Origin of the sequence: Streptomyces sp. NPDC001914 (assembly GCF_042891215.1) — a bacterium.
GTDB lineage: Bacteria > Actinomycetota > Actinomycetes > Streptomycetales > Streptomycetaceae > Streptomyces.
In genome coordinates this window covers 1-203,320 of record NZ_JBIASW010000015.1, presented here as the reverse complement: position 1 = coordinate 203,320, position 203,320 = coordinate 1, and the positions used below count along the sequence as shown (strand labels likewise).

The following is a 203,320-nucleotide window of genomic DNA, read 5'->3' as shown; positions in this document are numbered from 1 at the left end:
ATCGCCGACGCCGCCGATCCCGAGGCGATGCGCGTGCGCATGGTCAAGGAGTACAAGGCCGAGCTGATGCACCCGTACTACGCCGCCGAGCGCGGACTGGTCGACGACGTCATCGACCCCGCGGAGACCCGCGAGGTCCTGATCAAGTCGCTCGCGATGCTGCACACCAAGCACGCGGACCTGCCCTCCCGCAAGCACGGCAACCCCCCGCAGTAACCCTGCGGATCCTCCGCGGTACCCCCGCGGAAACCTCTCTCACGGAGACTGACACCTATGAGCACTCCTGACATCCGCGTCGAGAAGGGCCACGCCGAGCCCGAGGAGGTCGCCGCCATCACGGCGATCCTGCTGGCCCGTGCCGCCTCCGCTCCCACTGATGCCGCTCCCTCCCACCGCCCCCACCGCAAGGCGGGCTGGCGCCGACTTGAGCGGGAGCCCGGTTTCCGGGCGCCGCACAGCTGGCGCTGAGGGTCTGACGCCGACAGCCCCGTCCTCCGATGGAGGGCGGGGCTGTCGTGTGTCCGCGGCCCGTGGACGTCCTCCACGGCCAACACAGGCCCCTGCGGGGGCCGTTCGGGCACTCCCGGCCACCCGCCCGCCCAACGGGGCCGTACGGGGCGGCGGGTGACGCACGACGGCCCCGTTTCTCCGGGCGGAGAAACGGGGCCGTCGTCGTGCGAGCGGGGGACGCTAGCGAAGACGCGCCATGAGGGCGTGCTCGACCAGCGTGATCAGCGCCGACTTGGCGTCCGCGCGGTGACGGGCGTCGGTCGTGATGATCGGGGCGTCCGGGCCGATCTGGAGGGCCTCGCGGACCTCCTCCGGGTTGTACGGCTGGCTGCCGTCGAAGCCGTTGAGGGCGATGACGAACGGCAGGCCGCTGTTCTCGAAGTAGTCGACCGCCGGGAAGCAGTCGGCGAGACGGCGGGTGTCGACCAGGACGATCGCGCCGATCGCGCCGCGCACGAGGTCGTCCCACATGAACCAGAAGCGGTCCTGACCGGGCGTACCGAAGAGGTACAGGATCAGGTCCTGGTCCAGGGTGATACGGCCGAAGTCCATGGCGACCGTCGTGGTCTTCTTGTCCCCGGTGTGGGTGAGGTCGTCGATGCCCGCCGAAGCAGACGTCATGACGGCCTCGGTACGCAGCGGGTTGATCTCCGAGACGGCGCCGACGAACGTGGTCTTGCCCACGCCGAAGCCGCCCGCCACCACGATCTTCGCGGACGTGGTGGAGCGGGAAGGCCCTCCGCTAGAGCTTGCGAAGTCCACTGAGCACCCTTTCGAGCAATGTCACGGCTGGCTGGCCGCCGGCGCTCTCGTCGCCGCCCGGCTGATGAATGGCGACCAGGCCCGCTTCCGCCAAGTCGGCGACGAGGATCCTGGCCACACCGAGAGGGATGGTCAGCAGGGCCGAGATCTCGGCCACCGACTTGATCTCACGGCAGAGGTTGCAGATGCGCTGATGCTCGGGCAACTGGCCCTGCATCTGGTGCGGCTGCGCGGTGGTGTGCACCAGCGCCTCGATGGCGAGCTGGTAGCGGGGCCTGGTACGGCCACCCGTCATGGCGTACGGACGCACCAGGGGGTTGTTGGACGCACCGGCGGGCGACGCCTCGGGAGAGCGTCGCTGCGGCTGCACGGGCTGGATGCGCGGTGCCGACGGCTGGTCGTACGGAGACGGCCCGGGACCCTGGGGACCCTGGGGCGCGTACGGCTGCCGCCGCTGGCTGGGCGCGGAGGGAGGAAAGCTGTACCGGTTCGGGTCGCCTGAACCGTCGCCCTGCCCCTGGCCGGGGCCGTACGACCAATTGCCCGAAGACGAACCGCCTGGGGGTGTTACCACTTTCTCTCCTCCTCCGACCGTGCCGGGCACCCAACGCTGGGACCGCGTCCCGAAACCTTACGGCCCCGGGACGACAATTCGCACCGTCTGTCTATTAGTTGAGAAGGCTGCCTTGGAGCTCCGCACGAAGATCCGGAGTCAGGACCGTGCCCGCACGGTCCACCAGGAGCGCCATCTCGTACCCAATGAGACCGATGTCCGCCTCAGGGTGTGCAAGTACTGCGAGTGAAGAACCGTCCGAAATGGACATGAGGAAGAGGAATCCTCGCTCCATCTCCACAACGGTCTGGTTCACGTGGCCGCCCTCGAAGATACGGGACGCGCCCGCGGTCAAAGAGGTGAGGCCGGACGCGACGGCTGCCAACTGGTCGGCGCGGTCACGGGGAAAGCCTTCGGACATAGCCAGAAGGAGTCCATCGGCGGAGACCACCACTGTGTGTGACACACCGGGGGTGTTGTCCACGAAGTTGGTGATCAACCAGTTCAGGTTCTGTGCCGCCTGGCTCATCGGGCTCACACTAACGCTCCTGGTTGTAGGTGCTGTCAGAACCGAAGCCCTGACCGTTCGTCTCACTACCTGCACTGCGTCCCCGCTCGACACCGCGACGCAGGTTGCTCAGCCTGCCCCGGACGTCTTCGGGAGCACGGGAGACCTGGGGGCCTCCCTGGGGGGTCGATTCCGCGGTTCCCTCGACCAGGTTGGCCTTGGGCACCCGCCGCGGCAGACCGGACGAGGTGACCCCGCCAGCCTTGGGCTTCTTCAGCTGCTCGGCGCGCTGCCACCGATCGTCGTTCGACGACCGCCAGTCGTCGCCCGTGTTCCCGGAGGACATGGGCGGCGCCTGCTCCCTCGTCGGTTCCGCCGGGCGCCGGGCGTTGCCGGCGGGGGCGGGACCGCGACGGGGGAGGCCCGCGTCGGTCATCGTGTGGGGGGCCGAAGCGGCCGGACCCGGACGACCAAAGCCTACGCTGTCCCGCTCGTTCGCGTCAGCGACCTGCGGAGATTCCGCTTCCGGAGCGTAGTCGGACCGGTACCCGCCCTGATACGCGTCCTGCTGCGGCCAGTCGTCCTGGTAGGACTGCTCGCCGTAGCCCGACAGCGTCTCCGGGGCGGAGCCGCCCATCCCGGCGTGCTCCTGCTGGACCGGCTCCGTGTAGGAGGGCTCAGGGTAGCCGCCGTTGGACGGGAAGTACGCCTCGTCGTACGCAGCCTGCTGCGGCTCCTCGTACGGCGTCTGCCGGTCGTACGTGGCCTGCTGGTCCTCGTGGACACCCTGGCCGCCGTCGTACGCCGGGGCGCCGTCGAAGGACGGCTGTCCGTTGTCGTACCCGGCCGGGGCGTCGAAGGCGTCGGCGTAGGACTGGGGGGCCTCGATGGCCTCCGGACCCTGTGCCTGGGCCTCCAGGGCCGCACGGCGCTCCTCACGCATCAGCGAGCGGCCCACGGGGTCCAGATCGCGGATGTCGTCCGGGACCTCGTAGCGGCTGTCGTCGAAACCGAGGTCCGCGGCGGTCAGCACGGGCTGCTGCTGGGCACCGAAGTTCTCGCCCGGGAACTGCTGCTGGTGCTGCTGCTCGGGAATGATCTGCGACACGGTGAACTCGTCGGTCATCGGCTGCTGCTCGCCACCGCCACCGTGGGTGATGGCGTCGGGGAGCATGACCAGCGACGTGGTGCCGGCCTGCTCGCCCGAGGGGCGGAGCTGGACGCGGATGCCGTGGCGGTCGGACAGACGGCCGACCACGAAGAGGCCCATGCGCTGCGAGATCGCGGCGTCCACGGTCGGCGGGTTGGCCAGCTTGTGGTTGATGTCCGCGAAGTCCTCGGCGGTGAGGCCGATGCCCTTGTCGTGGATCTCGACCATGACGCGGCCGTCGGGGAGACGGGTCGCGGTGACACGGACCTTGGTCTGCGGGGAGGAGAACGTGGTCGCGTTCTCCAGGAGCTCGGCGAGCAGGTGCACGAGGTCGGTCACGGCGCGGCCGTGGATCTCGGCCTCCGGGACACCGGAGAGCTCGATGCGCTCGTACTGCTCCACCTCGGAGGAGGCGGCGCGCAGGACGTCGACCAGCGGGACCGGCTGGTCCCAGCGGCGTCCGGGCTCCTCGCCGGCGAGGACCAGGAGGTTCTCGCCGTTGCGGCGCATACGGGTCGCGAGGTGGTCCAGCCGGAAGAGGTTCTCGAGCTGGTCCGGGTCGGCCTCGTTGTTCTCCAGGTCGGTGATCAGGGTCAGCTGGCCCTCGATCAGCGACTGGTTGCGGCGCGAGAGGTTCGTGAAGATCGCGTTGATGTTGCCTCGCAGGAGGGCCTGCTCGGCGGCCAGTCGTACGGCCTCGCGGTGGACCTGGTCGAAGGCCCGGGCGACCTCGCCGATCTCGTCGGTGGTGTTGATCGGGATCGGCTGCACACGGGTGTCGACCCGGCCGGGGTCGGTGCGCGAGAGCTGGTCGACCAGCATCGGCAGACGCTGCTCGGCGACATTGAAGGCGGCGCTGCGGAGCTGGCGCATCGAGCGGCTCATCTGGCGGGCCACCATGCCGGCCAGGATGAACGCGGCGAGCAGGGCGACGACGACGATGGCACCGGTGATGAAGGCGTCGGTACGGGCGGTGTCGGAGATGTCACCGGCCTCGGCCACGGCCTTGTCGGCGAGGTCCGACTCGATCTGGCGGTACGCGTTGTACTTGGCGGTGTTGACCGCCATCCAGTTCTGCGCGGTGACGCCCTTCGCGGCGAGCAGCGCGCGGTCGCTCTCCAGCGTGGACCTGAGCCCCGAGAGCTCCTTGACCATCTCGCTGTCGCCCGTGGGCGGCGGCACGTAGTTCGGGTCGGCCGCCGCGGCTTCCTTCGCCTTCGCGGTCAGCTCCGTCTTGATCTTGGCGGACGCCTCGTCGAGCTTGGCCGAGTCGGCCTCGGTGCCACCACCCTTGTACTCCTCGATGGCGATGCCCTCGAGGTAGGCGTACGAGGAGAGGGCGACGCGCTGGCTGGCGAGGCCGCTGTTGCCGGGGCCCGGCTTGACCAGCAGGTGCAGACCGATGGACCGCTCCAGCGACAGCGCGGCCTTGGACAGCGAGATCGCGTAGACCGTACGGCCGTAGCTGGTGATGTTTCCGGTGCCCAGACCGAGCTCGTTGGCGAACTCCATCAGCGGGTGCTGGATCTGGAGGTAGCCCTCTTCGGTCTTCACTCCGGGAAGCGCCGTGGTGTACGCGGCGCCCCGCAGCTTCTCGAGACCGGGCTCGACGCTGCGGAACACCGCGAGACGCCGCTCCAGACCCGGGGTCTTCGGCATGTTCTGCGCGGCCTCGTCGAAGGCGTCGGCCGCCAGGTCGGTCTCCCGGCGGACCTTCACGACGGTGGCGTCCTTCACGCCCTTGCCGGACAGCAGGGGCGCGGCGCTGAGGTCACGCTCTTCGAACAGCTTGTCGCCGTAGTTCAGCGCCGCCTGCACGAGGCGGGCCGTCTTCTCGGCGTCCTGCGCTTCCTGCCAGGTGTCGATCGAGCCCTTCACCTGGAAGCCGCCCATGACGAGGCCGACCACCACGGGTATGAGCAGGATCGCGTTCAGCCTGGTGGGCACGCGCCAGTTGCGCGGGGAGAATCGGCTCCCGCTCGGCGCGGGCGCCGGCGTGGGCTCGGGGCCGGCGACTTGTGCGGGCGCCGCTCCGCGCGCCGGCGGGGTGAAGTTGCCCCGTGCCGACGGCTCGGGACCGTTCATGCTTCGCCTCACTCGACCAACAACCTCTCGGCGTCGGCACCTACTGTGTGCCGCCGTATCTACCAGCGCCCTTGACTACTGGGCAGTTCAGCGCATTCCAGCATGCCAAGCAGCGCCATTCCAAACACTCGGAACGGTTGATTCCGAGTGGCGCTGGCCACAGATAAAACGGTCATAAAGAGCGAGCCCCGCCAAAAGGCGGGGCTTTCATGAACGCAGGGGCATCGGGCGACCGCTATGCGTGTCGGGGCCAGCGAAATTCTCTGTCGAAACGTTATGAACACCGAGGCCGGCCGTGTCAAATGACACAGCCGGCTCCGATGCTTCTACGACAAGTCCCATAGGGGGCCGTCTACTTGGCTGCTACCGCAGCCGTGCCATGAGGGCGTGCTCGACCAGCGTGATCAGAGCGCTCTTCGCATCTGCACGGTGTCGCGCGTCCGTGGTGATGATCGGGGCGTCCGGGCCGATCTGCAGAGCCTCGCGCACTTCCTCCGGGTTGTACGGCTGGTGACCGTCGAAGCCGTTGAGGGCGATGACGAACGGCAGGCCGCTGTTCTCGAAGTAGTCGACCGCCGGGAAGCAGTCGGCGAGACGCCGGGTGTCCACCAGGACCACGGCACCGATGGCGCCGCGGACCAGGTCGTCCCACATGAACCAGAAACGGTCCTGGCCCGGCGTACCGAAGAGGTACAGGATCAGGTCCTGGTCGAGGGTGATACGGCCGAAGTCCATGGCCACCGTGGTGGTGGTCTTGTCCCCGGTGTGGGTGAGGTCGTCGATGCCCGCCGAGGCGGAGGTCATGACGGCCTCGGTACGCAGGGGGTTGATCTCGGAGACGGCACCCACGAACGTGGTCTTGCCGACGCCGAAGCCACCCGCTACGACGATCTTCGCGGAGGTGGTCGCCCGGCCTCCGTCAGAGCTTGCGAAGTCCACTGAGCACCCTTTCGAGCAGTGTCACGTCCGGCGCGCCGCCGTTGTTCTCATCGCCGCCAGGCTGGTGAATGGCGACAAGTCCGGCCTCGGCGAGGTCCGCGACAAGGATCCTGGCCACGCCGAGCGGCATGGACAGGAGGGCCGACACCTCGGCCACCGACTTCACTTCCCGGCACAGATGGCAGATGCGCTGGTGTTCGGGGAGCAGTCCCATCAGCTGGGCCGGATCGGCCGTGGTGCTGATCAGAGCTTCTATGGCCAGTTGGTACCGCGGCCGGGTCCGGCCACCGGTCATCGCGTACGGACGTACCAGTGGCTGGTCGCCTTCATCCCCGTACGACTCGGCGTACGGATCATGAGAGGCGGGGGGCGGGGTCATGAATCCTCCGGGCGGGACAGCAAGTCGGTCAGTCGTGCCGTCTGTTGAGGCCGGTGGGGGGATTGTGGCGGCCGGACGGTGATTTCGTGCGGTGTCTGGATCCGGCGGCGGTCAGTGAAGCAGACTGCCTTGTAGTTCGGCACGCAGGTCCGGCGTGAGGACGGCGCCCGCACGGTCGACGAGCAGTGCCATCTCGTAGCCGACGAGACCGATGTCGCACTCCGGGTGGGAGAGGACCGCGAGGGACGATCCGTCCGAAACCGACATCAGGAAGAGGAAGCCGCGCTCCATCTCCACGACCGTCTGGGCCACGGCTCCGCCTTCGAAGATCCGGGAAGCCCCGGCGGTCAGCGAAGTGAGTCCGGAGGCGACGGCCGCCAGTTGGTCCGCGCGGTCGCGGGGGAAGCCTTCGGACATTGCCAGAAGGAGTCCGTCGGCGGACACGACGACGGTGTGGGACACCCCGGGGGTGTTGTCCACGAAGTTGGTGATCAACCAGTTGAGGTTCTGTGCCGCCTGGCTCATCGGGCTCAACTAACGCTCCTGCTGGTGAGTGGGGCTGGGGAAGCTGCCGGTCTGGCCGTTGCCGGCCTGTCGACCCTGCTGAATGCCCCGACGGAGATTGGTCAGCCGGCCGCGTACGTCATCGGGCGCACGCGAGACCTGCGGACCGCTTTGGTGCTGTTGCTGCTGTGCCGTGCCCGCGACGAGGTTGGCTCGCGGGACTCGGCGCGGCAGGCCTGAGGTGGTGACCCCTCCTGCCGACGGCTTACGGGAACGCTCCGCCTGCTTGACGAGGTCGTCGTTCGGAGAGCTGCGCCACGAGGTGGCGGCCGGTGCGGCGGCCGGCCGCGGCGGGGCCGCGGGAGTCTGCGGCTGCTGGGGGGCGGCCTGTGCGTATCCCTGGGACCCGTTGTTCTGGGAACCGTTGCTCTGGGCGGTGCCGTTGGCCGGCGCCCCGTCCGAGCCGTTCGCCTGACCGTGGAACCAGTTGGTCTCCAGCGTGTCGTACAGCGGGGTACGGCCGTCACCGGGGTTCGAGGCCGGGGGAAGCGCCTCGGGGGCCTGCGGACGGGCGGGAGCCTGTGGGGAGGCCGGCCGCTCGTACTGTCCGGTGGACGAACCCTGCCCGTTGCCGTAGCCGGGGGCCGCGAACTGCCCGGTGGACGCGGGGTCCTGGGAAGGCGCGTAACCCGGCTGGGCGTACTGCCCGGTGGACGACGGAGCCTGGGAGGCGCCGTAGCCCTGGGCCGCGAACTGTCCCGTGGCGGCCGGGTTCTGGCCGGCGGGGGACTGGTTGCCGTAGCCGTACTGGCCGTTGTTCTGGCCGTTGTTCTGCGGCGCGCTCGCGCCGGGGCGCGGGGCGTCGAAGTCGGGACGGGCGAACTCCGCGGTGGAGGCGGGGCCCTGCCGGTCGTCGATGCGCGGCATGCGCGACGTGGCGTCGGGGTCCTCGTGACCGCGCGGGGTGTCGTGCGACGTCCGCGGAACCGGCGGCTGTGCGTTGTCGTCGCTCCAGCTCGGCGTGCGCGAACCGGCGTTGCCGCCGGGCAGCTCGGCGCGTGCGCCACCGCGGCCCGGGAGCTGCGGCCGGCGACGGCCGCTCTTGCCGCCGGTCGGCGCCTTCGCGGGCGCCGCGGGAGCGGCCTGGTTGGCGTCGCCGAAGGCGTTCTGGCCGGCACCGGATCCGTTGCCGAACGAATTCTTGCGGCCGCCGGACGTGTCGCCGAAGGCGTTCTGGGAACCCGTTCCGTCGCCGAAGCCCTGCTGCGGGCTCTGCCCGAAGGCGTTCGCACCGGCGGGAGCCTGCCGGCCCTGCTGACCCTGGCCCTGCTGGCCACGCGCGCCGCCGGGGGCACCCGGGCGACCGCCCTGGCCCGTGCCGGGCAGCGCGGCCCGCGGAGCCTGGCCCGCGCCGACCTGCCCGCGCTGCGGCGGGGCCCCGAGGGGACCGCCGGGAGCGGAGGGGGAACCGGCACCGAGCGAGGGACCCGAGCGACGGGCCGAGGCCGCACCGGCCGAGGCCTGCGCCGCGGTGGGGCCGCCGGCGGGGGCACCCTGGCCCGGCTTGTTCGGCATGGGCTTCTTGCCGCCCTGGGCGACGTCCACGGGGAGCATGACCAGCGCGGTCGTACCACCGGAGTCGGACGGGCGGAGCTGGATGCGGATGCCGTGACGCTGCGACAGACGACCGACCACGAACAGACCCATGCGCCGGGAGACGGAGACGTCCACGGTGGGCGGAGCGGCGAGCCGCTCGTTGATCGCGGCCAGGTCCTCGGGGGACAGACCGATACCGGTGTCGTGGATCTCGATCAGCACCCGGCCGTCGGGCAGGGCGTGACCGGTGACCTTGACCTTCGTCTGCGGGGAGGAGAACGAGGTGGCGTTCTCCAGCAGCTCTGCGAGCAGGTGGACGAGGTCGTTGACGACCCGGCCGGCGACCTCGGTGCCGGGCACCGAGGCGAGTTCGATGCGCTCGTACTGCTCCACCTCGGACGCGGCGGCGCGGAGGACGTCGACCAGCGGGACCGGGCGGGTCCAGCGGCGACCGGGCTCTTCACCGGCGAGAACGAGAAGGTTTTCGCCGTTACGGCGCATGCGGGTCGCGAGGTGGTCGAGCTTGAACAGCGAGGAGAGCTGGTCGGGGTCGGCCTCGCGGGACTCGAGCTCGGATATGAGCGAGAGCTGGCGCTGGATGAGGCCCTGGGAACGGCGCGAGAGGTTGGTGAACATCGCGTTGACGTTGCCTCGCAGAAGGGCCTGCTCGGCGGCGAGGCGGACGGCCTCGCGGTGCACGTCGTCGAAGGCCGCGGCCACCTGGCCGATCTCGTCCCGGGAGTGCACACCGACCGACTCCACCGAGGTGTCGACGTCCTGCGGGTCCGACTCCGAGAGCTGCTTGACGAGCTCGGGCAGACGGTCCTGGGCGACCCGGGTGGCGGTGTCCTGCAGGCGGCGCAGCGAGCGGATCATGGACCGCGCCACGACGAAGGCGCCGACGAGCGAGACACCGAGGACGAGCAGGATCAGGACACCGGAGATGATCGCTTCACTCTGCGACTCGTTGCGCAGCTCACGGGCCTTCTGCTCCATCTCGCTGAGCAGCGTGGTCTCGATCTTCGACATCTGGTCGATCTTGGACGAGTCGTCGTCGAGCCAGTCCCTGTAGGACCGCTTGTTCTGCGTCCGCAGACCCTCGGGGTTGCTCAGCACGCGCTTGGCGTACTGGTCGGCCGACTTGATCGTGGGGTTGTCGCCCTCGATCGGCAGGAGGAGTTCCGTGCTGCCGGAGCCGTAGATGTTCTTGAAGGCCTGGTTCTCGGACTCCTGGCTCTCCTGCGCGGACAGCGCGTACTGCTGGTCGTTCTTGGAGAGGGTTCCGAAGGTCTTCGGCTGCGTGGGGAGCGCGGCGGCGATGATCGCCCGCTGGACGGAGGCGTACTCCTTGGCGGCGGAGAACGAGGCCAGCGCGCGGGTGCGCTGGATCATCTCCGGGTTGCTGGTCGCCTCGGCCATGTCCTGCGAGAGCGCGAGGAGTTCGGTGACGAGGCGGTGGTACGCGTCCACCGTCTGGGTCGCGTTCTGCGGGTCGTTGTAGGCGTCGCTGCGGATCTGGTTGAGCTTGTAGAGCTCGCTGACGACGCCGACGAGGCTGTCGTGCACGCCGGAGAGCTGGCCCGCGGCCGTGGCGTCGTCGACCTGCTGGGTGCCCTCGAGGAAGTGCTTCTTCGCCACGTCCGTGGCGTCGCGCACGGACTTGACCTCGTAGTTGTTGGACAGGGCGCCGTGTGCCAGCGGACCGGCCGACTCGTCGCGCTCCTTCTGGAGGGCGGCGGCGAGCTCGGTGGCCTGCTTGGTCATCTCGGTCAGCAGCCGCATGTTGTCGAGCTGCTGGATGTTGTCCATCGACTCGTTGATGCGCAGCGCACCCAGCGAGGTCGCGGCGACCACGGGGAGCGCGAGCAGCGAGACGAGTCGCGTCGAGATGCGCCAGTTCCGCAGGGCTACGCGCGAGCCGTGGCTCGGTGTGTCCGTCTGCGCGGCGTCGGTCGTGGTGGCGGGAGCCTTCGGCTTCGCGCCGGCGCGAGCGGAGTGTTCACCGCTGCCGCCGACCTCTGCCGGTCCCGGGTTCTGGGCGTGCTGGGGCGAGGAACCGCGGTCGGTCCCGCCGCGCGGCTCCGGCTCCGCCGAAGCGCTGCCATCCCTCTTGAAACGTCCCTGCACTAGCGTCGCAACCTCTGGACCAGGCGCCCCTCCGCTGGAACGGCGGGACGGTGTCGGCGTTGTACACGGACGCAGATGCGCCCTGTGTATGTGGTCTGAGTGACCGGCGCAGGTTCCCCCTTCCCGCCGCCACTCGGCGCTGAGTAGCGCCCCTGCGCGCCGGATCGTGAATCCGCGGCGGTCCGAGGAATTCCAGCACAGCCCAGGATCTCCAACAAGGCCCGTGTACCAGGCTGTGACCTTCGTGACAGGATGTGATGGACAGGTCACGAGACGTGTAAGGGGTTCTCGTACATACCGGGCATACGCCTACGAGCCGAGGGTGCGCATACCCTGTCCCAGTCGCGATGATCAGGAGCGGAATGATTGGTTCAGTGGCGTAATGTCCGTTAGGTCGCGTCGAGTTGGGGGCCTCGATTGACCGGTTTGCCCCTTGGTGAGTGAGGAAACTCACATGCCGATCATGGCGTCTTCACGCCATCGCCAGGGAATTGAATGTTTAGCCTGACGCTTTACAGGGATGGCGAATCCGACAACCCGCGTCCATGTGGGGCTCTTTGACCCCGACCGGCGCCCAGGACGACAAGGTCGAGCAAAACGGTGAAGACGACGATGATGTTCCGCAACATTGCCAACCCGCGGCGCACGACGCTGGCGCACCTCGAGGACGCCGACGCCCTGCGTACGCCGGAGCTGCCGGAGCACGCGGTCGTCCTCCCCCTCCAGACGGCCAACCCCCGCCGCACCGTCCTGATGGACGCCCCGGTCGCGGTCGCCGCCGCCGAGTGAACACGGTGACCGGCCGAGGGCCGCGCCCCGCGCGCGGCCCCGCCGGTCACGGACGGCCCCGCCCCGCGCCCGGCCCCACCGGTCACGGACGCTCCTCCACGGGGGTGCCGTCAGCCGGCGTCCTCCACCGGGGCGCCGCCACCCGGTCCACGGACCGGCGCCCCGCCGCTCACCGACCCGGCGGATATACGCGAAGCCCGCAGCCCCTGCCGCGTTAGCCTGGAGCGTCAGACTCCAGCCAGCTCAGTGAGGGGCGCAAGGATCCCGTGCGCATCGCCAGATTCTCCATCGACGGCAACGTCGCTTTCGGCGCGGTCGAGGGCGACAGGCCGGACGAGCTCGTCCTCGACATCATCAAGGGCATCCCGTTCGCGGACTTCGAGCTCTCCGGTACGAAGGTCCCGCTGAACAAGGTCCGGCTGCTGCCGCCGGTGCTCCCGAACAAGGTCGTGGCCTTCGGCCGCAACTACGCGGAGCACGCCAAGGAACTCGGCAACGAGGTGCCCGACGCCCCGTTCGCCTTCTTCAAGCCGTCGACCTCGGTCATCGGCCCCGGCGACCCGATCCAGTACCCCTCCTTCTCCAGCGAGCTCCACCACGAGGCGGAGCTCGCCGTCGTCATCGGCCGCATGTGCCGCGAGGTCCCGCGCGAGCGCGTCAAGGACGTCATCCTCGGCTACACCTGCGCCAACGACGTCACCGCCCGCGATGTGCAGAAGCGCGAGAAGCAGTGGGCGCGTGCCAAGGGCTTCGACAACTCCTGCCCGCTCGGTCCCTGGGTGGAGACGGACCTCGACCCCGCCGACCTGACCATCCAGTGCACGGTCAACGGGCAGCAGCGGCAGCTCGGGCGCACCAGCGAGATGATCCACTCCATCGAGGACCTGATCGTCAACATCACCGAGGCCATGACGCTGCTCCCCGGCGACGTGATCCTCACCGGCACCCCGGCTGGGGTCGGCCCCCTGAACGTCGGCGACGAGGTCGCCGTCACCATCGAAGGCATCGGCACTCTCACCAACAAGGTGATCAAGCGTGGCTAACGTCCGTGTACGTTTCTGTCCCTCCCCGACCGGCAACCCCCACGTCGGGCTGGTCCGCACCGCCCTGTTCAACTGGGCGTTCGCCCGGCACAACGAGGGAACCCTGGTCTTCCGCATCGAGGACACCGACGCGGCCCGCGACTCCGAGGAGTCGTACGAGCAGCTCCTCGACTCGATGCGCTGGCTGGGCTTCGACTGGGACGAGGGCCCCGAGATCGGCGGCCCGCACGCGCCGTACCGCCAGTCGCAGCGCATGGACCTCTACGCGGACGTCGCCGCCAAGCTCCTGGACGCGGGCCACGCGTACCGCTGCTACTGCTCGACCGAGGAGCTGGACGCCCGCCGCGACGCGGCCCGCGCCGCCGGCAAGCCCTCCGGCTACGACGGCCACTGCCGCGACCTGTCCGACGAGCAGAAGGCCGCCTACGAGGCCGAGGGCCGCAAGCCCATCGTCCGCTTCCGGATGCCCGACGAGGCGATCACCTTCGACGACCTGGTCCGCGGCGAGATCACGTACCTCCCGGAGAACGTCCCGGACTACGGCATCGTCCGGGCCAACGGCGCTCCGCTGTACACGCTCGTCAACCCCGTCGACGACGCCCTGATGGAGATCACCCACGTCCTGCGCGGCGAGGACCTGCTCTCCTCCACCCCCCGGCAGATCGCCCTCTACAAGGCGCTGACCGAGCTGGGCGTCGCCAAGGAGACCCCGGCCTTCGGCCACCTCCCGTACGTGATGGGCGAGGGCAACAAGAAGCTCTCCAAGCGCGACCCGGAGTCCTCGCTCAACCTCTACCGCGAGCGCGGCTTCCTCCCCGAGGGCCTGCTGAACTACCTCTCGCTGCTCGGCTGGTCGCTCGCCGCCGACCGCGACATCTTCTCGATCGACGAGATGGTCGCCGCGTTCGACGTCACGGACGTGAACCCGAACCCGGCCCGCTTCGACCTGAAGAAGTGCGAGGCGATCAACGCCGACCACATCCGCATGCTCGACGTGAAGGACTTCACCGAGCGCTGCGCCCCGTGGCTGCGCGCCCCCTTCGCGCCCTGGGCGCCGGAGGACTTCGACGAGGCGAAGTGGCAGGCGATCGCCCCGCACGCCCAGTCGCGGATGAAGGTCCTCTCCGAGATCACGGACAACGTCGACTTCCTGTTCCTGCCGGAGCCGGCCGTCGACGAGGCGTCCTGGACGAAGGCCATGAAGGAGGGCAGCGACGCCCTGCTCCGCACGGCCCGCGAGAAGCTGGAGGCGGCCGACTGGACCTCTCCGGAGTCCCTGAAGGAGGCCGTCCTCGCCGCCGGTGAGGAGCACGGCCTCAAGCTCGGCAAGGCCCAGGCCCCGGTCCGCGTCGCCGTGACCGGTCGCACGGTCGGCCTGCCGCTCTTCGAGTCCCTGGAGATCCTGGGCAAGGAGAAGACGCTGGCCCGCGTCGACGCGGCGCTGGCGCGACTCGCCGCCTAGCCCTGGCGGGCAGCAAGCAGCCGAGGGGCGGTGTCCGGACCGGACACCGCCCCTCACGCATGCGCGGACACCTCACCCGCCCCGGGCGCCCTCCCGCCGGAGACGTCACGCATCTCACGTACCGGCCCTGGCCGACGGTCGTCACAGGGACCGGGCCGGGCGATGGCCGCCACACGGACCGGCGCCCGAAGTGGCGACCGCCACGCGGACCGTGCCGGGCGGTGGCCGTCACGCGGGCCGGGCCGGGCGGTGGCTGTCGCGTGGGCTGGCGCGAAGTGGGGGTCGTCACGTGGATCGGCGCGAAGTGGTGGTCAGCACGTGGATCGGCGCGAAGGTGGTGGTTGTCACCTGGGTCGGTGGCGGGCGGTCGCGGGGCCGGCGGCGGGGGTGCCGGTGACGGTGACGGGCCCGGTGTCACGTGGCGGTGGTCACGGCGGGTGTCCCGCCCTCTCCGTTCACGCGTGACCGCCGTCGCCAGAGGGACAGCCGCCCGCCCCCGGCGATACGGTCGGCGCATGAGCATCGACGCCGTGGTGTGGGACATCGACGACACGCTCTTCGACTACACGAGCGCCGACCGGGCGGGCATGCGGGACCATCTCGCGGCCGAGGGCCTGCTCGACGGCGGTGCGACCGTCGAGCAGGCCCTCGCGCGCTGGCGGGAGATCACCGACGCCCAGTGGGCGAGGTACGCGGCCGGTGAGACGGACTGGCAGGGCCAGCGGCGGGACCGTGTCCGGGTGTTCCTGGGGGAGTCGCTGAGCGACACCGAGGCCGACGCGTGGTTCGACCGGTACGTCAGGCACTACGAGGGCGCCTGGGCGCTGTTCCCGGACGTCCTGCCCGCCCTCGACGCGCTCGTCGCCAGTCACCGGCACGCGGTGCTGTCCAACTCCAGCCTCCTCGTACAGGACCGCAAGCTGCGCGTTCTCGGTGTGCACGACCGCTTCGAGGCCATCCTGTGCGCCGCCGAGCTCGGCGTCTCCAAACCCGCCGCCGCGGCCTTCCACGCGGCCTGCGAGGCCCTCGGACTGCCGCCCCACCGCGTCGCCTACGTCGGGGACCATCCGGAGATCGACGGACGGGGCGCCGCCGAGGCCGGTCTGCTCTCGGTGTGGATCGACCGCGACGGCGCCCACGCCGCCGGCGCCGCCGGGCGGAGGGGTCCGCATCGCATCGGATCACTCGCCGAGTTGCCCGCGATCCTCGGCGCCGATACCCGTTTTGGAGCGCCGTCCACCTTCGGGTAATGTTCTTTCTGCGCCGCCGGGAGCGGGCCGAAAGGCCGGAGCTCGGAGGCGCTAGCTAAAACAAGATCCCCACGTGGGATGGCGTTTCAGTGGCCTATGGTGTAATTGGCAGCACGACGGTTTCTGGTTCCGTTAGTCTTGGTTCGAGTCCAGGTAGGCCAGCTCGCAGAGCTCATCTGCACCGCGGAGCACCAGATCCGCAAAGCCCCCGTTGTGTAGCGGCCTAGCACGCTGCCCTCTCACGGCAGTAGCGCCGGTTCGAATCCGGTCGGGGGTACAGATCCTTCCCAGGGAGGCAGTTCGGGTCGCACCCGCTGCCCCTCATGCAGGATCGCTAGGGCCCCCGTTGTGTAGCGGCCTAGCACGCCGCCCTCTCAAGGCGGTAGCGCCGGTTCGAATCCGGTCGGGGGTACTGACCAACTGGTCTAAACCACCATGGGCTATGGTGTAATTGGCAACACTACGGTTTCTGGTACCGTCATTCTAGGTTCGAGTCCTGGTAGCCCAGCTCCGAATCTGCGGAAACGCAGGATTCAGGCCCCCGTTGTGTAGCGGCCTAGCACGCCGCCCTCTCAAGGCGGTAGCGCCGGTTCGAATCCGGTCGGGGGTACACGGTCCGCAAGGGTCTCCACTTCGGTGGAGGCCCTTGCGGCGTTCGGGGCCAACGGTCCGGAGGCCGGGAGGCCATGCTGCGGAGGCCCGCTCCTCGGAGATCAACTCGTGGTGTCCCGCCATGAGTTGGATCACCCCGGAAACGAGGCGCGGGGTGCACGGGCCCGGAGGGCCGGTACACCCCGCGTACGGGACGGTGTGCTTCGGGGAGAGCCTGCCGCGGCGTTGAGGCCGGCCCTCCCGTCACGCGGGAGCGAAGGTCAGCCCGTGCGGCGCAGAGCCTCGGAGAGACGCCCGGCGGCGTCGATGACGGCCTGGGCGTGCATGCGGCCCGGGTGCCGGGTCAGGCGCTCGATCGGCCCGGAGACCGAGACGGCGGCCACGACACGGTTCGAGGGGCCGCGGACCGGCGCGGAGACGGACGCCACGCCCGGCTCGCGCTCGCCGATCGACTGGGCCCAGCCCCGGCGCCGTACTCCCGACAGCGCGGTCGCGGTGAAGCGGGCGCCCTGGAGGCCGCGGTGCAGCCGCTCCGGCTCCTCCCAGGCCATCAGGATCTGGGCGGAGGAACCGGCCTTCATGGTGAGGGTCGAGCCCACCGGGACCGTGTCCCGCAGACCGGACAGCCGCTCGGCCGCGGCGACGCAGATGCGCATGTCGCCCTGGCGGCGGTAGAGCTGCGCGCTCTCGCCCGTGATGTCCCTGAGGTGAGTGAGAACCGGGCCCGCCGTCGCGAGGAGGCGGTCCTCGCCCGCGGCCGCGGCCAGTTCGGCGAGGCGGGGCCCGAGGATGAAACGGCCCTGCATGTCGCGCGCCACCATGCGGTGGTGTTCAAGTGCCACGGCGAGGCGATGTGCCGTGGGCCGTGCCAGTCCGGTCGCCGCGACCAAGCCCGCGAGGGTGGCCGGACCGGACTCCAGGGCGCTCAGGACAAGGGCTGCCTTGTCCAGAACGCCGACGCCGCTACTGTTGTCCATGAAACGATACTCGCGTCTCACTCTGTGAAACGCAAGTTCAATTTCCGGTGAAACGCGCCACCCTGGTAGGCACAGCGGCCCGCGGACCAACGGGCCCGGCGGACGACGTCCGGCACTAGGGGTGCGGACGTCCACCGCCCCGGAAATCTCTAGTTGGGCCGGCGCCACACGAGCCGGCCGGAGGGAAAGCGATGGGTAGGACACTCGCGGAGAAGGTCTGGGACGACCACGTCGTCCGGCGCGCCGAGGGCGAGCCCGACCTCCTCTTCATCGATCTGCACCTGCTGCACGAGGTGACCAGCCCGCAGGCCTTCGACGGCCTGCGTCAGGCGGGGCGTCCGGTGCGGCGCCTCGACCTCACCATCGCGACCGAGGATCACAACACCCCGACCCTCGACATCGACAAGCCCATCGCGGACCCGGTCTCCCGTGTCCAGCTGGAGACGCTGCGCAAGAACGCCGCCGAGTTCGGCGTGCGACTGCACTCGCTGGGCGACGTCGAGCAGGGCGTGGTGCACGTGGTGGGACCGCAGCTCGGTCTGACCCAGCCGGGCACCACGGTGGTCTGCGGCGACTCGCACACCTCCACGCACGGTGCCTTCGGCGCCCTGGCGTTCGGCATCGGCACCTCGCAGGTGGAGCACGTGCTGGCCACCCAGACGCTGCCGCTGGCCCGCCCCAAGACCATGGCCATCACCGTCGAGGGCGAGCTGCCCGAGGGTGTCACCGCGAAGGACCTGATCCTGGCGATCATCGCCAAGATCGGTACGGGCGGCGGCCAGGGCTACATCCTGGAATACCGCGGCTCCGCCATCGAGAAGCTCTCGATGGAGGCGCGGATGACCATCTGCAACATGTCGATCGAGGCCGGCGCCCGCGCGGGCATGATCGCCCCCGACGAGACGACCTTCGCGTACCTCAAGGGCCGCGCGCACGCCCCCGAGGGCGAGGACTGGGACGCGGCCGTCGCGTACTGGAAGACGCTGAAGTCCGACGACGACGCCGTGTTCGACACGGAGGTCGTCATCGACGCCGCCGCCCTGTCGCCGTTCGTCACCTGGGGCACCAACCCCGGCCAGGGCGCGCCGCTTTCGGCGAACGTCCCCGACCCGGCTTCGTACGAAGACGCTTCGGAGCGCCTGGCAGCCGAAAAGGCCCTGGAATACATGGGGTTGACCGCCGGACAGCCGCTGCGCGACATCAAGGTCGACACCGTCTTCGTAGGTTCGTGCACCAACGGCCGTATCGAGGACCTGCGCGCCGCCGCCGCGATCGTCGAGGGCCGCAAAGTCGCCGACGGTGTACGGATGCTGGTCGTCCCCGGCTCCGCGCGGGTCGGGCTCCAGGCCGTCTCCGAGGGCCTGGACGTGGTCTTCAAGGAGGCCGGCGCCGAATGGCGGCACGCGGGCTGCTCGATGTGTCTGGGCATGAACCCCGACCAGCTGGCCCCCGGTGAGCGCTCCGCGTCCACCTCCAACCGCAACTTCGAGGGCAGGCAGGGCAAGGGCGGCCGTACGCACCTGGTCTCGCCGCAGGTCGCCGCCGCCTCGGCGGTCCTCGGCCACCTGGCCTCCCCGGCCGACCTGTCCGACGCCCCCGTGCCCGCTGGAGTCTGAGAGTCATGGAAGCATTCACCAAGCACACCGGCCGGGCCGTCCCGCTGCGCCGCAGCAACGTCGACACGGACCAGATCATCCCCGCCCACTGGCTCAAGAAGGTGACCAGGGACGGCTTCGAGGACGGTCTCTTCGAGGCCTGGCGCAAGGACGCCTCCTTCGTCCTCAACCAGCCCGAGCGCCAGCGCGCCACGGTGCTGGTCGCGGGCCCCGACTTCGGTACGGGCTCCTCCCGCGAGCACGCCGTCTGGGCGCTGCAGAACTACGGCTTCAAGGCCGTCATCTCGTCCCGGTTCGCCGACATCTTCCGCGGCAACTCGCTCAAGAACGGCCTGCTCACGGTGGTTCTGGACCAGAAGATCGTGGACGCGCTCCAGGAGCTGTCGGAGCGGGACCCGCAGGCGGAGATCACGGTCGACCTGGAGGCCCGTGAGGTGCGCGCCGAAGGCGTCACCGCCGCCTTCGAGCTCGACGAGAACGCCCGCTGGCGCCTGCTGAACGGGCTGGACGACATCTCCATCACCCTCCAGAACGAGGCCGACATCGCGGCCTACGAGGCCAAGCGGCCCTCGCACAAGCCGAGGACGCTCCAGGTCTGACCTCCGGGCCGGGCGGGCGCCCGGTCCGGCGGATTTCAGCCACGCAACACCCCTCTGTACCCCCAATCGTGGACGGTTGGGGGTACAGCTGTTTCCGCTTCCAAAAGGCCCCGGAGCGCCCTCGCGAGGCCCATCAACTCCCTTAGTTACAAGGCGGGTTGCCTGGGTAGTCGGCTACGTGGGCGACTTCCGGCCACGGGGGTCAGGAGGCCTCCGGGGGGCGGCAGTTGCCCCCTGCGCAGGCGACAACTCGCCCCAGATGGCACAATCTGTGCATGGAACGTGACGGCCAACTCGAGCTCTACGCGGCAGTCGCGGACCAACTCAAGGAAGCGCACACAAGAGTGCGCGCACTGCAAGTCCCGGAGGGCGTACGGATGGCGCTGACCCGGAAGCTGCTGGTCATTACGGCCGCGGCCAAGCATGATCTCGCCGACGCGACAAGGCGGCTGGAGCGGTTCACCACAGACCTCGACGAGGGCCGATTCCTCGAAGGGGATCACTGACGAACTGCGCTGCGGCCCGAGTTCGTTGCGGCACAAGGGTGATTAGCCCGTTTCGTGTTTGATTTGCGGTATATATCTGCCTAACGTGCGAAAAAGCTTGAACGCATTCGTTCGGGCAATGTCTCCGAAGGGGAAGACGTGAACAAGGCGCAGCTCGTAGAAGCGATTGCCGACAAGGTCGGCGGGCGTCAGCAGGCCGCCGACGCGGTCGACGCGGTACTGGACGCCATCGTCCGTGCGGTTGTCGGCGGAGACCGGGTCTCGGTCACGGGCTTCGGTTCCTTCGAGAAGGTCGACCGTCCCGCCCGTTACGCCCGCAACCCTCAGACGGGTGAGCGTGTTCGGGTCAAGAAGACCTCCGTGCCGCGCTTCCGTGCCGGCCAGGGCTTCAAGGACCTGGTGAGCGGCTCGAAGAAGCTCCCGAAGAACGACGTCGCGGTCAAGAAGGCCCCGAAGGGCAGCCTCTCCGGCGGCGCTTCCGCGACGGTGAAGAAGGCCGCGGCCAAGAAGGCCACCACCGCCAAGAAGGCGGCGGCGAAGACCGCCGTGGCGAAGAAGACGGCCGCGAAGAAGACCACGGCCGCCGCGAAGAAGACCACCGCGAAGAAGACGACGGCGAAGACGACCGCCGCGAAGAAGACGACGGCGAAGACGACGGCCGCCAAGAAGACCGCCGCCAAGAAGGCTCCGGCGAAGAAGGCCACGGCCAAGAAGGCCCCCGCCAAGAAGTCGACGGCCCGCAAGACCACCGCCAAGAAGGCCACCAGCCGCTAGAACCGGGCACAGGCACCTCACGCGCCGGGCCGGGCTCCCCGAGGGAGCCCGGCCCGCGGCGTGTCCGCAGCGTCGGGGGTGCTCCGGTTCAGAACGTCTGCAGCGTGATCAGGGTGATCCGGAGCTCCGCGCCCGCGCCCTCGGTCTCGATCCGCACGCGCTGCCCCGGCCGCAGCAGCCGCAGCCCGCCGGCGTCGAACGCCGGACCGTCGAAGGGCACGGGCGTGCCGTCGTCGAGCAGCACCTGTCCGCTGCGGGTCTCGGGGTCGTACGTGTACGAGGTCGCCTGCATGGGGGCAGCCTACGGCCAGCCCGCCGCCGCCCGCCTATTGCCCGGGAATCAGCAGCCGCGCCGCGGCGGCCGCCGTGCGCGGTCCCACGCCGAGCGTCAGCGCCGCCCGCAGATCCTCCCGGGTGTCCACGTCCTGGCGTACGGAGTCCACCGCGTCGAGACGGAGTTCCGCGGCCCCCGAGGCGCGGTGGCGGGCCCGCGAATCGCCACCGAAAGCGGGGAGCAATTCACGGCCCGGGGAAGCGGCCAGGAGTGTGGTGCCGATTGCAGCCGCATCGGCCAGAAAAGCACGGGGGAATTCACCCGCCGCAGCCAGTACCCGGCCCAATTCGGAAGGCCGCAGAGCGGGCAGATCGGCGTTCAGGGCCGCGACGGCGCTTTCGGGATCCCGGGCCCGTACGACGCCCGCGCCGTGCGCCAGCGCCGCGTTGAGACCCCCGCCCGGCTCGTCCGCGACGATGTGCGCGCCGAGCGCGGCCAGCTCCCTGCCGGCCACGGCGTCACCCGTGACGACCGCCACACCCCGTACGGCTGGGCAGGCCAGCGCCGCCGCCACGGTGTCCTGCGCGAACGCGAGCGCGAGGCCGGGGCGCAGTACGTCGGAAGCGGTGTCCGCAAGCCTGCTCTTGGCCCGCGCCAGGGGTTTGAGGGGTATGACCAAGGTCCACCGCACGAGCGCTCCACCCTCTCCAGTCACGCCTTATTGTGACCTGGTCACCCTGGCGGTCCGGGTGTCGGGGCGTACGGTGTTCTCGACAGACAGGCGGCCTGGAGCGACACTTGTGCGGCCCCCCAGGCTCTAGAGGAAGGTGTCCGCGTGCCCCGCCGCAGAATCGGCTTCTGGTACCGCTTTGCAGCGGTTCTCGTCAAACCGCCGCTGGTGGTTCTGATCAAGCGGGACTGGCGAGGGATGGAGAACATTCCGGCCGAGGGCGGATTTATCACCGCGGTCAACCACAATTCCCACGTGGACCCGTTCGCGTATGCGCACTACCAGTACAACACCGGACGTGTTCCGCGCTTCCTGGCGAAGGCCGGACTTTTCAAGAAGGGATTCGTCGGCGCCGCGATGCGCGGCACCGGGCAGATTCCCGTCTACCGCGAGAGCACCGACGCCCTGAGCGCCTTCCGGGCCGCGATCGACGCCGTGGAACGCGGCGAGTGCGTGGCGTTCTACCCCGAGGGCACGCTCACCCGTGACCCCGACGGCTGGCCGATGACCGGCAAGACCGGCGCGGCGCGCGTCGCGCTGCAGACGCGGTGCCCGGTGATCCCGGTCGCCCAGTGGGGCGCCAACGAACTGCTGCCCCCGTACGCCAAGAAGCCCGACGTCCTCCCGCGCAAGACCCACCACGTGCTCGCGGGCCCGCCGGTGGACCTCTCGCGCTACTACGACCGGGAGATGAACCCGGACCTCCTCAAGGAGGTCACCGAGGTCATCATGGCGGCCATCACCGCGCAGCTGGAGCTGATCCGCGGCGAGAAGGCGCCCGAGAACGTGTACGACCCGCGCGAGGTGCGCATCGCGCAGCGCCGCAAGGCCGCGGCCAAGTCGAAGGCACAGCAGGAAGAGGGGCAGGGCACGTGAGCAAGCCGGTCAGGGCGGCCGTCTTCGGAACCGGATCGTGGGGTACGGCCTTCGGCATGGTGCTCGCCGACGCGGGGTGCGACGTCACCCTGTGGGCCCGCCGTCCCGAACTCGCCGACGCGGTCAACTCCACGCGGATGAACCCGGACTACCTCCCGGGGATCGAACTCCCTCAGAACCTGCGGGCCACCGCCGACCCGGCCGAGGCCGCCCGCGGCGCCGACTTCACCGTCCTCGCCGTGCCCTCCCAGACGCTGCGCGGCAACCTCGCGGAATGGGTGCCCCTGCTGGCTCCCGACACCGTGCTCGTCTCGCTCATGAAGGGCGTCGAACTCGGCACCGTGAAGCGGATGAGCGAGGTCATCGAGGAGGTCGCCAAGGTCTCCGCGGACCGGGTCGCCGTCGTCACGGGGCCCAACCTCGCCAAGGAGGTCGCCCAGCGGATGCCCGCGGCCGGCGTCGTCGCCTGCCGCGACGAGGCGGTGGCCCGGCGCATCCAGGCCGCCTGCCACACGCCGTACTTCCGCCCGTACACGAACACCGACGTGGTCGGCTGTGAACTCGGCGGAGCCGTCAAGAACGTGATCGGTCTCGCCGTCGGCATCGCCGACGGCATGGGCCTGGGCGACAACGCCAAGGGCTCGCTCATCACCCGCGGCCTGGCGGAGACCACCCGGCTCGGACTCGTCATGGGCGCCGACCCGATGACGTTCTCCGGCCTCGCGGGCCTCGGCGACCTCGCCGCGACCTGCTCCTCGCCGCTGTCCCGCAACCACACCTTCGGCATCAACCTCGGCCGGGGCATGACCCTCCAGGAGACCATCGCGGTCACCCGGCAGACCGCCGAGGGAGTCAAGTCCTGCGAGTCCGTGCTGGATCTGGCGCGCCGGCACGGCGTCGACATGCCGATCACGGAGACGGTCGTCAGCATCGTCCACGAGGGCAAGGCGCCGGTGGTCGCCCTCAAGGAGCTGATGGGGCGCAGCGCGAAGTCCGAGCGCCGCTGAGCCGTCGCCGCCGAACGGCCAGGTGGGCGACGCTCCGCAACGACGGGTACGACGCTGAGCAACAGCCGCCGTGGGGCGCTGACTCACCGCCGTACCACCGGGTACTCTCAACGCGATATGAGCACCGAGAACCTCCCCCAGAGCCCTGAGCAGGCGCCTCGCAAGCCGCGCGTGGCCGTCGTCTTCGGCGGCCGCAGCTCCGAACACGGGATCTCCGTGGTCACCGCCGGCGCCGTCCTGAGCGCCATCGACCGTACGAAGTACGACGTACTGCCGATCGGCATCACCCAGGACGGCCGTTGGGCGCTCACCGCGGACGAGCCGGAACGCATGGCGATCGTCGACCGCAAGCAGCCCAGCGTCGAGCAGCTCGCCGAGTCCGGCGAGGGCGGCGTGGTGCTCCCCGTCGACCCCGCCAACCGTGAAGTCGTCTACAACGAGCCCGGGTCGGTCCCCAAGGCGCTCGGCGAGGTCGACGTCGTCTTCCCGATGCTGCACGGCCCGTACGGCGAGGACGGCACCCTCCAGGGCCTCCTGGAGCTGTCCGGGGTCCCCTACGTCGGCTCCGGCGTCCTCGCCTCGGCCGTCGGCCAGGACAAGGACTACATGAAGCGGGTGTTCACCTCGTTCGGCCTGAAGGTGGGCCCGTACGTGGTGATCCGGCCCCGCGAGTGGCAGCAGGACCAGTCCGCCGCCCGCAAGAAGATCGTCGACTTCGCGGGCGAGCACGGCTGGCCCCTCTTCGTGAAGCCCGCGCGTGCGGGTTCCTCGTTCGGCATCACGAAGGTCGACGACCTCGCGGGCCTCGACGAGGCCATCGAGGAGGCCCAGCGCCACGACCCGAAGATCATCGTCGAGGCGCTGCTGCGCGGCCGCGAGATCGAGTGCGGGGTCCTGGAGTTCGAGGACGGGCCGCGCGCCTCGGTGCCCGCGGAGATCCCGCCGGTCCAGTCGCACGCGTTCTACGACTTCGAGGCCAAGTACATCGACGCCGCCGACGGGATCGTGCCGGCGCCGCTCACCGAGGAGCAGACCGCCGAGGTCCGCCGGCTGGCCGTCGAGGCCTTCGACGCGGCCTCCTGCGAGGGTCTGGTCCGCGCGGACTTCTTCCTCACCGAGGACGGCGAGTTCGTGATCAACGAGATCAACACGATGCCGGGCTTCACGCCGATCTCCATGTACCCGCGGATGTGGCGCGAGACGGGCGTCGGCTACGCCGAGCTCGTCGACCGCCTGATCCAGGCGGCGCTGCGCCGGTCCACCGGCCTGCGCTGAGCACTTCGCGGGACCAGCACGTCAGTCGGCGATCCCCTCGGGGATCGCCTTCTTGACGGAGGCGGCCAGATCGACGAGCGCGCCGGTGGCATCGGTGCCCTCGGGCACGGTGACCTGGACGTACGCCAGACGCGAGGCGGTGGTCAGGCGGGTCGTCCCGTCGCCTTGCCGCTCCATCAGCCAGTCGACGCCGTTCACACCGCCGGCGACCGCCTTCGGGTCGTCGCCGTTCGCCACCTTCGGGTCGGACATCTTCACCGGCCGCTGGACACCGCAGCGCAGTATGATCGCCGGGCTTCCCCAGCCCGCGGTCAGTGCGGACCGGGGTTCCGGGTCCTCACGGCGGCGGCCGTCCACGCTCCGCGGCAGCACCTTGTCCAGGTTCTGGCACAGCTTGGTGACCTTCGCGTCCGGGACCGGAACCGCGACGGACGCACTGTCGTCTGCTGAGGAGCAGCCCGCGATCGCGATCAGCGCCGCGAGAACGGGCAGCCCGGGGGAAGCGGTGTGCCGGTGACGGAAGAAGTTCACCGGCCAAGGGTAGACGGGGGCTACAGGTGCACGACCGGACAGGTCAGGGTGCGGGTGATGCCGTCCACCTGCTGGACCTTGGCCACGACCATGCGGCCGAGTTCGTCCACGGTGTCGGCCTGGGCGCGCACGATCACGTCGTACGGTCCGGTCACGTCCTCGGCCTGGATCACCCCCGGGATCTTGCTGATCGTCTCGGCGACGGTCGACGCCTTGCCGACCTCCGTCTGGATCAGGATGTACGCCTGTACCACGGAACCTCCAGGGCGGCCACGAGGATCATGTGGGGAAAAGGAACGCCACGGTATCGCGTTGCCGCTCGCCGCGGGGAGACCCGCGGTGACTGGGGCTCGCGCGCCGGGGTGGAGGGACTGCGCAAGTTGACGGTCAACTCGACCGTACCGAGTACTCAGACGGCTCGCGACCGGGCACGAGCAGCGAATAAGGGAGCACGACGATCATGAAGGGCACCGTGGGCGAGTTGGGGGAGTTCGGGCTCATCCGAGAGCTCACCTCGCGCCTCACCACCACCCCGGCGGTCCGGGTCGGCCCCGGCGACGACGCCGCGGTGGTCGCCGCGCCGGACCGCAGGGTCGTGGCGAGCACCGACATCCTCCTGGAGGGGCGTCACTTCCGCCGCGACTGGTCCACGGCGTACGACGTCGGCCGCAAGGCGGCCGCGCAGAACCTCGCGGACATCGCCGCGATGGGCGCCGTGCCGACCGCGCTGCTGCTCGGTCTGGTCGTGCCCGCCGAACTCCCGGCCACCTGGCCCTCGGAGCTGATGGACGGGCTGCGCGACGAGTGTCAGGTCGCGGGTGCGGCCGTCGTGGGCGGGGATGTCGTACGGGGCGAGACGATCACCGTCTCGATCACCGCGCTCGGCGATCTGCGCAACCACGAGCCGGTCACCCGGGCCGGGGCCCAGCCCGGTGACGTCGTCGCCGTGACGGGCTGGCTGGGCTGGTCCGCGGCCGGGTTCGCGGTGCTCTCCCGGGGCTTCCGGTCGCCGCGCGCCTTCGTCGAGGCCCACCGCCGGCCCGAACCGCCGTACCACGCGGGTCCGGCCGCCGCCGGGCTCGGCGCGACCTCGATGACGGACGTCAGCGACGGCCTGATCGCCGACCTCGGGCACATCGCCGAGGCGAGCAAGGTCCGTATCGACGTCCGCTCCGGGGACATCGACATCCCCTCGCAGATGAACGACATCGGGCAGGCCGTCGGGGTCGACCCCATCCAGTGGGTGCTCACCGGAGGCGAGGACCACGCGATCGTCGCCACGTTCCCGCCGGACGTGAAGCTGCCCGCCCGCTGGAAGGTGATCGGCGAGGTCCTCAACCCGTCGGCCCTGCCGCGGGTGACCGTGGACGGCGCTCCCTGGACGAGCAAGGGCGGCTGGGACCACTTCGGGGACATCGAGTCCTGAGACTCCCGGCGTCCGGGGTACCTGCCTCGGACGCCGGAGCCGGCCCGGCACGAGGGCAGCAAAAAACCCGCCCACCGTGAGGTGGACGGGTTCAGTGCAAGCGAACCAGCAGTGGCCGCGCGCTAGCGGTTGTCAGCGCGTGACCTTGCCGGCCTTGATGCACGAGGTGCAAGCGTTCACGCGCTTCGGCGTCCCGCCCACCACGGTACGAACGCGCTGGATGTTCGGGTTCCAGCGGCGCGGTGTACGGCGGTGCGAGTGCGAGATGTTGTTGCCGAAGCCCGGCCCCTTGCCGCAGACATCGCAGTTGGCAGCCACGGGTCACTCCAAAGACTTCAGATGCATTAACGGTTGATCCCGGCATGCCGAGGATCAAGATCTAGGATCTGAGGGGCGGTGCCAGGGGGATGGCCCGATCGGATCGGGCAACTGGAGCAGCATACAACGACTGCGTCCGGAGAACGAAACTACCATGACCTGCCGGTTGTCACCCCGCCCCCTGGGACCGGGGCCCTCTACCGGCAGTAACCCCTTCTGGGTCTACGCTGCCTCCCACGTCCAGCAGCTCAAGGAGGCGCAGGTGCCGCAGGTGCCGCAGACATTCGATGCTCTCGCGGTGCGCACCTGGTGCGGGCTCGCGCTGGAGGCCCTGGGCCGCGCGCGCGAGGAGATCGACGCGATCAATGTCTACCCGGTCGCCGACGGGGACACCGGGACGAACCTGTACCTGACGGTGGAGTCGGCCGCGGCGGCGGTCGAGGCGGTGTTCGCCGGCCACGAGGCGGTGACCGTACCGGCGCCGGGGAGGGCCGAGGGGGCCAGGCCGGCCGAAGACAACGGGACGGCTGCGGGGTCCGGGGCCGACGAGGACACCGGGGCGGCCGCTGGGTCCGGGGGCGCCGAGGAATCCGGGGGTGCCGGGGGGAGCGAGGTCTCCCTCGCCGACGCCATCAGGGCCATGGCGCACGGGGCCCTGATCGGGGCCCGGGGCAACTCCGGGACCATCCTCGCGCAGCTCCTGCGCGGCATGGCCCAGGTGCTCACGGCCGACGGTGAGACCGCTCACACCGACGGCCGGGGCCTGTGCCTCGCCCTGCGCAACGCCGCCGACTCCGCCCGAGGAGCCGTCGCGCACCCCGTCGAGGGCACGGTCCTCACCGTCGCCTCGGCCGCCGCCGACGCCGCCTCCGGCGTCGAGGGGGACTGCGGCGCCGTCGCGCTCGCCGCCTACGCGGGCGCCGGCACCGCGCTCTCCGCGACCACCGGACAGCTCGCCGTCCTGGAGCACGCCGGGGTGGTCGACGCGGGCGGCCGGGGGCTGGTGACGGTCCTCGCCGCGCTGGTGCAGACGTTCACGGGCGAGGCACCGCGGCCGTTCGCGGCCTCCGCCGCCCCGCACGAGCCGGGGGAGGGGGCCGCCGCCGGCACCAAGGGCGCGCCCGGTTCCGCCGGAGCCGGTGGGGCGGACGCTCCCGGAACCGCGGGGACGCACGGGCCGGACGGTCATGGTGCCGAGGCGACGGCCGCCTGCGGGGCCGGAGACGCGGACGGAAGCGCGGACGGCGGCCACCCCGCCTTCGAGGTGATCTACCTCCTGGAAGCGGAGGACGCCGCGGTGGACCGCCTGCGGGAGAGGCTCGACGGCCTCGGCGACTCCCTCGTCGTGGTCGGCGGCGACGGCCTGTGGAACGTCCATGTGCACGTGGACGACGCGGGCGCGGCCGTCGAGGCGGGAGTCGAGGCGGGGCGTCCGCACCGCATCCGGATCACCCACTTCGGGGCCGGTGACGCCCACACCGGAGCCGGGACGGGACGTCCGCCGCGGGAGCGGACGCAGCGGGCCGTCGTGGCCGTCGTGCCCGGCGAGGGCCTGGCTGGGCTCTACACGGAGGCCGGGGCGACCACCGTGCTCGCGCGGCCGGGGGAGGCGCCCGCCAGCGGGGAGCTCGTGGAGGCCGTACGACGGGCCCACGCGCGTGAGGTGGTGCTGCTGCCCAACGACGCCGACCTGCGGCACACCGCGGCCGCGGCCGCCGAACAGGCCCGCGCCGAGGGCGTCCGGGTCGCCCTCATCCCCACCCGCTCCGCGGTGCAGGGCATCGCCGCGCTGGCCGTGCACGAACCGGAGCGCCGCTTCGACGAGGACGTCGTCGCCATGACGTCGGCCGCTGGCGCCACCCGCTACGCCGAAGTCGCCGTCGCCGAGCGGCAGTCCTGGACCATGGCCGGCATCTGCCAGGCCGGGGACGTCCTCGGCCTCATCGACGGCGACGTCGCCGTCATCGGCGCCGACGTCACCGCGACGGCGGAGACCGTCCTCGACCGGATGCTCGCGGCGGGCGGCGAGATGGTCACCCTCGTCCTCGGCGACGAGGCCCCCGACACCATCGCCGCGCACCTGGAGTCACGGGTGCGGGAGTCCTACCTCGCGGTGGACACCGTCGTGTACCGAGGCGGACGCCAGGGCGCGCTGCTGCTCATCGGGGTCGAGTAGCGGCCCCGGCGCCGGCCTTCAGGCTCCCGCGGGCACCTCGGCCCGCCGGGGGACCTCCGGGACCCCGGCCGTGCGGTGGGCGCGTTCGACGGCCTGCCCCCAGTAGGTCCCGGCGACCATGAGCGCGGCACCGAGGGCGGTGAGGACCGTGAGGTGTTCGCCGCCGAGACCGATGCCGACCGCGACGGCCCAGACCGGCTCGGTGCCCAGCAGCAGACTGACCCGGCTGGCGGAACTGCGCTGCACCGCCCAGGTCTGGGCGAGGAAGGCGAACAGACCGCAGAACAGGGCGAGATAGAAGAGCCGCGCCCAGCCGCCCGCGTCGACCCCGCCGAGCGTCGTCAGCGTGCCCGCGACGGGAACCGCGAACAGGACGGCGCCGACGACCGTCTGGACGGCCGTGACGTGCAGCGGCCGCACCGGGTGACGGGCGGTGAGCCGCCCCACCAGGGCCACATGGGCCGCGCGGACCAGCGCCGCGGCGAGGATCAGCAGGTCACCGGAGCGAGGCGCGTGGAAGCCGCTGCCGGACACCAGGAGACCGACGGCCAGCAGACACAGGCCGGTGGCGGCGAAGTAGCGCGCCGGCAGCCCCGCCGAACCGGACGCGCGGTCCAGCAGCGGGGTGAGCACGATGGTGAGGCTGATCAGCAGGCCCGCGTTGGCGGCGCTGGTGTGGGCGACCCCGTACGTCTCCAGGACCAGGACGGCTGCCTGGGTGAGGCCCAGCACCGACCCGACGCGCAGCTCGGCGCGCGTGCAGCGCCTCGTCCGGCGCCGGGCCGCGACGAGCGCGACACAGGCGACGGCCGAGATGCCGTACCGCGCGAACAGGACGAGCAGGACGGGGAGCGCCGACGTGGCGGACTTGGCGGCCAGATAACTGGAACCCCAGACGACGGCGACAAGGAGAAGCACCGCGTCGGTGCTGCGGACTCGGGACACGCCCACACGTTCCCCCACCTGGACTCTGAAGCCCATAGCGAAGTTCTTCACGGTCTTTTAAGCATCACTACAATGACCGGGTGAACGAGCGGCAGCTGCGGATCCTGCGTGAACTGGGCGAGCTGGGAAGCGTCACCGCCGTGGCGGAGGCGCTGCTGATGACCCCCTCGGCGATCTCGCAGCACCTGCGCCTGCTGCAACGCTCGATTCCCGTCCCGCTCACCGAACGCGACGGACGGCGGCTGGTGCTGACGGACGCCGGGCGGGTGCTGGCCGGTGCGGCGATCGAGGTGGAGAGCGCCCTGGCGCGGGCACGGCACTGCGTCGACGGGTTCGTGGACGAGCCGGCCGGGGACGTGTCCGTGGCCGCCTTCCACAGCGCGGCCGCCACCTTCTTCCCGGTCCTGCTGCGCGGCCGGGCCGAGACCGCGCCGCGCCTCTCGCTCGCCGACGAGGACGTGGCGCAGGACCACTTCCCCCGGCTCACCCGGGACTACGACCTCGTCCTCGCCCACCATCTCGCGCACACGCCGCCCTGGCCGCGCACCGTCACCGCGACCACGCTGCTGAGCGAGCCGCTCGACGTCGCCATGCCGGCCGATCACCCGCTGGCCCGCGAGGCGAGCCTGACACCGGACGACGTCGCGGGTCTGCCCTGGATCACCGTGCACGACGGTTTCCCGCTGATGGCCACCGTCGACGCCATCGCGACCGCCGCGAACCGGCGGCTCGACATCGTCCACCGCATCAACGAGTTCGCGGTGGTCGCGGAGACCGTCGCCGCGGGCGGCGGGCTCGCTCTGATGCCCCGCTGGACCACCCGCCCGCATCCCGCCCTGGTCCTCAGACCGCTGACCGGGGTCCACGCCGTACGCCGCATCGACGTGCTGCACCGTCCCGAGCGCGCGGCCCGCAAGGCCGTACGGACGGTCCTCGGCGAACTGCGCCGCGCGGCCGAGACGATCCGCGCCGGCGACGACCGGGACCCCGGCGGTCCTAGCCGGCTCTCTCCGTCGGCGTGACCATCTCCTCCGCCTCGGCCCGCCGGGCGTCGGCGATCTCCCCGTCCAGCCGGCCGCACACGGCGAGGACCGTGCGCGCACGGGCCGAGGCGGCCTCGTGGCGTCCCAGTTCGGCCTCCAGGCGGCCGGCCGCCAGTTCGGCGCCGGTGCGGGCACCGAGCAGGGGGTCGCCGAGGGAGGCGAACACGGTGACCGCCCGGACCACGTGCCCGAGAGCCTCCTCGAACACCTCCCGTACGACGGCCTCCTCCGCTTCCTCCGCCACGGAGCGCGCCAGCAGATCCCCGAACTGACGGTGGGTGTGACCGAGTTCGGCGACGGCACGAGGCCCCGCGTCCGCCCCCTCGTCCGTGAGGGCGGCCCCGGCATCTGCCCCGGCACCGGCACCGCCTTCCGCCTCCGCGGCCGACTCGCACTCCCGGACCGCCTGCGCCATCAGCTCCCGCGCCTCGCCGAGCCCGCCGTCCCGCCGGGCCGCGCCCCACGCGCGGGCCCGGAGCGAGCGGACGAGACCGCCGACGTCGCCCAGCTCGCGCCACAGGTCGCCCGCGCGGACGTACGCCTGATCGGCCTGCGCGGCCATCCCGGCGTGCGTGAGCGCCTCGGCCGCGAGGTTCGCCAGCATCGCGTGGTCGCGCTGCTCGGGCCAGTGCCGGGCGGTGTCGGCGGCGCGCAGCCAGTGTTCGGCGGCCCCGCGGTGCTCGCCGAGCTCGGTGAGGCAGTCGCCGAGCCACCAGCGCGTCTGCACGATCGCGCCCTCGCCGTGCATCTCGGCGGTCAGGTCGGGCAGCGACGACTCCAGGATCTCGGCGGCCTCCGCCCACCGCCCCAGGCGGAGCAGGAAACCCCCGAGGTGGTGGCGTGCCCAGGCCCCGAACGTGGCGGCCTCGCCCGCCTCGTCGGCCCAGTGCGCGGCCTCCAGGGCATGCTCCGCGGCGGGGCCGAACCGCCCGGTTGCGGCGAGTGTCTCGGCGAGCCGCAGATGGAGCTGGGCGTGGCCGGCCGGCTCCAGATGGGACTTCCCGTGTTCCAGCGCGGCCCGCGTCGCGTGTTCCGCCGCCTCCAGGTCGCCGAGATGCGTCGCGATCCCGGCGAGCCGGGAGTCGTACTCGACGGCGAACCACGGCAGCCCCGCCGCGACGAACCCGTCGACGGCCCGCCGGAGGAATCCGGCGGCCCGCTCGGCGTCGTCGGCGCGGGCGGCGAGTTCCCCGAGCATCGCGTACGCCTCGGCCGCCCGCGACGCGAGTCCCACGTCGTCCCCGGCGCGCGGCTCCGCGAGGGCCAGCAACTCCCGCGCGGCCTCCTCGGCGGCGACCATGACATCGCCCTCGGAGCCGGAGCCGGAGGTGTCGGTGTCTGAGCCGGTGTCTGTGTCTGTGTCTGTGTCGGAGAGCGGCACGCCGTTCACCGCGGCCGTTTCCAGCTCGTCCACCCGGTGCATCAGCGTCCGGGCACGGCTCACCAGCACGGATGCCGTCTGCGAGACCTGCGTCCCGTCCTGCGCGAACAGGGCGAGCACCTGGGCGCGCAGCTCCGCCACGACCTCCAGGGCCGCTCCGGACCCGCCCGACAGCGCCCGGACGTACGCGGCGCGGGAACGGGCCGCCAGCGCCTCACCGGCGTCGCCCGCCTCGGCGTACAGGGCGGCGGCCTGAAGGAAGAGCGCGGCGCCCCGCGGCCCGAGGCCCATCGCCGCGTGGTCGGCGATCTCCGCGCGGTCGCGGACCTCCAGCTCCCGACCCTTGGCGGCACGCGAGACCGCGGCCCACGCCTCGACCGCGTCCGGGTTCCGCAGCGCGGAGAGCCGCCGGGCCTCGGCGAGCAGCGCGTCCAGATCCGGTTCGGCGAGCGGCGCGTCCGGACCCGGTTCGGCGACCGCCCCGGGCACGGCCCGCCCCGGGGGCGTGGCCACCGGCTCCGACGGCCGGGCCGCCACGCGTGCCGGGGCCGCGGAGCGGACGCCCAGCGGCAGCCGGCCGACGAGCACCGGCTGGTCCATGCGGGCACGGGCCCGCTCGCCGACGTACGGCGTGCCGTTGCGGGCGTCGAACCGCGCGGCCAGCGCCAGCGCCTCCCCGCGCGCGTGCACGGCGAGTTCCGCCGCCGTCCACGCCCGGCCCGCGGGCCCGGGAACCGGCTGCCCGCCGAGCCCGAGCGCGGTCAGCCGGTCCATCGCGAGCGCCACGACCGCCATGAAGTCCAGCTTGCTGCGCGGATCCCCGGAGTCCGTGAAGTAGGCGGGGCGCTCCGCCAGCAGTTCCAGGGCGCGCGCCTCGTTGCCGGTCAGGGCACAGAACTCCACGTGGTCCGCGTACGCGCCGCGCATGCTCTCCATGGACCGCACCAGCCGGAATCCCCGCAGATGGTGCGCTCGCGCCTCCTCGACACGGCCCAGGCGCAGCAGCGGCAGCAGCGAGGAGGCGAGGGCGGTGTGCGGCTCGTGGGCGCAGGTGTACTCGCCCCGGAGCACCGGCGCCCACAGCTCCAGCGCCTCCCCGTCGGCGCCGCGCACCGCCCGCCACCACCCCTGCCCGTGCAGCTCGCACGCGTGGCAGTCGGCCATCGCGTCACGGTCCGCCGCCAGCCAGGCGCCGTACGCCCGCTCGGCACGGTCCAGATCGCCCAGATGGGCGGCGACGCTGAACTCGGCGCTGCGCACGGCCCGTTCGGAGTGGCCGGCGAGACGGTAGCGCCGCTCCATCTCGCCGAGCCACTTCTCTATGGAGGCGAGCGGGACGTGCGGCTGGTCGAGCATGCCCGCCGTCATCCACTTGAAGACCCAGTGCAGGGAGTGGATCTCGAACTCGTCGAAGTCCTCGGGGTGTTCGTCCCACATGCGCAGCAGGCGCGCGAAGGGGACGAACATCTTGTCCTTCTCGGAGCTGTAGTTGTAGACCTTGAGCTGGTGTCCGAGCGCCTCGATCACGGCGAGCGGGATGTCCAGCCCCTCGGCCTCCACGAGCAGTTGCTCCGCGCGCGCGTTGCGGCCGGGACCCTCGGGCTGCTCGTAGTTGTCCGCCATCGCCCGGCGCAGCGTGTCGAAGTCCATGGCCGGGGTCATCGGCGGTCGTCCTTCCCGGGGTCGGTGTGGGTGGCCCATTCCAGGAGGCCGATGAAGGAGCGGTTCAGGAGCGCCGAGTCCGCGGGCCGCAGCGGGCGCTGGGCCATCAGCAGGGCCTGTCCGTACAGGGACTCCGTGGCCGTGCCGACGAGGTCGGGATCGCCGAGCGAACTGATCCTGCGGATCAGCGGGTTGAGGTGGTTGAGGACCAGACGGGCACGCGGGGCGCTGCCGCGCAGCGAGCCCAGGATGCCCGCCCACAGGTCGTCGGCCTGCTCCTCGGCCTCCGCGCGGGCCTGCTCGTGACGGGCCGCCCGGTCGTCCAGATGGAGGGCGGGCACCGACAGCGGGTGGAAGGCGCGCAGCACCACGTCGCAGTTCAGCGGGTCGAGCCGGGCCCGCGCGGCGGCGAGGAAGCCGGCCAGCGCCAGCTCCTCGGCCGGGTCGACCGTGTCCAGGTGGGCCGTCACGGTGTCCGCGTCCAGCTCCGAGACGGCCGTGCCCGGACGGACGCCGGGCAGGGCCTCGATCAGCTCGCTGTCGTACGTGTAGCCGCCGTTGACGACGCCGACACCCTGCGCCGAGGCGATCGGCGAGACCTGCCGGTACTCCTCCACGGTCCGCGTGAAGTGCACCACCGGGTGCCGCTGCGCGAACTCCTCCAGGGACAGCCGTCCGTCGGTCGTCTCGAAGGGCAGCCACGGCAGCATCGTGCGCAGCATGTCCGCGTCGTGCCGCGCCAGCGACTTCACCCCCAGGTGGTGCACGGACAGGAAGGCGGCCAGCCGCTCCGGATCACCCGCCGCGAGCCCGGTCAGCCAGGACCGGATGCGCTCGCCCAGCGCCTCCCGTACGGCGGCCAGGGTCTCGTCCTCGTACAGCGACTCGCGGGACGCGGTGGGCCGCAGGCTGTCCGTGTCGAGGACGCAGCGCACGAAGAACGCCCAGTCCGGCAGGAGCTGCTCGGCCCGCTCGGTGAGCAGCATGCCCTTCAGGTGCACCCGGTGGCTCGCGCGCTGGGCGGGACTGACCGCGGTCGGCAGCACGTAGGCCACCCCGCGGATCCCGGCGAGCGGCACGTCCAGGCCGATCGAGTCGAGCGGGGTGAACCCGAACAGCTCCCGGCAGTGCCCGGCCAGGGCGACCCGCCGGGCCGTGGGGCTCGGGTGGGGCCGGTCCCAGGGCGCGGGCAGGTCCGCGATCGCCTCGTCGCCGACGCGTACGTCGTACGGCAGCAGGGCGCCGAAGTCGCGCGCCAGCGAGCGGACCCGTTCCCGGCTCAGCCACTCGCCGGCCCCGGCCCGCGCCACCAGGTGGACGGTGGTGCCCGGCTCGGGGCGCGCCTCGTGCGGCAGGGTGCGCACCGTGTACGAGCCGTCGTCGGCCGCGGTCCACTCGACCGGCGCCGCCCCGGGCGTCCGGGCGCTGCGGCTGACCACCCGGATCCGCTCGGCGACGACGAAGCACGCCAGCAGCCCGATGCCGAACTGCCCGAGGAAGTCCGAACGCGCCGACTCCAGGGCGTCGTTCCGCTTGGAGCTGCGGCCGATGGTCGCCAGCAGGCTGTGCACGTCGGACTCGGTGAGCCCGACACCGGAGTCCTCCACCCGCAGGGTCCCGTCCTCGGCGTACAGCCGCACCGTGGCCGGGGCGTCCGGCTCCTCGGCGCGCCGCGCGGTGATCGCGTCGACGGCGTTCTGCAGCAGCTCGCGCAGATAGACCTTGGGGCTGGAGTAGAGGTGATGGGAGAGGAGGTCGACCAGACCGCGCAGGTCGACCTGGAACGTATGAGGTGACGGGGAGGCCTGGGACGGCTGTGAGGTCTGGGAGTCCATCGTCGCTGCGCCGGTCGGTGGGGGGACGGGCGACGGCGCGGGGTCGGGCGGTCCCGGGGGAGGTGACCGCGAAGAGGGCCGGAGCGCGTCATCCTAGGCCCGGAACGAGCCGTCTGACCAGCGGATTTCCCGGACGTATACGGCAATGTCAGTGACGTGGTGTGCAATGGATCTCGTGCCCGTGCTCGAAGAACCACTGAAGAAGGCGCTCGGTCCCGCCACCGCGAAGGTGATGGCCGAGCACCTCGGCCTGCACACCGTCGGCGACCTGCTGCACCACTACCCCCGCAGATACGAGGAGCGCGGGCAGCTCACCCACCTCGCCGACCTGCCGATGGACGAGCACGTGACGGTGGTGGCCCAGGTCGCCGACGCCCGGCTGCACACCTTCGCCTCCTCCAAGGCGCCGCGCGGCAAGGGCCAGCGTCTCGAAGTGACCATCACGGACGGCAGCGGCCGGGTCCAGCTCGTCTTCTTCGGCAACGGCGTGCACAAGCCCCACAAGGACCTGCTGCCCGGCACCCGCGCGATGTTCTCCGGCAAGGTCTCCGTCTTCAACCGCCGCCTTCAGCTCGCCCACCCGGCCTACGAACTGCTGCGCGGCGAGGGCGACGAGGCCGCGGAGAGCGTCGACAGCTGGGCGGGCGCCCTCATCCCGATCTACCCGGCCACCGCCAAGCTGGAGTCCTGGAAGATCGCCAAGTCCGTGCAGACGGTGCTGCCGAGCGCCCAGCAGGCCGTCGACCCGCTCCCGGGCCCGCTGCGGGACGGCCGCGGTCTGGTCACGCTCCCCGAGGCCCTCCTCAAGATCCACCGCCCGCACACCAAGGCGGACATCCACGACGCCCGCGCCCGCCTCAAGTGGGACGAGGCCTTCGTCCTCCAGGTCGCCCTGGCCCGCCGCCGTCACGCCGACGCCCTGCTCCCCGCCGTCGCCCGCAAGCCCGCGCCCGACGGCCTGCTGACCGCCTTCGACGCCACCCTGCCGTTCACCCTCACCGAGGGCCAGCGGAAGGTCTCCAAGGAGATCTTCGACGGCCTGGCCACCGAACACCCGATGCACCGACTGCTCCAGGGCGAGGTGGGTTCCGGGAAGGCTCAGCCCCTTGACGCGACCGTGTTGACACCCACAGGTTTCCGGCGGATGGGAGACCTGCGGGAAGGCGACGAAGTGGTCGTGCCCGACGGCGAGATCGCCGTGATCGACGGGATCTTTCCGCAGGGAGAGCGCGACGTCTGGCGCTTGGTCCTCTCCGACGGAAGTTCGGTGGAGTGCGACGACGAACACCTGTGGATCGTCGGGACGAGCTGTGGGTGGCATCGCGGCCAGGAGCCCAAGACGATGACCACGAGGGAGATCCGGCTCGACACGTTCAAGGCGAACGGTTCTTCGAAGTGGTACATCCCTCCCGCTGTGCCCGTCGACATCGGACCGGACTTCGAGCTGCCCCTGGATCCCTACCTTTTCGGGCTGCTGCTGGGTGACGGTTCATTCCGGCACAACCTGCGTCTTTCGACGATCGACGACGAGATCCGCGACGCGGCGGCGAGCGCCATCGCCCCGGACTGCCTGCTGGTTCCTGTGAAGGGATCCCGGTGTGACTACACGATCCAGTTGAAGGAGCGCTCCGGAGGCGTACGAAATCCAGTCATCCAGGCTCTGCGGAACCTGGGTCTCTGGGGAAAGACCTCCCACGGCAAATTCATCCCTGATCAGTTCAAGAACACGTCCATCAAGAACCGTCTCGCCCTCCTCCAAGGACTCCTGGACACGGACGGAACGGTGCACAAGGACGGCCTGAGCATTTCCCTCTGCTCCGCGTCGCTCAGGCTCGCCGACGACGTCGCGTGGTTGGTGCGCTCCCTGGGCGGACGGGCTCGCGTGCTGCCGAAAAAGGCGGCTTTCAACGTCTCGGTGGCACTCCCCGCCGCATACGCGCCTTTCAGGCTGTCCCGTAAGGCCGATCGTGTCGGCCCCCGCCCGAAATACACCACGTTCCGACGAGGCATCCGGGCCGTGGAGTACGTCGGCCGTAAACCGGTCCAGTGCATCAGCGTCGCTCACCCGAGCCATGCCTACATCACGGACAACTTCACCGTCACCCACAACACGATGGTGGCCCTGCGCGCCATGCTCGCCGTCGTCGACGCGGGCGGGCAGGCCGCGATGCTCGCGCCCACCGAGGTACTCGCGCAGCAGCACCACCGGTCGGTCACCGAGATGATGGGCGAGCTGGCCCAGGGCGGCATGCTCGGCGGGGCCGAGCACGCGACGAAGGTCGTGCTGCTCACCGGCTCCATGGGCGCGGCCGGCCGGCGCCAGGCGCTGCTCGACCTGGTCACCGGCGAGGCCGGGATCGTGATCGGCACGCACGCGCTGATCGAGGACAAGGTCCAGTTCCACGATCTGGGGCTGGTCGTGGTCGACGAACAGCACCGCTTCGGCGTGGAACAGCGCGACGCCCTGCGCGGCAAGGGCAAGCAGCCCCCGCACCTGCTCGTCATGACCGCCACACCCATCCCGCGCACGGTCGCGATGACGGTCTTCGGCGACCTGGAGACCTCCGTGCTCGACCAGCTCCCCGCCGGGCGGTCCCCGATCGCCAGCCATGTCGTCCCGGCCGCGGACAAGCCGCACTTCCTCGCACGCGCGTGGGAACGCGTCCGCGAGGAGGTGGAGAACGGCCATCAGGCGTACGTGGTCTGCCCCCGCATCGGTGACGAGGAGGACGACCCGAAGAAGGGCGCCCGGAAGAAGTCCCCGGAGGACGAGGCGGAGAAGCGCCCGCCGCTGGCCGTCCTGGACGTCGCCGACCAGCTCGCCAAGGGCCCCCTGAAGGGCCTGAGGGTCGAGGTCCTGCACGGCAGGATGCACCCGGACGACAAGGACGCCGTCATGCGCCGCTTCGCCGCGGGCGAGACGCACGTCCTGGTCGCCACGACCGTGATCGAGGTCGGGGTCAACGTCCCGAACGCCACCGCCATGGTGATCATGGACGCCGACCGTTTCGGCGTCTCCCAGCTCCACCAGCTCCGCGGCCGGGTCGGCCGCGGCTCGGCGGCCGGGCTCTGCCTGCTGGTCTCCGAGATGCCCGAGGCGAGCCCCGCCCGCCAGCGGCTGAACGCGGTGGCCTCGACCCTGGACGGCTTCGAGCTCTCCCGCATCGACCTCGAACAGCGCCGCGAGGGCGACGTGCTCGGTCAGGCGCAGTCCGGCGTCCGCTCCTCGCTGCGCATGCTCGCCGTCATCGAGGACGAGGAGATCATCGCGGAGGCCCGCGAGGAGGCCACGGCGGTCGTCGCCGCCGACCCGGAGCTCACGGGTCTGCCCGGCCTGCGTGTCGCCCTGGACGCCCTGCTGGACGAGGAACGGGAGCAGTACCTGGACAAGGGCTGAGCGGCGGTGGACGGCCCGCAGCTGAGAGACTGGGAGCGACCGACCACCCCCAGCGCAAAGGACCCTCATGACCCGCGTGATCGCCGGCCGGGCCGGCGGACGCCGTCTGGCCGTCCCGCCGGGCACCGGCACCCGCCCCACCTCCGACCGGGCGCGCGAGGGCCTCTTCTCCACCTGGCAGTCCCTGCTCGGCGGCCCGCTGGAGGGCGAGCGCGTGCTCGACCTGTACGCGGGCTCCGGCGCCGTCGGCCTGGAGGCGCTGAGCCGCGGCGCCGGCCACACCCTGCTCGTGGAGGCGGACGCCCGCGCGGCCCAGGTCATCCGCGACAACGTGAAGACACTGGGCCTGCCCGGCGCCGAGGTCAGAGCGGGCAAAGCGGAGCAGATCGTCAAGGCGGCGGCGCCCCAGGAGCCGTACGACCTGGTCTTCCTCGATCCTCCGTACGTCGTCCCGGACGACGATCTTCGGGAGATTCTGCTCACACTCCGCACCGGGGGCTGGCTCGCGGACGATGTGCTCGTCACCGTGGAGCGCAGCACCAGAGGCGGTGAATTCGGCTGGCCCGAGGGATTCGAGGCCCTCAGGGCCCGTCGCTACGGCGAGGGCACCTTTTGGTACGGTCGCGCCGCCTCAACGTGCGAAGACGCACGATGACCGGACCGGAGAGCGAGGGACCACTGTTGCGCCGCGCCGTCTGTCCGGGGTCATTCGACCCCATCACCAACGGACATCTCGACATCATCGCCCGCGCCTCCGCGCTGTACGACGTCGTGCACGTCGTCGTGATGATCAATCAGTCGAAGAAGGGCCTGTTCACGGTCGACGAGCGGATCGAGCTGATCCGCGAGGTCACGGCCGAGTTCGGCAATGTCCAGGTCGAGGCCTACCACGGCCTCCTCGTCGACTACTGCAAGCAGCGGGACATCCCGGCCATCGTCAAGGGCCTGCGCGCGGTCAGCGACTTCGACTACGAACTCCAGATGGCCCAGATGAACAACGGCCTCTCGGGCGTCGAGACCCTGTTCATCCCGACCAGCCCCACCTACAGCTTCCTGTCCTCGTCGCTGGTGAAGGAAGTCGCGAACTGGGGCGGCGACATCTCCCACCTGGTGCCGCCGGTGGTCCTGGAGGCGCTCACGGAGCGTCTCGGCAAGGACTGAGCGACTGACTGTCCGTCACCCGGTGTCGGACGGTGCGGGAGTGGTCGTACAGTCGTCCCGTCCGTCTCCATCACGGCAGTAGAGAGTGGCGAGCACACGGTGGACGTGCAGAAGAAGCTCGATGAGATCGTCGCGGCGGTCGGCAGCGCCCGTTCCATGCCCATGTCGGCGTCCTGCGTGGTCAACCGCGCCGAACTGCTGTCGATGCTGGAAGAGGTGCGCCAGGCGCTGCCCGGCTCCCTCGCCCAGGCGCAGGAGCTGATCGGCGGCCGCGAGGAGATGGTCGAGCGGGCCCGCCAGGAGGCCGAGCGGATCATCGAGACCGCGCACGCCGAACGCGGGTCGCTCATCTCCGACACCGAGGTCGCCCGCCGCTCGCAGAACGAGGCGGACCGGATCCTCGGCGAGTCCCGCAAGGAGGCCGAGGAGATCCGCGCGGAGGCCGACGACTACGTCGACTCCCAGCTCGCCAACTTCGAGGTCGTCCTCACCAAGACCCTCGGCTCGGTCGGCCGCGGCCGCGAGAAGCTCCTCGGCACCGGCCCCGGCCTCGACGAGGACGGCTACGAGGACGAGGACGCCCCCGAGCGCAGCTACGACCCGGAGACCCTGCGCCGCAACGCCGACGACTACGTCGACGCCAAGCTCGGCGCCTTCGAGGCCGTCCTCGCCAAGACCCTGGAGGCCGTCGGCCGCGGCCGCGAGAAGCTCCAGGGCCGGATCGCCAGCGACGACCTCGGCGAGCTCGGCACCTTCGCGGACGACGGGACGCCGGGCGCGCACACCAGCGACGCCGACTACCTGGCCGGCCTCGCGGAGCTCGCCGACGACCCCGAGCAGGGCCAGAGGACCCCGGAGCCGGCCGCACAGCCGTCCTATGGACAGCAGGACGCGTACGCCTACCAGCAGCAGGCCGACCCGTACGGCTACCAGCAGCAGTACGCGCAGCAGCAGGACGCCTACGGCTACCAGCAGGCCGACCCGTACGCCGCCTATCAGCAGCAGGGCTACGACCAGCAGGGCTACGACCAGGGCGGACAGGTCTACGGCCAGCAGGCCCACGCCATGGACCAGCAGAACCACGCCCTCGAAGAGGCCAGCCTCTTCGACACCAGCATGATCAGCGCGGAGCAGCTCAGGGCGTACGAGCAGGGGCGCGGCGGCCACTGACCGGGCGGTCAGGAGGTCCTCGGCCCCCGGCAGGGGGCGCCCTCGGGGACCGGATTGGGCCGAGAGCGAAAGGTCCAGTATCCTGGCTCTTCGGTCGCGTGTACGTCCGCGATCAGCGCTGCCCGAGGGAGACCTGGGGCGGCGTCCCTTGAGTTCGTAGATCGAAAGCAGGAATGGCTCTGAACGCCCGCCTCGACCACCGCAATCCTCTCGTGTTCGACACGCACGAGCTGGGGCGGCGTCCTGGCGCGATGCAGCGCCTGACCCGCACGATCGACGCTCCCGTGGATCTCGGGATCCAGGGTGTCATCGGAGTGCCGGAAGGCGCGCCGGTGGAGCTCGACCTCCGTCTGGAGTCGGTCATGGAAGGGGTGCTTGTCACAGGCACCGCCCGTGCATCGGCGAAGGGGGAGTGCGTAAGGTGTCTGGAGCCGCTTGAGCAGGTGCTCGAAGCGGATTTCCAGGAGATGTTCTCGTACCCTGACGCCGATGACCGGGGCCGCCCCAAGGCGGAGCCGGTCGACGACGCCGAGGACGACGAGGACACTCTCTTCCTCGAGGACGGCCTGTTCGACCTCGAACCCGTGCTGCGGGATGCGGTGGTGCTCGCACTGCCGATGCAGCCGGTGTGCCAGGACGACTGCCTGGGCCTGTGCTCCGAATGCGGAGCCCGGCTCGCGGACGACCCGGACCACCACCACGACGCCGTCGACATCCGTTGGGCGGCACTGCAGGGACTCGCCGGTTCACTCGAAGATGGCGAGAAGGACGAGTTGAGCGGCGCCGAGCCTGGCGTCGACGAGAAGCAGGAGAAGTAGCCGTGGCTGTTCCGAAGCGGAAGATGTCGCGCAGCAACACGCGCCACCGCCGGTCGCAGTGGAAGGCTGCGGTCCCCACCCTGGTTGCGTGCGAGCGCTGCCACGAGCCCAAGCTGCAGCACATCGCGTGCCCGGCTTGCGGCACCTACAACAAGCGCCAGGTCCTCGAGGTCTGAGCGGCTGGTGAGAGGTCTGATGTCTGACGCCAAGGCGGATTCAAACGCCAAGAAAAAGGCGGACAACACAGCCTCGTCCCACACGCTTCTGGAAGGGCGGCTCGGCTACAAGCTCGAGTCCGCCCTTCTGGTGCGTGCGCTGACCCACCGTTCCTACGCGTACGAGAACGGCGGTCTGCCGACCAACGAGCGCCTGGAGTTCCTCGGGGACTCCGTGCTGGGGCTCGTGGTCACGGACACGCTGTACCGCACCCACCCCGACCTGCCCGAGGGCCAGTTGGCCAAGCTGCGGGCCGCGGTGGTCAATTCTCGTGCGCTGGCGGAGGTGGGGCGCGGCCTCGAACTCGGCTCCTTCATCCGGCTCGGCCGGGGCGAGGAAGGCACGGGAGGCCGGGACAAGGCGTCCATCCTCGCCGACACCCTCGAAGCGGTGATCGGCGCTGTCTATCTCGACCAGGGTCTCGAGGCGGCGGGCGAACTCGTCCACCGGCTCTTCGACCCGCTGATCGAGAAGTCCTCGAATCTCGGTGCCGGCCTGGACTGGAAGACCAGCCTCCAGGAACTCACCGCGACCGAGGGGCTCGGGGTTCCCGAGTACCTGGTCACGGAGACCGGCCCGGACCACGAGAAGGTCTTCACTGCTGCCGCCCGCGTCGGAGGCGTCTCGTACGGCACCGGCACCGGCCGCAGCAAGAAGGAGGCGGAGCAGCAGGCCGCGGAATCCGCGTGGCGTGCCATCCACTCCGCCGCGGACGAACGCGCGAAGTCGGCGCAGGCCGCCGAGCAGGCGGCCAGTGCCGCCCAGCAGGCGGCGCAGGACATCGAGGAGACCGCCGACGCCTCCTCGACGCCCGGCACCGACACGGCCACGGCCTGAATCCTTCACCCGGCGCAGGCACCGCGGTAACCCGCGGCCCTGCCCGGCCCCCGCACCACAGGACCCCGCCCCGCCGCAACGCGCCGAGGCGGGGTCCTGGCGTTACCGCCGTACCGCTGCCGCGGAGGGGAGCGGGGGCAGGGGCGGCACCGGGTCTTCGGGGCAGCGGCAGCGGCTTCGGGCCCGGGTGGGTCGGGCTGCGGGCCCGAGTGGGTCCGGGCTTGCGCCGAGCCTTCGGTGGCCGGGGGCGGCCCCGGGGCCTGGGCGAGCGGGGCGACCGGGGCCCTTGACGGCCGAGAGTCGGCAGCCGGATCCGGGGCGGGCCGGAAGCTGGCTCCGGATCCCCGGGTGGGCTAGGAGCTGGCTCCGGATCCCCCGGTGGGCCGAGAGTTGGTTCCGGATTCCCGGGCGGGCCGACAGTTGGCTCTGGATCCCCGAATGGCCGGGAGTCGGCTTTGGATCCCGGGTGGGTCTGTCGTGGGTTCTCGGTGGCCGGGAGCCGGACTCGGGGCTGGGGTGGCGGTGCGCCTGGTCTGCAGGCAACCGCTGGTCGACGGTCAGCGTGCGGTGCGATGTACCCTTCCGGCATCACCGGCCCAGCCCGCCCCTCAGGAGGAGTCCCGTGCCCGAGCTGCCCGAAGTCGAAGTCGTGCGGCGGGGGTTGGAGCGCTGGGTCACCGGGCGGGTGGTGCGATCGGTGGACGTCCGCCACCCGCGCGCCGTGCGCCGGCACCTGGCGGGGCCCGACGGTTTCGCGAAGGCGCTCACCGGGCACCGGGTGGGCGAGGCGATGCGCCGCGGCAAGTACCTCTGGCTGCCGCTGGACGACTCGCCGTACTCCGTGCTCGCGCACCTCGGCATGAGCGGCCAGCTCCTCGTGCAGCCGGAGGACGCAGCCGAGGAGAAGCACCTGCGCATCCGCGTCCGCTTCGCGGACGAGCAGGGCACCGAGCTGCGCTTCGTCGACCAGCGCACCTTCGGCGGGCTGTCGCTGCACGAGAACACCCCGGACGGCCTCCCCGACGTCATCGCGCACATCGCCCGCGACCCGCTCGACCCCCTCTTCGACGACACCGCGTTCCACACCGCGCTGCGCGCCCGCCGTACGACCCTCAAGCGCGCCCTGCTCGACCAGTCACTGATCAGCGGTGTCGGGAACATCTACGCGGACGAGGCGCTGTGGCGCTCCAAGCTGCACTACGAACGCCCGACGGGAACCATGACCCGGCCGCGCACCGCCGAACTCCTCGGCCACGTCCGGGAGGTCATGAACGACGCCCTCGCCGCCGGAGGCACGAGCTTCGACAGTCTGTACGTCAACGTCAACGGCGAGTCCGGCTACTTCGACCGCTCGCTCGACGCGTACGGGCGCGAGGGCGAGCCCTGCCGCCGCTGCGGGACCCCGATGCGCCGCCGCGCCTGGATGAACCGCTCCAGCTACTTCTGCCCCCGCTGCCAGCGAGCCCCGCGCCCGGCCGCCTGACACCACGGGCCCCGGGCGCTACACCCTCTGAGTCTCCTGAGCCCCCTGCGGGGCGGCGCGGGTCTCGTCGTAGCGCTCGCGGGCCTCCAGGACGTCGTCCATGCGTCCCTCGACGAAGGCGATGAGGGCCAGCAGCCGCTCGGCGACCTCGCGGCCCAGCGGTGTGAGGGTGTAGTCGACGCGCGGCGGATTCGTGAGCCGCGCGTCCCGGTGCACCAGACCGTCGCGCTCCAGCGCGTGCAGGGTCTGCGAGAGCATCTTCTCGCTGACGCCGTCGACCCGGCGGCGCAGTTCGTTGAACCGGAACGTGCCGTCGTACAGCGCCCTGAGCGTGAGCGAGCCCCACCGGCCGGTGACGTGCTCCAGCGTGCCCCGGGAGGGGCAGCCGCGGGCGAACACGTCGTACGCGAGGTCCTTGCCCGCGCACACGGTTCCCTCGTCGCTCCCGGCACGCTCCGTGATCCGCGCGGACGATTCCATACCGCAAGCATACTCAGCCACAGCGCCACCTGACAGACAGCACTAACTCCTGGTTAGTCCCGTGGGTCGGGCGCCCGTCGCGCTTCCGGCGCGATGTGAGTAGGCGTACTCATGCGCGGCGCCCACGCGCCCGGCAGGCTGGGCCGCGCACGATCGGTGGGACCGGCGGCGGGGGACGGATCGGAGTGGACATGGAGCCGGGGGAGCGGCGGACCGGACCGCCGACGGGTCTGCAGGCGGTGATCGGCGCGCTGCTGCTCGTCCTCGACCTGCTGCTCATCGCCTGGCTGGTGTACGGCTACGGCATCACGGGCTGGGCCGACGCCTACGACGACGTCAACGCACCCGAGGCGCCGGAGGTCGCGCGCCAGGGAGCGTGGATCCTGGCCGGCGCGGCGGTCGTCACGGCCGGCGCGCTGCTCGCCCTGCGCCTGCGCGCCACCGCCGTCCTGCAACTCGTCGTCCTGGGAGCCGGCGCCCTCCTGCCCCACGCCCTCGCCACCCGCCCCTGACCGCAGGACGGGACTCCCGCCCCACGGGACCGCCGGACGCCACGACAACCCCGCCCCGCCCCCGAAAACACCACATGGCCGACCCCCCGAGCGGGTCGGCCATGCGCTGCGCGGCCAACTCGGTGGCCGAACACGTTCAGCTGCCGACGGTTGTCGGCGCTGGTCGTCATGGAGCACCCTGGGGCGGCCCAGGGACGGCCCGGCGGGTGCTCAACACGATGACCGATGAAGCCGTCCGACACCAGAGGCCCGCTGAGAGAGATGGATCGCTCTTGTGGCCCTTCGTCACAGTCGGAGCTTGAACAATCGCTCGGGTGCCGGAGCGGCCGACCCGTCGGGCGAGCGGTGCGGCCAAGGCCGAGTCGAACCTGCTTGAGGTGTCCGTACAACCATTCCCCCAGGTGGAGGGTCTTGTGCACGCCCGGACTCCAAGCGCGGAGCTCCGGCCCACCCGTCGCCTCTGGAGAACCATGCACATCCGTACGGCCGCGGCCGCCACCGCCGGCAGCCTGGCGCTGCTCACCCTCCTTGCGCCCACCGCGCAGGCGGACACCCACAAGGGCGACATCGCCTTCACGTCGGTGACCTTCAGCAGGACCACCGTCAACGTCGGCATCAGCGAGGTCCAGAAGCTGACCGCCTCCGCCACCGTGAAGGACAACTCCGGCGTCAGGACCCTCATGGGGCTCAAGCTGGTGAGCCCCGACGGGCACATCCAGTTCGCGAAGTCGTCCACGTGCACGCGCCCGACGTCGACGACCATGAAGTGCACCTGGTCCTACAGCCTGGACCCCGACAGCACCGACGACTACTTCGACCTTCGCAACAGCTCGGCCGGCACCTGGCGCCTCGACGCGGAGGCCGCCGCCTACGACGGTGACTTCTACACGCTCGACAGCAGCGTCACGATGAAGATCAAGCGCTATGCCAAGCTGACGACCACCCAGGCGACGCCCGAACCGGTGGTCAAGGGCAAGACGCTGACGGTGACCGGCGCCCTGACCCGGGCCGACTGGAACACCAACACCTACGTCGGCTTCGCCGCCCAGAAGGTCGCCCTCCAGTTCAAGAGGTCCGGCGCCTCGACGTACACCACCGTCAAAACGGTGACCACCGACAGCACGGGCAAGCTGAGGACGACGACCCCGGCGAACGCCTCCGGCACCTGGCGCTGGCACTTCGCGGGAACGACCACGACCAGCTCCGCAACCGCCACGGGCGACGGCGTCGCGTTGAAGTAGCCCTGTCCCCGGCCCGGCCGGAACGAGCATGGCGGTCAATGGCTGCGCTGCGAAGAACCCCTGGGTGATCGACCCAGGGGTTCTTCGCATACAGCAGGTGGCCCCGTCGGTTCCCGGCACAATCTGGCGCGGTTCTGGAAGAGACACAGAACCAGTGGCCTCGCAGGGCGTCCCGACCGATGATGGGGCCCATGGATGCTGTCGTTCAGCGAGTGAGCACGTCGTGGACGAAGAAGTCGCGCGGCGGTTCTGAAGCTGCTCGCAGAAACGCCGCCCCGACCGCCTTCTTGCTGCCTCCCGGCCTGCGTTCGGGCCTCCACGAGGTCGCCATGCTGGAGTCCGAGTCCTTCGAGCCTCGTACCCAGGTGCGAGACCTTTCGGAACCCGGGACGATCCTCCGTGAGGTCGACGGGCTCCTACGCGTGGATCCCCCAGAGGTGAGCATGTTTTCCATGCCACGGCGTGACCGGCGCCCGCCTGCCGTTCGTCTGGCTCTCGGTCAATGGCTGCAATGGCATGTCAACCACCGCTTCGTCGGCCGTTGTGAAGGGGCCTGGTCCTACCGACTGGAGACGTTCAACATCCTTTATGGCGCTGCGATGCCCGACGTCTTCCTCGGTGTGCCGTCACGGCGTGTCGACGAGCGACGTCACCTGCGCTGAGCCTTGAGGCAGGGAGCGGGCTCGTACGAGTGTGAGGGCGCCCCTCGTCGGGCCCCTTCCGGCGTCGAGCCGGAAACGGGCCCGGGCCGTCGTGGGCGGTGTCTTCACGGATGAAGACTCCACTCACGACGGCCCGGAAACGGCCCAGGAGGGCGCTTGGCCCTCTGACCTGCGGTCAGCTCAGTAGCCGAAGTCCTGCGTCCACCAAGGGCCGCCCTCGGCGAAGTGGACTCCGACTCCGAGGGTCTTGAAGTCGCAGTTCAGGATGTTGGCCTTGTGGCCGGGGCTGTTCATCCAGGCTTCCATGACGGCCGCCGCGTCGGCCTGGCCGCGGGCTATGTTCTCGCCGCCGAGGCTGGTGATCCCGGCCTTCGCCGCACGGTCCCAGGGGCTGAGGCCGCTCGGGTCGGTGTGGTCGAAGAAGGCGCGGGCCGCCATGTCCTCGCTGAAGGCGCTGGCCAGGTCCGTCAGGGAGCTGTTCGCGGCGACCGGGCTGCAACCGACCTTGGCGCGCTCGTCGTTGACGAGCTTGAGCACCTCGGCCTCGGCGGCGGTCTCCGCGGACACGTTGACCGGGGTCTTGGCGACCGGGGCCTTGGTCTCCTTCTTGGAGGGCTCGGAGGTCTTGGGAGCCTTGGGCTCCTTCGTCTTCTCCTCCTTGGAGGCCCCGTTGCCCTGCTTCTTCGACGGCTCGGTCGTGGTCGGAGCGGCCGACGGCGACGTGGAGGTCGAGGGGGCGGTGGTCGAGGGGGCGGTGGTCGAGGGGGTCGACGCGCGGCCGGAGCCACGGCTCGTCGACGTGCCCTCGCGGGAGTCCGCGCTGCCCGAGGTGCCGCCCTGCTGGGTCTCGACGCTGGAGGGCGAGCTCGCGGCCTGGACGTTGTCGGAGTTGGTGCTGCCACCGCCGAGCGCGTAGTTCTCGGCGCCGGGGACGACACCGGCCGCGACGGCGACGGTGCCGAGGGCCACGGCCGCCGAGACGCCGAGCAGCCCCGTCTTGACCGGGCTCGGACCCTTCCGCTTGCGGTGCGAGCGGGCGGAGGAGGCGGACGGGAGATCGGCGACGGCCGCGTAGCCGTACAGGTTCTCCGGGCCGTAGCTTTCCGTGTGGGTCCCGCTCGTATCTGTGACTCCGGTGGCGCGCCCTGTGGCGGCGCGGCCGGCGTCGGAGCGTCGGTGGCGTCCCATCTCTTGGGCCTTCCTCGATCTTGAGTCAGCGATCCTCATCCAAAACATCACCCAGAAGAGTGAGTTTCTAATGAGACTCATTGGGTCGGGACGGTACCCCATGGCGCGTGGGGAGGATGTGCTCCACGAGACATTGTCCGGTTAGCGTGCAGCCATGAACGAGGTTTCACGGCTGGTCGTCTGGGTCCGCGGAAGGGTCCAAGGTGTGGGTTTCCGCTGGTTTACGCGGGCCAGGGCGCTGGAGATCGGCGGGCTGAGTGGTTTTGCTCTCAATCTCGACGACGGACGCGTCCAAGTGGTCGCGGAGGGCCCCCGGGCCGGCTGCCAGAGCCTGCTCGACTGGCTCCAGGGAGACGACACGCCCGGCCGGGTGGACGGAGTCACTGAGATCTGGGACACGCCCCGGGGGATCTACGACGGCTTCGCCATCCGCTGACGGGGACGCCCGCGGAGGCCTCCCGAAAGTGGCGTGGAGTATGCCACCGGCACCCGTCCGTAGTGGAAATGGCCTGGTGGTTGCCAAGAACGGCGCGAAGTGGCAGGCTCCCGAGATAACGATGATCCCGACGCCCTGAGGGTCCCACCGGAGTCGCAGCGCCGCCGCTTCAGAAGCCGCGCGACAGTGGGTTGCCCGCCGATACAGGGCGTGATCGTGTTGACCGTCAAACTTTTTGGTGAGACGCTGAAAGCCCCGCGCACCTTAGCTGTTTGGCATGTGGAACGGCAGCAGGACATCAGCAGTGTCAAGCATCGCGGGTGCGATTCCCTCACGACCCACACCGCTTCGGTCGGTCACTCAGTGTGGAGGACCATCCATCATGGCAAAGGCGCTTCTCGGTTACGTCGGCGGTTCCGACCCGCGACTCATTGCCGAGATGCGACGGCTCCAGCAGCGCGTCCAGGACCTCGAATCCGAGCTTGTACGGATCCAGGCCGAGAACGACGCGCTCGCGGCTGCCGCTTCTCACGACTCGATCCTCGAGAGCATCGACGTACCCCAGGCGGAGCCTGCGCTCACCTGATCACTGCACCGCACCATGGCACCGCACCATGACAGCAGTGGTTGGGCGGCCCGAATCAACCGCTAAGTTGTCAGATTTGCAAGGGACGCCGTCCGGCGTCCCTTCTTTCTTTCCCCCGAGCGACCTTCCCCCCTCTTCAACGTCTGGTGTGCCCTCCGTGTTCATGGGCGAAACCGTGCGTTCATGGAGTGAGACCGGCCCGAAAGGTAGAGTCCGGCGGCGTGCACCTCAAGGCCCTGACCCTGCGCGGGTTCAAGTCGTTCGCCTCGGCGACCACGCTGCGGTTCGAGCCGGGCATCACCTGTGTCGTGGGCCCCAACGGCTCGGGCAAGTCCAACGTCGTGGACGCCCTGAGCTGGGTCATGGGCGAGCAGGGCGCCAAGTCGCTGCGCGGCGGCAAGATGGAGGACGTCATCTTCGCCGGCACCACCGGGCGCCCGCCGCTCGGCCGTGCCGAGGTCTCCCTGACCATCGACAACTCCGACGGGGCACTGCCCATCGAGTACGCCGAGGTCACCATCACGCGGATCATGTTCCGCAACGGCGGCAGCGAGTACCAGATCAACGGCGACACCTGCCGCCTGCTCGACATCCAGGAACTGCTGTCCGACTCCGGCATCGGCCGCGAGATGCACGTCATCGTCGGACAGGGCCAGCTCGACTCCGTCCTGCACGCCGACCCGATGGGCCGCCGCGCCTTCATCGAGGAGGCGGCGGGCGTCCTCAAGCACCGCAAGCGCAAGGAGAAGGCGCTGCGGAAGCTGGACGCGATGCAGGCCAACCTCGCCCGCGTGCAGGACCTCACCGACGAACTGCGGCGCCAGCTCAAGCCGCTGGGCCGGCAGGCCGCCGTCGCCCGCCGGGCCGCCGTCATCCAGGCCGACCTGCGCGACGCCCGGCTGCGCCTCCTCGCCGACGACCTCGTACGGCTGCGGGGCGCCCTCCAGTCCGAGATCGCCGACGAGGCCGAGCTCAAGCGGCGCAAGGAGTCCGCCGAGGCCGAACTCAAGAAGGCGCTCCAGCGGGAGGCCCAGCTGGAGGACGAGGTCCGCCGCCTCACCCCGCGACTCCAGCGCGCCCAGCAGACCTGGTACGAACTCTCCCAGCTCGCCGAGCGGGTGCGCGGAACGGTCTCGCTGGCCGACGCGCGCGTCAAGAGCGCCACCTCCGTGCCCGCCGAGGAACGGCGCGGCCGCGACCCCGAGGACATGGAGCGCGAGGCCGTCCGCGTCCGCGAACAGGAGGCCGAGCTCGAAGCGGCCCTGGAGGCGGCCGAGCGGGCCCTGGAGGACACGGTCGCCCACCGCGCCGAACTGGAGCGTGAACTGACCGTCGAGGAGCGCCGCCTCAAGGACGTTGCCCGCGCCATCGCCGACCGCCGCGAGGGACTCGCCCGCCTGGGCGGCCAGGTCAACGCGGCCCGCTCGCGCGCCGCCTCCGCGCAGGCCGAGATCGACCGCCTCGCCGCCGCCCGCGACGAGGCCCAGGAGCGCGCGGTCACCGCCCAGGAGGAGTACGAGGAGCTGAAGGCCGAGGTCGACGGGCTCGACGCCGGCGACGCCGACCTCGCCGAGCAGCACGAGGCGGCCAGAGGCGCCCTGTCCGACGCGGAGGCCGCGCTGAGCGCGGCCCGCGAGGCCGCCACCGCCGCCGAACGGAGGCGGGCCGCCACCCAGGCCCGCCGCGACGCCCTCGCCCTCGGCCTGCGGCGCAAGGACGGCACGGGAGCGCTGCTCGGCGCCACGGACCGGCTCACCGGAGTGCTCGGCCCCGCCGCCGGGCTGCTGTCGGTCACCCCCGGCTTCGAGGTCGCGCTCGCCGCCGCGTTCGGCGCGGCCGCCGACGCCGTCGCGGTCGCCACCCCCGCCTCGGCCGCCGAGGCCATCCGCCTGCTGCGCAAGCAGGACGCGGGCCGCGCGGCCCTGCTGCTCGCCGGCGCACCCGAGGAGCCCGGCGCCGGGGAACACACCGCCGCCGGTCCGGCCGACGGCGCCTCCACGCCCGTACACCTCGACGACGACAACGCGCCGCCCTACGCCGCCGATCTCGTCCGGGGTCCGGCCGAACTGATGCCCGCCGTACGGCGCCTGCTGCGCGGGATCGTCGTCGTCGGAACCCTGGAGGAGGCCGAGGACCTGGTCTACGCGCGGCCCGGACTCACCGCGGTGACCGCCGAGGGCGACCTGCTCGGGGCGCACTTCGCGCACGGCGGGTCAGCGGGCGCGCCCAGTCTGCTCGAAGTGCAGGCCTCCGTGGACGAGGCGGCGGCCGAGCTGGAGGAACTGGCCGTACGGTGCGAGGAGTTGACCGAGGCGCAGCGGCTGGCGACCGGACGGCGAGCCGAACGGGCGGCGCTCGTAGAGGAGTTGGGGGAGCGGCGGCGGGCCGCCGAGCGGCAGAAGTCGTCCGTCGCCCAGCAGCTCGGGCGGCTGGCCGGGCAGGCGCGGGGCGCGGCGGGCGAGGCGGAGCGGAGCACCGCGGCGGCCGCCCGCGCGCAGGAAGCCCTGGACCGGGCCGTCACCGAGGCGGAGGAACTGGCCGAACGGCTCGCCGTGGCCGAGGAGATGCCGGTCGAGGAGGAGCCCGACACCTCGGTACGGGACCGGCTCGCCGCGGACGGCGCCAACGCGCGGCAGACGGAGATGGAGGCCCGCCTCCAGGTGCGGACGCACGAGGAGCGGGTCAAGGGACTCGCCGGACGGGCCGACTCCCTGGACCGCGCCGCCCGCGCCGAACGCGAGGCACGCGCGCGTGCCGAACAGCGGCGCGCCCGGCTGCGCCACGAGGCGGCCGTCGCCACGGCCGTCGCCTCCGGCGCACGCCAGCTCCTCGCGCACGTCGAGATCTCGCTCGCCCGCGCCGACGAGGAGCGCACCGCCGCCGACAGCGCGAAGGCCCGCCGTGAGCAGGAGCTCGTGGCCGCGCGGGGCCAGGGCCGCGACCTCAAGGCGGAACTCGACAAGCTCACCGACTCGGTGCACCGGGGCGAGGTGCTGGGCGCCGAGAAGCGGATGCGCATAGAGCAGCTGGAGGCGAAGGCGCTGGACGAGCTCGGCGTCGAGCCGGCGGGACTCGTCGCGGACTACGGCCCCGACCAGCTCGTACCGCCGTCGCTGCCCGCCGAGGGCGAGGAACTGCCCGAGGACCCCGAGCACCCGCGCAACCAGCCCCGGCGGTTCCACCGTGCCGAGCAGGAGAAGCGGCTGAAGTCGGCCGAACGGGCGTACCAGCAGCTCGGCAAGATCAATCCGCTGGCGCTGGAGGAGTTCGCCGCGCTGGAGGAGCGCCACAAGTTCCTCAGCGAGCAGCTGGAGGACCTCAAGAAGACGCGCGCCGACCTCCTCCAGGTGGTGAAGGAGGTCGACGAGCGTGTCGAGCAGGTCTTCACCGAGGCGTACCGGGACACCGCCCGGGAGTTCGAGGGCGTCTTCAGCCGGCTGTTCCCGGGCGGGGACGGACGGCTCATCCTGACCGACCCGGACAACATGCTCACCACGGGTGTCGACGTGGAGGCCAGGCCGCCGGGCAAGAAGGTCAAGCGGCTCAGCCTGCTGTCCGGCGGCGAACGGTCGCTGACCGCCGTCGCGCTCCTCGTGTCGATCTTCAAGGCCCGCCCCAGCCCGTTCTACGTGATGGACGAGGTCGAGGCGGCACTGGACGACACCAACCTCCAGCGGCTGATCAGGATCATGCAGGAGCTCCAGGAGGCCTCCCAGCTCATCGTGATCACGCACCAGAAGCGCACGATGGAGGTCGCCGACGCGCTGTACGGCGTCTCCATGCAGGGCGACGGCGTCTCGAAGGTCATCAGCCAGCGCCTGCGCTGATCCCGCCGGCCGGCTCGCCATCGGCCCTCGCCCCACGGCACCTGGTCCGTCTCCGGTCCGGGCCGCCGCCTACGGGCAGGTCGCCCGGTTCAGGCCGAACCGCCGCCTACGGCTGGTCGTCCGGTTCCGGCAGGTCCTCGCCCACGCCCTCGTCCGCGAGTTCGGCGAGCACCTCGGCGTGGCAGCGCTCGGGGACGCACCAGCAGCCGAGGCGCCGGCCGCGCAGCGCGGGGAGCCGGGCCAGCAGCTCCGGGCGCGCCAGCAGGTAGGCGCGGTACATCTCGACGACCTCGTCGCGCGTGCCGTCGTGGCCGGGGCGGAACGGGCTCGCCAGCGGGGAACCGGTCAGGTGCCAGCCGCCCCGGTGCATGGGGCGGCCGACGTACACCACATCGGCGTACGCGGGATCGTCGCGGTGACCCTTGAGGTTGACGACCGTGGTCTGCGGCATGACCGGATCCTCCACGCTCGGGCGGCCGGGGGCAACGCGAGCACGGCCGAGAAGTGACCCTCGTTCGACCATTCGGGCACTTGATGTTCAAAGCTTGAACACAACAGCGTCACATTGGCCTAGAAGGTTCCCGGACACCCCCAGGTTTGACTTCGAAAGTTGAAGGCATAGTCTCTCCGACGTTGCTTTTACCTTCAGGTGGTGGCCCGCGTGAACCTGTGCGCCACTGGTAACCACCAACGAAGGCTTTCGCCCCCCCACCCCCGGCAGCGAGGCCGGTGGCCCGAGGAGTCTTACGTGACCAGCGCATCGCAGGCACCTGTGCCAGGAGTCAAGCCGGCTCCCCCCGAGCATCTCGGGCATGTCATCTTCATCGCGGCGGCGGCCGCGATGGGCGGCTTCCTGTTCGGCTACGACAGCGCTGTGATCAATGGCGCGGTCGAGGCCATCCGCGACCGGTACGACATCGGCTCCGCGGCGCTGGCCCAGGTCATCGCCATCGCCCTGATCGGCTGTGCCATCGGCGCGGCGGCCGCCGGCCGCATGGCCGACCGCATCGGCCGCATCCGCTGCATGCAGATCTCCGCGGCCCTCTTCACCATCAGCGCGATCGGCTCGGCGCTGCCCTTCGCCCTGTGGGACCTCGCCTTCTGGCGCATCATCGGCGGCTTCGCCATCGGCATGGCCTCCGTCATCGGCCCCGCCTACATCGCCGAGGTCTCCCCGCCCGCGTACCGCGGACGGCTCGGCTCGTTCCAGCAGGCCGCGATCGTCGTCGGCATCGCCATCTCGCAGCTCGTCAACTACGCCATCCTGAACGCCGCCGACGGCGACCAGCGTGGTCAGCTCCTCGGTGTCGAGGCCTGGCAGGTCATGCTCGGCGTCATGGTCATCCCGGCCGTCCTCTACGGTCTGCTCTCCTTCGCCATCCCCGAGTCGCCGCGCTTCCTGCTCGAGGTGGGCCGCAGGGACCGCGCCCGTGAGGTGCTCAAGGAGGTCGAGGGCGACAAGATCGACCTGGACGCCCGCATGAACGAGATCGAGACGGCCATGAAGGGCGAGCACAAGTCGACCTTCAAGGACCTGCTCGGCGGCAGCTTCCTCTTCCTGCCGATCGTCTGGATCGGTATCGGCCTCTCGGTGTTCCAGCAGTTCGTCGGCATCAACGTCGCGTTCTACTACTCCTCGACGCTGTGGCAGTCGGTCGGCGTCGACCCGACGGACTCGTTCTTCTACTCGTTCACCACGTCGATCATCAACATCATCGGCACCGTGATCGCCATGATCTTCGTGGACCGCGTCGGCCGTAAGCCGCTCGCCCTCATCGGCTCGGTGGGTATGGCCATCGGTCTCGGCCTGGAGGCCTGGGCCTTCTCCTACGACCTGGTCGACGGCAAGCTGCCGGCCACCCAGGGCTGGGTCGCCCTGATCGCCGCGCACGTCTTCGTCCTCTTCTTCGCCCTCTCCTGGGGTGTCGTGGTCTGGGTGTTCCTCGGCGAGATGTTCCCGAACCGGATCCGGGCCGCCGCGCTCGGTGTCGCCGCCTCCGCGCAGTGGATCGCCAACTGGGCCATCACCGCGAGCTTCCCGTCGCTGGCCGACTGGAACCTCTCGGCCACCTACGTGATCTACACCTGCTTCGCCGTCCTCTCCATCCCCTTCGTCCTGAAGTTCGTCAAGGAGACCAAGGGCAAGGCCCTGGAGGAGATGGGCTGACGGCCCGTACCACCGGCGGCCCCCCACGGCCGCCCGCTCGATGGCGGCTCCCCACGGCCGCCCGATCACCGGCGGCCCCCCACGGCCGCCGGTGACTCCCCTGAACTCGGGGGGAAGGGCCAAGTCCCCGCTGCCCCTCTCCCCGTACTCGTGAAGAGGGCGCGCCGCCCCGGCTCGGACCGTCAGGTCATACGAGCCGGGGCAGCACGCTTTCGCAGAACAGATGCAGACTGCGCCAGCCCTCGTCCACCGGCATCCCGCCGGACAGCGGATGCAGGACGAGGTTGTCCAGGCCCAGCTCCACGCACTGGTCCGGCGTGAGCACGCGGTAGACGCCCTCGGCGCGCAGCTCCTCGACCGTCGTGGCCGCCGACTTCACCGCCGAACGGATCTCGCCGGACTGCCACGAGGCGTACGTCCGGGCCTCGTGCAGGAAGTGGCGCCCGTACTCGGCCCAGGCCCGGTCCGGGTCCTCGGCGATGTGCAGCAGCGGCGTCTCGGCGCCGGGCATCATGGTCCAGCCCTCGGTGCCGTACTCGATCAGCCGCTCCTTGTAATAGGCCTCCAGCTCGGGCAGGTGCGCGCTCGGGAAGAACGGCAGGCCGAGCCGGGCGGCACGCCGGGCCGCCGCCTGGGAGGAGCCGCCCACCAGCAGCAGGGGGTGCGGGTCCGAGAACGGACGCGGGGTGACCCGTACCGTCCGGCCCCGGTAGCTGAACTCCTCGCCGGTCCAGGCCTTCAGCACCGTCTCCAGGAGCTCGTCCTGGAGCCTGCCGCGCCGCTTCCAGTCGACGTCGAACTGCGCGTACTCCTCGGGTCGGTAGCCGATGCCGGCCACGGTCACCAGGCGCCCGCCGCTGAGCAGGTCCAGCACGGCGATGTCCTCGGCCAGCCGCAGCGGGTCGTGCAGCGGGCCGATGACCGCCGAGACGGTGACCGCGATCTGCCGGGTCGCCCCGAAGACCGCGCCCGCGAACGCGAAGGGCGAGGGCAGCCAGTTGTTGACGGCGCCGTGGTGCTCCTCCGTCTGCACCGTGGTGATCCCGCGGTCGTCGGCGTACGTGGCCATCTCGACGGCGGCACGGTAGCGGTCGCTGAGCGAGGCGGGGGTGGCGTCGGGTTCGACGAGGTTGAAGCGCACGACCGTCACGGGCATGGGGAGCCCCCCTTCGTGTGTGGAGGGGGACGGTAGCTGACGAGGCGTCAGATTGCCATGGTGCGGGGACGGCGGGCTCTGCCCAGGGGACGTGACGCCGTGAAGCGGCAAGGGTGTGTCACGGCCCACCGTATGGGGCGTGACACACCCTGGGTACGCTGCGCGCACTCGTTCGTACCCAGTGAAACCGGAGCAGTCGGCCCGCCGCCTGCTGCCGATACTGAGGACGTTGTGACTCCGCCCTGAAGGCTTCCCGTCGACGCGAGGCCGAGCGGCGGACCAGCCCGGCCCGCAGGGGCACGCGGCCCCCGCACGGACAACGGCTGGCCGACGGATAGGTCACGCATACTGGGCTTGTTATGGAAACCATCATCCTTGCTGTAGTCATCGCCGTGGTGGTGATCGGCGCGCTCGGTGGGCTCGTCGTCGGCAGTCGCAAGCGGAAGCAGCTGCCCCCGCCGCCCCCCGCCGCCCCCGACATCACCGCCCCACCGGCCGAACCGCACGTCGGCGACGAGGCCGAGGCGCCGCACGACGAGCCGCGCCGCACCTTGGAGGAGGTGGATCTCCCCGACGGTTCGGCCGCCCCGTCGGTCGTCGTCGAGGAACCTCCGGTCGAGGCTCCCCAGATCGAGATCCCGGAACCGACCGCCGGGCGTCTGGTACGCCTGCGCACCCGGCTCTCCCGCTCGCAGAACGCGCTCGGCAAGGGGCTGCTCACGCTGCTCTCGCGCGAGCACCTCGACGACGAGACCTGGGAGGAGATCGAGGACACGCTGCTCGTCGCCGACGTCGGTGTGCAGCCCACCCAGGAACTGGTCGAGCGGCTGCGCGAGCGCGTCAAGGTGCTCGGCACCCGGACGCCGGACGAACTGCGCGGCCTGCTGCGCGAGGAACTGGTCCAGCTCCTCGTCCCGGAGTTCGACCGCGCGGTCAAGACCGACTCGAACCTCGACACCCCGGGCATCGTGATGGTCGTCGGAGTCAACGGCACCGGCAAGACCACCACCACCGGCAAGCTCGCGCGCGTGCTCGTCGCCGACGGCAAAAACGTTGTTCTCGGCGCCGCGGACACCTTCCGCGCCGCGGCCGCCGACCAGCTCCAGACCTGGGGCGAGCGCGTGGGCGCCCGTACCATCCGCGGCCCCGAGGGGGGCGACCCCGCCTCGATCGCGTTCGACGCGGTCAAGGAGGGCATCGAGGAGGGCGCGGACGTCGTCCTCATCGACACCGCGGGCCGGCTCCACACCAAGACCGGCCTCATGGACGAGCTCGGCAAGGTCAAGCGCGTCGTGGAGAAGCACGCGCCGCTCGACGAGGTGCTGCTCGTCCTCGACGCGACCACCGGACAGAACGGTCTCGTGCAGGCGCGCGTGTTCGCCGAGGTCGTCGAGATCACCGGCATCGTGCTGACCAAGCTCGACGGCACGGCGAAGGGCGGCATCGTCGTCGCGGTGCAGCGCGAGCTCGGCGTCCCGGTGAAGCTCGTCGGGCTCGGAGAGGGCGCGGACGACCTGGCGCCGTTCGAGCCGGAGGCGTTCGTCGACGCCCTCATCGGAGAGTGACCACCCGCGCGACCACGTAGGTGCCCGACGAGAAGCGCCCGACCCCGCAGCACTGCGGGGGACGGGCGCTTCGTGCTGTCCGGCTCGCTCCGGCGGGTCAGGCCCGCGAACGGTGTGCCACGTGGGCGAGCGTGCCCAGCAGCAGCCGCGCCGGGGGCGGCTTGGGGGCGGAGTCGAGAGCGGGGGAGCGCAGCCAGCGGACCGGGCCGAGCCCCGCGCGGTCGGAGGGCGGGGCGGTGATGAACGCGCCCGGTCCGAGGCCGTGCAGGTCGAGCGAGGCGTCGTCCCAGCCCATGCGGTAGAGCAGCTGGGGAAGTTCGGCGGCGGAACCGGGGGAGACGAAGAAGTGGGCGCGGCCGTCCGGGCCGGCCGTCACGGGGCCGAGCGGCAGCCCCATGCGCTCCAGCCGGACGAGCGCGCGGTGTCCGGCCGCCTCGGCGACCTCGATCACGTCGAAGGCCCGGCCGACCGGCAGCATCACCGCGGCACCCGGGAAGCCGGCCCAGATGCCGGTCGCCTCGTTCAGTGTGGTGCCCGCCGGGATCGTCGGGGCGAAGGCCAGGGGGTGCGCACCCGGCGCCGGGCAGTCGGCCCGGCCGCACGAGCACGCCCCCGCGGCGGCTCGGGCGCCCGGGACGACGTCCCATCCCCACAGTCCGGTGAACGCGGCGACGGCGCCGCCCTCCGACGAGCGGCCGCGGCGACGAGCACCGGTCCGGATGTCGCGCATCGCCCGACTACTGCCGATCGTGAAGCCCATGCCCCCTCCAACGGGTCCGGTGCGCCCGTGGTTACGTGGCGGAACCGGATTGTCACCCTCTGTTCCTGCCTGCCCGGTTTCACGCGATCCAGACAGCGCCTTGTCGCGCATGGGGTGGTGTGCTCGGTTCCGTGCGCCCTGGAGTGCGCCTCTCCGCCCACCCTTGGTCGTTCCGTGTCAAGTGAATCGCGAGCAGGGCGACTGGAGTTCATTCGAAGGGGTGGCGAATGGTGGCGTTTCACGGATCGCCATGGCTGGACGCGTGATCGTAGGATTACTTTGAGTGCACGAGTCCTGGGGTTTTGTTTACTCGTGAGTATGCCAAGGGCAAGCAGGGTTCCCGTTCGAAGGGTGTGAACTACCGGACGCGCGGCCGCGTTTACGGGCATTCTGATAGGGCTTGGCGCAGAGCGGCGACAAGTGGTCTCGGGGAGTGGGGGCGTTCCAGTGGGCGGCAACGGCGGAGGCGGGACGAACGCTGACAGGCGCCCCAACGAGCTGCTCGGCTCGTGGTTCGTGCGCAGCGGCTGGTCGAAGGGTGAGCTGGCGCGCCAGGTGAACCGCAGGGCCCGCCAGTTGGGGGCCAACCACATCTCGACGGACACCTCGCGGGTGCGCCGCTGGCTGGACGGGGAGAACCCGCGCGAGCCGATCCCGCGGATCCTGTCGGAGCTGTTCTCCGAGCGGTTCGGCTGCGTCGTCGCCGTGGAGGATCTCGGTCTGCGCGTGGCCCACCAGGCACCCTCCGTGTCCGGCATCGACCTTCCCTGGACCGGCCCCCAGACCGTCGCGCTCATCAGTGAGTACTCGCGCAGCGACCTGATGCTGGCGCGGCGCGGCTTCCTCGGCAGCTCGCTGGGGCTCTCCGCGGGCCCGGCCCTGATCGAGCCCATGCAGCGCTGGCTCGTCCCCACCCCGCCGGGGCCCTACGAGGCGCCCGAACCGCCGGCCTCGACGCGCCGCGGCGGCAGGCTCTCCCAGCCTGAACTGGACCTCCTCGAGTCCACGACCGTGATGTTCCGTCAGTGGGACGCGCAGTGCGGCGGCGGACTGCGCCGCAAGGCCGTCGTCGGCCAGCTGCACGAGGTGACCGACCTCCTCCAGGAGCCGCAGCCCGCCGCCACCGAGAAGCGCCTGTTCAAGGTCGCCGCCGAACTGGCCGAGCTGGCGGGCTGGATGAGCTACGACGTGGGCCTCCAGCCCACCGCGCAGAAGTACTTCGTGCTCGCGCTGCACGCCTCGAAGGAGGCGGGGGACAAGCCGCTCGGCTCGTACATCCTCTCCAGCATGAGCCGTCAGATGATCCACCTCGGGCGGCCCGACGACGCGCTGGAGCTGATCCACCTCGCCCAGTACGGCAGTCGTGACTGCGCGAGCCCGCGCACCCAGTCGATGCTGTATGCGATGGAGGCCCGCGCCTACGCCAACATGGGGCAGCCCGGAAAGTGCAAGCGGGCCGTCCGCATGGCCGAGGACACCTTCTCCGACGTGCACGACTGGGACGAGCCGGACCCGGACTGGATCCGCTTCTTCTCCCGGGCCGAGCTGTACGGCGAGAACTCGCACTCCTACCGGGACCTCGCCTACGTCGCCGGGCGCAGCCCCACGTACGCCTCCATGGCCGAACCCCTGATGCAGAAGGCGGTCGACCTCTTCCACCAGGATTCCGAGCACCAGAGGTCGTACGCGCTCAACCTCATCGGCATGGCCACCGTGCACCTGCTGCAGCGTGAGCCCGAGCAGAGTGCCGTCCTGGCCAAGGAAGCCCTGAGGGTCGGCAAGAAGGTCCGCTCCGAGCGCGTCAACACTCGTATCCGAAAGACGGTCGACACCGCCGTCCGGGACTTCGGCGATCTCGCCGAGGTCATCGACCTCACCGACCAGCTCGCCGTCGACCTGCCCGAGACCGCCGAGGCGGTCTGACAGCCGGCCGCCGCGGCGGCCCCGCCCCGTACCCCGGCCGCGGCCGGTCGTCCTGAACTGCCCGACTCGGCTCCCCCATGCCAGGTCATCGGACGACCGGACGTGGCCGGTTCCGCTGTATGCGGCCCCGGGCGGCGTCGCCCGCCCGGACGCGGCCGGCCCCCGCGGGAATGCCCCGCACGGTGGTCAGGTCCCCGCGCGCCGAGGGCGCCGCGAGCTTCCTGCCGGAGATTGCGTCACGATAACGATCGCTTCGACCACAATCAGGCAGTTCATGAACGTGTAACACACAGAGCGCCTTCGTCACTGGTGCGAAACATCGAGGGGCGTCCACGGAAACGGCGCTGCGTCAATCTCATGGCGCATAACCGGCCCACCCCTCACGACCACTCAGGCTTCGCCCGCACGGGGCCGTACCAACGACGAGGAGACGCCGATGGCACCAGCCATCACCCTTGCCGCAGAGGCACCCAAGCTGTCTGCCGCCAACACAGGGTTCATGCTCATCTGTTCCGCCCTCGTGCTCATCATGACGCCGGGCCTCGCCTTCTTCTACGGAGGCATGGTCCGCGTCAAGAGCACGCTCAACATGCTGATGATGAGCTTCATCAGCATGGGGATCATCACCATCCTGTGGGTGCTGTACGGCTTCTCCCTCGCCTTCGGCACGGACAAGGGATCGTTCATCGGCTGGACCTCGGACTGGGTCGGCCTCAGCAACATCGGCCTGACGGAGCTGTGGGACGGGTACACCATCCCGGTCTTCGTCTTCATGGTCTTCCAGCTCATGTTCGCGATCATCACGCCCGCGCTGATAAGCGGTGCCCTCGCGGACCGCGTGAAGTTCACGGCGTGGTCGCTGTTCATCACGCTGTGGGCCACGCTCGTCTACTTCCCCGTCGCCCACTGGGTCTGGGGCGCCGGGGGCTGGGCCTTCGAGCTCGGTGTGATCGACTTCGCCGGTGGTACGGCGGTCCACATCAACGCGGGTGCCGCGGCGCTCGGCGTGATCCTGGTCATCGGCAAGCGCGTCGGATTCAAGAAGGACCCGATGCGCCCGCACAGCCTCCCGCTGGTGATGCTCGGCTCCGGTCTGCTGTGGTTCGGCTGGTTCGGATTCAACGCCGGCTCGTGGCTCGGCAACGACGACGGCGTCGGCGCGCTGATGTTCGTCAACACGCAGATCGCCACCGCGGCCGCCATGCTGGCCTGGCTCCTCTACGAGAAGATCCGGCACGGCGCGTTCACCACGCTCGGCGCCGCCTCCGGCGCGGTCGCCGGCCTGGTCGCCATCACCCCGTCCGGCGGCGCGGTCTCCCCGCTCGGCGCCATCGCGGTCGGCGCCATCGCCGGTGTCCTGTGCGCCATGGCCGTCGGCCTGAAGTACAAGTTCAACTACGACGACTCCCTGGACGTCGTCGGTGTCCACCTCGTCGGCGGTGTCATCGGCTCCCTGCTGATCGGCCTCTTCGCCAGCGGCAAGGGCCAGTCCACGGTCGAGGGCCTCTTCTACGGCGGCGGCCTGACCCAGTTCTGGAAGCAGTGCGCCGGCGTCTTCGCCGTCCTCGGCTACTCCCTGGTCGTCTCCGCGATCCTCGCCTTCGTCATCGACAAGACCCTCGGCATGCGGGTCACCGAGGACGAGGAGATCGCCGGCATCGACCAGGCCGAGCACGCCGAGACCGCATACGACTTCAGCGGCGCCGGTGGCGGCGCCGCCCGGACCGCCGTGCCCGCCCCGGCCGACACGGACGCCAAGAAGGTGGACGCATGAAGCTCATCACCGCCGTCGTGAAGCCCCACCGGCTCGACGAGATCAAAGAGGCGCTGCAGGCATTCGGGGTCCACGGACTGACGGTCACCGAGGCGAGCGGCTACGGTCGGCAGCGGGGACACACCGAGGTGTACCGCGGCGCCGAGTACACGGTCGACCTCGTCCCGAAGATCCGCATCGAGGTGCTGGTCGAGGACGACGACGCCGAACAGCTCGTCGACGTCGTCGTCAAGGCGGCCCGTACCGGCAAGATCGGTGACGGCAAGGTGTGGTCCGTCCCGGTCGACACGGCCGTCCGGGTCCGCACCGGCGAGCGCGGCCCCGACGCACTCTGACGGACCGGCCCGCACGAAGAGGAAAGACAGGAGTCGCTGGGTGACGAGTACGGACACGCGAGTGGAAGCAGAAGACTCGGGACCCAGCGGCTACGCGGCGGCCCGGCTGCGCCTCCTCCAGGAGGGGGCGCGGTCCGGGCCGCCGCGCCGTACCGCCCTCGCGGAACTGACGGACGACTGGCTGACCGGCCTGTTCACCGCCGGATCACAGGGCCTGCGCGGGGTCTCCCTGATCGCCGTCGGCGGCTACGGCCGCGGCGAACTCTCCCCGCGCAGCGACCTCGACCTGCTCCTCCTGCACGACGGCACCGACCCCGGCGCCGTCGCCGCCCTCGCCGACCGCGTCTGGTACCCCGTGTGGGACCTCGGCCTCGACCTCGACCACTCGGTCCGCACCCCCGCCGAGGCCCGCAAGACCGCCGCCGACGACCTCAAGGTCCAGCTCGGCCTCCTCGACGCCCGCCACATCGCGGGCGACCTCGGCCTCACCGCCGGACTGCGCACGGCCGTCCTCGCCGACTGGCGCAACCAGGCACCGAAACGGCTGCCCCAGCTCCAGGAACTGTGCGCGGAGCGCGCCGAACGCCAGGGCGAACTCCAGTACCTCCTCGAACCCGACCTGAAGGAAGCCCGCGGCGGACTGCGCGACGCCACCGCACTGCGCGCCGTCGCCGCCTCCTGGCTTGCGGACGCACCCCGCGAAGGCCTCGCCGACGCCCGCCGCCGGCTCCTGGACGTCCGCGACGCCCTGCACCTCGCCACCGGCCGCGCCACCGACCGCCTCGCCCTCCAGGAACAGGACCAGGTCGCCGCCGAACTCGGACTGCTGGACGCCGACACCCTCCTGCGCCAGGTCTACGAGGCCGCCCGCGTCGTGTCGTACGCCAGCGACGTCACCTGGCGCGAAGTCGGACGCGTCCTGCGCTCGCGCTCCGTACGCCCGCGGCTGCGCGCCATGCTGGGCGGCGGCAAGCCCGTCGCGGAGCGGTCCCCGCTCGCCGAAGGCGTGGTCGAACAGGACGGCGAAGTGGTGCTCGCCCGCGCCGCCCGGCCCGAGCGCGACCCCGTGCTCCCGCTGCGCGCCGCGGCCGCCGCCGCCCAGGCGGACCTCCCGCTCTCCCTGCACGCCGTACGGCGGATGGCCGCCGCCGCCCGTCCCCTCCCCACTCCCTGGCCCGCCGAGGCCCGCGAACAGCTCGTCACCCTCCTCGGCTCGGGCCGCCCGACCGTCGAGGTCTGGGAGGCGCTGGAGGCCGAAGGGCTCATCACCCGGCTGCTGCCCGACTGGGAGCGGGTGCGCTGCCGGCCCCAGCGCAACGCCGTCCACATCTGGACCGTCGACCGCCACCTCATCGAGACGGCCGTCCGCGCCTCCGAACTGACCCGCCGCGTCGGCCGCCCCGACCTCCTCCTCGTCGCCGCACTGCTCCACGACATCGGCAAGGGCTGGCCCGGCGACCACTCCGTCGCAGGCGAGATCATCGCCCGTGACGTGGCCGCCCGCATCGGCTTCGACCGCGTCGACGTGACGGTGCTCGCCACCCTAGTACGCCACCATCTGCTGCTCGTCGACACCGCGACCCGGCGCGACCTGGAGGACCCGGCCACCGTCCGCTCGGTCGCCGAGGCCGTCGGCTCCCAGGGCACCCTGGAGCTGCTGCACGCGCTCACCGAGGCGGACGCCCTGGCCACCGGGCCCGCCGCCTGGTCCTCCTGGCGCGGCTCCCTCGTCGCCGACCTGGTCAAACGGGTCTCGGCCGTGCTCTCCGGGGACGCGCCCGAGGAGCCCGAGGCCGTCGCGCCGACCGCCGAGATGGAACGCCTCGCGATCGAGGCCTGCCGCACCGGCGGGCCCGTCCTGGCCCTGCGCGCGCAGACGGAACCCCTCGACACCGAGGGCGAGGCCGCCGCGGCCCCCGAGGACCCGGAACCGCTCGGCGTGGAACTCCTCATCGCCGTCCCCGACCAGCCCGGCGTGCTGCCCTCGGTGGCGGGCGTCCTCGCGATGCACCGGCTGACCGTCCGCACGGCCGAGCTGCGCGCCCTGGACCTGCCCGACGGCGTCGACGGCTCGGTGCTGCTGCTCAACTGGCGCGTCGCCGCCGAGTACGGCTCCCTGCCCCAGGCCGCCCGGCTGCGCGCCGACCTCGTACGCGCCCTCGACGGCTCCCTCGACATCAGCGCCCGTCTCGCCGAGCGCGACGCCGCCTACCCGCGCCGCCGGGGCGTCGTCGCGCCCCCGGCGCGCGTGACCGTCGCGCCCGCGGCGTCCCGCCTGGCCACGGTCATCGAGGTCCGCGCCCACGACGCCCCGGGTCTGCTGCACCGCATCGGGCGGGCCCTGGAGAACGCGCGGGTGCGGGTACGGAGCATGCACGTCTCCACGCTCGGCGCGAACGCCGTCGACGCCTTCTACGTGACGGGCACGAAGGGAGAGCCGCTGCCCGGCGAGGAGGCGGCCTCGGTGGCCCGGGCGGTGGAGGAGGCACTGCGAGCCTGACCTCGGGCCGGGCGGCCCCGCACGGGTTCCCTGTGCACCGGGGTCCCCTCACGACCCGCACGGCACTCGGGCCCGCGTTCCGCCTCGTGCGGCCCTTGCCCCGTGTCCGGTCTCGTCTCGATGCCGGGCCCACGTCCGTGTTCGCCCGTGCGGGAATGTGATCTCCGTGACGCGTGGCGCCGCTCCCGCGCTCCACGACGGTCCTGAGGGACTCGCCAGCCGCGTCCCCACCCGTCGAATGCGGTGTGCGGGGACGAATCGCTTGCGGGGCCGGATACCCTGGAGGGCAGCCCGAAACCGACCCCGACTCCGAGGACCGAAGCCACCGTGTTCGATACCCTCTCCGACCGCCTCAGCGCGACGTTCAAAAACCTCCGCGGCAAGGGGCGCCTCAGTGAGGCGGACATCGACGCCACGGCCCGCGAGATCCGCATCGCGCTCCTCGAAGCCGACGTCGCCCTGCCTGTCGTCCGCACGTTCATCAAGAACGTCAAGGAGAGGGCGCTCGGCAGCGAGGTCTCCAGGGCCCTCAACCCGGCCCAGCAGGTCCTGAAGATCGTGAACGACGAGCTCGTCACGATCCTCGGCGGTGAGACCCGTCGCCTCCGGTTCGCCAAGAACCCGCCCACCGTGATCATGCTCGCGGGCCTCCAGGGCGCGGGCAAGACCACGCTCGCCGGAAAGCTCGGCAAGTGGCTCAAGGACCAGGGCCACTCCCCGATCCTCGTCGCCGCCGACCTCCAGCGCCCGAACGCGGTGAACCAGCTCAGCGTCGTCGCCGAGCGCGCGGGCATCGCCGTCTACGCCCCCGAGCCGGGCAACGGCGTCGGCGACCCGGTCAAGGTCGCCAAGGACTCCATCGAGTTCGCGAAGGCCAAGGTCCACGACATCGTGATCGTGGACACCGCCGGCCGCCTCGGTATCGACCAGGAGCTGATGCAGCAGGCCGCGGACATCCGCGACGCCGTCAGCCCGGACGAGATCCTCTTCGTCGTCGACGCGATGATCGGCCAGGACGCGGTCAACACCGCCGAGGCCTTCCGCGACGGCGTCGGCTTCGACGGCGTGGTGCTCTCCAAGCTCGACGGTGACGCCCGCGGTGGTGCCGCCCTGTCGATCCGGCAGATCACCGGCAAGCCGATCATGTTCGCCTCGAACGGCGAGAAGCTCGACGACTTCGACGCCTTCCACCCTGACCGGATGGCTTCCCGCATCCTCGACATGGGTGACCTCCTCACCCTGATCGAGCAGGCGGAGAAGACGTTCAGCCAGGAAGAGGCCGAGAAGATGGCCTCCAAGCTGGCGTCCAAGAAGGGCCAGGACTTCACCCTGGACGACTTCCTGGCCCAGATGGAGCAGGTCCGGAAGATGGGCAGCATCAGCAAGCTGCTCGGCATGCTCCCGGGCATGGGCCAGATCAAGGACCAGATCAACAACCTGGACGAGCGGGACGTCGACCGCGTCGGCGCGATCATCAAGTCGATGACCCCGGGTGAGCGCCAGGACCCGACGATCATCAACGGCTCCCGCCGCGCCCGTATCGCCAAGGGCTCCGGCGTCGAGGTCAGCGCGGTCAAGGGCCTGGTCGAGCGCTTCTTCGAGGCCCGCAAGATGATGTCCCGCATGGCCCAGGGCGGCGGGATGCCGGGCATGCCGGGGATGCCGGGCATGGGCGGCGGCCCCGGCCGCACCAAGAAGAAGCCGAAGCAGGCCAAGGGCAAGCAGCGCTCCGGCAACCCGATGAAGCGCAGGCAGCAGGAGGAAGAGGAGGCCGCCCGCCGCGAGGCCGGCGCGCAGGGCGGCAACGCCTTCGGCCTCCCGCAACAGGGTGCTCAGGAGGACTTCGAGCTGCCGGACGAGTTCAAGAAGTTCATGGGCTGACGCTCATGGAATGACCTCCCGTCCCGCGCGGGAGCACGGTCGTGACGCCCACTGGGGGCGCCTCTCACCACGAGAGGCGCCCCCAGTGGCATGACCGCGGGTGCCGGTGTCCGCCATATGTCGTAACGTCCCCTTATGAGCAACCCTGTGCCACCGCGCAAGGCACCGGACCAGCCATGGCGTACCGAGGGCACGCCACCCGAGCCGACACCGCCGCCGGGAGGCCGGCGGAAGCTGCCGGGCGGCTGGTGGAGCCTTGCCCTGGCCGCGCTCATCGTCTTCCTGATCGCCAACCTGGTGCTGTCCTTCTACAACAAGGGCAACGAACCGACGATCTCGTACACGGAGTTCAGCCGGCAGGTCGACGACGGCAACGTCACCAAGATCTACGCCAAGGGCGACGCGATCCAGGGACAGCTCAAGACCTCGCAGGAGAAGCCCGACGGCGACGGGAAGTACACCAAGTTCAAGACACAGCGGCCGGTCTTCGCGGGCGACAAGCTGTGGGACAACCTCCAGAAGCACGACGTCACCGTGACCGCCTCGCCGGTGGTCCAGGAACGCAGCTTCCTGTTCAACCTGCTGATCTCGCTCGCCCCGATGATCCTGCTCGTCGTCCTGTGGATCTTCATCGCCCGGCGGATGGGCTCCGGCATGGGCGGCGCGGGCGGCATGCTCGGCCGCAAGACGCCCCCCAAGCCGGTGGAACTCGTGCCCGGCGGCAAGCGCACCACGTTCTCGGACGTGGCCGGCATCGACGAGGTGGCCGGCGAGGTCGACGACGTCGTGGACTTCCTCAAGAACCCCGACGCCTACCGCAGGATGGGCGCCAAGATGCCGCGCGGAGTGCTGCTGGCCGGGCCGCCCGGCACGGGCAAGACCCTGCTCGCGCGGGCCGTCGCGGGCGAGGCGGGCGTCCCGTTCTTCTCCGCCTCCGCCTCCGAGTTCATCGAGATGATCGTGGGCGTCGGCGCCTCACGCGTGCGCGAACTGTTCGCCGAGGCCCGCAAGGTGGCCCCGTCGATCATCTTCATCGACGAGATCGACACCATCGGACGGTCCCGGTCGGGCGGCTCCGCCATGGGCGGCCACGACGAGCGCGAGCAGACGCTCAACCAGATCCTCACCGAGATGGACGGCTTCTCCGGCTCGGAGGGCGTCATCGTCATCGCCGCCACCAACCGCGCGGACATCCTGGACCCGGCGCTCACCCGGCCCGGGCGGTTCGACCGTGTCGTCAACGTCTCGCCGCCCGACCGCGGCGGCCGGAAGGCGATCCTGGAGATCCACACCCGCGAGATCCCGCTCGCCGAGGACGTGGACCTGACCCAGGTGGCCCGGACCACCCCGGGCATGACCGGCGCGGACCTCGCCAACCTCGCCAACGAGGCGGCCCTGCTCGCCGTCAAGCGCAAGCAGGACGCGGTGACCCAGAGCGACCTCTCCGAAGCGCTCGAAAAGGTCCAGCTCGGCGCCGAACGCTCGCTGGTCATGCCGTACGAGGAGCGCCGCCGCACCGCGTACCACGAGAGCGGCCACGCCCTGCTCGGGATGCTGCGCCCCGGTGCCGACCCCGTCCGCAAGATCACCATCGTTCCGCGCGGCCGCGCGCTGGGCGTCACCCTCTCGACGCCGGACGCGGACCGGTACGCGTACACCGAGGCGTATCTGCGCGGCCGGATCATCGGCGCCCTCGGTGGCATGGCCGCCGAGCACGTCGTGTACGACGTGATCACCACGGGCTCGGAGAACGACCTGGAACAGGTCACCAACCTCGCCCGCGGCATGGTGGCCCGCTGGGGCATGAGCGAACGCGTCGGCCGGCTGTCCGCGCTGCCGAACGACGCCCAGCAGGCCTACGGCCTGGCGGCCGCCCCCGCCACCCTCGACTCGATCGACCACGAGATGCGCCGCATCGTCGACGAGTGCTACGAGGAGGCCTGCCAGAAGCTCCGCGACCACCGGGGACAGCTCGACGCCCTCGCGGAGGCGCTCCTCGCGAACGAGACCCTGGAGGAGGCCGAGGCATACCGGATCGCCGGCGTCCCGCGGACAACGAAGGAGGTGTGAACCCGGCCCCCGCAACCGCCCCGGGACCGCACCCAAGCCACCGCACTCCCGCAGCCGGAACCCGGCGGAAGGCGACGGCCTGATGCGGGCACGGCCCCGACCCGCCCACCGGTCTCAGGGCGTACGGGCGACCAGATACCGGAACACGTTCGGCATCCAGACGGTCCCGTCCCGCCGCAGATGAGGATGCAGCGCCTCGGCCACTTCCTTGTCGACCTGGGCCTGGTCGGTGGCTTCCACTGCGGCGTCGAAGAGCCCCGTCGAGAGCAGCCCGCGCACGGCACTGTCCACATCGGCGTAACCGAACGGGCAGGCCACCCGCCCCGAGCCGTCCGGCCGCAGTCCGGCCCGCTGGGCCACGTCCTCCAGGTCGTCCCGGCGGGCCGCACGCCAGCTCGCCGCACCGCGCAGGGGCTCGGCCAGTTTCGTGGCCACCCGCAGCACGGCCGAGGTGGTGCACCGCTCCGGCGGCCCCCACCCGACGAGCACCACGGGCGTTCCCCGCCCCGCGAGCGGTGCCGCCTCCGCGAGCTGCGCGCCGAGCCCCTCGGAGTCCCCGGCCACGCACCCGATCGGCTCGAACGCGGTCACCAGGTTGTACGCGGGAGCCCCCTCCACCACCGTGTCCCGAGGGGACCCGGACACGATCCGGACATCGGCGCGCGGACCCGGCTCCCGTTCCGCCGGCAGCAGGCGTTCCCGTGCGAGGGCCAGCCGTTCGGGCGACGAGGAGTCGACACCCGTGACCGCGGCGCCGCGCGAGCCGGCCATCAGCAGGGCGAGCCCCGAACCGCAGCCGAGCCCGAGCAGCCGTGTCCCGCCGCCCACTTCGAGCCGCTCGTAGACGGCCTCGAAGAGCGGCACCAGCATCCGCTCCTGGATCTCGGCCCAGTCACGCGCGCGTGCACCCCGGTCCGAGCGGGGCGGTGGGCCCGCATGAGGAAGGTGCTGCCGCACGAGCGTAGGTGTCATCGAAAGTGCCCCAATCCGCCGAGAGTTGCCGCCGGGCCCCCCTTCCTCCGCCCCCGCGTGCGAGGCCCGCTCTCCCCCCGTATGTCAGGTAACTCCGCCCTCGACGTGCCGTCCAGGGGTCTCGGGGGCCCGTTTACGGCCCAGCCGCGAAAGGCGCAAGAATTCACATACCGGCAACGTGGGCCCGTAGCATCACCCGCATGGCAAAGGCACCCGTTCTCACGCCCCAGGCGGACGATTTCCCGCGCTGGTACCAGGACTTGATCAACAAGGCCGAGCTCGCCGACAACGGACCGGTGCGCGGCACCATGGTCATCCGGCCCTACGGGTACGGGCTGTGGGAGCGGATGCAGCAGGAGATGGACGCCCGCATCAAGCGGGCGGGTGCCCAGAACGCCTACTTCCCGCTGTTCATCCCGCAGTCGTACCTGACCCGGGAGGCGGAGCACGTCGAGGGATTCGCGCCCGAACTCGCGGTCGTCACGCACGGCGGCGGCAAGGAGCTGGAGGAGCCGGTCGTCGTCCGCCCGACCTCCGAGACGATCATCAACGAGTACTTCTCCAAGTGGGTGCAGAGCTACCGCGACCTGCCGCTGCTGATCAACCAGTGGGCGAACGTGGTCCGTTGGGAGATGCGCCCGAGGGTGTTCCTGCGAACGACCGAATTCCTCTGGCAGGAGGGCCACACCGCGCACGCCACGTACGAGGACGCCCGGGACTACGCCGCGCACATCCACGAGGAGGTGTACGCCGACTTCATGGTGAACGTCCTCGGCATCGATGTCGTCCTTGGCCGGAAGACGGCGAGCGAGCGGTTCGCCGGAGCCGTCAACACCCTCACCCTCGAAGGGATGATGGGCGACGGCAAGGCGCTCCAGCTGGGCACCAGCCACGAGCTGGGGCAGAACTTCGCGCGGGCGTTCAACACCCGGTACCTGTCGAAGGACGGGCAGCAGGAGCTCGTCTGGCAGACCTCCTGGGGGGCCTCGACCCGCATGGTGGGTGGCCTGATCATGTCGCACGGTGATGACAGTGGGTTGCGGGTGCCGCCCCGGCTCGCCCCGGTACAGGTCGTCGTCCTCGCGATCAAGGGGGACGAGGCGGTTCTGGCCAAGGTCCGCGAGATCGGCGAGCGGCTGGCGGCGGCGGGCGTGCGGGTCCAGGTCGACGACCGCACGGACACCCCGTTCGGGCGCCGCGCCGTCGACTGGGAGCTCAAGGGTGTCCCCGTACGGGTCGAGGTCGGCCCCCGTGACCTGGAGAACGGCACGGCGATGCTCGTCCGCCGCATCCCCGGGGGCAAGGAGCCCGTGGCCCTCGACGCGCTGGCCGCCCTGCTCCCCGGCCTCCTGGAGGAGGACCAGGCGCTCCTCCTGAGGCAGTCCCGCGAGCGCCGCGAGTCCCGTACGGCGGACGTGTCGTCCATCGAAGCGGCCGTGGAGAGTGCCGTGGCCGGCGGCTGGGCGCGCATCCCCTGGGCCGACCTCGGCGAAGAGGGCGAGGCCAGGCTCGCGGAGCACGCGGTGACCGTACGGTGTCTGGTCGCCGAGGACGGGTCGGTGCCCGACACCGACGACGCACCCGGTAACGTCGCCGTCGTCGCCCGCGCGTACTGAGCGGAACAACAGGGCGGCCGAAACACCTCTTGCGCATCTGCCGACCACAGGTGCCCCGGCGTGCGGAGAGCGTCTACGCGCCGGGGCGTACGTGTTACTACGTACCGCCTTGGTACGAGCTGTGACGCTTCTCCGCAGATCGGCGCACCCGACCTCGTCGGTTCACATCAGTGCCAACTGACGGGTACGTGCAAATTATTTGGGATGCCCCGTAATAGGAACACGGAGGCACTTCCGCTCGTTCTCATTACGTGAGCACGACACCACCTGTTCTCGCCGCAGAGCTGGCAGGCGCGTGGGCCGACATTCAGCGGCACCACCCCGAACTGCCCGATCTTGCCGCGCCAGAGTCCCTGATCGGAGAATCGTCGTCCGCCTGCGGGCACGAACTCTCCTTCGAGCGACTGCTTCACGAAGCAGTCCACGGCATCGCCGCCGCCCGCGGAGTCCGCGACACCTCGCGCGCCGGCCGGTATCACAACCGCAGATTCCTCGCGATCGCCGAGGAGCTGGGCCTCGACCACCCCGAGGAGCCGCATCCCAGCAGTGGCTTCTCGCTGGTCACGCTCAACCCCGAGGCGAAGCGCCGCTACCGCCCGACCATCGAGCGGCTCCAGCGCGCGCTGAAGGCCCATACGGCCGCCACGTCCGCCGACACCGCCCGCTCGTTCCGCGGCCCGGCCGCCCGTCACGGCTCCTCCGGGGGAGGTGTCCGCGTCAAGGCCGTCTGCGACTGCGGACGGAACGTGCGCGTGGTCCCGTCCGTCCTCGCGCAGGCGCCGATCGTGTGCGGAGGGTGCGGCAAGCCCTTCCGGATTCCGGAGGTGGTCGGGGCGGCCGCCGGCTGAGGTGTGGGCTCCACCGGCGTCTCGTGGGTGCCGGACGAGTTCGCGCGGCCCGTGAGCAGTCGTGCCTCCCCCACTGCGCTCGAGCACGTGGGGGAATTCAGGAGGCACGAGTGCGCGCGGGCGGCGTCTGTCCGACGTCCCCGGAAGCCGGTGCACGCCGCCCATGCCTGTGGGGCACCCGGAACGCCGGGTGCCCCACAGGCATGGGCCCGTACAGGTGCGGGCTTGGGCGTGGGCTTCCGCATGCGCCTCATGTGCTCCATGTGCCTTGTGCGCCTCATGTGCCGACTCGCTCCGGAGGGGGCCGGTCCGGGCGTCGCCGTCCGGGCGCGGTTCCCACCGCGTGTGGTCCCGGGCACCCTCGGTCCGGGCGGAGCGCGGGATGTGGCAGAATGGCTAGCTGTACTCGACAGCCGCATAGGACCCCTCTCTCCTCCGGCTGACGCGTCCATCGGGCACTCGGGTACCGCAACCCCACGCGGCCATCTCTGCGTGCCCAACCCCGTCAAGACCAGGAGACACCACTTCCGTGGCAGTCAAGATCAAGCTGAAGCGTCTGGGCAAGATCCGTTCGCCTCACTACCGCATCGTCGTCGCCGACTCCCGTACCCGCCGTGACGGCCGGGCCATCGAGGAGATCGGTCTGTACCACCCGGTGCAGAACCCTTCGCGCATCGAGGTCGACTCGGACCGTGCGCAGTACTGGCTGGGTGTCGGCGCGCAGCCGACCGAGCCCGTGCTCGCCATCCTGAAGCTGACCGGTGACTGGCAGAAGTTCAAGGGCCTGCCGGCCCCGGCTCCGCTGCTCGTCGCCGAGCCGAAGGCCGCGCGCCCGCTGTTCGACGCCCTCGGTGGCGAGGACACGGGCAAGGGTGAGGCCATCACCCAGAAGAAGAAGGCTGAGAAGAAGGACGAGGCCGCGGCCGAGTCCGAGTCGACCGAGGCCTGAGCATGCTCGAGGAGGCTCTCGAGCACCTCGTGAAGGGCATCGTCGACAACCCCGACGACGTGCAGGTCGCCTCGCGCAACCTGCGCCGCGGGCGCGTTCTCGAGGTCCGGGTCCACCCGGACGACCTCGGCAAGGTGATCGGCCGCAACGGCCGCACCGCGCGCGCTCTGCGTACCGTCGTGGGCGCCATCGGCGGCCGCGGTGTCCGCGTCGACCTCGTCGACGTGGACCACGTCCGCTGACGTAACAGGCAACACCGGCTCGGGCCGGGGAGGGCTTACGAGCCGTCCCCGGCCCGAAGTCGTCTGCGAACCCGTCCACGCGGCCAGAACCGCATGGACGCCCGTCCGCTCCCGGACGCCCGCGCCCCCGCGGCCGTCCGTCCCAAGACATCGCCGTCGGCACACGACAGGAGATCAAGCACAGTGCAGCTGGTAGTCGCTCGCGTCGGCCGTGCCCACGGCATCAAGGGCGAGGTCACCGTGGAGGTCCGCACCGACGAGCCGGAGCTCCGGCTCGGCCCCGGTGCCGTCCTGCTCACCGATCCGGCCTCCACCGGACCACTGACCATCGAGACGGGCCGCGTCCACAGCGGTCGTCTCCTGCTGCGCTTCGCGGGCGTGCGGGACCGCAACGCCGCCGAGGCCCTGCGCAACACCCTGCTGATCGCCGAGGTCGACCCCGACGAGACGCCCGAGGACCCGGACGAGTACTACGACCACCAGCTCATGGACCTGGACGTGGTCACCGCGGACGGCGCCGAGGTCGGACGCATCACGGAGATCTCGCACCTGCCCTCGCAGGACCTGTTCGTCGTGGAGCGCCCGGACGGCACCGAGGTGCTGATCCCGTTCGTGGAGGAGATCGTCGTCGAGATCGACCTGGAGGAGCAGCGGGCCGTCATCGACCCGCCCCCCGGCCTGATCGACGACCGCGCGGAGGTCGTCTCCACCAGGGACGCGGAGAACGGCTCCGGGGGAGACACGGAGAACGCCTCCGCCGGGGACGCGGAGAACACCTCCGCAGGGTCCGGCGAGGACGCCACGGAGGCCGGCGCCTGATGCGGCTCGACGTGGTCACGATCTTCCCCGAGTACCTGGAACCGCTCAACGTCTCGCTGGTCGGCAAGGCCCGCGCCCGCGGTCAGCTGAACGTGCACGTGCACGATCTGAGGGACTGGACGTACGACCGGCACAACACGGTCGACGACACCCCCTACGGCGGCGGCCCCGGCATGGTCATGAAGACCGAGCCCTGGGGAGACGCCCTGGACTCCGCGCTGGCGGACGGATACGAGACGGGCGCCCACGGCCCCGCCCTCGTGGTCCCCACCCCCAGCGGGCGCCCGTTCACCCAGCAGCTCGCCGTCGAGCTCTCCGAACGCCCCTGGCTGGTCTTCACGCCCGCGCGCTACGAGGGCATCGACCGCCGTGTCATCGACGAGTACGCGACGAGGATGCCCGTCTACGAGGTGTCCATCGGCGACTACGTCCTCGCCGGCGGCGAGGCGGCCGTCCTCGTCGTCACCGAGGCCGTGGCCCGGCTGCTGCCGGGGGTCCTCGGCAACGCCGAGTCGCACCGCGACGACTCCTTCGCCCCCGGCGCCATGGCCAACCTCCTGGAGGGCCCGGTGTACACCAAGCCCCCCCGGTGGCGTGGCCGGGAGATCCCCGACGTGCTGGTCAGCGGCCACCACGGGAAGATCGCCCGCTGGCGCCGCGACGAGGCCCTGCGCCGTACGGCGGCGAACCGGCCCGACCTCATCGAGCGCTGCGACGCCTCCGCCTTCGACAAGAAGGACCGCGAGATGCTCTCGATCCTGGGCTGGAGCCCGGCCCCCGGCGGCCGATTTTGGCGCAGGCCCGAGCCCGTGGAAGAATAGGCCGCTGCTCTACGTCGTCCGGCGTGCGCCCCTGCCACAGGGGGACACGACGCCCGTCCCGACGAGGCAGCATCATCTTCGAACCTCTCTCCCGTTGATGACCTGTGGCATCAGCGAAGAAAGCAGACAAAATGTCTCACCTGCTCGACTCCGTCGACGGCGCCTCGCTGCGCACCGACATCCCGGCCTTCCGCCCGGGTGACACCGTCAACGTCCACGTCCGCGTCATCGAGGGCAACCGCTCCCGCGTACAGCAGTTCAAGGGCGTAGTCATCCGCCGTCAGGGCTCCGGTGTCCGCGAGACCTTCACGGTCCGCAAGGTCTCGTTCTCCGTCGGCGTCGAGCGCACGTTCCCGGTGCACACCCCGATCGTCGAGAAGATCGAGCTCGTCACCCGCGGTGACGTCCGTCGCGCCAAGCTGTACTACCTCCGTGAGCTCCGCGGCAAGGCCGCGAAGATCAAGGAGAAGCGCGACAACTGAGCCCGTTCGCCGCGGTGACCCGTCGGCGACCGAGCCGGTAAGAAGGCGTCTCAGAGAGGCCGGATAGCATCTGGCCCCGATGGACACCCAAGCACAGCCCGTGGAGCGCGACCGCTCCTCCGGCCCTTCCGCTCCCGAGGAGATCTCGGACACAGCGGGGCCCGAGGAGAGGTCGCGTTCTGCGTTCGCCCACAAAGTCGCCGAGTGGGTCCCCGGTGGCCGGATCACCCTGACCGCCCTGACCTGTCTGGCGTTTCTGCTGCTGGTCAGCCGCTTCGTGATGCAGCCGTTCGAAATTCCCAGCGGCTCCATGGAGTCCGGATTGAGGATCGGGGACCGCGTTCTCGTAAACAAGTTGGCGTACCGTTTCGGTTCCGAGCCGCAGCGGGGCGATGTCGTCGTCTTCGACGGCACCGGTTATTTCGGGAACGCGGACTACGTCAAACGCGTCGTCGGGGTTGAGGGGGACCACGTGGTCTGCTGCGACAAGGAGGGGAGACTCGAGGTGAACGGCCGATCGGTCGACGAGTCGACATTTCTCTATCAGGGCGACAGCCCGTCCGAGGCGCCCTTCGACGTCGTCGTGCCCGAGCGGTCCCTCTTCCTCCTGGGTGACCACCGCAGCCGCTCCAGCGACTCCCGTGACCACCTGGGCTCGCCCGGCGGCGGCATGGTCCCCGTCGGCGACGTCATCGGCAGGGCCGACTGGATCGCCTGGCCCGCGGGCCACTGGACGCGTCTGACGCGTCCCGACGCCTACGCGCGCGTGCCCGCCGCCGGCGGTGGCCGTGGGTAACCGTGGACGCGCGCGCGGAGTCTCCGCCAGCGCAGCCGACAACCTGCTCCCCACGGGGTCCCGGCGCGCCGCCGGAGGCGCCGCCCGGCCCAGCCGGGTCGAGCGCCGCAAGCTCGCACGCAAGATCAAGCGGCGCAGGCGCCGCTCGGCGGTCAAGGAGATCCCTCTCCTCGTCGGCGTCGCCGTGCTGATAGCCCTGGTCCTCAAGACGTTCCTCGTGCAGGCCTTCGTGATCCCGTCGGGTTCCATGGAGAACACGATCCAGATCGGCGACCGCGTCCTGGTGGACAAGTTCACCCCCTGGTTCGGCTCCCAGCCCGAGCGCGGTGACGTCGTCGTCTTCAAGGACCCCGGAGGCTGGCTCACCGCCGAGGAGTCCCAGAAGAAGAACGACCCCGTCGTCGTCAAGCAGTTCAAGGAGGGGCTGACCTTCATCGGTCTGCTGCCCTCCGACAACGAGAAGGACCTGATCAAGCGGGTCGTCGGACTCGGCGGGGACACCGTCAAGTGCTGTGACACGCAGGGCCGGGTGACCGTGAACGGCACCCCGCTGACCGAGCCGTACATCTTCGCCGGGGACAAACCCTCGGACTTCGCCTTCGAGGTGAAGGTGCCCGAGGGCCGGCTGTTCGTCCTCGGCGACCACCGGGGCAACTCCGCGGACTCCCGGTACCACCGCAGCGACAAGTTCAGCGGCACCGTCTCCGAGGACTCGGTCGTGGGCCGGGCGATGGTCATCGGCTGGCCCATCGGTCACTGGACCCGGCTGACGGAGCCGAACACCTTCTCGACGGTGGCCGACGCGCCCGGAGGGTCGGCTTCCGCTCCAGCTCTGTCGCATAGGGTGGCCTCTGCGGATCCCGATGGATTGATCCCGCTCCCGAGCCCTGCGGAACTCCCGCTCGTTATGGGAGTGGTGGGCCTGCGCCGAATACGGCGCCGGCGGCGGCACGGAGTGAGGAGTGGATGTGGGGGATGTGGCGGTCGGCGCGCGGTCTGGGCACGAAGGTCCCGAGGGACAGCCGGAGCGGCCCGAGGATGCGGCTGCCCCGGCCGTAGAGCCCGGTTCGGGTTCCGGGAGCGGCCCCGAGGACGGTGACGCCTCGACCGGGCGTTCCGGACGGGATCCGAAGTCCACGAAGCAGCGCTCCTTCTGGAAGGAACTGCCGATCCTGATCGGCATCGCTCTGGTGCTCGCGCTGATCATCAAGACGTTCCTGGTCCAGGCGTTCTCGATCCCGTCGGACTCGATGCAGAACACCCTCCAGCAGGGTGACCGCGTCCTGGTCGACAAGCTGACTCCGTGGTTCGGCTCCGAGCCCGAGCGCGGCGAGGTCGTCGTCTTCCACGACCCGGACAACTGGCTGGCGGGCGAGCCCACGGCCAACCCGAACGCCCTGCAGACGGTGCTGAGCTGGATCGGCCTGATGCCGTCCGCGGAGGAGAAGGACCTCATCAAGCGGGTCATCGGCGTCGGCGGTGACACGGTCGAGTGCAAGGGCACCGGTCCGCTCAAGGTCAACGGCAAGGCACTGAACGAGTCGTCGTACGTGTACGCCGGGAACACCCCGTGCAGCCAGGACGAGGACGGCGGTCAATTCAAGGTCAAGGTTCCCAAGGGCATGATCTGGGTGATGGGCGACCACCGCCAGAACTCGCGGGACTCGCGTTACAACCAGGCGGACAAGCACCACGGCATGGTGCCCGTGGACGACGTCGTCGGCCGCGCCATCGTCAAGGCCTGGCCCATCAACCGCTGGGGCACCCTTCCGGTCCCGGACACCTTCGACCAGCCCGGTCTCAGCGACCAGGCGGTCGCGGCGGTCACGTCGCCGGGTTCCGTGGCCCTGCTGGGCGCGGTGCCGCTCGTGCTGGTGCGACGCAGGCGCAAGACGTCCAAGGACGACTGAGCCTCCTTACGGCCTTCGGGGCCGGCCTTCGCGGACCCGTCCGCCGAGGCCGGCCCCGCTCGTCTTCCCGCGAGGGGATCCGGCCCACTTCGGCGATCGTGATCCGGCGGGGGCTGACCCCGGACCGTACCCCTGGGTAAGGTGCGGGCTTATGGGTGGCGAGAGCGCAACACGTACGGCCCCGCGCAGCGGTGGCACGGGCAAGGCCCCGGTGGGCAGCAAGACCGGACAGCGGTTGTCCGGGCTGGCCGTCGCGCTGGGCATGCTGCTGTTCCTCGGCGGATTCGCCTGGGCGGCGGTTGACTACCGGCCGTACACCGTCCCCACGAGTTCGATGGCGCCGACGATCAAGATGGGCGACCGGGTGCTGGCGCAGCGCGTCGACGGGAGCGACGTCCGCCGCGGTGACGTCGTCGTCTTCGAGGACAAGACCTGGGTCACCGGCTCGTCCGTGGTCAAGCGCGTGGTCGCCGTCGGCGGCGACACGGTCGCCTGCTGCACCGACGGCAAGCTGACCGTCAATGGCAAGAAGATCGACGAGGCGTACCTGCCCGACGGGAGCTCCGCCGAGCTCACGGGCTTCCCGACCGTGAAGGTCCCCCAGGGCCGGCTGTTCCTGCTCGGCGACGAGCGGAGCGGATCCCTGGACTCCACCGCCCATCTGACGGACGCGGCCAGCGGCACGGTGGCGCGCGGCGCCGTGCGGGCACGGGTCGACGCCGTCGCCTGGCCGATGAACGGCATGCTCGCGCGCCCCGACGGCTTCAAGGTGCTCGGCGCCCTGTCCCAGCCGGGCCCGCTCCCCACGATGATCGCGCTCGTGATCGCCGGAGCCGTTCTCGTCCTGGGCGGAGCGGCCTACGGCCCGGTCGCCAAGCTGGCCGGGCGTTCCCGGGCGCGCACGGAGTCCGCCGGTGCCCGCTGACGCGGACCAGAACCCCGGCAGAGAAGGGCTGCGCAAGGTCGCCCGGGTCGTCCTGCTCGACCCGCAGGACCGCATCCTGCTGCTGCACGGCCACGAGCCGGACGATCCCTCCGACGACTGGTGGTTCACGCCCGGCGGCGGAGTGGAGGGCGACGAGACCCGTGAGCAGGCGGCTCTGCGGGAACTCGTCGAGGAGACCGGGATCACCGAGGTCGAACTGGGCCCCGTGCTGTGGCGGCGGATCTGCTCGTTCCCGTTCGCGGGGAGGCGCTGGGACCAGGACGAGTGGTACTTCCTGGCCCGTACGACCCAGACCGCCACGGCGGCCACGGGGCTGACGGAGCTGGAGCGGCGCAGCGTCGCCGGAGCGCGCTGGTGGACGTGCCGGGAACTGACCGAGGCACATGAGACGGTGTATCCGACCAAGCTCGCCGGGCTGCTCCGCAGGGTGCTCGACGAGGGTCCCCCGGCCACGCCCGAGGTCCTCGACACGGAAATCGTCTAGGGGCTCTCGGGGCTGGCGCACAATAGGGGGACGCACGGCTGAAGGGGAACATGCCATGAGCGCCGAGGACCTCGAGAAGTACGAGACCGAGATGGAGCTGAAGCTCTATCGCGAGTACCGCGATGTCGTCGGTCTGTTCAAATACGTGATCGAGACCGAACGGCGCTTCTATCTCACCAACGACTACGAGATGCAGGTGCACTCGGTCCAGGGTGAGGTTTTCTTCGAGGTGTCCATGGCGGATGCCTGGGTGTGGGACATGTATCGCCCCGCCCGCTTCGTGAAGCAGGTACGCGTCCTGACGTTCAAGGACGTGAACATCGAGGAGCTGAACAAGAGCGATCTCGAAATGCCGGGAGGCTGACGCCCGGGACACGGTGGTGACTCGTACGGGTGACGGGGTTGTCCCCAGTCGCCCGTACGTCCACCAAGATCCAAAAGGTGCGTGACCCGGCCTCAGAGTCGGTGCCGGAGGTGGTGCCGACATGAAGACATCCGAGGCACGCAAAGCACTGGGCGCCTACGGCGAGGAACTGGCCGCACGGCGGCTGACCGGGGCCGGAATGACGGTCCTGGCACGCAATTGGCGCTCGGGCCGTACGGGCGAGATCGACATCGTGGCCCGGGACGGCGACGCGCTGGTCGTCTGCGAGGTCAAGACCCGCAGGGCGGGAGCGTTCCAGCATCCGATGGAGGCCGTCGCGCCGGCCAAGGCCCGCCGGCTGCGCGGCCTCGCCGAACGCTGGCTCCAGGAACACGGCGGAGCCCCGCCGGGCGGCGTCCGCATCGACCTGGTCGGCGTCCTGATCCCCGAACGCGGCGCGCCCGTGGTCGAGCACGCGCGGGGGGTGGCCTGATGGGATTCGCGCGTACGTGTTCGGTGGCGCTCGTGGGCGTGGAGGGCGTCGTCGTCGAGGTCCAGGCCGACCTGGAGCCGGGCATCGCCGCCTTCACGCTGGTCGGGCTGCCCGACAAGAGCCTGACCGAGAGCCGGGACCGGGTCAGGGCGGCGGTGGTCAATTCCGGGGCGGCCTGGCCGCAGAAGAAGCTCACGGTGGGACTGAGCCCGGCCTCGGTGCCCAAGGGCGGTTCCGGTTTCGACCTCGCCGTGGCCTCGGCGGTGCTCGGGGCCGCCGAGCGGATCGACCCACGGGTGCTCGCCGACATCGTGATGATCGGGGAGCTGGGCCTCGACGGCAGGGTGCGGCCGGTCCGCGGCATCCTCCCGGCCGTCCTCGCCGCGGCGCAGGCCGGTTACGAACAGGTGGTCGTGCCGGAGAGCGCGGCGGCCGAGGCCTCCCTCGTGCCGGGAGTCTCCGTGCTCGGGGTCCGCAGCCTGCGCCAGCTCATCGCGGTCCTCGCCGACGAACCGGTGCCCGAGGAGGAGCCGGACGAGCGGGGCCGCCCCGACCCGCTGTCGGCCGGACTGCGCCTGCCCGGCACGGGCGAGGCCACCGGCCTGTGCGGCATCGCGGTGCCGGAACACGACGCGGGCCACGACCTCGGCGACGTCGTCGGCCAGCTCTCGGCACGCACCGCGATGGAGGTGGCGGCGGCCGGCGGACATCACGTCTTCCTCCAGGGGGCACCCGGCGCGGGCAAGACGATGCTGGCCGAGCGGATGCCGCTGATCATGCCGCGCCTGACCCGGCAGGAATCCCTGGAGGTCACGGCGATCCACTCCGTCGCGGGCCTGCTGCCGCCCGGCAAACCACTGGTGGACGTCGCGCCCTACTGCGCGCCCCACCACTCCGCGACCATGCAGGCGCTCGTCGGCGGCGGCAAGGGACTCGCCCGGCCCGGCGCGGTGTCCCTGTCGCATCGCGGCGTGCTGTTTCTCGACGAGGCTCCGGAGTTCAGCGGCTTCGCGCTGGACGCCCTGCGGCAGCCGCTGGAGGCGGGACACGTGGTGATCGCGCGCAGCGCCGGTGTCGTGCGGTTCCCCGCGAAGTTCCTGATGGTGCTGGCCGCCAACCCCTGCCCCTGCGGGCGCTTCAGCACGACGAACGACTTCTGCGAGTGTCCGCCCTCGGTCATCCGCCGCTATCAGGCGAGGCTCTCCGGACCCCTGCTCGACCGGGTCGACCTGCGGGTGGACGTCGAGCCGGTCACCCGGGCCGAACTCACCGCGCGCGGTGCCCGGGGCGAGTCGACGAAGACGGTCGCGGACCGGGTCCTCGCCGGGCGCGAGCGGGCCGCCGAGCGCTTGAAGGGGACTCCCTGGCATTCCAACAGCGAGGTGCCCGGACGCGAGCTGCGCGGACGCTGGCAGGCGGTGGCCGGCGCCATGGACGAGGCCGAGCGGAGCCTGGAGCGCGGGGTGCTGACCGCCCGTGGGCTGGACCGGGTGCTCCGGGTCGCGTGGACGGTCGCGGACCTGTCGGGACACGACCGGCCCGACGCCGGGGACGTCGCCCTGGCCCTCCAACTGCGCACCGGCGTTCCGCGCGGGGTACCGATGGCGATCGGCTCGCCGGTATGACAGCCGTCGAGCGACAGGCCCGCGTCACGCTGTCCCGGGTCGTCGAACCGGGCGACGAGGTCTGCGGGCGCTGGATCAGGGAGGTCGGCGCCCCGGAAGCGGTCCGGTGGCTGTACGGGGACCTGGGGCAGCCGCGGGGGATGACCGACCGGAGGTGGGCCGGGCTGCGGGCCAGGGCCGCGCGGGCGGCCCCGGAGCACGACCTCGCCCTCGCCCGGGACGCCGGGGTGCGGTTCGTCTGCCCCGGCGACTCCGAATGGCCCGCGCAGCTCGACGACCTCGGGGACGCCCGGCCCGTCGGACTGTGGGTGCGGGGGAGGGCAGGACTGCGGCTGTGGGCGCTGAGATCCGTCGCCGTCGTCGGCGCCCGTGCCTGCACGGAGTACGGCGCGCACATGGCCGCCACCCTCGGCGCCGGCCTCGCCGAGCGGGGCTGGGTGGCGGTGTCCGGCGGCGCCTACGGCATCGACGGCGCCGCGCACCGGGGCGCCCTCGGGGCGGGCGGTGCCACCGTCGCGGTGCTCGCCTGCGGCGTCGACCGGCCCTATCCCCGCGGACACACCCGGCTGATCGGCAGGATCGCGGAACAGGGTCTCGTGGTGGGGGAGTTGCCGCCGGGCGAGCACCCGACGCCGAGCCGGTTCATCCTCCGCAACCGGGTCATCGCCGCTCTCACCCGGGGCACCGTCGTCGTCGAGGCGGCGTACCGCAGCGGAGCGCTCGTCACCGCCCGTGCCGCACAGCGGCTGGGCCGGTTCACGATGGGAGTGCCGGGACCCGCCACCAGCGCGCTGTCGGCCGGGGTGCACGAACTGCTGCGCGGGGAGGCCGTCCTGGTGTCCGACGCCGCGGAAGTGGCCGAACTGGTGGGCGACATGGGCGAACTGGCGCCGGACCGGCGTGGGCCCGTGCTGCCACGCGATCTGCTGAGCCCGGACGCGGTCCGTGTCCTGGCCGCTCTTCCGGCACGGGATCCGGCCGGGACCGGGGAGATCGCGCGTCGAGCGGCGACCAGCACGGACGACGCGGTCGGGAGACTGTACGAACTCCGAGCACTTGGATTCGTCGAACGACACGGCGACGGCTGGAAGTTGACACGCCAGGCGACGACCCCCGCCGGAGGTGATCGGGACGGATGCTGACCGAGCGTGTTCGGCCGTCCGGGGGAACGCCGACACGCCTGGGAATCCTCGCAGTTGGCGCCCCCTGACGGTCACGCAGGGCGACCGTCGTGACTCCGGGAGACGTCCCGGGGAAAGGTTTCGCGTGCGGGTGACAGCCCGCTCTTCGCGCACTGCGACAGCCCAGTCACGCTACGCTCACAAGAATCCGAAGCAGGCACGAGCTCTCGGCACCATGCCGACAGGACACCCAGGTAATCCCAGTTCACGGCAGAACGGCACAAGGCGACGAATGCCCCAGCACACCTCCGGGTCCGACCGGACGGCGATCCCGCCAGCCGCCCGCGACGGCGGCAGCGTGCGCCCGCCCGCGCCCTCGACACTCGACGAGCTGTGGCGGTCGTACAAGTCGACCGGTGACGAGCGGCTGCGGGAACAGCTGATCCTGCACTACTCACCGCTGGTGAAGTACGTCGCGGGCCGGGTCAGCGTGGGTCTGCCGGCCAATGTCGAGCAGGCCGACTTCGTCTCGTCGGGCGTGTTCGGGCTGATCGACGCGATCGAGAAGTTCGACATCGAACGGGAGATCAAGTTCGAGACGTACGCGATCACCCGTATCCGCGGGGCGATGATCGACGAACTGCGGGCGCTGGACTGGATCCCGCGGTCGGTGCGGCAGAAGGCACGCAACGTCGAGCGTGCCTACGCGACGCTGGAGGCCCGGCTGCGGCGCACCCCCTCCGAGGGGGAGGTCGCCGCCGAGATGGGCATCGGTGTGGAGGAACTCCACGCGGTGTTCAGCCAGTTGTCGCTGGCCAACGTGGTGGCCCTGGAGGAGTTGCTGCATGCCGGCGGCGAGGGCGGCGACCGGCTGAGCCTGATGGACACCCTGGAGGACACCGCCGCCGACAACCCGGTCGAGGTGGCCGAGGACCGGGAGCTGCGCAGACTGCTGGCCCGGGCGATCAACACGCTGCCCGACCGGGAGAAGACCGTCGTCACCCTCTACTACTACGAAGGGCTCACGCTCGCGGAGATCGGCAACGTGCTCGGGGTGACCGAGAGCCGGGTCAGCCAGATCCACACCAAGTCGGTGCTGCAGCTCCGCGCCAAGCTGGCCAGTTTCGGGCGCTGAGCGCGGGGCGCGCCGTGGCGCGGGCGGTCCCGCCGCGCCGTCCGGGCGGCGGGCCCGGTGCGGCGGACGCCACCTCGCCGGGCTCGCCGGAGTGGTTCCCGTCCGCGGCGCCGCGTCCGTACAGTGGTTGACGTGCCAAGGATTCGAGCGGCCTCCGTGGCCGAGCACCGGTCGATGCAGCGAGCCGCCCTGCTGGACGCGGCGCGGTCCCTGTTGTCCGAGGGCGGGACGGAGGCGCTGACCTTCCCCGCGCTCGCCGAGCGCACGGGGCTCGCGCGGTCCTCCGTGTACGAGTACTTCCGGTCCCGCGCGGCCGTCGTCGAGGAACTGTGCGAGGTCGACTTCCCCGTCTGGGCGGCCGAGGTCTCGGCCGCGATGGCCGCGGCGGACGGCCCCGAGGCCACGGTCGAGGCCTATGTGCGCAGTCAGCTCGCCCTGGTCGGGGACCGCAGACACCGGGCCGTGGTCGCCATCTCCGCCAGCGAACTCGACGCGGGTGCCCGGGAGAAGATCCGCGCCGCGCACGGCGGGCTGGTCACGATGATCGGCGAGGCGCTCGCGGAGATGGGGCACGCCGAGCCGCGGCTGGCCGCGATGCTCCTCCAGGGTGTGGTGGACGCCGCGGTGCGCCGCATCGAGCTGGGCGCCGCCGAGGACCCCTCCGCGATCACGGAGGCGGCCGTGACGATGGCGCTCAGAGGCGTCCGGGGCTGACCTCCAGTACCGACGCACCTCGACCCCACCCGCCGACGCCGCGTAGCGCGCCCGCTGGGACAGAGATCCGCCCGGTCGGCACGGGATGCCGCACCGGCTGGCCCCCTCTCGCCCCTGCCCGCGTCCGCCGGCCCTCCTGCCGCTGCCCGCGCCTGCTGGGCCCGCCTGCCGCTGCCCGCGCCCGCTGGGCCGCTGGGCCCGCCCGCCGACACCGCGTCCCGCGCCGCCCATGGGGGTGGGGGCCGTCTTCCCGTCCCGTCGGTATCCGTATGCGCTGGTCAGGGGCGGGTGTCCGAGGTGTTGAGCGGGAGCAGGCGGGAGGGGCCCGTGTTCAGGAGCCAGGGGGGAAGCAGGAACAGCGGGTTCAGATAGGCCGTGTCCCTGCGCAGGCCCCAGTGCAGACAGGGTGTCGGTCCGCAGTGCGGGTCCGGTGCTTCCAGGGTGCCGAGGACCTGGCCCGCTTCGACCTCGTCGCCCTTGCGCACCGAGGCCCGCACCGGACCGTAGGTCGTCCGCAGCGGGGGCGCCCCCGTGCCCGACAGCTCCACCGAGACGACCCCGCGGCCCCCGACCCGGCCCGCGAAGGACACCCGGCCGGGAGCGACGGCCCGCACCGGGTCGCCGGGCGCGGCCGCGAGGTCGACCCCGCGATGCCCTCGGGAGTAGGCCGTCGCCGGCGGTTCCCAGCCCCGTACGACGAACGGCCTGACACCCACGGGCCAGACGCGCGCGAGCGCCGGCACCGAGGGATCGGCCGCCGGCGGCCCGCCGGCCGGGGATGACGGAGCCCCGGGGCCGGGACTGACGGTCGGTGAGGCCGGGGCACTCGGGCCGGGGCCTGTCCCGGGGGCCGGTTCCGGTGGGGCCGAGGCGCCCAGGACCGTCACGGCCAGGCCCAGGAGAAGCCACGTACGCGCACATCGGTTCACTCGCATGCGGGAACCGTGCCGCACCGAACGGATCATGGCCGGGATCTGTGGAGTACCGGCCGGTTGTGGACAGCGGCGTCACCTGCCCCCTCTCGGGTCCCGTACACTTCTGATGGCGACCCGGGTCATCGGGTCGACTTCGCACGCCCCGACATCTGGTCACCACCGGTGTCAGCGCCTCTCGGTCCTCTGTGGCAAGGCGCGTCGCGGGCGTCAGGCGCGAGTGCCGTCCGGCACACGCGGCACAACCGAGAAAACCGAGGAGAACGGCCATGGCCGTCGTCACGATGCGGGAGCTGCTGGAAAGCGGCGTCCACTTCGGTCACCAGACCCGTCGCTGGAACCCGAAGATGAAGCGCTTCATCTTCACCGAGCGCAACGGCATCTACATCATCGACCTGCTCCAGTCGCTGTCGTACATCGACCGCGCCTACGAGTTCGTCAAGGAGACCGTCGCCCACGGCGGCACGGTCATGTTCGTCGGCACGAAGAAGCAGGCGCAGGAGGCCATCGCCGAGCAGGCCACCCGCGTCGGCATGCCCTACGTCAACCAGCGCTGGCTGGGCGGCATGCTCACCAACTTCTCCACCGTCTACAAGCGTCTGCAGCGCCTCAAGGAGCTCGAGCAGATCGACTTCGAGGACGTCGCGGCCTCGGGTCTCACCAAGAAGGAGCTTCTCGTGCTCTCGCGCGAGAAGGCCAAGCTGGAGAAGACCCTCGGTGGTATCCGCGAGATGCAGAAGGTGCCCAGCGCCGTCTGGATCGTGGACACCAAGAAGGAGCACATCGCGGTCGGCGAGGCCCGGAAGCTCAACATCCCGGTCGTCGCCATCCTCGACACCAACTGTGACCCGGACGAGGTCGACTACAAGATCCCGGGCAACGACGACGCGATCCGCTCCGTCACCCTGCTCACCCGCGTGATCGCCGACGCCGTCGCCGAGGGCCTCATCGCCCGCTCCGGCGCCGGCAAGGCCGCCGGTGACAAGGCCGCGGGCGAGCCGCTCGCCGCGTGGGAGCGCGACCTGCTCGAGGGCGAGAAGAAGGCCGACGACGCCGAGGTCCAGACCTCCGCCGAGACGGAGAAGGTCGCCGACGCCGAGCAGGCCGAGGCCCCGGCCGCCGAGGCCGCTGCCGAGGCGCCCGCCGCCGAGGCTCCCGCCGCGGACGCCGAGCAGGCCTGACCCCTCACCCCTTCGGGTTTGTGAACGGCGGGGGCCCACAAAGCCCCCGCCGTTCGTCCCGTAGATCTTCAGACTTCGAGAGAGATTCCAGGAATCATGGCGAACTACACCGCCGCCGACGTCAAGAAGCTCCGTGAGCTCACCGGCGCCGGCATGATGGACTGCAAGAAGGCGCTGGACGAGGCCGACGGCAACGTCGACAAGGCCGTCGAGGCGCTGCGCATCAAGGGCCAGAAGGGCGTCGCCAAGCGCGAGGGCCGCTCCGCCGAGAACGGCGCCGTGGTCTCCATCATCGCTGACGACAACACCTCCGGTGTCCTGGTCGAGCTGAAGTGCGAGACGGACTTCGTCGCCAAGGGCGCGAAGTTCCAGGCCGTCGCCAACGAGATCGCCCAGCACGTCGTCAAGACGTCGCCGGCCGACATCGAGACGCTGCTCGGCTCCGAGATCGAGCCCGGCAAGACGGTTCAGGCGTTCGTCGACGAGGCCAACGCCAACCTGGGCGAGAAGATCGTCCTGGACCGCTTCGCCCAGTTCTCCGGCGCGTTCGTGTCCGCGTACATGCACCGCACCATGCCCGACCTGCCCCCGCAGATCGGTGTTCTGGTCGAGCTGGACAAGGCCGACGCCGACCTCGCCAAGGGCATCGCGCAGCACATCGCCGCCTTCGCGCCGAAGTACCTCTCCCGTGAGGACGTCCCGGCCGAGGTCGTCGAGACCGAGCGTCGCGTCGCCGAGGAGACCACGCGCGCCGAGGGCAAGCCCGAGGCCGCGCTCCCGAAGATCGTCGAGGGTCGCGTCAACGGCTTCTTCAAGGAGGCCACCCTCCTCGGTCAGCCGTACGCGCTCGACAACAAGAAGTCCGTCCAGAAGGTTCTGGACGAGGCCGGTGTCACCCTGAAGCGCTTCTCGCGCATCAAGGTCGGCATCTGAGTCCGTACAGCGATCGACGCCCGACCCCTATAGGGTCGAGAGCAGTCGTCCGCGTACGCCGGCACTCACACGTGTGTGCCGGACGACAGCAGATCTGACGAGGAGGCCATTGCCGAGCATGGGTTGCGAACACACCCCACCGGCAATGGCCTTCTTCGTATGTGCACCATGAGGAGATCTCCATGACCACGACCCAGGCCGGCAACGGCGAGAAGAGCGACGACGGCAAAGGCGCGGGCCGCTTCCTGCTGAAGCTTTCCGGCGAGGCGTTCGCCGGAGGCGGGGGACTGGGCGTCGACCCCGACGTGGTGCACAAGATCGCCCGCGAGATCGCGGCCGTCGTGCGCGGCGGTGCCCAGATCGCCGTCGTCATCGGCGGCGGCAACTTCTTCCGCGGCGCCGAACTCCAGCAGCGCGGCATGGACCGGGCGCGCTCCGACTACATGGGCATGCTCGGCACCGTCATGAACTGCCTCGCCCTCCAGGACTTCCTGGAGAAGGAAGGCATCGACAGCCGCGTCCAGACCGCCATCACGATGGGTCAGGTCGCGGAGCCGTACATCCCGCTGCGCGGCGTGCGGCACCTGGAGAAGGGCCGCGTGGTCATCTTCGGCGCGGGCATGGGCATGCCGTACTTCTCCACCGACACCACTGCCGCCCAGCGGGCCCTGGAGATCGACGCCGAGGCGCTTCTCATGGGCAAGAACGGCGTGGACGGGGTCTACGACTCCGACCCGAAGACCAACCCCGAGGCCGTCAAGTTCGACGCGCTCAGCTACGGCGAGGTCATCACCCGGGACCTCAAGGTCGCCGACATGACCGCCATCACGCTGTGCCGGGACAACAAGCTGCCGATCCTGGTCTTCGAACTCCTGGCGGAGGGCAATATCGCGCGGGCGGTCAAGGGTGAGAAGATCGGCACACTCGTGGGCGACCAGAGCGGCCGAGCCTGACGGGGAAGGCTCTGGACCGGTTATGCCTTCCGGTCCGGGACGGACCCCGACCGGGGGATGGACAATGTCCTGCCGGTCCGGAACCGTGCAGGAACAAGACGCGACGCAGCCGGCCGCCGAACCCGACGAGGACAAGCTGCCGGGCCTACTCAAGACACGCAGGAGCAAGTGGTGATCGAAGAGACCCTCCTCGAGGCCGAGGAGAAGATGGAGAAGGCCGTCGTGGTCGCCAAGGAGGACTTCGCCGCGATCCGCACCGGCCGTGCGCACCCGGCGATGTTCAACAAGATCGTGGCCGACTACTACGGCGCGCTGACGCCGATCAACCAGCTGGCCTCGTTCTCCGTCCCGGAGCCGCGCATGGCCGTGGTGACCCCGTTCGACAAGAGCGCGCTGCGCAACATCGAGCAGGCGATCCGCGACTCCGACCTGGGCGTCAACCCCAGCAACGACGGCAACATCATCCGGGTGACGTTCCCCGAGCTGACGGAAGAGCGCCGCAAGGACTACATCAAGGTCGCGCGGACCAAGGGCGAGGACGCCAAGGTCTCGATCCGCGCCGTGCGCCGCAAGGCCAAGGACGCCCTCGACAAGCTCGTCAAGGACAAGGAGTCCGGCGAGGACGAGGTCCGCCGTGCGGAGAAGGAACTCGACGACACCACGGCGAAGTACGTCGCCCAGGTGGACGAGCTCCTGAAGCACAAGGAAGCGGAACTGCTCGAGGTCTGATGAACGACTCTTCCTGGGGAGCGCCGCCACAAGCCGGGTACTGGGGGCCGTCCGAGCAGGGGCCTGTCCAGGGGGCGGCCCCGGCGGGTCCCACGTACGATGCGCATGACGCGCAGCACACTCGGCCCATGCCCACCGCGCCCGACGTACCCGCACACGGCGGAGACCAGGATGACGACAGGGGGGCCGCTCGGCTGAGCGGCCCCTCGGTCCGCAACGACCCGCCGGCGACGGCGCCCTACGGGGATCCGTCGCACAACCCGCAGAGCCCGCAGGAGCCCATGCCCAGCACCGCACCCGAGCCCGCCCCCGCACCGCAGAAGAAGAGTGCGGGACGCGACCTGGGCGCGGCCATAGGAGTGGGCGTCGGGCTCGGCGCGGTGATCGTCGCGTCGCTGTTCGTCGTCAAGGCCGTCTTCGTCGGCGTGATCGCGGTCGCCGTGGTGGTGGGGCTCTGGGAGCTCACCTCGCGGCTGCAGGAGCAGAAGGGCATCAAGGCGCCCCTCGTGCCGCTCGCGCTCGGCGGGGCCGCCATGGTCGTCGCCGGATACGTGCGCGGCGCCGAGGGTGCCTGGGTGGCCATGGCGCTCACCGCCCTGGCCGTCCTGGTCTGGCGGATGACGGAGCCGCCCGAGGGCTACCTCAAGGACGTCACGGCGGGGGTCTTCGCGGCCTTCTACGTGCCGTTCCTGGCGACCTTCGTGGCCATGATGCTCACGGCCGACGACGGTCCGCGCCGCGTGCTGACCTTCCTGCTCCTGACGGTCGTCAGCGACACGGGCGCGTACGCCATCGGCTGGCGCTTCGGCAAGCACAAGCTGGCTCCGCGGATCAGCCCCGGAAAGACCCGCGAAGGTCTGTTCGGAGCGGTCACCTTCGCGATGGCGGCGGGTGCGCTGTGCATGCAGTACCTGATCGACGACGGCACCTGGTGGCAGGGTCTGATCCTCGGCCTCGCGGTCGCGGCCAGCGCCACGCTCGGTGACCTCGGCGAGTCCATGATCAAGCGGGACCTCGGCATCAAGGACATGGGCACCCTGCTGCCGGGCCACGGCGGCATCATGGACCGGCTGGACTCGCTGCTGCCGACGGCTCCGGTCGTCTGGTTGCTGCTCGTGCTCTTCGTCGGATCCGGCTGATCGTTTTTTCGCACGCGCTTGCGGCGGTACGCGTTCACGGCGTACGTGTCCGCGGCGCGAGCACGTCGACGACACCACCCCTTCGGGTCATCCGATCACCTCACCGTGATCCCCGTGACCCGGAGGGGTGGTGTCGTATGTGCGGGGCCGGCCGCCCTGCCAATCCACCCACCGTGGATCGTCCAGGTACTCCCATGCGTCGGGCAGGCCCGCGCGGCGCAGGAACTCGACCACGTCGGCGTCGCTGTGGGCGAGGCCGGCGCTCCGCCCGCGGATCGTGACGCGGCGCCCGCCGGCTCCGGCCGGGCGGCCGACGGTGACGGGGGCCGGTGTCCGATCTGCGTCCGGTTCCGCCTGCTGATGGTCCGGCTCCGCTTGTTGGTGGTCCGACTCCGCCTGTCGGTGGTTCGGCTGCATGCGTTCGTGGTTCACAAGACACCCAGATCCGTGTCGGGGCGGCAGTACGGGCATGCCGTCACGCCGTCTTCGGTGATCGCCCGGAGAGCCTGCTCGCGCGCGAGAGGCTTCGTGTTCTTCCCCGCCATGCCGCAGTCGCCCGTGTGGACGGCATCGGGGGTCGCGCCGCTGCCGTCGCCACCGCCCGCTCGTCGCATCGCGAGCTTCCAGCCGAGGGGTGGTGGGGGTGAGGTGCGGGCCGCGCGGGTGGCGGCGGCCTCCTGGCGCTCCAGCTCGGCGATGGTGTCGTCGGTGCGGCGCAGCTGCCAGAGCAGCCAGGCGCGGACGCTGCGCAGGTGCTGCAGACGGGACACTGTTTCGGGCACATGTTCGATTCTAGGTCTTGGTGGGGCGTGGTGACAGCACCCCCTCGTGTGCCCGTCCGCATCCCGGGCCGAACCCCACGGATTTCTCGCGGAGGAGAGTCGCCCGCCCCCTCGCGAAGAGGAGACGCAGGTCACATTCAGGTCGGTCACACCGTGCCGAGCCGCTTCGTCAATCAGGTGTAGCCACGAGGAATCGACCCAAGGAGCGCACCATGGAAGCCCGTCTGAACCTCTTCGCCAGCCCGGTGTCGGCCAAGGTCATGAAGCACATCGTCGCCGCCGGCAGGCCGCTCGCGGAGTCGACGCTGCCGCTCGCGACGCAGGAGCTGGTGAAGCTTCGCGCCAGCCAGATCAACGGCTGCGGGTTCTGCACCGACATGCACAGCAAGGACGCGGAGGCCGCGGGCGAGACGTCCGTGCGCCTCAACCTGGTCGCGGCCTGGCGGGAGGCGACGGTGTTCACCGACGCCGAGCGCGCCGCCCTGGAACTGACGGAGCAGGCCACGCGCATCGCCGACGCGGCGGGCGGCGTCACGGACGAGTGCTGGGCGAACGCCGCCAAGTACTACGACGAGGAGCAGCTCGCCGCCCTGGTGTGCTGCGTCGCGCTGATCAACGCCTTCAACCGTGCCAACGTCATGATCCAGCAGCCCGCGGGCGACTACCGGCCCGGTCAGTTCGCGTAAACGGGCGTCAGCGTAAGCCGGGGTGAGCGCAGGCAGGGGGCGCAGGCCGGGGTGAGGCGCGGCGGGGCCGGCCGGACGGCGGGTGGTGTCTTACGGGTGAATCCCGCCGTTCCCCGGTCGGCGGCGGGGGCGACAACGGGAAGACCTTCCGCGTACCGCGTACCGGACACGTCGCAGGCAGGGAGTACTGCTATGCCGAAGTTCCTCATCCAGGCCCGCTACACGCCCGAGGGGGCGAAGGGCGTGCTCAAGGAGGGCGCGAGCGGTCGCCGCGCCGCCGTCGAGCGCGTCGTCGCCGGCCTCGGCGGGACCGTCGAGAGCATGTACTTCTCCTTCGGGGAGGAGGACTTCGTGTGCATCCTCGACTTCCCCGACGCGGTCTCCATGGCCGCGGTGAGCCTCAGCGTCAAGGCCAGCGGCGCACTGCACACCAGGGCCACGCCCCTCCTCACCCTCGACGAGATCGACGAGGCGACCCACAGAGAGGTCGCCTTCCGCCCGCCGGGGGCTTAGCCCGACGGTCCTGCCCGGGCCACCGCGCCGCGCGAGGGCTCCGGCCGCCGTCCTCAAGGTCCGACAACCTCCTGGCACTCACCTGCCGGAGCGCTGCGATGGGTCCTGACGGGGATGTCGGCCGGCTAAACCGGACGTCGCGGGCGAGGACCACACGCCGAACCACTGCTCGGCGCCGTACTCCTCGAACCGCTCCACCTCCGTGAACCCCAGCTTGGCCGCGAGGCGTATCGAGCGGTCGTTGGCGCTCTGCGTGCACAGCACCAACGGCTCGCCGGGGAGGGCGTCGGCGAACCAGCCGAGTGCCGCCGCGCACGCCTCGGCGGCGTACCCGTACCCCCACGCCTCCGGCAGGAACATGTAGCCGAGTTCGGCCTCTCCGGCATCCGGACGGACGTGACCCGGGCGCTCCGCGTCGCGCCGATCGAGCGTGATCATGCCGATCATGACTCCGCCGAGATCGATCACGAAGAAGCCGGGGCGCCGCCCGGGCACCTCAGGTGCCGTGCGCTCGAGCTCATCACGCGGTCGAGGGCCACCGATGTAGGTACCAACCTCTGGCGAGGCGAACAGCTCGATGAACGCCGCACGGTCGCGGGCCTCGGACTCGCGGAGCACGAGCCGTTCGGTCCGTATCGGGGCAGGTGGCCAGGCTACGGGTCCCAACTCGGTCATGCCGGGCAAGCTATCGCACGCCCGACGCCCTGAACCACGCCAGCTCCACGGCGTGTTGGTCGATCCGACCGCAGACGGGATGGGAGCTGGAGTGGGTGAGAGGTTGGGAATGGGATGGGGGGCGAAGACCCGCAGTAGCGTGACCGCATGGATGAACCCCGGATCAAGGTGTACGGCTCGGCGACCGAAATCACCGTCGCGGCCAATGCCGCAGGGCTGCGCGACCTGGCCGAGCGGCTCATGGGACTGGCGGATCCCGAACTCAGGGACGGCTACCACGAGCATCTCGAGGGCGGCATCAACCTCGAAGAGGGCTCGGTCAGTCTGATCCTGGCCAGAGACGAAGCGCTGTAGCGCCTGCACAGACCCAGCGTCAATACCGTCTGGAACAGGGCGGATTCGGAGAAGGCGGAACCGGCCGGATTCGAACCGGCGTCCTCGCGGTTTTGGAGACCGCGCGCGACGACCTCTGCGCTACGGCTCCGCCCCCTCCGCCATCCTAAGGTCGCCCCCTGCTGCCGAGGTGGCACTAGTGCCTTTGCCGGGCCTGTCCGTCCAGGGACTTGGAGAACGCGGGCTTCACCTCCTCGTGGCCGGTTGGAGGAGCGAGTCCTGGCCGTAGGGGTAGAACCACGGGCTCCAGTCACCTTCTTGGAGGTGGGAGAGCGCGATGAGGGCGTCGGCGGCGTTCTTGCAGCGTGGGTGTCGTGCCGCGAAGGACGCGATGCGGGGGCGCTGCGTGAGCAGCCAGTCGGCGACGGGGCGCGGGTCGCCGTCGTACCACCACTGGAAATCGAACTCCTCCCACAGGAATTCCGTCCCCCAGCCCACTGCCAGTCGGACGAGGCCGGCATCCGCGGCGGGGCCGGAGAGGCCGGCGATGTGGTCCAGCCATGGCTCCAGGCCGCCCGTGGCGTGGGCGACGCCTTCCAGGAGATCGCGGATGTCCTGCGGGGACCGGCCGTCGGTCAGGGCGAGGGTGAGCAGTGCCCGGAACGCCTGCTCGACCGCGGTGCGCTCGGCGACCGGCCAGCCGATCAGTTCGGCTCCGTACCGGCCGAGATTGCGCAGCTCATAGGACGGGTCGGTGTCAGAGCCTTCCGGGCCGCAGCGGCGCAAGGCACGCGGTATGAGGCGGCGCCACAGGACCGGGTACTGGTCAGCGTCCCAGTGATCGACGACCTTGCCCATGAAGCCCCGGAGGACGTCGACCGGCACATCCCGCGGTTCACCGCCGAGTACGCGAAGTTCCGCTTCCGTGAAGCAACGAGTGCACCCCGCCACCGGCCGGTCGAGCTCCGGAGGGGAGGCGAAGATCCGGTCCACCTCGGCGAGAGAGAGCCGCCACGTCGCGTACGGGTCGGGGACAGGCTGATCGAGCATGACGGCTACCTACCGTGACTCCGCACGGTGAGCCGGGCGAAGATCGCGACGCTACACCGGTTCCCGCCCGGCGGGTACCCGTTTCCCGACGCAGGCGAGGCCAGGATCCGCAGGGTCGGGCCGACTGCCCGCCCCTGAAAGCCGCGCACGGGCTGCCGGGCCGTTCCTGGGCCGTGCGGAGCCGGCCGATGGTGACCGGCGGCGTTCGCGGGTGATCGCCCCCACCCCGCTCCGGCCTGGGCCGGTGCTGTTGATCTGCGACACTGGTAACGCCATGCCTAAGCCCGGAGAACTCACCTTTGTCGCGCCGCGCGGAGCCAAGAAGCCGCCGCGGCACCTTGCCGATCTCACGCCTGCCGAGCGCAAAGAGGCGGTTGCCGCGATCGGTGAGAAGCCGTTTCGTGCCAAGCAGCTCTCGCAGCACTACTTCGCGCGGTACGCGCACGACCCCGCCGAGTGGACGGACATCCCCGCCGCCTCGCGCGGCAAGCTCCAGGAGGCGCTGCTTCCCGAGCTGATGACGGTCGTACGTCACCTCTCGACCGACCAGGACACCACCCGCAAGACCCTGTGGCGGCTCTTCGACGGCACGCTCGTCGAGTCCGTGCTCATGCGCTACCCGGACCGGGTGACCATGTGCATCAGCTCGCAGGCGGGCTGCGGGATGAACTGCCCGTTCTGCGCCACCGGACAGGCCGGTCTCGACCGGAACCTGTCGACCGGCGAGATCGTGCACCAGATCGTCGACGGCATGCGGGCGCTGCGTGACGGCGAGATCCCCGGGGGTCCCGCCCGGCTCAGCAACATCGTCTTCATGGGGATGGGCGAGCCGCTCGCCAACTACAAGCGGGTCGTCGGCGCGATCCGCGCCCTCACCGACCCCGAGCCCGACGGGCTGGGGCTGTCGCAGCGCGGCATCACCGTCTCGACGGTCGGGCTGGTCCCCGCCATCAACCGGTTCGCGGACGAGGGCTTCAAGTGCCGCCTCGCGATCTCCCTGCACGCCCCGGACGACGAGCTGCGCGACACCCTCGTCCCCGTGAACACGCGGTGGAAGGTGCGTGAGGTGCTGGACGCCGGCTGGGGATACGCGGACCGCTCCGGGCGCCGTCTGTCCATCGAGTACGCGCTGATCCGCGACATCAACGACCAGGCGTGGCGGGGCGACCGGCTCGGGCGGATGCTCAAGGGCAAGCCCGTGCACGTCAACCTCATTCCGCTGAACCCGACCCCGGGTTCGAAGTGGACCGCTTCGCGGCCCGAGGACGAGAAGGCGTTCGTCGAGGCGATCGCCGCCCATGGCGTCACGGTCACCGTCCGGGACACCCGGGGCCAGGAGATCGACGGAGCGTGTGGTCAGCTCGCCGCGACCGAGCGGTAGTCTGAACCGAGTCGGTCCGTTTCGGCATCTTCGTCATTCGATGCCGTCATGACCTGACATCTTCACCGTCCGACATCTTCATATTCCGACAGGGGAGCGCCACAGCGCTGAGAGTGCGGGACAGACCGCAGACCCTCTGAACCTTGCCCAGGTCATTCTGGGTAGGAAGTTCGGTCATTACTCAAGCTGTTGCGCCCTGCCCGGGAACCGTCAGAGGTCCCGGGCAGGGCCGCGTCTCTTCCTGGTCACCCAGGAGGAATCAGTGATCACCAACACCAGCAGCGGCAGACGGCTCGCGGTCACGGCCGTCGGGCTCGGCCTCGTCGCGCTGCCCGTCCTGTCCGCGTGCGGCTCGTCCGACAGCGCCGGCTCGGGCGACTCGAAGACGATCACGCTCGTCAGCCACGACTCGTGGCTCGTGTCGAAGAGCGTCCTCGCGGACTTCGAGAAGCAGTCCGGCTACAAGGTCCGCGTCCTCAAGGACGGCGACGCCGGGCAGGCCGTGAACAAGGCCATCCTGACCAAGGACAACCCCCAGGGCGACGTCTTCTTCGGCGTCGACAACACCCTGCTCTCCCGCGCGCTCGACAACGGGCTCTTCCAGCCGTACGAGGCCAAGGGCGCCGACCAGGTCCTGCCGCAGTACCGCGCCGACCAGGCCAGGCACCGCGTCACGCCCATCGACACGGGCGACATCTGCGTCAACTACGACAAGGCCTGGTTCAGCAAGCACAAGCTGGCGCCGCCGCGGTCCTTCGACGACCTGGCCGAGCCCGCGTACAAGAACCTCCTCGTCACCGAGAACGCCGCCACCTCCTCGCCCGGCCTCGGCTTCCTGCTCGGGTCCGCCGCGCACTACGGCGACCAGGACTGGCAGGGCTACTGGAAGAAGCTCAAGGCCAACGGGGTCAAGGTCGTGGACGGCTGGGAACAGGCGTACAACGAGGAGTTCTCGGGGTCCGCCGGCGGCAAGAAGGCCAAGGCCGACCGGCCGCTCGTCGTCTCGTACGCCTCCTCGCCGCCCGCCGAGGTCATCTACGGCGACCCGAAGCCGACCACGGCCCCGACCGGGGTCGCGGACGGCACCTGCTTCCGCCAGGTGGAGTACGCGGGTCTGCTCAGCAACGCCAAGAACGCCAAGGGCGGCAAGGCGCTCCTGGACTTCCTGCTCACCAAGGAGTTCCAGGAGGACATGCCGCTCAACATGTTCGTCTACCCGGTCCGTGAGGGTGCGCGGGTGCCGGCAGAGTTCACCCGGTACGGTCCGCAGGCCAAGGATCCCGAGACCCTGGCGCCCGCGAAGATCGCCGCCGACCGCGACCAGTGGGTCAAGTCGTGGACCTCGCTCGTACTGAAGTAGCCGACCGGGCCGAAGCGGCCGACGGCCCCGGTGGAACCACCGGGGCCGGACCCGCGGACATGGCTCCGCACCGGGCCCGCGGAGGGAACGCGGCGCGCTTCGCCCTGATGGCGCTGCCCGTCGCGTTCTTCGCGGTGTTCTTCGCCTATCCCGTCGCCGCGATCGTCTCGCGCGGGCTCCACGGGGACGGCGGCTGGCAGCTGGGCCGTATCTGGGAGGTCGCGACCCGGTCCGACATCCGGCACGTGCTGTGGTTCACCACCTGGCAGGCGCTCGCCTCGACGGCGCTCACGCTGCTGGTCGCGCTCCCCGGCGCGTACGTCTTCGCGCGCTTCGACTTCCGGGGCAAGCAGGTGCTCCGGGCGGTGGTGACGGTGCCCTTCGTGCTGCCGACCGTGGTCGTCGGCACGGCGTTCCTCGCGCTGGTCGGCCGGGGCGGGCTGCTCGACGAGCTGTGGGGTCTGCGCCTGGACACCACCGTGTGGGCGATCCTGCTCGCGCACGTCTTCTTCAACTACGCGGTCGTCGTACGAACCGTCGGCGGGCTCTGGTCGCAGCTCGACCCGCGCCAGGAGGAGGCCGCGCGCGTGCTCGGCGCCTCGCGCCTGGCGGCCTGGCGCAGGGTGACGCTGCCGGCGCTCGGGCCCGCCGTGGCCGCCGCCGCCCTCATGGTCTTCCTCTTCACCTTCACCTCCTTCGGCGTGGTGCAGATCCTCGGCGGCCCCACCTTCTCGACCCTCGAGGTCGAGATCTACCGCCAGACCTCCGAGATCTTCGACCTCACGACGGCGGCGGTGCTGACCATCGTCCAGTTCGTGGCCGTCGGCGCGATCCTCGCCGTGCACGCGGCGACCGTACGCCGGCGGGAGACCGCCCTGCGTCTGGTGGCCCCGGAGACGACCGCCCGCCGGCCGCGCGGCGCGGGACAGTGGGCGTTCCTCGCGGGCGTGCTCGTGAGCATCGCGGTCCTGCTCGTGCTGCCGCTCGCGGTCCTCGTCCAGCGGTCCCTCGGCGCCCCGGGACTCGGCTACTACCGGGCCCTGGCCGACGACGACGGAGGGGTCTTCCTCGTCGCCCCGATCGAGGCCGTCGGCAACTCGCTGGAGTACGCGCTCGCCGCCACCGCCATCGCCGTCCTGATCGGCGGTCTCGCCGCCGCGGCCCTCACCCGGCGGGCCGGCCGGCTGATGCGGGGCTTCGACGCGCTGCTGATGCTGCCGCTCGGCGTCTCCGCGGTCACCGTGGGCTTCGGATTCCTGATCGCGCTGGACGAACCGCCGCTCGACCTGCGCGCGAGCTGGATCCTGGTGCCGCTGGCCCAGGCGCTGGTCGGTGTCCCCTTCGTCGTACGGACCATGCTGCCCGTGCTGCGCGCGGTGGACGGGCGGCTGCGGGAGGCCGCGGCCGTCCTCGGGGCCTCCCCGTGGCGGGTGTGGCGCGAGGTCGACCTGCCGATGGTGCGGCGGGCCCTGCTGATCGCGGCCGGCTTCGCCTTCGCCGTCTCCCTCGGGGAGTTCGGCGCGACCGTCTTCATCGCACGGCCCGACAACCCGACGCTGCCGGTCGCCGTGGCCCGGCTGCTGGGGCGCGCGGGAGATCTCAACTACGGCCAGGCCATGGCCCTTTCGACGATCCTCATGGTGGTGTGCGCGGTGGCGCTGCTGCTGTTGGAGCGGGTACGGACCGACAGGACCGGGGAGTTCTAGATGCTGCTGAGCCTTGAGGGCGCGACCGTACGCTTCGGCGGGCGGGCCGTGCTCGACGCCGTCGACCTCGATGTCGCCGAACACGAGATCGTCTGCGTGCTGGGGCCGAGCGGCAGCGGCAAGTCCACACTCCTGCGGACGGTGGCCGGACTCCAGCCGCTGGACACCGGCCGGGTGGTGCTCGACGGACAGGACCAGGGCGGCGTTCCCGCGCACAAGCGGGGGGTCGGCCTGATGTTCCAGGACCACCAGCTCTTCCCGCAGCGGGACGTGGGCGGCAACGTGGCCTTCGGGCTGCGGATGCACGGCACGTCCAAGAGCGGACAGGCGGCCCGGGTGGGGGAGTTGCTCGACCTCGTGGGTCTGCCCGGAGCCCGCGACCGCGCCGTCGCCTCGCTCTCCGGCGGCGAACAGCAGCGCGTGGCGCTGGCCCGCGCCCTGGCGCCCAGCCCCCGGCTGCTGATGCTCGACGAACCGCTCGGCCAGCTCGACCGCTCGCTGCGCGAACGGCTCGTCGTCGAACTCCGCCAGCTCTTCGGCGCGTTGGGGACGACCGTGCTCGCCGTCACGCACGACCAGGGTGAGGCCTTCGCGCTCGCCGACCGGGTCGTGGTGATGCGCGACGGCCGGATCGCCCAGTCCGGTACGCCCCTCGATGTCTGGCAGCGGCCCGCCGACGCCTTCGTGGCCCGCTTCCTCGGCTTCGACAACGTGGTCGAGGCGACGGTCGGGGCCGGCGCCGCCGACACCCCGTGGGGCAAGGTCCCCGTGCCCGAGGGCGCCCTCCAGGGGACCGGAACGCTCCTCGTACGGCCCGCCGGTGTACGGCTCGTCGCCCCGGCGGACGGGCTGCGCTGCACGGTCGCCGCACGCACGTTCCGGGGCACGCACGTCGCCGTACGGCTTCAGCCCGAGGGCGCGCCCGCGCTGGAGGCGGCGTGCGCGCTGCGGGACGCGCCGGAGCCCGGGGACGTGGTCGGGGTGGAGTTCGACGAGGCCGAGGTCGTCGTCCTCGGGGCCTGATCCCCGCGAAGCGGCCGGTGCGGCACACCGGTCGGGCGGACGCGTCCGGACAGGCGTGTGGCCCGCCCCCTCGACGGGGACGGGCCACACGGTCGTTCAGGGAGCGGGTCAGCTCGCCTTCGAGGCGCCACGGCGGCGCATGCCGAAGTAGACCGCTCCGCCACCGATGACGACGAACGCACCGGCGATACCGGCGATCATCGGGGTGTTGGAGTTCGCACCGGTCTCGGCGAGGTTGGACTCACCGGCGGCCGCGGACGGCTGGTTGTCGCCCGGCGTGGCCGGGGCTTCGCTGCTCTCCGAGTCGGACGGGCTCGCCGAGTCCGACGGGGTGTCCGAGGGGGCGGACTCCGAGGGCTCCGGGCTCGCCGACGGGGACGGGGACTCCGACTTGGTGGAGCAGGCCTCGTCCTTCGTCACCAGGTTCGGGGAGATGTCCTTGTCCACGATGCCCGGGACGCTGACGTGGATGCGGTACTCGGCCTTGGGCGCCCAGTCCTCCGAGAAGGAGATGGTGGCGCCGTCCTTGCTGCCGACGACCTTCTGAGCGGTCCCGACCTGGTGGTCGTCGGCGCCGTTGCGCTCGAGGAAGACCGTGATGGTGGCTTCCTTGGCGGAGGAGTCGACGTCGGTGACGGTGATGATGCCCTTCCCGTTGCCGTCGCAGGTGGCGTCGGCCGAGAAGTCCTTGATGTTGCAGGCGAGTGCGTTGCCGGCGACGCCGAGCGCGAGCGCGGCAGAGGCGGAGGCAACGCCGAGGATTCGCACGGTACGTGCGGTGCGTCGAGATATGGACACGATTGCCCTTCACAGGTTGCGCAACTGCGGGGGGTGTGGGGGGATTTGCCGTGAATCGATCGGGCAACAGCACCCCCAGGAGTTTCAAAGGTTTATAAGCGCAACCTAAGCGATGTCAATGCGTAGGCTCCACCCCGCCGTTGGCTTTGCCGAGTTGTTAACCTCCCAGGTGTTTGAGTGCCTGCGGAGCGTCATCGACGTCCTCGACGAGCGCGATCCGTGACTCCATCGCCCGCTCCCGGGCCAGCGAAGTGAGCAGGGCCCAGGCGGGAAACCGCTCCGTCCAGTGCGTCCGGTCCACCAGGACCATGGGGGTCGGCTCGCCCCGGGACCCGTAGTAGTTCGGGGTCGCGTTGTCGAAGATCTCCTGTACGGTCCCGGCGGCGCCAGGCAGGAAGACGACGCCCGCGTTCGAGCGGGCCAACAGTCCGTCCTCGCGGGTCGCGTTGGCGAAGTACTTGGCGATGTGCGCGGCGAAGGCGTTCGGCGGCTCGTGGCCGTAGAACCACGTGGGGATGCCGACCGAGGCGCCGCCGGAGGGCCAGCGCTCGCGCACCGCGAACGCCGCTCGCGCCCAGTCCGTGACGGAGGGCGTGAACGAGGGGACGGCGGCCAGCATGCGCAGGGCCTCGTCGAGCATGTCGTCGTCGAAGGGGGCCGCGTACGCGCCGAGGTTCGCCGCCTCCATGGCGCCGGGGCCGCCGCCGGTGGCGACCATGAGACCGGAGCGCGTGAGGGTGCGGCCGAGCCGCGCGGCCCCCGCGAACTCCTCCGTGCCGCGTGCCATGGCGTGGCCGCCCATCACGCCCACCACCCGCACGCCGGTGAGGAGTTCGTCGAGCGCGTCCGAGATGGAGTCGTCGTGGACCGCGCGCACCATCGAGGCGAATATGTCGCCGTCGGCCTTGGTCTGCTGGAACCAGGCGTACGCGCGGGCGTCCGGTGTCGACTCGTATCCCGCGTCGAGCGAGGCGAAGAGCTCGTCGGGGGAGTAGAGGCGGCCGCGGTAGGGGTCGAGGGGGAGGCCCGGTACGGGCGGGAAGACGAGGGCGCCGGAGAGCCGGACCCGCTCGGCCGCCTCGGGCTCCATGGGGCAGCCGAGGAAGACGGCGCCGACCGTGTCCAAGGAGGTGAGGTCCGCCGTACGGTCCGTCAGGTCGACGGCCTGGACGCGGAACCCGGCGAGGGAGCGGCCCGTGGAGACGACCTCGTCGAACTCGGTGAGGGATTCGATCTCGCGGTCGTGGGGGGCGTGTAGGGGGGTTGGCTGCATTGCGCCCATGCTAGGGGCTGCCGCCCAAGGGGTACCGGGGTTCCGGCCGCTGCCCTTTCACCGGCGCCCGGCAGCCCCCTGGGGCTCCGCCCCAGACCCCGCTCCTCAAACGCCGGAGGGGCTGAAATCTGCTGTCCGTCCCACACTCGGGGCTCCGCCCCGGACCCCGCTCCTCAAGCGCCGGAGGGCCTGGAATTGAAGCGGGCCTGAGTGGCTGAAAGGTCAAGCGGATCGGGGGGCTGAAAGGTGAAGCGGGCCGGGGAGCTGAAGTTGAAGCGGGTCGGACGGGACGTGCCCGGGCCGGTGTGCGGACCCCTGTACCGCGCGCCGGGCCGGGCACGTTCGCCGGTCGGCCGGAGGGTCAGCCCTGGACCGCTGCCGGGTCCATCCACATGACCTCCCAGGTGTGGCCGTCGAGGTCGTCGAAGGCTCGGCCGTACATGAAGCCCTGGTCCTGTGCCTCGCCGGAGCCCGAACCGCCCGCCGCGATGGCGGCGTCGACCAGCTCGTCGACCTTCGCGCGGCTCTCGGCGCTCAGACACAGCAGCACCTCGCTGGTCGTCGTCGCGTCCGCGATCTCCTTCTTGGTGAAGTCCGCGTAGCGCTGCCTGCTGAGCAGCATCGCGATGATCGTGTCGCTGATCACCACACAGGCGCAGTCGTCGGTGGAGAACTGGGGGTTGATCGAGTAGCCGAGCTCCGTGAAGAACTTCCTCGAGGCGGCGACGTCGGACACGGGCAGGTTCACGAAGATCATCTGCTGGTACATGCGAGGTTCTCCCGTCGGTGTTGTGCCGTTCGCAGGGATAGACCGGGGGTCCGCCCGGAACTCATCGCCCGGAGCGGACCCCTTTTTGCCGAACGGCGCGCGGAGTGCTCCGCAGGGCCGGTCAGTGGATGAGGGGGATCGCCGCCAGTTCGGCCACCGCCCAGGTCAGCGGGGCGAACGCGACGAACAGCGTCCCGGCGCGCAGGGCCGCCGCACCGCGCAGCATGGTGGCGGGAGCCCCCAGCCGCAGCAGGGCCGCCGTGGTGTCGGCCCGCGCCTGCCGCGCCTCGACGGCCGCGGTCGCCAGCGTCAGCAGCGTGCACCCGGCGACGAGCAGCGCGCCGAGCGTGGTCAGCGGGCCGAAGGCCGGCCGGGCCCCGGTGTACAGCGTCGTCATGGCGAACCCGCCCGACGCCACCGCGCACACCACGCCCAGCGGCTGTCCGATGCGCCGCGCCTCCGACTGGAGCACGCGTCCGGCCAGCAGTCGCAGCGCTCCCGGACGCACGGCCTGGAGCAGCCAGCCGCACAGATACGTGATCGCCGGCCCGGCGAGGGCCAGACCGACCGCCGTCAGCACCCAGCCGAGCAGCACCCCGGCGGGACCGCCTGTGAATCCGCCGGGCAGCGCGAGCGCGGGCGCGGGTCCCGAACGGCTCGCGTAAGTCTCCACGGCCAGCCCGGCGGCCAGCGTGGCCGCGCCCCAGGGGAGCCCGTTCGGGTAGCCCGGCGCGGGCGGCAGCCCGCCGGAGCCGGCCTCGGCGATCCGGCGCGGGTCCGGGCGCGCGGCGGGCACGGCCGCGCCCTCGTACGCCGGAAGCATGTCCATGTACAGCGCTTCGACGTCCGTGTCCATGTCCACGAACGACGGCATGTCCGTCCGCTCGTACGCGGCGGGCGCGGGGTGGGCTGCCGCGGCCCGGTGGTCCTTCGCCGCCGGTGTCCCGGTCTCCCCGGAGGCGTACGCCTCGGCGGTCCAGTGGAAGTCGGGGCCGCCGGAGCCCTCCGGGGAAGCGGAAGGGGATGGGGAAGAGGAAGAGGAAGAGGAAGAGGAAGGGGACAGCAGCGGGTCGGGTGCGGGCGGCGAGGCGTCGCCCACGGCCGTCGACGCGTCCTGGAAGCCCTCGCCGTCGACGGTCACGGTGAGACCGTCGCCCGTTCCGCTCGCCGAGAGGGCCGTGGTCCCGCCGGCCGGGGTGGAGGCGGTGGGCCCGCCGGGCGCGGTGAGCGGCGAGGGCGTGCCGGGAGCGCCGCCCGTGGGCCGTCCGCCGCCGCGGATGGTGGTCCGCTGCGTGCTCGCGACGGCGTTCTGCCGCGCCGACATCCAGGTGCGGCCGTACGACCAGGCGGCGCGCACCGGACCGCCGCCCCGGGGACGCAGGGAGAGGGCGGCCGCGCCGGAGGCCGCGACCGGTACCAGGGAGAGCAGCGTGAGCGCCGCGGGCAGCGGCAGCGACTGCCCGGAGGCGAGGAAGTCCGCCTCCGTGCCGCCGAACGGGATGCCGGTGATGTCGCCGCGCAGATGGAGGAAGAGGAGCAGGGCGAGCAGCGAGCCGAGGAGCGTGGACAGGGCGGTGGTGGCGGCGGAGATCGCCATCAGCCGGCCGGGGCCGAGGCCGACGGCGGACAGGCCGGGCCGGGGCCGGGTGGCGGGGTCGGTGCGGGCCACCGCGACGGCGAAGTAGACCGTGGCGGCGAGGGGCACGACGCACCAGGCCAGGCGCAGCGCGCCGGCGGCCGAGGCGTCCGGATGGCTCATCGCGTAACCCAGCGTGCACAGCAGCAGGAACCCGGTGCCCGCGGAGGCGGCGGCGACCAGGAGCCGGCGGAGCTGGACGAGGGGGTGGCCCCCGCGGGCTAGACGGAGAGCGAGCACGCGGCCCGGCCTTCCGCCTCGGTGACCGGGGGCAGGTGGACGGTGTTCACACGCCGTCCGTCGAGCAGCGACACCGTGCGGTCGGCGAGGGCCGCGGTGTCCAGGTCGTGGGTGGCGAGGACGGCGGTGATGTTGTGCGAGCGGGCCGCGGAGGTGAGCGTGCGCAGCACCTGGGTCTGGTCGGCGCGGTGCAGCGGCGCCGTCGGTTCGTCCGCGAACAGCACGGTGGGGGTGGGGGCGAGGGCGCGGGCGACGGCCACGCGCTGCCGCTCGGCCTGGAGCAGGGCGTGCGGGCGCTTGCGGGCGCAGCGGCCGACGTCCAGGCGCTCCAGCCACTCCAGGGCGGCGGTCTTGGCCGCCCGGCGGGTCCAGCCGCGCAGCATCAGCGGGAGGGCGGTGTTCTCCCAGGCGTTCAGCTCGGGGATCAGGGTCGGGACCGGGTCGATCCAGCCGAACCGGTCGCGGCGCAGCCGCTCGCGGGTGAGCGGGCCCATGGTGTGCACGGGCGAGCTGTTGAACCAGACCTCGCCCTGCTGGGGCAGGATCTGGCCGGACAGGCAGCGCAGGAGGGTCGTCTTGCCGCTGCCGCGCGGGCCGCAGACGGCGAGGATCTCGCCCTCACGGATGCCGAGCGAGACACCGCTGAGCGCGGGCGAGCCGTTGTGCTTGACGTGCAGGGCGCGTGCCCAGAGCACGTCGTTGTCAGGCGGGGCCACCATCGCGTACACCTCGTTCAGAGCTGATGTGCCGTGCCCGGCGACCTCGTCGAGGTCGCTCGGTCCCCCGGACGGGGGAACGAAGGCAGGGCCGATCGGTTACAGGGCACGCTAGGGAGTCGGGGCCGGGAGGCCGGACAGCACGCGGCCCCGGGCCGCCCATTCTCACTCGAACGGGCGGCCCGGGGCCGGGGTCGATCAGCCGGACGGAAGACCGGGGCCCGCCGTGGGGAAGGGGCGGGGCCGGGTTCGCGGCCGGGGTCGGCGGGGTGCGATCAGAGCTTGGTCCACGCCTCCGTCAGCACCTGGCGGATGATCCCCTCGATCTCGTCGAAGGTCGACTGGTCGGAGATCAGCGGCGGCGAGAGCTGGATGACCGGGTCACCGCGGTCGTCGGCGCGGCAGTAGAGGCCGTACTCGAAGAGCTTCTTGGAGACGAAGCCGTAGAGCACGCGCTCCGACTCCTCGTCCGTGAAGCTCTCCTTGGTGGCCTTGTCCTTCACGAGCTCGATGCCGTAGAAGAAGCCGTTGCCGCGGACGTCGCCGACGATCGGCAGGTCGTGCAGCTTCTGCAGGGTCTTGAGGAAGTTGCCCTCGTTGTCCAGCACGTGCTGGTTGAGGCCCTCGCGCTCGAACAGGTCGAGGTTGGCGAGGCCCACGGCCGCGGAGACCGGGTGGCCGCCGAAGGTGTAGCCGTGCAGGAACGTGTTGTCGCCCTTGTAGAACGGCTCGGCGATGCGGTCGGAGACGATGCACGCGCCGATCGGGGAGTAGCCCGAGGTCATGCCCTTGGCGCAGGTGATCATGTCCGGGACGTAGCCGAACTTGTCGCAGGCGAACGTGGTGCCGAGGCGGCCGAAGGCGCAGATGACCTCGTCCGACACGAGCAGCACGTCGTACTGGTCGCAGATCTCGCGCACGCGCTGGAAGTAGCCGGGCGGGGGCGGGAAGCAGCCGCCGGCGTTCTGCACGGGCTCCAGGAAGACCGCGGCGACCGTCTCCGGGCCCTCGAAGAGGATCTGCTGCTCGATCTGGTCGGCGGCCCAGCGGCCGAAGGCCTCCGGGTCGTCGCCGAAGAGCGGGGCGCGGTAGATGTTGGTGTTCGGCACCTTGTGCGCGCCCGGGACGAGCGGCTCGAAGGGGGCCTTCAGGGCGGGCAGGCCGGTGATCGACAGGGCGCCCTGCGGGGTGCCGTGGTAAGCGACCGCGCGGGAGATGACCTTGTACTTGGTCGGCTTGCCCTGGAGCTTGAAGTACTGCTTGGCGAGCTTCCAGGCGGTCTCGACCGCCTCGCCGCCGCCGGTGGTGAAGAAGACCTTGTTCAGGTCGCCCGGCGCGTGGTGGGCGAGGCGCTCGGCCAGCTCCACGGCCTTCGGGTGGGCGTAGGACCACACGGGGAAGAAGGCCAGCTCGGCGGCCTGCTTGGCGGCAACCTCGGCCAGCTCCCGGCGGCCGTGGCCGGCCTGGACCACGAACAGGCCCGCGAGACCGTCGAGGTAGCGCTTGCCCTTGTCGTCGTAGATGTAGGTGCCCTCACCACGGACGATGGTGGGAACGGGCGCGTTCTCGTACGAGGACATGCGGGTGAAGTGCATCCACAGGTGGTCGTACGCGGTCTTGCTGAGGTCCTTGGTGCTCACGGCTATCGGGTTCCCCACATGTAGGTCTGCTTCTTGAGCTTCAGGTAGACGAAGCTCTCGGTGGAGCGCACCCCGGGCAGGGCCCGGATGCGTTTGTTGATGACGTCCAGCAGGTGGTCGTCGTCCTCGCAGACGATCTCGGCGAGGATGTCGAACGAGCCCGCGGTCATCACCACGTACTCGACTTCCGACATGGCAGCGAGCGCTTCGGCCACCGGGTCGAGGTCGCCCTCGACCGTGACGCCGACCATCGCCTGCCTGCGGAATCCCACGGTGAGCGGGTCCGTGACGGCGACGATCTGCATGACGCCCTGGTCGAGCAGCTTCTGGACCCGCTGGCGCACGGCGGCCTCGGAGAGGCCCACGGCCTTGCCGATCGCGGCGTACGGGCGGCGTCCGTCCTGTTGGAGCTGCTCGATGATGGCGAGGGAGACGGTGTCCAACTGGGGACTGCCGTTCCTGGACTCGCGGGAGTCCCTGGGTTCCGCGCTTCGACTGGCCACAGCCCCACTCTGCACGACGTATCGACAGTTCCGCAAGGTTCAGGCGATGAAATTCGTTGTTTACGGCTACGTGTCTTGCGGATTTCGCAGCTCTGGGCCGTTCAGGGGTGTTGAAAACGCGGAGTCACGGATTAGGGTGGGGTCCAGGCATCTCAGGTAGTGGACACCTGGGTCGTTGGACATCCGACAGGAGGGCCGGGCAGTGAGCACCGAGCTGCGTCGTCTGCGCAATTACATCGACGGAGAGTTCCGCGATGCCGCCGATGGACGGACCACGGAGGTGGTCAACCCCGCGACCGGCGAGGCGTACGCGACCGCGCCGCTCTCCGGCCAGGCGGACGTGGACGCCGCGATGACGGCCGCCGCCGCGGCCTTCCCGGAGTGGCGGGACAAGACCCCCTCCGAGCGGCAGAAGGCCCTCCTGAAGATCGCGGACGCGTTCGAGGAGCGGGCCGAGGAGCTGATCGCGGCCGAGGTGGAGAACACCGGCAAGCCGATCGGTCTGACCCGGTCCGAGGAAATCCCGCCGATGATCGACCAGATCCGCTTCTTCGCGGGCGCCGCCCGCATGCTCGAGGGCCGCTCGGCCGGCGAGTACATGGAGGGCATGACCTCGATCGTCCGCCGCGAGCCGGTGGGCGTCTGCGCCCAGGTGGCGCCGTGGAACTACCCGATGATGATGGCGGTGTGGAAGTTCGCCCCGGCCCTCGCGGCGGGCAACACGGTCGTCCTCAAGCCGTCGGACACCACCCCGGCCTCCACGGTCCTGATCGCCGACATCCTCGGCGGCATCCTGCCCAAGGGCGTCTTCAACGTCATCTGCGGCGACCGCGACACCGGCCGCGCGATGGTCGAGCACCCGACCCCGGCGATGGCGTCCATCACCGGCTCCGTCCGCGCGGGCATCTCGGTCGCCGAGTCGGCGTCCAAGGACGTCAAGCGCGTCCACCTGGAGCTGGGCGGCAAGGCCCCGGTCGTCGTCTTCGAGGACACCGACATCCCCAAGGCCGTCGAGGACATCTCGGTGGCGGGCTTCTTCAACGCCGGCCAGGACTGCACGGCCGCCACCCGCGTCCTCGTCCAGGACTCCATCCACGACGAGTTCGTCGCCGCGCTCGCCAAGGCCGCCGCCGAGACGAAGACCGGTCAGCCGGACGACGAGGACGTGCTCTACGGCCCGCTGAACAACCCCAACCAGCTCAAGCAGGTCGCCGGGTTCATCGAGCGGCTTCCCGCGCACGCCAAGGTCGAGGCGGGCGGCCAGCAGGTCGGCGACAAGGGCTACTTCTACGCCCCGACCGTCGTCTCCGGCCTCAAGCAGGACGACGAGATCATCCAGAACGAGGTCTTCGGCCCGGTCATCACCGTCCAGTCCTTCTCGGACGAGGCCCAGGCCGTCGAGTGGGCCAACGGCGTCGACTACGCGCTGGCCTCCTCGGTCTGGACGAAGGACCACGGCCGCGCGATGCGCCTGTCCAAGTCCCTCGACTTCGGCTGCGTGTGGATCAACACCCACATCCCGCTGGTCGCCGAGATGCCGCACGGCGGCTTCAAGAAGTCCGGCTACGGCAAGGACCTGTCGGGCTACGGCTTCGAGGACTACACGCGCATCAAGCACGTCATGACGTCGCTGGACGGCTGACGGCTGTCGGCGGACTGCGGACTGCGGACCGCGGACCGCGGACCGCGGACCGCGCGTGAACGTGGCCCCGGACGGGATGCGATCCCGTCCGGGGCCACGCTCTTCCCCCTGGACGCCCGCTCAGGCGTTCTCGGTCACGCCGGAGAGCGTCGGCCCGTCGGCCGCCCCCGGCCCCTCCTGCTCGGTGTGGAAGCCGGGCAGCTCGCCGGACCCGCCGGCGGAACTCCCTCCCGACCCCGTGCCGGGCTTGCCGGGCCTGCCGGGCACGGTCGTCGGAGGCAGCCCGGATCCGGTCGAGAAGGTGACGCCGGCCTTCCTCAGGATCGGCGCGCACGCCTTCTGCGCGCTCCGGTAGCTCTTCGAGGCCGGGTCGAAGCCCTTCTCCGCCTTCATTCGCACGTCGAACCGGACGCGGCCCTGCTCGTCCTTCGAGGCGTGGAAGACCGGGAAGTGCTTCTGGCCGTGGTCACGCATACAGGCCGCGAAGGCGTCGTTGGCCGTGTTCACGTCGCCGGGGGCGTGCGAGGTCGGCCGGTACGCGATGGCCGGCAGGGCGCCCTTGGGCGGCTTGCCGGTCGCGGCGTGCCGGGTGAGCCGGGGCGACCCGGCGGTCCCCGCCGTCGTCGCGGTCACGGTGGTCCCGTCGGACGCCGAGGCGGCCGAGGCGCTGACGGTCCCGAGTGTGGCGGCCGAGATCAGGACGCAGGCCAGGGCGAGTCGTTGTGGCCGGGTGGCCGGTGCACGCATGGGCTTCCTCCAAGGAGCGGGCGGCGGTGCCGCCGGTTCGGATGCGACGGCGCGCGGTCGCGCACCGGGTTCCGTCACGTGCCGTGGCTCGACGGTCGTGGCGGGGTACGCGATGCCGTGCTGCGCTCCAGCCAAGCCGTGGGGCGGTTACGGCACGGGAACGGTCTTCCTTACGGCGCCGTGACAGGAGCCGGGACTGAGGCCGGCCTGGAGCCGGGACAGGGGCCGGGCCAGGAGCCGGGACAGAGGCCGGGCCAGGAGCCGGGACAGGCTCCGGAACGGGCGCCAGGACGGGCTTCGGGACAGAGGCCGGCTCGGCCCCGGGCGGGCGGGATCACCCCGTGCAGCGGCCCTTATCCCCGTGTAACCGGCCGCGCGCCACACTGACCGCCATGCGTGTGCTGGTGGTCGAGGACCATGAAGAGCTCGCCGAGACCGTGGCCGCCGGGCTGCGCCGCGAGGGCATGGCGGTCGATCTCGCGCCGGACGGGCCCACGGCGCTGGAACGCGCCGCCGTCAACGGGTACGACGTCGTCGTGCTCGACCGCGATCTGCCCGGGGTCCACGGCGATCAGGTGTGCCGGACACTGTCCGCGGGCGGCAGCCGGGCCAGGGTGCTGATGCTCACCGCGTCCGGCACGGTGGCCGACCGGGTCACGGGACTCGGCCTCGGTGCCGACGACTATCTCTCCAAGCCGTTCGCGTTCGCCGAACTCGTCGCGCGGATACGGGCCTTGGCGCGCCGCGCGCAGCCCGCGCTGCCGCCTGTCCTGGTCCGCGGGGAACTGCGCCTCGACCCGGCGCGACGGCAGGCGACCCGGGGCGGTTCGGGCCTCGCCCTCAGCCCCAAGGAGTTCGCCGTGCTCGAACTCCTGCTGTCCGCGCAGGGCGCGGTCGTCTCCACCGAGGAACTCCTGGAGCGGGCCTGGGACGAGGCGGCCGACCCCTTCAGCCAGACCGTGAAGGTCACGGTGAGCAGACTGCGCCGCAAGCTGGGGGAGCCGCCGCTGATCGCGACGGTGGACCGGGCGGGATACCGCATCGCATGACGGACACGTCCCAGGGCGCGAACGGGCCGGTGCCGTACGGGAACGGCCGGCGGCGGCGGGCCTCCGGAGGAGTCCGGCGACAAGCTTTTGCCGGGGTCCGCAGGCAAGCTCTCGCCGGGGTCCGCCGCCATGCTCTCGCCGGGGTCCTGCGGCTGGTGCCGCGCAGTGTCCGATGGCGGCTGACCCTGCTCTACGGCGCGCTGTTCATGGCGGCGGGGGCGGGCCTGCTCGGCTTCACCTACCTCCTGGCGTCGCGGTCGACGCCGTCCGAGGGAGTCGTCTCGTCCGTCGAACCCGGGCTGCCCGCGGGCCAAGGCCTCGCCAACCCGGATCCGCCGACGCTCACGACGTACGCCGAAGCCCTGCGCGCCGACCAACTGCACCACCTGCTCGTGGAGGCGGGCATCGCGCTCGCCGTGATGACCTTCGCCTCCGTGGCCCTGGGCTGGATCATGGCCGGACGGGTGCTCGCCCCGCTGCGCACGATGACCGCCGCCGCCCGCCGGATCTCCGCGGACAACCCCGGCCGGCGGCTGGCCGTGCCGGGGCCCGATGACGAACTCAAGGCGATGGCGGACACCTTCGACGACGTACTGGGGCGACTGGAGGGCGCGTTCGAGGCGCAGAAGCAGTTCGTCGCCAACGCGTCGCACGAACTGCGCACACCCCTCACGCTCCAGCAGGCGATCGTGGACGTCGCGCTCGCCGACCCCGGCGCCTCGGTGGAGAGCCTGCGGGCCGCGTGCCTGCGTGTCCGGGCCGCCGGGCAGGAACAGGAGCGGCTCATCGACGCTTTGTTGACCCTTGCCCGCAGTCAACGCGGCCTGCAGAGAGGGGAGTTCGTCGACCTCGCCGAGACCGTGCGGGAACTGCTGCCGGAGAGCGGGTCCGGGCCGGGCGCGCCGACCGTACGGGCCGACCTCGCCCCGGCGCCCGTGCTGGGCGATCCCCAGCTGATCGAGCGGCTGGTGGTCAACCTGACGGACAACGCCGTACGGCACAACACCGGCGGAACCGGGGAGAGTTGGGTCCGCCTGTGGACCGGGACGGAGGCGGGACGCCCGGTCCTGCGGATCGACAACACCGGCCCCGTGATCCCGCGCGACCAAGTGGCCGGACTCTTCCAGCCGTTCCGGCGGCTCGGCGCGGAACGGACCCGCGCCCACCCGCGGACGCGCCCGGACGGGCAGGGCCGGCCCCGCGACGGACTGGGGCTCGGCCTGTCCATCGTCACGGCCGTCGCCACCGCCCACCGCGGCACGGTCGAGGCGTGGCCCCGTCCGCGGGGCGGCCTGTCGGTACGGGTCACCTTCCCGCCGTGCGCACCGCCCCCGGACGCGCCCGGACGGGAGCCGGGCCAGGGGCGGCCGGCGGTCACGCGCCCGGAGTCCGCGAGCCGTCCGGACACGGATCGACAGGGTGTCGGGTCGGCGGGCGACTGATCGACGCACCGTCCATTGTCCGCGGCGAGCCCGGGTCGGCATGCTTCCCGCGTGCCCGTGAATCGGAAGACCTCGCCCCTGTCCCGCCGGTCCCTGCTGCGCGCCCTGGGCGGCGGTGCCGCGCTCGGAGCGCTCGCGGGATGCGGGGTACCGGCCGCGTACGTGGCACCGGGCGACCGGGCCGGAGCCGACCTCTCCGCCTCGGACAAGCGGTTGACCTGGGCGAACTGGCCGCTGTACATCGACACCGACGACGAGGACACCACTCGGCGGCCGTCGCTGGAGGCCTTCGAGAAGCGCACCGGGATCTCCGTCGACTACATCGAGGAGATCAACGACAACGACGAGTTCTTCGGCAAGATCAGTCCGTCCCTGATGAACCACCAGCGGACCGGGCGCGACCTCATCGTCATCAGCGACTGGATGTGCGCCCGCTTCGTCCGGCTCGGCTGGGTCCAGGAGATGGACCGGTCCCGGCAGCCGAACGTCACCAAGTACCTGGACCCGCTGCTGCGTTCGCCCGCCTTCGACCCGGGCCGCAAGTCCTCGGTTCCCTGGCAGTCGGGGATCACGGGCATCGCGTACAACCGCCGCAAGCTCGGCCGCGAGATCAGGCACGTGTCCGACCTGTGGGCCGACGACCTCAAGGGCCGGGTCACCCTGCTCTCCGGCCTGGACGAGGCGTTCGCGCTGCTCATGCAGGCCGACGGGGTCGACATCACGAAGTGGCGGGCCGACGACTTCCACCGGGTGTGCGACCGGGTCGAGAAGCAGGTGCGCCGCGGACAGATCCGCCGCTTCACCGGCAACGACTACATCAAGGACCTCGCGAGCGGGGACGTGCTCGCCTGCCAGGCGTACTCGGGCGACGTGATCCAGCTCCAGGCCGACAACCCCGACATCCGCTTCGTCGTCCCCGAGGAGGGCGCCGAACTGTGGGCCGAGTCGCTGATGATCCCCAACCTGGCCCGGCACAAGGCCAACGCGGAGAAGCTCGTCGACTACTACTACGAGCCGGAGGTCGCCGCCGAGCTGGCCGCCTGGGTCAACTACGTCTGCCCGGTCCCCGCCGCCCAGGACGTCCTCGCCTCCTCCAAGGACAAGGACACCGCCGCCCTGGCCGAGGACCCGCTGATCTTCCCGGACGCGACCATGCGCAGGCGTCTCGCGATCGCCCGCGACATCACCGCCGGTGAACGCACGGAGTTCGCCAAGCGCTGGAACGCGATAGCCGGTCTGTGAACCGGGGCCCGGCCGGGCTCAGAGTCCGGCCAGCAGGGCCCGGGCCCGTGCCAGCCGGCGGGTCCCGGCCGGATAGGGCAGCGACCGGGCCAGCGACTCGGCCCGCGTCAGCTCCTTCGCGCCCTCCCGCGCCGGGGCGAGCCGCGACAGCGAGGCCCCGAGGACGATCCGCGCCTCCACCTCGGTGAGACGTTCCCCGGTCCGTTCGGCCCGGGCCGCCTCGGCGCGCGCGAGCCGCAGGGCGGCCTCGGCCCGCCCGGACAGGAGCTCCGCCCAGGCCACCAGGACCGGCGCGTCCTCGGTGTGACCGTCCAGGGCGCGCAGCGCCTGGTCCGGACGGCCGGTGCGCAGGGCGAGCTCGGCGCGCGCCGTGCGCACCTCGTGCTCGGCCTGCCGGTCCCCGAGCTCGGCGGCGACCGCCGCCGCCCGGTCCAGGAGGGGCACGGCCTCCGCTGCCGCATCCGTGAAGACCCGTACGCGGGCCAGGGTCGCGAGGGCGTACGGAAGGCACCAGGCGTCGTACGCCCCCGCGCCGGCGACCGCCTGTTCCGCGAGGAGGAGGGCCGGCCCGGGCTCCTCCAGCAGAAGCCGCAGTTCCGCGAGGTTCCCGCGCTCGAACGCGGCGGCCGTCGGATCGCCCGACCGTTCGGCGAGGCCGAGCGCGCGGGTTCCGATCTCGACGGCCTCGCGCAGTCCGCCGGCCCGCCGCGCGTTCTCGCGCAGCATCGACAGGACCGAGCCGAGCAGGGTCGGATCGCCGTACGCCTCGGCCGGTGCCAGGGCCTGGTCGCCCGCCGCGCGTGCCTGGTCGAAGCGGCCGGCGAGCCCGAGGTTGGCGGCCTGCATGGCGAACGAGCGGGCCACCAGCCGCTGGCCGGACGCTCCCGGCACGTTCCGCGCCGCGGTCAGGGCCTGCCGGGCGGCTTCGTGCCCGGCCGTGTACCGGCCCTGGACGCAGCGGACCACGGACAGCGCGAGGAAGTGCCCGGCGGCCGGTTCCGGCCCGGTGTCCGCGGTCACCGGGTGTTCCCGCAGGGTGCGGCGGGCGGCTGCCGGGGCGCTCGTCCTGGCCAGGGTCTCGGCGAGCAGCGCCGAGGTGAGGACGGCCTCGTCGCGGTCCTCGCGCCGCTCGAACTCCGCCAGGGAGAGCCGCAGGGCGTCGGCCGCCTGCTCGAAGTGTCCCATTCTCCGCAGGACATGGGCGTGGGCGAGCCGGGCGCGGGCGGCGTCGACGTCCAGCCGGGCCACCAGGTCGCGGTAGTAGCGGTCGGCGGTGTCGTTCGCGTACAGGGCCGCGGCCCGCTCCGCCGCGCGGCGCAGGTATTCGGCCGCGCGCGGGTCGTCGGCGCGGGCGAAGTGGGAGGCCAGGGTGTCGACGGCGTCGGGACGGCGCCGCCGGACCGCCTGCGCGAAGGCGGCGTGCAGTTGCCTGCGGCGGACCCCCGCGAGCTGTTCGTAGCAGGTGAGCCGGACCAGCGGATGCCGGAAGGCCACCCCTTCCTCGGACCGCCCGGCCACCACGACGGGCCGTTCCTCCACGAGCGAGGCGGCGATGGCCTGTTCCAGGGCGTCGGCGGCCGCGGCGCCGGCCACCGGCGGGTGCAGCCCGTGTTCGGCGACATCGAGCAGTTCGGACAGCGCGGTGTCGCCGCCCGCCACGGCGAGCGCCTCGACGACGCGGCGCGCGTCCGCGTCGAGCCGTACGAGCCGGTCGGCCACCAGTCCTCGTACACCTTCGGGTGCGAGGGCCGTGCCGTCCTCGTCGGCCAGGCCGTGGGCGAGTTCGAGGGCGAACAGCGGGTTTCCGAGGGAGAGTTCCCACACCCGGTGGACCCGGTCCTCGGGCGAGGCGTCCGTGGCCGCGTCGCGCACGACGGCCAGGCACGCCTGTTTGTCGAGCCGGCTCAGCTCCTCGCGTACGCCGTGCCGCCGGCGCAGGAGCGAGGCCACGGCCGAGCGGCGGGCGTCGCCGTCCGGCAGCTCCTCCTCGCGGTAGGTGGCCAGGAACCGCAGGGCCGTGTCCCGCTCCGCGGCCCGGCGGGCCAGATGGCCGAGCAGGCGGTACGAGCCGGTGTCGGCGGCGTGCAGATCGTCGAGGACGACCAGTACCGGGCGGGCCGCGGCGAGGTCGCCGAGCAGTGCCGAGATGCCACGGAACAGCCGGTCCCGTTCCTCCTCCGGACTGCGCTCGCCGGAGGTTCCCACCTGCCCGAGCGAGGGGAGGAACGAGGCCAGTTCGGGGTACTCGGCGCCGACCCGGGCCCGTTCGGCGGCGCTGTGCCCGGCGAGCCAGCCCTCCAGCGCCTCCGCGAACGCCCCGTACGGCGTGTGCCCCTCGGCGTCCTGGCCGCCGCCCCACAGCACGGCCGTGCCGTCCGCGGCCGCGCGCCGGGCGACCTCGCTCACCAGGCGGGTCTTGCCCACGCCCGCCTCGCCGCTGAGCAGGGTGACGGGCGGGCCGTCCGCCGTGAGGAGCCGTTCGAGCACGGTGTCCCGGCCGCGCAGCGGAGGCTCGGTGCGGGTGGCCCGGAGCGGGGCGGGGAGCGAGGGGGCGGTGGGGACGGGGGCGGGTGCCGCGGCCAGTGCCGCCCGGTGCAGCCGCTCCGTCTCCGGGCCCGGCCGCACGCCCAGTTCCGCCGAGAGGACCTCGTGGCAGGCGTGGTAGCGGCGGACGGCCTGGCGGCGCAGTCCCTGGCGCAGCAGGGCGTCGATGAGGACGCGGTGGGCCAGTTCCTCGGCGGGGCTGAGGGCCAGGACCTGTTCGGCCACGGCCGCCGCTTCGGCAAAGGCGCCCCGCTCCAGGTGCGCCTCGGCGAGCCGCAGAAGCAACTGCTCACGCAGCAGGGCAAGTTGTCCGCGTCGTTCCTCGGCCCAGCTCGCGTAGCGGTCCTCCGGCAGGATCTCACCGGTGAACCGGCCGAGCGCGTCGGTCAGTTCGGCCACGCCGCCGTCGGCGAGGGCGGCCCGCGCAGCGGTCTCGGCGTCGTCGGCGTCGATCCACACCGTGGCCGGGTCGAGGTGGAGCAGGGTGCCGTCGGAGATGAGGTACGAGGAGGCGGCCCGCCTGGCGAGTTCGGGTTCCAGGGCGTGGCGGGCGGCGTGCAGGGCGACGCGCAGGCTGCCCGCGGCGGCCTGCGCGTCGGCGTCGGGCCAGCAGACGTCCATGGCCTGGCCGCGGTGGAGCCGGTGGCCGGGGACGACGGCGAGGAGTTTGACCAGGGCCCGGGCGCCGGGTCTCGGCCATTTCTCGGCGAGTTCGGGACCGCCGTCGCGAGTCGCGTGAAACCCGCCGAAAAGGCGCAGGCGAAGCAGTGGAGCGGTGGATTCCGTCCCGTTCGCCTCGTGCGCGCTCATGTCGGCGACAGCGTAACCGAGCACGCTGAGGACCCCCTGGGCAAGGCCCAGGGGGTCCGGTCGAGCGGAGGAGAAGGGGTCAGGAGAGCTTGTACGTGGCGACCTGGTGGATGGCGTTGTTCGGGATGTAGTAGCGGCCGCCGAACTCCTCGGCCGTCCGGTCGAAACCGTGGTCGTCGCCCGCGAGCGACAGCGCCTCGTCGACCCCGTCGCCGTCCAGGTCGGCGGCGAGGTAGTTGCGCGCGCCCATCAGGGTGACGCCGCCTACGGCGCCCGACCAGGTGTCGGAGCTGTCGAAGATGCTCGGGTCCCACATCTGGAGCCCGCCGTCGACACCGGCGATGAGCAGCCTGCGGCCGCCGGGTCCGGTCATGGAGCCGCCGCCGTACGACTGCGCGACCACTCCGGCCTGGCTGTCCTTGCCGTCGGCCTCGTACCGGCGGAAGGCGGCCGTGCCCCCCTCGTACAGCACCCCGTCCTCGGCCCAGTAGCTGAAGTGCGTCCACAGACCGCCCGCGTAGCCGGAGTGCAGCACCTCACCGGTCCGGCCGTCGCGGATCTCGAAGTAGTTCCGCGGGCTGAGGGACTCGGCGCCGTTGATCTTGAGCGGGGCGATGACGTTCCACGAGTAGACGACCGCGTGCCCGTCCGCGTACGGGATCTCCTTCGACGCGAGGATGCCGTCGTTCGGGGTGGCGGTGCGGACGGGGCCGACCGCGTCGGACGGGGCCTTCGGCGCCAGGTCCCAGCGGGCCTTGCCCGTTTTGGCGTTGAGCGCCACGGCGTCGGTCACCGGGCTGTCCAGGTCGTACGCGTCGAGGCTCGCGTATGCCGCGTACACCTTGCCGTCGTTCACCGACGGATCGGTGAAGCGCACGTCCCCGGCGCTCTTGGGCGCGCTGTACGTCCACAGCGCGTGGCCGTCGCCGTAGTAGGCGCGCAGGGCGTCGGTCGGGACCAGGATGTCCAGCTCGCCGTCGCCGTCCAGGTCGGCCAGCTTCGCCGAGCGCACGTACTGGCCCTCGCCGCCCTCGATGGTCGCGAGGGTCTTGCCGGTCTTCCCGTTGAGGACCACCACCGCGGTGTCGGCCGCGACGACGACCTCCGGCTTGCCGTCGCCGTTGACGTCACCGGTCTCGACGTCGTGCACCGCGCCGGGCACGGTGGCCTGCCACAGCTTCTCGGGCTTGCCGCTCACCAGCGACGGGCCCGAGTAGGCCCACACGCCGTCGGACGAGCCGGCCATGACGACGTCGTTCTTGCCGTCCTTGTTCAGGTCGGTGGCCCGGGCGTACGCGATGTCGCCCATCAGCGGCGTCTCGCCCTCGGCCTTGCCGTTGGCGAGCTTGAAGGTGCGGACGTTCGCCGCCTGGTCGACGATCCGCACGTGCGTGCCCGCGCTGTCGCTGAACACGTCCTGGTACATCGGCGCGGCGGCGACACCCCGGCTCTGCCAGCCGACCACACCTTTGGCGTTGTACACAGTCAGGGACGCGTACCGTCCGCCGCCGGGGTTGCCCGCGCCGTTGATCTCGCGGTCGTCCTGGGCGGAGGTGACCAGCTTGCCGTCGGCCACCTGGAGGCGCCAGACGCTCGCCGCGTCCTTGGAGTTGCCGGCGTCGCGCTTGACCGTGCTCGACCACAGCAGCGTGTCCGGGTCGGAGCCGTTCAGCACGCGCACGGTGCTGGCGTTGACGTAGTAGTCCGCGTCGAGGGAGGACTCGGCGACCGCGTACTCGTCGCCGTCCCTGGCGGTGAGGTCGCCGACCGTCAGCGCGGTGGGCAGGACGTTGTCGCGGCCCTCCAGGGTGGCCCGGTGACCGGTCTTCAGGTCGTAGGAGGCCACCTCGTAGTGCACGGCGTCCGTGGAGTCCTGCTGCTCCAGCGCGACGATCCGCCCCCGGCCCGCGTCCACGCGCAGCTGACGGCCGTAGAGCATGCTGTCGGTCTGCCAGGTGACGGAGCCGTCCGCCGTGTCGAGCACGAGGGTGCGGCCGCGCGCGTCGACGCCGGTGGCCTTGGCCAGGTTCCAGGAGACGGCGATCTTGCCCTTGCCCAGGTCCTGGATGTCGCCCCAGTTGGCCTTGCGGGCCTCGCCGGTGTCGTACGTCCAGGTCTGCGCCGGCGTGAGCACGCCGTCCGCGGAGGAGAAGCGGATGCCCGTCAGGGTCGCCGTGGCGGCCGCCGGGACCTTGGAGTCACCGCTCATCCGCGGCGCGTCGGCGACGAGCAGGGTCCCGTCGACGATCTTGACCATGGAGGCGCGGTTGTACAGCTTCGACCACACGGTCTTTCCGGTCGTGCCGTCGAGGACGGTCACGAACGTGCCGGTGGTCAGCGACGAGCCCGGCGAGGTGAACGGACGCGGGTACGGCGTCGTGCCGACCTGCGCGGAGAAGACCACGTCCGGCACGCCGTCGCCGGTCAGGTCGCCGGTGGAGTAGCCGTTGTCGGAGTTGGCGGCGAACGGCGACACCGCGTTGTAGCCCATGAGGATCTGCGCCGGGTACGGCTCGATCCGCCACGGCTGCGTCGGCTTGACCTGCCAGTCCGTGAAGAACGAGCTGCTGGTGCGCGCCCATGTCTCACTGCCGTCGGCCGTGTGCCGCTGCACATAGCCCATGCTGTTGAAGGTGAAGTAGCCGCCGTTCTTGCCGACCGGCACGGTGGCGCCCATGCCGCGCACGCCTTCCAGCGTGGAGCCGGCGGTCAGGGTGACCTTGGTCTTCGGGTCGACGGCGTCGGCGGACGAGCCGGCGGTCGAGGAGCCGTCGAGCGTCGAGCCGCTTTCGACGGACTTCGCCGCGTCGAGGGCGGCGGAGGTCTCGTCGGACTTCGGGCTCACGGTGCTGTCGTCGGCGGTGTCGCCGTACGGGTCGACGGCGACCCGGTCGGTCAGGCTCGCGGCCTCGGCGCCGGTCAGCTTCATGGCCGAACCGCTGTCGTCGGCCGCCAGGGCCTGCGGGCTCACGCTCAGGCACAGGCCCGCCGCGACCAGGGCGGAGGCGAGCCGCAGGGCCCGCCGGGACTGGGGGGCGCTCATCACTTGGCTCCCTGCGCGAAGCGGACGGCGGTGCCGTCGGCGATCACGGACTGGTTGAAGGAGTACTGGAGGGCGTCGGTGCCGGACTGGTTCGCGATGCCGACGGTGGCACCCGCGCCCTTGTCCGCGACCGACTGGTACTGGACCGTCACCGCGCCGGTCGCCTCTTCGAAGACGACCTCGAAGGAGGAGCGGCCCGAAGTGCCGTTGGCGTAGGCGGCGTTGTTCCAGACGATGGCGAACCTGCGGTTGCCCGTGGTGCCGGTCGTGGCGGTCTGCACCGACGACTTCTTGTCGAGGGTCAGGTCGTCCCACAGCGGGGCGACGATGCCCTTCACGCCGTTCGCGCCGGTCGTCGGCAGCGCGGTGTTGGAGTAGTCGCCGACGCGTGAGGACAGGAAGTTCACCAGGCCGTCGGTCGTGACGGAGGCGGAGGAGTACGAGACGCCGTACAGCTTGGCCGGGAAGGGCAGGGCGACGGTCGCGGAGTCCTCGTCACCGGTCAGGGAGACCCTCTTCGAACCGGCGATCCAGGAGTACGCGGCCGGGGCGCAGCTGTTGCCGGAGCTGTCGGTGCGGGCCGGGACCTGGACGTTCTTGGTCAGGTCGGCCGAGGCGACGGTGGCGGTGCCGGTGTAGACGCCGTTGCACAGGACTGGGGCCGCGGGCTTGACCGTCAGACCGTAGGTGCCCTCGGCCACCTTCGCGAAGGAGTACGTGCCCTTGGCGTCGGTGGTGACCGCGGCGACCGGGGACCCGGTCACCTCGACCGTGGCGCCCGCGAGGGCCTTTCCGGTGACGTCGAGCACGGTGCCGCCGACCTTGTGCGAGGCCACCGCGGTCAGCGCGAAGTCCTCGCTGAGGGCCTGGTTGTCGGTAACCGTGACATCGGCGACCGAGCCGTTCGCGTAGCCGTAGCCGCTGAACGCGAAGGAGTACGTGCCGGCGGGCAGGGGGAGCTTGTACGTGCCGTCGGCGGCGGTGGTCACCGTGCGGACGTCGCCGCCGGTGCCGGTTGCCTTGACGGTGACGTTGCCGAGGGCCGCGCCGCTCGCCTTGTCGGTGACCTTGCCGGTGACGACGGCCGCGGTGTGCGGGGCCTTGTCGACGGAGGCGAGGATGTCGAGCTTGCCCTGGCCCCACACGTTGTTCATGTCGGCGGTGCCGCCGCAGTGGGTGTCGTCGACGTCACGGGCGCCCTCGTTCAGCAGCGCGCGCGTCTCGTCGATCTTGCCGATCAGCGAGGGGGCCGCCGACCACAGCAGGGCCACGGCACCGGCGACGTGCGGGGTCGCCATCGACGTACCGGACTCGGTGTTGTACGACGAACCGGGCCACGTGGACTCGACCTTGACACCCGGAGCCGAGATGTTCGGCTTCATCGAACCGTCGACGAGTGAGGGGCCGAAGCCGGAGAAGGAGGCGATGGTGCCGGTGGAGTCGTACGCGCCGACGCCGTAGGACGGGGCCTGCGAGCCGGGGGCGTGCGCGGTGGAGCAGGTCTTGCCGTCACCGTCGTTGCCTGCCGCGAACGCCTCGAAGATGCCCGCGGAGTTCCAGGCCTCGACGATGTCCTGGTAGAACGTCGTGTCGCCGCCGCCCCAGGAGTTGTTGACGATGTTCGGCGCGAGGTCCGGGCGCGGGTTCTGGCCGTTGTGGTCGGTCGGGGCGAGGATCCACTGTCCGGCCGCGAGCAGCGACTCGTCCGAACAGGAGGAGGACTCGCAGCCCTTGGCCGCTATCCACTTGGCGTTCGGCGCGACACCGATGCCGTGCTTGCCGACCATCGTGCCCATCGTGTGGGTGCCGTGGCCGTTGTTGTCGCAGGGGACACCGCTGGTGCCGCACTGGCCGGTGGGGTCGTACCAGTTGTAGTCGTGCGTGAAGGAGCCGTCGCCGTTGTTGCCCCGGTACTGGGCGACGAGGTCGGGGTGGTTGTACTGCACCCCGGAGTCGACGTTGGCGATGACGATGCCCTCGCCGCGGTCGTCGTACTGGTTCCACACGTCGTCGGCGTTGATGTCCGCGACGCCCCACTCGGGGGTGTCGTCACCGCTCGCGGCGGAGTCCGTGCGGGACGCGGTGATCCTGCTGTCGGCCGTCTCGATGTCGTCGAGCTTGTAGTGCTGCTCCTTGACGATCGAGGCGACGTCCGCGCGCCTCGCCAGGTCGTTCACGAGGTCCTGGTCGCCGGTGACCTGGACCGCGTTCGCGATCCAGTAGTCCTTGTGGCCGACCTTCCGCTCGTCCAGGAAGGACGTCAGGGAGGCCTGGCTGTCCGTGGCGGTCGCGCGCAGCTCCTTGAAGGCGGCCCTGGCCCTCGCGGCGTGCGTCTTCTGCTTCCTGGCGCCGGACAGGTCCGCCTGGTCCTTCAGGACGACGAAGAACGTGGCGTCACCGCCCTTGGCCACGGCGGCGGTGAGCGCGGAGTCGACTTCGGCCGACGACGGGGCGGTGCCGGCGGCGAGTGCGGGGGTCGACACGGTCAGCAGGGCGGTCGCGGTGAAGGCGGCCGCCGCCCAGACGGCGCCTCTGCGCCGGGGAGGTTGGGGCAGGTGCATCGGGGGTGCTCCTCCGGGAACGGTAGGGGGAGCACGGACGCTAGGGAGACGCCGTTACTCGGGCATTACAGGGTTCGCGGAGGCCGGACAACCGGCCTCATTCCAGGGCGGATCGCGCCGGGTGTGCCTCGTGCTCGCGTCAACACCACGGAACTCCGGGAGGTGTTGACGTACGGGCGGATGGAGGCGGTGTTCCTCTCGGGCGAATTCGCCTTCGTCACCAGCGAATTCCCGACCCGCGCGGCTGCTGTGCCGCGCCGCGCCATGCGGTTCTGCGCCGAACCATGCCGCGCTGAGCCGGGCCACGCCGTGCTGCGTGGCGGGGCGCGGCGCCTTTGCCCGCTCTTTACAACCCGGTCCGCCGCCCGCTCGTCTCTCCGCTCGATCCGTGACCGGCCCGCCGTTCCACCGGCGGGCGGACCGACGAAAGAGAGCGATCCATGCGCCGAACCGTTTTCAGTGCCACGGCACTCGCGTGCACCGCCGTGCTGGTGGGCACGGTGCCCGCGTTCGCCGACGGGGCCTCCCCGCGCCCCTCCACCCGACCGAGCGTCACCGCGGCCCCGGCCCCCGCGAGCCCCACCGCGGCCCCCGCCCCGGCGAGCCCCACCGCGACCCGGGCGCCCTCCGCCGTTCCCAGCGCCGCGCCGACGCGGGCGCCGGCTTCACGGCAGGTCTCCGTCCGGCCGAACGGAGCGCCCGACACCGGGGTGACGCCGACCGCGACGCCGTCCTCCGGCCCGGCGGCCGGGCTGGTCGGCGGGAGCGCCGCCGCCGTGTTCGCCGCGGGCGCTGGCGTCCTCGCCGTACGCCGTCGGCGGGCGACCGGGGAATGACGCCCCTCTCCAGGCGCGCGTTCGTCACCACGGCGGCGGCCGTGTTGCTCGCGGGCTGCGGCGGCCACCCGGCCACCGTGTCCACGCACCCGCGGCCCGGCGGCACGTCCGCGACCGCACGGCCGGGCGGCACGTCCACGGTCGCGCGGCCCGCCGGGAAACCGCCGCGTGCGATGGCGCGTTCGGTGCCGGTCGGGCTGCGGATACCCGCCATCGGGGTCGACACCCCGCTGACGCGGCTCGGGCTGGCCCCGGACGGCAGTGCGCAGGTGCCCCCGGTCACGGCACACGACCGGGCCGGCTGGTACCGGTACTCGCCGACGCCGGGCCGGCCGGGCCCGTCGGTGATCCTCGGCCACGTCACGGTCGGCTCGTACGGCGACGGCGTGTTCCGTCACCTCGCGCGCCTGCGCCGCGGCGACCGGATCGTCGTACGTCTGGAGAACGGCAGGTCGGCCGGGTTCACCGTCGACGAGGTCCGTACGGTCGCCAAGGCCGACTTCCCGTCGGAGGCGGTCTACGGCGACGTGGACCGCCCGGAGCTGCGGCTCATCACCTGCGGAGGTCCCCGCTCCGCAGGCGGCTACCGCGACAACGTGATCGTGTTCGCGGCGCTGACCTCCGCGAGCCCCTGACCCCTGGCCGGCTGTCCGGGATCCTGGGCCGGCGGACCGTACCCCCGCGGCCCGGGATCCTTGCGCTCCCGGCACCGTCACGACCATGGAGAATGTTGAAAGGGTCCCGTGAGAGGGCGGCGTCCGAGCTGTTCGCCGCCCTCTATCCGCGCCTCGCCGGCTGGTGCCGCCGTCTCGTCGACGACGACGGGACGGCCCACGAGATCGCCTCGGAGGCGTTCACCCGGCTCTGGTCCCGCTGGACCACCGTGGCCGAGCCGCGGGGGTTCCTCTACGTGACGGCGGCCAACCTCGTCCGGGACCACTGGCGCAAGCTGGAGCGGGAGCGCAGGGCCGTGCGCCGGGCCACCGCCGAGGTCGTCGTCGGCCCGCCGAACGAGCAGGCCGATCCGTCCGTGCGCCTGCTCGTGCAGTCGCTGCCCGAACGGCTGCGCGTCCCGATCCTGCTGCACTACTACGCTGACATGCCGATCCGGGAGGTGGCCGCGCTGACCGGGCGCAAGGAAGGAACGATCAAGGCCGATCTCCACGCGGCCCGCGAAATGCTCCGCGCCCACCTGAGGAGAAGTCTTGATCGCACAGTCTGACGACGGTCCGGACTTCGGCCCCGACGACCCGCTCGCCGTCATCATGCGGCCCCCGTCCGAGTACCTCTCGCCGCCGCCCGGCCGCTACGAGGCGATCCGCAGGGGCGCGTCCCGCCGCCGGCTGCTGCGCGCCGCGGCCGGGGCCGCGGTGGCGTGTGCCCTCGGGGTGCTCGTCGTGCTGCCGCTCCGGTCGGCCGCGCCCGGGGCGCCCGGGGCGCCCGTGTCCCCGGTGGCGCCGCTGGCCCCGCCGCCCGCGAGCGGCCCCCCGGCCGAGCCCACTCCGTCGGTCTCGCCCGGACGCACCGGCCCCCGCCCCGGTGCGACCGGCTCCTCGCGCCGGACCGCGCCTCCCGCCGCCGCGTCCACGCCCCGGACGACCGGTGTGCCCACCCGCACTCCGTCGGGCGCGCGGACCTCCGCGCCCGCGAGCGCGGGACCGTCCGCCGTCCGGACCGGGGCCGTGCCCACACCGTCCGGGGCGGACCAGAGGTGACCGTCCAGGGTGGACCAGAGGTGACCGTCGGGGGCCGGTGACAGGGTTGGCCGGCACCCATAAAGCAGTCCTTCAACACCCATAAGTCGTGCTTATGAGGTCATAGCCTGGACCCGCCTACCGACTTAGGTTTGCCTCAGTTTAGGCTTCCCGTCGAGTCCTCTGCCCCTGCTCGAAGGGAATCTGATCATGCCTCGCCCTCTGCGGGTAGCCATTGTCGGAGCCGGCCCCGCCGGAATCTACGCCGCCGACGCGCTGCTGAAATCCGCAGTGGCCGCCGAGCCCGGTGTCTCCATCGACCTGTTCGAGCGGATGCCGGCCCCGTTCGGTCTCATCCGTTACGGCGTCGCCCCCGATCACCCCCGGATCAAGGGCATCATCACCGCCCTGCACCAGGTGCTCGACAAGCCGCAGATCCGCCTCTTCGGCAACGTCGACTACCCGCGCGACATCAACCTCGACGATCTGCGCGCCTTCTACGACGCGGTGATCTTCTCGACCGGCGCGACGGCCGACCGGGCCCTCGACATTCCCGGCATCGACCTCGACGGCTCGTACGGCGCGGCGGACTTCGTCTCCTGGTACGACGGTCACCCGGACGTTCCGCGCACCTGGCCGCTGGAGGCCGAGAAGGTCGCCGTCCTCGGTGTCGGCAACGTCGCCCTGGACGTGGCCCGCGTCCTGGCCAAGACCGCGGACGAGCTGCTGCCCACCGAGATCCCGCCGAACGTGTACGAGGGACTCAAGGCCAACAAGGCCCTGGAAGTGCACGTCTTCGGCCGCCGGGGTCCGGCGCAGGCGAAGTTCAGCCCGATGGAACTGCGCGAGCTGGACCACTCGCCGAACATCGAGGTCATCGTCGACCCCGAGGACATCGACTACGACGAGGGCTCGATCGCCACGCGGCGCGGCAACAAGCAGGCCGACATGGTCGCCAAGACCCTGGAGAACTGGGCGATCCGCGACACCGGCGACCGCCCGCACAAGCTGTTCCTGCACTTCTTCGAGTCGCCCACCGAGATCCTCGGCGAGAACGGCGAGGTCGTCGGTCTGCGCACCGAGCGCACCGCCCTCGACGGCACCGGGAACGTCAAGGGCACCGGCGAGTTCAAGGACTGGGACGTCAGCGCGGTCTACCGCGCGGTGGGCTACCTCTCCGACAGCCTGGCCAAGCTGCCCTGGGACGTCGAGTCGGGCACGGTGCCGGACGCGGCCGGCCGGGTGCTGGAGGACACCGGCGAGCACCTGAAGTCCACGTACGTCACCGGGTGGATCCGGCGTGGCCCCATCGGTCTGATCGGTCACACCAAGGGCGACGCCAACGAGACGGTCGCGAGCCTGCTCGACGACCACGCGAACGGCCGTCTGCTCGCGCCCACTTCGCCCGAGCCGGAGGCCGTCGACGCCTTCCTCGGTGAGCGCGACGTCCGTTTCACCACGTGGGAGGGCTGGTACAAGCTCGACGCCGCGGAGAAGGCGCTGGGCGAACCGCAGGGCCGCGAGCGCGTGAAGCTCGTCGAGCGCGAGGACATGCTGCGGGAGAGCGGCGCCTGAGTCGCCGGAGCCCCGGACGGGGGCGGTTTTGAACGCGTTCAAGTCGGGGCGTACGCTCCCGGTATGAGCGACAGAGCCGCCCTGCTCCGGGGCATCCGTGTCTGGCTTGCCTTCTTCGTCGTCAGCCTGGTGCTGAGCGGCGCCACGGCCTTCCCGCTGGTGCACGAACTGCACTGGACCGAGGACCTGCTCCGGGTCCTGTCCGTGCCGGAGCACCTGCCCGCACTGACGGACTGGATCGAGCGCGTGCGCCGCGGCCTCGACTCCGCCGACGCCCAATACCCCTTCCTGCTCTACGGAACGGACTGGCTGGCGTTCGCGCATCTCGTCATCGCGGTCGCGTTCTACGGCCCGTACCGCGATCCGGTCCGCAACATCTGGGTCGTCGAGTTCGGGATGATCGCCTGCGCGGGCATCGTCCCGCTGGCCCTGATCTGCGGACCGATCCGCGGGATCCCGTTCTGGTGGACGGTCGTCGACATGTCCTTCGGGATCTTCGGGGTGATCCCGCTGTACGTCGTCCGGAAGAAGATCAAGCGTCTGGAGGCGCTCGGCGCCGGCCCGGTGCCCGTGCCGGCGCCCGCCGTCTGACGCCCGGTTCAGTCCCCGCGCAGGGCGGTCAGCGCGTCGATCCGGTTGGTCGTGATCGAGTCGACCCCCGCGTCGAGCAGACGGCGCATGGAGCGGCGGGTGTCCGGCGTCCACACGGACAGCAGGTGCCCGCCGCGGTGGACGCGGGCCACGAGCCCTGGACTCACCAGCGGGAAGCGGTAGTTGAGCCAGCGCGGGCGTACGGCGTCGAGCAGGCCCGGGCGCGGCGGGGCCAGGCTCGTCCAGGTCAGCGCGATCTCCGCGGACGCGTCGGCGGCCCGCACCGCGAGCATGGCGGGGGCCGACGCGCAGTAGTACACGCGCTCCCCGGCCCCGCACGCCCGCACCACGTCCACGACCTCGCGCGCGACCCGCACGTCCACCGCTCCCGGCAGATCGACCATGACCCTGCTGTCGCCGGTCGCCCCGAGCGCCTCCGCCAGCGTGGGCACACCGCCCGCCGTGAGTCCGCGCACCTCGTCGCCGGAGAGCGAACCCAGCGGCAGGTCGTGTCCCCACAGACGCCTGAGCGTCGCGTCGTGCAGCAGGACGGGTACGCGGTCGCGCGTCAGCCGTACGTCGATCTCGACGGCGTCCGCGCCCCCTCGGAGCGCGGAACGCAGTGAGTCGATCGTGTTCTCACGGACGCGATAGGGGTCGCCGCGGTGGGCGACTGCGGTCACGGTGCGCATGGGGCCATTGTGACCTGGTCAGAGCGCGAGCCAGCTCGCCGCGTACGTGTCGATCTCCGCGGCGAGTTCGGCCTTCTCCGCCGCGCCCAGGAACGAGGCCTCCACCGCGTTCCTGGCGAGCCCGGCGACGCCCTGTTCGTCGAGGCCGAGGAGGCGGGCGGTGACCGCGTACTCGGTGTTCAGGTCGGTGCCGAACATCGGCGGGTCGTCCGAGTTGACGGTGACCGTCACACCGGCCGCCACGAACTCCTTGACGGGGTGTTCGTCGAGGGTGCGGACGGCACGGGTGGCGATGTTCGAGGTCGGGCAGACCTCCAGCGCGATGCCGTGCTCGGCGAGATGGGCGAGCAGCCGCGGGTCCCGGGCGGAACTCGTGCCGTGGCCGATGCGCTCGGCGCCGAGGACGTTCAGCGCGTCCCAGACCGTCTCCGGGCCCGTCGTCTCACCGGCGTGCGGCACCGACCGCAGTCCGGCCGCGCGGGCACGGTCGAAGTAGGGCTTGAACTGGGGCCTCGGCACGCCGATCTCGGGGCCGCCGAGCCCGAAGGAGACGAGCCCCTCCGGCCGCAGCCGGTCGTCGGTCGCGAGCCGCACGGTCTCCTCGGCGGCCTCCAGGCCGGCCTCGCCCGGGATGTCGAAGCACCAGCGCAGGACGACACCGAGATCCGCCTCGGCGGCCTTGCGGGCGTCCTCGATCGCGTCCATGAAGGCGCGCTCGTCGATTCCGCGCCGGGTGGACGACCACGGAGTGATCGTCAGTTCGGCGTAGCGCACCTGCTGACGGGCCATGTCGCGGGCGACCTCGTACGTCAGCAGCCGTACGTCCTCGGGCGTGCGGATGAGGTCGACGACGGACAGGTACACCTCGATGAAGTGGGCGAAGTCCGTGAACGTGAAGTAGTCCGCCAGCGCTTCGGGGTCGGTGGGCACCCGGGAGTCGGGGTGGCGGGCGGCGAGCTCGGACACGATGCGCGGGGAGGCGGATCCGACGTGGTGGACGTGCAGTTCGGCCTTGGGCAGCCCGGCGATGAAGGTGCGCAGGTCGCGGGCGTCTTCGTGTGCGGTGATGTGCTCGGTCAACGGGTTCCTCCCCGGAGCGGCGTCCCTGGGCCGGGTTGGGCGGGACGCGGGTGATCGGCTGATCGACGGTTCGGGATCATCGTAGGCGGCGTGCGTCGCCCGGGCCCGGTGTGCCCCGCGTGGAGCGAGCGGGCCGCGGTGCGAGGGAGATTCGCGGAGCGGCTCGGGCCGTAGCATGACGGAACGTACGAGAGAGGGGACTCGCACATGTCCGACGACGCCCAGAGGCCGGCGGCCCCGCGCGACGCGGGTGCGTGGGCTCCGCCGGGAGGCGGAACCCCGGTGTCCGCGCGGAGCGGGTCACCCGAGGAGAGCGGAGTGCCGGGTTCGGGCCCGGCCGAGGACGCGACCCCCGGGGCGGATCACGCCCCGACGCCCGGTCCGGACCGTGCGACCCCCGCGGCCGGCTCCGATCACGCGGCTCCCGCGGTCGGCTCGCCTCACGGGACCCCCGCGGCCGGCTCCGATCACGTGACACCTGCGGCCGCCTCGCCTCACGCGAGTCCCGCGGCCGGCTCCGATCACGTGACACCTGCGGCCGGCTCGCCTCACGCGAGTCCCGCGGCCGGCTCCGATCACGTGACACGTGCGGTCGGCTCGGCCCACGCGACTCCCGCGGCCGGCTCGCTTCACGCGACCCCCGCGGCCGGCTCCGATCACGCGACACCCGCTCCCGGCACGCCCCACGCGACACCCGCTCCCGGCACGCCCCATGCGGCCCCCGCCGCCGGCTCGCCTCACGCGGCCCCCGCCGCCGGCCCCGGCTGGGCGGTGCCTCGACCGGACGACGGCGGGGACGGCGGTCGCGATGGGCGTCGGGGCAGTGGTTCGGGTGCCGGCCTGGGCGGTGGCCGGGGTGCCGAGGCCGGCTCCGGGCCCGAGGAGGCCGCGCTGTGGGTGGACAGGGCGTTCGACGCCCGGCCGGGAGACGCGGGACCTCCGGCGGGCGGCGCGGCCGCTCCCTCCGTGCCCGCGCAGGGCCCCGGCCCCGACGCCCGGATCTCCCTCGGGAAGCCCGGCCCCGGCCCCCGGTCCGCGTCCGACCCCTGGGCTCCGCCGGAGGAGATCGCCTCGTCCGGCGGGAACGTACGGGGGAGTGCCGCGCCCCCTCCGGCGTACGGGCTGCCGACGATCACCTCGCTGCCCGGCGCCGCACCGGTGCCGCCCGGAGCCGGAAACCCCGGCGGGCCTTGGGGCGACCCCTTCGCGCCGCCGGCGCCCCGCACCCCCTACCCGCAGCCCGTCCCCGGCGAGCCCGTCCCCCCGCCGCCGATCGCCCCCGGCGGCCCCGGCGTCCCGTACGGCTACGGCGGCTACCCGCAGTACCCCGGCTTTCCCGCCGGTGCCGGCTACCCGGGCGCGCCGGGTTACGGCTGGCCCGTGAGGCAGCCCATGCCGAGCAACGGGCTGGGAACGGCCGGGCTGGTGCTGGGCATCATCGCGGCGGTCCTGTTCATCGTGTGGCCGCTGGCGATCGTGCTGGGCGTCCTCGCCGTGATCTTCGGCCTCATCGGCGGGGCCAAGGCCCGTCGCGGTGAGGCCACGAACCCCGGGCAGGCGCTGGCCGGGGTCATCTGCGGAACCGTCGGGCTGGTCCTCGCGGTCGTCGTGCTCGTCCTCGTCATCGTCAACGCCTCGGACGAGGACCGCCGCGGCGGCACCGGCGGCGACGACGGCTTCTCCACGTCCCTGGTGATACCCCGGCGGTGAACCGGTCCCGTGCCCGGCTCACCCGTGAAAGGGCCCGTGGCGGGCTCACCCGTGGAAGGACCCGTGGTCGGCACGCGCTCGGCCGGGACGGTCGGCACGCGCTCGGCCCGATCCACGGTCGGCGCGCGGGTGGTCCGGTCTCCGGCCGGCACGAGGGTGGTCCGGTCTCCGGCCGGCGTCCCCGCGTACCGCCCCGGCCGCGGTGTCAGCCGGTCGGCTTCGGCGGCGTTTCCTCCTGCTCCGTCGTCCCGCCGCGGCCCCCGGGGTGGCGCAGGGCGCACAGGAAGCCGACGGCGAGCGCGATCGCCATGCCGTAGAAGACCCACTGATTGGCCTCGGCGAAATCCATCCGGACGTCCGACATCACCTCGCGCATGGTCGAGGCGGCCGCGCCCGTACCCGTCGGTTGACTCGCGTCCGCGTTGCCCGTGACGGCCTGGGCGATGTCGTCGGCGACGTCGTGGGCCCTGGCCGAGGACAGGCCGTGGGACGTGAGCGTCGAGACGACGTTCTCCGTCGTCCTGTGCGTCAGGATCGTCCCGAAGACGGCCAGGCCGACACTGGCCGCGTAGTTGCGGACGGTCTGGGTGATGCCGGTGACCTCACCGTAGGAGGCCCCGATGGACCGGTTGACGGCGTCGGTGGACGCGGGCGCCAGGATGAACCCGATCCCGGCTCCCGCGAGGGCGACGTAGGGCCACTGGTCGTGCATGGACAGGTCGGTCAGCTTGCCGGCCCAGAGGTAGAACCCGACCGCGCCCAGGATGGTGCCGATCTTCAGGGCGGGCCGCGGTCCCTGCCGGTCGAGCATGCGTCCGCCCCACTGGGAGGCGATGGCAAAGCCCGCGAAGAAGTACAGCAGGTAGAGCGCCGCCTGGTTGGGGGAGGCGCTGAGGGAGACCTGCGCGTACACCGAGGCGAAGAAGAAGACCGGGACGAAGGCCAGCATGGCGAAGAAGAGCACCAGGGCGTCCACGGTGAACGCCTTGTCCCGGAAGACCTCCAGGTTGACCAGCGGATGGAGACGGTCCCGTTCGTAGCGGCAGAACGCGACCAGGACGAGGAGGCCGCCCACGATGCAGACCCAGGTCGCCACGCTGTCCCAGCCCCAGAATCCGGCCTGCTGGAAGCCGAGCACGCTCACGCCCATGCCCACCGCGATGAGCACGGCCCCGACGACGTCCAGCGACTCGTCGCGCCGCCGGTCGGGGATGTGCGCCAGCACGGTCAGGACGAGCGCCACCACGGCGACGGGCACGTTGACCCAGAAGATCGCCCGCCAGGTCCACGCCGTGAGCCAGCCGCCCAGCAGCGGCCCGATGGCCGTCAGCGCTCCCGACAGTCCGAAGAACAGCGCCAGGGCCCGGCCGCGCCGCTCCACGGGGAACACGGCCACGACCACGGCCAGTGCCGCGGGGAACAGGAGGGCGGCCCCCAGTCCCTGGGTCGCCCTGAAGACGATCAGCCAGGTCTGGGCGAAGTCCCCCTTGGGCACACAGCCGCACAGCACCGACGAGACGACGAAGACCAGGGTGCCGACGATCACGACGCGGCGTGGCCCGAGCAGGTCGGCGAGCCGCCCGCCGAGGGCGAAGAAGGCGGCCAGCGACAGCAGGTAGGCGTTCACCACCCACTGCATGCCGGACGCCGAGAGCCCCAGCTCGCGGACGATGTCCGGCGCCGCGATGGAGACGATCGTCTGGTCGATGAACGTCATCGCCACCGCGAACAGCATCGCCGCCAGTGCCAGCGACTGGCGTGGCGCGCGGGACGCGCTGGACGGGACGTGGTTCTGCTCTGCGTACATGCCACTCACACGGACAGTTTTGGCCGGTCAGGATGCCGCCGCATCCCGTACCGCCACCCGCAGGGGCGGCCGCCCCGGCATCCGGGGACCGCCGCCCCGATCCCGCACCCCGCCCCCGGGCCCGGTTTCTAGGCGTCCGTCGCCGCGGGCGCGTCCGCGGAGCGCAGCCGCTCGCGTGCCTCCATCAGGGCGAACCCCAGCAGGTTCTCGCCGCGCCAGCGGCGGGGGTCGAAGGCACCCTCGTCGTTCGCGGCGAGTCCGATGCCCCAGACCCGGTCCATGGGGCTCGCCTCCACCAGTACCCGCCCGCCCGTGCCCAGCAGGAACGCCCGCAGGCCGGGGTCGGCGGAGAACTTGTGGACGCTGCCCTCGACGACGATCCGGAACCGCTCGCGCCGCCAGACGGTCTCGTCGAAGCCGCGCACCAGCCGCCCGGCCTTCTTGGCGAGCGCGGGGTTCGCCGCGCCGACGGCCTGCCGCTCGGCCTCGGCGTCACGGAAGAGGCGCGCCTTGGACGCCATCATCCAGTGCTCGGCCGTGGCGTAGGCGACCCCTTCGGCCACGAAGGGTGACGGCCACCACTGGCTGAGACAGCTCGGTCCCACCGAGCCGTCCGGCCTCGGGCGGTGCCCCCAGAAGTGCAGGTACTTCACCGGCGTCCCCGCCTCGACAGCACTGATCAGCGCGTCCCGCGTATCGATCGTCCCCATGCACGCCACTTTGGCACGCACCACTGACACACCGTCCCGCCTTTTCCGGGAGGACTCGACACCTGGTCAAAGGATTCCGTCGCGTAACCAAAAGGCAACAACGGAATCACTTGTTGGAGTCCCTTTGCTCTGCCAGGATCGGCACTCAAATCGAGCTGGAGCTACGCCGACCCCCGTCTCGACGGGGAGGACGGCGGAGGAGAGCGACATGCACAATCCGGGCCATCGCTTCCAGGCGCAGGAACGCCTCGCGGACGGCGCGCAGTTCATCGGAGGCCGTCTCACCCAGGGCACCTCCGGCCGCACGCACGCGGTCGTCGACCCCGCCACCGGCGAGGAGGTGTACACCTACGAGCTGGCGAGCACCGCCGACGTGGACGCGGCCGTCGCCGCCGCACGCGCGGCCTTCCCCGGCTGGGCGGCCACCACCCCCGGGGAGCGGTCCGACCTGCTGCACCGGTTCGCCGCCGTGCTCGCCGAGCGGGCCGAGGAGTTCGCCCAGGCCGAGTCGCTGCAGTGCGGAAAGCCCCTCAAGCTGACCCGCGAGTTCGACGTCCCGGGAACCATCGACAACACCGCGTTCTTCGCGGGCGCGGCCCGGCATCTGCAGGGCCAGTCGGCCGGTGAGTACTCCGGCGACCACACCTCGTACGTGCGCCGCGAGCCCATCGGGGTCGTCGGTTCCATCGCGCCCTGGAACTACCCGCTCCAGATGGCCGCCTGGAAGATCCTCCCGGCGATCGCGGCAGGCAACACGATCGTGCTGAAGCCCGCCGAGCTGACCCCGCTGACCTCCCTGCTCTTCGCCGAGGCGGCCACCCACGCGGGCATCCCGGACGGTGTCGTCAACGTCGTCACGGGTCTCGGCAAGGAAGCCGGTGAACACCTCGTCGGCCACCCCGACGTCGTCATGACGTCCTTCACCGGGTCGACCGCCGTCGGCAAGCGCGTCGCCGAGATCGCCACCGCGACCGTCAAGCGCCTCCACCTGGAACTCGGCGGCAAGGCCCCCTTCCTCGTCTTCGACGACGCGGATCTGGAGGCCGCCGTGCACGGCGCGGTCGCCGGCTCGCTCATCAACACCGGCCAGGACTGCACGGCCGCCACGCGCGCGTACGTGCAACGGCCGCTCTACGACGCGTTCGTCGAGCGCACCGCCGCCCTGATGGCGAGCGTCCGCGTGGGCGACCCGTTCGCGTCCGGCACCGATCTCGGCCCGCTGATCTCGCACGCTCAGCGCGACCGCGTCGCCGGATTCGTCGACCGGGCCCGCGGCTACGCGCGCGTGGTCACCGGCGGCGAGGCTCCCCAGGGAGAACTCAAGAGCGGCGCCTACTACGCGCCCACGCTCGTCGCCGACGCCGCGCAGGACAGCGAGATCGTCCAGGCCGAGATCTTCGGCCCGGTGCTCGTGGTGCTGCCCTTCGACACCGACGACGAGGGCATCGCGCTGGCCAACGACACACCGTACGGACTGGCCGCCTCCGCCTGGAGCCGCGACGTCTACCGGGCCAACCGCGCGACCCGCGAGATCAAGGCCGGCTGCGTGTGGGTCAACGACCACATTCCGATCATCAGCGAGATGCCGCACGGCGGTTACAAGGCATCCGGCTTCGGAAAGGACATGTCCGCCTACTCCTTCGAGGAGTACACACAGGTCAAGCACGTCATGTTCGACAACACCGCGGTCGCCAGGAAGGACTGGCACCGCACGGTCTTCGGGGACCGGCCGTAGGCGTTCACCGCCCACGGCCCTGTGGCAGACCAGGCCGCGACCACGGCCGCGACCCTCTCGAAAGGGCACCAGAGCATGGAGCAGTACGAGCCCGAACGCCTGTCCCCGGTGCAACTGGCCGCGATGCGGCGCAGCCTCCGCAACGGCAGGGCGTCCCTCACCCGTCGTTCACTGCTGCGCGCCTCGGCGGGCGGCGCGCTGGCCGTCGGCGGACTCGGGGCGCTGAGCGGCTGCGGCATTCCCGCGGCCGGCAAGACCCAGGGCAGCGTCTCGTCGGAGGACCATTCGGCCAAGGAGAAGACCCTCAGCTTCTCCAACTGGACCGAGTACATCGACCTCGACGACAGCGGCAAGCACCACCCGACGCTGGAGACCTTCCGCAAGCGGACGGGGATCTCGGTCAAGTACACCGAGGACATCAACGACAACAACGAGTTCTTCGCCAAGATCAAGCCGCAGCTCGCCGCCGGCCAGGACACCGGCCGTGACCTGATCGTCCTCACCGACTGGCTGGCCGCGCGCGTGATCCGCCTGGGCTGGGTGCAGAAGCTCGACCCGTCCAACCTGCCGCACGCGTACACCAACCTGTCGCCGCAGTTCCGCAACCCCGACTGGGACCCGGGACGCGCCTACTCGTACCCCTGGCAGGGCATCCCCACCGTCATCGCCTTCAACAAGAAGGCGCTCGACGGCATCGAGGTGAAGTCGGTCTCCGACCTCCTCGACAACCCCAAGCTCAAGGGCCGCGTCTCGTTCCTGTCGGAGATGCGCGACACCATGGGCATGACCCTGCTCGACATGGGCAAGGACCCGTCGAAGTTCACCGACGACGACTTCGACGCGGCGATCGCCCGGCTCCAGAAGGCCGTCGACAAGGGCCAGATCCGCCGCTTCACGGGCAACGACTACACGTCCGACCTGACCAAGGGCGACATCGCCGCCTGTGTGGCCTGGGCCGGAGACGTCGTCCAGCTCAAGAACGACAGCCCGGAGATCGACTTCGTGATCCCGGACAGCGGCTACATGACGTCGACCGACAACCTGCTCGTCCCCAACAAGGCGCGTCACAAGACGAACGCCGAGCGGCTGATCGACTTCTACTACGAGCCGCAGCAGGCCGCCGAGCTCGCCGCGTACATCAACTACGCGACTCCGGTCGAAGGAGTGAAGCCCTACCTCGCCAAGATCGACCAGGACGCGGCGAACAACCCGCTGATCGTTCCTGACAAGGCCATGCAGGCCCGGTCCCATTCCTTCCGCGCGCTGAGCCAGAAGGAAGAGACGGCCTACGAAGAGAAGTTCGCGAAGCTCACAGGGGCGTGACGATCATGACGACAGAGAACAGCGGCGACGTCCGCCTCACCGGGATCAGCAAGACCTACGGCTCCTTCACGGCCGTGCACCCGCTCGACCTGACCGTGCCGCAGGGCTCCTTCTTCGCCCTGCTCGGCGCCTCGGGCTGCGGCAAGACCACCACCCTGCGCATGATCGCCGGTCTGGAGGAACCTTCCTCCGGCACCGTCTACCTCGGCGACCAGGAGGTGACGAACCTGCCGCCCTACAAGCGGCCGGTGAACACCGTCTTCCAGTCGTACGCGCTCTTCCCGCACCTGGACATCTTCGAGAACGTCGCCTTCGGCCTGCGCCGGCGCGGGATCAAGAGCGTCAAGAAGCAGGTCGAGGAGATGCTCGACCTCGTCCAGCTCGGCGAGCAGGCGCGCAAGAAACCCCACCAGCTCTCCGGCGGCCAGCAGCAGCGCGTCGCGGTCGCCCGCGCGCTGATCAACCACCCCAAGGTGCTGCTGCTCGACGAGCCGCTGGGCGCCCTCGACCTCAAGCTGCGCCGCCAGATGCAGCTGGAGCTCAAGCGGATCCAGACCGAGGTCGGCATCACCTTCGTGCACGTCACGCACGACCAGGAGGAGGCCATGACCATGGCCGACACGGTCGCCGTGATGAACGCGGGCCGTGTCGAGCAGCTCGGCTCGCCCGCCGACCTGTACGAGAACCCGCAGACCACGTTCGTCGCCAACTTCCTCGGCACCTCGAACCTCATCGAGGCCGAGGTGGACACCAGGAGCGGCGAGGACGTCGTGCTCAAGGCGGGCGGCGGCAAGCTGGTGCTGCCCCAGGCGCGATGTTCCGCCCCGGCCCAGGCCGGCGGCAAGGTGCTCGTCGGCATCCGCCCGGAGAAGATCTCCCTCACGCACGCCGACGACGCGGGCGAGATACCCGCCGGCCGCAACCGGATCACCGGCAAGATCGCCGACTCCAGCTTCATCGGCGTCTCCACGCAGTACGTCATCGACAGCGCCGTCTGCCCCGAGTTCGAGGTCTACGCCCAGAACATCGAGCGCGACTCCCGCCTCGTCCCCGGCGCGGACGTGGTCCTGCACTGGAGTCCGGCGCACACCTTCGGCCTGGACGCCGCCCAGGACATCGACGCGGGCGTCGACACGGCCGAGGAGGAGGCCGCCTGATGGCCACCGTCACCGAGGCCGAAGCGCCACCCCTCGCGCCGAAGACCGAGGCGAAGCCGCCGAAGAAGCGGGGCCGCCTCGTCCCGTACTGGCTGCTGCTGCCCGGACTCCTGTGGCTCGTCGTCTTCTTCGCGCTGCCGATGGTCTACCAGGCCTCCACGTCCGTGCAGACGGGCTCCCTGGAGGCGGGCTACAAGGTCACCTGGCACTTCGCGACCTACTGGGACGCGCTCGCCGAGTACTGGCCGCAGTTCCTGCGCTCGGTCTCCTACGCGGCTGCCGCCACGGTCCTGTGCCTGCTGCTCGGCTACCCGCTGGCGTACCTGATCGCCTTCCGCGCGGGCCGCTGGCGCAACCTGATCATGATCCTGGTGATCGCCCCGTTCTTCACCAGCTTCCTGATCCGCACCCTGGCCTGGAAGACGATCCTCGCCGACAGCGGCCCGGTCGTTGGCGCGCTCAACACCCTGCACGTGCTCGACGTCACCACCTGGCTCGGCTGGACCGCGGGCGACCGCGTCCTCGCGACACCCCTGGCCGTGGTGTGCGGTCTGACGTACAACTTCCTGCCGTTCATGATCCTGCCGCTCTACACCTCGCTGGAGCGCATCGACGGCCGGCTGCACGAGGCCGCGGGCGATCTGTACGCCAGGCCCTGGACGACCTTCCGCAAGGTCACCTTCCCGCTGTCGATGCCGGGCGTGGTCTCCGGAACGCTGCTGACCTTCATCCCGGCGGCCGGTGACTACGTCAACGCCGAACTCCTCGGCTCCACCGACACCCGCATGATCGGCAACGTCATCCAGACCCAGTTCCTGCGGATCCTGGACTATCCGACGGCCGCCGCGCTCTCCTTCATCCTCATGGCCGCGATCCTTCTCATGGTCACGGTCTACATCCGCCGGTCCGGGACGGAGGATCTGGTCTAAATGCCCTTCGTCAACTGGCTCAAGCGCCATCTCGTCGTCATCGCGGGACTGCTGACGCTGTCCTATCTGCTGCTGCCGAACGTCGTCGTCACGGTGTTCTCCTTCAACAAACCGAAGGGCCGCTTCAACTACGAGTGGCAGCAGTTCTCCACGGACGCCTGGAAGGACCCGTGCGGCGTCGCCGACATGTGCGGCTCGCTCGGGCTCAGCCTCCAGATCGCCGTCTGGGCGACGATCGGGGCCACCGTCCTCGGCACGATGATCGCCTTCGCGCTCGTCCGCTACCGCTTCCGCGCGCGCGGCGCCGTGAACTCGCTGATCTTCCTTCCGATGGCGATGCCCGAGGTCGTCATGGCCGCCTCGCTGCTCACCCTGTTCCTCAACATGGGCGCCCAGCTCGGCTTCTGGACGATCCTGATCGCCCACATCATGTTCTGCCTCAGCTTCGTCGTCACGGCCGTCAAGGCCCGTGTCATGTCGATGGACCCGAGGCTGGAACAGGCCGCCCAGGACCTCTACGCCGGCCCGGCGCAGACGTTCCTGCGGGTCACGCTGCCCATCGCGGCCCCCGGAATCGCCGCGGGCGCGCTGCTCGCCTTCGCGCTCTCCTTCGACGATTTCATCATCACCAATTTCAACGCGGGCTCGACCGTCACGTTCCCCATGTTCGTCTGGGGTTCGGCACAGCGCGGAACACCCGTTCAGATCAATGTCATCGGTACGGCCATGTTCCTGGTCGCCGTACTGTTCGTCCTGTCCGGAATGATCATCGGAAATCGCCGGAACAGGCAGAAGGCATAACGCCCGTCACCCTTGTAGGGAGTTGAAATCATGGCCCCAAGCGCCATGACCCGTGGTAATCAGTGGACGAAATCCCTTTCCGACGTCCAGCCGGTCTCCTACTGGCTGGACGACCCCGGCAAACCCCACCCCGAGCCCGCGCTCACCGGCGCCGAGACCTGCGACCTGCTCGTCGTCGGCGGCGGCTACAGCGGACTGTGGACCGCGCTCATCGCCAAGGAGCGCGACCCCGGGCGGGATGTCGTCCTGGTGGAGGGGCGCGAGGTGGGCTGGGCCGCCTCGGGCCGCAACGGCGGCTTCTGCGCCGCCTCCCTCACCCACGGTCTGTCCAACGGGCTCACCCGCTGGCCGGACGAGATCGGGAAGCTGGAGGAGCTGGGCGCCCGCAACCTCGACGAGATCGAGGCGGCCGTCGCCCGCTACTGCCTCGACTGCGACTTCGAGCGCAGCGGCGAGATCGACGTCGCCACCGAGCCGCACCAGGCGGCCGAACTGCGTGAATGGCACCAGGAGCTGGAGCGGCGGGGTCTCGCCGAGGGCATCGAGTTCCTCGACACGGCGGCGGTACGGGAACAGGTCGACTCCCCGACCTTCCTGGCCGGGCTGCACGACCGCCGCGGGGTCGCCATGCTCCACCCGGCGAAGCTGGCCTGGGGCCTCAAGCGCGCGTGCGTGGAACTCGGAGTGCGGGTGTACGAGCACACGCCCGCCCTCGAACTGAAGCCGTCCGGCGCCGGCATGGCCGTCCGTACGCCGTACGGATCGGTCCGCGCGCGCCGCGTGGCGCTCGGCACCAACATCTTCCCGAACCTGGTCAGGCGCGTCCGTTCGTACACCGTCCCGGTCTACGACTACGCGCTGATGACCGAACCGCTGACCGCCGACCAGCTCGCCTCCATCGGCTGGAAGAACCGCCAGGGGCTCGGCGACTCGGCCAACCAGTTCCACTACTTCCGGCTCTCGGCCGACAACCGCATCCTGTGGGGCGGGTACGACGCGATCTACCCCTACGGCGGGCGGGTGCGCGCGGAGTACGACGACCGGCCCGAGACGTACGCCAAGCTCGCCGAGCACTTCTTCACCTGCTTCCCGCAGCTGGAGGGCGTCCGCTTCTCCCACGCCTGGGGCGGAGCGATCGACACCTGCTCGCGTTTCTCGGCGTTCTTCGGCAGCGCCCACCAGGGCAAGGTCGCCTACGCGGCCGGCTACACGGGCCTCGGTGTGGGCGCCACCCGCTTCGGCGCCGAGGTGATGCTCGACCTGCTGGCGGGGGAGCGCACCGAACGCACCGAGCTGGAGATGGTCCGCAGGAAGCCGCTGCCGTTCCCGCCCGAGCCGTTCGCCTGGACCGGCATCGCGCTCACCAAGTGGTCGCTGGCCCGGGCGGACACGCACGGCGGCCGGCGCAACCTGTGGCTGAAGACGATGGACAAACTGGGCCTCGGCTTCGACAGTTAGCCGCCCAGGCCGTTTGAACTTCTGTCAATTCATCGCCCGAACCCGCGTAATGAACGACCCGGACCTCCCTCTCCTCTGTGACGCGACCCGCGTCGACACGAGAGGGAGGTTCCGTCATGACAGGGCCCAAGGCGGCGGTCGAGTGGCTGGCATCCGTGGCACCGGACCCCGAGGCCTGCCGCTGGGAATGGGAGCGCAGCCCCCGAGGGGTCGCGCTGCTGCCGGCGGGAAAGGCCTGGGACGTCCTGATCCTGTCGGCCGAGCTGGGCTATCCGACGCTCGACGTCCTGACCCGGGTGCTCGACCAGCCCGGGCCGGTGCTCGTCGACTTCGGCGACGCCCGGATGGGCTTCTTCGTGCCCGCGGGCACCGCCGCCAGGTGGCTCGGCACGGGGGTGCGCACGGCGGGCGTCGGCACCTGGATCGTGGTGCCCTACCCCGGGCGGTCGACCGGCGGGGTCCGCTGGCTCGTCGCCCCGGACGGCTCGGGCACGCTCACGGATCCGGCACTGCTCGAACTGGCCATGCACGAGGCCGCGGCGGGCCTCGCGGGCGAGGGGGACCGGCGCGGGTGAGGGGACCGGCGGCGGTGAGGAAGATCGGTGGCGGTGGCGGTGGCGGTGGCGGTGGCGGTGTCGGGGGTGCGGTGGCGGTGGGGGAGGTCGGTGGCGGTGGTGGCGGTGAGGGAGGTCGGTGGTGGTGGCGGGGGTGCGGCGGCGGTGGGGGAGGTCGGTGGCGGTGGTGGCGGTGAGGGAGGTCGGTGGGGGTGTCGGGGGTGCGGCGGCGGTGAGGGAGGTCGGTGGGGGTGTCGGGGGTGCGGCGGCGGTGAGGGAGGTCGGTGGGGGTGTCGGGGGTGCGGCGGCGGTGGGGGAGATCGGCGGCGGTGTCGGGGAGCGGCGGCGGGGGAGGGGAGCGTGCGCCGGTGTGGGGAGTTCGGGGCGGCCGGCCGAACTCCGTTGCCTGTCAGGGGTCTTGACAACCGAATTGGTCTGGACCAAGTTGGGCGCGCGCTCCTCCTCCAACTCCCCCCATGCCCGGAGGCACTCATGGCACGCACCAGACACGACAGACCCCTCGCCCACCGTCGCCGAAGGCTGCTCGCCGCCTGCGCGGCCACCGTCCTGGCCGTACCCGGCCTGGTGGCGATCTCCTCGGCAGCCCAGGCCGCCGACGTCAACCTGGCCAGGAACGGCGGCTTCGAGTCGGGCCTCGGCAACTGGACCTGTACGGCGTCCACGGCCGTCGGCTCGCCCGTGCACAGCGGCAGTTCGGCGATGATGGCGACCCCGGCCGGCAGCGACTACGCGCAGTGCTCGCAGACCGTGACGGTGAAGCCCGACGCGCAGTACACGCTCTCCGGTTACGTCCGCGGGGCCTACGTCTACCTCGGCGCGACCGGCACCGGCACCACCGACGTCAGCACCTGGACGCCGTCCGCCGCCGACTGGCAGCAGCTCAGCACCACCTTCCGCACCGGCGCGTCCACCACGCAGGTCACGATCTACACGCACGGCTGGTACGGCACCGGCTCCTACTGGGCCGACGACCTCGCGCTGACCGGCCCCGGGGTCGACGCGGGGCAGCCCCCCGCCGCGCCGACCGGGCTGCGGACCGGCACGGTCACGTCCTCGTCGGTCGGCCTGTCCTGGACGGCGGTGTCCGGCGCGACCGGCTACTCCGTCTACCGCGACGGGGTGAAGGTCCAGAGCGTCACCGGGACCTCGGCCACCGTGAGCGGGCTCACGGCCTCCACCGCGTACTCCTTCCAGGTCACCGCGACCAACGACGCGGGCGAGTCCGCGAAGTCGGCGACCGTCACCGCGACCACCTCCGCGGGCTCGGGCGGAGGCGGCGGAGGCTCCTCCGACCTGCCCGCCCACGCGCTCGTCGGCTACCTCCACGCGAGCTTCGCCAACGGCGCCGGGTACACGCGCATGGCCGACGTGCCCGACAGCTGGGACGTCATCGACCTGGCCTTCGGTGAGCCGACCTCGGTCACCTCGGGTGACATCCGCTTCAACCGCTGCCCGGTCACCGAGTGCCCGACGGTGGAGAGCGACGCCGACTTCAAGGCCGCGATCAAGGCCAAGCAGGCGGCCGGCAAGAAGGTGCTGATCTCGATCGGCGGCCAGAACGGACAGGTCCAGCTCGCCACCACCGCCGCCCGCGACACCTTCGTCTCCTCGGTCTCGAAGATCATCGACACCTATGGCCTGGACGGCCTGGACATCGACTTCGAGGGCCACTCGCTCTCCCTCGACGCGAGCGACACGAACTTCAAGAGCCCGACCACCCCGGTGATCGTCAACCTCATCTCGGCCCTGAAGACCCTGAAGGCCAAGTACGGTTCGAAGTTCGTCCTGAGCATGGCCCCGGAGACGTTCTTCGTCCAGCTCGGCTACCAGTACTACGGCACGGGGAAGTGGGGCGGCCAGGACCCGCGCGCCGGAGCGTACCTCCCGGTGATCTACGCCCTGCGGGACGACCTGACCCTGCTGCACGTCCAGGACTACAACTCCGGGTCGATCATGGGCCTCGACAACCAGTACCACTCCATGGGCGGCGCCGACTTCCACATCGCGATGACGGACATGCTGCTGACCGGCTTCCCGGTGGCGGGCGACGCCAACAACGTCTTCCCGCCGCTGCGCCCCGACCAGATAGCGATCGGCATGCCCGCCACCACCAACGCGGGCAACGGCTACGTCGCGCCGGCCGAGGTCACCAAGACGCTGGACTGCCTGACGAAGAAGACCAGCTGCGGCTCGTACGCGACCCACGGGACCTGGCCGGGTCTGCGCGGTCTGATGACGTGGTCGGTCAACTGGGACCGGTTCGGAGGCTGGGAGTTCTCGCGGAACTTCGACGCGTACTTCGGCTGACGAACAGCCACAGGGACGACAGCAGCACCGCGCAGAGGCACCAACTGGCCACCACGTCCAGTGGCCAGTGGTAGCCGCGCCGTACCAGGCCGAAGGCCACGCCCGCGTTCAGGGCCACGCACACGCACAGCAGCGCGCCACGGGCGCCCGCGGTGCGGAGCAGCGGAAGGAGGAGCAGCGTCGCCGCGCCGTAGGCGACGACGGCGGTGGCGGTGTGCCCCGAGGGATAGAAGCCGGTACCGGGCCCCATGACCGGGGGGCCCGGCCGGGCCACGAGTTCCTTCAGGGGCACGATCACCGCGGGGACGACGAGCATCAGCGCCGCGGCGGCGGCCGGGGGCAGCCACCATCGGTCCAGACCGGTGGCGCGGTTGCGCAGGGCGACGGCGATCAGCGCCAGGGCGAGGACCGGGACCGCCACCTGGACGCTGCCCAGGTCGGCCAGCAGTTCGGAGTACCGGTCCGGGTGCACGAGGCCGCCGCTGAGCCGCTTGTCCAGGCTCACGAGCGGACCGCCCACCGCGACCTGCCAGGTGATGAGCACGAAGCACACGGCGGGCAGGCCGAACAGGAGAGGCGTGCGGGACATGGGGGACAGCCTGCCATCGACCGGCGCCGACACGGCACGCGCCCGCCCGCGGCGGCCGGCGGAAGAATCGGAAGAGGCGGAAGCGGAAGCGAGACCCAGAGGCGGACGGCGGCCGAGGCGGTCGGCGGCACGAGGGGTCTGCCGGAGAAGGAGTCGGCCGCCCCGGAACAGGGGGGGTGGTTCCGAGGCGGCCGCCGGACCGGAATGCCGCGCGCCCCGGGGGGTTTGGGGCGGGCGACCGTCCGATCGGTGAGGAGAACCGGAGCCGCAAGCTCCGGGTGTGTGCGCGAGGGCACGACCAGGCGAGACTGGGGAGGCCTCGGCCCGGTGCAGCCCACAGTCCCCTGCGGGCGGGTGAATCCCTGATCTGGTTAGAACCTACGGCAGGGGGTGCGCCTCCGACAGGCGGATTCGCGTCCCGCCATGCACCTCGCACACCTTCTTCACACGCCCCCACGGGAATGCCGCAGCACCGGAACCCTGGCGGAATCCGCCCGTGGGCGGAATCGGGGTTTCCGGTGCTGCGGCGGCCGTCCGCGTCAGATGCGGGCGAAGGCCTGCTCGATGATGTCGAGGCCCTCGTTCAGGAGGTCCTCGCCGATGACGAGCGGGGGCAGGAAGCGGAGGACGTTGCCGTAGGTGCCACAGGTCAGGACCAGCAGGCCCTCCTGGTGGCAGGCCTTGGCGAGCGCGCCGGCCGCCTCCGGGTTCGGCTCCTTGGTGGCCGGGTCCTTGACCAGCTCGATGGCGATCATGGCGCCACGCCCGCGGATGTCGCCGATGATCTCGAACTTCTCCGCCATGGCGCCGAGGCGGGTCTTCATGACCGACTCGATGTGCTTCGCCTTGGCGTTGAGGTCCAGCTCCTTCATCGTCTCGATCGCGCCGAGCGCGCCGGCGCAGGCGACCGGGTTGCCGCCGTAGGTGCCGCCGAGGCCGCCCGCGTGGGCGGCGTCCATGATCTCGGCGCGGCCCGTCACGGCGGCGAGCGGCAGACCGCCCGCGATGCCCTTGGCGGTCGTGATCAGGTCCGGGACGATGCCCTCGTCCTCACAGGCGAACCACTGGCCGGTGCGGCAGAAGCCGGACTGGATCTCGTCCGCGACGAAGACGATGCCGTTGTCCTTGGCGAACTGGCTGATGGCCGGCAGGAAGCCCTTCGCGGGCTCGATGAAGCCGCCCTCGCCGAGCACCGGCTCGATGATGATCGCGGCGACGTTGTCGGCGCCGATCTGCTTGTTGATCATGTCGATGGCCTGGGCGGACGCCTCGGCACCGGCGTTCTCCGGGCCCGTCAGCCAGCGGTAGCCGTAGGCGACCGGCACGCGGTAGACCTCGGGCGCGAACGGACCGAAGCCGTTCTTGTACGGCATGTTCTTGGCGGTCAGCGCCATCGTCAGGTTCGTACGGCCGTGGTAGCCGTGGTCGAAGACGACGACGGCCTGGCGCTTGGTGTACGCGCGGGCGATCTTGACGGCGTTCTCGACGGCCTCGGCGCCCGAGTTGAACAGGGCGGACTTCTTGGCGTGGTCGCCCGGGGTCAGCTCGGCCAGCGCCTCGGCGACGGCGACGTAGCCCTCGTACGGCGTGACCATGAAACAGGTGTGGGTGAAGTCCTGGAGCTGGGCGGAGGCCCGGCGCACGACGGCCTCGGCGCTCGCGCCGACCGACGTCACGGCGATGCCGGAACCGAAGTCGATGAGGCGGTTGCCGTCGACGTCCTCGATGATCCCGCCGCCGGCGCGCGTGGTGAAGACAGGGAGCACCGACCCCACACCGGCTGCGACCACGGCGGTGCGCCGGGCCTGCAGCTCCTGGGACTTCGGGCCGGGGATGGCGGTGACGACGCGGCGCTCCTGCGGAAGTGCGGTCATGAGGGGCTCCCTGATGATCTTGCGAACCGGACGGTCCCCGGCCGATGCGGGGTGGTCCGGGCGGGGTGTTTTCGGACGCTTGCCTTCTTTCTTCGCAGGCTAGAGCCGAGAAGGGGGGCTCGGCATGCGCCATGTGGGCGTTGTCGGAGGAATCCGTTGTCCGCGGTGGACATAGCGGGGGGCATGGCCGGGGACAGAGGGGTGGACATGGAGGAGCGGAGGCGCGGTCGTCCCGTCCCGCCGCGGGCCCGGCCGGGTAACGCGGGCCCGGCCGTGTAAACGGTGAACTCGCCCCGCCGGACCACTAGATTGGCCTGAGAGCGACAGGCGGACTGGCTGGTCAGGGGGCGCACACGATGGACTTCGACGGTACGCGCGACGCACGTGGCACGCATGCCGATCCCGTGCCTCGTCCGGCCGCACCCCCCGGGGCCGTCCCCGGGGGCGCTCCGCCCAGGCCCGCGAGCCCTCCGCCCGTGCCGTCCGCCGCGCCCGCGGCCCGCCCCGCCGTGCGCGACTGGCTCAACGCGCCCCGCCCCGACGCCGCCCTCGGCATCTGGCGGTACGGATACGTCGCCCCCCGGGCGCCGAAGGAGAGCCGGCGCCTGCCCTCCGTGACGATCGTCGGCCTGGTGATCCCCCTGGTGATCGGGCTCGTCGTCTGGTCCCTGTGGCGCCGGGGGGCCGTCCCCTACCAACTGGTCGTGCTGAAACTGTTCACGCCGGAGGACTGGTGGTGGGGCGGGACGACGGCCCCGAAGACCTGGCAGGGCGTGGACGCCGGCGTCGTCTACGACGGCGTCTTCTTCGCGGCGCTGGTCTACACGATGGGACGCCTCGGAAGCTGGCGCGAGGTCGCCCATCACTTCGTCGTGCGGCGGGCGCAGCCCGGGCGGGCCGTCATCGCGGCCCTGGCGGCCCTCCTGACCCTCACGTTCGTCTGGCCGGACGCCTTCCCCGGCGTCGGGTGGGAGCCCCTGCCGATCGTCAATCCGGTGCTGTCCCTGGTGGCGCTGATCGGCGGCGGCCACGAGGTGTTCGCGTCGCTGACCCTCACGTACGGCATCTACGCGCTGATCACCGCGCTCGTCCTGCTGCCCTTCGCCAGGCTGGGCGGCTGGTGGCCGCTCGCCAAGGAGCGCTTCGGTTCCCGGCCGGCCGCGGCGGGCACCGCGGCGGCGGCCCCGGCCGAGCCGGAGGAGCCGTCCGGACCCCCGGCCGAATGGCCCGAACTGAGGGCGGCCGGCCAGCACAAGGCGGCGGACCTGCTGTCCTCCGAGATGCTGACCGAACGGATGAACGACGTCGACTGCGCGCGGATCCTCCGCGCCTGGACCACGGCCAAGCGCGAGGGACGGCTCGGCGCCTTCGGCGACACCGTGCTGCGCCGCGGCGCAGCGGCCTGGACCCATCCCTCCGGAGCCCGCGACCTGCCCGTCCGCGCCGCCTCGCACGACCTGCTCGCCGCCCAGGTGCGGCTCGGCCGGTGGGTCGCCAGGGAGCGCACCCCGTCCGCCTACTCCGGCGCGGGCGCCGCCCTCGGCCCGGTGACGCTCGGCACCTCGCTCCTCGCCGTCGGCCCCGCAGGTTCCGGGAAGACCCGCCACCTCGTCGGGCCCGTCGCCGAATCCCTCGGACTCCAGGCACTCACCGCGCGCTGCGCCGTCGTCGTCGTGGCCGCCGCCGGGACACCGGTCGGCCCCGACGCCTCGTACGACGTCGTCGTGAAGCTCGGTGACCCCGACTCCGTCCACGACCTGGACCTGTACGCCGACTGCGACGACGCCGACGAAGCCGCCGCGTTCCTCGCCGAGGGCCTGGTCGGCGGCGCCGACGGCGTCGACGTCCGGCGCGCCGCCACCGCCCTGGCCCAGTTGCTCGGCCCCTACCGTGCCGTGCACGGCACGTTCCCCACCGTCCCCGTGCTGCGCGAACTGCTCGAAGGAGCGCCCGCGCTGCTGGAGCCGCTGCGGCAGGACCTGTCGGCCGGGGGCCACCCCGCGATGCTCCGCGAGCTGGAGGCACGGCTGCGGCAGAGCGGCGGCCCGAACGACCCCGGCCCCGTGCTGGCCGACCGGCTGGCACTGCTGGACCGGCCCGTCTTCGCCGACTTCTTCGGCTCCGGCGGGAGCGCCCGGCCGTTCTCGCTGCGGGCGGTGGCCCATCATCCGCTGCGCGTCCGCGTCGACCTGCCGCAACGCGGCTACGAGGAGGCGTCCCAGCTCGTCACCCGGCTGCTGCTCGCCCAGTTCGCCGCCGTCGTGCGCGGCGGCGACCGGCGCGGGCACTTCGCCTGCCTGGTCCTCGACGACGCGACCGGCGCCCTGACCGCCGAGACCGTACGCCGCATCCAGGGCCTGCGGACCCACAACGCCGGGGTGGTCCTCACCCTGCGGACCATCGGCGACATCCCCGAGGCCCTTCACGGGCCGCTGTACGGGGCGGTCGGCTGCCGCATGGCCTTCTCCGGCGTCACGACCTGGGACGGCGGCCGGTTCGCCGAGTCCTGGGGCACCGAGTGGGTGGAGACGAAGGACGTGGCCCAGCACACCGTCTTCGCCGACCAGCCCATGACCCGGGCCATCCACGCCCTGCGCAAGCTGGTGACCGGCAAGGCGGTGACCACGGACGCCGTGACCGTGCGCCAGGTCGAGCGGGAGCGCTGGTCCGCCTCCGAACTGGCGCACGCGGTCCCGCCCGGCCACGCCGTACTGTCGCTGACCAGCGTGAAGGGGGAACACGCCCCGCCGCTGCTGGTGGATCTGCGGGGCTGAGGGCGGCCCGGCCGCGCGGAGGCGGAATCGACGGCCGGCCCGGACGCCTGGTCGGCGGGCTGCTGGGCGAATGGTTCGCGGGTGTACGGATGGCGGCGGCCGTCCGGGCGAATGGTCGGCGGGCTGCCGGGCGAATGGTCCGTGGACGTACGGACGGCGGCGGCCGGTTGTACGGACATCCGGACCCGCTGACCAGCCCGTACGGGGATGAGCGCACACGGAGACCGTACGGTGAGGCAGAATCGACACAGGCCGTTCATACGCCACGGCCAAAAGATCACAGAGATCACCGAGCTCACACCGACCTGAAGGCCCCATGCCCCCCACGCTCGCCTCGCTCGTCCACCACTCCGCGCTCAAGCTCACGGTGCGTGCGGGCGAGGACCGCCTGGACGTGCCCGTCCGCTGGGCCCATGTCAGCGAGCTCGCCGACCCCGTGCCGTACATGGAGGGCGGGGAACTGCTGCTGATCACCGCGCTCAAGCTGGACGCGGACGACCCCGAGGTCATGCGGCGGTACGTGAAGCGGCTGGCCGGCGCCGGGGTTGTCGGGATCGGCTTCGCCGTCGGGGTCAACTACGACGAGATCCCGAAGGCCCTCGTCGACGCGGCCGAGGAAGAGGGACTGCCGCTCCTCGAAGTGCCCCGGCGCACCCCCTTCCTCGCCATCAGCAAAGCCGTGTCCGCCGCCATCGCAGCGGACCAGTACCGTGCCGTGACGGCGGGGTTCGCGGCACAGCGCGAACTCACCAAGCAGGCCCTGAACGACGGCCCCGAGGGGCTGCTCACCGCACTCGCCGGACAGGTCGACGGATGGGCGGCGCTCTACGACGCGTCCGGCGCCGTCGTCGCCGCCGCACCGGACTGGGCGGGACGCCGCGCCGCGCGGCTCACCCCGGACGTGGAGCGGCTGCGCGAACGGCCCGCCCCCGCGAGCTCCGTGGTGGGCGGGGAGGACCGCGTCGAACTGCACTCCCTCGGAACGGGGCGCCGGCCACGCGCCGCCCTCGCCGTCGGAACCGCCGGCGCCCTCGGCACCGCCGAGCGCTACGCCGTGCACTCGGCCATCGCCCTGCTGACCCTGACCACCGAACGCTCGCGGTCCCTGCACGCCGCCGAGCAGCGGATCGGCGCGGCCGTGCTCGGCATGCTGCTCGCCGGGGAGTCCGACCACGCGCGGGCCGTCGCCGGGGACCTCTACGGCGAACTGCTCGACGCCCCCTTCCGGCTGATCATCGCGGAGTCGGTGTCCGGGTCGGCCGGCCGCGCGCACGCCGACGGGCACGCGCGGGTGGGCGCCGCCGCGCCCTCGAAGACCGCCGCCGCCCTGCCCGGCGTCCAGGGCGATCCGCTGGGCGGCTTCGCGGAGGCCGTCGAGTCCGCCGCGGTGCGTTCGGGGGAGTCCGTGCTCGTCGTGCCCGACGGGGAGCGACTGGTGGTGCTCGCCGTGGACGGCGGCGCCGCGGTCGCGGCCTGCGGGGAGTACGCCGCCGGACTGGAGTCCGCGCGGGCCCTCCCCCGCGAGCCCTCCGCCGGGGCCGCGGGCGACGAGGACGAACTCGTCGTCGGGCTCTCGGCCCCCGCCGGACCGATCGCCGCCCGCGCCGCCTACAAGCAGGCCGAACAGGCCCTGTCCGTCGCCCGGCGGCGGGGCAGGTTCCTCGTCGAGCACGAGGAGCTGGCGGCCGGGTCCGTACTGCCGCTGCTCGCGGACGACGCCGTGCGGGCGTTCGCCGACGGGCTCCTGCGGGCCCTGCACGAACACGACGCCACCGGCCGGGGGGACCTCGTCGCCTCGCTGCGGGCCTGGCTGTCCCGGCACGGGCAGTGGGACGCGGCGGCCGCCGACCTGGGCGTCCACCGGCACACGCTGCGCTACCGCATGCGCAGGGTCGAGGAGATCCTCGGCCGCTCCCTGGACGACCCGGACGTGCGGATGGAACTCTGGCTGGCCCTGAAGGCCACGGCGACACCGGGGGAGTGAACGGGTTCCGGGCGATTGGGCTGGTTCGCCCCGGAGCACTCCGGCTCACCGCGTTCCTGACAGCCGGAGATCCCGCCCGGAGGGCGGAGACCCGGGGCGGCGGTCCGGAACGGCGGTCCGGGGCGGCGGTCGCGCGGTGACCGGGCACGGCTGACCTGTGGGGGCCCGGGTCGGCGGCCGGGGTCGGCGGCCCGGGTCGGTGGCCCGCTTGTCCCGTCGGGCGGCATCCGCGGCGATCCGGCCCCCGGACCCTCACCGATCAGTCCAAACCGGCGCACCCGGCCCCCCGACTGTTACGCGTCGGACAAACGACCCGTGCTGGTCGCGGCCCTACCGTGGTCGGGAGAGCAGCACCAGCAGGAAACCAGCAGGAACACCCCCATCGTCACCCCTTACGGAAGGGCCGGGACTCGCACATGCCCCAGGAAAATGTTGTGGGGGCCACCCACGCCTTCTGGCTCGCCGGCCGCCAGGCCACCGGTGAGGCCACCTTCGACGTCACCTCGCCGTGGGACGGCCGCCTCGTCGGCCAGGTCAGCGTGCCCACCGAGGCCCAGGTCGAGGAAGCCGTGGCCGCCGCGTACGCCGTACGCGACGAGTTCGCCGCGACCCCGGCCCACGTGCGCGCCGCCGCCCTCGACCACGTCTCGCGCCGACTGGCCGAGCGCACCGAGGAGATCGCGCAGCTCATCTCCGCCGAGAACGGCAAGCCGATCAAGTGGGCCCGCGGCGAGGTCGGCCGCGCGGTGTCGGTGTTCCGGTTCGCCGCGGAGGAGGCCCGCCGCTTCAACGGCGGCGAGGCGCAGCGCCTCGACACCGACCTGGGCGGCCAGGGCCGGCTCGCCCTCACGCGCCGCTTCCCCAAGGGTGTCGTCCTCGGTATCGCGCCCTTCAACTTCCCGCTGAACCTGTGCGCCCACAAGGTCGCCCCGGCGATCGCCGCGGGTGCCCCGATCATCCTGAAGCCGGCGCCCGCGACCCCGCTGTCCGGCCTGATCCTCGGTGACCTGCTGGCCGAGACCGACCTGCCGGCCGGCTCCTGGTCGATCCTCCCGGTCGCCAACGACAAGATGCCCGCCCTGGTCCAGGACGAGCGCCTTCCCGTCATCTCCTTCACCGGTTCCGAGACGGTCGGTTACGCGATCATGGACTCGGTGCCGCGCAAGCACTGCACCCTGGAGCTGGGCGGCAACGGCGCGGCCGTCGTCCTCGCCGACTTCGCGAGCGACGCGGACCTCGACTGGGCCGCGACCCGGATCGCGACCTTCTCCAACTACCAGGGCGGCCAGTCCTGCATCTCGGTGCAGCGCGTGATCGCGGACGCCGCGGTGTACGAGCGGCTCCTGCCGCGCATCGTCGCCGCCGTCGAGGCCCAGGTCACCGGTGACCCGTCCGACGACAAGACGGACGTCGGCCCGCTGGTCAGCGAGGCCGCGGCCGAGCGCGTCGAGTCGTGGGTGGACGAGGCCGTCGCGGCCGGCGCCACGCTGCTCACCGGCGGCAAGCGCGACGGCGCGTCCTACGCCCCGACCGTCCTCGCCGACGTTCCGGCCGACGTCACGATCTCCTGCGAGGAGGTCTTCGGACCGGTCCTGACCGTGCAGAAGGTGGACGGCGAAGCCGCTGCCTTCGAGGCCGCCAACAACTCCAAGTACGGCCTCCAGACGGGCGTGTTCACGCACGACCTGCAGACCGCGTTCCGCGCGCACCGCGCCCTGGAGGTGGGCGGCGTCGTGATCGGCGACGTCCCGTCCTACCGCGCCGACCAGATGCCGTACGGCGGCGCCAAGCAGTCCGGTGTCGGCCGCGAGGGCGTCAAGTTCGCGATGGACGACTACACCTACGAGCGCGTGCTCGTGCTGACGGGCCTCGCCCTCTGACGAAGACCCACCCGAGGCCGCCGGCCCGAGCCCACTGTGCGGGGGCTCGGGCCGGTGGTGTTTCCGGCGTCCTGACCTCCGAGGATGTCGGATTGAGTTCGCACCGCAGGCGGGCGGGCCCGCGATGCTCGCCCGCCTGCCGGGGCCCTCAGCTGCCCGTCTTCCGCGTCAGGGGGTCGCGCCGCTCGGTGACGGCACGATGGCGGGGTCAGGCGCCGGCGTCGGTCGTGGTGGGTAGCTGATGTGCATGACGCGTACAAGTGCCCCTGGTATGAGGACACACACCGCGTCGGAGCGCGTGCGTGGGATGTCACCCGGTCCGGTCCAGGCGATCGGGCGCTGGAGGACAAGGTCGCGCCGTGCCGGGTCCGGATCTGTCGACACGTAGCGTACGTAGCCTTCCACCAGGCGCCCGTCGGAGAGTTCGACGGCGATGAAGGGCTTCAGCGTCTTGTCCGGGCCGGCCCGGTAGGTGAGGGCGTGCGCGGCCACGGTGCCGTCCCGCAGCCCGGCGCCCGTGCGCTTGGGTGACATCCGTCCGGCGCACAGCCCGGCCAGGACGCTGAGTGCCAGGCTCAGCGACATGGTCAACAGCCCGGCAACGATCCATGACCAGGGACGGTCTTGGAAGTCGGCTGACGCCTTCGGGAGGGCGTCGAGCGGAACGAGGAAGCTGACGACTTCCCCGGCGAGCAGCGTCAGCAGCAGTCCGGTGCAGGTCGCCAGCGCACCGACGCTGAACAGCTGAACGACTTCGATCGTCGACGACCGTGTGTCCTGCGGACGGTAGCGGCGCAGTGCCTGGTGGAACGCGAACCCCGGCGTCATCGCGGCAAGGAGGATCACCGCGGCGATGACGCTACTGGGCATGCGGCTGTCCCTGAGAGCCTGGTTCCCCGGACGGGGTAGGCGGCGCACCGGTCACGGCCGGCGGCAGCTCGGCGTCGGGTTCGTCGGCGAGGTCCTCCACGACGAACTGCCGGTCGTCAAAGCCGAACTCGTCCTCCCAGTCCTCGATGCCGGGCTCACCGGAGGCGTCGAGCCCAGGCGTGTACGGGGGTTGGGGGTGCTCGGTCGCCATGGGGAGTGTCCTTCCGGTTCAGAAGCGAGGGTGCGATGGTGCGGTGCTGGTGGCTTTCAGGGCCGGTGCGGGTCGTCGAATGTCGTGGTGAGGCTGACCAGACCGGCCCACAACCGTGGCGGCACCGGGCCGACTTCGGCGCGGAACTGCCGTTGGGCGGCACGCAGGGCCGTCGAGGGCGGGACCCCCTCCGCGAGAAGCCGGTAGAGGATGGCCAGGATGCGGGCGGTGGGGTGGCTGTACCGGGGGTTCTTCGCCCTGCCGTCCGGTAGCGGGAAGATCCCGCCGATGACCGTCTCAGCGCCCCGGCACAGGGCGACGGTCGGGATGCCGAGTGGGTCCGTGCCCCGGCGCTCGTCGAGTTCGGCGGAGAGACATGCGTTGATGAGGAAGGTTCGTGGGAAACGAAGCGTGAGCATGCGGGCAGCCGAAAGCTGGGTTTGTCGGTCCAGGCGTAGCGCATGGGCGAGTCCGGGGCTGTCGTTTCCGTGCACGGAGGCGGCACCGAGCGAGAACCCGGCCCCGTTCGGGCCGAGTACTGCCAGCAGCTCGGAGGGTGTTCGGGCATGGACCACGCCGGTGCCGTACGCGGCATCGAAAGCGCCGCGTTCGAGGTCCAGCCCCTCGGCATCGACGCCGGCGAGGTAGGTGAAGGCGCGGTTCCCGGCGGGGCCGGACTCCCCAGGCGCCTCGGCCGCACCCGGGGCCGCGCTGTTGGCGAGGGACAGGCTGGGCAGCATGGCCAAGACCGCGCGGTCCAGCACGTAGCCTTCCGGATCGTCCGGTTCGACGCTCAGCGCGGCCCAAGGCACCCGCCACAGAAGCGAGTCGGGGACGACCAGCAGTTTGGGCACTGCCTCCGCGGGGGTGGCGCAACGCAGCAGATCCAACAGGTCGGGAGGCAGCAGGAGCCGGGCCAGGGTCGCCCAGGGGGCGATGTCTCGGCCGGTCAGGTGGCGGAAGCGGGCTGTCGTGCGCCAATCGGGAGCTTCGGCGCGGACCTTCTCCGTGTCTGCGACGTCCGGCGGAGCTTGGGAGGGCGCGGGACTCGTCGGGCCCTGGCGCAGTTCCTCGATGCCGGTGATCTCGCCGAGCAGTACCCCAGCGGCACCCTGGACCGGGTGCAGGAACGGATGCTGCGTACCGTCCGGATCGGTCCATAGCCCGGCGATGCAGCTCATGCTGTCGTTGCGGACGAGTCGCACGTGCAGGACATGGCTGTCCCAACGCCTCGCGTAGGCGCGCGGGTCTTCCTCCTGCCCCTCGTCCTGTGCGCTCAGCGCCCACCGGAACCGTAGTGAAACCAGCGTTTCCAGGCGTTCATACGCCTGCGCCACCTGTCGTTGCCCGGTATTCGCAGACGAGGTCGACGCCTGTACTTCGGCGGCCCGCGTCGCCCCTGGTGCCATCGTGCCCTCGGCACTGGCGAGAGTGGTCAGCAGCCCGACGATCTCGGCCATGCCCTCCTGCTCCATGTCGTCAGGTGCCCGCAGGATCAATTCGCCTCTGAGCATGCGGCGCAACGCGGTCCGGTTACCGAGCTCCAGAAGCGACGCGAAGGCATGCACGGCGTTCTGGTCACCACGGAGGTGGAGTGTGTGGGCGGTGGCGTACGCAGTGAACTCATGCTCGCTGTAGAGGTCGACAAAGAAACTCTGCGCGTCGCGCCAGCCCCAACCGGCGCGTAGTTCGGCGACGCCGCGCATCATGGCCAGGTAGGCGTCGAGGGCCTCCCGGTCGTCGCCGTGGGCGTGCGCCACGAGCGCGGTGGTGATCAGGTGACGCACGCGAACGGGCAGAGTGCAGTCGTCGTGCGTCAGCACTCGAGAGGCTTCGGCGGTCCAACGAGCGGCGTCCTCGGTGCGATTCTCGGCGAGTGCCATGATAGCGAGCAGGTCACACGCGCTCGCGTGCTGCGGTCGGCAGCGCCACTTGGCGGCGAGCTTGCGCGCGATCATGGCGTGTTCGATCGCGGCGGGGATGTCGTCGGTGTCCAAAGCGATGTTGCAGAGATAGAGCTCGGCGCGCACCCGGCTGAGACGGTACATGTACCCTCCGCCGACCTCCAGGGCCTGTGTCAGAGTGCGGTGGGCGTCCTCCTTTCGACCCATCATGAACTGGATCTTGCCGAGCTTCTCCAGCGTTTCGGATCGCGTGGAACGGTTTGCGCCCTGCTCGTGGTGGCGGACCGCGACGACCGCCTCCCGTTCGGCGGTGGGCAAATCACCCTGCGCCATGGCGATGTCGCTGCGCAAGAGTGCCACGTTCGCGACCAGCAACGGATGCCGCGCCAAGTCCGGGTGATCGGCAACGGAGTCGATCAGCTCGCCGGCGGCGGCGAGATCGCCGGCCTCTCCCAGTTCCATCGCCCGCTGGAGCCGACGGGTCAGGGGCTCCAGGCGCACGGCATCGCGCCGGACCGCGCCGATGCCGACCATGGCTCCTTGTCGGCTCTGCCGCACGGCGGGGACGAGGAGGATGGCAAGCAACACGACAAGAAGCACGACCGGCGGATACCACGCACCACCCATGAACGCGCGGGAGACGAGATACCCGAAGAGCGCTGCACCGGCACACGCCTTCCACGAAAACCGAACGGGTGCCTTCTCGGCAGGTGTCTCCCGCTGCCTGTCCGCCTCTGTCACCGCGCCCCCTCCCGCCCGCTGCGTGCCGGGGCGTTGGGCAGCGAGCTTACGGATATAGAGCGACGAGAGGGGCGGAATCGGTAAAAGCGTACTGCGGCGAACGGTCCGGCAAACAGCGACTCGACAGGGCCGTTGCCCCTGTTGGCTGAGCCTTCGTCAACTTCGAACGGGCTGGTCAGAAGGTATGGCGTGGTGTTCGGCCGGTGTGCTTGTGCTGGTCGCGGGCGGACGCCTTGGATCTTGATCATCCGTCAGCGGTTGACTTCGAGGTGGGTGGGGACGAGCAGGGCACGCAGGAGAGCGCTGGTGCGGGGCCTTGCTGACTCGCTGCCCAGTCGCGAATGGGTAGCGGGCGCGACCCCACCCCTTGCTCCGCAGCGGGACGCGGGAGTCGCGGCCGCCGGATGGGCTCGGCAGCCATAGTGCCGAGCCCACCTGGGATTGTGGGTCCCGGTCTCCTTGAGATAAGTCCTCTCTTCCTCCCGCGTTCCCACGGCAACACGGGAGAGGAGGCGGCGGGCAGTTGCCTGCCGCCGAGGAAGCGTTCCCGCGACGAGCGGCTGCGGTGTTTCCGCTCGGCGAGGTGTCCGCGACCGTGTCCGGTGCGGGCACGTCGGACCTGACCGAAAACGGCGTGTCTAGTGACAATCGTTTTCAGCTAACGTCGTCGGAGAGGGGGCCCGGCACCGATGCCTTCCGGTGCCGGGCCCCTGTGCCGGTTTCTCCGGACCCTCAACCGGAGAAACCGACGTGCGCGAGCCGGACCCGGCCGCGCAGTCCGATGCGGACGTCGTGCACGCCCTCGGCGGTGAACGCGCCGGTGAGGGTTCGGTAGTCGTAGACGCCACCGGTCCCGCTCACCCGGAGTTCCGCACCCAGCTCGCCGTCCAGTGAGACCTCGACCACGCCCTCGCCCGCCACCTCGACCGCGACACCCGTGACGCCCGCTCCGAAGTCGCAGCCCAGGTAGAGGAGTTCACCCGCGTCGCCGTCCGACGGGGTCACCGCGTCGCCCGTCGTCCTCGTGCGGTCGACGATCGCGGTGCCGCGCTGCTCGTCGAAGTCGGCTGCCTCCAGACCCCGTTCGCGCATCGGGCGGAACACGCCCGGCTCGCCGTCGAGTTCGAGGGTCGCGGACAGGCGGACGTCCTCGCTGGACGCCCCGACCAGCAGCTCGTACGGGCCCGGCTCAAGGCGTCGGCGGCCCTGTGCCACGTCCCAGAACTCCACGGCCCCCACCGTCAGCCGGCCCTCGCCGCCCGCGAGTTCCAGGGTGCTCGCGGTGTCCTCCGGCGCGTCGAGCAGCGCTCCGGGCAGCCCTTCGAGCAGGGGGCCGCCGAGCCGCGCACGGACCCGCACGGCATCGGGACCCCACGGCTCGATCCGGACGGTCTCCGTGCGGCCGCTCCACTCCAGCGCACCGTCCCGTTCACGGAACGTGCCGACGGTCGGGGAGGACTGCGCGAGGCTGACCTGGGGCTGGATGGCGGTGGACTGATTCACGTGGATGCTCCTGAAGCGGGGTCCTGAAGCGGGGTCCTGAAGGCGAGGTGCTGAGGCGGGGGCGTGCGGCGGGGTACGGACAGGGCGGCGCGGGCGAAGCGGAGCGCGCGGTGAGGCGGACACCGGTGCCCGGCGGGGCATGCGGGATCCGTGAAGGAGGCGCCGGCGTGCGCGCCCCGGCGGGAGGCCGGATCAGGGCGCGGCCGGCGCCGGCCCCGTGCTCGCCCGTACCGTCAACTCGGGTGCGAGCAGGACGACTTCGTCCTTGCCGCGGCCGTCGAGCTTGGCGATCAGATGCTCGACGGCATGGCGGCCCATGTCCTGAGCGGGGATGGCGACCGAGGTCAGCCGCACCGAGGCCTGGGTGGCCACCTGGTCCGGGCAGATCGCGATCACGGAGACGTCCTCGGGGACGGCGAGACCCTTCTGGCGCAGCAGCGCGAGCAGCGGTTCGACCGCCGACTCGTTCTGCACGACGAAGCCCGTGGTGCCCGGGCGTTCGTCCAGGATGCGGGCGAGGGTGAGGGCCATCGCGTCGTAGCCGCCCTCGCAGGGCCGGTGCAGCACGCGCAGCCCCAGCTCCCGGGAGCGGGCGCGGAGTCCGTCGAGCGTCCGCTCGGCGAAGCCGGTGTGCCGTTCGTAGACGGCGGGCGCCTCACCGATGACAGCGATGTCACGGTGGCCGAGCAGCGCCAGATGCTCGGCGCACAGCGCGCCCGTCGCCCCGAAGTCGAGGTCCACGCAGGTCAGACCGGCGGTGTCGGCGGGGAGCCCGATAAGCACGGACGGCTGGTCCGTCGCGCGCAGCAACGGCATCCGCTCGTCGTCGAGTTCGACGTCCATCAGGATCATCGCGTCGGCGAGCCCGCTGCCGGTGACCCGGCGCACCGCGTCGGGCCCCTCCTCGCCGGTGAGCAGCAGGACGTCGTAACCGTGGGTCCGGGCGTTCGTGGCCACCGCGATGGCGATCTCCATCATCACGGGTACGTACATGTCGGTGCGCAGCGGAACCATCAGCGCGATGATGTTGGACCGGTTGCTCGCCAGGGCGCGGGCGCCCGCGTTCGGGTGGTAGCCGAGTTCCTGGATGCTCCGCTCGACCCGCTGCCGGGTGGTCGCGGAGATGGACCGCTTGCCGCTGAGGACATAGCTCACCGTGCTCGCCGAGACTCCGGCGTGCTGGGCGACCTCGGCGAGGGTGACCATCCAGCTCTCCCAGCTTTGTGAAGCGCTTCGACAGTGCGCGCGGTACCGATAGGGGCGACTCAGGGTGGCTCGACACTAGCTCGGTGGAGGAATCGTGTCCATAGTCTGTCGAAGCGCTTCGACAGTCATTTCCCGGCAGGGGCGGCAGTGATGTCCCGGCCGCGGCGCGACGGCGAGCCGGGCCGTGATGCGACGGCGACCCGGGCCGCGCTGGGGCGGTGTGCCCCGACCGGGGCCAAGCGGTGATCCCGGCCGGGCGGAGCAGCGATCCCCGGCCGGGGTGGAGCGGTGATTCCCGGCCGGGACCAAGCAGTGATCTCCGGCCGGAGCGGAGCAGTGAATACCGGCCGCGACGCACCCGCGGCCGCCGGTCCTCGCTTCCCCCGTTCGGCGCATCCCGACGGTCCCCCGGAGCAGGCCTCCGGCGCAATACCGGCGGCCGGTTCGCGGGGGAGCGCATCGGGCCGAACGCTGCGCGAGGACTGGTGGGGTCATCCGTATTCGGGTAAATACGATCGAGTAGAACCGGTCGGTAATGGACTGTCCCAAGATCCCTATTCGCGGCGAGGTGAGCCTCATGTCCGCCACACCCCACAAGCCCACAGTCACCGAACGTGAGGCCCGACAGGTCGCCGAGGCCGCGCGCGAACAGGACTGGCGCAAGCCCAGTTTCGCGAAGGAGCTCTTCCTCGGCCGCTTCCGGCTCGACCTGATCCACCCGCACCCGCTCCCGGCCGACGAGGACACGCTGCGCGGCGAGGAGTTCCTGGCCAAGCTGCGGGACTTCTGCGAGACGAAGATCGACTCCGCCCGGATCGAGCGCGAGGCGAGGATCCCGGACGAGACCATCACCGGGCTCAAGGAGCTCGGCGCGCTCGGCATGAAGATCGACACGAAGTACGGGGGCCTCGGCCTCACCCAGGTCTACTACAACAAGGCCCTCGCCCTGGTCGGCTCGGTGAACCCGGCGCTCGGCGCGCTGCTGTCCGCCCATCAGTCGATCGGTGTGCCCCAGCCGCTGAAGCTCTTCGGCACCCAGGAGCAGCGGGACACCTTCCTGCCGCGCTGCGCCCGTACCGACATCTCCGCCTTCCTGCTCACCGAACCGGACGTCGGCTCCGACCCGGCGCGGCTCGCCACGACCGCCGTTCCGGACGGCGACGACTACATCCTCGACGGGGTGAAGCTCTGGACGACCAACGGCGTCGTCGCCGACCTCCTCGTCGTCATGGCGCGCGTCCCGAAGTCCGAGAACGGCAAGGGCGGCATCACGGCCTTCGTGGTGGAGGCCGCCTCGGAGGGCGTCACCGTCGAGAACCGCAACGCGTTCATGGGCCTGCGCGGCCTGGAGAACGGCGTCACGCGCTTCCACCGGGTGCGGGTGCCGGCCGCCAACCGCATCGGACCCGAGGGGGCGGGCCTGAAGATCGCCCTCACCACCCTCAACACCGGCCGGCTCTCGCTGCCCGCGATGTGCGTGGGCGCCGGCAAGTGGTGCCTGAAGATCGCCCGTGAGTGGACGTCGGTGCGTGAGCAGTGGGGCAAGCCGGTCGCCCTCCACGAGGCCGTCGGCTCGAAGATCTCCTTCATCGCGGCCACCACCTTCGCGCTGGAGGCCGTGCTCGACCTGTCCTCGCAGATGGCCGACGAGAGCCGCAACGACATCCGCATCGAGGCCGCCCTCGCGAAGCTGTACGGCTCGGAGATGGCCTGCCTGATGGCCGACGAACTGGTCCAGATCCGCGGCGGCCGCGGCTTCGAGACGGCCGCGTCGCTGGCGGCCCGCGGCGAGCGCGCGGTCCCCGCCGAGCAGCTCCTGCGCGATCTGCGCATCAACCGCATCTTCGAGGGCTCCACGGAGATCATGCACCTGCTGATCGCCCGGGAGGCCGTCGACGCCCACCTCTCCGTGGCCGGCGACCTCATCGACCCCGACAAGTCCCTCTCCGAGAAGGCGAAGGCGGGCGCGAACGCGGGTGTCTTCTACGCCAAGTGGCTGCCGAAACTGGTCGCGGGCGCGGGCCAGCTCCCGCGCTCGTACAGCGAGTTCGACCACGACGTGGATCTCTCCCCGCATCTGCGGTACGTCGAGCGCAACGCCCGCAAGCTCGCCCGGTCCACGTTCTACGCGATGTCGCGCTGGCAGGGCCGGATGGAGACCAAGCAGGGCTTCCTGGGCCGGATCGTCGACATCGGCGCCGAGCTCTTCGCGATGAGCGCGGCCTGCGTACGGGCGGAACTGCTGCGCACCAAGGGCGATCACGGACGCGAGGCCTATCAGCTCGCCGACGCCTTCTGCCGTCAGTCCCGCATCCGTGTCGAAGAGCTGTTCGGACGCCTGTGGACGAACACCGACGACATCGACCGCAAGGTCGTCAAGGGTGTCCTGTCCGGCACCTACACCTGGCTGGAGGAAGGCGTCCTGGACCCGTCGGGCGAAGGTCCCTGGATCGCGGACGCCACCCCCGGCGCGAGCACCCGGGAGAACCTGCACCGGCCGATCCGCTGACGATCGCCCCGCGAAGGCGCACGGGCCCGCCGACGGCCGGCCCGTGCGCGGCCGGCCCCGGCCCGCCGGGGCCGCGTCCGCCGTGTCCCCGTGTCGCCACCGGCGCTGACCTGCGGATCAGTAGAGCGGGCGGCCCCGCCGCGGCCGCCCGCCGCCGGACACCCGGGTCCCACGGTCTCCGGCGACGCACGCTCGCACGTACGTTCCCGCCGGGGCTCCGCGACGCGCCCGGGCACCGCCGGACACGAGGAGAGACGGTGGGAAAGAGGGACGCCCTGTCTTCCGGGCCGCGCGGTGCGGCCACAATGGGAGCATGAGCGACAGTCCAGCCCCCCTCGCTGATCCGCATCTCGTCTTCGACCCCGTGAACGGAGTCCGGGATGTCGTGATCCTCGGATCCACCGGCTCGATCGGCACCCAGGCCATCGACCTCGTGCTGCGCAACCCCGACCGGTTCCGGGTCACCGCGCTGTCCGCCGCCGGCGGCAGGGTCGCCCTGCTCGCCGAGCAGGCCCACCGGCTGCGGGTCAGGACGGTCGCCGTGGCACGGGAGGACGCTGTCCCGGCGCTCAGGGAGGCCCTCACCGCTCGGTACGCACCCGGTGAGACCCTTCCCGAGATCCTCGCCGGACCCGACGCGGCCACCCAGGTCGCCGCGTCGCACTGCCACACCGTCCTCAACGGCATCACCGGTTCCATCGGCCTCGCGCCCACCCTCGCCGCGCTGGAGGCGGGCCGCACCCTCGCGCTCGCCAACAAGGAGTCGCTCATCGTCGGCGGTCCGCTGGTGAAGGCGCTGGCGAAGCCCGGCCAGATCATCCCGGTCGACTCCGAGCACGCGGCCCTGTTCCAGGCGCTGGCCTCCGGCACGCGCGCGGATGTGCGCAAGCTCGTCGTGACCGCCTCCGGAGGCCCGTTCCGCGGCCGTACGAAGGCGGAGCTGGCGGACGTGAAGCCGGCCGACGCCCTCGCGCACCCCACCTGGGCCATGGGGCCGGTCATCACCGTCAACTCCGCGACCCTGGTCAACAAGGGACTGGAAGTCATCGAGGCGCACCTCCTCTACGACATTCCCTTCGACCGCATTGAGGTGGTCGTGCACCCGCAGTCGTATGTCCACTCGATGGTGGAATTCACGGACGGCTCGACGATCGCGCAGGCGACGCCCCCCGACATGCGGGGGCCCATCGCCATCGGTGTCGGCTGGCCCGAGCGCGTCCCGGACGCGGCGCCCGCCTTCGACTGGACGAAGGCGTCGAGCTGGGAGTTCTTCCCGCTCGACAACGACGCCTTCCCGTCCGTGGGACTCGCCCGGCACGTGGGGCAGCTCGCGGGCACGGCCCCGGCGGTGTTCAATGCCGCCAACGAGGAGTGTGTGGACGCGTTCCTGAACGGCACACTGCCGTTCAACGGGATCATGGAGACCGTCACCCGGGTCGTCGAGGAACACGGCACACCGCGTACGGGAACTTCCCTGACCCTCGCGGACGTCCTCGAAGCGGAGACCTGGGCGCGCGCCCGGGCCCGTGAACTGACGGCACAGACGACAATCGCGGAGGCTCGTGCATGACGACCCTGATGATGATCCTCGGCATAGTCGTCTTCGTGGTCGGCCTGCTGATCTCGATCGCGTGGCACGAGCTGGGACATCTGTCGACGGCCAAACTGTTCGGCATCCGGGTGCCGCAGTACATGGTCGGCTTCGGGCCGACCATCTGGTCGCGTAAGAAGGGCGAGACCGAGTACGGCGTCAAGGCCGTTCCGCTCGGCGGCTACATCCGCATGATCGGGATGTTCCCGCCCGGCCCCGACGGCCGGATCGAGGCCCGCTCGACGTCCCCCTTCCGGGGCATGATCGAGGACGCCCGGTCGGCCGCCTTCGAGGAACTGAAGCCCGGGGACGACACCCGCCTCTTCTACACGCGCAAGCCGTGGAAGCGCGTGATCGTGATGTTCGCCGGCCCCTTCATGAACCTGATCCTGGCCGTCGCGATCTTCCTCGGCGTGATGATGACGTTCGGCGTCCAGGCCCAGACCACCACGGTCGGCAAGGTCTCCGACTGCGTCATCCAGCAGAGCGAGAACCGCACGAAGTGCGCGAAGGACGACCAGGCGGCGCCGGCCAAGGCCGCGGGGCTGCGGGGCGGCGACAAGATCGTGGCGTTCGACGGCAAGGCGGTCGACGACTGGTCGGCCCTCCAGTCCGACATCCGGGCCAACCCCGGCAAGGACGTCACGATCACCGTCGAGCGCAAGGGGCAGCAGGTCGACCTGAAGGCCCACCTGATCAAGAACCAGGTGAGCAAGACCGACGGCAACGGCGGCTACGTCGAGGGCAAGTACGTGTACGCCGGCTTCCTCGGCTTCACGCCCGCCACCGGCATCGTCGAGCAGTCCTTCGGCCAGTCCGTGGACCGCATGGGCGACATGATGCAGAACGGCGTCGAGTCCCTGGTGGCGCTGCCCGGCAAGGTGCCCGACCTGTGGGACGCGGCCTTCGGTGACGGCCCGCGCAAGGCCGACTCCCCGATGGGCGTGGTCGGCGCGGCCCGCATCGGCGGCGACGTCTTCACCCTGGACATCCCCGCGTCGCAGCAGGTCGCGATGATGCTCCTGCTCGTCGCCGGGTTCAACCTCTCCCTGTTCCTGTTCAACATGCTCCCGCTGCTCCCGCTCGACGGCGGGCACATCGCGGGTGCCCTGTGGGAGTCCCTGCGGCGGAACCTCGCCCGGGTGCTGCGCCGCCCGGACCCGGGACCGTTCGACGTGGCGAAGCTGATGCCGGTGGCCTACGTGGTGGCCGGGATCTTCGTCTGCTTCACGATCCTCGTCCTCATCGCGGACGTCGTAAACCCGGTGAAAATCTCTTAGTCATACCGCGTTGGCGACGGCCGGGCACCCTGGGGTGTCCGGCCGTCTTCCATTGAGTGGGTTTGAGAGCCGGGGGCGTGATGTGCCCGCCGGCACGCTCGTACCGTAATCTCGAAGCCCGGAGCCCACGATTTCCGGGACCTTGATCCATAACTTGGGGTTGCACAGCAGATGACTGCGATTTCTCTCGGCATGCCGTCCGTTCCGACCAAGCTGGCCGAGCGCCGCAAGACCCGGCAGATCCAGGTCGGGACCGTGGCCGTGGGCGGAGACGCACCCGTCTCGGTGCAGTCGATGACGACCACGCGTACGTCGGACATCGGCGCCACGCTCCAGCAGATCGCCGAGCTGACCGCGTCCGGCTGCCAGATCGTGCGGGTCGCCTGTCCGACCCAGGACGACGCCGACGCGCTCGCCACGATCGCCAGGAAGTCCCAGATCCCCGTCATCGCGGACATCCACTTCCAGCCGAAGTACGTCTTCGCCGCGATCGAGGCCGGCTGCGCGGCCGTCCGCGTCAACCCCGGCAACATCAAGCAGTTCGACGACCAGGTCAAGGAGATCGCGCGGGCCGCGAAGGACACCGGCACCCCGATCCGCATCGGCGTCAACGCGGGCTCCCTCGACAAGCGGCTGCTCCAGAAGTACGGCAAGGCCACGCCCGAGGCGCTGGTCGAGTCCGCGCTGTGGGAGGCGTCCCTCTTCGAGGAGCACGACTTCCGTGACATCAAGATCTCGGTCAAGCACAACGACCCGGTCGTCATGGTCAACGCCTACCGTCAGCTCGCCGCCGCCTGCGACTACCCGCTGCACCTCGGCGTGACCGAGGCCGGCCCCGCCTTCCAGGGCACCATCAAGTCGGCCGTCGCCTTCGGCGCCCTGCTCTCCGAGGGCATCGGCGACACCATCCGCGTCTCCCTGTCGGCCCCGCCGGTCGAGGAGGTCAAGGTCGGCCTGCAGATCCTCCAGTCGCTGAACCTGCGCCAGCGCGGCCTGGAGATCGTCTCCTGCCCGTCCTGCGGCCGCGCCCAGGTCGACGTCTACAAGTTGGCCGAAGAGGTGACCGCCGGCCTCACCGGCATGGAGGTCCCGCTCCGCGTCGCCGTCATGGGCTGTGTCGTGAACGGTCCCGGCGAGGCCCGCGAGGCCGACCTCGGCGTCGCCTCCGGCAACGGCAAGGGCCAGATCTTCGTCAAGGGCGAGGTCATCAAGACCGTCCCCGAGTCGAAGATCGTGGAGACCCTGATCGAAGAGGCGATGAAGCTCGCCGAGCAGATGGAGGCCGACGGCGTCGCGTCCGGCGAGCCCTCGGTGTCCGTGGCGGGCTGACCCCCCAGCAGTTCCGTACGAGGCCCACGGGCCCCGCGCATCCAGTACGAGGCCCACGGGCCCCGTGCATCCAGGAACCCCCGCGATCCGTCACCGGACCGGCGGGGTTCCCGGGAGGACGCGGGGACCCGCGGGCCTCTGCCGTTCCGGCCCCCCTTGGGCGCTCCCCGCGTCCAGCCCGCGCCCCGCCCTCCTCTGCGCCCCCCGCCGAAGGCGGATCCCGCTCCGCCCCGGCCCGGTGCTGGCCCGTCGACAGGCGCGGTGCCGGTTCGAGGGTGACGATGGGGCGGGGCGGGGGCGCCGGACGCACGGACCGGCGTGGGTTTCCGCAGGCACGGACGAAGGGCGGCGCTCAGCCGCCCGCGCACGCGACCGTACGGCCGAGTCGTTCGGCCGAGGAGGCACACCATGACCGCTGACGGAGAAGTGCGGGGAACGCCCCGCGGGCCGGGCATCGCCGACCAGACGGTCGTGGTGATCGGGGCCAGCGCGGGCATCGGACGGGAGACGTCCCGGCAGGTGCGCGCCGGCGGCGGGCACCTCGTCCTGGTCGGCCGGAATCCCGACCGCCTGGAGGAGGCGGCACGCGAACTCCAGCCGGTCGCCACCGCGGCCTTCGACGCGAGCGACACCGTCCGCCTCGCGGAGTTCTTCGAGGAGCTGCCCGGCCCGGTCGACCACATCCTGCTCACCGCGGGGAAACCGGCCTACATGCCCCTGGACGAGATGAACGTGGACGACGCGAGCCGGGCGTTCGCCCAGCGCCTGTCCATGACCCTCGGCGTCGCCCTCGGCAGCCGGGACAAGGTGCGGGCCGGAGGCACCCTGATCTTCATCGGCGGCACCGGCGGCCGCAGGCCCGGCCCCGGCATGTCGATCGTCGGCGCCATGACCGCGGCCCTGCCCGCCCTCACCGCCAACCTGGCACTCGAACTCGCACCGATCCGGGCGAACCTCATCGCCCCCGGATTCGTCGACACCCCCCTGTCCGCCTCGCTGCTCGGCGACCGGCTCGAAGCGCGGCGGGACGAACTGCGCCGCACGCTTCCCATCCGCCGGGTCGTGGGCCCCGAGGACGTGGCCGCCCTCGCCGTCCACGTCATGGTCAACGAAGCGCTCACGGGAGCGACCTTCGACGTGGACGGCGGTCAGCAGCTCGTGGCCAGGTGAGAGGCCCCCTCCGTCAGGACGAGGGGCGGCGGGCCACAAGCACGCCAGGTACAGTGCGCAGATCAGCAGATCCCAGGGTGAGGCCCCCGCACGTGTTGACCCAGACCACCACCAGGGTCCTCGAACCGAGTGACCTGGACGCCGCGCTCGCCGTCCTCGGCCGTGAGCCGGTGGCGAACGCCTTCGTCACCTCCCGAGTACAGATCGCCGGACTCGACCCATGGCGGCTCGGCGGCGAGATGTGGGGCTGGTACGAGGACGGCATGCTGCAGTCCCTCTGCTACGCGGGCGCCAACCTCGTCCCGATCTGCGCCACCCCCCGCGCCGTACGCGGCTTCGCCGACCGCGCCCGCAGAAGCGGCCGCCGCTGCTCCTCGATCGTCGGGCCCGCCGAACCCACGGCACAGCTGTGGCGGCTGCTCGAACCGAGCTGGGGCCCCGCCCGCGAGATCCGCGCCCACCAGCCGCTGATGGTCACCGACCGGCTGCCCGCCGAGATCACCCCGGATCCGTACGTCCGCCGCATCCGCAAGGACGAGATGGAGACGATCATGCCGGCGTGCGTCGCCATGTTCACCGAGGAGGTCGGCGTCTCCCCGTTGGCCGGCGACGGCGGCCTGCTCTACCAGGCCCGCGTCGCCGAACTCGTCGGCTCCGGCCGGTCCTTCGCCCGCCTCGACCGGGACGGCAACGTCGTCTTCAAGGCGGAGATCGGCGCGGCGACCGCCGAGGCCTGCCAGATCCAGGGCGTGTGGGTGGCCCCCGAGTACCGCGGCCGGGGACTCGCGGCCCCCGGCATGGCCGCCGTGCTGCGCTACGCCCTCGCCGACGTCGCCCCGGTCGTCAGCCTCTACGTCAACGACTTCAACACGGCGGCCAGGGCGACGTACCGCCGCGTCGGCTTCCAGGAGACCGGCGCGTTCATGAGCGTCCTGTTCTGACGCCCGGCACCGGCCCGTCGGCACCTCACGCGTCACACGGTCCGCCAGGTAGTCTCCCGGCATGCTGCGCTTTCCCGGTCACGGCCACCGCGACGCCGACGACGTGGTCATCGGCCCGCTCGACCTCGCCGCGCGCGTCGACGAGGCGCTCGCCGTGCAGGCGCTCGCCTTCGGGCTCGGCGCCGACGAGATCGCCGTGCGCCGCCAGATCGTGCTGCGCCACCTCACCTACCCGGGAGCCCACGCGCTCGGCGCCACCACCGTCGACGGACGGCTCGTCGGCTTCGTCTACGGCATGCCCAACGACCGCGCGCACTGGTGGTCCACCGTCGTCGAACCGTATCTGCGCGGCCAGGGCCACGACGGCTGGCTCGACGACTCCTTCGTGATCACCGAACTGCACGTCCACCCCCGGTTCCAGAACCGGGGCGTCGGCCGCACCCTGATCACCTCCATCACGGACACGGCGGCCGAACCCCGCTCGATCCTCTCCGCGATCGACATCGACAGCCCGGCCCGCGGCCTGTACCGCTCCCTCGGCTACGAGGACCTCGCACGGCAGGTCCTGTTCCCCAGCGCACCCAAGCCGTACGCCGTCATGGGCGCCCCGTTGCCCCTGCGACACCCCTAATGGATTTCCGGGGACGGCCGCTGCCCGGCTAACCTCCAGGCATCACCCTTACGCAGCAGGAGTCGAGAACCATGGCCCAGGTCCAGCGCATGTCCCGTTTGATGGTCAAGACATTGCGTGACGACCCGGCGGACGCCGAGACGCTCAACCACAAGCTGCTCGTCCGCGCCGGTTACGTACGGCGCAACGCCGCGGGCATCTGGACCTGGCTGCCGCTCGGCAAGAAGGTCCTCGACAACATCTCCCGCGTGGTCCGCGAGGAGATGGACGCGATCGGCGCCCAGGAGGTCCTCCTGCCGGCCCTGCTGCCCAAGGAGCCCTACGAGGCCTCGGCCCGCTGGGAGGAGTACGGCGACCTGCTCTTCCGCCTCAAGGACCGCAAGGGCGCCGAGTACCTGCTCGGTCCGACGCACGAGGAGATCTTCACGCTGATCGTGAAGGACCAGGTGGCCTCGTACAAGGACCTGCCGGTCATGCTCTACCAGATCCAGACGAAGTACCGCGACGAGGCCCGCCCGCGCGCCGGCGTGCTGCGCGGCCGCGAGTTCCAGATGAAGGACTCGTACTCCTTCGACATCACGGACGAGGGGCTCGCCGAGTCCTACCGCCTGCACCGCGAGGCCTACCAGAAGATCTTCGCGCGTCTCGGCCTGGACTACCGCATCGTGTCCGCCGTCTCCGGCGCCATGGGCGGCTCGGCCTCCGAGGAGTTCCTCGCGCCCGCCCCCGCCGGCGAGGACACCTTCGTGGACTGCCCGGCCTGCGACTACGCCGCCAACACGGAGGCCGTGACCTTCAAGCTCACGCCCGTCTCCGGGGAGCACGGCGCGGTCGAGGAGCTGGACACCCCCGACACCCCGACCATCGAGACGCTGGCCGAGCACCTCGGTGTGCCCGCCTCCGCGACCCTGAAGAACCTGCTGGTCAAGGTCGACGGCGAGATCGTCGCCGTGGGCGTTCCCGGCAACCGCGAGGTCGACCTCGGCAAGCTGGGCGAGCACCTCGCCCCGGCCGTCGTCGAACTCGTCACGGCCGAGGACTTCGAGGGCCGCACCGACCTCGTACGCGGCTACGTGGGCCCGCAGGGCCTGGAGAAGGTCCGCTACATCGCCGACCCGCGCGTCGCCCCCGGCACCGCCTGGATCACCGGCGCCAACAAGATCAACACGCACGCGAAGAACGTCGTGGCCGGCCGTGACTTCGAGGTCGACGACTACCTGGACGTCGTCGTGGTGGAAGAGGGCGACCCCTGCCCGAAGTGCGGGGCCGGCCTCAAGCTGGACCGTGCCATCGAGATCGGCCACATCTTCCAGCTCGGCCGCAAGTACGCCGACACCTTCGGCCTCGACGTGCTCGGACAGCAGGGCAAGCCGGTCCGCGTGACCATGGGCTCGTACGGCATCGGCGTCTCCCGCGCCGTCGCCGCGCTGGCCGAGCAGTCGGCGGACGAGCAGGGCCTGTGCTGGCCCAAGGAGATCGCTCCGGCCGACGTGCACGTGGTCGCCGCGGGCAAGGCCCTCCAGACCGAGCTGGCGCTCGACGTGTCCGAGAAGCTGGCCGCCGCCGGCGTCCGCGTCCTGGTCGACGACCGTGCCGGTGTCTCCCCGGGCGTGAAATTCACCGACGCGGAGCTCATCGGCGTCCCGAAGATCCTCGTCGCCGGCCGTCGCTCGGCCGAGGGCGTCGTGGAGCTGAAGGACCGCCGCACCGGCGAGCGCGAGGAGCTGACCGTCGAAGAGGCGATCGCCCGCCTGACGGCGTAGCCGCTCACCTCCCGGTGCCCCGTGCCTCCTCCCCGGAGGCACGGGGCACCGGCGCGTCGCCGTCCGTGAGCCGTACCCCTTCGGGGGCCGCGAGGGGCCGGGGCACGGCCCGGGTCCGCCGCATGCCGTTCGCCCGGGAGGGAGTCGGCGTGCCGGGCCCGCTGACGGGTCGGGGCGCTCCGCGTGTGCGGGCCGCGCGCCCGTCGGGGGCCGCGGAGGCCGTGGCGGGGTTCCCGGGCCCGCCGCTCATGCCCTTCGCCGGGGGAGTCGGGCGTGCCCGGTCCGACGGCGGGGCGGGGCGGGGTGGGGTGGGGTGTGGCGTGCGCGGGGAGCACCGTCCGCGCCGGCGGGTCGGCACGGCGTCCGGGCGCCCGGCCGGATCAGGTCCGTCGCCGTCCTGCCCGCGGTCGGGACCGGCACCGTGGGCCGGCCGGTGCTCAGAGCCAGCCGGCGAATTCCAGGAGCAGTTCGGAGTCCTGCGGGCGGCCGACGCGGGCCGCCCGGACACCCGACTCGACCGCGCGGAACAGGGTCCAGCCGCGCAGCCGCGCCTGGTCCACCTCCAGGGACTCGGCGAGCCGCTTGATCCGGCGCCGGGTGATCGAGGGCCCCGAGGGCGACGCGATCAGGTCCTCCACCCGGTCGCGGACCAGCCGGGCCAGGTCGAACGCGCACTCGCCGACCACCGGGTCCGGCCCCACCGCCAGCCAGGGCACCCGCTCACCGGCGAGCACCTTGCTCTGCCGGAACGTGCCGTGCAGCAGCAGCGCCTCGCCCGGCTGGGCCAGCAGTTCCTCGCGCGCCGCGAGCGCCGCGTCGACGAGGGCCGCGGCCTCGGCACCCGTACCCGCCGCCACGGTGGCCCGCATGGCCTCGGCCTGCCGCCCGGTCCGCTCCGCCACGGTCTCGAAGACGGGCTCGGCGGGTGGCTCGACCCACAGCCGCCGCAGCGTCCCCGCCGCCTCCAGCAGCGCCTTCGCCTCGGGCAGCGACCGCACCGAGACGTCCGGGTGCAGCCGTTCGAGCAGCAGGACGCCATCGGTCCCGGAGTCGTCCTGGGGGGCGTCGGCGTCGAGAAGACGGACCGCGCCGCGGCCCTCCCAGTGGGCGAGCGCGGCCCGCTCGGCCTCCGGGCGCGCCCGCTCCGGCGCCAGCTTCAGCACGGCGGGTGTGCCGTCGGCCCGGCGCACCAGGACGACCAGACTGCTGCGCCCGCCCGGCGCCTGCACCCGGTCCACGGTCAACTCGCGCAGCGCGACGGCCCGTCGGGCCAGCTCGGGCAGGCTCTCCAGCCACTCGTCGGCCTCGTCGGCGCCCTCGGGCCCGCTGCGGCGGGTCTCGCCGAGCGCCCGGAGGAGGCGCTGCGGCGGTTCGAAGGCCATGCGCGAGTCCATGCGCGAGTCGTTCCCTTCCAAGGTCGCGTTACGTCGGCGAGGGTGCCGTGGCGGACGGGGTGCCCGCCCGCTCGGCGAGCCCAGGGAAGGCTACGCTCTCGCCGCTCCAGCGGACCGCCCGGACGGCGGCCTCCCGGAGCGCACCGGCCGCCATGCGCCGCCGGTCGTCCGCGGCGGCGCGCACGAGGTCGGAGTACACGTCGGCGACGCGTTCCTCCAGTTCGGCCGCGAACCGTATGGCCGCCGCGGTGTCCGTGACCGGGAACGGCAGCATGTACGCGGCCGAAGCGGCCTCGGGTTCGGCGCCCATGTCCTTTACCTCGCGCGTCAGTTGGTCCCGCCGCGCCCGGTGGGCCTCGTACGCCGACCGGGCGTCCGACTGGCGGGCCGTGCCGATCCGGGCGCCCACGACGCCGTAGCCGTAGACGGCCGCGTGCTCGGCGGCGAGCGCGGCCTGCAGGGCCTTGAGCTCGGCTTCCTCGGACTTGCTCCGCTTGCTCATTTCGCCGCCTTCGTCAGCAGGAACGCGTGGGCCGCACCGGCCGCCGCCACGGAGGCGAGCAGCCGGGCGAGTTCGCCGGGAACCTCCACCAGGGCGCGGGTCCGTTCGTCCGCGAGCTTCAGCTCGGCGGAGGCGAGGTCGGCGAGCGCGTCCTTGGGCCGGGCCGGCACACCGGGGGAGGCCCCGGCCGAAGCCGGAGCCGAAGCCGAAGCGGAACTGGACGCCGAACCCGAAGCCGAGCCGGATGGCGGGCTCGCGGCGGACGCCGACTCCGAAGCCGAGGCCGACGAGGAGGCGGACGGGGACCCGGCCGGGGAAGCCGACGCGGACCCCGACGCGGACCCCGACGCCCCCGCGCTGCCGCCCCCGAACGCCGTCGTGTGCCGGACGACCTCCGCCCGCAGCGGTTCGAGCCGTTCCGCCAGCTGCGGATGGGCGGCGATCACCGCGGTGTACCGGTCGGAGAGCGTCATGCTGTCCCGGGCCGCACGGGCGCGGGCCCGGTCCGCGAGCGAGGGGCTCCCGCCGGTCGTGTCGCCGGGCGACTCGGGAGCGGCGGAACAGCCCGCGAGCGCGAAGGCACCCGCGGCGGCCGCGAGCAGGGTCCTTCGGCGCGGACCCGACGGGGTGCGCGACGGCAGGGGGAACGACACGGCAGACGTCCTCGGAGGGCTCGTACGAATGTATGGGCGAACTGCCCGTGATCACGGTACCCGCGCATCGGCCGATCACGGCCCAGCGGCTCTCCTCCAACTGTCCACGGCGCGATTTCGGGGAGCCCCGCGGGCACATGTCCGCCCCGGAGCCCCCGCCCGGTGGACGGCAACACCCTCCGCGACCGGATACCCTTTGAGCTGACACGCGACCAACCCACAACAGCACACGCGGCCGAGGAGTCACCCGGATGAGCACGACCCAGAGCGAGAGGCTTCGAGAACTCCTGGATCCGCTCGTGAGCTCCCAGGGCCTCGATCTCGAAGAGATCGAAGTGGAGTCCGTAGGCCGTAAGCGTGTACTGCGCGTCGTCGTGGATTCGGACGAAGGTGCCGACCTGGACGCGATCGCCGATGTGAGCCGCGCGCTCTCGGCGAAGCTCGACGAGACCGACGTGATGGGTTCGGGTGAGTACACCCTCGAGGTCGGAACCCCCGGTGCCGAGCGCGAGCTCAAGGAGCACCGTCATTACGTACGCGCCACCGACCGCCTGGTGAAGTTCCAGCTGGCGGAGGACGGCGAACTGCTCGCCAGGATCGTGCGGGTCGAGGAGGACGGTCTCGACGTCGAGGTGCCGGGCGTGAAGGGGCGCAAGCCCACCGCCAGGCGGCTCGCCTTCGCGGACATCGTCAAGGCCCGCGTCCAGGTCGAGTTCAACCGCAAGGACAAGAAGGAAGAGGAGGCGTAGCCGTGGACATCGACATGAGTGCCCTGCGGGGTTTGGTGCGGGAGAAGGAGATCTCCTTCGACCTGCTGGTCGAGGCGATCGAGTCGGCCCTCCTCATCGCCTACCACCGCACCGAGGGAAGCCGCCGGCGCGCGCGCGTGAAACTCGACCGGGAGACCGGCCATGTGACCGTGTGGGCGAAGGAGGACCCCGAGGACCTGGAGGAGGGGCAGGAGGCCCGCGAGTTCGACGACACCCCCTCGGGGTTCGGCCGGATCGCCGCCACCACCGCCAAGCAGGTCATCCTGCAGCGCCTGCGGGACGCCGAGGACGACGCGACCCTCGGCGAGTACGCGGGCCGCGAGGGCGACATCGTCACCGGTGTGGTCCAGCAGGGCCGCGACCCGAAGAACGTGCTCGTCGACATCGGCAAGCTGGAGGCCATCCTGCCGGTGCAGGAGCAGGTCCCCGGCGAGACCTACGAGCACGGCCTGCGCCTGCGCTCGTACGTCGTACGGGTGGCCAAGGGTGTCCGCGGTCCGTCCGTGACCCTGTCCCGTACGCACCCCAACCTCGTGAAGAAGCTCTTCGCGCTGGAGGTGCCGGAGATCGCCGACGGTTCCGTCGAGATCGCCGCCATCGCCCGTGAGGCCGGCCACCGCACGAAGATCGCCGTCCGGTCCAACCGCAGCGGTCTGAACGCCAAGGGTGCCTGCATCGGCCCGATGGGCGGCCGGGTGCGCAACGTGATGGCCGAGCTGAACGGCGAGAAGATCGACATCGTCGACTGGTCGGACGACCCGGCGGACATGGTGGCCAACGCGCTGTCCCCGGCCCGCGTCTCCAAGGTCGAGGTCGTGGACCTCGCGGCCCGCTCCGCGCGCGTGACGGTTCCCGACTACCAGCTGTCGCTGGCCATCGGCAAGGAGGGCCAGAACGCCCGCCTCGCCGCGCGCCTCACGGGCTGGCGGATCGACATCCGTCCGGACACCGAGCAGCCCGCCGAGCAGCGCGGGGAATAGACCGGGAATAGATCCGGCCCGCGCAACGCTTACATCACGACAACAACCGTTCGATTCTTGCCCCAAAGGGGTGAGGTCGGTACGGGGAGGTAGACTTAAGAGTGTCTGGCCGGACGCGAGCCCGCGCATGCCCTGAACGCACCTGTGTGGGGTGCCGGGAGCGAGCGGCCAAGAGAGACTTGCTGCGCATCGTGGCGGTCGAGGGCGCGTGCGTCCCCGATCATCGCGGTACGCTGCCTGGTCGGGGTGCGTACGTGCATCCCGTTCTGGTCTGTCTCGATCTGGCGGTCCGCCGCCGGGCGATCCCGCGGGCGCTGCGCGCTCCGGGACCGCTCGACACCGTGGCGTTGCGCCTCTACGTCGAGCAGGCGACACCGTAGGACGAGTCGTGCGGGACCCCCGTGCGGCCCTGGTATTCCGCGAGTTGGAAGTAGGTCGAGATTGCGATGAGCACTCGATGAGCACGCGATGAGTACGCCCATGAAGTAGCGACGGTCCGGACGCAGACCCGGACCTAAAAGGAGCGAAGTGGCTAAGGTCCGGGTATACGAACTCGCCAAGGAGTTCGGCGTAGAGAGCAAGGTCGTCATGGCCAAGCTCCAAGAACTCGGTGAATTCGTCCGTTCGGCGTCCTCGACGATCGAGGCGCCCGTCGTACGCAAACTGACAGATGCCCTCCAGCAGGGCAACGGTGGCGGCAAGCCCGCCCCGCGCAAGGCTGCCCCGGCCAAGCCGGGCGCCCCCTCTCCGGCGCAGGCTGCCCGTCCGGCCGCCCCGCGCCCGGCGGCCCCGAAGCCGGCCGCGGCCGAGAAGCCCGCGGCCGCTCCGGTGACCCCGGCGGCCTCGGGCCCGCGCCCGACTCCGGGTCCCAAGCCGGCGCCGAAGCCCGCTCCGGCGGCTCCGGCCCCGGTCGCGGCCGAGTTCACCGCGCCCCCGTCGGCGCCGGCCGCGCCGCAGACCCCCTCGGCTCCCGCCGCGGGTCCCCGTCCGGGCGCCCCGCGTCCCGCCGGTCAGGCTCCGCGTCCCGGTGCCCGTCCGGCCGGTGGCCCCGGCCAGGGTGGTCAGGGCCGTGGCGACCGTCCCGAGCGCGGCGACCGTCAGGGCGCCCCGCGTCCCGGCGGCCAGGCCCCGCGTCCGGGTGCCCGTCCGGCCGGTCCCCGTCCGGGCAACAACCCGTTCACCTCTGGTGGCTCCACCGGCATGGCGCGCCCGCAGGCGCCCCGTCCGGGCGGTGCCCCGCGTCCCGGTGGCGCCGGCGCCCCCGGCGGCCCGCGCCCCCAGGGCCCGGGCGGCCAGGACCGTGCTCCCCGTCCCCAGGGCGGTCCCGGCGGCGCTCCGCGTCCGCAGGGCGGTCCGGGCGGTGCCCGTCCCACCCCGGGCGGCATGCCCCGTCCGCAGGCTCCGCGTCCCGGCGGCGGTCCGGGCGGTAACCGTCCGAACCCCGGCATGATGCCTCAGCGTCCGGCCGCGGGCAGCCCGCGTCCCGGCGGCGGCCCCGGTGGCCGTGGTCCGGGTGCCGGTGGCGGTCGTCCCGGCGGTCCCGGCGGTCGTCCGGGCGGCGGCTTCGCCGGCCGTCCGGCAGGTCCCGGTGGCGGTGGCGGCGGCTTCGCCGGTCGTCCCGGTGGTCCCGGTGGCGGTGGCGGCGGTTTCGCCGGTCGTCCCGGTGGTCCCGGTGGCGGCGGTGGCCGTCCCGGCTTCGGCGGTCGTCCCGGTGGTCCCGGTGGCCGTGGTGGCACGCAGGGTGCGTTCGGCCGTCCCGGCGGTCCGGCGCGTCGTGGACGCAAGTCGAAGCGGCAGAGGCGCCAGGAGTACGAGGCCATGCAGGCCCCGTCGGTCGGCGGCGTGATGCTGCCTCGCGGCAACGGACAGAGCGTCCGCCTGTCGCGCGGTGCCTCCCTCACCGACTTCGCGGAGAAGATCAACGCCAACCCGGCGTCGCTCGTCGCCGTGATGATGAACCTCGGCGAGATGGTCACTGCCACGCAGTCCGTCTCCGACGAGACCCTCCAGCTGCTCGCCGGCGAGATGAACTACGTCGTCGAGATCGTCAGCCCGGAGGAGGAGGACCGCGAGCTGCTCGAGTCCTTCGACATCGAGTTCGGCGAGGACGAGGGCGACGAGGAAGACCTCGTGGTCCGTCCGCCGGTCGTGACCGTCATGGGTCACGTCGACCACGGTAAGACCCGCCTTCTCGACACCATCCGCAAGACGAACGTCGTCGCGGGCGAGGCCGGCGGTATCACGCAGCACATCGGTGCGTACCAGGTCGCGACCGAGGTCAACGGTGAAGAGCGCAAGATCACCTTCATCGACACCCCCGGTCACGAGGCGTTCACCGCCATGCGTGCCCGTGGTGCCAAGTCGACCGACATCGCGATCCTCGTGGTGGCGGCCAACGACGGCGTGATGCCCCAGACGATCGAGGCGCTGAACCACGCCAAGGCGGCCGACGTGCCGATCGTGGTCGCGGTCAACAAGATCGACGTCGAGGGTGCCGACCCGACCAAGGTGCGCGGACAGCTCACCGAGTTCGGTCTGGTGGCCGAGGAGTACGGCGGCGACACGATGTTCGTCGACATCTCCGCCAAGCAGGGCCTCAACATCGAGAGCCTGCTGGAGGCCGTGGTCCTGACCGCGGACGCCTCGCTCGACCTGCGGGCCAACCCGGAGCAGGACGCGCAGGGTATTGCGATCGAGTCCCACCTCGACCGCGGCCGCGGTGCCGTCTCGACGGTCCTGGTCCAGCGCGGCACGCTGCGCATCGGCGACACCATGGTGGTCGGCGACGCGTACGGCCGTGTCCGGGCGATGCTCGACGACAACGGCAACAACGTCGAGGAAGCGGGTCCGTCGACCCCCGTCCTGGTCCTGGGTCTCACCAACGTCCCGGGTGCCGGCGACAACTTCCTGGTCGTCGACGAGGACCGCACGGCGCGTCAGATCGCCGAGAAGCGGGCGGCGCGCGAGCGCAACGCCAACTTCGCCCGCCGTGGTGTCCGGTTCTCCCTGGAGAACCTGGACGAGGCCCTCAAGGCCGGTCTGGTGCAGGAACTCAACCTCATCATCAAGGGCGACGCGTCCGGTTCGGTGGAGGCTCTCGAGTCCTCGCTGCTCCAGCTCGACGTCGGCGAAGAGGTCGACATCCGCGTCCTGCACCGCGGTGTGGGTGCGGTCACCGAGTCCGACATCAACCTGGCGACCGGCTCCGACGCCATCGTCATCGGCTTCAACGTCCGCGCTGCGGGCCGCGCGGCGCAGATGGCGGAGCGCGAGGGCGTCGACGTCCGGTACTACTCGGTGATCTACCAGGCCATCGAGGAGATCGAGGCGGCCCTCAAGGGCATGCTCAAGCCGGAGTACGAAGAGGTCGAGCTCGGCACGGCGGAGATCCGCGAGGTCTTCAAGTCGTCCAAGCTGGGCAACATCGCCGGTGTCCTGGTCCGCTCGGGCGAGGTCAAGCGCAACACCAAGGCGCGCCTCATCCGCGACGGCAAGGTCATCGCGGAGAACCTCAACATCTCCGGTCTGCGTCGCTTCAAGGACGACGTCACCGAGATCCGCGAAGGCTTCGAGGGTGGTATCAACCTCGGAAACTTCAACGACATCAAGGTCGACGACGTCATCGCGACGTACGAGATGCGCGAGAAGCCGCGCTCGTAAAGCGGTTCACAGGCTGGCCGGCGGTGAGCAGTCACCGCCGGCCAGCCTGGCTTTTGCCGGATCACACGCTTCCCCGTGTCCCTTCCCGGGGCGCGGGGAACTGTGTGACCAGGCCCGGAAACCCCGTCGAGCGAGCCGACGGTTCGTTGTACGGTTCTGATGTCCCTGCCAAGCGCATTGGCAGGCCGTCTACCCCGTACCGGCGGGACATCCGGTTACACATGTATGTGGGGACGCTGTCCTTCGATCTGCTCCTCGGCGACGTTCACTCGCTCAAGGAGAAACGCTCTCTCGTCCGGCCGATCGTCGCCGAACTCCAGCGGAAGTACGCGGTGAGTGCCGCCGAGACGGGCAACCAGGACCTTCACCGCAGGGCGGAGATCGGCCTGGCGATGGTCTCCGGGGACACCACGCACCTGACCGACGTACTGGACCGGTGCGAACGGCTGGTCGCGGCACGACCGGAGGTGGAACTGCTGTCGGTACGACGCAGACTCCACAGCGACGAAGACTGACGAAGACCGACGCAACACGCAAGGCGAAGAAGGAGACGGACCAGTGGCCGACAACGCGCGGGCGAAGAGGCTGGCGGACCTCATCCGAGAGGTGGTGGCCCAGAAGCTGCAGCGCGGGATCAAGGACCCGCGGCTCGGCACTCACGTCACCATCACGGACACCCGGGTCACCGGGGACCTCCGGGAGGCCACCGTCTTCTACACGGTGTACGGGGACGACGAGCAGCGTGCCGAGGCGGCCGCGGGCCTGGAGAGCGCCAAGGGCGTGCTCCGTTCGGCCGTCGGCGCGGCGGCGGGCGTGAAGTTCACGCCGACGCTGACGTTCGTCGCGGACGCCCTTCCGGACACCGCGAAGACGATCGAGGACCTCCTCGACAAGGCACGGGCCTCGGACGCGAAGGTGCGCGAGGTCTCGGCCGGCGCTGCCTTCGCGGGTGAAGCGGACCCGTACAGGAAGCCGGGCGACGAGGACGACGAGGACGACTCGGCTCGATGACGCAGAAGACCAAAACGCCCGACGGGCTTGTCATCGTCGACAAGCCGTCGGGCTTCACTTCGCACGACGTGGTCGCCAAGATGCGCGGGATCGCCAGAACCCGCCGCGTCGGCCACGCGGGCACCCTCGACCCCATGGCGACGGGCGTTCTCGTCCTCGGCGTCGAGAAGGCCACCAAGCTCCTCGGGCACCTCGCGCTCACCGAGAAGGAGTACCTCGGCACGATCCGGCTCGGCCAGAACACGCTGACCGACGACGCCGAGGGCGAGATCACCTCCACGGCGGACGCCTCCGGTGTGAAGCGCGACGCGATCGACGCCGGGGTGGCCAAGCTGACCGGCGCCATCATGCAGGTGCCGTCCAAGGTCAGCGCCATCAAGATCGACGGCGTGCGCTCGTACAAGCGGGCGCGCGAGGGCGAGGACTTCGAGATCCCGGCCCGCCCGGTGACCATCTCCTCGTTCACGGTGTACGACATCCGTGACGCGGTCGCCGAGGACGGCACCCCGGTGCTCGACCTCGTCGTCTCCGTGGTCTGCTCGTCCGGGACGTACATCCGGGCGATCGCCCGCGACCTCGGCGCGGACCTGGGCGTCGGCGGCCACCTCACCGCCCTGCGCCGCACCCGCGTCGGCCCGTACAAGCTGGATGCCGCGCGCACCCTCGACCAGCTCCAGGAGGAGCTGACGGTGATGCCGATCGCGGAGGCGGCCGCGGCCGCCTTCCCGCGCTGGGACGTGGACACCAAGCGGGCCCGGCTGCTGCTCAACGGCGTCCGGCTGGAGATGCCCGACGAGTACACGGGCAAGGGCACCGTGGCGGTCTTCGACCCCGAGGGCGCGTTCCTCGCGCTGGTCGAGGAGCAGAAGGGCAAGGCCAAGAGCCTGGCCGTCTTCGCCTGAGGACCGCGCGCCCGTGCCGGGCGCGCGGCCGGTCGGACATCCGGCCCGAGGAGCGGCGGTCACGGGGACTCGTGCCCGCCGCTCGACGGTCCCCCCTCGGTTCCCCCACCCAAGGGTCTATCCATCCGACCTGCCCTTTTCACCCCATCGGGCGGGCGCTCGGAGTGAACCAGGGGAGTAGAGGGGGGCGCGTTCGCCTCACGATCTGTCCCATTGATCACCTCGCCCCTACCGTCGGAGCAGGAGCGCGGCGGGGAGGTTCGAGTATGGCGGGGCGCGGCCCGCGGACCGGGAACGAAGAGGCGGCGGACGGCACCGTACGACCGGGGGACGACGTCCTGGTACGCGTCTGCGACCCGGACGGCCGGCCGCGCGGCACGGGCTTCGCGGCCGACCACCACGGCACGGTGATCACCGGCCACGAGGTCGTCGACGGCCTGGCCCGCCTCGTCCTGCACGCCCCCGGCGGCCGTACGTGCGTGCTGGGCGCCGACGCCGTCACCCCGCTGCCGGACCTCGGTCTGGCCCTCGTCCGCACCCACGGTCTCGGCCTCGACCCGCTCCCCGTCACCCTGCGGGACCGCGTCGCGACCGGCACGTACGTCAGGGTCGCCGCGGGCGGCTGGCGCGAGGCGCGGGTGCTGGGCTCCGCAGCCGTGGCGTACCCGACCACCGGCCGGACCCGTCTCCCGTACGAAGCAATGGAGTTGGCGATCGGCACGGCGGGCGCCGACGCGCTCAGGCCGGGTGGCGGAGCGGCCGGGGGGCCCGTCCTCGACGCCCGGACCGGCGCCGTCGTCGCGGTCGTCGCCACCGCCCCGCGCGCAGCCGCCCCGGACGCCACCGCGCCGGGGGAGAGCCCGGCGAGCCGTCGCGCGCCCGGATGCGCCGTCCCCCTGCGGGGCGACGCCGGACCGCTCGCCGAACTGCTGGCCCGCAACGCGGCCACCGTGCCCGCCTACGGAGCCGATCTGAACCTCGCGGCCGCGCTGGAACTCACCGCGACCTCGGTGGGCTCGGACGGGCCGCGCCCGCCGGGCGCCGCGGGTGTGCACCCCGAGATCGTCGAACGGGCTGGGATCATCGGGGAGTTCGCGTCCTTCGAGCGCGGCCCGGCCCTCGTCCTCGGGCTCGTCGGCCCGCCCGGCAGCGGCCGTACGACGGAACTGGCCGCCCTCGCCGCGCGCCGCCTCCGGGGACCCGAGCCTGCTCCCACCCTCTGGCTGCGCGGCGCCGACCTCCGCGCCGACGACACCTCGGTGGCCGACGCGGCGGCACGCGCCCTGGAGCGCGCCGGCCGGATCGTCGCCGCCTCCCGGCGGACCCCCGGGGCGCCCGGGGCGCCGGCCGCGCGGCGTGCCCCGGCCGACAAGAGTGTCCTGCCTCCCGAGGGATACGGCGGCGAACTGGGCGACATCGCGCCGGACCGCCTGGCCGCGCCCGCGCGCGCCGCGGGCCGCCCGCTGCTCCTCCTCCTCGACGGTCCCGAGGAGATGCCCCCCGAGCTGGCCCACCGCCTCCCGGCCTGGACCGAGGCGACGACGGCCTGGCTGGCGGAGACCGGCACCCGACTGGTGATCGCCTGCCGCGCGGAGTACTGGGAACGCGCCGGGACGGAATTCCCCACGCCCTCGCTGCACGGTCCGGCCCCGGACGTGGGTGGTGCTTCGGCCCCGGACGTGGGTGGTGCTTCGGCCCCGGATGCGAGTGGCGCGGCGGTACCGAACGCGGGTGGTGTTTCGGCACCGGACGTGGGTGGTGTTTCGGCCCGGGGCGCGAGTGGCGCTTGGGGCCCGGAGGCGGGTGGTGTGGCGGTTTCGGATGCGGGTGGGCTATCGGCCCCGGACGCGAGTGACGCTTGGGTCCCGGGCGCGGGTGGTGCGTCGGCCCAGGACGGCGCTGGGGGGCTGCCCGCCTGTGTGCTGATCGGTGATCTCGGCGAGGCGGAGGCGCGGCTGGCGCGGGCGCGTGCCGGCATCCCCGAGGGCGCCCTCGTTCCGGCCGACGCCCGCCGTCCCCTGGTGCTGCGGCTGCTCTCCGAGGTGATGGCCGCACCCGTCGACCCACGGGCCGAACAGCTCGACCGCGACGACGTGTTCGCCGCTCACCTCGACCTGATGTGCCTGCGCGTCGCGGTCCGTCTCGCCGCGGCGAACGGACTGCGCGGTACCGCCGTGCGCCGGCTCGCCGCCCGTGTCTCCGGTCAGGTGCACGAGGCCGCCCGGCGCTGTCTCGGCCCCGGGCAGGGCGGGCTCGACCGGGCCGCCTTCGAGAGCGTCTTCCCCTGGGGACCCGCCCGGGGACGCCTCGCGGGCATCACCGGCTGGGCCTCCGCCGTCCTCACGGAAGGCCTCCTCGTCCCCGCCGGCGACGGCTACCGCTTCGCCCACGAGGAGCTCGCCGACTGGATCCAGGGCGCCCACCTCGACCTGGACGCCGCGCTGGACAGCCTGGTCCACCGCGGACGCGGCACCCCCGACACCCGTCCCGGCGGTACGGAGACCACGGCGTCCGGCCACGGGCCCGCACGCCGCGTCCGGCCCGTCCCGCCCGGCGCCCGGGCACCTGAGACCAGGACCCCCGCCTCCGGGGCGGGCGCGCTCCCCGTCCCCCGCCACCGGATCGGCCCCGTCGTCGAGACCCTGCTCCTGCTGGCCCGCCAACAGGCCACGGCCGAACTGACGCTCCGCATCGAGGACCTCGTCCACGCGATCGACGAGCTGCTGCCCGCGACGCCCGACCGGCTCACCGCCCCGTCCGGCGATCCCCTCTGGTGGGCCGGCCGCCTCTGCTCGACCGTCCTGCTCCGGGTGCCCGACGCGACCCCGTACATCAGCGCGCTGCGCCTGCTCACCGAACGGATCGTGGTGTGGCGGCGCCAGGGCAGAGCCGTACCGGACGGGTTCGGACCGGAGTTCTGGGTGGCCCTGCCCGTCCCGGACGCGGAACGCTTCGACCTGCTCAGGCGCCTGGTGGCCGCCGACCCCCGCAGAACCCCGGCGACCGAGCCCCCCTGCCCGGGCGGGACCCCCGCCGTCCCGCGCCACCTCGACACGGTCTCGCGGCTCCTCGCCGCCGACCCCATCGCCGTACACCGACACCTCACCCGCTGGTTCGACGACGAGCGGCCCCTGACCGCGACACCCGACGCGACCGTGGCGACGGCCGCGCAGGCCCTGCTGTACGCCCACCGGCGGCGCGCCCCGGACGATCTGACCGAGGCACTGATGGCCGCCGCCCATCCACGGGGCGACGAACTGCTGGCCGTGCTGGCCGAGGAGGAGCCGTCGGCCGTGTGCCGGGCGGTCGAGCGGTGGGCGCACGACGAACGGCCGCGACGGCGGGCGGCGGCCGTCGCCCACGGGCTGCGCGCGGCCCCGTTCGCGGCCGGCCCGGCCGACCGTGAGCCGTTGCGTCACGCCGCCCTCGCCGTCCTCGCCCGCCCCGCCGACCGAGCCCTGCACGGAGGCGCGCTCGGCATCCTCGTACAGGATCCGCTCGCGCGGGCCCGGTGCCTGCCGCAGGCTCTGGAACGCTTCGCGGCCGGTGACCCACGGCTGCCGGCGAGCGCGCTGGCCGCCGCGGTCGGCACCGACCCGGAGCCCGTGCTCGCCGCGTTCCGCGACCGGCTGCGGCGGCTCGGACCCGATACGGCGGAGCTGCTGGCCGCCCTCGCGGACGTCACCACACCCGCGCTGGCCCGCCCGGTCGCGGCGCTGGTGCGGGAGACCGTGGAGCTGTGCCCCGGAGTCGCCGCGTACCTGGCCGCCGACGTGGACCGGCGCATCGACCACGGCGGTGCCACCCGAGGAGCATTGTTCCCCCTGGTCAGCGGACTGCTGGAGACATGCGGCACGCCGCTGCGGAGCGCGCTCGCCCAAGTCCTCGCGACACCGGGGGACCAGGCACCGGGGGATCGGGCGCCGGCGCCGCTGCGGCGCGAACTGCTCGATCTGCTGCTGGCGCACGAGCGCGATCCGGTCGTTCTCGACACCGTGCTGAGAGCCGCCGCCGACGGACTCGACCGCAGGGGCGAGACCTCCACCCGCGAGCTGGTGCACCGCGTCGGCCTCCTCCTCGTCCGCACCCCGGCCGGCGCCACCGCCTTCGACCGGGGCCTGGCCGACCTGGCCCGGCGCCTGCCCGGCTTCGCGGCCCTGCTGGCCCGCTGGGTGACCGGAACTCCCGCGGAGTGGTCCGGTCTCCTCGGCCCCGGCACCCGCCGCCTGATCGAGCACCTGGCCGGGGCGAGGGCTCCCGCCTGAAGCACGGCCGGACACCTCGACACACCCGGCACCGGACACCGCGACGCACTCGGCACCGGACACCCCGGCGCTGAGCGATCGGTCACAGCCTGATGCCGATGCAAGCCGGGAGCGCACGGCATGGCACCCTTAGAGCTGCGAATAAGGCAATCACGGACACGGGTTCGACAAGGAGCGGTCACAGTGCAGCGCTGGCGTGGCTTGGAGGACATCCCCGAGGACTGGGGGCGCAGCGTCGTCACCATCGGTTCCTACGACGGGGTGCACCGCGGACACCAGGTCATCATCAGGCATGCCGTGGACCGCGCCCGCGAGCTGGGCGTCCCCTCCGTCGTGGTCACCTTCGACCCGCACCCCAGCGAGGTCGTGCGCCCCGGCAGCCACCCCCCGCTGCTCGCCCCGCACCACCGCCGCGCCGAACTGATGGCCGAGCAGGGCGTCGACGCCCTGCTCATCCTGCCGTTCACCACCGAGTTCTCGAAGCTGTCGCCCGCCGACTTCGTGGTGAAGGTGCTGGTCGACAAGCTGCACGCGAGGGCGGTCGTCGAGGGCCCCAACTTCCGCTTCGGCCACAAGGCCGCGGGCAACGTCGACTTCCTGCGCGAGCAGGGGGAGACGTACGACTTCGAGGTCGAGGTCGTCGACCTGTTCGTGTCCGGCGAGGCGGGCGGCGGCGAGCCGTTCTCCTCGACCCTCACGCGGCGCCTCGTCGCCGAGGGCGATGTCGAGGGCGCGCGCGAGATCCTCGGCCGGCCGCACCGCGTCGAGGGCGTCGTCGTCCGCGGTGCGCAGCGCGGCCGCGAGCTCGGCTTCCCCACGGCGAACGTCGAGACCCTCCCGCACACCGCGATCCCCGCCGACGGCGTCTACGCCGGCTGGCTGCACGCCCAGGGCGAGGCCATGCCCGCCGCGATCTCCGTGGGAACGAACCCGCAGTTCGACGGCACCGAGCGCACGGTGGAGGCGTACGCCATCGACCGCGTCGGCCTCGACCTCTACGGCCTGCACGTCGCCGTCGACTTCCTCGCGTTCGTGCGCGGCCAGGCCAGGTTCGACTCCATCGAGGCGCTGCTGGTGGCCATCGGCGACGACGTGAAGCGCTCCCGGGAACTGATCGAGGCGTACGACGGGGAGTAGTCCTTTCCCGTCCTGCCCGGCCCGCTCGCATACGTGAAGACCCGCACCGTCCGTGAACGGTGCGGGTCTTCACGGTCTTCCGGCGACCGGCCCCTCGACGGAGCCGGTCGCCGCTCCTACTGCTGCGGCGGCGCCGGAGGCGGCGGGGTCTGCCCCTGGTGCGGCGGGTAGGGCTGACCGGGCTGGAACTGCTGCCCGGGCTGGGGCGGCTGCGGGTAACCCTGTTCCGGTGCCTGCGGGTATCCCTGTCCCGGCGCCTGCGGATAGGGCTGACCGGGCTGCGGCGGGTAGGGCTGCCCCGGCTGGGCGTACGGCTGTTCCTGCTGCGGCTGCGGGACCTGACCGGGCGCGGGCTGTCCAGGAACGGGCTGTCCGGGCACGTACTGACCGGGCACGTACTGCCCCGGCATCGGCGGCGCGGCCACCGGCGGCGGGTTGCCGTCGTTGGTCCACAGGCCGTGCGACTGCTGGTGCCGCGCGAAGTCCTCGGCCACCATCGCGGAGAGGTTGAAGTACGCCTCGCGCACCTTGGGCCGCATCATGTCGAGGTCGACCTCGGCACCCGCGGCCAGGTGCTCGTCGAACGGCACGGTCACGACCCCGCGGCAGCGCGTCTCGAAGTGGCTGACGATGTCGTCCACCTTGATCATCTTGCCGGTCTCGCGCACTCCGGAGATGACCGTGATCGACCGCGACACGAGATCCGCGTACCCGTGTGCCGACAGCCAGTCCAGTGTCGTACTGGCACTGCTCGCCCCGTCGACCGACGGCGTCGAGATGATGATGAGCTGGTCGGCGAGATCGAGCACCCCGCGCATCGCGCTGTACAGCAGGCCCGTGCCGGAGTCGGTCAGGATGATCGGGTACTGCTTGCCCAGCACGTCGATCGCGCGCCGGTAGTCCTCGTCGTTGAAGGCCGTGGACACGGCCGGGTCGACGTCGTTGGCGATGATCTCCAGCCCGGAGGGCGCCTGGGAGGTGAACCGCCGGATGTCCATGTACGAGTTGATGTACGGGATCGCCTGGACCAGGTCGCGGATGGTGGCCCCGGTCTCGCGGCGCACCCGGCGGCCGAGCGTGCCGGCGTCCGGGTTGGCGTCGATGGCGAGGATCTTGTCCTGACGCTCGGTGGCGAGCGTGGAGCCGAGCGCGGTGGTCGTGGTCGTCTTGCCCACACCGCCCTTGAGGCTGATGACGGCGATCCGGTAGCAGGAGAGCACCGGGGTCCGGATCAGCTCCAACTTCCGCTGCCGCTCGGCCTCCTCCTTCTTGCCGCCCAGCTTGAACCGGGACTGCGCGGCGGCCGGACGGCCGCTCTTGACCTTCTGGCGCTTGTTGTTGAGCAGCCGGTCGGAGGACAGCTCCACCGCCGCGGTGTAACCGAGCGGCGCCGCACCGGGGTTGGTCGGCTGCCGCTGATCGTGCCGCACGGGCTGCGGCCAGGCGGTACCGGTCCGCGGGTCGACGGGGGCCGTCGGCGCGACGGGCTGCTGCTGCACGGGCGGCGGGCCCGGCTGGTACGGGGGCTGCTGCTGAGCCGGCGCCGGGTGGGGCGGGGCGGCCTGCGGCTGCGCGAGGTCGTAACCGGGCTGCGGGGCAGGCGAGTCGACCGCGGGCTGCGGGAATCCGTAGCCCGGCTGAGGAGCGGGAGCGGGAGCAGCGGCGGGCGCAGGAGCGGGAGTTGGGGCCGGGGTGTGTGGCGGCACGGCGTCCGACACGGGCGGAGCGGCGGGGCCGGGCTGCGGGAACCCGTAGCCGGGAGCCTGCGGGGCGGTGCCGGGGTGGGCCGCCTGCTGGTCCTGGGGCGCGGTGTTCGGCTGCGGGAATCCGTAACCGGGGGCGGGTTGTACGGGGGCCTGGTGCTCAGGCGCGGGAGTGCCCTGCTGCGGGAATCCGTAGCCGGGCGCGGGCTGTGCGGGGGCCTGGTGTTCCGGGGCGGGGGTGTTCTGCTGCGGGAATCCGTAGCCCGGGGCCTGGACGGGCGGGGTCGCCGGAGCGGGGGCCGGAGCGGAGGCGCCGGGCTGAGGGAAGCCGTAGCTGCCCTGCGGGGCGGACGCCGGGTCCGGGGCGCCGGACTGCGGGAACCCGTAACTTCCCTGCTGCGGCACGGCGGCGGGAGCCGCAGGAGCCGGAGAGGGCGCTGCCTGGGGCTGGACCTGCGGGGGAGCCGGCACGGGCTGCGGCGCCGCGGACTGGAACGGCTGGCCGGGGGCGGGTGCGGGCGCCGGGGCGGGCGGCTGGAAGGGCTGGCCGGGGGCGGGTGCCTGGGCGGCCGGGGGCTGGAACGGCCGGCCCGGTGCCGGGGTCACGGGTGCCTGCTGCGGTGCCTGGCTCTGCGGTACTTGACTCTGCGGGGCCGGCACGGGTTCCGTCGTGGCGGGCCACTGCGGAGCCGGTGCGGGAGCGGCGGGCTGGTAGGAGGGCGGCAACGGCGGCAGTCCCCCCTGCGGCATGGGCGGCGGAGCCCAGGCGGGGGGCGCGGCCTGCGCACCCTCGGGCTCCTGCGGCCGGACCGCGGGCGCGGCGTCCTGGGGCTCGCCGTCCTGAGGCACCGCGTCCTGAGGGCCGGCGTCGCGGGGCGCGGCGTCCTGAGGCTCGTACGCGGCGACGGCGGGCGCACCGGAGTCCGTACCGGCGTCGGTGGGGACTTCACCGTCGGTCCCGGCCGAAGCGGCAGCCGGTTCCTCGATGGACCCGGAGCCGGGGGGAGCGGCGACGGCGTCGGCCGGGTTGGCCCGGTCGGCCACAGGTACGTCGGCCACGCCCGCGCGCTGGGACTGGGAGGCCGCCTCCAGCGACTGATAGGCGAGCACGGGATCGACGACGGGCGCGGGCGCGGGCTCGGGCGCGGGCACGGCCACGGGCTGGCTGGGCGCCGCCCGGCCGGTCTGGTCGGCGTCCTCCGGCCGGACCGGAGCCTCGCTCGCGGCGTCGGCCGCGTCCTCACCGGGCACCGTGCCGTCGTCCACCCGGTCGTCGGCTTCGGCGACGGCGGTCCCGGTCTCCTCCGTGCCCTCGGCCTCTACGGCCCCGCCGTCGGTTCCGGCGGCGGACGCGTCCTCGTCCTCGGTACCGGCGTCCTCGGAAGCCGTCCGTTCCGCGATCTCACGCTGCAGCGCGACAGCGGAGAACCGCATGGTCGCGCCGCTTTCAAGGTCTCCGTTCCCGGAGTCCTGAGCGTCGGAAGCGGCGTCGGAAGCGGCGATGGGAGCGGTGGCGGGGGCGGCCGGGGGAGCCGCAGGCGTCCACGGGGTCTGGAATCCCCCCGCGGGAAGGTTCGGCAGCGCGGTCGGGCCGCCCGCTTCGGCCACCGGAGCCGGTGCCTGAGCCGGAACAGGAGCCTGTACGAGCCCGGGCGCGGGCGCGTGAGGCTGCACGACGTGGGGCGGTGCGACGGGCGGCCGCACATCCTCGGGACCAGCCGCGGGATCAGCGTCGGGACCGTCGACGGGGGCCGGGCCGGTCACCGCGGCAGCCGTCGGACCGCCGTCGGCGTCCGCCGGGCCCTCCGCGACAGGCGCGTCACCTGTGGGCGCCGGACTCTCGGAACCCCGTGACGCGTGCGGCTCGCCGGCATCCGTCACGCTCTCGGCGTCCTTCGGACCGTCGGACTCCTCCGAGCCGACCAAGCGCTCCGACTCCTCCGGCTCCTCCGAGTTCTCAGGGCCGTCCGAGTCCTCCGAGACGCCCGCGCCCCCCGGGTCCCCGGAACCGTCCGAGGCGTTCTGCGTGTACCAGGCGGGCGGCGCGTAGTCGATGGTGAACTCGCCCGTCGTCTCGACGGCGGACTCGGCGTCGGACTGGTCATCGCCGGGCGTGGCCCAGCCCCCGCGGATCCCGCCCCGATCGCTGTTCACAATTCCTCCTGGTGTGGCCGAGCACCCGCAATCCGTGCCGGGTCGACCGTCTGCTTGTCGTCCGTTGACGTTCACGGACGACCGAGGCCGCCCGAAGTCCGTACGAGGTCGCCCGAATTGACCGGCTCCCCCGATAACGCGAGCCCCCCGTCCAAGGGTTCAGGCGTCGCGCCGGTCCCAGCCTAATCACCATGACTGTTCGCGGGGCAGGCCCGTCCACCGCACCAGGGCGGCCCGTTACGGCACACCCTGCCCAGAAGTGGCGTACCCACGCTCACTATTGACCCTGAAAGCGGACAAACAATGGCATCCGCAAGGCTGCTTGGAGCGGGGCCGGGCAGACAGAAGGGCCGCCGCGGAAGACTCCCCGCACCGGCCCCCGGTTCCCGGCGGTTCCCGACGGTCCGCTACTCCGTCGGCACACCACCCGCGTGCGGAGCCGGCTTCAGATCGAACTCGCCGTCCCGCGCACCCAGCACGAAGGCCCGCCACTCGGCCTCCGTGTACCGCAGGACCGTCCCGGGATCGAGCGACGACCGCATGGCCACCGCGCCCCCGGGCAGGTGAGCGATCTCGACCCGCTCCTCGTGCTCCTCGGTGCCCGGCGCGCTCTGCCATTCGGCGCCGGAGATGTCGAGTGCGTAGAGCTCGTCCTTCTCCCGCTCCTTGCGCGCCCTGACGTCGTTCTCCGCTTCCTCGGCCATGTTCCGCCGGCCCCTTCCCCACGTACGAATGACCTCTGCCGTCACCCTAGTGGCCCGGCCCACACCGTCCGGGGAGGTTCACGGACCCGGACAGACGTATCCGCCCAGGCTGGTACCCTGTGTAACGGCCGTTTGTGTACGCACCCCCGGAGCGCCGCTCTGGAGGCCGCGCCCAGCGGATCCCCGCCTCCCGAGTTACGGAAGCTCCCCTGAGAAGTGGACCAGGGGCACTCGGTGGCACACATGAGACTACGAGGAGTACGCGTGTCGCTCGACGCCGCTACGAAGAAGCAGATCATCAGCGAGTTCGGTCAGAAGGAGGGCGACACCGGCTCCCCCGAGGTCCAGGTCGCCATGCTCTCGCGCCGCATCTCGGACCTGACCGAGCACCTCAAGACGCACAAGCACGACCACCACTCCCGCCGTGGTCTGCTGATCCTGGTCGGTCAGCGTCGCCGCCTTCTCCAGTACCTGGCCAAGAAGGACATCCAGCGCTTCCGTACGCTGGTCGACCGCCTGGGCATCCGCCGCGGTGCGGCGGGCGCCAAGTAAGACGCCGTGAAGGGGAGCGGTTCCCACATCTTGGGGACCGCTCCTTTTGCTGTATGTGCCGTCGTGCGCGCTCTCTACGTGCGGAGTGTCACCGACGCTTTGTAGTGTGGTAGCACAACGCAATACGCAGGAAACAGCACGTACGAACACAGCGTGACGACGCCGTACCCGCCGGGTAGGGCATCGCACGACAACGAACGAGGAGAAGCGCGCCTCATCGCCGCCGGTCCTCGGTAGTGGCCCCCGGGCACAGAGCCCCGGGTGCTTCGATCGAAGACCGGCCCGCACGAGAAGGAGCGCTTCTCCGCCACCGTCCCCCTGCCACACGGGCAGGACGGGACGAAGACGAGGAGAAAACGCTAGTGGAGAACGAGACCCACTACGCCGAGGCCGTTATCGACAACGGTTCCTTCGGCACCCGCACCATCCGCTTCGAGACGGGCCGCCTGGCCAAGCAGGCCGCAGGCTCCGCCGTCGCGTACCTGGACGACGACACCATGGTGCTGTCGGCCACCAGCGCTTCCAAGAAGCCCAAGGACCAGCTCGACTTCTTCCCCCTGACGGTCGACGTCGAGGAGCGGATGTACGCCGCGGGCAAGATCCCCGGCAGCTTCTTCCGCCGTGAGGGCCGGCCCTCCGAGGACGCGGTCCTCACCTGCCGCCTCATCGACCGCCCGCTGCGTCCGTCCTTCAAGAAGGGCCTTCGCAACGAGATCCAGGTCGTCGCCACCATCATGGCGCTCAACCCGGACCACCTGTACGACGTCGTGGCGATCAACGCCGCCTCCGCGTCCACGCAGCTCGCCGGCCTTCCCTTCTCCGGCCCGGTCGGCGGCGTCCGCGTCGCGCTGATCAACGGTCAGTGGGTCGCGTTCCCGACGCACACCGAGCTCGAGGACGCCGTCTTCGACATGGTCGTCGCCGGTCGCGTCCTGGAGGACGGCGACGTCGCGATCATGATGGTCGAGGCCGAGGCCACCGAGAAGACCATCCAGCTCGTCAAGGGTGGCGCCGAGGCGCCGACCGAGGAGGTCGTGGCCGCCGGTCTCGACGCCGCGAAGCCCTTCATCAAGGTCCTGTGCAAGGCGCAGTCGGACCTCGCCGCGAAGGCCGCCAAGCCGACCGCCGAGTTCCCGATCTTCCTCGACTACCAGGACGACGTCCTGGAGGCCCTCACCGCCGCGGTCAAGAGCGAGCTCGCCCAGGCGCTCACCATCGCCGGCAAGCAGGACCGCGAGGCCGAGCTGGACCGCGTCAAGGAGATCGCCGCCGAGAAGCTGCTCCCGCAGTTCGAGGGTCGCGAGAAGGAGATCTCCGCCGCGTACCGCGCGCTGACGAAGAAGCTTGTCCGCGAGCGCGTCATCAAGGACAAGGTCCGCATCGACGGCCGCGGCGTCACGGACATCCGTACGCTGGCCGCCGAGGTCGAGGCCATCCCGCGCGTGCACGGCTCGGCGCTGTTCGAGCGTGGCGAGACCCAGATCCTGGGCGTCACCACCCTCAACATGCTCCGCATGGAGCAGCAGCTGGACACCCTCTCCCCGGTGACCCGCAAGCGCTACATGCACAACTACAACTTCCCGCCGTACTCCGTCGGTGAGACGGGCCGCGTCGGCTCCCCGAAGCGCCGCGAGATCGGCCACGGCGCGCTCGCCGAGCGCGCGATCGTGCCGGTCCTGCCGACCCGCGAGGAGTTCCCCTACGCGATCCGTCAGGTGTCCGAGGCGCTCGGCTCCAACGGCTCGACGTCCATGGGCTCGGTCTGTGCCTCCACGATGTCGCTGCTCAACGCCGGTGTGCCGCTGAAGGCCGCCGTCGCGGGCATCGCCATGGGCCTCATCTCCCAGGAGATCGACGGCCAGACGCACTACGTCGCCCTCACCGACATCCTCGGTGCGGAGGACGCGTTCGGCGACATGGACTTCAAGGTCGCCGGCACCAAGGAGTTCGTGACCGCCCTCCAGCTCGACACCAAGCTGGACGGCATCCCCGCCTCCGTCCTGGCCGCGGCCCTCAAGCAGGCCCGCGACGCCCGCCTCCACATCCTCGACGTGATGATGGAAGCGATCGACACGCCGGACGAGATGTCCCCGAACGCCCCGCGGATCATCACCGTCAAGATCCCCGTGGACAAGATCGGTGAGGTCATCGGCCCCAAGGGCAAGATGATCAACCAGATCCAGGAGGACACCGGCGCCGAGATCACGATCGAGGACGACGGCACCATCTACATCGGTGCCGCCGACGGCCCGGCCGCCGAGGCCGCCCGTGCCACGATCAACGGCATCGCCAACCCGACCATGCCGGAGGTCGGCGAGCGCTACCTGGGCACCGTCGTGAAGACGACGACGTTCGGCGCGTTCGTGTCGCTGCTCCCGGGCAAGGACGGTCTGCTGCACATCTCGCAGATCCGCAAGCTCGCCGGCGGCAAGCGCGTGGAGAACGTCGAGGACGTCCTCGGTGTGGGCCAGAAGGTCCAGGTCGAGATCGCCGAGATCGACTCCCGCGGCAAGCTCTCCCTGATCCCCGTGGTCGAGGGCGAAGGCGACGATGAGAAGAAGGACGACACCGACCAGTGACGTCGAGTAGCTCCACGACGACGGCCCGCACCTCTTCGGAGGCGCGGGCCGTCGCCCGTACCCAAACCCTCATCAAGGGCGCGAACGGCATCGGCACGGTCCGCAAGACCACCCTGCCCGGCGGGCTGCGCATCGTCACCGAGACGCTCCCCTCCGTGCGCTCCGCCACGTTCGGCATCTGGGCGCACGTGGGCTCCCGCGACGAGACGCCGTCCCTGAACGGCGCCACGCACTACCTGGAGCACCTGCTCTTCAAGGGCACCAGCCGCAGGTCCGCGCTGGACATCTCCTCGGCGATCGACGCGGTCGGCGGCGAGATGAACGCGTTCACGGCCAAGGAGTACACGTGCTACTACGCACGCGTGCTCGACACCGACCTGCCGCTGGCCATCGACGTCGTCTGCGACATGCTGACCGGCTCGCTCATCCTCGAGGACGACGTCAACGTCGAACGCGGCGCCATCCTCGAAGAGATCGCGATGACCGAGGACGACCCGGGCGACTGCGTGCACGACCTGTTCGCGCACACGATGCTCGGCGACACCCCCCTCGGCCGCCCGGTCCTCGGCACCGTCAACACCGTCAACGGCCTCACCGCGGACCGCATCCGCCGCTTCTACAAGAAGCACTACGACCCGACGCACCTCGTCGTGGCCTGCGCGGGCAACGTCGACCACAACAAGGTCGTACGTCAGGTCCGTGCCGCCTTCGAGAAGGCCGGCGCCTTCAAGAACGCCACGGCCGACCCCATCGCCCCGCGCGACGGCCGGCGCAGCATCCGCACCGCCGGCCGGGTCGAACTCCTCGGCCGCAAGACCGAGCAGGCCCACGTCGTCCTCGGCATGCCGGGCCTGGCCCGCACCGACGACCGCCGCTGGGCCCTCGGCGTCCTGAACACCGCCCTCGGTGGCGGCATGTCCTCGCGCCTGTTCCAGGAGGTCCGCGAGAAGCGCGGCCTGGCCTACAGCGTGTACTCGTACACCTCGGGCTTCGCCGACTGCGGCCTCTTCGGCGTCTACGCGGGCTGCCGCCCGAGCCAGGTCCACGACGTCCTCAAGCTGTGCCGCGACGAGCTCGACCAGGTCGCCGAGCACGGCCTCTCGGACGACGAGATAGGCCGCGCCATCGGCCAGCTCCAGGGCTCCACGGTCCTCGGCCTGGAGGACACCGGCGCGTTGATGAACCGGATCGGCAAGAGTGAGCTGTGCTGGGGCGAGCAGATGTCGGTCGACGACATGCTCGCCCGGATAGCGTCGGTCACCCCGGACGAGGTCCGCTCCGTCGCGCGTGACGTCCTCGGACAGCGGCCCTCGCTGGCGGTCATCGGCCCGGTCAAGGACAAGCAGGCGTCCCGGCTGCACGACGCGGTCGCGTAAATCCCGTCTCGGTAAGGAACCAAGCAATGAGCAAGCTGCGCGTGGCGGTCCTCGGTGCCAAGGGCCGGATCGGAGCCGAGGCGGTACGAGCCGTCGAGGCCGCCGAGGACATGGAGCTGGTGGCCGCGCTGAGCCGCGGCGACAAGCTGGAGACGCTGGTCGAGGCCGGCACCCAGGTCGTGGTCGAACTGACCACCCCGGCCTCGGTGATGGGCAACCTCGACTTCTGCGTCCGGCACGGCATCCACGCGGTGGTCGGCACGACCGGCTGGACCGAGGACCGTCTCGCCCAGCTGGGCACCTCGCTCGCCGCGTCCCCGGAGACGGGCGTGCTCATCGCGCCCAACTTCTCCATCGGGGCCGTCCTGACGATGAAGTTCGCCGAGGCCGCCGCGCCGTACTTCGAGTCCGTCGAGGTCGTCGAACTGCACCACCCGAACAAGGTGGACGCCCCGAGCGGCACCGCCACGCGCACCGCCCAGCTCATCGCCGCCGCCCGTGAGCGCGCCGGCAGCGCCCCGCAGCCCGACGCCACGGTCACCGCCCTGGACGGCGCCCGCGGCGCCGACGTCGACGGCGTCCCGGTGCACGCGATCCGGCTGCGCGGTCTCCTGGCCCACCAGGAGGTCCTTCTCGGCGGTGAGGGCGAGACCCTGACGATCCGCCACGACTCCCTCCACCACAGCAGCTTCATGCCGGGCATCCTGCTCGGAGCCCGCCGCGTGGTGACCACCCCGGGCCTCACCTTCGGCCTGGAACACTTCCTCGACCTCGGCTGAGCCGGGGACGTACGACAGTTAGCCGGCAGACATGCGCGCGAAGATCACCTATGCCATCACGGCCGCCGTCCTGGTCGTCTATTTCGTCCTGGTCGGCAGCCGGGGGGTGCTGCTCATCCAGAACGGCACCCTGATCACCGTCACCTTCGGGGTCGCGGTGCTCATCCTGCCGGTCATCGGCATCTGGTTCCTCTGGCAGAACACCCAGTTCGTCCGGAAGGCCAACCGGCTCGCCGCCGTGCTCGACTCCGAGGGCGGGCTGCCCGTCGACGAGCTGCGGCGCACCGAGGGCGGCCGCATCGACCGCGACTCGGCCGACGAGGTCTTCGCCCGCCGCAAGGCCGAGACCGAGGACGCCCCGGACGACTGGCGGAGCTGGTTCCGCCTCGCCGTCGCCTACCACGACGCCCGTGACACCCCGCGCGCCCGCAAGGCCATGCAACGGGCCATCGCCCTCCACGAGGGCCGGACCCTGGAAGCCTGACCGAGGCCGTACGACGAAGGGGCCGGCCCGCGCTCGACGCGGACCGGCCCCTTCGTCGTGACGTCTCAGGCGCGGCGGTACTCCTCGGCCCACACCTCGACGACGTCCGCCGCCCGGTCGAAGGCCTCGGCGCGCGCCAGGAAGTCGGCGTTGTGCGTGGTCATGAGCGGCGGCACGTCGCCGGGCGCGCGATTCGCGCTCACCAGCGTCAGGGCCTGGCCCTGGACCGTGCGCGGCAGGCCCAGCCAGCGGACCGGCTGCTGCACCGTGCGCACCGTCACGACCTGCTGCCACGGAGTCGTCCGGGTGGCGAAGAAGCCCACCCGGCGCAGCCCCCGGGCGCTGACCCACACCCCCATGCGCAGCAGGCGCAGCGCGCACAGGATGACGACCGCCGCGACGGCCATGCAGGCCGCGGCACCGGACAGCGTCCCGGCGACGGCGATGATCACGGCGGCGACGAGCACGTACGAGGCGAGCAGCAGGACGAGCGCGGCCGCACCCACCCGCCAGGGGCCGGGCCGGTAGGGACGCCGCCAGCGGTCGCGGTCGTCGAAGGGCAGCGCGACATCCTCGGCCGCCTCGTCAAAGGCGCGGTCCGCCGTCAGGAAGGGCAGGGGCACGACTGATCCTCACTCGATCCACACACGGGCTGTGCCCGGTGAGGTTATCGAGCCGGTTGCCGGCTCACCACCCTTGGGGGTCCGGAAGGGTCAGCGGTCGTCCGACGCCACGGAGTGCTGCGTCTGCGCAGGTGACGGATCCTGTGACAGGGCGGGCATTCCGAATATCAGGGACCCGGCTATCCCGGCGGCCAGGGTGAGGCCGAAGAGCACCCGGCCGGCTATCTGCCCGGCGGAGGACCGCTCGCGGGGCGGCGGGGCGACATTGCTGCGGAACGAGTCGGCTTCGGCGGTGAAGGCGAACGGGACGGGCGGCGCGCTGGGGGCACCTCCCGGCGGCAGCTGGGGGAGGGACATGGGCGGTGCTTCTCTCTCGGGGGGTATGCGGGGGTGCTGTGACGTGATCCGGGTGATCCGGGCGACCTGGGTGATCCGGTGGCAAGCGGCGTGAACCTCTCGAACACGTCGCTCTCACTCATACAGACGGCCGAACGTTACAAGAGGTGCCCGGAATCACCGAATTCGCAGAAGTTCGCCGATGAATGTCGCGGCACGGCACCGAACGCCCGTTGTCGGTGCCGGGCCGTAGAGTGGTCGCCGCCCGAGCCAGTGATGGGAAGGACCCCGCGCACCGTGACCGACACCCCAGCCGACGACCTCAAGCCCAGCTTCCGCGGCGATGTCACCGTCGAGCTGATCAAGCACACGGCCTCCGACGCCGACGTGCTGTTCGCCGCCCGCGTCTCCACCGCCGGTGAGCAGTCGCTGGAGGAACTGCAGAAGGACCCGGAGCGCTCCAAGGGCCTGATCAACTACCTGATGCGGGACCGTCACGGCAGCCCCTTCGAGCACAACTCGATGACCTTCTTCGTCAGTGCGCCGATCTTCGTCTTCCGCGAGTTCATGCGGCACCGCGTGGGCTGGTCGTACAACGAGGAATCGGGCCGCTACAGGGAGCTGGAGCCGGTCTTCTACGTTCCCGCCGAGGACCGCAAGCTGGTCCAGCAGGGCCGCCCCGGCAAGTACGAATTCGTCGAGGGCACTCCCGAGCAGCACAGGACCGTCACCACGGCCATGGAGGAGTCCTACCGGCAGTCCTACGCGGCGTACCAGGAGATGCTGCGGGCCGGTGTCGCCCGCGAGGTCGCCCGCGCCACTCTTCCGGTCGGTCTCTTCTCCTCGATGTACGCCACGTGCAACGCCCGCTCGCTGATGCACTTCCTCGGCCTGCGCACCCAGCACGAGCTCGCCAAGGTGCCGTCGTTCCCCCAGCGGGAGATCGAGATGGTCGCCGAGAAGATGGAGGCGGAATGGGCCAGGCTCATGCCGCTCACACACGCGGCGTACAACGCCAACGGGCGCGTGGCGCCGTAACACGCCACCGCGCACCGGCCCGGCACAGATGTACGGATCAGTCGAGCGAAGTGTCCGTATTGCGGCATTTCGCGAAGTTCATCTAGCCTGATCAAACGGACCCGGCACTGCTTGAACCCCCGAGCAGGCAGTGCCGGGTTCCACCTTTGTCATGCTTTGTCGTGGTCCCCGAGGGCAGACCACGCGGTGAGCAGCGAGTAGCGTATTACCCATGGCTCCGACCTCCACTCCGCAGACCCCCTTCGGGCGGGTCCTCACCGCCATGGTCACGCCCTTCACGGCGGACGGCGGACTCGACCTCGACGGCGCTCAGCGGCTCGCGACCCACCTGGTGGACGCAGGCAACGACGGCCTGATCATCAACGGCACCACCGGTGAGTCCCCGACCACCAGCAACGCGGAGAAATCGGAGCTCGTACGCGCCGTGCTGGAGGCGGTCGGCGACCGCGCCCACATCGTCGCCGGCGTCGGCACGAACGACACCCGCCACAGCATCGAACTCGCCCGCGACGCGGAGAAGGCCGGCGCGCACGGCCTGCTCACCGTGACGCCGTACTACAACAAGCCCCCGCAGGAGGGCCTGTACCGGCACTTCTCGGCCATCGCCGACGCGACCGAACTGCCGGTCATGCTCTACGACATCCCCGGCCGCAGCGGCGTACCGATCAACACCGAAACCCTGGTGCGGCTCGCCGAGCACCCGCGTATCGTCGCCAACAAGGACGCCAAGGGAGACCTCGGCCGCGCGAGCTGGGCGATCGCCCGCTCCGGCCTCGCCTGGTACTCCGGCGATGACATGCTGAACCTGCCGCTGCTCTCCGTCGGCGCGGTGGGCTTCGTGTCCGTGGTCGGTCACGTCGTCACCCCGGACCTGCGCGCGATGCTCGACGCGTACCTCTCGGGGGACGTCCAGAAGGCCACCGAGATCCACCAGAAGCTGCTCCCCGTCTTCACCGGCATGTTCCGCACCCAGGGCGTCATGACGACCAAGGCCGCGCTCGCCCTCCAGGGCCTGCCCGCCGGTCCGCTCCGCGCCCCGATGGTCGAACTGTCGCCCGAGGAGACCAGCCAGCTCAAGATCGATCTTGGCGCCGGCGGGGTAGAGCTCTAACCACAGACTTCACAACTGAATACGCATGATCCGCGGGCCACGGGCCCGCACCCCACACAACAGCTACTGCACGAACGTCACGCGCGCCACGTGCCTTGCCAGGTACGTGGCGCGCGTGGTGAGGAGAGTCTTTTGAGTCATCCGCATCCTGAACTCGGCAAACCGCCGGTCCTCCCGAAGGGCGGCCTGCGCGTCACCCCGCTCGGCGGCCTCGGCGAGATCGGCCGGAACATGACGGTCTTCGAGTACGGAGGCCGTCTGCTGATCGTCGACTGCGGAGTGCTCTTCCCCGAGGAGGAGCAGCCCGGAATCGACCTGATCCTGCCGGACTTCACGTCCATCAGGGACCGCCTCGACGACATCGAGGGCATCGTGCTCACGCACGGCCACGAGGACCACATCGGCGGCGTCCCGTTCCTCCTGCGCGAGAAGCCGGACATCCCGCTGATCGGCTCCAAGCTGACCCTCGCGCTCATCGAGGCGAAGCTCCAGGAGCACCGCATCCGGCCCTACACGCTCGAAGTGGCCGAGGGCCACCGCGAGCGCGTCGGCCCCTTCGACTGCGAGTTCGTCGCGGTCAACCACTCCATCCCGGACGCCCTCGCGGTCGCCATCCGCACCCCCGCGGGCATGGTCGTCCACACCGGCGACTTCAAGATGGACCAGCTCCCGCTGGACGGCCGGCTCACCGACCTGCACGCGTTCGCCCGGCTGAGCGAGGAAGGCATCGACCTCCTCCTCTCGGACTCCACGAACGCCGAGGTCCCCGGATTCGTCCCGCCCGAGCGCGACATCCAGAACGTGCTGCGCCAGGTCTTCGCGAACGCCAGCAAGCGGATCATCGTGGCGAGCTTCGCCAGCCACGTGCACCGCATCCAGCAGATCCTCGACACCGCCCACGAGTACGGCCGCAGGGTCGCCTTCGTCGGCCGCTCGATGGTCCGCAACATGGGCATCGCGCGTGACCTCGGCTACCTGAAGGTCCCGCCGGGCCTCGTCGTCGACGTCAAGACGCTCGACGACCTCCCGGACCACGAGGTCGTCCTCGTCTGTACGGGATCCCAGGGCGAGCCGATGGCGGCGCTCTCCCGGATGGCGAACCGCGACCACCAGATCCGGATCGTCCAGGGCGACACGGTGATCCTCGCGTCGTCGCTGATCCCCGGCAACGAGAACGCGGTCTACCGCGTCATCAACGGCCTGACCCGCTGGGGCGCCAACGTCGTCCACAAGGGCAACGCCAAGGTGCACGTCTCGGGTCACGCCTCCGCGGGCGAGCTCCTGTACTTCTACAACATCTGTAAGCCGCGCAACCTGATGCCGGTCCACGGCGAGTGGCGGCACCTGCGCGCCAACGCCGAGCTGGGCGCCCTGACCGGCGTCCCGCACGACCGGATCGTCATCGCCGAGGACGGCGTCGTCGTCGACCTGGTCGAGGGCAAGGCGAAGATCTCCGGCAAGGTCCAGGCCGGGTACGTCTACGTCGACGGTCTCTCCGTCGGTGACGTCGGTGAGCCCGCGCTCAAGGACCGCAAGATCCTCGGCGACGAGGGCATCATCTCGGTCTTCGTCGTGATGGACGCCAGCACCGGCAAGCTCACCGGCGGCCCGCACGTGCAGGCACGTGGCTCCGGCATCGACGACGCCGTCTTCGCCGACGTCATTCCGAAGATCACGGAGGTCCTGGAGCGCTCGGCCCAGGACGGTGTGGTGGAGCCCCATCAGCTCCAGCAGCTCATCCGCCGCACGCTGGGCAAGTGGGTGTCCGACACCTACCGCCGGCGCCCGATGATCCTCCCGGTCGTCGTCGAGGTCTGACGGCCCGCAAGGTCTCAACCAGGAGCGGGCCGCCCCGATTTGCATCGGGGCGGCCCGCTCCAGTACGTTTACGTCTCCGCATGAACGGGAACCCCGAAGCTTCATGCTCCGGAGGCAGACCCGAACGGGGCGGGAATTCCGACTCAGAAGTTCTGATAAAGTCGGAGTCGCTGGAAAGGGAAACGCGGAAGCGGATTACCTGAAAAGCACCGAGGAAATCAGGTCCTGAAAGATCTGATAGAGTCGGAAACGCAAGACCGAAGGGAAGCGCCCGGAGGAAAGCCCGAGAGGGTGAGTACAAAGGAAGCGTCCGTTCCTTGAGAACT

At 71.4% G+C, this 203,320-nt stretch carries 170 protein-coding genes, 6 tRNA genes, 2 pseudogenes and 1 riboswitch; of the genes and pseudogenes, 120 read left to right on the top strand and 58 right to left on the bottom strand.

What is annotated here, in order from left to right:
• Together ACFYYF_RS33075 and ACFYYF_RS33070 are read left to right on the top strand one after the other, a co-directional pair.
• Window positions 1–216: carboxyl transferase domain-containing protein (locus ACFYYF_RS33075; RefSeq protein WP_388781106.1), on the top strand; the 216-nt coding region annotated here is incomplete at its 5' end.
• A gap of 57 nt (window positions 217–273) precedes the next feature.
• Window positions 274–468: an acyl-CoA carboxylase subunit epsilon gene (locus ACFYYF_RS33070; protein ID WP_361683223.1), complete on the top strand. Its 195-nt coding sequence runs from the start codon at window positions 274–276 to the stop codon at window positions 466–468.
• Window positions 469–690: 222 nt separating this feature from the next.
• Here the strand turns inward: ACFYYF_RS33070 and ACFYYF_RS33065 are convergent, their stop codons facing one another.
• The 8 genes from ACFYYF_RS33065 to ACFYYF_RS33030 all read right to left on the bottom strand — a co-directional run bounded on the left by ACFYYF_RS33065 (window position 691) and on the right by ACFYYF_RS33030 (window position 11,113).
• Window positions 691–1,272, bottom strand: coding sequence for an ATP/GTP-binding protein (locus ACFYYF_RS33065; protein ID WP_351123795.1), 582 nt, complete (start codon window positions 1,270–1,272; stop codon window positions 691–693).
• Window positions 1,253–1,846 (bottom strand): DUF742 domain-containing protein, encoded by a 594-nt coding sequence (locus tag ACFYYF_RS33060; protein ID WP_361683220.1) that lies wholly within the window; start codon window positions 1,844–1,846, stop codon window positions 1,253–1,255. The genes ACFYYF_RS33065 and ACFYYF_RS33060 overlap by 20 nt, the downstream gene beginning before the upstream one ends.
• 94 nt (window positions 1,847–1,940) lie before the next feature.
• The gene (locus ACFYYF_RS33055; protein ID WP_037625176.1) at window positions 1,941–2,354 is read right to left on the bottom strand and encodes a roadblock/LC7 domain-containing protein; all 414 of its coding nucleotides are present in this window, start codon (window positions 2,352–2,354) and stop codon (window positions 1,941–1,943) included.
• A 10-nt stretch (window positions 2,355–2,364) separates the two neighbouring features.
• The gene (locus tag ACFYYF_RS33050; protein ID WP_388781103.1) at window positions 2,365–5,580 is read right to left on the bottom strand and encodes a nitrate- and nitrite sensing domain-containing protein; all 3,216 of its coding nucleotides are present in this window, start codon (window positions 5,578–5,580) and stop codon (window positions 2,365–2,367) included.
• Window positions 5,581–5,931: 351 nt separating this feature from the next.
• Window positions 5,932–6,507, bottom strand: a complete 576-nt coding sequence (locus ACFYYF_RS33045) for an ATP/GTP-binding protein (RefSeq protein WP_028802395.1) — start codon at window positions 6,505–6,507, stop codon at window positions 5,932–5,934.
• The gene (locus tag ACFYYF_RS33040; protein ID WP_037624993.1) at window positions 6,488–6,886 is read right to left on the bottom strand and encodes a DUF742 domain-containing protein; all 399 of its coding nucleotides are present in this window, start codon (window positions 6,884–6,886) and stop codon (window positions 6,488–6,490) included. Before ACFYYF_RS33040 ends, ACFYYF_RS33045 begins: the two co-directional genes overlap by 20 nt.
• 111 nt (window positions 6,887–6,997) lie before the next feature.
• On the bottom strand, window positions 6,998–7,411 hold the full coding sequence (locus ACFYYF_RS33035; protein WP_266765867.1) for a roadblock/LC7 domain-containing protein: 414 nt from the start codon (window positions 7,409–7,411) through the stop codon (window positions 6,998–7,000).
• A gap of 9 nt (window positions 7,412–7,420) precedes the next feature.
• Window positions 7,421–11,113, bottom strand: coding sequence for a nitrate- and nitrite sensing domain-containing protein (locus ACFYYF_RS33030; RefSeq protein ID WP_388781101.1), 3,693 nt, complete (start codon window positions 11,111–11,113; stop codon window positions 7,421–7,423).
• A 600-nt stretch (window positions 11,114–11,713) separates the two neighbouring features.
• Between ACFYYF_RS33030 and ACFYYF_RS33025 the strand changes: the two genes are divergently transcribed.
• The 9 genes from ACFYYF_RS33025 (at window position 11,714) to ACFYYF_RS32985 (ending at window position 16,267) form a co-directional block, all read left to right on the top strand.
• Window positions 11,714–11,902, top strand: a complete 189-nt coding sequence (locus ACFYYF_RS33025) for a hypothetical protein (RefSeq protein ID WP_361683213.1) — start codon at window positions 11,714–11,716, stop codon at window positions 11,900–11,902.
• A 266-nt stretch (window positions 11,903–12,168) separates the two neighbouring features.
• Window positions 12,169–12,945 carry a fumarylacetoacetate hydrolase family protein gene (locus tag ACFYYF_RS33020; RefSeq protein WP_361683211.1) on the top strand — a complete coding sequence of 259 codons (777 nt, stop codon included), beginning with the start codon at window positions 12,169–12,171 and terminating at the stop codon, window positions 12,943–12,945.
• On the top strand, window positions 12,938–14,407 hold the full coding sequence (gene gltX / locus ACFYYF_RS33015) for a glutamate--tRNA ligase (RefSeq protein WP_388781100.1): 1,470 nt from the start codon (window positions 12,938–12,940) through the stop codon (window positions 14,405–14,407). Before ACFYYF_RS33020 ends, gltX begins: the two co-directional genes overlap by 8 nt.
• Before the next feature lie 515 nt (window positions 14,408–14,922).
• Window positions 14,923–15,657, top strand: a complete 735-nt coding sequence (locus ACFYYF_RS33010) for an HAD family hydrolase (protein WP_388781099.1) — start codon at window positions 14,923–14,925, stop codon at window positions 15,655–15,657.
• A 90-nt stretch (window positions 15,658–15,747) separates the two neighbouring features.
• Window positions 15,748–15,819: transfer RNA gene (locus ACFYYF_RS33005), tRNA-Gln, on the top strand.
• 42 nt (window positions 15,820–15,861) lie between these two features.
• Window positions 15,862–15,934, top strand: a tRNA-Glu gene (locus ACFYYF_RS33000).
• Window positions 15,935–15,996: 62 nt separating this feature from the next.
• A tRNA-Glu gene (locus ACFYYF_RS32995) sits at window positions 15,997–16,069 on the top strand.
• A 24-nt stretch (window positions 16,070–16,093) separates the two neighbouring features.
• Window positions 16,094–16,165: transfer RNA gene (locus ACFYYF_RS32990), tRNA-Gln, on the top strand.
• Between the two features lie 29 nt (window positions 16,166–16,194).
• Window positions 16,195–16,267 (top strand) — tRNA-Glu (locus tag ACFYYF_RS32985).
• Between the two features lie 262 nt (window positions 16,268–16,529).
• On the opposite strand, the gene ndgR is transcribed toward ACFYYF_RS32985, so the two are convergent.
• Complete coding sequence (gene ndgR / locus ACFYYF_RS32980; RefSeq protein WP_028806673.1) at window positions 16,530–17,246, bottom strand: IclR family transcriptional regulator NdgR; 717 nt, start codon at window positions 17,244–17,246, stop codon at window positions 16,530–16,532.
• 191 nt (window positions 17,247–17,437) lie between these two features.
• Between ndgR and leuC the strand changes: the two genes are divergently transcribed.
• The 4 genes from leuC to ACFYYF_RS32960 all read left to right on the top strand — a co-directional run bounded on the left by leuC (window position 17,438) and on the right by ACFYYF_RS32960 (window position 20,741).
• On the top strand, window positions 17,438–18,862 hold the full coding sequence (gene leuC / locus ACFYYF_RS32975; RefSeq protein ID WP_361683205.1) for a 3-isopropylmalate dehydratase large subunit: 1,425 nt from the start codon (window positions 17,438–17,440) through the stop codon (window positions 18,860–18,862).
• A gap of 5 nt (window positions 18,863–18,867) precedes the next feature.
• Window positions 18,868–19,461 carry a 3-isopropylmalate dehydratase small subunit gene (gene leuD / locus ACFYYF_RS32970; RefSeq protein ID WP_388781098.1) on the top strand — a complete coding sequence of 198 codons (594 nt, stop codon included), beginning with the start codon at window positions 18,868–18,870 and terminating at the stop codon, window positions 19,459–19,461.
• Between the two features lie 275 nt (window positions 19,462–19,736).
• Entirely contained in the window at window positions 19,737–19,967 is a 231-nt protein-coding gene (locus tag ACFYYF_RS32965) for a hypothetical protein (protein ID WP_361683201.1), read from the top strand.
• Between the two features lie 138 nt (window positions 19,968–20,105).
• The gene (locus ACFYYF_RS32960; RefSeq protein WP_361683199.1) at window positions 20,106–20,741 is read left to right on the top strand and encodes an HU family DNA-binding protein; all 636 of its coding nucleotides are present in this window, start codon (window positions 20,106–20,108) and stop codon (window positions 20,739–20,741) included.
• Window positions 20,742–20,829: 88 nt separating this feature from the next.
• Here ACFYYF_RS32960 and ACFYYF_RS32955 read toward each other — a convergent pair whose 3' ends face one another.
• Together ACFYYF_RS32955 and cofC are read right to left on the bottom strand one after the other, a co-directional pair.
• Entirely contained in the window at window positions 20,830–21,033 is a 204-nt protein-coding gene (locus ACFYYF_RS32955) for a hypothetical protein (protein ID WP_355766608.1), read from the bottom strand.
• Between the two features lie 34 nt (window positions 21,034–21,067).
• Window positions 21,068–21,706 carry a 2-phospho-L-lactate guanylyltransferase gene (cofC, locus tag ACFYYF_RS32950; RefSeq protein ID WP_361683197.1) on the bottom strand — a complete coding sequence of 213 codons (639 nt, stop codon included), beginning with the start codon at window positions 21,704–21,706 and terminating at the stop codon, window positions 21,068–21,070.
• Between the two features lie 144 nt (window positions 21,707–21,850).
• On the opposite strand from cofC, the gene ACFYYF_RS32945 reads away from it, so the two are divergent.
• The 3 genes from ACFYYF_RS32945 to ACFYYF_RS32935 all read left to right on the top strand — a co-directional run bounded on the left by ACFYYF_RS32945 (window position 21,851) and on the right by ACFYYF_RS32935 (window position 24,903).
• Window positions 21,851–22,621: a lysophospholipid acyltransferase family protein gene (locus ACFYYF_RS32945; RefSeq protein ID WP_361683195.1), complete on the top strand. Its 771-nt coding sequence runs from the start codon at window positions 21,851–21,853 to the stop codon at window positions 22,619–22,621.
• Window positions 22,618–23,628 carry an NAD(P)H-dependent glycerol-3-phosphate dehydrogenase gene (locus tag ACFYYF_RS32940; RefSeq protein ID WP_388781097.1) on the top strand — a complete coding sequence of 337 codons (1,011 nt, stop codon included), beginning with the start codon at window positions 22,618–22,620 and terminating at the stop codon, window positions 23,626–23,628. Before ACFYYF_RS32945 ends, ACFYYF_RS32940 begins: the two co-directional genes overlap by 4 nt.
• Before the next feature lie 117 nt (window positions 23,629–23,745).
• A complete protein-coding gene (locus tag ACFYYF_RS32935) occupies window positions 23,746–24,903 on the top strand; it encodes a D-alanine--D-alanine ligase family protein (protein WP_361683191.1) in 1,158 nt (385 codons plus the stop codon).
• A 21-nt stretch (window positions 24,904–24,924) separates the two neighbouring features.
• Here ACFYYF_RS32935 and ACFYYF_RS32930 read toward each other — a convergent pair whose 3' ends face one another.
• The gene (locus tag ACFYYF_RS32930) at window positions 24,925–25,434 is read right to left on the bottom strand and encodes a DUF3515 domain-containing protein (RefSeq protein WP_388781096.1); all 510 of its coding nucleotides are present in this window, start codon (window positions 25,432–25,434) and stop codon (window positions 24,925–24,927) included.
• A gap of 20 nt (window positions 25,435–25,454) precedes the next feature.
• Window positions 25,455–25,688 carry an Lrp/AsnC family transcriptional regulator gene (locus ACFYYF_RS32925; RefSeq protein WP_028802415.1) on the bottom strand — a complete coding sequence of 78 codons (234 nt, stop codon included), beginning with the start codon at window positions 25,686–25,688 and terminating at the stop codon, window positions 25,455–25,457.
• A gap of 206 nt (window positions 25,689–25,894) precedes the next feature.
• On the opposite strand from ACFYYF_RS32925, the gene ACFYYF_RS32920 reads away from it, so the two are divergent.
• Entirely contained in the window at window positions 25,895–26,860 is a 966-nt protein-coding gene (locus tag ACFYYF_RS32920; RefSeq protein ID WP_361683187.1) for a thiamine-phosphate kinase, read from the top strand.
• A gap of 132 nt (window positions 26,861–26,992) precedes the next feature.
• Here the strand turns inward: ACFYYF_RS32920 and rpmB are convergent, their stop codons facing one another.
• Window positions 26,993–27,178 (bottom strand): 50S ribosomal protein L28, encoded by a 186-nt coding sequence (gene rpmB, locus ACFYYF_RS32915; protein ID WP_037625034.1) that lies wholly within the window; start codon window positions 27,176–27,178, stop codon window positions 26,993–26,995.
• 262 nt (window positions 27,179–27,440) lie between these two features.
• Here rpmB and ACFYYF_RS32910 point away from each other — a divergent pair, with 262 nt between their 5' ends.
• The gene (locus ACFYYF_RS32910) at window positions 27,441–29,354 is read left to right on the top strand and encodes a DAK2 domain-containing protein (RefSeq protein WP_388781095.1); all 1,914 of its coding nucleotides are present in this window, start codon (window positions 27,441–27,443) and stop codon (window positions 29,352–29,354) included.
• A gap of 18 nt (window positions 29,355–29,372) precedes the next feature.
• Here ACFYYF_RS32910 and ACFYYF_RS32905 read toward each other — a convergent pair whose 3' ends face one another.
• Window positions 29,373–30,299, bottom strand: a complete 927-nt coding sequence (locus ACFYYF_RS32905) for a DMT family transporter (protein ID WP_388781094.1) — start codon at window positions 30,297–30,299, stop codon at window positions 29,373–29,375.
• Window positions 30,300–30,379: 80 nt separating this feature from the next.
• Between ACFYYF_RS32905 and ACFYYF_RS32900 the strand changes: the two genes are divergently transcribed.
• Window positions 30,380–31,321, top strand: coding sequence for a LysR family transcriptional regulator (locus ACFYYF_RS32900; protein WP_388781093.1), 942 nt, complete (start codon window positions 30,380–30,382; stop codon window positions 31,319–31,321).
• Here the strand turns inward: ACFYYF_RS32900 and ACFYYF_RS32895 are convergent.
• Entirely contained in the window at window positions 31,296–34,385 is a 3,090-nt protein-coding gene (locus ACFYYF_RS32895) for a tetratricopeptide repeat protein (RefSeq protein ID WP_388781092.1), read from the bottom strand. The genes ACFYYF_RS32900 and ACFYYF_RS32895 overlap by 26 nt on opposite strands.
• A complete protein-coding gene (locus ACFYYF_RS32890) occupies window positions 34,382–36,220 on the bottom strand; it encodes an HSP90 family protein (protein WP_388781091.1) in 1,839 nt (612 codons plus the stop codon). Before ACFYYF_RS32890 ends, ACFYYF_RS32895 begins: the two co-directional genes overlap by 4 nt.
• A gap of 166 nt (window positions 36,221–36,386) precedes the next feature.
• Between ACFYYF_RS32890 and ACFYYF_RS32885 the strand changes: the two genes are divergently transcribed.
• From ACFYYF_RS32885 to mutM, 8 genes are all read left to right on the top strand, one after another.
• Entirely contained in the window at window positions 36,387–39,617 is a 3,231-nt protein-coding gene (locus ACFYYF_RS32885; protein ID WP_388781090.1) for a helicase-related protein, read from the top strand.
• A gap of 67 nt (window positions 39,618–39,684) precedes the next feature.
• Entirely contained in the window at window positions 39,685–40,272 is a 588-nt protein-coding gene (gene rsmD, locus ACFYYF_RS32880; RefSeq protein WP_365486079.1) for a 16S rRNA (guanine(966)-N(2))-methyltransferase RsmD, read from the top strand.
• A 26-nt stretch (window positions 40,273–40,298) separates the two neighbouring features.
• On the top strand, window positions 40,299–40,778 hold the full coding sequence (coaD, locus tag ACFYYF_RS32875) for a pantetheine-phosphate adenylyltransferase (RefSeq protein ID WP_192582606.1): 480 nt from the start codon (window positions 40,299–40,301) through the stop codon (window positions 40,776–40,778).
• Between the two features lie 99 nt (window positions 40,779–40,877).
• The gene (locus ACFYYF_RS32870; protein ID WP_388781089.1) at window positions 40,878–41,948 is read left to right on the top strand and encodes a cell division initiation protein; all 1,071 of its coding nucleotides are present in this window, start codon (window positions 40,878–40,880) and stop codon (window positions 41,946–41,948) included.
• Window positions 41,949–42,121: 173 nt separating this feature from the next.
• Window positions 42,122–42,766: a DUF177 domain-containing protein gene (locus ACFYYF_RS32865; RefSeq protein ID WP_361683169.1), complete on the top strand. Its 645-nt coding sequence runs from the start codon at window positions 42,122–42,124 to the stop codon at window positions 42,764–42,766.
• 2 nt (window positions 42,767–42,768) lie between these two features.
• Entirely contained in the window at window positions 42,769–42,942 is a 174-nt protein-coding gene (gene rpmF / locus ACFYYF_RS32860) for a 50S ribosomal protein L32 (protein WP_006139588.1), read from the top strand.
• A 19-nt stretch (window positions 42,943–42,961) separates the two neighbouring features.
• Window positions 42,962–43,819, top strand: coding sequence for a ribonuclease III (gene rnc / locus ACFYYF_RS32855; protein ID WP_388781088.1), 858 nt, complete (start codon window positions 42,962–42,964; stop codon window positions 43,817–43,819).
• 622 nt (window positions 43,820–44,441) lie between these two features.
• A complete protein-coding gene (gene mutM / locus ACFYYF_RS32850) occupies window positions 44,442–45,302 on the top strand; it encodes a bifunctional DNA-formamidopyrimidine glycosylase/DNA-(apurinic or apyrimidinic site) lyase (protein ID WP_388781087.1) in 861 nt (286 codons plus the stop codon).
• An 18-nt stretch (window positions 45,303–45,320) separates the two neighbouring features.
• Here the strand turns inward: mutM and ACFYYF_RS32845 are convergent, their stop codons facing one another.
• Window positions 45,321–45,782 (bottom strand): winged helix-turn-helix transcriptional regulator, encoded by a 462-nt coding sequence (locus ACFYYF_RS32845; protein ID WP_388781086.1) that lies wholly within the window; start codon window positions 45,780–45,782, stop codon window positions 45,321–45,323.
• A gap of 185 nt (window positions 45,783–45,967) precedes the next feature.
• Here ACFYYF_RS32845 and ACFYYF_RS32840 point away from each other — a divergent pair, with 185 nt between their 5' ends.
• The 3 genes from ACFYYF_RS32840 to ACFYYF_RS32830 all read left to right on the top strand — a co-directional run bounded on the left by ACFYYF_RS32840 (window position 45,968) and on the right by ACFYYF_RS32830 (window position 48,197).
• Entirely contained in the window at window positions 45,968–46,294 is a 327-nt protein-coding gene (locus ACFYYF_RS32840) for a hypothetical protein (RefSeq protein WP_388781085.1), read from the top strand.
• 470 nt (window positions 46,295–46,764) lie between these two features.
• Complete coding sequence (locus ACFYYF_RS32835; protein ID WP_388781084.1) at window positions 46,765–47,535, top strand: calcium-binding protein; 771 nt, start codon at window positions 46,765–46,767, stop codon at window positions 47,533–47,535.
• Between the two features lie 191 nt (window positions 47,536–47,726).
• On the top strand, window positions 47,727–48,197 hold the full coding sequence (locus tag ACFYYF_RS32830) for a hypothetical protein (protein ID WP_388781083.1): 471 nt from the start codon (window positions 47,727–47,729) through the stop codon (window positions 48,195–48,197).
• 180 nt (window positions 48,198–48,377) lie between these two features.
• Here the strand turns inward: ACFYYF_RS32830 and ACFYYF_RS32825 are convergent, their stop codons facing one another.
• On the bottom strand, window positions 48,378–49,385 hold the full coding sequence (locus ACFYYF_RS32825) for a CAP domain-containing protein (RefSeq protein WP_388781082.1): 1,008 nt from the start codon (window positions 49,383–49,385) through the stop codon (window positions 48,378–48,380).
• 154 nt (window positions 49,386–49,539) lie between these two features.
• Between ACFYYF_RS32825 and ACFYYF_RS32820 the strand changes: the two genes are divergently transcribed.
• The 3 genes from ACFYYF_RS32820 to smc all read left to right on the top strand — a co-directional run bounded on the left by ACFYYF_RS32820 (window position 49,540) and on the right by smc (window position 54,234).
• On the top strand, window positions 49,540–49,821 hold the full coding sequence (locus tag ACFYYF_RS32820; protein ID WP_361683156.1) for an acylphosphatase: 282 nt from the start codon (window positions 49,540–49,542) through the stop codon (window positions 49,819–49,821).
• 382 nt (window positions 49,822–50,203) lie between these two features.
• A complete protein-coding gene (locus tag ACFYYF_RS32815) occupies window positions 50,204–50,407 on the top strand; it encodes a hypothetical protein (protein ID WP_355773424.1) in 204 nt (67 codons plus the stop codon).
• A 221-nt stretch (window positions 50,408–50,628) separates the two neighbouring features.
• Window positions 50,629–54,234 (top strand): chromosome segregation protein SMC, encoded by a 3,606-nt coding sequence (gene smc, locus ACFYYF_RS32810; RefSeq protein WP_388781081.1) that lies wholly within the window; start codon window positions 50,629–50,631, stop codon window positions 54,232–54,234.
• Between the two features lie 106 nt (window positions 54,235–54,340).
• On the opposite strand, the gene ACFYYF_RS32805 is transcribed toward smc, so the two are convergent.
• Window positions 54,341–54,685 (bottom strand): DUF4326 domain-containing protein, encoded by a 345-nt coding sequence (locus ACFYYF_RS32805; protein WP_388781080.1) that lies wholly within the window; start codon window positions 54,683–54,685, stop codon window positions 54,341–54,343.
• A 297-nt stretch (window positions 54,686–54,982) separates the two neighbouring features.
• Between ACFYYF_RS32805 and ACFYYF_RS32800 the strand changes: the two genes are divergently transcribed.
• Window positions 54,983–56,401 (top strand): sugar porter family MFS transporter, encoded by a 1,419-nt coding sequence (locus tag ACFYYF_RS32800; RefSeq protein WP_388781079.1) that lies wholly within the window; start codon window positions 54,983–54,985, stop codon window positions 56,399–56,401.
• 187 nt (window positions 56,402–56,588) lie between these two features.
• On the opposite strand, the gene ACFYYF_RS32795 is transcribed toward ACFYYF_RS32800, so the two are convergent.
• Complete coding sequence (locus ACFYYF_RS32795) at window positions 56,589–57,557, bottom strand: LLM class flavin-dependent oxidoreductase (protein ID WP_388781078.1); 969 nt, start codon at window positions 57,555–57,557, stop codon at window positions 56,589–56,591.
• Between the two features lie 359 nt (window positions 57,558–57,916).
• Here ACFYYF_RS32795 and ftsY point away from each other — a divergent pair, with 359 nt between their 5' ends.
• Window positions 57,917–59,122: a signal recognition particle-docking protein FtsY gene (gene ftsY / locus ACFYYF_RS32790; protein ID WP_388781077.1), complete on the top strand. Its 1,206-nt coding sequence runs from the start codon at window positions 57,917–57,919 to the stop codon at window positions 59,120–59,122.
• Between the two features lie 97 nt (window positions 59,123–59,219).
• Here ftsY and ACFYYF_RS32785 read toward each other — a convergent pair whose 3' ends face one another.
• Window positions 59,220–59,882 (bottom strand): bifunctional DNA primase/polymerase, encoded by a 663-nt coding sequence (locus tag ACFYYF_RS32785; protein ID WP_361683143.1) that lies wholly within the window; start codon window positions 59,880–59,882, stop codon window positions 59,220–59,222.
• Window positions 59,883–60,329: 447 nt separating this feature from the next.
• On the opposite strand from ACFYYF_RS32785, the gene ACFYYF_RS32780 reads away from it, so the two are divergent.
• From ACFYYF_RS32780 to ftsH, 6 genes are all read left to right on the top strand, one after another.
• Window positions 60,330–61,805, top strand: coding sequence for a hypothetical protein (locus ACFYYF_RS32780; RefSeq protein ID WP_361683141.1), 1,476 nt, complete (start codon window positions 60,330–60,332; stop codon window positions 61,803–61,805).
• A 436-nt stretch (window positions 61,806–62,241) separates the two neighbouring features.
• Window positions 62,242–63,579: an ammonium transporter gene (locus ACFYYF_RS32775; protein ID WP_361683139.1), complete on the top strand. Its 1,338-nt coding sequence runs from the start codon at window positions 62,242–62,244 to the stop codon at window positions 63,577–63,579.
• Window positions 63,576–63,914 (top strand): P-II family nitrogen regulator, encoded by a 339-nt coding sequence (locus tag ACFYYF_RS32770; protein ID WP_037625082.1) that lies wholly within the window; start codon window positions 63,576–63,578, stop codon window positions 63,912–63,914. Before ACFYYF_RS32775 ends, ACFYYF_RS32770 begins: the two co-directional genes overlap by 4 nt.
• 40 nt (window positions 63,915–63,954) lie before the next feature.
• Window positions 63,955–66,414, top strand: coding sequence for a [protein-PII] uridylyltransferase (locus ACFYYF_RS32765; protein WP_388781076.1), 2,460 nt, complete (start codon window positions 63,955–63,957; stop codon window positions 66,412–66,414).
• Between the two features lie 327 nt (window positions 66,415–66,741).
• Entirely contained in the window at window positions 66,742–68,295 is a 1,554-nt protein-coding gene (gene ffh / locus ACFYYF_RS32760) for a signal recognition particle protein (RefSeq protein ID WP_361683135.1), read from the top strand.
• A gap of 135 nt (window positions 68,296–68,430) precedes the next feature.
• On the top strand, window positions 68,431–70,365 hold the full coding sequence (gene ftsH / locus ACFYYF_RS32755) for an ATP-dependent zinc metalloprotease FtsH (RefSeq protein ID WP_361683134.1): 1,935 nt from the start codon (window positions 68,431–68,433) through the stop codon (window positions 70,363–70,365).
• 114 nt (window positions 70,366–70,479) lie between these two features.
• Here ftsH and ACFYYF_RS32750 read toward each other — a convergent pair whose 3' ends face one another.
• Entirely contained in the window at window positions 70,480–71,337 is an 858-nt protein-coding gene (locus ACFYYF_RS32750) for an SAM-dependent methyltransferase (RefSeq protein ID WP_388781075.1), read from the bottom strand.
• Window positions 71,338–71,537: 200 nt separating this feature from the next.
• Between ACFYYF_RS32750 and proS the strand changes: the two genes are divergently transcribed.
• The 18 genes and pseudogenes from proS to ACFYYF_RS32660 all read left to right on the top strand — a co-directional run bounded on the left by proS (window position 71,538) and on the right by ACFYYF_RS32660 (window position 86,702).
• Window positions 71,538–72,953 carry a proline--tRNA ligase gene (gene proS, locus ACFYYF_RS32745; RefSeq protein ID WP_388781074.1) on the top strand — a complete coding sequence of 472 codons (1,416 nt, stop codon included), beginning with the start codon at window positions 71,538–71,540 and terminating at the stop codon, window positions 72,951–72,953.
• Between the two features lie 251 nt (window positions 72,954–73,204).
• A complete protein-coding gene (locus tag ACFYYF_RS32740; protein WP_037625093.1) occupies window positions 73,205–73,801 on the top strand; it encodes a hypothetical protein in 597 nt (198 codons plus the stop codon).
• Between the two features lie 529 nt (window positions 73,802–74,330).
• Window positions 74,331–74,750 (top strand): 30S ribosomal protein S16, encoded by a 420-nt coding sequence (rpsP, locus tag ACFYYF_RS32735; protein WP_339131840.1) that lies wholly within the window; start codon window positions 74,331–74,333, stop codon window positions 74,748–74,750.
• Window positions 74,751–74,752: 2 nt separating this feature from the next.
• Complete coding sequence (locus ACFYYF_RS32730) at window positions 74,753–74,992, top strand: RNA-binding protein (protein WP_003973401.1); 240 nt, start codon at window positions 74,753–74,755, stop codon at window positions 74,990–74,992.
• Between the two features lie 183 nt (window positions 74,993–75,175).
• Window positions 75,176–75,811 carry a ribosome maturation factor RimM gene (rimM, locus tag ACFYYF_RS32725; protein ID WP_388781073.1) on the top strand — a complete coding sequence of 212 codons (636 nt, stop codon included), beginning with the start codon at window positions 75,176–75,178 and terminating at the stop codon, window positions 75,809–75,811.
• Window positions 75,811–76,632, top strand: coding sequence for a tRNA (guanosine(37)-N1)-methyltransferase TrmD (trmD, locus tag ACFYYF_RS32720; protein ID WP_361683125.1), 822 nt, complete (start codon window positions 75,811–75,813; stop codon window positions 76,630–76,632). Before rimM ends, trmD begins: the two co-directional genes overlap by 1 nt.
• Window positions 76,633–76,763: 131 nt before the next feature.
• Window positions 76,764–77,114 (top strand): 50S ribosomal protein L19, encoded by a 351-nt coding sequence (gene rplS / locus ACFYYF_RS32715; RefSeq protein ID WP_037625104.1) that lies wholly within the window; start codon window positions 76,764–76,766, stop codon window positions 77,112–77,114.
• Window positions 77,115–77,193: 79 nt separating this feature from the next.
• Window positions 77,194–77,910, top strand: coding sequence for a signal peptidase I (gene lepB, locus ACFYYF_RS32710; protein WP_361683123.1), 717 nt, complete (start codon window positions 77,194–77,196; stop codon window positions 77,908–77,910).
• Window positions 77,903–78,991 (top strand): annotated as a pseudogene (lepB, locus tag ACFYYF_RS32705) (signal peptidase I); the annotation flags it as partial. The gene lepB (ACFYYF_RS32710) and the pseudogene lepB (ACFYYF_RS32705), both read left to right, overlap by 8 nt.
• On the top strand, window positions 78,879–79,820 hold the full coding sequence (gene lepB / locus ACFYYF_RS32700; protein ID WP_388781072.1) for a signal peptidase I: 942 nt from the start codon (window positions 78,879–78,881) through the stop codon (window positions 79,818–79,820). The pseudogene lepB (ACFYYF_RS32705) and the gene lepB (ACFYYF_RS32700), both read left to right, overlap by 113 nt.
• 151 nt (window positions 79,821–79,971) lie before the next feature.
• On the top strand, window positions 79,972–80,745 hold the full coding sequence (lepB, locus tag ACFYYF_RS32695; protein WP_388781071.1) for a signal peptidase I: 774 nt from the start codon (window positions 79,972–79,974) through the stop codon (window positions 80,743–80,745).
• Window positions 80,735–81,250, top strand: a complete 516-nt coding sequence (locus tag ACFYYF_RS32690) for an NUDIX hydrolase (RefSeq protein WP_388781070.1) — start codon at window positions 80,735–80,737, stop codon at window positions 81,248–81,250. Before lepB (ACFYYF_RS32695) ends, ACFYYF_RS32690 begins: the two co-directional genes overlap by 11 nt.
• A gap of 55 nt (window positions 81,251–81,305) precedes the next feature.
• Window positions 81,306–81,614: a DUF2469 domain-containing protein gene (locus ACFYYF_RS32685; RefSeq protein WP_123991871.1), complete on the top strand. Its 309-nt coding sequence runs from the start codon at window positions 81,306–81,308 to the stop codon at window positions 81,612–81,614.
• A gap of 121 nt (window positions 81,615–81,735) precedes the next feature.
• Window positions 81,736–82,107, top strand: a complete 372-nt coding sequence (locus tag ACFYYF_RS32680) for a YraN family protein (RefSeq protein ID WP_365486033.1) — start codon at window positions 81,736–81,738, stop codon at window positions 82,105–82,107.
• Window positions 82,107–83,732 (top strand): YifB family Mg chelatase-like AAA ATPase, encoded by a 1,626-nt coding sequence (locus ACFYYF_RS32675; protein ID WP_388781069.1) that lies wholly within the window; start codon window positions 82,107–82,109, stop codon window positions 83,730–83,732. Before ACFYYF_RS32680 ends, ACFYYF_RS32675 begins: the two co-directional genes overlap by 1 nt.
• Entirely contained in the window at window positions 83,729–84,874 is a 1,146-nt protein-coding gene (gene dprA, locus ACFYYF_RS32670; RefSeq protein WP_388781068.1) for a DNA-processing protein DprA, read from the top strand. The genes ACFYYF_RS32675 and dprA overlap by 4 nt, the downstream gene beginning before the upstream one ends.
• 271 nt (window positions 84,875–85,145) lie before the next feature.
• Window positions 85,146–85,988, top strand: coding sequence for an RNA polymerase sigma factor WhiG (gene whiG, locus ACFYYF_RS32665; RefSeq protein ID WP_326785273.1), 843 nt, complete (start codon window positions 85,146–85,148; stop codon window positions 85,986–85,988).
• A gap of 156 nt (window positions 85,989–86,144) precedes the next feature.
• Window positions 86,145–86,702: a TetR/AcrR family transcriptional regulator gene (locus ACFYYF_RS32660; protein ID WP_388781114.1), complete on the top strand. Its 558-nt coding sequence runs from the start codon at window positions 86,145–86,147 to the stop codon at window positions 86,700–86,702.
• A gap of 278 nt (window positions 86,703–86,980) precedes the next feature.
• Here ACFYYF_RS32660 and ACFYYF_RS32655 read toward each other — a convergent pair whose 3' ends face one another.
• Window positions 86,981–87,637 (bottom strand): M23 family metallopeptidase, encoded by a 657-nt coding sequence (locus ACFYYF_RS32655; RefSeq protein ID WP_388781067.1) that lies wholly within the window; start codon window positions 87,635–87,637, stop codon window positions 86,981–86,983.
• Window positions 87,638–87,903: 266 nt separating this feature from the next.
• Here ACFYYF_RS32655 and rpsB point away from each other — a divergent pair, with 266 nt between their 5' ends.
• The 5 genes from rpsB (at window position 87,904) to ACFYYF_RS32630 (ending at window position 92,569) form a co-directional block, all read left to right on the top strand.
• The gene (rpsB, locus tag ACFYYF_RS32650) at window positions 87,904–88,815 is read left to right on the top strand and encodes a 30S ribosomal protein S2 (RefSeq protein WP_361683109.1); all 912 of its coding nucleotides are present in this window, start codon (window positions 87,904–87,906) and stop codon (window positions 88,813–88,815) included.
• Between the two features lie 96 nt (window positions 88,816–88,911).
• A complete protein-coding gene (gene tsf, locus ACFYYF_RS32645) occupies window positions 88,912–89,748 on the top strand; it encodes a translation elongation factor Ts (protein ID WP_361683107.1) in 837 nt (278 codons plus the stop codon).
• A gap of 182 nt (window positions 89,749–89,930) precedes the next feature.
• Complete coding sequence (pyrH, locus tag ACFYYF_RS32640; RefSeq protein ID WP_037625128.1) at window positions 89,931–90,701, top strand: UMP kinase; 771 nt, start codon at window positions 89,931–89,933, stop codon at window positions 90,699–90,701.
• Window positions 90,702–90,872: 171 nt separating this feature from the next.
• Complete coding sequence (gene frr / locus ACFYYF_RS32635) at window positions 90,873–91,430, top strand: ribosome recycling factor (protein WP_037625129.1); 558 nt, start codon at window positions 90,873–90,875, stop codon at window positions 91,428–91,430.
• Window positions 91,430–92,569, top strand: coding sequence for a phosphatidate cytidylyltransferase (locus tag ACFYYF_RS32630; RefSeq protein WP_361683104.1), 1,140 nt, complete (start codon window positions 91,430–91,432; stop codon window positions 92,567–92,569). The genes frr and ACFYYF_RS32630 overlap by 1 nt, the downstream gene beginning before the upstream one ends.
• A gap of 87 nt (window positions 92,570–92,656) precedes the next feature.
• Here ACFYYF_RS32630 and ACFYYF_RS32625 read toward each other — a convergent pair whose 3' ends face one another.
• Both ACFYYF_RS32625 and ACFYYF_RS32620 read right to left on the bottom strand, forming a co-directional pair.
• Window positions 92,657–92,986 (bottom strand): hypothetical protein, encoded by a 330-nt coding sequence (locus ACFYYF_RS32625; RefSeq protein ID WP_388781066.1) that lies wholly within the window; start codon window positions 92,984–92,986, stop codon window positions 92,657–92,659.
• A gap of 11 nt (window positions 92,987–92,997) precedes the next feature.
• Window positions 92,998–93,351, bottom strand: a complete 354-nt coding sequence (locus ACFYYF_RS32620) for a DUF6233 domain-containing protein (protein WP_388781065.1) — start codon at window positions 93,349–93,351, stop codon at window positions 92,998–93,000.
• 212 nt (window positions 93,352–93,563) lie between these two features.
• Here ACFYYF_RS32620 and ACFYYF_RS32615 point away from each other — a divergent pair, with 212 nt between their 5' ends.
• Together ACFYYF_RS32615 and ACFYYF_RS32610 are read left to right on the top strand one after the other, a co-directional pair.
• The gene (locus ACFYYF_RS32615; protein WP_361683098.1) at window positions 93,564–94,037 is read left to right on the top strand and encodes a carboxymuconolactone decarboxylase family protein; all 474 of its coding nucleotides are present in this window, start codon (window positions 93,564–93,566) and stop codon (window positions 94,035–94,037) included.
• Window positions 94,038–94,229: 192 nt separating this feature from the next.
• Window positions 94,230–94,550: a GYD domain-containing protein gene (locus tag ACFYYF_RS32610; protein ID WP_388781064.1), complete on the top strand. Its 321-nt coding sequence runs from the start codon at window positions 94,230–94,232 to the stop codon at window positions 94,548–94,550.
• Window positions 94,551–94,628: 78 nt separating this feature from the next.
• Here the strand turns inward: ACFYYF_RS32610 and ACFYYF_RS32605 are convergent, their stop codons facing one another.
• Entirely contained in the window at window positions 94,629–95,225 is a 597-nt protein-coding gene (locus ACFYYF_RS32605) for a GNAT family N-acetyltransferase (protein ID WP_388781063.1), read from the bottom strand.
• Window positions 95,226–95,372: 147 nt separating this feature from the next.
• Between ACFYYF_RS32605 and ACFYYF_RS32600 the strand changes: the two genes are divergently transcribed.
• Window positions 95,373–95,579 carry a hypothetical protein gene (locus ACFYYF_RS32600; RefSeq protein WP_093895140.1) on the top strand — a complete coding sequence of 69 codons (207 nt, stop codon included), beginning with the start codon at window positions 95,373–95,375 and terminating at the stop codon, window positions 95,577–95,579.
• Window positions 95,580–95,634: 55 nt separating this feature from the next.
• On the opposite strand, the gene ACFYYF_RS32595 is transcribed toward ACFYYF_RS32600, so the two are convergent.
• Both ACFYYF_RS32595 and ACFYYF_RS32590 read right to left on the bottom strand, forming a co-directional pair.
• Window positions 95,635–95,709, bottom strand: a tRNA-Trp gene (locus ACFYYF_RS32595).
• 95 nt (window positions 95,710–95,804) lie between these two features.
• Window positions 95,805–96,608: a hypothetical protein gene (locus tag ACFYYF_RS32590; protein WP_388781062.1), complete on the bottom strand. Its 804-nt coding sequence runs from the start codon at window positions 96,606–96,608 to the stop codon at window positions 95,805–95,807.
• A gap of 274 nt (window positions 96,609–96,882) precedes the next feature.
• Here ACFYYF_RS32590 and rlmN point away from each other — a divergent pair, with 274 nt between their 5' ends.
• The 4 genes from rlmN (at window position 96,883) to ACFYYF_RS32570 (ending at window position 102,078) form a co-directional block, all read left to right on the top strand.
• Window positions 96,883–97,989, top strand: a complete 1,107-nt coding sequence (gene rlmN / locus ACFYYF_RS32585) for a 23S rRNA (adenine(2503)-C(2))-methyltransferase RlmN (protein WP_388781061.1) — start codon at window positions 96,883–96,885, stop codon at window positions 97,987–97,989.
• 80 nt (window positions 97,990–98,069) lie between these two features.
• Window positions 98,070–98,175: riboswitch (TPP riboswitch) on the top strand.
• A 76-nt stretch (window positions 98,176–98,251) separates the two neighbouring features.
• Window positions 98,252–99,349, top strand: a complete 1,098-nt coding sequence (locus ACFYYF_RS32580) for a thiamine ABC transporter substrate binding subunit (RefSeq protein WP_388781060.1) — start codon at window positions 98,252–98,254, stop codon at window positions 99,347–99,349.
• 59 nt (window positions 99,350–99,408) lie between these two features.
• A complete protein-coding gene (locus ACFYYF_RS32575; protein WP_388781059.1) occupies window positions 99,409–101,055 on the top strand; it encodes an ABC transporter permease in 1,647 nt (548 codons plus the stop codon).
• Window positions 101,056–102,078, top strand: coding sequence for an ABC transporter ATP-binding protein (locus tag ACFYYF_RS32570; RefSeq protein ID WP_388781058.1), 1,023 nt, complete (start codon window positions 101,056–101,058; stop codon window positions 102,076–102,078). It abuts the gene before it with no gap.
• Window positions 102,079–102,186: 108 nt separating this feature from the next.
• Here ACFYYF_RS32570 and ACFYYF_RS32565 read toward each other — a convergent pair whose 3' ends face one another.
• From ACFYYF_RS32565 to ACFYYF_RS32535, 7 genes are all read right to left on the bottom strand, one after another.
• On the bottom strand, window positions 102,187–102,876 hold the full coding sequence (locus ACFYYF_RS32565; protein ID WP_361683086.1) for an LAETG motif-containing sortase-dependent surface protein: 690 nt from the start codon (window positions 102,874–102,876) through the stop codon (window positions 102,187–102,189).
• A gap of 157 nt (window positions 102,877–103,033) precedes the next feature.
• Entirely contained in the window at window positions 103,034–104,149 is a 1,116-nt protein-coding gene (locus tag ACFYYF_RS32560) for an LOG family protein (protein WP_388781057.1), read from the bottom strand.
• 361 nt (window positions 104,150–104,510) lie between these two features.
• Window positions 104,511–104,918 (bottom strand): VOC family protein, encoded by a 408-nt coding sequence (locus ACFYYF_RS32555; protein ID WP_361683082.1) that lies wholly within the window; start codon window positions 104,916–104,918, stop codon window positions 104,511–104,513.
• Between the two features lie 121 nt (window positions 104,919–105,039).
• On the bottom strand, window positions 105,040–106,794 hold the full coding sequence (locus ACFYYF_RS32550; protein ID WP_388781056.1) for a hypothetical protein: 1,755 nt from the start codon (window positions 106,792–106,794) through the stop codon (window positions 105,040–105,042).
• On the bottom strand, window positions 106,776–107,513 hold the full coding sequence (locus tag ACFYYF_RS32545; protein WP_388781055.1) for an ABC transporter ATP-binding protein: 738 nt from the start codon (window positions 107,511–107,513) through the stop codon (window positions 106,776–106,778). Before ACFYYF_RS32545 ends, ACFYYF_RS32550 begins: the two co-directional genes overlap by 19 nt.
• 272 nt (window positions 107,514–107,785) lie before the next feature.
• The gene (locus ACFYYF_RS32540; protein ID WP_361683076.1) at window positions 107,786–109,168 is read right to left on the bottom strand and encodes an aspartate aminotransferase family protein; all 1,383 of its coding nucleotides are present in this window, start codon (window positions 109,166–109,168) and stop codon (window positions 107,786–107,788) included.
• Window positions 109,153–109,668, bottom strand: coding sequence for an Lrp/AsnC family transcriptional regulator (locus ACFYYF_RS32535; RefSeq protein WP_361683074.1), 516 nt, complete (start codon window positions 109,666–109,668; stop codon window positions 109,153–109,155). Before ACFYYF_RS32535 ends, ACFYYF_RS32540 begins: the two co-directional genes overlap by 16 nt.
• Window positions 109,669–109,855: 187 nt before the next feature.
• Between ACFYYF_RS32535 and ACFYYF_RS32530 the strand changes: the two genes are divergently transcribed.
• Window positions 109,856–111,295, top strand: a complete 1,440-nt coding sequence (locus ACFYYF_RS32530) for a gamma-aminobutyraldehyde dehydrogenase (protein ID WP_388781054.1) — start codon at window positions 109,856–109,858, stop codon at window positions 111,293–111,295.
• 120 nt (window positions 111,296–111,415) lie between these two features.
• On the opposite strand, the gene ACFYYF_RS32525 is transcribed toward ACFYYF_RS32530, so the two are convergent.
• Window positions 111,416–112,042 carry a hypothetical protein gene (locus ACFYYF_RS32525; RefSeq protein WP_388781053.1) on the bottom strand — a complete coding sequence of 209 codons (627 nt, stop codon included), beginning with the start codon at window positions 112,040–112,042 and terminating at the stop codon, window positions 111,416–111,418.
• Window positions 112,043–112,434: 392 nt separating this feature from the next.
• Between ACFYYF_RS32525 and ACFYYF_RS32520 the strand changes: the two genes are divergently transcribed.
• Genes ACFYYF_RS32520 through ACFYYF_RS32510 form a run of 3 tightly spaced genes read left to right on the top strand, consistent with a single transcriptional unit; the run spans window position 112,435 to window position 115,775 of the window.
• On the top strand, window positions 112,435–113,091 hold the full coding sequence (locus tag ACFYYF_RS32520) for a response regulator transcription factor (RefSeq protein WP_388781052.1): 657 nt from the start codon (window positions 112,435–112,437) through the stop codon (window positions 113,089–113,091).
• Window positions 113,088–114,533 (top strand): sensor histidine kinase, encoded by a 1,446-nt coding sequence (locus tag ACFYYF_RS32515; RefSeq protein WP_388781051.1) that lies wholly within the window; start codon window positions 113,088–113,090, stop codon window positions 114,531–114,533. The genes ACFYYF_RS32520 and ACFYYF_RS32515 overlap by 4 nt, the downstream gene beginning before the upstream one ends.
• 51 nt (window positions 114,534–114,584) lie before the next feature.
• Window positions 114,585–115,775: a PotD/PotF family extracellular solute-binding protein gene (locus ACFYYF_RS32510; protein ID WP_388781050.1), complete on the top strand. Its 1,191-nt coding sequence runs from the start codon at window positions 114,585–114,587 to the stop codon at window positions 115,773–115,775.
• An 18-nt stretch (window positions 115,776–115,793) separates the two neighbouring features.
• Here ACFYYF_RS32510 and ACFYYF_RS32505 read toward each other — a convergent pair whose 3' ends face one another.
• The 3 genes from ACFYYF_RS32505 to ACFYYF_RS32495 form a co-directional block, all read right to left on the bottom strand.
• Window positions 115,794–119,129 (bottom strand): ATP-binding protein, encoded by a 3,336-nt coding sequence (locus ACFYYF_RS32505; RefSeq protein WP_388781049.1) that lies wholly within the window; start codon window positions 119,127–119,129, stop codon window positions 115,794–115,796.
• A 79-nt stretch (window positions 119,130–119,208) separates the two neighbouring features.
• Complete coding sequence (locus tag ACFYYF_RS32500; protein ID WP_388781048.1) at window positions 119,209–122,172, bottom strand: FG-GAP repeat domain-containing protein; 2,964 nt, start codon at window positions 122,170–122,172, stop codon at window positions 119,209–119,211.
• Window positions 122,172–124,733 carry a S8 family serine peptidase gene (locus tag ACFYYF_RS32495; RefSeq protein ID WP_388781047.1) on the bottom strand — a complete coding sequence of 854 codons (2,562 nt, stop codon included), beginning with the start codon at window positions 124,731–124,733 and terminating at the stop codon, window positions 122,172–122,174. The genes ACFYYF_RS32500 and ACFYYF_RS32495 overlap by 1 nt, the downstream gene beginning before the upstream one ends.
• 440 nt (window positions 124,734–125,173) lie before the next feature.
• Here ACFYYF_RS32495 and ACFYYF_RS32490 point away from each other — a divergent pair, with 440 nt between their 5' ends.
• From ACFYYF_RS32490 to ACFYYF_RS32465, 6 genes are all read left to right on the top strand, one after another.
• A complete protein-coding gene (locus ACFYYF_RS32490; RefSeq protein ID WP_388781046.1) occupies window positions 125,174–125,569 on the top strand; it encodes a sortase-dependent protein in 396 nt (131 codons plus the stop codon).
• A complete protein-coding gene (locus tag ACFYYF_RS32485; protein ID WP_388781045.1) occupies window positions 125,566–126,204 on the top strand; it encodes a class F sortase in 639 nt (212 codons plus the stop codon). The genes ACFYYF_RS32490 and ACFYYF_RS32485 overlap by 4 nt, the downstream gene beginning before the upstream one ends.
• A 95-nt stretch (window positions 126,205–126,299) precedes the next feature.
• Window positions 126,300–126,791: an RNA polymerase sigma factor gene (locus ACFYYF_RS32480; protein ID WP_388781112.1), complete on the top strand. Its 492-nt coding sequence runs from the start codon at window positions 126,300–126,302 to the stop codon at window positions 126,789–126,791.
• A complete protein-coding gene (locus tag ACFYYF_RS32475) occupies window positions 126,775–127,284 on the top strand; it encodes a hypothetical protein (protein ID WP_388781044.1) in 510 nt (169 codons plus the stop codon). The genes ACFYYF_RS32480 and ACFYYF_RS32475 overlap by 17 nt, the downstream gene beginning before the upstream one ends.
• A 189-nt stretch (window positions 127,285–127,473) precedes the next feature.
• Window positions 127,474–128,838, top strand: coding sequence for an FAD-dependent oxidoreductase (locus ACFYYF_RS32470; protein ID WP_388781043.1), 1,365 nt, complete (start codon window positions 127,474–127,476; stop codon window positions 128,836–128,838).
• 63 nt (window positions 128,839–128,901) lie between these two features.
• The gene (locus ACFYYF_RS32465) at window positions 128,902–129,429 is read left to right on the top strand and encodes a hypothetical protein (protein WP_388781042.1); all 528 of its coding nucleotides are present in this window, start codon (window positions 128,902–128,904) and stop codon (window positions 129,427–129,429) included.
• Window positions 129,430–129,437: 8 nt separating this feature from the next.
• Here the strand turns inward: ACFYYF_RS32465 and ACFYYF_RS32460 are convergent, their stop codons facing one another.
• Both ACFYYF_RS32460 and ACFYYF_RS32455 read right to left on the bottom strand, forming a co-directional pair.
• On the bottom strand, window positions 129,438–130,121 hold the full coding sequence (locus ACFYYF_RS32460) for a glycerophosphodiester phosphodiesterase (protein ID WP_388781041.1): 684 nt from the start codon (window positions 130,119–130,121) through the stop codon (window positions 129,438–129,440).
• An 18-nt stretch (window positions 130,122–130,139) separates the two neighbouring features.
• Window positions 130,140–131,288: pseudogene (locus tag ACFYYF_RS32455) on the bottom strand (adenosine deaminase); the annotation flags it as partial.
• 810 nt (window positions 131,289–132,098) lie between these two features.
• Here ACFYYF_RS32455 and ACFYYF_RS32450 point away from each other — a divergent pair.
• Window positions 132,099–132,911: a DUF4190 domain-containing protein gene (locus ACFYYF_RS32450; protein WP_388781040.1), complete on the top strand. Its 813-nt coding sequence runs from the start codon at window positions 132,099–132,101 to the stop codon at window positions 132,909–132,911.
• A gap of 205 nt (window positions 132,912–133,116) precedes the next feature.
• On the opposite strand, the gene ACFYYF_RS32445 is transcribed toward ACFYYF_RS32450, so the two are convergent.
• Entirely contained in the window at window positions 133,117–134,718 is a 1,602-nt protein-coding gene (locus ACFYYF_RS32445; protein WP_388781110.1) for an MFS transporter, read from the bottom strand.
• Between the two features lie 128 nt (window positions 134,719–134,846).
• Window positions 134,847–135,428, bottom strand: a complete 582-nt coding sequence (locus ACFYYF_RS32440) for an NADAR family protein (protein WP_388781039.1) — start codon at window positions 135,426–135,428, stop codon at window positions 134,847–134,849.
• A 208-nt stretch (window positions 135,429–135,636) separates the two neighbouring features.
• Between ACFYYF_RS32440 and ACFYYF_RS32435 the strand changes: the two genes are divergently transcribed.
• From ACFYYF_RS32435 to ACFYYF_RS32400, 8 genes are all read left to right on the top strand, one after another.
• Entirely contained in the window at window positions 135,637–137,163 is a 1,527-nt protein-coding gene (locus tag ACFYYF_RS32435) for a gamma-aminobutyraldehyde dehydrogenase (protein WP_388781038.1), read from the top strand.
• A 75-nt stretch (window positions 137,164–137,238) separates the two neighbouring features.
• Window positions 137,239–138,486 carry a spermidine/putrescine ABC transporter substrate-binding protein gene (locus tag ACFYYF_RS32430; RefSeq protein WP_388781037.1) on the top strand — a complete coding sequence of 416 codons (1,248 nt, stop codon included), beginning with the start codon at window positions 137,239–137,241 and terminating at the stop codon, window positions 138,484–138,486.
• 5 nt (window positions 138,487–138,491) lie between these two features.
• Complete coding sequence (locus ACFYYF_RS32425) at window positions 138,492–139,643, top strand: ABC transporter ATP-binding protein (protein WP_388781036.1); 1,152 nt, start codon at window positions 138,492–138,494, stop codon at window positions 139,641–139,643.
• Window positions 139,643–140,572 (top strand): ABC transporter permease, encoded by a 930-nt coding sequence (locus ACFYYF_RS32420; protein ID WP_388781035.1) that lies wholly within the window; start codon window positions 139,643–139,645, stop codon window positions 140,570–140,572. Before ACFYYF_RS32425 ends, ACFYYF_RS32420 begins: the two co-directional genes overlap by 1 nt.
• On the top strand, window positions 140,573–141,373 hold the full coding sequence (locus ACFYYF_RS32415; protein WP_361683034.1) for an ABC transporter permease: 801 nt from the start codon (window positions 140,573–140,575) through the stop codon (window positions 141,371–141,373).
• A 30-nt stretch (window positions 141,374–141,403) separates the two neighbouring features.
• Window positions 141,404–142,831, top strand: coding sequence for an NAD(P)/FAD-dependent oxidoreductase (locus ACFYYF_RS32410; RefSeq protein WP_388781034.1), 1,428 nt, complete (start codon window positions 141,404–141,406; stop codon window positions 142,829–142,831).
• A gap of 116 nt (window positions 142,832–142,947) precedes the next feature.
• Window positions 142,948–143,406 carry a hypothetical protein gene (locus tag ACFYYF_RS32405; protein WP_388781033.1) on the top strand — a complete coding sequence of 153 codons (459 nt, stop codon included), beginning with the start codon at window positions 142,948–142,950 and terminating at the stop codon, window positions 143,404–143,406.
• A gap of 471 nt (window positions 143,407–143,877) precedes the next feature.
• The gene (locus ACFYYF_RS32400) at window positions 143,878–145,713 is read left to right on the top strand and encodes a chitinase (protein ID WP_388781032.1); all 1,836 of its coding nucleotides are present in this window, start codon (window positions 143,878–143,880) and stop codon (window positions 145,711–145,713) included.
• Here the strand turns inward: ACFYYF_RS32400 and ACFYYF_RS32395 are convergent.
• Both ACFYYF_RS32395 and gabT read right to left on the bottom strand, forming a co-directional pair.
• On the bottom strand, window positions 145,652–146,302 hold the full coding sequence (locus tag ACFYYF_RS32395; protein WP_388781031.1) for a phosphatase PAP2 family protein: 651 nt from the start codon (window positions 146,300–146,302) through the stop codon (window positions 145,652–145,654). The genes ACFYYF_RS32400 and ACFYYF_RS32395 overlap by 62 nt on opposite strands.
• A 539-nt stretch (window positions 146,303–146,841) precedes the next feature.
• Entirely contained in the window at window positions 146,842–148,176 is a 1,335-nt protein-coding gene (gene gabT, locus ACFYYF_RS32390) for a 4-aminobutyrate--2-oxoglutarate transaminase (protein ID WP_361683024.1), read from the bottom strand.
• Between the two features lie 356 nt (window positions 148,177–148,532).
• Here gabT and ACFYYF_RS32385 point away from each other — a divergent pair, with 356 nt between their 5' ends.
• From ACFYYF_RS32385 to ACFYYF_RS32375, 3 genes are all read left to right on the top strand, one after another.
• Entirely contained in the window at window positions 148,533–150,950 is a 2,418-nt protein-coding gene (locus ACFYYF_RS32385) for an ATP/GTP-binding protein (protein WP_388781030.1), read from the top strand.
• A gap of 316 nt (window positions 150,951–151,266) precedes the next feature.
• Complete coding sequence (locus ACFYYF_RS32380; protein ID WP_388781029.1) at window positions 151,267–152,934, top strand: PucR family transcriptional regulator; 1,668 nt, start codon at window positions 151,267–151,269, stop codon at window positions 152,932–152,934.
• A 434-nt stretch (window positions 152,935–153,368) separates the two neighbouring features.
• Window positions 153,369–154,814, top strand: coding sequence for an aldehyde dehydrogenase family protein (locus ACFYYF_RS32375; protein ID WP_388781028.1), 1,446 nt, complete (start codon window positions 153,369–153,371; stop codon window positions 154,812–154,814).
• Between the two features lie 168 nt (window positions 154,815–154,982).
• On the opposite strand, the gene ACFYYF_RS32370 is transcribed toward ACFYYF_RS32375, so the two are convergent.
• The 5 genes from ACFYYF_RS32370 to ACFYYF_RS32350 form a co-directional block, all read right to left on the bottom strand.
• Entirely contained in the window at window positions 154,983–155,684 is a 702-nt protein-coding gene (locus ACFYYF_RS32370) for a DUF6338 family protein (protein ID WP_388781027.1), read from the bottom strand.
• The gene (locus ACFYYF_RS32365) at window positions 155,674–155,895 is read right to left on the bottom strand and encodes a hypothetical protein (protein WP_388781026.1); all 222 of its coding nucleotides are present in this window, start codon (window positions 155,893–155,895) and stop codon (window positions 155,674–155,676) included. Before ACFYYF_RS32365 ends, ACFYYF_RS32370 begins: the two co-directional genes overlap by 11 nt.
• 56 nt (window positions 155,896–155,951) lie before the next feature.
• Window positions 155,952–158,540, bottom strand: coding sequence for a CHAT domain-containing protein (locus tag ACFYYF_RS32360; protein WP_388781025.1), 2,589 nt, complete (start codon window positions 158,538–158,540; stop codon window positions 155,952–155,954).
• Between the two features lie 732 nt (window positions 158,541–159,272).
• On the bottom strand, window positions 159,273–160,043 hold the full coding sequence (locus tag ACFYYF_RS32355) for a carbohydrate-binding protein (protein WP_388781024.1): 771 nt from the start codon (window positions 160,041–160,043) through the stop codon (window positions 159,273–159,275).
• A 192-nt stretch (window positions 160,044–160,235) separates the two neighbouring features.
• The gene (locus tag ACFYYF_RS32350) at window positions 160,236–161,249 is read right to left on the bottom strand and encodes a LacI family DNA-binding transcriptional regulator (protein WP_361683000.1); all 1,014 of its coding nucleotides are present in this window, start codon (window positions 161,247–161,249) and stop codon (window positions 160,236–160,238) included.
• A gap of 577 nt (window positions 161,250–161,826) precedes the next feature.
• Here ACFYYF_RS32350 and ACFYYF_RS32345 point away from each other — a divergent pair.
• From ACFYYF_RS32345 to ACFYYF_RS32310, 8 genes are all read left to right on the top strand, one after another.
• A complete protein-coding gene (locus ACFYYF_RS32345; RefSeq protein ID WP_388781023.1) occupies window positions 161,827–163,758 on the top strand; it encodes an acyl-CoA dehydrogenase family protein in 1,932 nt (643 codons plus the stop codon).
• Between the two features lie 313 nt (window positions 163,759–164,071).
• A complete protein-coding gene (gene dxr / locus ACFYYF_RS32340; protein ID WP_388781022.1) occupies window positions 164,072–165,328 on the top strand; it encodes a 1-deoxy-D-xylulose-5-phosphate reductoisomerase in 1,257 nt (418 codons plus the stop codon).
• Complete coding sequence (locus ACFYYF_RS32335; RefSeq protein ID WP_388781021.1) at window positions 165,325–166,629, top strand: M50 family metallopeptidase; 1,305 nt, start codon at window positions 165,325–165,327, stop codon at window positions 166,627–166,629. The genes dxr and ACFYYF_RS32335 overlap by 4 nt, the downstream gene beginning before the upstream one ends.
• Window positions 166,630–166,800: 171 nt before the next feature.
• Window positions 166,801–167,958, top strand: a complete 1,158-nt coding sequence (gene ispG / locus ACFYYF_RS32330; protein ID WP_361682992.1) for a flavodoxin-dependent (E)-4-hydroxy-3-methylbut-2-enyl-diphosphate synthase — start codon at window positions 166,801–166,803, stop codon at window positions 167,956–167,958.
• 408 nt (window positions 167,959–168,366) lie between these two features.
• Entirely contained in the window at window positions 168,367–169,128 is a 762-nt protein-coding gene (locus ACFYYF_RS32325; RefSeq protein WP_388781020.1) for an SDR family oxidoreductase, read from the top strand.
• A 92-nt stretch (window positions 169,129–169,220) separates the two neighbouring features.
• Entirely contained in the window at window positions 169,221–170,069 is an 849-nt protein-coding gene (locus tag ACFYYF_RS32320; protein WP_388781019.1) for a GNAT family N-acetyltransferase, read from the top strand.
• 61 nt (window positions 170,070–170,130) lie between these two features.
• Window positions 170,131–170,700: a GNAT family N-acetyltransferase gene (locus ACFYYF_RS32315; RefSeq protein ID WP_361682986.1), complete on the top strand. Its 570-nt coding sequence runs from the start codon at window positions 170,131–170,133 to the stop codon at window positions 170,698–170,700.
• Between the two features lie 71 nt (window positions 170,701–170,771).
• Window positions 170,772–172,463 carry a proline--tRNA ligase gene (locus ACFYYF_RS32310; RefSeq protein WP_388781018.1) on the top strand — a complete coding sequence of 564 codons (1,692 nt, stop codon included), beginning with the start codon at window positions 170,772–170,774 and terminating at the stop codon, window positions 172,461–172,463.
• Window positions 172,464–172,900: 437 nt separating this feature from the next.
• On the opposite strand, the gene ACFYYF_RS32305 is transcribed toward ACFYYF_RS32310, so the two are convergent.
• The 3 genes from ACFYYF_RS32305 to ACFYYF_RS32295 are packed head-to-tail and all read right to left on the bottom strand — an operon-like array spanning window position 172,901 to window position 175,012.
• Window positions 172,901–173,845, bottom strand: coding sequence for an aminoglycoside phosphotransferase family protein (locus tag ACFYYF_RS32305; RefSeq protein ID WP_388781108.1), 945 nt, complete (start codon window positions 173,843–173,845; stop codon window positions 172,901–172,903).
• 40 nt (window positions 173,846–173,885) lie between these two features.
• Window positions 173,886–174,359 (bottom strand): ferritin-like domain-containing protein, encoded by a 474-nt coding sequence (locus tag ACFYYF_RS32300; protein ID WP_388781017.1) that lies wholly within the window; start codon window positions 174,357–174,359, stop codon window positions 173,886–173,888.
• Window positions 174,356–175,012 carry a hypothetical protein gene (locus ACFYYF_RS32295; RefSeq protein WP_388781016.1) on the bottom strand — a complete coding sequence of 219 codons (657 nt, stop codon included), beginning with the start codon at window positions 175,010–175,012 and terminating at the stop codon, window positions 174,356–174,358. The genes ACFYYF_RS32300 and ACFYYF_RS32295 overlap by 4 nt, the downstream gene beginning before the upstream one ends.
• Before the next feature lie 251 nt (window positions 175,013–175,263).
• Here ACFYYF_RS32295 and rimP point away from each other — a divergent pair, with 251 nt between their 5' ends.
• From rimP to ACFYYF_RS32250, 9 genes are all read left to right on the top strand, one after another.
• Window positions 175,264–175,761, top strand: a complete 498-nt coding sequence (rimP, locus tag ACFYYF_RS32290) for a ribosome maturation factor RimP (RefSeq protein ID WP_388781015.1) — start codon at window positions 175,264–175,266, stop codon at window positions 175,759–175,761.
• Window positions 175,762–175,763: 2 nt separating this feature from the next.
• On the top strand, window positions 175,764–176,762 hold the full coding sequence (gene nusA / locus ACFYYF_RS32285) for a transcription termination factor NusA (protein WP_037626182.1): 999 nt from the start codon (window positions 175,764–175,766) through the stop codon (window positions 176,760–176,762).
• A 101-nt stretch (window positions 176,763–176,863) separates the two neighbouring features.
• The gene (locus tag ACFYYF_RS32280) at window positions 176,864–177,142 is read left to right on the top strand and encodes a YlxR family protein (protein WP_361682976.1); all 279 of its coding nucleotides are present in this window, start codon (window positions 176,864–176,866) and stop codon (window positions 177,140–177,142) included.
• Between the two features lie 148 nt (window positions 177,143–177,290).
• Window positions 177,291–180,422, top strand: a complete 3,132-nt coding sequence (gene infB, locus ACFYYF_RS32275; protein WP_388781014.1) for a translation initiation factor IF-2 — start codon at window positions 177,291–177,293, stop codon at window positions 180,420–180,422.
• A gap of 221 nt (window positions 180,423–180,643) precedes the next feature.
• Window positions 180,644–180,937: a DUF503 domain-containing protein gene (locus ACFYYF_RS32270; RefSeq protein ID WP_361682972.1), complete on the top strand. Its 294-nt coding sequence runs from the start codon at window positions 180,644–180,646 to the stop codon at window positions 180,935–180,937.
• A 43-nt stretch (window positions 180,938–180,980) separates the two neighbouring features.
• Window positions 180,981–181,433, top strand: a complete 453-nt coding sequence (rbfA, locus tag ACFYYF_RS32265; protein WP_361682970.1) for a 30S ribosome-binding factor RbfA — start codon at window positions 180,981–180,983, stop codon at window positions 181,431–181,433.
• On the top strand, window positions 181,430–182,335 hold the full coding sequence (gene truB, locus ACFYYF_RS32260; RefSeq protein ID WP_388781013.1) for a tRNA pseudouridine(55) synthase TruB: 906 nt from the start codon (window positions 181,430–181,432) through the stop codon (window positions 182,333–182,335). The genes rbfA and truB overlap by 4 nt, the downstream gene beginning before the upstream one ends.
• Before the next feature lie 266 nt (window positions 182,336–182,601).
• The gene (locus tag ACFYYF_RS32255) at window positions 182,602–186,600 is read left to right on the top strand and encodes a trypsin-like peptidase domain-containing protein (protein WP_388781012.1); all 3,999 of its coding nucleotides are present in this window, start codon (window positions 182,602–182,604) and stop codon (window positions 186,598–186,600) included.
• A gap of 183 nt (window positions 186,601–186,783) precedes the next feature.
• The gene (locus ACFYYF_RS32250; protein WP_388781011.1) at window positions 186,784–187,737 is read left to right on the top strand and encodes a bifunctional riboflavin kinase/FAD synthetase; all 954 of its coding nucleotides are present in this window, start codon (window positions 186,784–186,786) and stop codon (window positions 187,735–187,737) included.
• Window positions 187,738–187,853: 116 nt separating this feature from the next.
• Here ACFYYF_RS32250 and ACFYYF_RS32245 read toward each other — a convergent pair whose 3' ends face one another.
• Window positions 187,854–191,594: an SCO5717 family growth-regulating ATPase gene (locus tag ACFYYF_RS32245; protein WP_388781010.1), complete on the bottom strand. Its 3,741-nt coding sequence runs from the start codon at window positions 191,592–191,594 to the stop codon at window positions 187,854–187,856.
• A 407-nt stretch (window positions 191,595–192,001) separates the two neighbouring features.
• Window positions 192,002–192,298, bottom strand: a complete 297-nt coding sequence (locus ACFYYF_RS32240; protein WP_388781009.1) for a DUF397 domain-containing protein — start codon at window positions 192,296–192,298, stop codon at window positions 192,002–192,004.
• Between the two features lie 264 nt (window positions 192,299–192,562).
• Here ACFYYF_RS32240 and rpsO point away from each other — a divergent pair, with 264 nt between their 5' ends.
• From rpsO to ACFYYF_RS32215, 5 genes are all read left to right on the top strand, one after another.
• Entirely contained in the window at window positions 192,563–192,850 is a 288-nt protein-coding gene (rpsO, locus tag ACFYYF_RS32235) for a 30S ribosomal protein S15 (protein ID WP_028802543.1), read from the top strand.
• A gap of 362 nt (window positions 192,851–193,212) precedes the next feature.
• Entirely contained in the window at window positions 193,213–195,429 is a 2,217-nt protein-coding gene (locus tag ACFYYF_RS32230; protein ID WP_365485894.1) for a polyribonucleotide nucleotidyltransferase, read from the top strand.
• The gene (locus ACFYYF_RS32225; protein ID WP_361694998.1) at window positions 195,426–196,805 is read left to right on the top strand and encodes a pitrilysin family protein; all 1,380 of its coding nucleotides are present in this window, start codon (window positions 195,426–195,428) and stop codon (window positions 196,803–196,805) included. The genes ACFYYF_RS32230 and ACFYYF_RS32225 overlap by 4 nt, the downstream gene beginning before the upstream one ends.
• Window positions 196,806–196,831: 26 nt before the next feature.
• A complete protein-coding gene (gene dapB, locus ACFYYF_RS32220; RefSeq protein ID WP_388781008.1) occupies window positions 196,832–197,584 on the top strand; it encodes a 4-hydroxy-tetrahydrodipicolinate reductase in 753 nt (250 codons plus the stop codon).
• Window positions 197,585–197,615: 31 nt separating this feature from the next.
• Window positions 197,616–198,068: a hypothetical protein gene (locus tag ACFYYF_RS32215; protein ID WP_361694995.1), complete on the top strand. Its 453-nt coding sequence runs from the start codon at window positions 197,616–197,618 to the stop codon at window positions 198,066–198,068.
• Window positions 198,069–198,133: 65 nt separating this feature from the next.
• Here the strand turns inward: ACFYYF_RS32215 and ACFYYF_RS32210 are convergent, their stop codons facing one another.
• Together ACFYYF_RS32210 and ACFYYF_RS32205 are read right to left on the bottom strand one after the other, a co-directional pair.
• A complete protein-coding gene (locus ACFYYF_RS32210; RefSeq protein WP_388781007.1) occupies window positions 198,134–198,691 on the bottom strand; it encodes a hypothetical protein in 558 nt (185 codons plus the stop codon).
• Between the two features lie 90 nt (window positions 198,692–198,781).
• Window positions 198,782–199,048, bottom strand: a complete 267-nt coding sequence (locus ACFYYF_RS32205; RefSeq protein ID WP_388781006.1) for a hypothetical protein — start codon at window positions 199,046–199,048, stop codon at window positions 198,782–198,784.
• A gap of 276 nt (window positions 199,049–199,324) precedes the next feature.
• On the opposite strand from ACFYYF_RS32205, the gene thyX reads away from it, so the two are divergent.
• The 3 genes from thyX (at window position 199,325) to ACFYYF_RS32190 (ending at window position 202,994) form a co-directional block, all read left to right on the top strand.
• Entirely contained in the window at window positions 199,325–200,065 is a 741-nt protein-coding gene (gene thyX / locus ACFYYF_RS32200) for an FAD-dependent thymidylate synthase (protein WP_361694989.1), read from the top strand.
• Between the two features lie 211 nt (window positions 200,066–200,276).
• Window positions 200,277–201,176 carry a 4-hydroxy-tetrahydrodipicolinate synthase gene (gene dapA, locus ACFYYF_RS32195; protein ID WP_355767956.1) on the top strand — a complete coding sequence of 300 codons (900 nt, stop codon included), beginning with the start codon at window positions 200,277–200,279 and terminating at the stop codon, window positions 201,174–201,176.
• Window positions 201,177–201,308: 132 nt separating this feature from the next.
• Window positions 201,309–202,994: a ribonuclease J gene (locus ACFYYF_RS32190; RefSeq protein ID WP_361694986.1), complete on the top strand. Its 1,686-nt coding sequence runs from the start codon at window positions 201,309–201,311 to the stop codon at window positions 202,992–202,994.
• The last annotated feature ends 326 nt before the right edge of the window (window positions 202,995–203,320 follow it).

What these genes read in the sequence shown, in the direction of transcription:
- ACFYYF_RS32385 (WP_388781030.1), top strand. Translation starts at nt 148,533, where the DNA reads ATGGACTTCGACGGTACGCGCGACGCACGTGGCACGCATGCCGATCCC.
- ACFYYF_RS33035 (WP_266765867.1), bottom strand. Translation starts at nt 7,411, where the DNA reads ATGAGCCAGGCGGCACAGAACCTCAACTGGTTGATCACCAACTTCGTG.
- ACFYYF_RS32310 (WP_388781018.1), top strand. Translation starts at nt 170,772, where the DNA reads ATGGCCCAGGTCCAGCGCATGTCCCGTTTGATGGTCAAGACATTGCGT.
- ACFYYF_RS32345 (WP_388781023.1), top strand. Translation starts at nt 161,827, where the DNA reads ATGTCCGCCACACCCCACAAGCCCACAGTCACCGAACGTGAGGCCCGA.
- dapB (WP_388781008.1), top strand. Translation starts at nt 196,832, where the DNA reads ATGAGCAAGCTGCGCGTGGCGGTCCTCGGTGCCAAGGGCCGGATCGGA.
- lepB (WP_361683123.1), top strand. Translation starts at nt 77,194, where the DNA reads ATGGACACCCAAGCACAGCCCGTGGAGCGCGACCGCTCCTCCGGCCCT.
- ACFYYF_RS33040 (WP_037624993.1), bottom strand. Translation starts at nt 6,886, where the DNA reads ATGACCCCGCCCCCCGCCTCTCATGATCCGTACGCCGAGTCGTACGGG.
- ACFYYF_RS32920 (WP_361683187.1), top strand. Translation starts at nt 25,895, where the DNA reads ATGAAGGGCACCGTGGGCGAGTTGGGGGAGTTCGGGCTCATCCGAGAG.
- dxr (WP_388781022.1), top strand. Translation starts at nt 164,072, where the DNA reads ATGAGCGACAGTCCAGCCCCCCTCGCTGATCCGCATCTCGTCTTCGAC.
- ACFYYF_RS32400 (WP_388781032.1), top strand. Translation starts at nt 143,878, where the DNA reads ATGGCACGCACCAGACACGACAGACCCCTCGCCCACCGTCGCCGAAGG.
- ACFYYF_RS32675 (WP_388781069.1), top strand. Translation starts at nt 82,107, where the DNA reads ATGGGATTCGCGCGTACGTGTTCGGTGGCGCTCGTGGGCGTGGAGGGC.
- ACFYYF_RS32570 (WP_388781058.1), top strand. Translation starts at nt 101,056, where the DNA reads ATGCTGCTGAGCCTTGAGGGCGCGACCGTACGCTTCGGCGGGCGGGCC.
- ACFYYF_RS32965 (WP_361683201.1), top strand. Translation starts at nt 19,737, where the DNA reads ATGGAACGTGACGGCCAACTCGAGCTCTACGCGGCAGTCGCGGACCAA.
- ACFYYF_RS32240 (WP_388781009.1), bottom strand. Translation starts at nt 192,298, where the DNA reads ATGGCCGAGGAAGCGGAGAACGACGTCAGGGCGCGCAAGGAGCGGGAG.
- ACFYYF_RS32485 (WP_388781045.1), top strand. Translation starts at nt 125,566, where the DNA reads ATGACGCCCCTCTCCAGGCGCGCGTTCGTCACCACGGCGGCGGCCGTG.
- ACFYYF_RS32255 (WP_388781012.1), top strand. Translation starts at nt 182,602, where the DNA reads ATGGCGGGGCGCGGCCCGCGGACCGGGAACGAAGAGGCGGCGGACGGC.
- ACFYYF_RS32890 (WP_388781091.1), bottom strand. Translation starts at nt 36,220, where the DNA reads ATGGACTCCCAGACCTCACAGCCGTCCCAGGCCTCCCCGTCACCTCAT.
- ndgR (WP_028806673.1), bottom strand. Translation starts at nt 17,246, where the DNA reads ATGGACAACAGTAGCGGCGTCGGCGTTCTGGACAAGGCAGCCCTTGTC.
- ACFYYF_RS32425 (WP_388781036.1), top strand. Translation starts at nt 138,492, where the DNA reads ATGACGACAGAGAACAGCGGCGACGTCCGCCTCACCGGGATCAGCAAG.
- ACFYYF_RS32495 (WP_388781047.1), bottom strand. Translation starts at nt 124,733, where the DNA reads ATGCACCTGCCCCAACCTCCCCGGCGCAGAGGCGCCGTCTGGGCGGCG.
- rnc (WP_388781088.1), top strand. Translation starts at nt 42,962, where the DNA reads ATGTCTGACGCCAAGGCGGATTCAAACGCCAAGAAAAAGGCGGACAAC.
- ACFYYF_RS32505 (WP_388781049.1), bottom strand. Translation starts at nt 119,129, where the DNA reads ATGAGCGCGCACGAGGCGAACGGGACGGAATCCACCGCTCCACTGCTT.
- ACFYYF_RS32815 (WP_355773424.1), top strand. Translation starts at nt 50,204, where the DNA reads ATGGCAAAGGCGCTTCTCGGTTACGTCGGCGGTTCCGACCCGCGACTC.
- ACFYYF_RS32655 (WP_388781067.1), bottom strand. Translation starts at nt 87,637, where the DNA reads ATGCGAGTGAACCGATGTGCGCGTACGTGGCTTCTCCTGGGCCTGGCC.
- ACFYYF_RS32490 (WP_388781046.1), top strand. Translation starts at nt 125,174, where the DNA reads ATGCGCCGAACCGTTTTCAGTGCCACGGCACTCGCGTGCACCGCCGTG.
- ACFYYF_RS32405 (WP_388781033.1), top strand. Translation starts at nt 142,948, where the DNA reads ATGACAGGGCCCAAGGCGGCGGTCGAGTGGCTGGCATCCGTGGCACCG.
- ACFYYF_RS32935 (WP_361683191.1), top strand. Translation starts at nt 23,746, where the DNA reads ATGAGCACCGAGAACCTCCCCCAGAGCCCTGAGCAGGCGCCTCGCAAG.
- ACFYYF_RS32370 (WP_388781027.1), bottom strand. Translation starts at nt 155,684, where the DNA reads ATGCCCAGTAGCGTCATCGCCGCGGTGATCCTCCTTGCCGCGATGACG.
- ACFYYF_RS32610 (WP_388781064.1), top strand. Translation starts at nt 94,230, where the DNA reads ATGCCGAAGTTCCTCATCCAGGCCCGCTACACGCCCGAGGGGGCGAAG.
- ACFYYF_RS32515 (WP_388781051.1), top strand. Translation starts at nt 113,088, where the DNA reads ATGACGGACACGTCCCAGGGCGCGAACGGGCCGGTGCCGTACGGGAAC.
- gabT (WP_361683024.1), bottom strand. Translation starts at nt 148,176, where the DNA reads ATGACCGCACTTCCGCAGGAGCGCCGCGTCGTCACCGCCATCCCCGGC.
- rpsB (WP_361683109.1), top strand. Translation starts at nt 87,904, where the DNA reads ATGGCCGTCGTCACGATGCGGGAGCTGCTGGAAAGCGGCGTCCACTTC.
- trmD (WP_361683125.1), top strand. Translation starts at nt 75,811, where the DNA reads ATGCGGCTCGACGTGGTCACGATCTTCCCCGAGTACCTGGAACCGCTC.
- ftsY (WP_388781077.1), top strand. Translation starts at nt 57,917, where the DNA reads ATGGAAACCATCATCCTTGCTGTAGTCATCGCCGTGGTGGTGATCGGC.
- rsmD (WP_365486079.1), top strand. Translation starts at nt 39,685, where the DNA reads ATGACCCGCGTGATCGCCGGCCGGGCCGGCGGACGCCGTCTGGCCGTC.
- ACFYYF_RS32315 (WP_361682986.1), top strand. Translation starts at nt 170,131, where the DNA reads ATGCTGCGCTTTCCCGGTCACGGCCACCGCGACGCCGACGACGTGGTC.
- ACFYYF_RS32600 (WP_093895140.1), top strand. Translation starts at nt 95,373, where the DNA reads ATGGATGAACCCCGGATCAAGGTGTACGGCTCGGCGACCGAAATCACC.
- ACFYYF_RS32500 (WP_388781048.1), bottom strand. Translation starts at nt 122,172, where the DNA reads ATGAGCGCCCCCCAGTCCCGGCGGGCCCTGCGGCTCGCCTCCGCCCTG.
- ACFYYF_RS32465 (WP_388781042.1), top strand. Translation starts at nt 128,902, where the DNA reads ATGAGCGACAGAGCCGCCCTGCTCCGGGGCATCCGTGTCTGGCTTGCC.
- ACFYYF_RS32300 (WP_388781017.1), bottom strand. Translation starts at nt 174,359, where the DNA reads ATGAGCAAGCGGAGCAAGTCCGAGGAAGCCGAGCTCAAGGCCCTGCAG.
- proS (WP_388781074.1), top strand. Translation starts at nt 71,538, where the DNA reads ATGGCAAAGGCACCCGTTCTCACGCCCCAGGCGGACGATTTCCCGCGC.
- ACFYYF_RS32685 (WP_123991871.1), top strand. Translation starts at nt 81,306, where the DNA reads ATGAGCGCCGAGGACCTCGAGAAGTACGAGACCGAGATGGAGCTGAAG.
- ACFYYF_RS32545 (WP_388781055.1), bottom strand. Translation starts at nt 107,513, where the DNA reads ATGGTGGCCCCGCCTGACAACGACGTGCTCTGGGCACGCGCCCTGCAC.
- ACFYYF_RS32590 (WP_388781062.1), bottom strand. Translation starts at nt 96,608, where the DNA reads ATGCTCGATCAGCCTGTCCCCGACCCGTACGCGACGTGGCGGCTCTCT.
- ACFYYF_RS32825 (WP_388781082.1), bottom strand. Translation starts at nt 49,385, where the DNA reads ATGGGACGCCACCGACGCTCCGACGCCGGCCGCGCCGCCACAGGGCGC.
- ACFYYF_RS32445 (WP_388781110.1), bottom strand. Translation starts at nt 134,718, where the DNA reads ATGTACGCAGAGCAGAACCACGTCCCGTCCAGCGCGTCCCGCGCGCCA.
- pyrH (WP_037625128.1), top strand. Translation starts at nt 89,931, where the DNA reads ATGACCACGACCCAGGCCGGCAACGGCGAGAAGAGCGACGACGGCAAA.
- rimP (WP_388781015.1), top strand. Translation starts at nt 175,264, where the DNA reads ATGAGCACGACCCAGAGCGAGAGGCTTCGAGAACTCCTGGATCCGCTC.
- ACFYYF_RS32410 (WP_388781034.1), top strand. Translation starts at nt 141,404, where the DNA reads ATGGCCCCAAGCGCCATGACCCGTGGTAATCAGTGGACGAAATCCCTT.
- ACFYYF_RS32630 (WP_361683104.1), top strand. Translation starts at nt 91,430, where the DNA reads ATGAACGACTCTTCCTGGGGAGCGCCGCCACAAGCCGGGTACTGGGGG.
- ACFYYF_RS32775 (WP_361683139.1), top strand. Translation starts at nt 62,242, where the DNA reads ATGGCACCAGCCATCACCCTTGCCGCAGAGGCACCCAAGCTGTCTGCC.
- ACFYYF_RS32895 (WP_388781092.1), bottom strand. Translation starts at nt 34,385, where the DNA reads ATGACCCCGGCCATGGACTTCGACACGCTGCGCCGGGCGATGGCGGAC.
- ACFYYF_RS32785 (WP_361683143.1), bottom strand. Translation starts at nt 59,882, where the DNA reads ATGGGCTTCACGATCGGCAGTAGTCGGGCGATGCGCGACATCCGGACC.
- ACFYYF_RS32305 (WP_388781108.1), bottom strand. Translation starts at nt 173,845, where the DNA reads ATGGCCTTCGAACCGCCGCAGCGCCTCCTCCGGGCGCTCGGCGAGACC.
- ACFYYF_RS32380 (WP_388781029.1), top strand. Translation starts at nt 151,267, where the DNA reads ATGCCCCCCACGCTCGCCTCGCTCGTCCACCACTCCGCGCTCAAGCTC.
- ACFYYF_RS32730 (WP_003973401.1), top strand. Translation starts at nt 74,753, where the DNA reads ATGCTCGAGGAGGCTCTCGAGCACCTCGTGAAGGGCATCGTCGACAAC.
- ACFYYF_RS32805 (WP_388781080.1), bottom strand. Translation starts at nt 54,685, where the DNA reads ATGCCGCAGACCACGGTCGTCAACCTCAAGGGTCACCGCGACGATCCC.
- ACFYYF_RS32830 (WP_388781083.1), top strand. Translation starts at nt 47,727, where the DNA reads ATGGATGCTGTCGTTCAGCGAGTGAGCACGTCGTGGACGAAGAAGTCG.
- dprA (WP_388781068.1), top strand. Translation starts at nt 83,729, where the DNA reads ATGACAGCCGTCGAGCGACAGGCCCGCGTCACGCTGTCCCGGGTCGTC.
- ACFYYF_RS32365 (WP_388781026.1), bottom strand. Translation starts at nt 155,895, where the DNA reads ATGGCGACCGAGCACCCCCAACCCCCGTACACGCCTGGGCTCGACGCC.
- ACFYYF_RS32845 (WP_388781086.1), bottom strand. Translation starts at nt 45,782, where the DNA reads ATGGAATCGTCCGCGCGGATCACGGAGCGTGCCGGGAGCGACGAGGGA.
- ACFYYF_RS33070 (WP_361683223.1), top strand. Translation starts at nt 274, where the DNA reads ATGAGCACTCCTGACATCCGCGTCGAGAAGGGCCACGCCGAGCCCGAG.
- ACFYYF_RS32460 (WP_388781041.1), bottom strand. Translation starts at nt 130,121, where the DNA reads ATGCGCACCGTGACCGCAGTCGCCCACCGCGGCGACCCCTATCGCGTC.
- rplS (WP_037625104.1), top strand. Translation starts at nt 76,764, where the DNA reads ATGTCTCACCTGCTCGACTCCGTCGACGGCGCCTCGCTGCGCACCGAC.
- ACFYYF_RS32415 (WP_361683034.1), top strand. Translation starts at nt 140,573, where the DNA reads ATGCCCTTCGTCAACTGGCTCAAGCGCCATCTCGTCGTCATCGCGGGA.
- ACFYYF_RS32575 (WP_388781059.1), top strand. Translation starts at nt 99,409, where the DNA reads ATGGCTCCGCACCGGGCCCGCGGAGGGAACGCGGCGCGCTTCGCCCTG.
- ACFYYF_RS32615 (WP_361683098.1), top strand. Translation starts at nt 93,564, where the DNA reads ATGGAAGCCCGTCTGAACCTCTTCGCCAGCCCGGTGTCGGCCAAGGTC.
- ACFYYF_RS32270 (WP_361682972.1), top strand. Translation starts at nt 180,644, where the DNA reads ATGTATGTGGGGACGCTGTCCTTCGATCTGCTCCTCGGCGACGTTCAC.
- leuC (WP_361683205.1), top strand. Translation starts at nt 17,438, where the DNA reads ATGGGTAGGACACTCGCGGAGAAGGTCTGGGACGACCACGTCGTCCGG.
- ACFYYF_RS32395 (WP_388781031.1), bottom strand. Translation starts at nt 146,302, where the DNA reads ATGTCCCGCACGCCTCTCCTGTTCGGCCTGCCCGCCGTGTGCTTCGTG.
- ispG (WP_361682992.1), top strand. Translation starts at nt 166,801, where the DNA reads ATGACTGCGATTTCTCTCGGCATGCCGTCCGTTCCGACCAAGCTGGCC.
- whiG (WP_326785273.1), top strand. Translation starts at nt 85,146, where the DNA reads ATGCCCCAGCACACCTCCGGGTCCGACCGGACGGCGATCCCGCCAGCC.
- ACFYYF_RS32885 (WP_388781090.1), top strand. Translation starts at nt 36,387, where the DNA reads ATGGATCTCGTGCCCGTGCTCGAAGAACCACTGAAGAAGGCGCTCGGT.
- ACFYYF_RS32350 (WP_361683000.1), bottom strand. Translation starts at nt 161,249, where the DNA reads ATGGTCACCCTCGCCGAGGTCGCCCAGCACGCCGGAGTCTCGGCGAGC.
- ACFYYF_RS32560 (WP_388781057.1), bottom strand. Translation starts at nt 104,149, where the DNA reads ATGCAGCCAACCCCCCTACACGCCCCCCACGACCGCGAGATCGAATCC.
- ACFYYF_RS32525 (WP_388781053.1), bottom strand. Translation starts at nt 112,042, where the DNA reads ATGCGTGCACCGGCCACCCGGCCACAACGACTCGCCCTGGCCTGCGTC.
- ACFYYF_RS32795 (WP_388781078.1), bottom strand. Translation starts at nt 57,557, where the DNA reads ATGCCCGTGACGGTCGTGCGCTTCAACCTCGTCGAACCCGACGCCACC.
- ACFYYF_RS32605 (WP_388781063.1), bottom strand. Translation starts at nt 95,225, where the DNA reads ATGACCGAGTTGGGACCCGTAGCCTGGCCACCTGCCCCGATACGGACC.
- ACFYYF_RS32205 (WP_388781006.1), bottom strand. Translation starts at nt 199,048, where the DNA reads ATGTCCCTCCCCCAGCTGCCGCCGGGAGGTGCCCCCAGCGCGCCGCCC.
- ACFYYF_RS32750 (WP_388781075.1), bottom strand. Translation starts at nt 71,337, where the DNA reads ATGACACCTACGCTCGTGCGGCAGCACCTTCCTCATGCGGGCCCACCG.
- ACFYYF_RS32680 (WP_365486033.1), top strand. Translation starts at nt 81,736, where the DNA reads ATGAAGACATCCGAGGCACGCAAAGCACTGGGCGCCTACGGCGAGGAA.
- ACFYYF_RS32520 (WP_388781052.1), top strand. Translation starts at nt 112,435, where the DNA reads ATGCGTGTGCTGGTGGTCGAGGACCATGAAGAGCTCGCCGAGACCGTG.
- dapA (WP_355767956.1), top strand. Translation starts at nt 200,277, where the DNA reads ATGGCTCCGACCTCCACTCCGCAGACCCCCTTCGGGCGGGTCCTCACC.
- ACFYYF_RS32820 (WP_361683156.1), top strand. Translation starts at nt 49,540, where the DNA reads ATGAACGAGGTTTCACGGCTGGTCGTCTGGGTCCGCGGAAGGGTCCAA.
- ACFYYF_RS32835 (WP_388781084.1), top strand. Translation starts at nt 46,765, where the DNA reads ATGCACATCCGTACGGCCGCGGCCGCCACCGCCGGCAGCCTGGCGCTG.
- ACFYYF_RS32625 (WP_388781066.1), bottom strand. Translation starts at nt 92,986, where the DNA reads ATGCAGCCGAACCACCGACAGGCGGAGTCGGACCACCAACAAGCGGAG.
- ACFYYF_RS32470 (WP_388781043.1), top strand. Translation starts at nt 127,474, where the DNA reads ATGCCTCGCCCTCTGCGGGTAGCCATTGTCGGAGCCGGCCCCGCCGGA.
- rlmN (WP_388781061.1), top strand. Translation starts at nt 96,883, where the DNA reads ATGCCTAAGCCCGGAGAACTCACCTTTGTCGCGCCGCGCGGAGCCAAG.
- ACFYYF_RS32435 (WP_388781038.1), top strand. Translation starts at nt 135,637, where the DNA reads ATGCACAATCCGGGCCATCGCTTCCAGGCGCAGGAACGCCTCGCGGAC.
- ACFYYF_RS32215 (WP_361694995.1), top strand. Translation starts at nt 197,616, where the DNA reads ATGCGCGCGAAGATCACCTATGCCATCACGGCCGCCGTCCTGGTCGTC.
- truB (WP_388781013.1), top strand. Translation starts at nt 181,430, where the DNA reads ATGACGCAGAAGACCAAAACGCCCGACGGGCTTGTCATCGTCGACAAG.
- ACFYYF_RS32955 (WP_355766608.1), bottom strand. Translation starts at nt 21,033, where the DNA reads ATGCAGGCGACCTCGTACACGTACGACCCCGAGACCCGCAGCGGACAG.
- ACFYYF_RS33055 (WP_037625176.1), bottom strand. Translation starts at nt 2,354, where the DNA reads ATGAGCCAGGCGGCACAGAACCTGAACTGGTTGATCACCAACTTCGTG.
- tsf (WP_361683107.1), top strand. Translation starts at nt 88,912, where the DNA reads ATGGCGAACTACACCGCCGCCGACGTCAAGAAGCTCCGTGAGCTCACC.
- ACFYYF_RS32420 (WP_388781035.1), top strand. Translation starts at nt 139,643, where the DNA reads ATGGCCACCGTCACCGAGGCCGAAGCGCCACCCCTCGCGCCGAAGACC.
- ACFYYF_RS32325 (WP_388781020.1), top strand. Translation starts at nt 168,367, where the DNA reads ATGACCGCTGACGGAGAAGTGCGGGGAACGCCCCGCGGGCCGGGCATC.
- ACFYYF_RS32555 (WP_361683082.1), bottom strand. Translation starts at nt 104,918, where the DNA reads ATGTACCAGCAGATGATCTTCGTGAACCTGCCCGTGTCCGACGTCGCC.
- leuD (WP_388781098.1), top strand. Translation starts at nt 18,868, where the DNA reads ATGGAAGCATTCACCAAGCACACCGGCCGGGCCGTCCCGCTGCGCCGC.
- lepB (WP_388781071.1), top strand. Translation starts at nt 79,972, where the DNA reads ATGGGTGGCGAGAGCGCAACACGTACGGCCCCGCGCAGCGGTGGCACG.
- ACFYYF_RS32865 (WP_361683169.1), top strand. Translation starts at nt 42,122, where the DNA reads ATGGCTCTGAACGCCCGCCTCGACCACCGCAATCCTCTCGTGTTCGAC.
- ACFYYF_RS32335 (WP_388781021.1), top strand. Translation starts at nt 165,325, where the DNA reads ATGACGACCCTGATGATGATCCTCGGCATAGTCGTCTTCGTGGTCGGC.
- ftsH (WP_361683134.1), top strand. Translation starts at nt 68,431, where the DNA reads ATGAGCAACCCTGTGCCACCGCGCAAGGCACCGGACCAGCCATGGCGT.
- ACFYYF_RS32770 (WP_037625082.1), top strand. Translation starts at nt 63,576, where the DNA reads ATGAAGCTCATCACCGCCGTCGTGAAGCCCCACCGGCTCGACGAGATC.
- ACFYYF_RS32430 (WP_388781037.1), top strand. Translation starts at nt 137,239, where the DNA reads ATGGAGCAGTACGAGCCCGAACGCCTGTCCCCGGTGCAACTGGCCGCG.
- ACFYYF_RS33010 (WP_388781099.1), top strand. Translation starts at nt 14,923, where the DNA reads ATGAGCATCGACGCCGTGGTGTGGGACATCGACGACACGCTCTTCGAC.
- ACFYYF_RS32440 (WP_388781039.1), bottom strand. Translation starts at nt 135,428, where the DNA reads ATGGGGACGATCGATACGCGGGACGCGCTGATCAGTGCTGTCGAGGCG.